We start from the raw sequence: 225,949 nt of genomic DNA on the forward strand, positions 1-225,949 counted from the left end.
AGATCTGGAAGCTCAAGCGGCCATGCCTGCATTCCCGTGCCCGGGCAGGCTAGAGCAGATCGCGTTCGGATGAAATTATCCGGACGCGCGAAGATGCGCTCGAAACAACGGGCTGGAGCGGTCGCGGTGAGCCGGGGCGAACGGAAGCCGCTCTGGCATGGCCGCTCCAGGGCCGGCGACGGGGGCGTCAGGCCACCCGCGTCGGCAGGGGCTGCCCGGCGAAATGTGCCCGCAGGTTCTCCACCACGAGATTGCCCATGGCCAGCCGGGTCTCCACCGTGGCGCTGGCGCGGTGCGGCTGCAGCACCACGTTCTCCATGCGGCGCAGCGCCTCGGGCACGTGCGGCTCGTCGGCGAAGACGTCGAGGCCGGCACCGCCCAGGCGCCTCTCCTGCAAGGCCGCGATCAGCGCCGGCTCCGAAACGATGGAGCCGCGGGCGATGTTGATCAGGATGCCCTCCGGCCCCAGCGCGTCGAGCACATGGGCGTTGACGAGGCCCCGCGATTCCGGCCCGCCCGAAGCGGTGATCACCAGGAAGTCGGATTCCCTCGCCAACTCCACCAGCGAGGGGACGAAGCGGCAGTCCGGCAGGCCCTCCACCGGGTGCAGGTCGTTGTAGGCGATGGTCATGCCGAAGCCCGCGGCGCGCTGCGCCACGGCGCGTCCGATGCGGCCCATGCCCAGGATGCCCAGATGCTTGCCGCTGACCTTGTGGCCGAGCGCCATGGCCTCGCGCTCCCACCGCCCCTCGCGCACGAAACGGTCGGCGTTGCAGAGGTTGCGCGACACGGCGAGCATCAGCGCCATGCCCAGATCGGCGACATCCTCGGTGAGCACGCCGGGCGTCGCGGTGACGGGGATGCCGCGCCGCTTCGCCTGCTCCGTGTCCACCGCATCCACGCCGATGCCGTTGACCGCGACGATCTCCAGCGCCGGCAGAGCCTCCATGACCGCGCGCGGCAGCCCGGCGGTGCCGCTGGTGGCGACGCCACGGATGCGCGGCCCCGTTTCGCGCAGGAAGACATCCCTTTCGCCCGGCGGGGGCAGGCGGTGGAGCTCGAAGGACGCCTCCAGCTTGGCCTCGATGGACGGCATCAGCGACGACATCACCAGGATCGCCGGCTTCTGGCTCATGTTCTTTCTCCCTGTGGTTCCGCGCCCACGCGCTTCACATGGTCTCTCCGGCGGCGTTTCAACATCCGGCGCGGAAAGGAGGGCCATGCTTCCCGCCCTTCCCCGCCCCGCCATGCCCTGTCCGCAAGCCTCCACCGACCGGGGGGCTCCGCCCCATCATCCGGGGCGCGGCTCCACGCCGCCGGACAATGCGCCCCGCGGCGATCAGCCCCGCAGCGGACCGGGCGCCGTCCGGCGGCGCGCGTTCAGCCGAGGGTGGTCCGCACCGTGCCGATGCCGGGGAATTCCGCCTCCACCACGGTGCCGGGCGGCACGGGGATGGCGCCGCAGCAGGAGCCGGTGGTGACCACGTCGCCGGCCTTCAGCCCGCCATGGCGCGCGGCGGCATGGTTCGCCATCCAGTGCAGCAGGCGCGCCGGGTCGCCGGCCGGGTTGCCGCCCCTTCCCTCCGCCGCCACCTGGCCGTTCAGGCGCAGGGTGAAGGGCTGCGCCGTGGGCACGACGCCGCGCCAGTCCGTCAGCGCCGGGCCGACGATCAGCGCGCCATGGCTCTGCTGATCGGCCAGGTGGCTCAGCCTGTCGGTGGTGTTCAGTCCCATGAAGCGCGTATCGGCGATCTCGATGGCCGGGTGCAGGCTGGCCACCGCGTCCAGCACCTCCTCCGGCGCATAGGGCTCGGCCCGGGGCGGCAGGTCGCGGCCCATGCGGTAGGCGAGTTCGGCCTCCGCCCCCATCACCTGGAAGAAGCCGGCGGCGAAGGGGCTCTCGTCGAAGCGCAGCGTGCCGGCCAGGATGGGCGCGGCGAAGGGCGGGGCCTCGGGATTGGCGGCGCCGACCTTCCAGGCGGCGATGCCGCCCTGTTCCGGCGCCAGCCCCGCCGCCACCGCATCCTGGATGGCATAGGCCTCGCCCTCGTCCTGCGGCCGGGCTCCGTCGGGCAGGACGGCGATCCAGTCGCGGCTGCGGCGGGCCTGGAGCAACGCCTCGGTGGCGGCGCGCAGATCGGTCATGAAACTCGCTTCCATCAGTCTGGCCGCCCGCACGGACCCCCGGGCCCCGGGGGCGGCGCCGGGGTGGTCGGGAACGGGGCGGACGATGCGCCCCCCGGCGGGAGTTGGAAACCCCGCCGGGGGTGCCGTCCCCGCCGGCCCTCCGCGCCTCAGTGAGAGTGCCGGGGCATCCCCTTGGTATGGACGACGTCCTGATAGGCCGTGGCGAAATCCAGGCAGGCGCCGTCCGAAAGCTGGCCGACCCGCTCGCGGTAGAGCTGCTGCCAGGGCGTCTGGTTGTTCGGCACGAAGGGCTTCAGCGCGGCGCGGCGCCCGGCGATCTCCTCCTCCGGCATCAGCAGGTCCACCCGCCGGGCGCGCAGGTCGAAGCGCACGCGGTCGCCCGTCTTCAACAGGGCGAGGCCGCCGCCCACCGCCGCCTCGGGCGAGACGTTGAGGATGGAGGGGCTGGCCGAGGTGCCGCTCTGCCGCCCGTCGCCGATGCAGGGCAGCGCGTTGACGCCACGGCGGATCAGCGCGTCGGGCGGCTGCATGTTCACCACCTCCGCCGAGCCGGGATAGCCGACCGGGCCGCAACCCCGGATGAAGAGGATGCAGTACTCGTCGATCTCCAGCGCCGGGTCGTTGATCCGCTTGTGGTAGTCCTCCGGCCCCTCGAAGACGATGGCACGGCCCTCGAAGGCGTCCGGATCGTCGGGGTTGGACAGGTAGCGGTCGTGGAACTCCTTGGAGATCACCGAGGTCTTCATCACGCCGGTATCGAAGAGGTTGCCGCGCAGCACCAGCATCCCCGCCTCCGGCATCAGCGGCGCGGAGAAGGGGCGGATCACGTCGCGGTCCTCCACCGTCACGCTGGCCAGGCTCTCGGCGATCGGGCGGCCGCTGACGCCCACCGGGCCGCCATGCAGCACGCCGGCCTCCAGCAGCTCCTTCATCACCGCCGGCACGCCGCCGGCCCGGTGGAAGGATTCGCCGAGATAGGCACCGGCAGGCTGGCAGTTGACCAGCAGCGGCAGCTCGTGGCCGACGCGCTGCCAGTCGTCGAGGCTGAGCTCCACGCCGACATGCTTCGCGATGGCGATCAGGTGCGGCGGGCAGTTGGTGGAGGCACCGAGCGCCGAGGCCACCATGATGGCGTTCTCGAAGGCTTCCTTGGTCATCACCTTGCGCGGCGTCAGGTCCTCATGGACCATCTCCACGATGCGCTTGCCGGTGATGTAGGCCATCTGCCCGCGCTCCCGGTACGGGGCGGGGATGGAGGCGCAGCCGGGCAGGCTCATGCCCAGCGCCTCGGCCAGCGAGTTCATCGACAGCGCCGTGCCCATGGTGTTGCAGTGGCCGACGCTGGGCGCGGAGGCGGCGGCGAGCGCCATGAACTCCTCGTAGCCGATCTCGCCCGCCGCCATGCGGCGCCGCGCCTCCCAGATGATGGTGCCGCTGCCGGCCAGCTTGCCCTTGTAGTGCCCGTCCAGCATCGGGCCGCCGGAGAGGACGATGGCCGGGATGTTCACCGTGGCGGCGCCCATCAGCAGGGCGGGCGTGGTCTTGTCGCAGCCGGTGGTGAGCACCACGCCGTCGAGCGGATAGCCGTAGAGCACCTCGACGAGCGACAGATAGGCAAGGTTGCGGTCCAGCGCCGCGGTGGGGCGCTTGCCGGTCTCCTGGATCGGGTGGCAGGGGAATTCGAGCGGGATGCCCCCGGCGTCGCGGATGCCGGCCCGCGTGCGCTCCGCCAGCTCGATATGGTGGCGGTTGCAGGGGGCGAGGTCGCTGCCGGTCTGGGCGATGCCGATGATCGGGCGGCCGGATTGCAGCTCCTGCGGCGTCAGGCCGTAGTTCAGGTAGCGCTCCAGATACAGCGCCGTCATGTCCGGGTCGGAGGGGTCGTTGAACCAGTTCTGGCTGCGTAGCTTGGCCATGATGCTCTCCTGCCCTGTCATCCGTCGCCGGCGCCCGGTTCCCGGATCACCGCTCTTTCAGGGCGGGCATCAAACGACCGGCTCCCGCCCCTGTCCAGCCTCCCGCCCCGGCTTTCGCGGGCCGTTCCGCGGGCGGGGGCGGCATCCGGGAGCCCCCTGGCCAGGGCCGGAAACCGTCCGGGCACGGAAATCGCTTGCCGCCCGGCATCGCCCCGGCTGTGCTGGCCGGGTTCGGGCGAGAGGAGGCGGGCGGATGACGGGCCGGACCGGGCTGGCGGGCGGGGAACGCCACCGCTTCGAGGATCTGCGGCACCTGCTGGCGGCCGCGACGCCCAGGCGCTCGGGCGACGAGCTGGCCGGGATCGCCGCCGGGTCGGATGCGGAACGGGTGGCGGCGCGGCGGGCGCTGGCGGAACTGCCGCTGAAGGCCTTCCTGTCCGAAACGGTGGTGCCCTACGAGACGGACGAGGTGACGCGACTGATCCTCGACACGCATGATGCAGCCGCCTTCGCACCGGTCTCGCACATGACGGTGGGCGATTTCCGCGACTGGCTGCTGTCGCACGAGGCGGATGCGGCGGCGCTGGCCGCGCTGGCGCCGGGGCTGATGCCGGAGATGGTGGCGGCGGTGTCGAAGCTGATGCGCAACCAGGACCTGATCGCCGTGGCGCGGAAATGCCGGGTGGTGACGGCCTTCCGCAACACGATCGGCCTGCCGGGGCACCTGGCCAGCCGGCTGCAGCCCAACCACCCGACCGACGACGCGCGCGGCATCGCCGTTTCCGTGCTGGACGGGCTGCTGCACGGCTCGGGCGACGCGGTGATCGGCATCAACCCGGCGACGGACAGCGTGCGCAACGCGGTGGAGCTGCTGCGGATGCTCGATGCGCTGCGCGAGCGCTACGAGATCCCGACCCAGACCTGCGTGCTGACGCATGTGACGAACGCGATCCGCGCCATCGAGCTGGGCGCGCCCGTGGATCTCGTCTTCCAGTCCGTGGCGGGGACGGAGGGCGCCAATCGCGGCTTCGGCGTCGATCTCGCCACGTTGCGCGAGGCGCAGGAAGCGGCGCTGTCGCTCGGGCGCGGCACGGCGGGCGACAACGTGATGTATTTCGAGACCGGCCAGGGCTCGGCCCTCTCGGCCGAGGCGCATCACGGCGTGGACCAGCAGACGCTGGAATGCCGCGCCTATGGGGTGGCGCGGGCCTTCCGGCCGCTGCTGGTGAACACGGTGGTCGGCTTCATCGGGCCGGAATACCTCTATGACGGCAAGCAGATCACGCGCGCCGGGCTGGAGGACCATTGCTGCGGCAAGCTGCTCGGCCTGCCGATGGGGGTCGATGTCTGCTACACCAACCATGCCGAGGCCGATGGCGACGACATGGACGCGCTGATGGTGCTGCTCGGCGCGGCCGGGGTGAATTTCCTGATCGCCGTGCCGGGCGCGGACGACATCATGCTGAACTACCAGAGCCTCTCCTTCCACGACATCCTCGCGCTGCGCTCCACGCTCGGCCTGCGGCCCGCGCCGGAATTCGAGTCCTGGCTGGAGCGGATGGAGATGCTGGACCCCGGCGGGCGGATGCGCCCGCCCCTGCCGCAAAGCCCGCAGGCGGCGCGGCTGCTCACCATGGCGCAGGTCACCATGACCGGGGGCGGCTGAGCATGGCGGAGGATTTCTGGGAGCGGCTGCGCCTCGCCACGCGGGCGCGCGTCGGCCTGGGGCGCAGCGGCGATGCCATGCAGCTCGGCGACGTGCTGGATTTCCAGATGGCGCATGCCCTGGCCCGCGACGCCGTGCACACGCCGCTCGATGTCGCGGCGCTGCGGGCCGATCTGGCGCCGCTGGAAACCATGGAGGTCCGCAGCGCGGCCGAGGATCGCGGCACCTATCTGCGCCGCCCCGATCTCGGGCGGCGGCTGGCGCCGGACAGCCGGACGCTGCTGCGGCGGGGCGAGTACGACGCGGTCTTCGTGATCGGCGACGGGCTCTCGGCCCTGGCGGTGCAGAAGCACGCGGCGCCGGTCCTGCGGGCCGCGCTGGCGCGGCTGCGGGGCTGGCGCGTCGCGCCGGTCGTGGTGGCGACCCAGGCCCGGGTGGCACTGGGCGACGAGATCGGCGAGGCGCTCGGCGCCACGCTCTGCGCCATGCTGATCGGCGAACGGCCGGGCCTCAGCGTGGCGGAAAGCCTGGGCGTGTACCTGACCTATGCGCCGCGCACCGGCTGCCAGGATTCCGGCCGCAACTGCATCTCCAACATCCATGGCCAGGGCGGGCTGTCTCACGAAGGCGCGGCGGAGAAGCTGGCCTGGCTGATGCGCGAGGCCCGGCAGCGCAAGCTGAGCGGCGTCGGCCTCAAGGACGAGGCGCCGGCGGCCTTGCCGGGGGGCTGAGGGCGGCTCCCGCTGCCCTGGGGAAAGGCGCCGCCTTTCCCCAGCCCCCTATCCGCCAGGACCCTGAGGGTCCTGGACCTCCCCTTCCTTGGCGCAGATTGCCAGCCGGGGCGCGGCACAACCGTAGCAAACCCCTCTTGCTTCTTCGCCCGCCCCGGGATATAGGAATAAAATCATATCGCAGCCGCGTAACCATGTCCCCCGGATGCAGTGTGCCAACGGGCATCTGCTCACCGCCCGGCACGTTGTCGCCTGCCCCGGAACGCAATCCGGATCAGCCATCATCCGGCAGGCCGATAGGCAGCCCGCATCCTTCAGACCGGATAAAGGCTTAAAATCCTAAAACACTAAAGTGGTAAAAAAGCTACGGACGGCCGGATGCCCTGCCCGTAAGGGTGGAGAGGCAGGCACCCCCGGCGCCCTGCCCTTCAGCCAACCCTGCGGACCACAGGCTGGATGGAGCCCCCGCAACCTCGGGGGAGGCGGAGCCTCCACCCAGGATCGCTGGAGGCGCCGCGTCCTCAGCGCAGGATGCCGGTATGGCCCAGCGAATAGCGGCCCGGCATCGGCCAGACGGTCAGGCCATGCGGTTCCGCGCCGACCTTGACCTGCTTCACGGCCCCCGTGGTGGTGTCGATGGCATAGACCACGTCGTCGAAGCGGCCGGAGAGCCAGAGCGTCTTCCCGTCAGCGCTGACATTGCCCATGTCGGGGCTGCCGCCGCCGGGGATGGGCCAGTTGGCGACGACCTTGCCGGTGGCGAATTCGAGCACCGAAACGCTGCCCGGCCCCTTGCGCGCGCCATGCACCTTATGGGAGCCGCGATTGGCGATATAGAGGTACTTCGCGTCGCGGCTGGGATAGAGGCCGTGCGTGCCCGTGCCGGTCGGGACATAGCCCGTTTCGGCGAAGCGGTCGCCGTCGAGGACGAAGACGCCATCGGCCATCATGTCGGCGACGTAGAAGGTGCGGCCATCCGGCGCCACGCGGATGTCCTGCGGCATGCCGCCCTTGGACAGCTTCAGGTATCCGGCGACCTTGTGCTCCACCATGTCGATCTTGGCGAGGCGCCCGCCGAACTCGCAGGTGAAGATGGCGTAGCGCCCGTCGGCGGAGAAGTCGGCATGGTTCACGCCGCGGCAATCCGGCGTGTCGATGGAGAACTGCATCGCCATCGTGTGCGGGTCGCGGAAGTCGAGGCGCTTGCGGGCCTCGGCCACGACGATCGCCGACTTGCCGTCCGGCGTGAAGTACATGTTGTAGGGGTCGTCCACCGGAATGGGCTCGCCCGGCTTGCCGGTGGCGGCGTCGATGGGCGTGAGGCTGCCATCCTCCTTGCCCTCGGCATTGTTGGTCGCCCAGAGGGTGCGCAGATCCCAGGACGGCACGACATGCTGCGGGCCGCGTCCGACCTTGAACCGGTCCACGACCTTCATCGTCTCGGGATCGATGACATAGACGTCGTTGGACCGCAGGTTCGGCACGTAGATGCGCGGCAGGTCGCTGCGCACCACGGGCGACAGCTTGTCGCTGGTGGTCTCGCTGTAGATGTTGCCGGGCACGGTCACGGGCGGCATGCCGGGCACGGTCTGCACGGCGGCCGGCGCCGCATTCGGGACCCCGGTTTGGGCCCCAGACTGAACCCCAGTCTGGACCCCAGTCTGGGCCATGGCCGGGGCGAGGGGCGCGGCGAGCAGCGCCAGGAGGAGAAGCAGGGAGGCTGGGCGGGACATGGGCAGGCGTATTCCTCGATACGGGCCCGGGATCACGGGGACCGTTCCCGGAGCGGAGCAACGCCGTCCGGAAGCGCGAATCCCGTCTCCGGGCAAGGGGGTGGGGAACCGGGGCGCGAGCCTGTGAAGCCAGGCCATGCGCCGCCAGGGGGGATGGGTCGGAAGACGGGTCAGCGGCGTGGCGCGGTCACCTGCCGGATGGCGGCCACGGTCTGGGCGACGATGGCACCCGTGCCGATCTGGCCGAGTTCCGCCGTGGCGGGGCGCGGGTCGCCGCCATAGACGCCCTGCGCCGTGCCGGGCTTGGCCGCCGCCTGGAGCGCCTGCTGCCGCACCAGGGCGGGGCGTGTGGCAAGCGTCAGCGCCGTGTCCATCAGGTCGGCATGGGTGCCGACATCGTCGCCCAGCCCCCGGGCGCGCAGGGCCGGGGCGAAGCTGGTCTCGATGGTCGTGTAGTATTGCGGGATGTAGTGCGCCCGCGCCGGGCCCCTGGCCCACTGGTGGTTCAGGCGGTCGGCCACGTGCTGCAGGTTCTTCTGATAACCGCCATGGTCGCCGATCAGCACGATGTCGGTGAAGCCATGCGCGGCGAAGCTCTCGGCAGCGGAGGCCAGCAGCCCCTCGAAGACCTCGGGCGGAATGCTGATCGTGCCGGGGAAGCGCATATGCGAGCTGGGCGGGGCGATATTGCCCTCGGGCACATAGGCGATCACCGGGGCCAGCAGGGCATTGCCGAGTTGCCGGGCGATCTGCTCCCCGAGCACGGCCACGCGGGCATTGTGCTTGCCCACGGCGATGAAGGGGCCGCTCTGCTCGGTGCCGCCCACGGGGATGATGACGGTGCGCTTGCCGGCCTGGGTGGCGGCGCGGATCTCCGTCCAGGTGAGATGGTCGAGCCAGACCGTGTCGGGCTGCTGCGCCCAGGCGAGAGGCGCGAGAACCAGGAAGCCGGCCAGGACCGGAACCTGGAGAAGGGCCAGGTGTCGCTTCCGGAAAGCGGATCGGCGGAACATGGGAACCAGGCAACTCCGGCAATGAGTTCCTGTCTACTCCCCTCCCCGCCCCTCTGCCCAGCCTTCGCGCCCGCAGCGGAGGCCACGCCCCTGCCGGGGAAAGGCGCGGAAAACCGCGCTTTCCTCCGGGCAGGTGCGGCCCGGCTCACGTCATGAACGATAATCCACCTTGTCGTCATCGACGAGCCGCAGCGCGGCGGTCCAGGCGAGGTCGTAGATATGCGGGGAGTCGGAGCGGTTGAACTGCTCCGCGGTGCGCAGGCGCACCTCCTCCGGCGGGAAGACGATCTGGTCCATGCCGCCCGAGAGCGCCGCCACCTGCGCCTGGCAGGCGCGCTCCAGGTAGTAGATGTTGTTGAAGGCCTCCGCCGCCGTACGGCCCGTGACCAGCAGGCCATGGTTGCGCAGGATCATCGCCCGGTGCTGGCCAAGATCGGCGACCAGCCGCTCGCGCTCGTCGAGATCCAGGGCGATGCCCTCATAGCCGTGATAGGCGAGGTGGCCGTAGAACTTCAGCGCGTGCTGGCTGATCGGCAGCAGCCCCTCCTTCTGCGCCGAAACGGCGATGCCGGCGCTGGTATGGGTATGGACGACATAGGCCGCGTCCTCCCGCGTCATGTGGATCGCGGAGTGGATGGTGAAGCCCGCGGCATTGACCGGCTTGGAGGAGGCGTCCTCCTCGATCACGTTGCCGTCCAGGTCGATCTTCACCAGGTCGCTGGCCCGCATCTCGTGGAACATCACGCCATAGCGGTTGATCAGGAAGTGGTGGTCGGGCCCCGGCAGGCGGGCGCTGATATGGGTGTAGATGAGGTCCGTCATCCGATGATAGGCGACGAGCCGGTAGAGCGCCGCGAGCTCGCAGCGGATCTTCCATTCCTCCTCGCTGATCCCCCGGAGGCTGGCGGGCGGCGTGGTCACGTTCATCGGGCTTCTCCCATGTGGGCGTCCATGTGGGCGTCTCTGGCGGAACGGGGATGATCGGCGAGCCGGGACTTTCCGCCCCTTGGCGGCGGGGCGTCAACCGCCGGTCATGCCGCAACCCCTTGCCCCGGCCGGCACGCGGGTGTCTTTCGGCCCGTATCGCGGGCACGCGTGCCCCGCGCATGGGCAGAGGCGGAGAGGGACGCGGAGATGGGAACGGATCTGGATTTCGCGGCGGCGACTGGTGCCAACGATGGCGGGGTGGTGCGGATCCGGCGCGACCTGCACCGCTTCCCGGAGATGGGCTTCCTCGAATACCGCACCGCCGCGAAGACGGCCGCCACGCTGGAACGGCTCGGCTGGGCGGTGAAGGCGGGGCCGGAGGTCATGGTGGAAAGCGAGATGCCCGGCCGCCCCTCCCCGGCCGAGACGGCGGCGGCGCGCGAGGCGGCGCTGGCGGCCGGGGCGCCGCCGGACTGGGTGGCGCGCATGCCCGGAGGCCAGACCGGAGTGGTCGCGGAAATGCGGCGCGGCGAGGGGCCGGTGCTTGCCTTCCGCTTCGACATGGATGCGCTGCCGGTGCGGGAAACCGAGGCGCCGGAGCACGCCCCGAACCGCGAGGGCTTCCGCTCCACGCGCCCCGGCGTGATGCATGCCTGCGGCCATGACGGACACACCGCCATCGGCCTCGCCCTGGCCGCCCGCCTCGCGGCGCCGACCGCGCGCTGGCGGGGCACGATCCGCCTGATCTTCCAGCCCGCCGAGGAAGGCGGGCGCGGCGCCCGGCCCATAGTGGCGGCCGGCGTCGTGGACGGGGTGGACCATTTCTTCGCCGGGCATCTTGGCTGCCTGCTGCCCTCCGGCTCGGTGGCGCCGATGGCCACGGGCTTCCTCTATTCCAACAAGCTGGATGCCTTCCTGGAGGGCCGCGCGGCGCATGCGGCGATGGGGCCGCAGGAGGGGCGCAACGCCCTGCTGGCCGGAGCCACGGCGGCGCTGAACCTGCACGCCATCAGCCGCCACGCGGACTCGCCGACGCTGGTGAATGTCGGGCGGATGGTGGCGGGCAGCGGGCGCAACGTGATCGCCGATTCCTGCCATTTGGTACTGGAGGTGCGCGGCGGCTCGCAGGAGGCGCTGGACTACATGGACCGGCGGGCGCGGGAGGTGCTGGCCGGGGCAGCGGCGATGCAGGATGTCGCCCTGCGCATCGAGGAGATGGGCGGCAGCATCGGCGCCACGCCGAGCCCGGAGGCCGCCGCCATCGTGGCGGAGGTGGCGCGCACCGTGCCGGGGATCACGCGGATCGAGCCGGAATGGCCGATCGGCGGCGGCGACGATGCCACGCTGATGCTGCGGCGGGTGCAGGAACAGGGCGGCAGCGCGACCTATTTCCTGCTGGGGGCCGATCTCAAGGGCATCCACCACGCGGTGGATTTCGACTTCGACGAGGCGGCACTGCCGCAGGGCGTGGATCTCTTCGCCGGGATCGCGGAACGCGTGCTGGGCTCGGACTGGCCGTGCCACCGGGAAGGCAGCACAGCCCCGTGACCCTCCGTGATCCGGCCGGCATCACGGATGGATGTAGACGTAGCCCACCTGCTCCAGCTTCGCGATCTCGGCGACGCCGCTCGGCACGACATCCTCGGGCTTCGCGCCATAGAGCTGGCCGAGGGAGATGTGCCGCCCCCTGAGCGTGTTCTCGCAGATGAGGAACCGTACGCCATCCCCGCGTAGCGCATCGAGCTTACCCGCGATCGCCTTGTCGTTGTTCGCGAGTTCGAGCAGATCGACACCGGCGGAATGGTCCACCACGGCGATGCGCACGTGGTCCTTGCCCATCGCGTTGATGTGGTTGCGGATATTGTCCAACAGCCCGTTGAAGTAGGGCGCGTTCGCCAGCCCCGTCACATCCTCGCCCAGCACGAGGCGGCGGAAGAAGATCTCCGCCTTGATGAAGATCGAGATGTCAGCGCTGCCGCCATTGTTGTGATAGACGACCTTCTGACTTACTTCGGGCTCCGCCGTCGCGGAGGCGGCCCCCGCCGGACCGGCCCATGCCGCCAGCACCATGGCCGAAACAAGTGTCGCGACGGTTCTCATCCCAGTTCCTGATCCGGTAACCACTTCGGCCTGCGTAGTATGCTGCGACGCACCAGGAAATAGAAATCATCGCTGCTTCACGGCCTCTCAGTCTGTTTTCTGAATTTTTGCAATCATGCTTATGATTACTTAAAAGTAATATAACTTCTGCGTGCAACGATTGCGTTTTTCTCTCGCCAAGGGAGCATCCTGCCCTCGCCTTCCTCCCCGGCATCAAGGCCGGGCCCGGGCATCAGGCCGGCAGAGCCATCTCCCGACCGCGGCAGCCGGCCAGGACAAGTTCGGTGTGCAGCCGCACCATCTCCTCCGGTGCCAGGCGCCCATCCGGGCGATACCAGGTGCAGACGCCGGTCAGCATGGCCAGCATGGCATAGGCGGCCACCCGCGTATCGGCCAGCGCGAATTCCCCTGCGGTGACACCCTCGTCCAGCAACGCGATCAGCCGCCCCTCGTAAAGCCGGCGCAGGGCGAGGATGGCCTCGCGGTTCCGTGGCTCCAGCGCACGCAGCTCGAAATTCGCCACATAGACCTCCCGCTTCTTGTCCATGTGGTAGAGCAGGTGATGCGCCACGAAGGCGCGAAGCTGGCGCAGGGGGTCGGGCGACGCATCGTCCAGCGCGGCCGCGGTACTGGCGAGCAGCGCCTCCATATGCTCCCGCACCAGATCGAAGAGCAGTTCCTGCTTCGAAGCGATGTGGTTGTAGAGCGAGGCCGGCTGGATGCCGACCTCGGCGGCCAGGTCGCGCAGGCTCATCGCCTCGAACCCGTGCTCGTGGATCAGGGTCAGCCCCACCTCGCGGATCAGTGCCGCCGTGCGGGGGCCGTTCGAGCCTGCGATGCGCGCCATGACCTCTCTCAGCCTCTTCCCAGCCAGGATAAACTTACGTATGTTCGTTTGCAACGAGGCCCGGGAGCGGCCCGCTTGTCCAAGTAAGCGTTCAGGGAGGATTGCCATGTCCAATAGCTTCCGGGGGCTGGATTTCGGCCTGGGCGAGACCACCGAGGCGCTGCGCGAGCAGGTCTCATCCTTCGCGCGGCGCGAGATCGCCCCGCGCGCCGCGGAGATCGACCGCGAGAACGCCTTCCCCAACGATCTCTGGCGCAAGTTCGGCGATCTCGGCCTGCTCGGCATCACCGTGCCGGAGGAGCTGGGCGGCGCCGGCATGGGCTATCTCGACCATGTCGTGGCGCTGGAGGAGATCAGCCGCGCCTCCGCCTCGGTCGGGCTCAGCTACGGCGCGCATTCCAACCTCTGCGTCAACCAGATCCGGCGCAACGGCAGCGAGGCGCAGAAACAGCGCTACCTGCCGAAGCTGATCTCGGGCGAGCATATCGGCGCGCTGGCGATGAGCGAGCCGGGCGCGGGCTCCGACGTGGTCTCGATGAAGTTGCGGGCCGAGAAGCGCGGCGACCGCTACGTGCTCAACGGCAACAAGATGTGGATCACCAACGGCCCGGATGCCGACGTGCTGGTGGTCTATGCCAAGACCGACCCGGAGGCCGGGCCGCGCGGCATCACCACCTTCGTGATCGAGAAGGGCTTCCGGGGCTTCTCCACGGCGCAGAAGCTGGACAAGCTCGGCATGCGCGGCTCCAACACCTGCGAGCTGGTCTTCCAGGATTGCGAGGTGCCGGAGGAGAACATCCTGGGCGGCCTCGGCCGGGGCGTGAACGTGCTGATGAGCGGCCTGGACTACGAGCGCGCCGTGCTCGCCGCCGGGCCGCTGGGCATCATGCAGGCCTGCATGGATGTCGTGGTCCCCTATGTGCACGAGCGGAAGCAGTTCGGCCAGGCGATCGGCGAGTTCCAGCTCATGCAGGGCAAGCTGGCCGACATGTACAGCACGCTCAGCGCCTGCCGCGCCTATGTCTATGCCGTGGCGCAGGCCTGCGACCGGGGGCAGACGACACGCAAGGATGCCGCCGGCGCCATCCTCTACGCCGCCGAGAAGGCGACCTGGATGGCGCTGGAGGCGATCCAGTGCCTGGGCGGCAACGGCTACATCAACGAGTACCCGACCGGGCGCCTGCTGCGCGATGCCAAGCTCTACGAGATCGGCGCCGGGACCAGCGAGATCCGCCGGATGCTGATCGGGCGGGAACTCTTCCGGGAAACGGAGTGACGCCGCGCCATGCCCGTGCTGGAAACCGCTCTCGACCCACGCGGCGATGAGGCGCGCGCCAATGCCGCGGCGATGCGCGCCGTCACCGAGGAGCTGCGCGCGCTCGCCGAGCAGGTCCGCCTCGGCGGCGGCGAGGCGGCGCGGCGCAAGCATCTCGGGCGCGGCAAGCTGCTGCCGCGCGACCGCATCCGGGCGCTGATCGACCCGGCCTCGCCCTTCCTGGAGATCGGCCAGCTCGCCGCGCAAGGGATGTATGGCGGCGAGGTCCCCTCGGCCGGGATGGTGGCCGGGATCGGCCGCGTCTCGGGGCGCGAATGCATGATCGTCGCCAATGACGCGACGGTGAAGGGCGGCACCTACTTCCCGCTGACGGTGAAGAAGCACCTGCGCGCCCAGGAGATCGCCGAGCAGAACCGCCTGCCCTGCCTCTACCTCGTGGATTCCGGCGGCGCCAACCTGCCGCAGCAGGACGAGGTCTTCCCCGACCGCGACCATTTCGGGCGCATCTTCTACAACCAGGCGCGCATGTCGGCGCAGGGCATCCCGCAGATCGCGGTGGTGATGGGAAGCTGCACCGCCGGCGGCGCCTACGTCCCCGCCATGTGCGACGAGAGCATCATCGTCCGCAACCAGGGCACCATCTTCCTGGCCGGACCGCCGCTGGTGAAGGCCGCGACCGGCGAGGTGGTGACGGCGGAGGAGCTGGGCGGCGCCGATGTCCACAGCCGCACCTCCGGCGTCACCGACCACTATGCCGAGAACGACGCCCATGCGCTGGGCATCGCCCGGAACATCGTCGCCAACCTGAACGCCACGAAGCGCCCTTCCCTGGCGATCCGCGAGCCCCGCGCGCCGCTCTATCCGGCGGAGGACCTCTACAGCCTGATCCCCGCCGACCGGCGCAAGCCCTTCGAGGTGCGCGAGGTGATCGCGCGGCTGGTGGATGGCAGCGAGTTCGACGAGTTCAAGCGGCTCTATGGCGCCACGCTGGTCTGCGGCTTCGCCCATATCTGGGGCTATCCGGTGGGGATCGTGGCCAATAACGGCATCCTGTTCGGCGAGAGCGCGCAGAAGGGGGCGCATTTCATCGAGCTCTGCGCCCAGCGCGGCATCCCGCTGGTCTTTCTGCAGAACATCACCGGCTTCATGGTCGGCAGGAAGTACGAGACCGGCGGCATCGCCAAGGACGGCGCCAAGATGGTGACCGCCGTGGCCACCGCCGCCGTGCCGAAATTCACCGTGATCATCGGCGGCAGCTTCGGCGCGGGCAATTACGGCATGTGCGGCCGCGCCTATTCGCCGCGCTTCCTCTGGATGTGGCCCAATGCCCGCATCAGCGTGATGGGCGGGGAGCAGGCGGCCTCCGTCCTCGCCACCGTCCGCCGCGACGGCATCGAGGCCAGGGGCGGCCAGTGGGGCGCCGAGGAGGAGGAAGCCTTCAAGGCCCCCATCCGCGCGCAGTACGAGACCCAGGGCCATCCCACCTATTCCTCCGCGCGGCTGTGGGACGATGGCGTGATCGACCCGGCCCAGACGCGCCGCGTCCTGGCGCTCGGCCTTTCCGCCAGCCTCAACGCGCCGATCGAGCCGACGCGCTTCGGCCTGTTCCGGATGTGAGGACCGCCATGAACGACACCATCCTGCTGGACATCGACCCGCGCGGCGTGGCGCGCCTCACCCTGAACCGGCCGGAGCGGCACAACGCCTTCGACGACGCGCTGATCGCCGGGCTGTCCGCGGCGCTGGAGGAGCTGGGCGAGGACCCGCGTGTGCGCGCCGTGGTGCTGACCGGCGCCGGGCGCTCCTTCTCCGCCGGGGCGGACCTCGACTGGATGCGGCGCATGGCGGAACATTCGCAGGAGGACAACCTCGCCGACGCGGCGAAGCTCGCGCGGCTGATGCACCTCCTCGCGCGGCTGCCGAAGCCGACCCTGGCGCTGGTGCAGGGGGCGGCCTATGGCGGTGGCGTCGGGCTCGCCTGCTGCTGCGACGTGGTGCTGGCCGCCGACACGGCGCGCTTCTGCCTGAGCGAGGTGCGGCTGGGCCTGACGCCGGCGACGATCAGCCCCTATGTCGTCGCCGCCATCGGAGCGCGTCAGGCGCGCCGCTACTTCACCACCGCCGAGGTGATCCCGCCCCACCGGGCGCTGGAGATCGGGCTGGTGCACGAGGTCGTGCCCGCCGAGCGGCTGGACGAGGAAGCGGAGAAGGTGCTGGAGGCACTGCTGCAGGGCGCGCCGGGAGCGCAGGCGGCGGCCAAGGACCTGGTCTTCCTGTGCGAGGGGCGTGTGGTGGACGAGGCCCTGTCCGCCGAGACCGGGCGGCGCATCGCCGAGCGCCGCGCCTCGGAGGAAGGGCGGGAGGGACTTGGCGCCTTCCTCGGCAAGCGCCCGCCCGCCTGGCGCATCCCGCCAGGCCGTGTGAACTGAGGGGGCCGCGTGATGTTCCGCAAGCTCCTCATCGCCAACCGTGGCGAGATCGCCTGCCGGGTGATCCGCACGGCGCGTCGTCTCGGCATCGCCAGCGTCGCCGTCTATTCCGAAGCCGACCGCGCGGCACGCCACGTCCATCTCGCCGACGAGGCCTGGCCCATCGGCCCCGCCCCGGCGCGGGAAAGCTACCTCTCCATCCCGCGCATCCTCGACGCCGCGCGGCGCTCGGGGGCGGAGGCGATCCATCCCGGCTACGGCTTCCTGTCCGAGAACGCGGAATTCGCCGAGGCCTGCGCGGAGGCCGGGATCGTCTTCATCGGCCCGCCGGTCGCGGCGATCCGCGCCATGGGCTCCAAATCCGCCGCCAAGGCGATCATGGAGCGTTCCGGCGTGCCGCTGGTGCCGGGCTATCACGGAGAGCGCCAGGAGATGGCGCTGCTGGCCGAGGAAGCCGCGCGGATCGGCTATCCCGTGCTGATCAAGGCCTCGGCGGGCGGCGGCGGCAAGGGCATGCGCGTGGTCGAGGCGGCAGGCGAGCTGGAGGCCGCCATCGAGGGCGCCAAGCGCGAGGCGAAGGCCTCCTTCGGTGACGACCATGTGCTGATCGAGAAGTACCTGACCCGGCCCCGCCATATCGAGATCCAGGTCTTCGCCGACACGCAGGGCAACGCGGTCTCGCTTTTCGAGCGCGACTGTTCCATCCAGCGGCGGCACCAGAAGGTGATCGAGGAAGCCCCCGCCCCGGGGCTGGACGAGGCGCAGCGGCGCGCGATGGGCGAGGCCGCGATCGCCGCCGCCCGGGCCGTGGGCTATGTCGGCGCCGGCACGGTGGAGTTCATCGCGGAAGACGGGCGCTTCTTCTTCATGGAGATGAACACCCGTCTCCAGGTGGAGCATCCCGTCACCGAGGCGATCACCGGCCAGGACCTCGTCGAGTGGCAGTTCCGCGTCGCGGCCGGCGAACCCCTGCCCCTGCGGCAGGAGGACCTCCGCATCCAGGGCCATGCGATCGAGGCGCGGATCTATGCCGAGGACCCGTCGCGCGACTTCCTGCCCTCCACCGGCACGCTGGCGCATCTGCGCCAGCCGCGCGAGGGCGATGGCGTGCGCGTTGATACCGGCGTGCGCCAGGGCGACGCGATCACGCCGAACTACGACCCGATGATCGCCAAGCTGATCGTGCATGGCGAGGACCGCGACGCGGCAGCACGGCGCCTCGCCGCGGCGCTGGCGGAATACGAGGTGGTGGGGGTGCGCACCAACCTCGCTCTGCTGCGCGCCCTGGCCACGCATCCCGCCTTCCTGGCGGCGGATCTCGACACCGGCTTCATCGCCCGGCACCCGGAGGTGCTGGAAGGTTCCGCCGAGCCCGTGCCGGACAGGCTGGCCTGGGCGGCGGCGGCCTGGACGGTGCTGCGGGAGGAAGCGCGGGCCGCCGAGGCGGCGGCGCGGGGGTCGGGCGATCCCTTCTCGCCCTGGGCCTGTGCCGATGCCTGGCGGATGAACGGGGCGGGCTACCAGGACCTGCTCTTCGAGGCCGGGGGCGAGCGTGTGGCGCTGCGCGCGGCGCTGCGACGGGACGGATCGCTGGACCTCGCCCTGCCCGGCGGCGACAGCGCGCATGTGGCGGCGGCGGAGACGGAGGACGGGCTGCGCCTGCGCCTCGACGGCGTGCAGCACCGGATGGCCGTGGCGCGGCAGGGTGACACGCTGACCGTATTGCGCGACGGGCGCGGCGTGCGGCTGCGCGTGCTCGACCCGCTGGCGCCGCCCGAGAGCCAGGCCGCCGGCGGTGACCGCGTGATCGCCCCGATCCCCGCCCGGGTGACGCGCGTGCTGGTCTCCCCTGGCGACAAGGTGGCCAAGGGCACGCCGCTGCTGGTACTGGAGGCGATGAAGATGGAGCTTACCCTCTCCGCCCCCGCCGAGGGCGTGGTGGAAAGCATCCGCCATGGCGTGGACGAGATGGTGGAGGAAGGCACGCAACTCGTGACCTTCGCAACGGAGACGGCGTGATGTTCCCCGACCATGTCCGCATCGTGGAGATGGGTCCGCGCGACGGGCTGCAGAACGAGGCACGGCCCGTTTCCGTCGCCACGAAGATCGCGCTGATCGAGGCCCTGGCCGATGCCGGCCTCCGCAGCATCGAGGCGGGCAGCTTCGTCTCTCCGAAATGGGTGCCGCAGATGGCGGGCACGGCGGAGGTGCTGGCCGGGCTCACGCCGCGCCCCGGCGTGGACTACCCCGTGCTGGTGCCGAACCTGAAGGGGCTGGAGGCGGCGCTGGCCGCCGGGGCGCGCGAGATCGCGGTCTTCGGCGCAGCCTCGGAAAGCTTCTCGCGCGCCAACATCAACTGCTCCATCGCCGAAAGCCTGGAGCGCTTCGCCCCCGTGGCGCAACAGGCGCTCGCCGCCGGGCTGCGAGTGCGCGGCTATGTCTCCTGCGTGCTCGGCTGCCCCTATGAGGGCGCCGTGTCGCCGGAGGCCGTGGCGCGCGTCGCCGCCGCGCTGGCCGGCATGGGCTGCTACGAGGTCTCGCTCGGCGACACGATCGGCACGGGCACGCCGCTCGCCGCGCGGCGGATGGTCGAGGTGGTGGCGGAGCGGGTGCCGCTGGAACGGCTGGCGCTGCATTTCCACGACACCTATGGCCAGGCGCTGGCGAATATCCTGGCCTGCCTGGAACTCGGCGTCTCGGTGGTGGACAGCGCCGTGGCCGGGCTGGGCGGCTGCCCCTACGCCAAGGGGGCCTCGGGCAATGTCGCGACCGAGGACGTGATCTACATGCTCGATGGCATGGGCATCGGGACCGGCGTGGACCTTGCCCGCCTCGCCGCAGCAGGACGCATGATCTGCGCGGCGCTGGAACGTGAGCCGGCTTCCAGGGTGGCACGGGCGCTCGCCACCAGAACCAATGAATGGGAGGTCCAGGAACCTCAGGTTCCTGGCGGATAGGGGGTCCGGGGGAAAGGCGGCGCCTTTCCTCCCGGGAGGCCCTCCGGAAGAAGCCAAGAGAGGACAAACAGGATGGGTGCCGGGGAACTCAGCTATGTCCATGGAGCCTGCGAAACCCCGCTGCTGAGCGACACGATCGGGCAGCGACTGGACCGCACAGCCGATACCTGGCCGGACCGGCCGGCGCTGATCGACCGGGGCCAGGGCCTGCGCTGGAGCTGGGCGGAGCTGCGGGAACAGGTGGACCGCCTCGCCGCGGGCTTTCTCGCGCTCGGGCTGCGGCGTGGCGAACGGGTGGGTATCTGGTCGTTGAACCGGGCGGAATGGGTGCTGACCCAGTTCGCCGCGGCGCGGGCCGGGCTGGTGCTGGTGACGATCAACCCGGCCTACCGGCTGCACGAGCTGGAATTCGCACTGAACAAGGTGGGCTGCGCCGCGCTGGTGACGGCGACCGCCTTCAAGACCAGCGACTATGCCGGGATGCTGCGGCAGATCGCGCCGGAGCTGGACAGCGCCACCAGGGGCGGCCTGCGCGCGGCGCGGCTACCGGCGCTGCGGGCGGTGATCCAGCTCGGCGGTCCCGCTTCCTCCACCCCATTGGCCGGCGCCCTGCCCTTCGCCGATGTGCTGGCCCTGGGCGGGGAGCGGGAGCGCGCGGCGCTGCGGGAACTGGGCCCTTCACTGCAATTCGACGACCCCATCAACATCCAGTTCACCAGCGGCACCACCGGCACGCCGAAGGGCGTCACGCTGTCGCACCACAACATCCTGAACAACGGCTATTTCGTCGGACAGGCGATGCGCCTGACCGAAGAGGACCGGATCTGCGTCCCGGTGCCGCTCTACCATTGCTTCGGCATGGTGATGGGCAACCTCGCGGCCCTGACGCACGGCGCCTGCCTGGTCTATCCGGGCGAGGGCTTCGACCCGGTGGCGACGCTGGAGGCGGTGCAGGCGGAACGCTGCACCGCGCTCTATGGCGTGCCGACCATGTTCATCGCCGAGCTCGACCACCCGCGCTTCGCGGAGTTCGACCTGTCCTCGCTGCGCACGGGAATCATGGCGGGCTCCCCCTGCCCCATCGAGGTGATGCGGCGCGTCACCAGCCGCATGAACATGCGCGACCTCACCATCTGCTACGGCATGACCGAGACCAGCCCGGTCAGCTTCCAGAGCGCGGTGGACGACCCGCTGGAACGGCGCGTTTCCACCGTCGGGCGCATCCACCCGCATCTGGAGGTGAAGATCATCGACACCGAGGGGCGGATCGTGCCGCGCGGCCAGGCGGGCGAGCTCTGCACGCGCGGCTATTCGGTGATGCTGGGCTACTGGGACGAGGCGGCGCGGACGGCGGAGGTGATCGACGCGGCGCGGTGGATGCACACGGGCGACCTCGCGACCCTCGACGCGGAGGGCTATTGCAACATCGTCGGCCGGATCAAGGACATGGTGATCCGCGGCGGGGAGAACCTCTATCCGCGCGAGATCGAGGAGTTCCTTTACCGCCATCCGAAGATCCAGGACGTGCAGGTCTTCGGTGTGCCCGACCCCCGCTATGGCGAGGAGCTCTGCGCCTGGATTCGCATCCGGCCGGGCGAGGCGCTGACGGTGGAGGAGGTGCGAGGCTTCTGCGAGGGGCAGATCGCGCACCAGAAAATCCCGAGATATGTTCAGTTCGTTAATGAATTTCCCATGACCGTGACCGGCAAGATCCAGAAATTCCTCATGCGCCGACATATGGAGGAGGAACTCGGCCTGACGCGCCAGGAAACCGCCTGAAGGCCGGCCGGGCGGATTGGTGGGGGATGCCACGATCCCGCTTGCACCGGGGGGCGGCTTCGCCTTAACTCCTGTGCAAGACTGAAAAGACGAGGAAACATCCGGGTGGCCGACTACATCCTGGAGACCGAGGACATGACCAAGGAGTTCCGCGGATTCGCCGCGGTCTCCGGGGTGAACCTGCGCGTGCAACGTGGCAGCATCCATGGTCTGATCGGCCCCAACGGGGCGGGCAAGACGACCTGCTTCAACCTGCTGACGAAGTTCCTCCAGCCGACACGCGGCCGCATCCGCTACAACGGCCGCGACATCACCGCGATGAAGCCCGCCGAGGTGGCCCGGCTCGGCCTCGTGCGCTCCTTCCAGATCTCGGCGGTCTTTCCGCACCTGACGGTGCTGGAGAATGTCCGCCTGGCCCTGCAGCGGGAACGGGGCGGCTCCTTCGACTTCTGGAGGCGCGAATCCGTGCTCACGCGCTATGACGCCCGGGCGATGGAACTGCTGGCCGAGGTCGGGCTGGCCAATGCCGCCGGGCTGACGGCGGGCTCGCTTTCCTATGGCCGCAAGCGGGCGCTGGAGATCGCCACCACCCTGGCGCTGGAGCCCGAGATGATGCTCCTGGACGAGCCTACCGCCGGCATGACGCACGAGGATGTGGACCGCGTCACCGCGCTGGTGAAGCGCGTGGCCGCGGGCCGCACCGTGCTGATGGTGGAGCACAACCTGAAGGTGGTGGAGGGCCTCTGCGACCGGATCACCGTGCTGACGCGCGGGCGCATCCTGGCGGAAGGCCCCTATGCCGAGGTCTCGCGCAACCCGGAGGTCGTGGCCGCCTATCTCGGCACCGATCCCACCATTGCCGGAGGCACCGCCCATGCCGCCTGAGGCGCTGCTGGAGGAACGCCCGGGCTCCGCCGCCCAGGGCGAGACACTGCTGAAGGTGCGCGGGCTGCAGGCCTGGTACGGCGAGAGCCACGTGCTGCACGGCATGGACTTCGACGTGCGGCCGGGCGAGGTGGTGACGCTGCTGGGCCGCAACGGCGCCGGCAAGACCACCACGCTGCGCAGCATCATGGGCCTGGTCGGGCGGCGCAGCGGCTCGGTGGGTTTCGAGGGGCGGGAGCTGATCCGCGCCCGGCCCGACGAGATCGGCCGCGCCGGCATCGCCTATTGCCCGGAGGAGCGCGGCATCTTCGCCGCGCTGAACGTGACCGAGAACCTGATGCTGCCCCCGGTGGTGCGGCCGGGCGGGCTCGACATCCCGACCATCCATACGCTCTTCCCGAACCTGAAGGAGCGGGCGAACAGCCCAGGCACCAAGCTCTCGGGCGGCGAGCAGCAGATGCTGGCCATCGCGCGCATCCTGCGCACCGGCGCGCCGCTGCTGCTGCTGGACGAGCCGACCGAGGGGCTGGCGCCGGTGATCGTGCAGCAGATCGGCGCCACGATCCGCGAGATCAAGGCACGCGGCTTCACCGTGCTGCTGGTGGAGCAGAACTTCCGCTTCGCCCAGACCGTGGCCGACCGGCACTACGTGGTCGAGCATGGGAAGGTGGTGGACAGCTTCCGCAACGACGAGCTCGCCAGCGCGGCGGAGCGGCTGCAGGAATATCTCGGCGTCTGACCCCTGCCCCGCCCGGTTCACCGGCGGGGCGGATGCAGGAAACGGGCGGCAGCGCCGCCAGAAACCAACGAAAGCCAGGGAAACCCAGGAAATGACCTTCTCCCGCCGCACGACCCTTCTCGGCGCAGCGACCCTGCCCGCCCTGGGCCTGCTGCCCTTCCGTCCGGCCCGGGCACAGGCCGGGGGCACGATCAAGATCGGCGTGCTGAACGACATGTCCGGCGTGTACCGCGACATCTCCGGCCCCACCTCCGTCGCCTGCGTGCGCCAGGCGGTGCAGGACAGCGGCATCGAGGCCAAGGGCGTGAAGGTCGAGGTCGTGGCCGCCGACCACCAGAACAAGCCGGATGTCGGCGCCAACGTCGCCCGCCAGTGGTTCGACCAGGATGGCGTGGACATGATCATCGACGTGCCCAACAGCGCCGTGGCGCTGGCGGTGAACAGCGTCGTGCGGGAGAAGAACAAGGTCTATGTCAACTCCACCGGCGGCACGACGGAGCTGACCGGCGGCCAGTGCTCGCCCAACACCATCCACTGGACCTACGACACCTACATGCTCGCTAAGTCCACCGGCGGGGCGATGGTGAAGCAGGGCGGCGATAGCTGGTATTTCATCACCGCCGACTATGCCTTCGGCCATGACCTGGAGAGGAACACCACGAACTTCGTGAAGGAGGCCGGCGGCAAGGTGCTGGGCTCGGTGCGCCACCCGTTGCAGAGCACCGACTTCTCCTCTTTCCTCCTCCAGGCGCAGCAGAGCCGGGCCAAGGTGATCGGCCTCGCCAATGCCGGCACCGACACGATCAACGCGGTGAAGCAGGCGGCCGAGTTCGGCGTCACCCGCCGCGGCACCAAGATCGCCGTGCTGCTGATGTTCATCAACGACGTGCACGGGCTGGGGCTGAACGCCGCCCAGGGGCTGGTCTGCACCGAGAGCTTCTACTGGGATCTGAACGACCGCACCCGCGCCTTCACCAGCCGGGTGAAGGGTTCGCTGAACGGCAACATGCCCGCCATGTCGCATGCCGGCTGCTATGCGGGTGCGCTGCACTACCTGAAGGTGGTGGCCGAGATGGGCGCCGCCGCCGCCAAGGCCTCGGGCGTGGAGACGGTGAAGCGCATGAAGGCCATGCCGACCGACGACGACTGCTTCGGCGCGGGCAAGATCCGCGAGGACGGGCGCAAGCTACACCCGGCCTATCTCTTCGAGGTGAAGGCGCCGGGCGACAGCAAGGGTCCCTGGGACTACTACAAGCTGCTGGAAACCACCTCGGCCGAGGATGCCTGGCGGCCGCTCTCGGCCGGCGGCTGCCCGCTCGTCCGCTCCTGATCCCTGAAGGGGAGGGCGGCGCGCCGCCCTCCCCCCGCGTCCCGAGAGGCACAAGATGGAAGACCTGTTGTTCCAGTTGGAGATGGGCCTGCCGCAGATCGTCCTGGGCCTCGTGAACGGCGCCTTCTACGCGCTTCTGTCACTGGGCCTGGCTGTGATCTTCGGCATGCTGCACGTCATCAACTTCGCCCATGGGGCGCAGTTCATGATGGGCGCCTTCGTCGCCTGGATGCTGCTGAACTGGCTGGGCATCGGCTACTGGCCCGCGCTGATCCTCTCGCCCCTCATCATGGGCGTGCTGGGGGTGGTGATCGAACGGCTGCTGATCCGCCGCGTGCAGGGGGCGGACCCGCTCTACGGGCTGCTGCTGACCTTCGGCCTCGCCCTGATGATCGAGGGCATCTTCCGGCAGTATTTCGGCTCCTCCGGCATGCCCTATGCACCGCCCGCCTCGCTGACCGGCATGCCGCTCGATCTCGGCTTCATGATCCTGCCGATGTACCGCGCCTGGGTGGTGGTGGCCGCGCTGATCCTGTCGCTGGGCACCTGGCTGGTGATCGAGAAGTCGCGCCTGGGCGCCTATCTGCGCGCCGCGACCGAGAACGCCTCGCTGGTGCAGGCCTTCGGCGTGAACGTGCCGCGCCTCGTCACCCTGACCTATGCCGGCGGCGTGGCGCTGGCGGCGCTGGCGGGCGTGCTGGCGGCGCCGATCTATTCGGTGAACCCGCAGATGGGCTCCAGCCTCATCATCACCGTCTTCGCCGTGGTGGTGATCGGCGGCATGGGCTCGATCCTGGGCTCGGTGGTCACCGGCTTCGCCTTGGGGCTGGTGGAGGGGATGACCAAGGTCTTCTACCCCGAGGCGGCTTCCACCGTGATCTTCGTCGTCATGGCGATCGTGCTGCTGGTGCGGCCCGCCGGCCTGTTCGGGAGGGCCTGACCCCCATGTCCGCCAGTTCCACCGCGCCGCGCGACCTGACCACGCCGCCCGCCATGCCGGGCCTGCTCGGCTTCAGCCGGGGCCAGGGCATCGCCCTGGTCCTGCTGGTCGCCTTCCTGCTGGCGGGGCCCTTCATCCTCTACCCCGTCTTCCTGATGAAGCTGCTCTGCTTCGCCCTCTTCGCCTGCGCCTTCAACCTGCTGATCGGCTATGTCGGCCTGCTCTCCTTCGGCCATGCCGCCTTCTTCGGCATGGGCGGCTACCTCGCCGCCCATGCGGCCAAGGTCTGGGGGCTGACGCCGGAGATCTCGATCCTCGCCGGCGGCGTCGTCGGCGCCGTGCTGGGCCTGCTCTTCGGCTGGCTGGCGATCCGGCGGCAGGGCATCTACTTCGCCATGATCACCCTGGCCCTGGCGCAGATGGTCTTCTTCTTCTGCCTCCAGGCGCCCTTCACCCATGGCGAGGACGGCATCCAGTCCGTGCCGCGCGGGCGCCTCTTCGGGCTGATCGACCTTTCGCCGGACATGACGATGTACTGGCTGGTGGCGGCGGTCTTCCTGATCGGCTTCCTGCTGATCCACCGCATCGTCCATTCGCCCTTCGGCCAGGTGCTCAAGGCGATCCGCGAGAACGAGCCCCGCGCCACCTCACTCGGCTACCGCGCCGACGACTACAAGCTGATGGCCTTCGTGCTCTCGGCGGCGCTGTCCGGCGTCGCGGGCGGCACCAAGGCCCTGGTCTTCGGCATCGCCACCCTCACCGACGTCCATTGGTCGATGAGCGGCGAGGTGGTGCTGATGACCCTGCTTGGCGGCCTCGGCACGCTGTTCGGCCCGGTGGTCGGCGCCTCGGTGATCGTGGCGATGCAGAACTACCTCGCCCCCTTCGGCGCCTGGGTGACGGTGATCCAGGGCGCCATCTTCGTCGTCTGCGTCGTCGCCTTCCGCGCCGGCATCGTCGGCGAGATCGGGCGACTGCTGAAGACGAAGCTCTGAGGCTGTGCGTGGCGCCGTCCGGGGGAACGAGGCGTCGGCTGACACCGGATCGCGCCGGAGAGCCATGCTCTCCGGGGGCGTCGCGGTCTGTCGCCGGAGCTGTCGCCCCCCGCCCGCATGGGCCGGGGTCTTTCGCCCTACCTGCGATCCCGGTTTTTAGGGCTTTAGGATTTTAGGATTTTATCCCTTTATTCGTTTGAATGGATGCGGGACCACTACCCCTTGGCACACGCGGATGCTGCCCAGGTTCGCACCTCCAGGGACCGGCGGCATAGCGGCGAAATGTTGATTATATTCCTATAGCCGAAGCCGCTTTCCGGAAGCAAGAGACATCGGGCGCTCGGCGGGCCCGGACCTTCGGACTGACGCTCACCGCGCGTGCCAGCTCATCGGGTCCAGGGCGCGCAGCGTCCTGGCGGTGAGGGGGTTCCGGGGAGAGAGGCGGAGCCTCTCCCCCGGGGGGCAGGCCCAGGGAGCACGGCGGCGCCTTCATCCCCGCGCCGCCGGGCGCAGATGCTCCGCCAGGAAATCCACCAGCACGCGGATGCGGGCCGGCATGGTGGCACCACCGACGAAGACCGCGTGGATGCTTTCCCGGTCCTGCGGGTTGTATTCCTCCAGCAGCGGCACCAGCCGCCCGGCGGCGATCTCGTCATCGATATGGAAATGCCCGACGCGGGTGATGCCGACACCCTGCAGGGCGAGCTGCACCAGCGTTTCGCCGTTGTTCGCGGTCATGTTGCCGGAAACCCGCATCAGATGGTCCCGCCCGCCCTCGCGGAAGGGCCAGCCCGGCTCGATGCGGCGGAAGCTGAAATCCAGGCAGTTGTGCCGGGCGAGGTCGGCCGGCACGCGCGGCACCCCGGCCCGGGCGAGATAGGCGGGCGAGGCCACCACGCTGCGCCCGGTCTCCCCCAGCTTCCGGGCGGACAGCGGGCTGTCGGCCAGCGGGCCGAAGCGGATCGCGACATCGGCGCGGCCGCCCAGCACATCGACGATCTGGTCGTTGATGTCGATCTCCACGCTGATGCCGGGATAGCGCTCCACGAAGGCCCCCAGCAGCGGCACGATCACCATCCGCCCATGCGCCATGGAGGTGCTGACCCGCACCCGCCCGCGCGGCGAGGCCTGGTCGGCGATGCCGCTCTCCACCTCGTCGAGGTCGGAGAGGATGCGGGTCGCGGCGCGGGCATAGGCCTCCCCCTCGGCGGTCAGGCGCAGCCGCCGCGTCGTGCGCAGCAGCAGGCGCACGCCCAGCCGCGCCTCGATGCGGGCGACGATGCGGCTGACCGCGGAGGGGGTGAGGCCCAGCGCGCGGGCGGCGCCCGACAGGCTGCCTTCCCGCGCCACCATGGCGAAGGCCTCCATCTCGCCCGCCCGGTCCACCCTCTCACGCGGCATCTGTGCCTCCGGCGCAAAGATCCTGGTCCGCCGCCCCTACTACCGCACCGCACCAGGGCCATCCAAGTGCCGGGCCGGACCATTTCCCGGACCCAACCGCATGAGCCTCAACCCCCCTCTCCTGGCGCTGGCCGTCGGCGCCTTCGGCATCGGTGTCACGGAATTCGCCCCGATGGGCATGCTGCCGGTGATCGCCGGCGACCTCGGCGTTTCCATCCCGGCGGCGGGGCTGCTGGTCAGCGCCTATGCGATGGGCGTGCTCCTCGGCGCCCCGCTCATGACGCTCGCCTTCGCCCGGATGCCGCGCCGGCGCCTGCTGATCGGGCTGATGGGCATCTTCACCCTGGGCAACCTGCTTTCCGCGGTGGCCGGCGGCTATTCCATGTTGCTCCTCGCCCGCGTCGTCACATCCTTCAACCATGGCGCCTTCTTCGGCGTGGGCGCGGTGGTGGCGGCCGGTCTCGTCCCGCCCGAACGGCGCGCGGCGGCGGTGGCCGCCATGTTCTCCGGCCTGACCATCGCCACGATCGGCGGCGTGCCGCTGGCCGCCTGGGTGGGCGAGGCGGTGGGCTGGCGGATGGCCTTCTGGGGCATCGCGGCGGTGGGCGTCCTCGCGATGATCGCGCTGCGCCTGTCCCTGCCGCCGCTGCCGGCCGAGGCCGGGGCGGACATGCGGGCGGAGCTGCGGGTGCTGCGGCGCGGGCCGGTGCTGGCCGCGCTGGGCCTGACCGTGCTGGGCGCCAGCGCCATGTTCACCGTCTTCACCTATATCGCCCCCATCCTGCGCCAGGAGGCCGGGGCGGACTCGGGGTTCGTGACTGCCATGCTGGTCGTTTATGGCCTCGGCCTGGCCGCCGGGAACTGGCTGGGCGGCCGCCTCGCCGACCGCTCCATGGACGGCACGCTGATCGGCGCCCTGGCCGCGCTGGTCGTGCTGCTGCTGTTCTTTGCCGCCGGGATGCGCTGGGAGGTTGCCGCGGCGCCGCTGATCTTCCTTTGGGGCGTGGCCAGCTTCGCCATCGTCCCGCCGTTGCAGACGCGGGTGGTGGCCACCGCCGCGGAGGCGCCGAACCTCGCCTCGGCGATGAATATCGGTGCCTTCAACCTCGGCAACGCGATCGGCGCGGCGCTCGGCGGCGGCGTGATCGATGCCGGCCTCGGCTATCCGGCGGTCTCGGTGGCCGGCGCGGCCATGGCGGCGGCCGGGCTCGCCATGCTGCTGCTCCTGCGCCGCCGGCGGCCGGTCCCCGCCCCGGAACTGGCCCGGGCCTGCGGCTGAACGGCATGGGGCCAATGGTAGGGGGCCAATGTATAGGGAGGTTCCCGGTCCTCCCCGGCCCTCATCCCAGCAAGGCAGTGCTGCCGAGGACGGCGATCCCGGAATCCTGGAACCCCTCCATGGCGGCTTCCAGCGTGTCGCCTCCGCCGGGCAGCGGCGCGGCGATGCCGCGGCAGGCGTCGAGGATCACCACGGCCTCGAAACCCTGCGCCGTGGCATCCCGCGCCGTGGCGGCGACGCAGAAATCCGTGGCCAGACCGCACAGGAAGACGCGCCGCACGCCCAGGGCGCGCAGGTAGCCGGCCAGCCCCGTGCCGGTTTCGCGGTCGTTCTCGGTGAAGCCGCTGTAGCTGTCCACCTCCCGCCGCATCCCCTTGCGGAAGATCGCCTGCAAGGGGCGCGTTTCCAGCGCCGGATGCAGGGCCGCACCGGGCGTGCCCTGCACGCAATGATCTGGCCACAGCGTCTGCGGGCCATAGGGGAAGTCCACCATCTCGAAAGGCGCGCGTCCGGGGTGCTGGCTGGCGAAGGAGAGATGGCCCGGCGGATGCCAGTCCTGCGTCGCCACCACCCGCCCGAAGCGCGGCATCAGCGCATTGGCCAGCGGCAGGATCCCGTCGCCGCCCGGGACGGGCAGCGCGCCACCCGGCATGAAGTCGGGCTGCATGTCCACCACGATCAGGACATCGGTTTCCGGGTTCGGCGAGAGCGGCGGCGCGGACATGCGGCCAGCTTCCCGCGCGCGGCCCCGGCCGTCCAGCTTCCGGGCGGACGCCCCTGGAAAGGCCTCCAGGCGCGCGGGGACCCCGCCCTTTCCGGACCGCCGGTGGCTCCCGGCCTCCTGCCGCCCGGGAGGGCCATCCCGGCCGGTCGGAGCAATTCCGGCAACTCCTTCATGGCCTCCGGCGCACGCAAATTACGGCGTCCCGGCTATCCATGGAATTTTCCGTCGCGGCACTCGTGACGCATCCGGAAGCATGGAAAGCCCTCGTCCAGGCCCAGGATCGCATCCGTGCCATGCCGCATGCGCGAAGCGGCTGGCTTTCGCGGGCGCGCGGACCTCAATAGGAAGGAAGGAGAGGTTACCGGTTGAGGGGTTCGGACGATGGACGACGTGGCCAAGATGACGCCCAAGGATTCGCGCACCGCGCGCGTCACGGCGGAGGAGGCTCTCGCCCTCCATGCCGAGGGCAAGCCGGGCAAGCTGGAGATCCGGCTGACCAAGCCGCTGATCACCGCGCGCGACCTCAGCCTCGCCTATTCGCCCGGCGTGGCCGAACCCTGCCTGCACATCCACCGCGACCCGGCGCTCGCCTATGACTACACGGCCAAGGGCAACATGGTGGCGGTGATCTCCAACGGCACCGCCGTGCTCGGCCTGGGCAACCTGGGCGCGCTCGCCTCCAAGCCGGTGATGGAGGGCAAGGCCGCCCTGTTCAAGCGCTTCGCCGACGTGGACGCGGTGGACCTGTGCCTGAACACCGAGGACGTGGACGAGTTCGTCAACTGCGTGCGCTTCCTGGGCCCCTCCTTCGGCGGCATCAACCTGGAGGACATCAAGGCGCCGGAATGCTTCGTCATCGAGCAGCGCCTGCGCGAGCTGATGGACATCCCGGTCTTCCATGACGACCAGCACGGCACCGCCATCGTCGCCGCCGCCGGCCTCATCAACGCCTGCCACCTGACGGGCCGCGACCTGAGGACCACGAGGCTGGTGATCAACGGCGCCGGCTCCGCCGCCATCGCCTGCGCCGAGTTGGTGAAGGCGATGGGCATGCGCCCCGAGAACATCACCATGTGCGACACCAAGGGGGTGCTGTACCGGGGCCGCACCAACGGCATGAACCAGTGGAAGTCGGCCTATGCCATCGACACCGCGGCCCGCACCCTGTCGGACGCCATGGCCGGGGCGGACGCCTTCTTCGGCCTGTCGGTGAAGGGCGCGGTGACGCAGGACATGGTCCGCTCCATGGCGGACAAGCCGATCATCTTCGCCATGGCCAACCCGGACCCGGAGATCACCCCGGACGAGGCCAAGGCCGCCAAGCCCGACGCCATCGTCGCCACCGGCCGCTCCGACTATCCGAACCAGGTCAACAACGTCCTGGGCTTCCCCTTCATCTTCCGCGGGGCGCTGGACGTGCGGGCCAGCACCATCAACGACACCATGAAGGTCGCCGCCGCCGAGGCGCTGGCCATGCTGGCGCGCGAGGACGTGCCGGAAGAGGTCGCCGCCGGCAGCGCGCTGCGCTTCGGGCCGGAATACATCATCCCCAACGCCTTCGACCCGCGCCTGATCTCCCATGTCTCGCCCGCCGTGGCGAAGGCGGCGATGGAGAGCGGCGTGGCGCGCCGCCCGATCGAGGACCTGCGCCGCTACACCCGCATCCTCGCCGGGCGCCTGGATGCGGCGGCGGGGGCGCTGGAGGCGATCACCGAGCGCGTGCGCGCCAACCCGAAGCGCGTCGTCTTCGCCGAGGGCGAGGAGGAGAAGGTGCTGCGCGCCGCCATCGCCTTCCGCAACGCGGGCTATGGCACGCCGGTGCTGGTGGGGCGGGAGGACCGCATCATGGCCACCGCCGGAGCGCTCGGCCTGCCGCTCCCCGACGGCGTGGAGATCCACAACGCCGCCCTGTCCGACAGCAACCGGCGCTATGCCGAGTACCTGTACGAGCGCAAGCAGCGCCAGGGCTTCCTGTTCCGTGACTGCCAGCGCGCGGTGAACCAGGACCGGCACGTTTTCGCCGCCTGCATGGTGGCGCTGGGCGATGCCGATGCCATGGTGACGGGCACCACCCGCTCCTATATCGAGACGCTGAAGGGCGTGACCATGGCGCTGGGCAAGGCGCCGGCGCCGGAGGGCACCGAGGAGAGCGTGCTCTTCGGCCTGACCATGATGCTGACCCGCGCCCGTGGCACGGTGCTGATCGCCGACACGGCGATCCATCCGCGCCCGGACGCGGCAACGCTGGCCGCCATCGCCACCCAGTCCGCCGCCGCGGCGAAGCGGCTGGGGCTGGAGCCGCGCGTGGCCTTCCTCAGCTTCTCGAACTTCGGCGACGCGCGCACCTCGGTCCCCACCAATCTCCGCGATGCCGTGAAGCTGCTGGACGAGCGCAAGGTGGACTTCGAGTATGACGGCGAGATGACCGCCGATGTGGCGCTCGATCCCGCGCTGCGCTCCCTCTACCCCTTCTGCCGCCTGAACGGCCCGGCGAACGTGCTGATCATGCCGGGGCTGCACGCCGCCCATATCCTCAGCAAGGCGGCGCCGCGCCTGACCAGCGCCACCACCATCGGCCCGGTGCTGATGGGGCTGGAGAAGCCGGCGCAGATCGTGCCCATCTCGGCCGGCGTGAACCAGATCCTGGACATGGCCTGCCTGGCCGCGCACGACGCCATCGCCCGCTGAGGGAGGGCGCCGGGCGGGCCTCCGTCCCGGCGCCGCCTTTCCCGGGCGGCGGCCACGAAAAACCCCCGGCCTGGATGTCCAGGCCGGGGGTTTTTCGTGTTCCGGCCATGGTGCCGCGATGGGATGCGGCAGACTGGCCGGATGGCTTGGCGAGACTCAGAAGTTCTGCAGGCTCGCCATCTGGACGGGCCGGACCTCGACCATGACGACACCGGCATTGATCATGCCCAGCGTCTCGGCAGTGGCCGGGCTCAGGTCGATCACGCGGTTGCCGACATAGGGGCCCCGGTCCTCGATCTTCACCGTCGCGGTGCGGCCGTTCGCCAGGTTCGTCACCTGTACGGTCGTGCCGAGCGGCAGCGTCCGGCTCGCCGCGGAATTGGAATCCCGGTCGAAACGCTCGCCATTGGCCATCTTCCGGCCATGGAAGCGGTCGGCATAATAGGAGGCTGGACCACGCTGGACCTTCATCCCCTTCCGAGCGGAAACGGCGGGCTCAAGGCGCATCACCACTTCCTCAGGTCCTTCGCTCGCCCGGGCCATGCCCGGCGCAACCGACAGGGCCACCCCCAGACCCAGGCACGCTGCCAGCACTGTCTTACCTCTCACGCCCCTACGCTGCTCCTCTGTCGCGCGGGGGTGGGCATGGCGGGTTTAAATTTATCGCGCAATCTTGAAACGTAAAAACGTTTCTGATCCGATTTTAATATCGAAGCCGTTTCATTGAGCGGCGCGGATGATGATTCCCGCGGAAGTTGAGATGCAGCCCCGCACGGAAAGCCTGAGATGGGGGGTGTCGCCAGGGTCGATCGGCAGGGGCCAGACGCCCTGTCCCGCGAAGGGCGGCAGATCCACGAAACGGTCCAGGAGCCCCTGGCCGGGCTCGTAATCCATCGGCAGCGGCTCGTGCCCGGCCGCCCTCAGGCGGCGTGCCAGCTCCTCCAGGTGCCGGCGCCGGAAGAGCACGGTCCTGCCCTTCTCCACCCCCGGCCCCTCGTCGAGCATGTTGAACTCCGTGGTATGCACGGCGATGCCTCCGGGCTTCAGGCAGCGCATGGCGCGCAGCACGAAATCCAGCCCGGCCTCCACCGTGCCCAGATGCTCGAAGGAGCAGACGGACCAGACGAAATCGAACCCGCCCCGCATCAGCTCCTCCGGGATGCGGGCCATGTCCACGGGGCGGAAATCCACCCGCGCCTCGAAATCCTCGCGCCCGATCAGATGGGGGTGGAACAGGTGCTCCCGCGCCGACAGGTGCTGCGCGGTTCGGATCCATTCCCGGGCGCGCGGGTCGCCCGCCGGCAGGTCGGTGGCCAGGACCTCCACCCCGTCGGCGGCGAAGATGCAGGGCAGCAGCTCCTCCCCCACCGCGAAGCCCAGGCCGCGCCGCCCCGGCGCCAGCATCCCGGCCTCCCAGAGAGCCTGGGGGACGAAGCAGTCCTCCCAGACCTTGCGGTGATAGAGGGGGGCGATGCGCTGCCGGGCGCACCAGTGGTGCAGCCAGGGCGCCTCGATATCGGCCTGCCGGCACAGGCGCCCGGTCAGCCCGGCGGGCTGCGGCGTCTCCGGCGCCGGCACGCCATAGCCGGCCAGCCCCGCCTCATAGGCCTGGCGGGCCAGGAGGGAGCCGAGGACCTTGGTGTTCCAGGCGGCCAGCGCGGCCTCGCGCCGGCGTACCCGGCCCATCGACAACCAGCGAAACACCCGGGGCCTACCCTCGCTCTTTCAGAAGCGCCTGTGTGCCTGTTTCACGCCTGGCGGGAAAGTCCACCCGGGATTCCTCGCGCGACACGCTCCATGCGCCTGAGCCGTCTTTTCCGGCTCTGGGCCGGGTGGGCCCGCCCGACGCATCCCGATACCGTGCCGACGGCGGTCATCCGGGCTTGGCGCCGCTCCCGCGGCCACCTTCGGGGTGACCGTGCCTGCCTCCGGACGGAAGCCGCCGGGGATCAGCGGCTCGGATAGGCCCGGGGATAGGTGATCTGGTCCGGCGGGCCCGGCGCGCGGATCGGGCCGCTGCGGCCACAGGCGGCGAGCGCCAGGGAGGCCGCCAGCAGGAGCAGGGCGGTCCGCATCATGCGAGCCGCGCCTTCCATTCCGCCGCCATGGCCGCGACATTGGCCGGGGCCGTGCCACCATAGGAGGTGCGGGAATTCACCGAGGCCTCGACGCTCAGTACGTCATAGACGCCCTGGTGGATGCGCGGCTCGGCGCTGCGCAGTTCCTCCAGCGAGAGGCCGGCGAGGTCCACGCCCCGCTTCTCCGCGAGCGCGACGAGGCGGCCGGTGACGTGGTGCGCGTCCCGGAAGGGCAGCTTCAGCTCCCGCACCAGCCAGTCGGCGAGGTCGGTGGCGGTGGAGAAGCCGGCCCCGGCGGCGGCCTTCAGCCGCGCCGCGTCCGGCTGCATGTCCCGCACCATCCCGGCGGTGGCGGCCAGCGACAGGGACAGGGAGGCGGCGGCGTCGAAGATGCCTTCCTTGTCCTCCTGCATGTCCTTGCCATAGGTCAGCGGCAGGCCCTTCATCACCGTCAGCAGCCCGACCAGCGCCCCGGTGATGCGGCCCGGCTTGGCCCGCACCAGCTCCGCCGCATCCGGGTTGCGCTTCTGCGGCATGATCGAGGAGCCGGTGGTGTAGGCGTCGGTGAGCCGGACGAAGCCGAAATACGGGTTCGTCCAGATCACGAACTCCTCGGCCAGCCGCGAGAGGTGCACGGCGCAGATGGCGCAGGCCGAGAGGAACTCCAGCGCGTAGTCGCGCGAGGCCACCGAATCCAGGCTGTTGCGGGTGGGGCCGTCGAAGCCCAGCGCCGTGGCCGTCATGTGCCGGTCGATCGGGAAGCCGGTGCCGCAGAGCGCGGCGGCGCCGAGTGGGCTCTCGTTCATCCGGGCGCGGCAGTCGGCGAGGCGCCCACGGTCGCGCGACAGCATCTCGACATAGGCCAGCAGGTGGTGCCCCAGCGTGGTGGGCTGCGCCGGCTGCAGGTGGGTGAAGCCCGGCATCACCGTGGCGGCGTGTTCCGCTGCGCGATCCGTCAGGGCGCGCATCGTGTCGGCGATCTGCGCGTCCAGCCCGTCGATGGCGTCGCGGGTCCAGAGGCGCACGTCCAGCGCCACCTGGTCGTTGCGCGAGCGGGCCGTGTGCAGGCGCTTGCCGGCCTCCCCGATGCGCTCGGTCAGGCGGGCCTCCACATTCATGTGGATGTCTTCCAGCGCCTCGGAGAAGGGGAACTCGCCCCGCTCGATCTCCCCGGCGATGGCCTCCAGCCCGTCGCGGATGCTAGTCTCGTCCTCCGGGGAGATGATCCCCACATGGGCGAGCATGGCGGCATGGGCGAGGCTGCCGCGGATGTCCTGGCGCCACATCTCGCGGTCGAAGCCGATCGATGCGTTGATGGCCTGCATGACCGCCGAGGGGCCGCCCGCGTAGCGGCCGCCCCACTGACTGTTGCTGTTGCTGGACACGAGTGGAGGACTTCCCGTGCTGAGGATCGGACGCCGCCAAGCCCTTTTCGCCACGCTGACGGCCGGGACCTCGGCAGGGGCAGTGTTGAGCATGGCCCTCCCGCCCCGTCCAGCCTTCGCGCAAGGATCATCCCCGTTGGGGCAACTGGTCGAGGGGCCGCCCCGGGCGCTGCCGGAGCTGTCCTTCACGGATGAGGAGGGCGCACGGAAGACGGTGGCCGATTTCGCCGGCAAGGGGCTGGTGGTGAATTTCTGGGCCACCTGGTGCGCGCCTTGCGTGGAGGAGATGCCCTCCCTCGACCGGCTGCAGGAACTGGTGGAGCGGGAGGGCATCCTGGTCCTGCCGCTTTCCTCCGACCGGGGCGGCGCCTCACAGGTGCGCGGCTTCTATGCCCGCACCCGGGTGAGGAACCTGGATATCTGGCTGGACCCCCAGGGCGCGGCCGGGCGGGCGCTGGGCGTGCGCGGGTTGCCGACCACGCTGGTGCTGGACCGGCAGGGGCGCGAGGTGGCCCGGTTGGAAGGCTCCGCCGACTGGAGCGCGCCGGGGAAGCTGGAGGCCATCCGCCGGCTGCTCGCCGCCCCGGCGCCGGAGCGTCCCACTTCCACGTGAGGCATCCCCCGCCCCGGCATCCCGGCGGGGGCGCGAACGTCTTCATGGGTACAACCACGCAAGGAGAAGGCGAGGCGATGGCCGAACCCGAGGTGAAGGTCGCGGGCGACAGCGAGGCCGCCGTGGCCCTGGCCCTGCTGCAACTCATCATGAAGTCGGAGCCGGACCCGTCGCGGTGCGACCGGGACTGGATCCTGTCCACCTATGCGGACTGCCTCGCCGTCGTGAACGGGGCGGAGGTCGAGTACGAGGACGAGGAAGAGGACGCGGAGGAGGAAGACCGGGAAGGCTGAGCCCCCGGCTTCGCGCGGCATGGCCCCGGCGGATGGCGGCGGGGCCTCCCCCGCCGCCGGCATCAGACCACCTGGTTCCGCAGATCCGCCTCGCCGCGCCAGAGCCGGGCGAGGTTCTCCTCCAGGATATCGAGGACATTGTCCTCGTAGCGCCTTGTTTCCCCGGCGGTATGCGGGGTGACGAAGACGTTCGGCAGGTCCCAGAGCGGCGAGGCTTCCGGCAGTGGCTCCTCCGCCACGCAGTCCAGCGCCGCGCCGGCGATCCGGCCCTCCCGCAGCGCCTCGATCAGCGCCGGTTCGACCACGACCTTGCCGCGCGCCACGTTCACCAGATGGGCCGAGGGCTTCATCAGCGACAGCGCTCCGGCATCGATCAGCCCCTCCGTTTCCGGCGTCAGCGGGCAGGTCAGCACCACGAAATCGGCACGCGGCAGCAGGGACTTCAGCGCCGCCGTGGCATGCACCTCGTCCGCCCCGTTGGCCCCCGCCGAGGGATCGCGCCGCAGGCCGATGACATGCATGCCGAAGGCCCTGGCCAGCCGCGCCAGCCGCCCGCCGATGCGGCCCAGCCCGACGACGAGCATGGTCTTGCCGCCCAGCTCGTCCTCGCGCTTCGCGATCTCCCCGATCATGCCGCGCCAGACATGCTTCGCCTGGTTGTCGCGCGCCATGGGGAACAGCCGGCTGACCGCCAGCACCAGCGCGATGGCGTGCTCGGAGACCGCGTTCGCGTTCACCCCCGCCGCGCTGGCCAGACGCACGCCGCGTTCGCGGAAGGCGGGCTGAGCATACTGGTCCACCCCCGCGCTGATGGACTGCACATAGCGCAGGCGCTCCGTGCGGCTCAGCACCTCGTTGCTCCAGAGGCCCGAGACGACCACCACATCCGCCTCCGGCGCGCGGGCCAGCAGTTCGTCCCGCGTCGCCACCTGGAAGCTGCGGATGCCGGTGCTGCGCGCCTCGAAGCGCTTCTGGATCTGGTAGGCGGGGTGGGCGAAGCAGATGGTCAGCGCGTCCTTGCCGGGAAACATGCGTGAAGCTCCTGTCGGGATCGGGGGGAAAGGGGCGCGGGGGCCAGCCGAAATCGCCGGGCTGCGAAGGGTGCCCCGGCCTTAGCGGAAGCGGGCCGGGGAGAAGGGCGCGACCGGGATCTCGGGTGCCCGCCCGCCCACCATCTGCGCCACCAGCCGCCCGGTGCGCGGCCCGGCCACAAGCCCGACATGGCCATGGCCGAAGGCATGGATCACATCCGGCGAGCGGCGCGAGGGGCCGAGGCAGGGCATGCCGTCCGGCGTCGAGGGGCGATGGCCCATCCAGACCTCCACCCGCTCCGCCGGCAGGTCGCGCGGCAGGCCGGGGAAGGACTTCAACAGGTGGTCGCGCAGGATCTCCGCGCGCCGCCAGTCGGGGGCGGCGTCCAGCCCGGCGATCTCCACCTGCCCGGCGCAACGCAGCCCGCCGCGCGTCAGGGTAATGGCCATCTTGCCGTCCGAGGGCATCAGCGGATAGCGCGGCGCCACCTCCGGATCGCGCAGCACGGCGTGGTAGCCGCGCTCCGTCTCCAGCGGCACGTGGTTGCCCAGCGCGGCGGCGAGGCGCCTGGAATGCGCGCCCGCGCTGATCACCGCCGCGTCGCAGGCGATCTCGCCGGAGGGCGTGCCCACGGCGGTCAGCCGGTTGCCATCGATGCGGAAGCCCGTGGCCGGCAGGCGCAGCAGAACCGCACCCTGCGCCTGGGCCTGCGCCACCAGCGCCGCCACCAGCGCGCCGGGATCGGTGCAGTGGCCGCCTTCCTCGACCAGGGCGCCGAAGCCGTAGCGGCGGGAGAGGTCGGGCTCGCGCTGGTGCAGTTCCTCGGCCGAGAGCTCGACCCAGCGGATGCCGACCTGCCGCCGGATGCGCCAGGCCATGGCCTCCGCCTCGAACTCGGTGCGGGAGGGGTAGATGTAGATGTCGCCGCGCTGCTGGATCAGATCGGCCACGCCGGATTCCTCCGCCAGCCGCCGGTGCAGCGCCGGCGCGTCGTGCAGCAGCGGCTGCATCGCCCGCGCCACGCGCAGCACGCGCTCCTCCGTCCAGCCCGCGGCCAGGTAGCGCGCCAGCCAGGGCGCGACTTTGGGGAAGTATTTCCAGCGGATCGCCAACGGCCCCAGCGGATCGCGCAGATAGCCCGGCACCTTGCGCCAGACCCCGGGGCCGGCCGGCGGGATCACCGACTGCACCGAGAGCCAGCAGCCATTGCCGTAGCTCGCCGCCTGCGGCCCGCCCGGCTCGCCCGGTTCCAGGATCGTCACCCGGTGCCCGTCGCGCAACAGCTCCAGCGCCGAGGCCGCGCCCACGATCCCTGCCCCGATCACCACGACATGTCGACTCATCGGTCTCGCACTTCCATCCGTCGCTCTCTCGGGAGAAGGCTTTGCCTTCCCCCGGACCTTCCACTCGTGGCGCTTTCCGCCGCCGGCGGTTGCGGGCGCCACGCCCGGTCAACCGTGCTTCGCCGGAGCGCCCGTGTCAGATCGGTGCGCCCTCCGGCATGTCGCGCCCGACCGAGAGCGCGCGCGGGTCGAGGAAGCAGTGGATCACGGCGGGCAGGCCGGATTCCACCGCGCGCTCGAAGGCCGGGGCGAATTCCGCCGTGCCGTGCACCGTTTCGCCATGGCCGCCGAAGGCGCGCGCATAGGCGGCGAAATCCGGGTTGCGCAGCTTCGTGGCGGAAACGCGGCCGGGATACTCGCGCTCCTGATGCATGCGGATCGTGCCGTACATGCCGTTGTCGATGACCACGGTGATGCTGGCGATGCCGTGCTGCACGGCGGTCGCGATCTCCTGCCCCGACATCAGGAAGTCGCCGTCGCCCGCGATGCAGAGCGCGATCGCCTCCGGCCGCACGCGCTTGGCCATGATCGCCGCCGGTACGCCATAGCCCATGGAGCCGGAGGTGGGCGCGAGCTGCGTGCCGAGCTGCGAGAAGCGGTAGTGGCGGTGCATCCAGCCCGCGAAGTTGCCGGCGCCGTTGCACAGCGCGCTGTCGCCGGGCAGGCGCTCGCGCAGCCAGGCCATCACCTCGCCATACTGGAAGTCGCCCGGCAGCCGTCGCGGCGTCTCCGACCAGGCGAGGTAGTCGGCATGGCCCTGCCGCGCATCCTCTGCCCAGGGGAGGGAGGCGGGCGGCGCCAGATCGGCCAGCGCGGCGCAGAAGGCGCGCGGGCCGGACTGGATGGCGAGCGTGGGGACGTAGACGCGGCCGAGCTCCTCCGCGCCCGGATGCACATGCACGAGCGTCTGCCTCGGCACGGGGATGTCGAGCAGCGTGTAGGAGGAGGAGGGCATCTCCGACATCCGGCCGCCGAGCAGCAGGATCAGGTCGGCCTCCTTCACCCGCGCCGCCAGCTTCGGCGAGGGGCCGATGCCGAGATCGCCCACATAGAGCGGATGGTCCCAGCGCATCCGGTCGGCGCGGCGGAAGGAGGTGCAGGTGGCGAGGTTCCAGCGCCCGGCGAAGTCGCCATAGGCGTCCACCGCCGCCTGGTCCCAGCCGGTGCCGCCCAGGATGGCCAGCGGCCGCTTCGCCGCGCGCAGCATCTCGCCCAGCCGCGCCATGTCGGCGGGCAGCGGCGCCGCCTGGGCGGGCTCCACGCGCGGCGCGTCGGGCACGTCGGCCGTCTCGACCAGCATGTCCTCCGGCAGGGCGATGACCACCGGGCCGGGGCGGCCCTGCATCGCCACGCGGAAGGCGCGGGACACGATCTCCGGCACGCGGTCGGGCGTGTCGATCTCGGTCGCCCATTTGCACATGCTGCCGAAGACGGCGCGGTAGTCGAGCTCCTGGAACGCCTCGCGCTCCCGCATCTCGCGCGCGATCTGGCCGACGAAGAGGATCATCGGCGTCGAATCCTGCATGGCGATGTGCACGCCGCAGGAGGCGTTGGTGGCGCCCGGCCCGCGCGTCACGAAACAGATGCCCGGACGCCCCGTCATCTTGCCGCAGGCCTCGGCCATGATCGCCGCGCCGCCTTCCTGGCGGCAGGTGATCACGTCGATGCTGGCATCGTGCAGCGCGTCCAGCACGGCGAGGTAGCTCTCGCCCGGCACGCAGGTGACATGCTCCACACCCTGGGCGACGAGCTGATCGACGAGGATCTGCCCTCCGGTACGCGTGGTCATTTCTCGTTCTCCCGCTGGATATGGCGGCAATGCTCAGGCGCCGCCTCGATCAGGTTGTTGCTGGCCTCCGGCGTGCGGAGGGCGGAATGGGCCGGAAGCCGGTCCGGCGCCACATCCGCCGGTGCGTCGCCGGCCTCCACGAAGACCGCCCGCATCGTCACCCTCCCGCCTCTCCGGCGAGCGGCAGCGGTCCGGCCGGCGCCGTCCCTTCCGCCCCCATCACATGCGCCGCCAGGGCGTTGCCCGTGTAGATCTCGGCATAGCCCGCCTTGATGACCTCGGTGATCTGGTCGAGCCGCCGGCCGATATGCCGGCGCAGCAGCGCCTCCGCCGCCTCGCCCTCCCCGCTCGTCACCAGGCGCAGGATCTCCAGATGCTCCCCCTGCGTGCCGCCGCGCCGGTTCTGCATGTCGATCCAGCGCACGAAGCGGATCCGCTCGTTCAGCCCGCGCAGCGCCCGCACCAGCTCCTCGTTTCCGGACAGCGCGGCCAGCCGTTCGTGGAATTCCTCGTCCAGCGAGAGCAGCCGCAGGGCCTGGGCATCGTCCTCCGGCTCGTCGCGGCTGCGTTGGGCGAAATTCCGCAGCGCCTCCAGCGCCTCCGGCGGCGCGCGTTCCGCCGACAGGCGCAGCGCCCCGGTCTCCAGCACGGCGCGGTATTCGTACAGCCGCAGCACCTGCGCCGCATCCAGCGGGCGGACATGATAGCCGCGGTTGGCCGTGGCCAGCAGGAAGCCCTCGGAGGCCAGGCGGTTCAGCGCCTCCCGCAGCGGGGTGCGGCTGACGCCGAAGCGGCGTGCCAGCTCGACCTCGTTGATCCGCTCCCCCGGGCGCAGGTGATAGGCGGCCACCATCGCCTTCAACCGCTCGTGAAGGCGGTCGGCCGATCGCTGGATGGTGGTGGAAAGCGTCACGGGCCGGGCGGTCCTGCAGGTGTGCCTGTCTGCATCCAGAAGTGAATACATTTCCGGGCCACCTGACAAGCCTTTCCTGCCAGCCCAGGATCGGCGCCTTCCGTTCCGCCGCCCAAGGGCGGTGCCTCCGCGACCGACGACAAGGGTCCTGCCATGCCTCCATCCCCCACCCCTCCCTCCGTCCCTACCCTCAGGCCGGACCAGGCGACCGGGAGGCGCCCGGCATGAGGGAGCCGCATTACTTCGAGGATTTCGCGGCGGGGCAGGTCTTCCGCTCGGGGCCCTACCGGATGGAGCGGGACGCCATCATCGCCTTTGCCCGGGAGTTCGATCCGCAGCCCCAGCACCTGGGCGAGGCGGAAGCGGCCCGCAGCCAGTTCGGCCAGCTCGTGGCCAGCGGCTGGCACACCGCCGCCGTCACGATGCGGCTGTTCATCCAGGACGCCCTGCCGCCCATCGCCGGGGGCGGCCAGGGGCTGGGGCTGGAGAACCTGGTCTGGGTGCGCCCGGTCAGGCCCGGCGACGAACTGCATGTGGTGGTGGAGGTGCTCTCGATGCGCCCCTCACGCTCCCGCCCCGACCGGGGCATCATGAAGGCCCGCATCACCACGAAGAACCAGGCGGAGGAGGTGGTGCAGTCCACCATCACCTCGGCCCTGGTGCCGTGCCGCGTGGCGGGCTGAGCCGGACGGTTCCCTCCGCCACCGGCGTGATGCGATGGCCCCCGGCGGACAGCCAGGAGGCGCCGTGGCGATCGGGGTTCAGAACTGCCGCAGGAGGCGGTCGTAGTAGTCCAGCTCCTGCGCCGGGCGTTCGCGCTCCCCGACGCGGCGGCGCAGTTCCTCCTGGATGCGGCGGGTGCGCAGCATCTCGGCCTGATCGGGCACGCGGGTGTCGTTGCCGTCGCTGGCCGAGCCGGCATTCTCGCGCGTGGAGCGGCCGAGCGGGTCCCGGCCGCGGCCCTGGCCGCTCGCTTGGTCCTGGCCCTGGCCGCCATCCTGGCCGTTGCCGGGCTGGTTGCCGGCCATGCCGGGGCCGTCGCCTTCCTCGCCCTCGCCTTCCCCCTCGCCCTGCTGGCCGTCGCCCTGCTGTCCGGGGCCGAACTGGCGGCGCATCGCCTGGGCCATCTGCCGGCCGCCCTCGGTCAGCTCGCGCAGGGCCTGCTGCTGCTGCGCCTGGGAGTCGCGGCCGGACTGGAGGGCCTCGGCGCTTTCGCGCATCGCCTGATCGGCGCGGCCGAGCGGCTCGGGGATCTCCCCGGTCAGGTCGCCGAACTGCTGCATCAGCTCGCCCAGGGCGCGGCGCAGGGCGCGCTGGGTGCGCCCGTCGCGCTGCGCCTCGGCATCGCCGGGCTGCTGGCCGTCACGGCCGGCCTGGGCGCGATCCTGCTGGCTGCCCGGCTGGTTCCGCGCGGGGGGGCTGCGGCTTCCCGGGCGCTGCTGCATGCCGAAGGGCATGGGCCGGTTCGGCGGGTTCTGGCCCATCTGGTCCTGGCCCTCCTCCGCCTCGCTGTCCTGTTCCCGCCGGTGGGCACGGTCCAGCAGCTCCGCCTGCCGCCGCACCATGTCCTGCATCACGCTCATCTGGCCCTGGCCGCGCTGGCGGTTCTGCTGGCGCTGCTGCTCCCGGTCGGCGCGGGCGACGCGGCCTTCCTCCAGGGCCTTGAGCATCTCCTCCATCTCCGCCAGCTCGCGCCGCGCATCCTCCTCGCGCCCCTGGCGGGCGGCGTCCTGCATGCGCTGGGTGCGGCGGTCGAGCTCGCGGTTGTCCAGGCGGCGCGCATCCTCGCGCGGCATGGCCTCGCCGTTCTCGCGGCTCAGCTTCTCCGCCAGGGCCTGGAGATGGCGGTCGATCGCCTCGCGCAGCTCCTGGATGCGCTTCTCGATCTCGGCCCGGCGCTCCGCCTCGCCCTGGTTCGGGTCGCCCTGGTTCGGGTCGCGCTGCTGCAGGGCTTCCTCCAGGGCCTTGCGCGCTTCCGCGAGGGCGCGGGCGGTGCGGTCGGTCCGCCCTTCCTCCAGCGCCAGGGCGGTGTCCCAGAGGATGGCCTGGGTCTCGTCCACCGCATCGGGGCGGCGGTCCCGGATCAGGCGGCTGCGGGCGGCGCTCAGCGCCAGGAAGATGGTGGTGTCGTCGTCGAAGGCCTCCGGCGAGGACAGGACGCCCTCCAGCCCGGCCACGACGGGCGCGCGGACCTGCGGCGACAGGGAAAGCATGCGCCGGAACTGGATCAGCAGCTTCGCCACGGGATGGTTGAAGGGGCGCTCCGGCAGGATGAGCGTCATCTCCTCCGAACGGCCTTCCTGGCCGGCGCCGTCGCGCGCCACCAGCCGCAACTGCACCGGCAGTCCCGCCCAGGGATGGGCGCTGAGATCGGGCTGGGCGGTGCCGCGCTGCTGGCGCGGGTTGCTGCCGGACAGGGTGAGCGGCACGGTCAGGGGCTCGGCGTCCGGGCGGGCCTCCAGGCGGATCTCGGCCCGCGCGGCGGCGACGCCCCAGTCATCCTCGGCGGTCCAGGGCAGGCGCAGCGCATGACCACGCGGCGCCGGGCCGGGCGGCTCGGCGAAGGCGATGCTGGGCGGGGCGTCGGCCTGGACCGAGACCTCCCAGCCGGCGATCTCGGCGCCGTCGCGGCGGATGGCGAGGCGGCCGCCATTCTCCAGCGGCGCCTCGATGCCGAAGCTGTCGCGGTCCAGCATCTCGAAGCCGCGGTCCTTGCCGCCCAGGCGCAGCTCCGGCGTGCCGCCCTGGCCGCCGGACAGGGCGACGCGCAGCGCGGAGCCGGCGGGGACGCTGAAGCCGGGGCTGCCCGGCTGCAGGAAGAGCGGAGCGACGCCGGTATAGCCGGGCGGCGTCACCCAGGCCTCCAGCCGCAGGCCGGGGACCGGGGCGGGCTGGCCCAGGCTGGGCAGCAGGGCGCGGCGGATGCGCTCGCCGGCCTCGTCGCCCGCCACCACGAAGCCCGCCGCCAGGGCCACCACGAGGCCGAGGCGCAGCGCCCGACGGTCGCGCGCCGGCAGGCCGGGCCGGGGCGCGCCGACGCGCAGGTCGCGGAGCCGTGCCGCCTGCCGGGCGAGATGGGCCTGCCACAGTGCCAGGGCGGCGGGATCGTCGCCGGCGGGGCGGTCGCCCAGCGTGGCGAGGGGGCGGTGGCGCAGGCCGGAGGCGGATTCGATGCGGCGGTCGGCCGCCGCCGGGGCCGGGGCGGCGAAGCCGCGCGTGGCGCGCCAAGCGGCCCGGGCCAGGGCGGCGGCGAAGCCCAGCAGGAGGAGCAGATGCGCCCAGAGGGGCACATGCAGGAAGAGGCCGCACAGGGCGACCACGAGGAAGAGGCCCAGCACGCCGAGCACCGGCCAGGCCCGGGGCCAGAGGGCTTCCCAGAGCAGGGCCAGCCGCGCGAGGCGGCGCTGGCGGTTCAGCCTCCGGGAAACGCCCTCTGGCAGATCGGTCATCCCATCCACTCCGGCAGACGCTGGTGGGCCAGCAGGTCGTCGAGGCTCTGGCGTTCGCGCACCAGGGCCCAGCGCGCCCCGTCCACCAGCACCTCGGCGGCGAGGGGGCGCGCGTTGTAGGTGGAGGACATCGAGGCCCCGTAGGCACCGGCATCCAGGAAGGCCACGAGATCGCCCGCGGCGAGTTCGGGCAAGCCCCTGCCGCGTGAGAAAGTGTCACCGGTCTCGCAGACCGGGCCGACCACGTCGGCGGGCGAGAGCGGGGCGTGGAAGGACTGCGGCGCGACGGGGAGGATGCCGTGCCAGGCCTCGTACATGGCAGGGCGCATCAGGTCGTTCATCCCCGCATCCAGCACCACGAAGCGGCGGGTGGCGCCGCGCTTGACCAGCACCACACGGGAGAGCAGCACCCCGGCCGGGCCGGCGATCCAGCGGCCGGGCTCGATCATCACCGGCAGGCCGAGGGGGCCGAGCGTGCTGGCGATGGCGCCGGCCAGGGCCTCGGGCAGCGGCGCGGTCTCGTCGCGATAGGGGATGCCGAGGCCGCCGCCGCAATCCACCCGCTCCACCGGCAGGCCGCGGTTGCGCAGCGCGGTGACGAGCTCGGCCACCTTGGCATAGGCGGCGCGGTAGGCGGACATGCCCTCGGTGATCTGCGAGCCGATATGCACGGCGATGCCGATCGGGCGGATGCCGGGCAGCGAGGCCATGCGGGCATAGAGGGCGGCGGCGTCGTCCAGCGCCACGCCGAACTTGTTCTCCGCCTTGCCGGTGGTGATCTTGGCGTGGGTGCGGGCATCCACGTCCGGGTTCACGCGGATCGCCACCGGGGCCAGGAGGCCCATCGAGGCGGCGATGGCGGAGAGCATCTCCACCTCCTCCGCGCTCTCGGCGTTGATCTGGAAGATGCCGGCGGCCAGCGCGGTGCGGATCTCGGCCTCGGTCTTGCCGACGCCGGAGAAGACGCTGCGGGCGGCGCCGATGCCGGCGGCCTCGGAGACGTGCAGCTCCCCGCCGCTGACCACGTCGGTGCCCAGGCCCTCCGCGCCCAGCAGGCGCAGCACGGCGAGGTTGTCATTGGCCTTCATGGCGTAGTGGATCGAGGCGTCGAGCCCCGCCCCGGCCAGGGCCTCGCGCAGCGCGCGGGCGCGGCGGCGCAGGGTGTTGGCGGAATAGACCCAGGTCGGGCTGCCGACCTTGGCCGCGATGGCGGCGAGCGGAACATCCTCCAGGCAAAGGCCATCCTGCGCATGGGCGGTGAGCTGCGGCCGCTGCGCCAGCAGTTCGGCGAAGGACGGGTCCGGCGTCTGCGGGGCCAGGGGAGCGGGGGAAGCCATGGTCTTGCCTAATCTGCGGTGACCGGGGGGTCGGTTGAAAGCGGAAAGAGGTGCTGTTTTCCGCAACGCCGCGCAAGAGGCGGGGAGGATGGCGTGACTTCCCTTGGGCCTCCCCGGGGGAAGGCCCGGCCTTTCCCCGGAGCCGGAAATTCAGGAGCCCGGCGGGACGGTGAAGCAGGGCATGCCGCTGCCCTGGAGGCGCTGGCAGGCGTTGCCGGCGCTTTCGGCGGAAATTCCGGTCAGGCGGGCGCGGTAGAGCGTGCCGCCATGGCTGACCGGGGTGATGCTGTCCTGCGCGCCGGCGAGCAGGCCGTTGGTGCGCGAGCGGGCGACGGAAAGGGCGGCGCGGGAGATGGCCGGGTCGGGGAAGGCGCCGACCTGGATGCCCCAGCCGCCCCCTCCTCCGGCCATGGCAACCGGCGCGGCGCCGCCATAGCGGGCCGGGAGGGCCAGGGTGCCGGGTGCCGGGCGCTGCGCCGGCGGAGCCTCGGCGGCCTGGGCACTGCCGGTCCAGGACGGCGGGGCGCCACGGGCCGGTGCGGGGGGCGGGGCGGCGTAGGCGGGCTCCCGGGCCGCATAGGCGGCCGGGATCACCGGGTTGCCACCCCCTTCGCCGGTGCGGTTGCCGGTCGGGCTCAGGCTGGTGACGAGGCCGCCGCCGTCGAAGGCGCGGTTGGCCGGGTCGTCGGCATAGGCGCCGCCATCCGCGACCAGCCCGCCGCCCTCATAGGCGCGGTTGGCGGGGTCCTCCGCCGCATAGGCGGGCGGCGCATAGGTGGGCGTATAGGCGCCCGTGGCGGGGTGGCGGGCGCCGGCCAGGCGGGTGGCCCCCGGGGCGGCCGCCGGAGTGGCGGGCGGGCGGGCGGCATAAGCGGCGCCGCCCGTGCCCGTGTAGCCGCCGGTGGGCGCGGAGGCGGTGACGAGGCCGCCGCCGTCATAGGCGCGGTTGGCCGGGTCGTTATAGGCATAGGCCGTGCCCGAGCCGGTGGCGAAGCCGGCGAGCGGGCCGGTCATGGCGACCTCGTTGCCCAGGCGCGGGGCGATGCGGGCGAGGTAGTTCACCGTCTCCCCCGGCAGCTCGGAATAGCCCGCCAGATAGTCGGAAAGGCGCTGTGGCCCCGCATTGTAGGCTGCGAGGAAGGCCGGGGCGCCGAACTGGTCCGACATCTCCCGGATATAGGCGGCGCCGGCCATGATGTTGCTGCGCGGCTCATAGGGATCGGAGCCCAGGCCGTAGCGTGAGCGCAGGATGTCGTAGGTGGCGGGCATCACCTGCATCAGCCCCATGGCGCCGACACGGCTGGTGGCGGTGGGGTTGCCGGCGGATTCCTGGCGCATGACCTCGCGGATCCAGCGTTCCGGGATCGCGAAGCGGCTGGCGGCCTCGTGGACATGCGGACCCCAGGGATCGCCCTCCGGGCCGGGCGCGCGGTAGGAGCGCGCGGCGTGGGAGAGGTAGCCGCGGGCCTCGGCGCGGGAGGCGCCGGCCGCGGCGGTGTCGTAGCCATAGTCGCCGTTGCCGTCATAGCCGCGGCGGCCGTCCCAGACGAAGCGGCTGGTATAGGCGGGCGGGCCGCAGGCCGAGAGCAGCAGCAGGAGCGGCAGCAGGGAGAGCGCGCGTTTCGCCATGGGCCTTCCTGATGAGCCTCCCCCAACGGTTCATCCCGATGCCTTCCCTCCGGGGGCCGGGCAGCGGGAAGGGCTATAGCGGGGGAATGGCTTCGGAAGGGTTGCGGCGGGGCCACATCCCACAGGCGACGACTCGCTCCCCCTCGGCGCCCATCCTCCTCCCCATGGGCCGGGATCGCGGCATCAACAAGGCGTGCCGGATGGCACGGGGGGAGCAAGGCGGCGCGGGTGCGGAGGCGGAACGGTGGGACGGCGTGACCGGCAGGACACGGGCGCGCCGGGGCAGGATGCGAAAACCGGGCTTTGCGCGCGGGGCCTGCTGAAACCGGGGGGCGCCAGGGCCATTTGCCTGTCGAGATGAACACATCCCCTTCCACCGCCCTCACCGCCGCGCCGCTCACCCTCGAGGCCCGCGCCGAACTGGCCGGGGCCGTGCGGATCCTGGAGAACCCCTCCCTCGCCGCCCGCATGGCGGCGATGGCGGGCACCCCCATTTCCGCGCTGAAGCGCCGGCTGCCGGATTTCGTGCAATCGGGCGTGGACGGCGCCGTGCGGCGGGCGATCGAGGCTGCCTGGAAGGCGGCGCTGCGCTCGAAGCCCGGGCGGGCGCCGCACGGGCTGACGCCCGACTGGCTGCATCGCGGGCTGGCGGCCGCCTCCGGCGTGGCGGGCGGGGCCTTCGGCCTGGCGGGGACGCTGACGGAACTGCCGGTCACCACCACCATCCTGCTGCGCCAGATCGCCTCCGAGGCGGCGGAGCAGGGCGAGGACCTCACCGACCCGATGGTGCAGGCGGAGTGCCTGAAGGTCTTCGCCCTGGGCAGCGAGGATCTGGACGAGGACCCGACCCAGAGCAGCTATTTCGCCGCGCGCATCGCCCTGGCGCAGGTGCTGCCGAACGCGGTGACCAACCTGGGCGCGGCGGTGATGCCGGGCTTCCTGGCGCGGATCGCCGGGCGCTTCGCCGCCGCGGTGGGTCTGAAGCTCTCGGCCCAGGCCGTGCCGGTGCTGGGGGCGGCGGCCGGGGCGGCGATCAACCTGTCCTTCCTGGAGCATTTCCGGAACGTGGCGCGGGCGCATTTCACCGTGCGGCGGCTGGAACGGGCGCATGGGCCCTCCACGGTGCGGGAGGCCTATGAGGCCCTGCGGGACGCGCGCATGGCGGCCTGAGGGCGGACGGCGCGCCGGGGCGGATACCCCCCGGCCTGGCCTGAGCGGCCCTCGATGGATGGGGCGGCGTGGCGCTTCCAGCGGCGGGCGGGTTGGGGCAGGCTGGGGCGGTGAAGATCATCGACCGCCGCTTCCTCGTCATGCTGGCGCTCGGCTTTTCCGCCGGGCTGCCCTTTCCGCTGACCGCCTTCGTCCTTCGCCAGTGGATGGCCGAGGCGCAGGTGGACCTGACCGCCATCGGGCTGACGGCACTGATCGGCCTGTCCTATTCGCTGAAGTTCCTGTGGTCGCCGCTGCTGGACCAGGGGGCGCCGCCGCTGTTCCGCCGCTGGGGGCAGCGCCGGGGCTGGCTGGGGACGATCCAGCCGCTGCTGGCGCTGGCCATCATGGGGGTGGGGCTGACCGACCCGGTGGCGCATCCGGGCTGGATGGCCGGGCTCGCGGTGCTGGTGGCCTTCCTGTCCGCCTCCCAGGACATCGTCATCGACGCCTACCGCATCGAGGTGCTGGAGGAGACGCAGCAGGGCTATGGCCTCGCCTGCTATGTCTGGGGCTATCGCGGCGCGCTGCTGGTGGCGGGGGCCGGGGCGCTGGCCACGGTGGGCTTCGCGGGCTGGGCGGGGGCCTATGCGATGTGCGCCGCGCTGATCCTGATGGTGGGCTTCGTCGCCACCGCCTTCGCGCCGCGCCCGGTGGAAGCGGCCCCGCGGGCGCTGCACTGGGCCGGGCGGATGCGCGCGGGGATGGTGGACCCGTTCCTGGACTTCATGCGGCGGCCGGCCTGGCCGGCGATCCTGGGCTTCGTCTCGCTCTACAAGCTGGGCGAGGCGCTGGCGCATGTGATGACCACGCCCTTCTACCGGGAGCTCGGCTTCTCGCGCCTCGACGTGGCGCAGGTCTCCTCGGTCTTCGGCCTCTTCGCGACGCTGCTGGGCGCGCTGGCGGGCGGCTGGCTGATCCGGCGCATCGGCGTGGCGAAGGCGCTGGTGATCACCGGGCTGGGGCAGATGCTGTCGAACCTGATGTATGTCGCGCTGGCGCGGGCCGGGCACGACATGGGGATGCTGTGGCTGCAGGTGGGGGTGGAGAACGTGACCGGCGGCCTCGCCGACGCGGCCTTCCTCACCTATCTCGGCAGCCTGACCCGGCGCTCCTTCACCGCGACCCAGTATGCCCTGCTGTCCTCGCTGGCGGCCCTGCCGCTGCACACGATCGGCGGCTCCTCCGGCTGGCTCGCCGCGCGGCTGGGCTGGGAGAATTTCTTCATCATGACCACCCTGGCCGCGCTGCCGGCCATGGTGCTGATGCTCTATCTGCTGCGGCGCCTGCCACCGGCGCCGAAGGTCGCGGTGGCGGAAGCGGCGGAATAGCGCGGCGGCCCCGCTGGATGCCGTCAGCCCGCGAGCAGGAAATCCAGCAGCACCCGGTTGAAGGGCTCCGGCTGTTCCACGGTGAAGGCGTGGCCGCCGTGTTCCGCGAGCCAGAGCCGGGCATCGGGCAGGGCTTCGGCGAGGCGGCGGGAGGCGGTCCAGGGCACCAGCAGGTCGTCGCGGGAGGCGGCGACCAGGGTGGGCGCGGCGATGCCGGGCAGGTCGGCGCGCGCGTCGAAGGCGCGGAGGGCGGCGATGCGGCGGCGGAGGTTGTGTTCGCCCTGGAAGCCCGCGACGCCCCGGGCGATCTCGGCGTCCAGCTTGTCGGCATGGTCCGCCATGTAGGGGGCGGTGTGCAGGAAGAGGGGCTGGGCCGCGACATAGGCGGCGGGGCCCTGGGCTTCGAGGATGCCGAGGCGGATGTCGAAGCAGCGTTCGGTGTGCGGCTCGGCCTTCGCCCAGGCATTGACGGCGACGAGGCGGCCGAGGCGCGCGGGATGGCGGCGGGCGAGTTCGAGGCCGACGAGGCCGCCCAGGGCATGGCCCAGGACATGGGCGCGGGCGATGCCGGCGGCGTCGAGGACCCGCGCCACGTCATCGGCCATGTCGGCGATGGCGTAGGCATCCGGCAGGGGCCCGGCGTTGCGGCCGGTGCCGCGCTGGTCGAAGGCGACGACCTGGAAATGCTCCTCCAGCGCGGCGCGCTGCGGCGCCCAGAAGCTGGCGAGGCCGCCGAGGCCGGCGGAAAGGACCACGGCCTCCGCGCCGGGCCTGCCCGTGATCTCGTAGGCGATCTCGTAGATGATCTCGTGACGGGGTGTGGTCACGCGGGGTGGCCGATATGGGCCACGCTGGCGATCTCCACCAGCGCGTCGGGCTTCACCAGCCCGCACTGGACGCAGTAGCGGGCGGGTTTGTCGCCGGGGAAGTATTCCGCATAGACGGCATTGATGGCGCCGTAATTCGCCCAGTCGGTGAGGAAGATGTGGTTCATGGCGATGTCGGCCATGGTGCCGCCGGCGGCCTCGACCACGCCCTTGATGGTTTCCAGCACATGGCGCGCCTGGGCGGCGGCGTCGCCGACATGGACCACGTTGTTGTCCTTGTCGAAGGGCAGCGTGCCGGAGACGTAGAGCACGCCATGGGCCATGGCGCCGGGGGAATAGGGCGCCAGCGGCTTGCCGGACCCGGCGGGGACGACGGATTTGATGGGCATGGGGCGGGCTTCCTCGTTCCGGATGGCCGATCGGGCGAAGGATGCTTGGCAAGCCGCATGCCACGGGCAGCGCGGGGATGGGCCCGGCCGGGTTCAGCGTCCGGTCCGGGCCTCCTCCGTATCCTCCGCCGCACGCGCGTCCTCGGCGGCGCGCATGGCGGCCTCGGCCTCGGGGTTGAGGGCCTGGCCGGCGCGGCGCGGCGGGGTGAGCGGGCCAGGGACGGGGCGGTTGCCGTACATCAGCTCCCGCCCCGCGAACAGCCCGTCGCAGAGCTGGATGTCCAGGCGCTGGCGGTCGCGGCGACGGACCTCGTCGGTGATCTCGGCGGCCTCCTCCTCCGGCACGTCGAGCCCCTCCAGCGCGGCATGGCCCATGGCGAGGGCGCCGTGGAAGGTCTCGCGGACCTCGAAGGCCACGTCGCGCTTGATGAGATCCAGCGTATGGCCGCGGTCATAGGCGCGGACATAGAGCTTCGCCTGCGGGAATTCCTCCTGCGCCAGGGTGACGATGCGGTCGGTGGTGGCGCGGTCGGCGGTGCAGACCAGGATGGCGCGGGCACGGCCGGCGCCGGAGGTGCGCAGCACGTCGAGGCGGGTGCCGTCGCCGTAATAGACCTGGAAGCCGAAGCGGGCGGCGGCGCGGATCATCTCCACATCGGTCTCGATGGTGGAGACGGTGAAGCCGCGCGCCAGCAGGGCCTGGCTGGCCATCTGGCCGAAGCGGCCGAAGCCGATGATCAGGGCGTCGCCATGCAGGGATTCGGCACGCTCGATGCCCTCCATCGAGGGCGCGGCGCGGTCCGGCCATCTCTCCGCCAGCAGCACGGCGAGCGGGGTGAGCGCCATGGAGATGATGACCGTGGCGGTGAGCATGGCACCGGTGCGGGCATCGACCAGCCCGGCGCCGCCGGCGGCGGCGTAGAGGACGAAGGCGAACTCGCCGCCCTGGGCGAGCACGGCGGCGCGGCGCACGGCCTCCCGCGTCCCGGCGCCGAAGAGGCGGGCAACGAGGAAGACCATGGCGGACTTGGCCAGCATCAGCAGCACCACGCCGGACAGGATCAGCAGCCCGTCGCTGCGCAGCACGCCGAGGTCGAGGCTCATGCCGACGCCCATGAAGAAGAGGCCGAGCAGGATGCCGCGGAAGGGCTCGATGTCCGTTTCGAGCTGGTGGCGGAAGGTGGATTCCGAGAGCAGCACGCCGGCCAGGAAGGCGCCCATGGCCATGGAAAGGCCGCCGAGCTCCATGGCCAGCGCGGCGCCGAGGACGACGAGCAGGGCGGCGGCGGTCATCACTTCTCGCGCCCCGGCGCGGGCGAGCAGGGCGAACATCGGGTTGAGCAGCCAGCGGCCGGCGGCGACCAGGGCGGCGAGCGAGAGCAGGGCGAGGCCGATGGAGACCCAGCGCGAGCCTTCCGCCTCGTGCCCCGGGGCGAGGATCGCGACCAGGGCGAGGAGCGGCACGATGGCCAGGTCCTCCAGCAACAGGATGGAGACGATGCGCTGCCCGGCGGGGGTGGAGACCTCGCCCTTCTCCTCCAGCACCTGCATGGCGATGGCGGTGGAGGACAGGACGAAGCCCATGGCGGCCACGAAGGCCACGGCGGGCGCGAAGCCGGCCAGCCAGAGGATGGCGGTGAGCACGGCGCCGCAGGCGCAGACCTGGGCGACGCCGAGGCCGAAGATCTCCCGCCGCAGGCTCCAGAGGCGGGAGGGCTGCATCTCCAACCCGATGATGAAGAGGAACATGACCACGCCGAGTTCGGCGATGTGCAGCACGGCGCCCGGTTCCGCGACCAGGCGCAGGCCGAAGGGGCCGATGGCGAGGCCGGCGGCGAGGTAGCCGAGCACGGAGCCCAGGCCCAGGCGGCGGAAGACGGGGACCGCCACCACCGCCGCCCCGAGCAGGATCACGACCGGGGCGAGATCCGTGACGTAGCCTTCTTCCGCCGCCATCCGCGCGCCCTTTCCTGCCGGTGCGGGGCGGAGCTTAGGCGTTCGGGGGCGGTGGCGGCCAGGGCGGTGGCGGAAGCCGCCATCCGCAGGTCAGTGGCGCAGGTCGGCCTCGACCGGTCGGCGGCTGGTGGCGAAGGCGGGCAGCAGGGCGGCGAGCAGGCCGAGGGCCCCGGCCACGCCCGGCAGCAACAGGTCCTCCCAGCCCGGGCGGATGCCCAGGCTGAAGGACAGGTCGGGCGCGGCCAGCCGGGCGAGCAGGAAGGCGAGGCCCAGGCCCAGCCCCAGCCCGGCGATCGCCCCGGCGCAGAGGATCACGCCCATCTCCACCCAGACGGTGGCCAGCACATAGAGGGGTGGCGCGCCGATCGCCCGCAGCGTGGCGAAATCCCGCCGCCGCGTGGCCAGCAGGGCGGAGAGCGAGAGGAACACCGCCAGCAGCACCAGCACCGTGGAGGCCCAGGCCATCCCGCCCATCAGGTCGCGCACATCGCCCAGCACGCGCAGCAGCGGCACCAGGACCTCCGCCGGGAAGACCGCCGTGCTGTCCGGCCCGCGCAGGGCGGAGCGCAGGCGGTAGGCATCGGCCACCCCCACCGGGGCGACCACGACCGCCGGCACGCCGGGCGGATCGGTCCAGGGAGTGCCCAGCTTCTCCTCCGCCGCCGGGTCCTCGCCATGGCCGTTGCCGAGGCCGTGCAGTTCCCAGACGCTCTCGACCGGCACCAGGATGGCGCGGTCCCAGGCATTGCCCTGCGGCGGCAACCGGCCGACCACCCGGTAGTGGCTGTGCTCGTGGCCATGCCCCTCCGCCTCGTCCGGATCGACATGGCGGCCATGGCCGGGGGTGAATTCCTCGCCGGAGCGCAGCGGCACGGCGGCGCCCACCACCGCCTCGAAATGTTCGGCGAAGAGCCGGCCCTCGGCCAGGGGGCGGCGCCCGCCGCGGGTGACGAAGGGCCCGGTGACGCCCACGACGGGGTTGCCGCGCCAGTTGTCGCCGAAGCCGATCGGCGAGAACCAGGCGATGCCCTTCTCCGCCTGGAGGCGCCGCAGCACCGTGCCGGGCATCAGCGGGACGGCGTCGGGGCGCAGGAAGACGGCGGCGAGGACAAGCTGCGTCGGGCTGCCCGGGGCGCCGACGATCAGGTCGAAGCCGGAGACGGCACGGATGGAGCCGGCCTGCACGCCGCGTTCCACCGCCCCCACCGCCACGCCCAGCGCGACGGAAAGGGCGACCAGCAGGGAGAGCGCGGCCGCCGTCCAGGGCCGGCGGCGCAGCGACGCCAGGGCGACGGGCCAGGGATTCATCATGGCCGCTTCACCGCGCGCGATTCATCGGAGGTGCGGTCCGTCACGGGAGGAGGAGGGCCCCGCCCTCGATCCGGCCGCGCCGTTCCAGCCGGTCCAGCAGGCGCGGGTCGTGGCTGGCGACCAGCAGGGTGGCGCCTGCCTCCGCCGCCAGGTCCAGCAGCAGCGTGGCGACCGTGGCGGCGGCGGCATCGTCCAGGCTGGCAGTGGGCTCGTCGGCGACCAGCACCGCGGGGCGGCCGAGCAGGGCGCGGGCCAGGGCGACACGCTGCCGCTCCCCCCGGCTGAGCGCGGCGACGGGCCGGTGCCCGGCGGGCAGGCCCAGCCGGTGGAGCAGCGCCTCGGCGGCCGCGGCCTCCTCTGCCGTGGGGGCCCAGCGGGTGAAGCGGACGGGCAGCAGCACGTTGCCCAGCGCGTCCAGCCCGTCGATCAGGTGGAATTCCTGGAAGACCATGCCGACATGGCGCCGCCGCCAGGCGTCGCGGCCGGCGGGCGGCAGGGCGGTCAGATCCGTCCCGCCCCAGGCGATGCGGCCGGCGAGCGGCAGGGCGATGCCGGTCAGGGCGTGCAGCAGGGTGGTCTTGCCGGACCCCGACGGGCCGGCGATGCCCAGGCTGGCCCCGGCCGGCAGGTCCAGGGCGGGGATCTCCAGCAGCCGCCGCGGCGCCGCGCCGCGCTCGGCCACGCCCAGCACCAGCCCGCGCACGGACAGCGCGCTTGCGGCGGCGGGGCGGGCGGCGGGAGCGGCGAGGCGGTCGGGCAGGCTTTCAGGCACGGGCGAATTCCGCGTCGCGCAGGCGGAGCTGGCTGACGAAGCCGGATTCCGGATCGGTCCAGGAGCCGGTTTCCAGCCGGCCCGTCACCTCGATCCGTTCCGAGGGATCGAGCGGCAGGGCACGGCGGCGCAGGTAGACCACCAGGATGTCGGGGGGCCATTCCGCGTCGGAGGAGCAGAAGGGACAGATCGACATCGGTTCGCGCGTCAGGACGAAGAAGATCGCCTCGGCGGAAAGCGGCGGGGCCATGTAGCCGCGCATGGAGACGAGCTGGCCGGCGAGGCGCTGCACCTTGTCGGAGAAGCGCAGGCCGGTGACGCTCCATGTGCCGTAGAGCTCGTCGAAGCCGATCCGCTCCGGCGCCGCATGGGCGGCACCCGGCAGAAGGAGGGCCGGCGCGCCGAACAGGGCGCGCCGGCCGATCATGTGGCTACTGGCCAAGCCCCAGCGCCTCGGCCATGCCGCGGAAGACGTAGGTGTTGTCCACGAAGCCGTGGAAGCGCTCGCTGCCCGGGCCCCAGGCACGGAGGATGCCGTCATCCACCGCGTGCACGCCGGTATCGGCGGTGCGCGGCAGGACGCCCTCGCGCCGCTGCGCGCCCGGCTGCTCGCAAAGCTTCTCGTTGGCGACGTAGATGTCGCCCTTCTTCACCGCCGGTACGCGCTGGCCGTCCAGGCTGGGGCGGAAGGTCTCGCAGTAGTCCGGCGTGGCGCTGTAGAAGACGGCCAGGCGGCGGCTGACGTCGATCCGGGTCGGATAGTGGTCGGCATCCGGCGGGGGGTAGTTCGGGAAGCCCGCATCCTGATAGACGCCGACCTTGTCGCGCATCAGCGGGCCGGGCTTGTTGTCGTCCACCGTGCCCATGATCGACATGCCGTGGGTGTGGTCCGGCACCACGACGATCAGCGTGTCGTTGCGCTCCACCGCCCAGTCGCGCGCGACCTTCACCGCGTTGTCCAGCATGATCGTGTCGAACACCGCCCGCTCCCAGTCCAGCGGGTGGTTCGCCTTGTCGATCAGCCCGCTCTCCACCATCAGGTAGAAGCCGGCCGGGTTGCGGGAGAGCACCTGGAGCGCGGCGCGCACCTGCTCGGTCAGGTCCGGCTGCTCGGGGAAGCGCTGGGTGGTGCCGCGGTGCAGTTGGCGGCGATCGAGGGCGCCGTCCATGTTGCCCAGGTTGAACAGGCCGAGCAGGCGGCGGGTCTCCGGCTTCGCCGCGATCTCGGCCAGGCCGCCCGCCGTCTCGGCGAAGGCGTAGCCCTGCTGGCGGAAGGAATCGAGCACATTGCGTTCGTCCGACCGGCGCGAGCCGGCGACCGAGCGCGGCAGGAGAGAGGCGGAGCCGCCGCCCATCAGCACGTCCACGCCGCTGTCGAGCATCTGGTCGGTGATGGGGATGTAGTCGGAGCGGCGGCGGGTATGGGCGAAGACCGCGGCCGGGGTGGCGTCCTGGATTTCCGTGTTCGTCACCACGCCCACGGACATGCCGCGGCTGCGCTGCACGATGCTGGAAAGCGTCTCCACCCGCGGATGGGCCAGCGTGTCGGCGGCGCGGCTGGGATAGACGTTCAGCGCGTTCACCGCCGACTTGTGGCCGGTGTTGTAGGCGGCGGCCGAGTTGGCGCTGTCCGTCGCGATGCTGTCCACGCCGGAGGTGCCGATCGTGGCCATGGCGGGGAAGTTGTCGATGGTCAGGCGGCCGTCGTAGCGGCCTTCCCGGATGCCGCGGGAGAGGATGCGCGCGGCGGTCACGTTGGCGACTGTCATGCCGTCGCCGACGAAGAGGATGACGTTGCGGGCCTGGCGCCCGCTGCCGGCATAGACCTGCCAGGTGACGCTGGCGGTCTGGGTGCCGTCGGTGGCGGCCGCGGTGTAGACGCCGGGAGTGGCGAGGCTCGCATCCCGCAGCAGGACGCTGGAGGCCGCCTTGCCGTCCTCGCGCTCGATGTATTCCGGCGCGCGGCCCAGCACCGACTGGACGTCGCGCCCGTTGATGGTGACGCGCAGCTTGTCCTGCGCCACCACCCCGGGGAACTCGACCTTCAGGTCGAAGCGGCTGCCGGCCAGGATCTCCGCCCGGTCGATCGGATAGATGGTCTGGGCCTGCGCGCCCCTCACGCCCGCCATTCCCGCGACGGCTGCCAGGCAGAGCAGCCCGGTCTTCCAGATCCCAACCATGTTCTACCTTTGCTCGGCCGCTCGAATCGCGGTTTCCGGCCCGGGACGATACGGGCGATCGGTGGCCCCGGAAGGCTGACAAAGAAATTTCATAAAGGCGGGCCACGCGGGCAGCCACGGCGCGAGGCCCGGGGCTGGGCGAGCGTGCCATCCACGCGCCCTTCCCCGCCGGTGCGGAGCGGGAGCGGGGCTCAGGCGGTTGGCGGGACCGGCTTCAGGGAGCGGGCCGTCGCACCAGCGCGAGACCGATGCCGAGGGCGATCATCGCGCCGCCCGATGCCTCCCGCAGCCGGCGGACCAGAACCGGGCGTGCCGCCGCGCCGTCGCGGATGCCGCCCGCCGCGAAGGCGACGGCGACATCGGCCAGGGTGTTGAGCGCGACCGACGCGAAGCCGAGCGCCACGAACTGGAATGCCACCCGGCCTCCGGGGTTCACGAACTGCGGGACGAGGGCCAGGAAGAAGGCCGCCGTCTTCGGGTTCAGCGCCTCGACCAGCACGCCCTCGCGGAAGGCCCGCCACGGCCCGGCCGGCGGGGTGGCATCGCCCCCCGGGGACGCCAGGGCCTCCCGGCGGGCGGAGCGGAAGGTGCGGAGGCCGATCCAGACGAGATAGGCGGCACCGGCGAGCTTGAGTGCGGTGAAGAACTCCGCGCTCGCCAGCACGATGGCGGACACGCCCAGCCCGCCCGCCAGGACATGGACCATGCCGCCCAGCCCGGTGCCGAGGCTGGAGGCCACGCCTTCCGCCCGGCCACCGGCGAGCGTGCGGGCGGCGACGTAGAAGAGGCCCGGGCCGGGCGTGATGGCGAGCAGCAGCGCCGCGGCGAGGTACAGGGCGAGCTGGGGCAGGTCGGGCATGGCTGTGTGAGGCCCCATGGGGGGGGGGGTTGATCCATCCGGCGCCGGGCCGCCGGTGTCAGCGCCGGATCAGGACGACGCCCGCGATCAGCAGCGCGACGCCGATCAGGCGCGTCGCGTCGATCGGGCGCTGAGCGAGGCCGAGCCATCCGAAATGGTCGAAGGCCACGGAGGCGAGCATCTGGCCCGTGACGAGGAGCGCGAGGAAGGTCGCGGCCCCGATCTGCGGCACCAGCAGGATGGAGAGCCCGATGAAGATCGCGCCGAACAGCCCGCCGCTCCAGGCCCACCAGGGGATGCGGGCGGCGGTGGCGGCCGAAGGGAGAGGATCACGCAGGGCGAGCGCGAGCAGCGCCATGCAGGCGACGCCCACGAGATAGCTCACGAAGCCCGACCAGGCGGCCGAGTTCAGCGATGCCCGCAGGTTGCTGTTCAGCACCTGCTGGACGACGATGCTCACCCCCGCCGCGATGGCGAGGAAGATGGGCAGGGCCAGGCCCGACATGTTCCCCTCAGCCCGGGATCAGCGCCGCGACGGCGCGGTCGGAGGGGCGGTCGCTGGCCGCGAGACCGGCGGCGACGCCCGCCCGGTCCCCGGCGCTGCGGTTCTGGCTCATCTTCCGCTTGCCGTCGATCCGCGCGATCGGCAGGCGCAGGCCGACGATGCCCTTGAGCTGGGCGCGGATGAAGTCCTCCGGCGCGTCGGCCACGGCCCAGGGCCTGGCACCCGGTTCGGCCCCCGATGCCGCGCGGGACGCCTCGTGCAGCGCGGTCAGCCGCGTGACGACGTCGAGCAGCCGGTTCGCATCCTCGAAGAACTCGGCCGGGCCATAGGCGTGGACGGCGACGTAGTTCCAGGTGGGCACGACCTTCCCGTGCTCCTGCTTGGAGGGATACCAGGAGGGGCTGACATAGGCGTCCGGCCCCGCGAACAGGGCCATGGCTTCGCCCGCCGGCGGCAGCCTCCATTGCGGGTTGGCGCGGGCCAGGTGGCCGTAGAGCGTGCCATAGGGGCCTTCCTCCGGCGCGAGGAAGAGCGGGAGCGGCGTGGCGATCAGCCCTTCCGCCGTGGCCGTGACCAGGTTGGCTAAGCGGGCCTCCCGAATCGTCGCGTGCAGGGCGGTCAGGTCATCGTCGCGGAAGGCGGGCGGGACATACATCGGCGGGGGCCTCATCGATCGGGCTGGACCATGCCCCCGCACTGGCCCAGAAGGAACGTCCAGTTTCCAGTGGATATGGAGGGCCAGTTGGCCGACATGGGGGCGAAGGCACAGCCCCGGGACGGGGTCGCCCGGCGGATCTGCGCGTCGATCAGGGAGCGGATCGCCTCGGGCCTGCTCGGCCCCGGCGCGCCCCTGCCCTCCACCCGCGCCCTGGCCGCGGAATGGGGTGTGTCGCGCACGACGGTGACGGCGGCCTATGACCAGTTGATCGCGGAAGGCTATCTGGAGGCGCGGCAGGGCGCGCGGACGCGGGTCGCGCCACGGCTCGGCCAGACGCCTGTCGCGCCGGAACCGCCCCGGCCTGCTTCCATGGGTTCCGGAAGCCTGTCGGCCTATGGCCGCAGGCTGGCGGAGTTCGATCTGCCGCCCCTGTGGGAAGGCAACCGGCTGATCGCGGATTTCCGCTATGGCGATCTCGCCGCCGCCGATTTCCCGCGCCTTGCCTGGCGCAGGGCACTGGGAGCGGCCCTGCTGCGCCGCCCCCAGCGCCTCCGCTACGGCGATCCGCGCGGCTCCCCGGCTCTCCGCGATGCCCTGCGGGGCTATCTCTGGCGGGCGCGGGGGCTGCGCTGCGAGCCGGACCAGATCGTGGTGGTGAACGGCTCGCAGCAGGGCCTGGACCTTTGCGCGCGGCTGCTGCTCGACCCAGGGGACCACGCCGTCATGGAGAATCCCGGCTACGGTCTCGCGCGCCAGGTCTTCCTGGCGGCGGGCGCGGAGGTGATCCCCGCCGCCGTGGACCGGGATGGCATGGCAACGGAGGCGCTGCCCGGGGCGCGGCTGGCCTATGTCACGCCCTCGCACCAGTTTCCGCTCGGTGGCGTCATGCCGGCCGGGCGGCGGTGGGAGCTCCTCGACTGGGCCGGGCGCTGCGGCGCCCATGTCGTCGAGGACGACTATGACAGCGAGTACCGCTTCGACATCGCACCCGTCCCGCCCCTGCAGGCGCTGGATGAGGCGGGGCGGGTGATCTATCTCGGCACGGTTTCCAAGACGCTCTCGCCCACGCTGCGCCTCGGCTATCTCGTGCTTCCCGCATCGCTCTCGGCGGTCTTCGCCCGGGCGAAGCGGCTGACGGACCGGCATTCGCCCGGGCTGGAGCAGGAGGCGCTGGCCGGGCTGATCGCGAGCGGCGCCTATGAGCGCCATGTGCGCCGTGTCCGCCGCCGCAACGGCGAGCGCCGCGCCGCCCTGCTGGCGGCCCTGTCGGACCATCTGGGCGACGCGGTGAGCGTGGTGGGCGCCGAGGCCGGGCTGCATCTCGTGGCCTGGCTCCACCAGGTGCCGGCGGCGGCGGAGGACGCCCTCGTCGCCCAGGCCCGCGCGGTGGGGCTGGGCCTCTATCCCGTCACGCCGCTCTACGCGCCCTCCCCCGCCAGCCGCCCCGGCATGGCGGGGCTGGTGATGGGCTATGCCAGCCTCGACGAGCCCGCCATCGAGCGAGGCGTGCGGATGCTGCGGGACGTGCTGGGGCGCTTCGATACCGGAAAGGGTGCGGGCGGTCTGTGACGGTGGCGCCCTTGGGGGCAAGGCGTCGCCTCGCCCCCAAACCCCCACTCCACCAGGACGCTACGCGCCCTGGACCCCGTTCGTTGGTTCCTGCTGACGCTGGATCGCGCCGGAGAGCCATGCTCTCCGGCGGCTGTGGCCGCCACCTGCGCGGAAAGGGTTATTTTCTTCTTCGGGAGCCCCGCTGATCCACCTGTTCCCGAGGACCGGACCGGAGACCGACCTTGCCACCCGCACCAGCTCAAGGCGGGGTCTGGGGGAATACCATTCCCCCAGCGGTGGGGGTTCCGGGGGCAGGCGGAGCCTCCCCCGGGGCCAGCCACGAGAGCGGCGGCAGACCGCCCGGCCAGCTCATTCCGCCGCGTGCGACAGCGGCCTCGCCACATCCTCCAGCGAGCGGCGCTCGGCAGCGAAGCCCAGCTTCCATTCGGTGGCGGCGGCGATCAGCATCAGGGCGGCGCCCAGCATGTAGCCCCACATGATGTTCTCGCGCGCGCCGCCCTCGATCAGCGCGCCGAACAGGGCGGGGCCGGCGACACCGCCGATGCCGGTGCCGAAGGCGTAGAAGAGGGCGATGCCCATGGCGCGCATCTCCAGCGGGAAGCTCTCGCCCACGGTGAGGTAGGCGGCGGAGGCAGCGGCGGAGGCGAAGAAGAAGATCACCGTCCAGGCCGCCGTCTGTTCCCAGGCGGAAAGCCATCCCTGGGCGAAGGCATAGCCGGTGGCGGCCATCAGGATGCCGGACAGGGCATAGGTGGCGGTGATCATGGGGCGGCGGCCGATGCTGTCGAAGAAATGGCCGAGCAGCAGCGGGCCCATCAGGTTGCCGATCGCGAAGGGCAGCATGAACCAGCCGATATGGTTGGGCTCGATGCCGTAGAAGCGGGTGAGCACCAGGGCGTAGGTGAAGAAGATCGCGTTGTAGCAGAAGGCCTGGCAGGCCATCAGCACGATGCCCAGGACCGAGCGTTCCGGATAGGTGCGGAACATGGTCGCCGCGACCTCCCGCAGGCTGGTGTGGGTGCGGGGCACGAGGCGGATGGTGCGGTGCTCCGCCGCCGGCAGGGGGCCGCGGTTGCCGCGCACCCAGTCCTCGATGTCGCCGACGATGCGCTCGGCCTCCTCGGGCCGGCCATGGGTCATCAGCCAGCGCGGGCTTTCGGGGATCCAGCGCCGCAGGAAGAGCACGATGAGCGACAGGGCGCCGCCGATGCCGAAGGCGAGGCGCCAGCCGAGTTCCGGATCGATCACGCGTGGGTCGAGCAGCACCACCGCGCCCAGGGCGCCGAAGGCGGCACCGGCCCAGAAGGTGCCGTTGACCGCGAGGTCGGTGACGCCGCGGCGGCGGGCGGGGATGAGTTCCTGGATGGTGGAGTTCACCGCCGCGTATTCGCCGCCGATGCCTGCGCCGGTGAGGAAGCGGAAGAAGGCGAAGCTCCAGAAGTTCCAGGAGAAGCCCGTCGCGATGGTAGCCGCCATGTAGACCAGCAGGGTGACGGTGAAGAGCTTCTTGCGGCCCAGGCTGTCGGTGAGGCGTCCGAAGACGAGGGCGCCGAGGACGGCGCCGATGAGGTAGGCGGAGGCGCTGAGTCCGATCTGGGTTTCCGTCAGGCGCAGGACGGGGCTGTTGTGGATGGCGCCGCCGAGCGAGCCGACGAGGGTGACCTCCAGCCCGTCCAGGATCCAGGTGATGCCGAGCGCCACGACCACCAGCCAGTGGAAGCGGGACCAGGGCAGGCGGTCCAGCCGCGCGGGGATGTCCGTCTCGAAGCTGGCCTTCCCGCTTGTCGCCGTGGTGGTGCTGGCGCGTCCCTCCATCGGTCCGGTCCTCCCTCCTTGCCTTCGCGGTCCCTGCCCTCCCTGGCATGAGCCGCCCCGATAGGAAACGCCGAAATGGCCGAAGGTTCCCGGGGAGCGATCCGGGGAGCGGTCCGGGGACCGGCTCCGCGCCCCGTTGGGACGGCGTCCGAAAGGGGGATTCCACAGGGCGGGGCCTTGCGTCCCATGGTGGGCGGCCATGGGCATGGCGGCCGAAGCGGGTGGGGCTCCGGATCGGGCGGATGGCTGGGTCCCGGCCCGTCCCATGCCCGGCGGCGCGCAATTTGCCTAGCCTGCCGGGATGGCGGTCCCCGCCTCCCCTGCCGTTGGATATCCGCGTGATCCTTTCCGTCTTCTGGCTGCCGGCGACGCTCGGGGCTGCCTTCTTCCAGTCCTGGCGCACGGCGATGCAGCAGCGGCTGCGCGGCGCGATGTCGGTGAACGCCGCCGGGCTGGTGCGCTTCCTCTATGGCGCGCCCACGGCGCTGGCGCTGCTGTTGCTGCACTGGCTGCTGCTGGGCGGCGGGATGCCGCGGCCGGGCTGGAGCTTCCTCGGCTGGGCGCTGGTGGGTGGGCTGGTGCAGATCCTCGGCACCAACCTGCTGATCATGAGCTTCGGCTACCGCAACTTCGTGGTCGGCACGGCCTACAGCAAGACGGATGCGATGCAGGGGGCGATCCTGGGCACGCTGGTGCTGGGGGAGATGCTGCGGCCGCTGGCCTGGCTCGGCGTGCTGGTCAGCGTGGCGGGGGTGCTGGTGCTCTCGCTGGCGGGCAAGGCCCGCGGGCCGCGCGACCTGCTGCGCGCCACGGTGCAGCCGGCGGCGCTGTGCGGGCTCGGTGCGGGGTTGGCCTTCGCCGCCACCGGCATGTTCACCAAGCTGGCCATGGCGACGCTGCCGGCGGGCACGGATGCGGTGCGCGGGGCGCTGCTGGCGCTGACGGTGATGACCACGCTGCAATCGCTGATGCAGGGCGGCTGGATGCTGTGGCGCGAGCCGGAGCATCTGTGGGCGGTCTTCCGCGGCTGGCGAAAGGCGGCGCCGGTCGGGGCGCTCTCGGCGCTGGGCTCGGCCTGCTGGTTCACCGGCTTCGCCCTGGCGCCGCTGGGGCTGGTGCGGGCGGTGGGGCAGGTCGAGATCCTGATGACCATGGCGCTGGGACGCTTCTACCTGCGGGAAAGCTTCACCCGCTCGGAGGTGATCGGGGCGATGACGGTGGTGGCGGGGGTGCTGCTGGTGCTGGTCGGGGCGTGAGGGAGGGGCGCGCCGCGCCTTCGGGGGAAAGATCTCCCCTGGAGGCGCGGCGCCCGGAAGCCCGGTCCTCCCTGCCTCAGTCCGGCGTGATGTTGCCGCGGCGGACGACCTCCTTCCAGCGGGCGATCTCACCCTTCTGGAAGGCGGCGAACTCGGCCGGGGTGCTGCCCACGACCTCGAAGCCGATCTCGTCCATGCGGCGGCGGGTGTCGGGGTGGCGCAGCGCCGCCAGGATGGCGGCGTGGATGCGGTTGGCGAGGTCCGGCGCCATGCCGGCGGGGCCGCCGATCGCCTGCCAGGAATAGACGGTGAAGCCCTGCAGCCCGGCCTCGATGCCCGTCGGCACCTCGGGGAGGAGGGCGGAGCGCGCCTCGCTGGTGATCAGGATGGGCTTCACGCGGCCATCGCAGATCTGCGGCAGGATGGAGCCGAGATTCTGGAAGGAGAGCTGGACGTTGCCGGCGATCAGGTCGGTGGTGGCGGGGGCGCCGCCGGCATAGGGGATGTGCGAGATCTCCGTGCCGGTGAACTGCTTGAACATCTCCATGGTCAGGTGGTCGGAGGAGCCGACGCCGGAGGTGGAATAGGAGGTGGCGCCCTTGCGCGCCTTCAGCCATTCGACGAGCTCGGCGAGGTTGCCGGCCTTCACCTGCGCCGGGTTCACCACCAGGACATTGGGCGTGCGCACGGTCTGGCTGAGGCCGGTGAAGTCGCGCACCGGGTCGTAGCCGAGATTGGGGCGCAGCGCGATGTTGATCGCCCAGGTGCTGATCGGCGCGTGCATCAGCGTGTGGCCGTCGGGGGCGGAGCGGATGACGAAGCGGGCGCCGATCTCGCCGGTGGCGCCGGGGCGGTTCTCCACCACCACGGGCTTGCCGATCCCCTGCTGCATCTGCACCCCGATGGCGCGCGCCACGATGTCGGAGGAGGAGCCCGGCGCGAAGGGGGAGACGATGGTGACGGTGCGCTCCGGCCAGGCCATCTCCGCCCGTGCGGCGCGGGACAGCAGGGCCGGTGCGCCCAGGATGGGGGTGAGGAGCGAGGCGCGCAGCAATCCACGGCGTTGCATGGTTTCGTCTTTTCCTTCCCGGACGGAACCGCATCCCTGTTGCGGGATGCGGCGAGGTGGATGGCGTGGCGGCCTCCCGGCCCCCATGCCGCAGCAGTGGGTCAGCCCGACAGCGCGCGGGCCAGGCGGCGCAGGAGGAGGTCGATCTCCGCGATGTGGTGCGCCGTCAGCGCGGGACCGGGACGGCGCATGGTGGCGTGGCGGATGGCGCCGCGGCGGCGCAGCACCTCCTTGCGCGCGGCGACGCCCCAGAAGCCCTGGGCCTCGTAGTTCAGCAGCGGCAGGTAGCGGTCGAAGAGGTCGTGTGCCTCCTCCACCCGCCCCTCGGTGAAGAGGCGGTATGTGCCGGACAGGACCTCCGGGTGCGAGAAGCCGGCCATGGGGCCGTCGATGCCGCGCGCCAGTTCCTGCGGCAGGTAGAGGCCGTTGTTGCCGGTGAGGATGGCGACGCGGCGGCCGCCCGCCACCGTGTGGCCTTCCCGCAGGCGGGTGATCTTTTCCAGGCTGGGGAGATCCTCCTCCTTCACCACCTGGATCTGCGGGAAGCGCTCGATCAGGCGCAGCATGGTGGGCACCGACATCCAGGTGCCGCTGGCGCCGGGGAAATCCTGCAGCACGGTGGGGATGTCGCCGATGCGCTCGAAGACCGTGGTGAAGTAGCCGAGCACGTCCTCCTCGGTGCGCAAACCGCCGGGCGGGGCGATCATCACGCCGCTGGCGCCGGCATCCATCGCATCGGCGGCGAGGCGCGCGAGCTGGGCGAGGCCCGGGGCGCTGACGCCGACGATCACCGGGCGGCCCTGCGCGCGGGCGACGAAGCGGCGCGCCACCTCGCGGGATTCGTCGAGGTCGAGCTTGCCGCCCTCGCCGCTGACGCCCAGCGCGACGAAGCCATCCGCGCCGTGGCGCAGGTAGAAATCGGCCAGCGTGTCGATGCTCGGCAGGTCGATCCCGCCGCGCTCGTCGAAAGGGGTCTGGGCGATGATGACGCTGCCCTTGAGACCGCTCAGCATGTCTGTCCTCCCTTCGCGCTTTCCGGGAGAGGGAGAAGCGCCGTGCCGCGCCCTCCCCCGCCTCGCCTTATTGCGGGCCGAGCTTCTCGATCAGCGCGCGCAGGCTCTGCTTCTCCTCCGCCGTCAGGTCGCTGAGCGGCGAGCGCACCGGGCCGGCGCCGCGGCCGATGATCTCGGCGCCCGCCTTGACGATGCTGACCGCGTAGCCGGGCTGGCGGTTGCGGATGGCGAGGTAGGGGAAGAAGAAGTCCTTCAGCAGCCGGTTCACGGTCGTCATGTCGCCGGTGGTGACGGCGGTGTAGAAGTCCTGCGCCGTGCGGGGGATGAAGTTGAACACCGCCGAGGAATAGGTCGGCACGCCCATGGCGAGATAGGCGGCGGCATAGACTTCGGCCGTCGGCAGCCCGCCGAGATAGGTCAGCCGGTCGCCCAGCGCGCTGTAGACGGCGGTCATCGCCTCGATGTCGCCGACGCCATCCTTGAAGCCGATCAGGTTCGGGCATTCCTCGGCCACGGCGGCCAGGGTCTCGGGCTTCAGCCGGCAGTTGGCGCGGTTGTAGACGATGACGCCGAGCGAGGTGGCCTTGCAGACCGCCGCGATATGGGCGCGCAGCCCGGCCTGGGAGGTCTCGGTGAGGTAGGGCGGCATCAGCAGGATGCCGGCGGCGCCGAGACGCCCGGCCTCCTGCGCGTATTCGATGGCGGTGCGGGTGCCATAGCCGGCCCCGGCCACGATGGGGACCTGTCCGGCCGCGCCTTCCACCGCCGCCTTCACCACCTGGGAGAATTCACCCGGGGTGAGGGAGAAGTATTCGCCCGTGCCGCCCGCGGCGAAGAGGGTGGCGGTGCCGTAGGGCGAGAGCCATTCCAGGCGGCGGCGATAGCCGTCCACGTCCAGGTCGCCCGAGGGGGTGAAATCCGTCACCGGGAAGGAGAGGAGCCCGGTGGGCAGCTTCGCCTTCAGGGCCTCCGGGGTGAAATGCTCTGCCATGCCGGTCTCCATCGCCTTGGGTGCAAACATATAGTGGTATGATGTCTTACGAATATGGCCCCCGGAACGCAAGCGGAAGATGGGGGGTCAGCCGGGAGCGAGGGCGGAGAGCGCCTCGCGCAACCGCTCCCGGCTGTTCAGCAGGTGCAGGCGCATCGCGGCGCGCGCACCCTCCCCGTCGCCATGCAGGATGGCGGTGGCGATCTGCACATGCTCGATGCGCAGGATGCGGAGATAGGCCACCCGGGCCTCGGCATCGCGGAACAGTTCCAGGCGGGAACGCGGGACGAGCTGCGCGGGCAGGCCGGCAAGCAGCGCCTCGAAATAGGCATTGCCGCAGCAGCCTGCGATCTGGAGGTGGAAGGCCCGGTCCATGGCGACGGAGCCGTCGGCATCGGCGGGGTTGGTGCCGAAGCGTTCCGCCGCATGCAGCAGCGCCTCGGCCTGGGCCTCGCCCCGGCGCTGAGCGGCCAGCCAGGCGGCCTCCGACTCCAGCGCGACCCGCACCTCGATCAGGCGCAGCATCTCCTCCGCCGTATCGATCTGCGAGGCTTCCAGCCGGTAGTGCGGCGCCTGGGGCGAGGCGAGCACGAACATGCCGCGCCCCTGTTCCACCGACAGGCGTCCGGCGGCGCGAAGGCTGGAGATGGCCTCCCGGATCACGGTGCGGCTGACGCCGTAGCGGGCGATCAGCTCCTTCTCGGTCGGCAGCTTGTCGCCGGGGCGCAGCTCACCCGCCTCGATCCGGCCGGAAAGATCGTCGCAGACCTGGACGGCGAGGCTGGCACGGCGGGGCTGCGCCACGGAACGGGGCAGAAAGGCGCCATCGGGGGAAGCGGTGCCCCGTGGATCGGATCGAGAGACTGCGGATCGGGCCATGGTCGGTCTCCGTCCTCGCGCGGGCCAGAGGGAAGAGGTGCGAGGAACGATGCATAGATCGTCCGTCATATGACTTCCAGATGACATCGAAGCGGTCTGCTGGCGCCGGATGGGGCGAGCTCGCCGGGCCTGGGCCGCGATCCGCGTGCAATTGCGAAGACGTTCACAGCTTGGTGGGATCTCAATCACCAGTTGACACGATCATCCGTGATTATTAAAAATTGAGACGTTGGCATTGAAATGGAATGCCACGAGGAGACAGACCGATGCGTGCCATTCTCAAAACCTCCCTCATGGCGAGCGCACTCGCCCTGGCCGCGACCATGCCGGGCATCGCCATGGCCCAGAACTTCTCCGGATCCAGCCAGTTCAGCAGCGCCGGCGTGACCGGCGGCAGCTATGCGAAGGGCATCGGCGACACCAGCGCCTCCTCCCAGAGCGCGGGCAAGGTCTATTCCTTCAACAGCGGCGGCACCTCGAGCGTCGAGGGCCTCTCGGCCACCTGGGGCGGCGCCACGGGCCCGGGTTCGTCCTTCGCCAGCGGCGTGGACTTCAGCGGCAGTGCCTGGCAGGGCGCCTTCAGCGGCCAGGGCTTCGCGCCGGCCGGGGCGGGCCAGTGAGCCGCGCGGCGAAGCCGCCGGTCGGGCGGGGCGTGCCGATGGCACGCCTCCTCGGCGCGGGCGTGCTGGCGGTGGGGGTGGCGTTCGCCGCCCTTCCCGCCTCGGCCCAGACCCAGTCCAGCAGCACCTCGGCGGGCGCGGTGGCGAATGCCATCGTGGTCAGCGGCTCCGGCTCCAGCAGCGGCTCCAACACCGTCACCTACAAGGGCGGCGTCGAGAACGTGCCGAGCGTCTACGGCGCGCTGTCCGTGGCGCCCTGCACCACCGCGGCGCAGATCGGCGGTGCCTTCATGGGCGGCGGCTTCACCGCCTCGCTCGGCAGCGAGAGCGAGGGCTGTTCCCGCCGCGCCAACGCGGCCGCCTTCCATGCGATGGGGCGCGACGACGTGGCCATGGCGCTGCTGGCGCAGGACCCGAACGTGGCCAAGGCGCTGAGGGACGTGGAGCAGGCCAAGCTGGCGGCGGCCCAGGCGCAGCAGGCCCAGCAGGCGCGGTTCGCCCCGGTCATGGTGGCACCGGCGGAGCCGGAGAGCGTCACGGTCCGGCCCGCCGGCCAGCCCATGGGGCAGCCCCGGCTGCAGCAGGTCCGCGCCCAGGTGCCGGCCGCCACGGCCCAGCGGCCCGACTGGTGCCTCCGCGCCGCGCCGACCACCCAGGCCGGGCGTGACTATGTGCGGCAGGTCTGCGGCCAGGGCTGAGCGCGATCCGCCCGCCCGTGGAGCCCGCTCCGGCTCTTCCCGCCGCCCTGTCGCAACACACTGCCTTCCGACCCCGGAGCATTTCCGGGGACCATGCCCGGGTCTCCCCCCCGGGCACCCGTCTCGGCAGGCGGAAACGGCCCGCTTCCGTTTCCGCCTCCTGACATCCCCGTTGGGGAAGGGTTTTTCGCGGATATTCCGGGCCCTGCCCCCGTCGCCTGGGCATCGCAGCATGCTACAAGGACCGGCAGAACTGTCCGCCGAAGGGATATCCCATGAGTGATGCAGCGACCCTGAACCCGGCCACCCGCCTGAAGCCGGGTGTCGTTTCCGGCAAGGACTATGCGACACTGGTCGCGGCCTGCAAGGCCGGCGGCTATGCCCTGCCCGCGGTGAACGTGGTCGGTAGCGACAGCATCAACGCGGTGATGGAAGCCGCCGCGAAGAACAAGTCGGACGTCATCATCCAGCTTTCCAACGGCGGCGCCCGCTTCATGGCCGGCGAGGGCTGCCCCGATGCCGCCAAGGCGCGCGTCCTGGGCGCCGTGTCCGCCGCGCAGCACGTGCACCTGCTGGCCGAGCAGTACGGCATCTGCGTGGTGCTGCACACCGACCATGCCGATCGCAAGCTGGTGCCCTGGGTCGATGCGCTGATCGACCACAGCGAGGCGCATTTCGCCAAGGCCGGCAAGCCGCTCTTCTCCTCGCACATGCTCGACCTCTCGGAAGAGGCGCTGGAGCCGAATGTCGAGGAATGCGTGCGCGTGCTGAAGCGCATGGCGCCGATGGGCATGAGCCTGGAGATCGAGCTGGGCGTGACCGGCGGCGAGGAGGACGGCATCGGCCACGAGCTGGAGGAGTCCGCCGACAACGCGCATCTCTACACCCAGCCCGAGGACGTGCTCTATGCCTATGAGAAGCTGAGCCCGCTGGGCCACTTCACCGTGGCGGCCTCCTTCGGCAACGTCCATGGCGTCTATGCGCCGGGCAACGTGAAGCTGCGGCCGGAGATCCTGAAGTCCTCGCAGGCGCTGGTGTCCGAGCGCCATGGCGGCGGCGACAAGCCGCTGAACCTCGTCTTCCACGGCGGATCGGGCTCCGAGAAGGAGAAGATCCACGAGGCGGTGAGCTATGGCGTGTTCAAGATGAACATCGACACGGACACGCAGTTCGCCTTCGCCAAGCCGGTGGGCGACTACGTGAAGGCGAACCCGAAGGCCTTCGAGTTCCAGGTCGATCCGGAGACCGGCAAGCCGTACAAGAAGCTCTATGACCCGCGGAAGTGGCTGCGCGCGGGCGAGCTCGGCATCGTTGCCCGGCTGGAGGAAGCCTTCGCCGACCTTGGCTCCAAGGGCAAGAGCATCGCGGGCTGACGCCACTCCCCAACCGCCTTCCCCCGGCCGCGCGAGCGTGCCGGGGCAGCCTCAGGCGGAGGCGGTGCCTCCGCCTGAGGCTGCGATCTGCGGATCCGCCGCCAGCAGCGCCCGCAGCACGGGCACGAGGGGATTCGCGCTCCCGGTCCGCCAGGCCAGCATCAACTCCGCGCTGGCCCGTTCCTCCTCCACCAGAGAGTGGAAGGTGATATCGGGCGGGCAGAAGCGTTCGGCCGACTGCGGCAGCAGCGCCACCCCCAGCCCCGCGCCGACCAGCGCCATGATGGAGTGGGTCTGCGTCACGTACTGCACGGCCGCCGGCGTTACGCCGGCCACGCGCAGCAGGCCGTCCACCAGCCCATAAAGATAAGGTCCTTCCACTGGCGGATAGGTGATCAGCGTCTCGGCGGCCAGCTCCCCGAGGCGAATCGCCCCCGCCTGCGCCAGCCGATGCCCTGACGGGAGCGCCAGCACCAGCGGCTCGCGATACACGCGCATCGCTCGCATCCCAGGCAGCGTCACCGGGGGGCGCAGCAGGCCGAGATCGATCTGGTCCCCCTGCAGGGCGGCGAGTTGCTGCGGCGTTGTCATCTCCCGCAGCACGAGATTGATGGCGGGCAGCCTCTGCCGCAGCAGGGTCACGAGGCGCGGCAGGAAGACGTAGCTGGAGGCGGCGGTGAAGGCGAGGGTAAGCTGCCCCGCATCGCCGCTGGCGATCCGGCACGCATCCTGGGCCGCGCCCGCCACATCCTCCAGGATCCGCCGCGCCGAGCGCAGGAAGCTCTGCCCGGCCGGGGTCAGGCGGATGGCGCGGCGGCTGCGGTCGATCAGCAACGTGCCGATGCCGTGCTCCAGGGCCTGGATCTGCCGGCTCAGGGGCGGCTGGGTCATGTTCAGCCGCAGCGCCGCACGCCGGAAGTTCATCTCCTCGGCCACGGCCAGGAAGCAGCGCAACTGGTCCAGGGTGATCACCGATGCAGAATGAGCATCATCCGATCCCCAATCAAGCAGCCTGATGCATCGGATGGAGTCTTATAGATGATGCAACAGGCGGGGCCGAGAGGCCCGGCCATGCTTCGTCAGAGGGATGTCAGCTTGAACTCCATCGCACCGCCGGCCCGCATCATGCCCGACGCCCTGGCCCGGTTCGGGGCCACGCTCCTCGCCGCCGCCGGGCTGGAGGCGGAGAAGGCGAGGACGGTGGCGGAGATCCTGGTGCTGACCGACATGATGGGCCGGCACACGCATGGCATGGCCCAGTGCCCCGCCTATCTGGAGCAGATCCTGGGCGGCGGCATGGCCGGTGCCGGCGAGCCGGAGGTGGTGCGCGACCTGGGCGGCACCGTGGTCTGGGACGGCGGCTATCTGCCCGGCCTCTGGCTGATGGATCGGGCGCTGGCGCTGGGCTTCGAGCGACTGCCGCAGCATGGCGTCTTCACCCTGGCGATGCGGCGCAGCCACCATATCGGCTGCCTCGCGGCCCTGGCCCGGCAGGCCACCGAACGGGGCCTCTACGCGATGATCGCCTCCTCCGGCCCGCACACGAAATTCGTCGCGCCCTTCGGCGGGAAGCAGGGGCTGTTCAGCCCGAATCCTTTCTGCTTCGCCTTTCCCGCCGGGCGGACGCCCGTGCTGGTGGATGCCTGTGCCTCCATCACCACCGTCTCCATGACGCGCGAGAAGGCCGCGGCCGGCGAGTTGTTCGAGCATGAATGGCTGCTGGACAGCGCGGGTCGGCCGACGCGCGACCCGCGGGTGATGGAGCGCCCCGACGACCGGGGCAGCCTGATGCTGCTGGGCGGCGAGGAATACGGGCACAAGGGCTTCGGCCTGGCGCTGATGGTGGAGGCGCTGACGCAGGGGCTGTCCGGCCATGGCCGGCGCGAGGCGCCGACGCGCTGGGGGGCCAGCGTCTATCTGCAACTGATCGATCCGGATGCCTTCGCCGGACGGGAGGCCTTCGAGGCGCAGACGGGCTTCCTGGCCGAGCAATGCCACGCCAATCCGCCGATCGATCCGGCGCGCCCCGTGCGGCTGCCGGGCGAACAGGCCGAACGCAGCATCGAGCGCCACCGGCGGGACGGGGTCGCGCTTTCCGCCCGCACGGCCGCCGCGCTGCGGGACTGGGCCGGGCGGCTGGGGGTGGAGGCCAGCCTGCCGCCCGCCTGAGCGGCCGGCCCGGCGGGGCCGGTTTCCGACACCACAACGTCCAGACCGCAAGAAGCCAAGCCATAAGGAGGAGCAGATGCCGGATACCGGCGCTGAGCAGATCGTCGCGTCCCGCCTCAATGCATCCGAGGTGCCGCAGCCCCGTGCCACACGGGCGCGCTGGCTGATGCTGGGCCTCGTCTTCGTCGGCACGATCATCAACTATCTCGACCGCACCAACATGTCGATCGTGGCGCCGCTGGTGTCGCGCGAGTTCGCGGTCGATCCCGTGGCCATGGGCTTCCTCTTCTCCGCCTTCGGCTGGGCCTTCATCATCGCGACACTGCCGGGCGGCTATTTCCTCGACCGCTTCGGCACGCGCATGACCTATGGCGTCTGCCAGGCGGGCTGGTCGGTGCTGACGGTGTTCCAGGCGGCGGCCAGCAGCTTTGGCATGCTGTTCGGGCTGCGCATGGGCGTCGGCGCGGCAGAGGCGCCGTCCTTTCCCGCGAACAACAAGCTCGTCACCGCCTGGTTCCCGCAGAGCGAGCGCGGTGTCGCCGGCAGTGTCTGCTCGATGGGCATCTATGTCGGCACGGCGGTGCTGACGCCGCTGTTGTTCTGGATCGCCTCCACCTATGGCTGGCGGGAGGTGTTCCTCTTCTCCGGCGGGCTCGGCGTGTTCTGGTCCGTGATCTGGTTCCTGTTCTACCGCGAGCCCTCGGAAAGCCGCCGCGCGAACAACGCGGAGCTGGACTACATCCGCCAGGGCGGCGCGCTCTCCTCGGCGCAGGCGGCCAGGGCGCCGTTCAGCTGGGCGGCGGTGGGGAAGCTGCTGCGCTTCCGCCAGGTCTGGGGCATCTGCATCGGCAAGCTGGCGGCCACCACGACGCTGTACTTCTTCCTGACCTGGTTCCCGACCTATCTGGTCAATGAGCGCGGCATGACCATGCTCAAGGCCGGCGGCGCCTCGATCGCCCCCTACATGGCGGCGGCGGTGGGCGTGATGTTCGGCGGCTGGTGGGGCGACTACATGATCCGCCGCGGCGTCAGCGTGAACTTCGCCCGCAAGGCGCCGATGGTGGTGGGCCTGCTGCTGACCGGCAGCATCGTGCTGGCGAACTACACCAGTTCGAACATGCTGGTGATCCTGATCATGTCCTTCGCCTTCTTCGCGCAGGGCATGTCTTCCACCAACTGGGTGGTGATCTCGGAGGTCGCGCCCTCCAACCTCGTGGGCATGACGGGCAGCATCATCAGCTTCGTCGGCAATGCCTCCAGCATCATCACGCCGATCGTCATCGGCTTCATCCTGAAGGCGACCGGTTCCTTCAACTGGGCGCTGGGCTTCTGCGCGCTCATGTCGCTGGTGGGGGTCTTCGCCTACACCGTGATCCTCGGGAAAGTCGAGCGGCTGCACGTGGATTGAAGACAATCCGGCGCCGTTGCCCGTGCCCCCCGGGAGAGGCTTTGCCTCTCCCGGGGGGCATCATGAAGCTGCAGCGCCTGATCGCTTGGGACCGATCCGCCCCTCCGTCAGTGCTGCGGATGCTCCAGGAAGAAGCGCAGCATCTCGCGCGAGGCGTCGGGCCCCTTCGGATCGGTGTAGGAGCCGTCGGGCGAGCCGCCGGACCAGGCATGGCCGCCGCCATGCACCAGCCATTGCTCCAGCGGGTGGCGGCCGCTGCCATCGGCATAGAGCGTGCGGCGCCAGGCATGGCCGTTGGGCACGCGGCCTTCCTCCACCCGCATGCGCCAGTCCACCGGCAGGCTGTGCTGCAGCTGCTCGATGATCTGGTCGCCGTTGCGCGGGCTTACCGTGCTGTCGCCATCCGCGTGGAAGACGATGGTGGGCACCAGGCGTGCTCCCGCCCCGGCCGGCGGCCTCGGCAGGTCGGGCGCGCCCTGGCGCATGGCGGACAGAGCCGAGGGCAGGTCACGCGCGGCGCCGCAGCCCAGGCCGGAATGCACGCCGGCCGCGGCGAAGAGATCCGGGTAGCGGGCGGCCAGGATCGCTGCCGCCGCGCCGCCGGCCGAAAGCCCTGCGACATAGACGCGGCGCGGGTCGGCGCCGTCCTCGCGCAGGATCTCGCGCACCATGCCGGCGATCAGGCCGGGCTCGCCGGAATCGCGCTGCTGGTCGCCGGGGCGGAACCAGTTCCAGCAGCGCTGCATGTTGGCGCTGCCGGACTGGGCCGGATAGGCGACGAGGAAGCCCTTCTCCTCGGCGAGCTGGTTCATGCGTGTGCCGGCGGCGAAGTCCTCCGCCGACTGGGTGCAGCCATGCAGCATCACCACCAGCGGCATGGGCGTCGTGCCGCGGTTGGCGGGGATGTACAGGCGATAGGCGAGGCGGGCGCCTTCGCCTTCGAAGCTGCGGGCAAGGAACTGCGCGCCCTCGGGAGCCGGGGTCTGCGGTGCCTCGGGGCCCGACCGGCCGCCCTGGAGCATGCCGGGCAGGCGGCCGGGCAGCTCCGACAGGCCGCGCAGGGCCTCGGGCAGGTTGGAGAGGAGTTGCTTCGCCATGGCTCCGGCCTCGGCCAGCCCTGTGCCTCCGATCGGGGACGAGCCCAGGGAGGAGGCTGGGGAAGACGCACCCGGGCGCGATCCGCGGGACGTCCCGCCAGGGCTGGCCTGAGCGGGATCCGATGGGCCCGGCTGGGCGGGGGCTGGCCCGCCCGTCAGGTGCCGGCGCAGCAGCGCCGTCGCCTCGCTGAGCCGTCCGTCACGCGTGAGGCGCGCGGCCTCGGCGATGTCGCGCGGTAGGATGCTGGTCATCTCGGCTGTGTTCTCCTGGCCAGGGCAAGGCGCGGCCGGGGCCGCCGCCTGTCCGGGAAGGGGGTTGTTGGGAAGTTTCGTGGAGAAGGCGTTCAGCCCATCCGGTCGGCCAGGGCCGCCTTCACGGCTGCGCTCGCCTGGAAGGCGCCGAGCACGGTGACCGACTCGATGGTGTCGCGGGCGAGTTCCGGGGAGACATCGGCGGCGATGCTGGCCAGGCCCAGGACGTGGAGGCGCAGCCTCTGCCCCGAGTCGCGAAGGCGTTCCAGCTCCGCCCGGCCGAGATGGCGCGTGCCGAGGTCGAACTGCTGCCGCGCCACCGATTGCCGCGTGGCCTCGGCATGGCGCTCCAGCTGGTTGCGGATGGCGGTGCGGATGAAGTCCGTCCGGTTGGAATAGAAGCCGTCCCGGACCAGCAGGTCGATATGGCCGAGATCGACGGGGCCGAGGTTGATCGTGATCTTCTCGGTCTCGCCGCCGCTGCGCGGCCTCAGGCTGTGAATCTCGGCGGTCATCTCAGTACCATCCTCTCACCATCCAGTTGGATGGTATCTGGCGATGCGTCGAGGATCTTCAAGGGCTACCTTGTTGCAGCGCAGCAGATGACGTCCGGTTGCCGGCATGACGTCATTGCGTCTGGCGGGCGCTTCCCAGGACGACATCCCGGTGCTGCAAATGGTCGCCATGACCGAGCTGACCCGGCGGATCGACCGCCTCCTCGCCGCCCCTGCCGCCACCGCCCCGTCCTTCGCGGCGGATGGACGGCTGTACTTCCTCAACGATGCCGGGGGATCGGCGCAGGTCTGGGAAATCCCGGCCGGGGGCGGCGAGGCGCGCCCGCGCAGCGCGCATCGCGACCCGGTGGCTTTCGTGGCGGGCAGCCCGGTGGATGGGGGCGCGGTCTTCGGGCGCGACATGGCGGGGGATGAGCGGGTGCAGCTTCACGCCCTGCCGCCGGAAGGGGAGGCGCGGGCGCTGACCGCGAATCCGAAGGCCATCCATGGCTGGGGCGCCTTCTCGCCGGATGGGCGGCGGATCGCCTGCACCGCCAACAGCCGCGACCCGGCGCATACCGATCCGGTGGTGATCGACCTTGCGACCGGGGAGGCGCGGCGGGTCCATGAGGTCGAGGGGCCGCACGAGCTGCGCGGCTGGACGCCGGACGGACAGGCGCTGGTGCTGGCCGTGGCGCCGCGGACCTTCGCCGACGATCTTCTGCGCGTGCCACTGGATGGCGGCGCGGTGACAGCGCTGGCGCCGCATGAGGGCGACTGGCGGCATCTCTTCCCGCGCTGGAAGCGGGATGGCAGCGGCTTCTGGCTGGTGACCGACCGGGGGCGGGACTTCCTGGGTGCCGCCTTCATGGCACCGGGTGGGGAACCACGCTTCCTCTACGCGCCCGAGGCGGACCTGGAGGCGATGGAGGTCTCGCCCGACCAGTCCACCCTGGCGGTGGTGGTGAACGAGGGCGGCTGGTCGCGGCTGCGCCTGGTGGATGCCGCGAGCGGCGCGGTGGTGGAGGAGCCGGCGCATCCGCGCGGGGTGATCACCAAGATCACCTGGCGCAAGGATGGGCGGGCGGTGGCCTTCGATCTCGCCCGGCCGACCGCGCCGGGGACGATCTGGCTGGCGGAGCGCGGCGGCGCGGCGCGGATGATCTTCGCCGCGAGCCCGGCCCCGGAGGACATGCGGGACTGGGAGACGGTCTCCTTCCCCACCTTCGACGGGCGGCAGATCCCGGCCTATCTCGCGCTTCCGGCCGGGAGCGCGCCGGAGGGCGGATGGCCCGTGCTGCTCTGGGTCCATGGCGGGCCAGAGGGGCAGGCGCGGCCGAACTGGCGGCCGGACCTGCAGACCGTGCTCTCGCTCGGCATCGCTGTGGTGGTGCCGAATGTGCGCGGCAGCACCGGCTATGGCCGCGCCTATGCGGCGCTGGACGACCGCGAGTTGCGGCTGGACAGCGTGCGCGACCTGGCGGCGGCGCATGACTGGATCGGCGGGCAGCCGGGGCTGGACGGGTCGCGCATCGCCATCATGGGGCAGAGCTATGGCGGCTGGATGGTGCTGGCGGCGGTGACGGAATATCCGGGCCTCTGGGCGGCGGGTGTCGATTACTACGGCATCGCCCGCTGGAAGACCTTCTTCGAGCGCACCGGCCCCTGGCGCGTCGGGCACCGCGCGGCGGAATACGGCGATCCGGTAAAGGACGCGGCCCTGCTGGAACGGCTCTCTCCGCTGCACCGCGCCGACCGCATCGCCTGCCCGATGCTGGTGGCGCAGGGCCTGACCGACCCGCGCGTGCCGCCCTATGAGAGCGAGCAGATCGTGGCGGCGCTGAAGGCGCGGGGCGTGCCGGTGGAATACGTGGTCTTTCCCGACGAGGGCCACGGCTTCCTCAAGCGCGACAACAAGCGGCGGATCTACGAGGCCGTGGCGCGCTTCCTGCGCGGGCATCTGCGGGCCTGATCCCGGGCCAAGGGCGGCCAGGGAAAGCTCCATCCCTGGCCTGCGGCGGGCATCCACGGTATTTTTCCGGGTTAGCAATGTTACGTTGACGCAAGTCAATGAAGGGCGGCCCCTGGAAGCGGGAAATGGGCCCTGCGGGGCTCACCGGATCACGGTGCCAGCCGCCCCCGGGGCGACGGTGCGCCTGAGAGACGCGGAGCCGCACCCGCGCGATGGGTTGGCGGGCGGCATCGCGCGGAATGAATTGGTGCCCGCGACAGGAAACGAACCGGAGGAACGCAGATGTCCCAGATCACCGGCACCACCGGGAATGACCTCCTGGCGGGGACCATGGCGGCCGATATCTTCGTGCCGCTGGGCGGGTCGGACGTCATCGCGGATTTCTCGCCGCTGCGCGCCGTGACGATCGCCGATGTCGGCAGCACCTACGCGCCCGGCGAACCCTTCCGTCTCGAAAGCTTCTATGTGGCCGATCCCGGCGATGGCTATTACCCGGGCTTTCCGGGCTTCTACGCCAAGGAGATCCTGATCTCCTGGACCCATGATGGCGTGACGACGAGTGGCACGACGACGGAAGGCGACAGGGTCTTCACCTTCGCGTCCACGCTCGTGGACCAGCTCACCGTCCAGTACAGGCAGATCGACTCCCATGCCGGATGGGTCACCTATGGGGCGCAGATCCAGGACCTGCACGTCACCCTCGGCCAGGGCGACACGATCCAGTTGCCGGCCGGTGCCGGGATCGAGGCCACGGTCGCCAGCGCCACATCCGATGGCGCCGGCGGGACCGTGCTGCAGGCCGGCGCCTCCGTCCTGACCCTGCCGCATGTCGATCCGGGCACGGTGTCGGCCGACTGGTTCATCCAGGCGCCGGAGGTGCTGCCGGTGCTCAGTCTTTCCCTGGTGAATCCCCATCTCGTGGAGGGTCTCGACAACAGCCTGGAGGCGATCGTCAGCCGCAGCAGCGGCGAAGGCAGCAGCAGCGTGACGCTGGAGTTCTACCCACCGCCATCCCGGTACCTCGCGGGCGCGGACGACTTCACGAACCACATGGCGCCAGAAACCGTCACCTTCGCCCCGGGCGAGACGAGCAAGACGGTCTCCATCGGTGTCGTGGACGACACGCTGCACGAGACGACCGGCGCCTTCCTGCTGCGCCTGGCCGATCCGGTGGGCGCCACGCTCGGCGATTCCACCGTCCAGGAGGGCTCGATCACCGATGACGACGCGCCGGTCCTCGCGATCTCGACGGCGACACCTGTCCTGACGGAGGGCGGCGGCGAGGCCTTCCGCTTCACCGTCACCCGGGTGGGCGGCGATCTTTCCATCGCGGGCACGGTCGGCGTTTCCATCCAGGCCGACGCAGCGGGCGCGCACCCGGCCTCGGCCGACGATATCGTGGGAGGCTTCAGCACCTACAGCCTGGACTTCGCCGCCGGGGAGACGCGCCGCAGCTTCGACGTCGCGGTGGCCGACGACAGGATTCACGAAGCGGATGAGAGCTTCGTCGCGCGCATCGCCTATGGCCTGTGGGAACCCGACCGCAACTTTCCCACTCCCCTTCTCACCACGGTCGATCAGGTCGTGGCGATCATCCGGGACGATGGCCCGGCCCCCTGCGCGAGGGAGCTGGTGCTGACCCTGTCGGAGGATGCCTGGAAGGGCGACGCGCTTTTCGTGGCCTATCTCGACGGCCAGCCGCTCGGGGAGGCACAGGCCGTCACGGCGCTGCGTTCCGCGGGCGACAGCCAGAGCTTCGTCTTCCGGGTCGAAGCCGGCGAGGGCCCGCACCAGGTCACGGTCTCCTTCCTCAACGACGCCTATTGCGGCACGCCCGACACCGACCGCAATCTCTATGTCGAGAGCATCGGCTTCGACGGTGCGGTGCAGGAATTCCACCAGGCGATGATGACCGCCGGCTGCATGGATTTCCAGATCGGCTGACGCCGCCCCGCACCGTGGCACCATGCTTGCTTGCGAGAGCCCGCGAACATGTGGGCAGAGGGGAGCGCGGGGACGATGACATGGTGGCGAAGGACGCTTCTGGCGGCGGTGCTGGCGGCACCCGCACTCGGTTCGGCCGCGCCGGAGGCCAGGGCGAAGACGATCAACGCCGTGCTGGAAGCGGAGATCGTCACGCTCGATCCGCATTTCATCGGTGCCTATATCACGCGCACCTTCGGCTACATGGTGTTCGACACGCTCTTCGCGCCGGACGGCAAGGGCAATATCCAGCCGCAGATGGTCGGCTCCTGGACCGTCTCCGACGACAGGCTGACCTGGGACTTCACGCTGCGCGACGGGCTGAAGTTCCATGACGGCGCACCGGTCACGGGCGAGGATGCCGTCGCCTCGCTGAAGCGCTGGGGTTCGCGTAGCGCGCTGGGCGGGCGGCTGCTGAAGGTGGCGGCCTCGCTGGAGGCGACGGGCGCGAAAAGCTTCCGGCTCGTGCTGCGGGAGCCCTATGGGCTGGTGCTCGATTCGCTGGGCACGACCTCCTCGCCCACGCCCTTCATCATGCCGGCGCGTATCGCGGCGAACACACCGGGCAGCACGCAGGTCGCGGAGATCGTGGGTTCCGGCCCCTTCGTGTACAGCAAGGCGGATCACCGGCCGGGCGACCGGATGCTGCTGCGGAAGAACCCGGACTATGTCCCGCGTTCCGAACCGGCGGACTTCCTGGCCGGCGGGCATGTGGTGAAGGTCGATGCGCTGGATATCCGCGTGGTGCCGGATGGCGCGACGGCGGCGGCGGCCCTGCAGCAGGGCGAGATCGACTACATGCAGTACGCGCCCTTCGACCTGCTGCCGGTGATGGAGAAGGACCGGCAGCTCAAGGTGCTGGACTTCAGCGGGCCGCACATGTTCACCGGCCACTACCGCATCAACACCGCCTCCAAGCCCTTCGACGACCCGGCGATCCGCCGCGTGCTGCTGCGGCTGGTGGACCAGAAGGAGGTGATCGCGGGGCTGGGGCTCGACAGCCGCTACGGCCAGAGCTGCGACGCCTTCTTCATCTGCGGATCGACCAACGAGACGCATGTCGGCACGGAGCTGCTGCAGGACCCGTCGATCGAGGCGGCCGCCAAGGCGCTGAAGGAGACGAAGTACGACGGCACGCCGGTCGTGGTGATGATCGCCAGCGACCTGGAGGCGCCGCGCGTGGCCTCGCAGATCCTGGCCGACCGCCTGGCGCGGGCGGGGTTCAAGGTGGATGCGCAGCTCACCGACTGGGCGACGCTGCTGGCCCGCCGCACCCAGCGCGCGGGCTGGAGCGTCTATGGCGTGCATGCGCTGGGCCTCGACCTGTCCTCGCCGCTGACCAATTCGGTGATCAACTTCAACTGCACGGATTCCGCCACGGCGGGCTTCATGTGCGAACAGCGGCTGGTGCCGCTCTTCGACGAATTCGCCCGTGCCCCGACGCGCGAGGCGCAGCGCGAGGTCGCGGGGAAGATCCAGGCCATCGTCTATGAGCAGGGGCTGGGCATCCCCTTCGGGCAGTTCGCGCAGCCAGCGGCCTATCGTGCCAATCTGAGCGGCGTGATCCCCTCCGCCATCCCGCTCTTCTGGAACATCGAGAAGAACTGACATGTACGACGTGATCGTGGTGGGCGCCGGTTCGGCCGGTGCCCCGGTGGCCGCGCGGCTTTCCGAGGATTCCCATCGCAAGGTGCTGCTGCTGGAGGCGGGGCGAGACTGGCGTTCCGCCGAGGCGCCGCACGAGCTGCGCAGCGCCAACATCATCCCTTTCATGCACGACCCCGCCTATCAGGCGAAGTGGCAGTGGCCGGGGCTGATGACCCGCCGCACCCGGGCGCAGGAGCCGAAGTTCTACTGGCGCGGCAAGGCGCTGGGCGGCTCCTCCACGGTGAACGCGCAGATCGCCATCCGCGGCGTGCCGCAGGCCTTCGACGGCTGGGCCGAGGCGGGCTGCGAGGGCTGGGCGGCGGAGGACGTGCTGCCGCTCTTCGACCGGATCGAGGACGATGCCGAGACGGGCACGGCGCCGGGCGTCCGGCGCGGCGGGCCGCTGCCGGTCTATCGCGCGCCCTTCGACCAATGGGGGGTGGTGGACCTGGCGCTGCGCGATGCCGGTCTGGCCGAGGGCTATCCCTGGAAGGCCGACCTGAACGCGCCGACGGGCGAGGGCATCTCCTGCAACCCGATCAACAGCCGCGACGGCCGGCGCGTCACCACCAACGACGGCTATCTGGAGCCGGCGCGCGGGCGGCCGAACCTGGAGATCCGCGGCGAGGCCCTGGTGGACAAGGTGCTCTTCGAGGGCAGCCGCGCCGTGGGCGTGCGGGTGCGCTTCGGCGGCGGGGCGTGGGAGGAGATCCGGGCGCGGGAGATCGTGCTCTGCGCCGGGGCGATCCACAGCCCCGCCATCCTGATGCGCTCCGGCATCGGCCCGGCGGCGAAGCTGGCGGCGCTGGGCATCCCGGTGCTGTTCGACCAGCCGGCCACCGGGCAGAACCTGATGGACCACCCGATCCTGCGCGCCACGCTAAAGCTGAAGCCGCAGCACCGCGCCCAGGGCGTGGATGCCCGGCACACCAACTGCTGCCTGACCTACAGCAGCCACCTCGGCAGCGGCGGCGAGCGCGACATGATCATGATCGCCTACAACCACCGTGGCGCCATCACGCCGGAGCCGGGGCCGGAGGGGGCCATCGGCGCGGCGCTCTACGACGCCTACTCGCGCGGCTCGCTGGATCTGGTCTCGGCCGATCCGGAGGCCAATCCGGTGGTCGAGGAGAACATGCTCGACCACCCCGACGACCGCCTGCGGCTGCGCGACGCGGTGCGCCGCTTGGCGCGCATCACCCTGCAGCCCGCCGTGGCGGATCTCTGCGACGGCATCACCTTCGGCGAGAGCCCGCTTTCCGTCGTACAGGCCGCCGCCCTGCCCGATGGCGAGCTGGACGCGCTGATGCTGCGGGAGGCGGGCGACATCCAGCACGCCGCCGGCACCTGCAGGATGGTGGCCTATGAGGACCCGCGCGGCGTGGTGAACCCGGACCTGACGGTGAAGGGCGTCACCGGGCTGCGCATCGCCGATGCCTCGATCATGCCGACCGACTGCCGCGCGAACCTGCACTTCACCTGTGTCATGATCGGCGAGAACCTCGCCCGCCGCATGCGGGCGGAGGGCTGATCCGGACGGCGTCCGGTGTTGCGGCCCTTCCGCGCGATCCGCGTCAGGCCTCCTCGGCGATCCGCCGCAGCCGGGCTGGGTCGCGCAGGCGCAGCCCGGCGCGCGAGGGTTCGACCAGACCCTGCTGGCGGAACTCGGTGAGCAGGTGGTTCACCCTCGGCCGGGTGGCGGCGGCCAGGGAGGCGATCTGCGCCTGGGGCAGCCGGACGAGGCCCGTGGGCTCCACGGCGGCGAGGCGCAGGAGGACCGCGGCCAGGCGCTGCCGCAGGCTGTGCAGCCCGATCGCCTCGACCTGCGCGCTCGACTGCCGCAGGCGGGCGGCCAGGGTCCGCAGCAGGGCCCCGGCGAAGGCCACGTCCGTGGCGATCAGCGGAGCCACGTCGTCATGCCGCATGAGCAGCGCCGAGACCGGCGTGAAGGTCGTCGCGTCGGCGCTGCGCGGGCCGCCATCCACCAGGGCCAGCTCGCCGATCGGCTCCCCCCGGCCGACCAGCGCCAGGGAAAGCTCGCGGCCATCGGCCGTGGAGAGGTGTATCCGCACCAGGCCGTCCAGCACGATCAGCATGCCCTCCCCCGCGTCGCCACGGCGGAAGAGCGCCCGGCCGGACGGGTAGTGGACGGGGCGCGCGATCCCGGTCAGCCGCTCCTTCGCGGATGCCGGGACCAGCGCCAGAAAGGCCACGCCGTCGAGAAGGCGGCGCGTATCCGGATGGGATGCCATGACGCGTCCATGCCCGCTGCGGTCTGCAAACCACGCCGGAGCGGCCCCCTGCCCGGGAATGTTCCGGCGAAGCGGCCGGCCGGGAAAGCCGGTGCGGAGCCGTGCGGAAGGAAAGGCGTGTCCGTGCCCCGGTCGCTGGAACTCAGGACGAGGATGTTAACGCGCCGGGGCGGCGGGCTTCAATGTTTCGATTTCGAACTGTTCTCTGCGGGACAGCCTGGCCCGTCGCGGGAGAGCAAGGATGGGGGTGTCGCAACAACATACACGGGAGCCCACGTCCATGCGCACCACCCTTCTCGCCGCCACGGGCCTGGCCCTGACGCTGTCCCTCTGGAACATGGCTGCGCGGGCCGAGAGCCTGGATTTCTCCAACGACGCCTCGAGCCGGACCTTCGGCTCCGCCCGCTATGAGCGGACATCGCGGACCGATCTCGGTTCCTCGCCGACGGATTTCAGCAATACGGGGTCGAGCGACATCGACGCGCGCTATGCCCGGATCGCCGGGCAGATGAACACGACGGCGAACATGCCGGGCGGGTCACCCACCGACTTCAGCGAGGCCGGCTCCGGTGCCGGTAGGACCCCCGGAACCCTGCTTCGCGCGCCGCTTCGCGACTTCGCGGAACGGTAGGGGCGACCCGCCAGGGCCGCCCTCATGGCGTCGCCGCGCGGCGCGGGGGCCGGGGACACCCCCCGGCCCCGGCCCGGCACTATTCCGCCGGGGCGGTGGAGGCGCGTTCCAGGGCGCGGTTGTGGCCCAGGACGAGGACCAGCACGATCGACATGATCGGCAGCGCGGCCAGGAAGAGCAGGCCGTAATAGTCGGCGCCGGTGCGGTCCTTGATGATGCCGAAGACCTGCGGGCCGAAATAGCCGCCGAGATTGCCGACCGAGTTGATCCAGGCGATGCCGGCCGCGGCGGCGGTGCCGCTGAGCACGGCGGTCGGCAGGGTCCAGAAGATCGGCAGGGCGGAGAAGATGCCGAAGCTGGCCAGCGCCAGCGCCAGGATCTTCAGCGTCAGGTCCGGCGTGCTGGCGGCCAGGATGAGGCCCGCGGTGACGCAGAGCGCGGCGAAGATCGTGCTCCACTTCCGGTCTCCGGTGCGGTCGGAGAAATAGCCCCAGAGCACCATGCTGATGGCGCCCACCGCATAGGGGAAGGCGTTCAGGAAGCCAAGCTGGACGTTGGAGATCTCGCCCACCGCCTTGAGGATCTGCGGCTGGAAGAAGCCCAGCGCGTAGAGCGGCGAGACCAGGCCGAGATAGATCAGCCCGTAGCCCAGCACGCGCGGGTTCAGCAGGGTCTGCCACCATTCCATGCGATGGACGGATTCACGCGTCTGCTGCTCGGCGCGGAGCTGGCGGTCCAGCCATTCCTTCTCGTCCGGCTCCAGCCACTTCGCTTCCGCCGGGCGGTCGGTCAGGTACCAGAGCACGCCGCCGGTTAGCAGCAGGGCCGGGATGGCTTCGATGATGAACATCCACTGCCAGCCATGCAGGCCCCAGACCCCGTTCATGTTCAGCAGGTAGCCCGAGATGGGCGAGCCGATGGCCGAGGAGAAGGGAATGGCGAACATGAACCAGCCGATGATCCGCCCGCGATAGGCGGAGGGGAACCAGAGCGTCAGGTAGAAGATCACGCCGGGAAAGAAGCCGGCCTCGGCGGCGCCGAGCAGGACGCGGACGACATTGAAGCTGGTCTCGCCGGTCACGAAGGCCTGGGCGCCGGAGAGCAGGCCCCAGGTGAACATGATCCGGGCGATCCACATCCGGGCCCCGAAGCGGTTCAGGGCGAGGTTGCTCGGCACCTCGAAGATGAAATAGGCCAGGAAGAAGATGCCCGCCGCCGTGCCGAAGGCGGTGGCGGACAGGCCCAGATCGGCCCGCATGGCGGGGCCGGCGAAGCCGACATTCACGCGGTCCAGATAGGACACGAAGTAGCAGAGGATCAGGAAGGGGATGAGCCGCCAGGCCACCTTCCGGATCGTCCGTTGCTCGACGGATTCCATGCGTTTCCTCCATTGCCCCCGGAACATGCGGGAGAGGCGCTCTCGGGGGCGCTTGCGGCGGACGCTACCAGCCGCCGCGGAGGACGGAAAGCGGGGTGTGGCGGCCGGGCCAGCCCGCACCCCCCTGGCGGCTACTCCATCACCATCGCATGGTCATCCGCCGGGGCGGACGAGGCCCGTGGCGGGCGCAGCAGGAGCAGCAACGGCATCACCGCGACCGAGAGCAGCATCAGCAGCTTGAAGTCGTCGATATAGGCGATCAGTGTCGCCTGCTGCGTCACCAGCCCGTCCAGCGTGGCGCGGCCGTCCAGCGTCGTCGGGTCCAGGAAGGCGCGCAGGGCGGGGTGCCGCAGCACGCCGTTGAAGGCGGTGACGGCGCGGCCGATCTCCTCGTGGTTCTGCTGCGTGTTCTGGCTGATCAGCGCGGTGACGAGGGAGATGCCCACCGCCGAGCCGATGTTGCGGGACAGGTTGTAGAGGCCCGTCCCCTCCGGGCGGGAGGCGGCCGGCAGGGTCGAGAAGGTCACGGTGGTCAGCGGCACGAAGAGGAAGCCCAGCCCCGCGCCCTGGATGAAGCCGGTGGAGACGATGGTCCATTGCGAGACATCGGCGGTCCAGCCGGTCATGTCGTACATGGCCCAGGCGGTGAGGCCGAGGCCGGTGGCCAGCAGCAGCCGCGTGTCCACCCGCCCGATCAGCCGCCCGACCAGGAACATGCAGACCATGGTGCCCACGCCGCGCGGCCCCATGACGATGCCGGCGGTGACCACGGGATAGCCCATGAGGGTCTGCAGATAGGGCGTCATCAGCGCCAGCGAGGCAAGGTAGGTGATGCCGACGACGAAGATGAAGAGCAGGCCGACGCAGAAATTCCGGTCGAGGAAGAGGCGCGGGTTGACGAAGGACTTGCCGCGCGCCGTGAAGGTGTGCACGAGGAAGACGTAGAAGGCCGCGGCGGCGATGGTCATCTCGACGATGATCTCGCCCGAGCTGAACCAGTTGAGCTGCTCCCCCCGGTCGAGCGCGAGCTGGAGCGCGCCGATGGCGATGCTGAGCGAGCCGAAGCCCAGCCAGTCCAGCCGCGCCGCGCGGTTCACCGGGGTTTCCTGCACGAAGGCGGAGATGCCGAGGAAGGCCAGGGCGCCGAGCGGCACGTTGATGTAGAAGACCCAGCGCCAGGAGAGGTTGTCGGTCAGCCAGCCGCCGATCACCGGACCCAGCACCGGCCCGACCATCACCGAGACGCCGAACAGCGCCATGGCGGAGCCGCGTTCCTCCGGCGTGTAGATGTCGAGCAGGATGGACTGGGAGAGCGGCACCAGCGCCGCGCCGAAGAAACCCTGGAGCAGGCGGAAGCCCACGATCTGCACCAGCGACTGTGCCAGCCCGCAGAGCACAGAGGCGGCGACGAAGCCCGCCACCGAGGCCAGCAGCACGCGCTTGCGCCCGAAGCGGCCGGCGAGCCAGCCCGAGGGCGGCGTCATGATCGCCGCCGCCACGATATAGGAGGTGAGCACCCAGTTGATCTGGTCCGCGCTCGCCGCCACGCTGCCCTGGATATAGGGCAGCGCCACATTGGCGATGGTGGTGTCCAGCGCCTGCATGATCACCGCGAGGATCACGCAGGCGGTGATGGCGCCGCGGTTGGCGACGGGGGCCATGGTGCTACCGGCTGGCCGAGGCGGCGAGCGCGGTGCCCGGCGCCTTCTCCGGGCCAAGCAGATCCTGGACGAAGCTGGGCAGGCCGCGCGGCTTGCCGGTATCGACGGCGATGACCGCGCTCATCCCCGCGCGGAGCTGCGGCTTGCCGGCGACGTCCTCGATGCGCACACGCATGGGGATGCGCTGCACCACCTTCACCCAGTTGCCGCTGCTGTTCTGCGCCGGCAGGAGGCTGAAGCTGCCGGAGGAGGCGGGGTTGATGCTGTCCACCGTGCCGTGCCACTCGACGCCGGGATAGGTGTCGATCGTCACCGTCACCACCTGGCCGGGCACCACGTTGGTCAGCTCCGTCTCCTTCGGGTCGGCATCGACCCAGAGATGGTCGGCGGCCACGATGCTGAAGGCGGGCGTGGCAGCGGCGAGGTACTGGCCGGGCTGGAGGGAGGGGACGTTGGTCACCGTGCCGTCCATGGGCGCACGCACGGTGGTGTGGGCGAGCTGCCGCGCCGCTTCCTCCCGTTCCGCCACGGCCTCCAGGTAGCGGGGATGCCGCTCCAGCGCGATATCGGGGTCGCCGGCGAGGTTGGCGACGATGCCGCCGAGCTGCTGGTTCAGGGATGCGACCTTCTGCCGCGCGAATTGCAGGTTGCGGCGCGCCTGGTCGAACGCGGCCTCCGAGGCGAAGCTCCGCGCCACGAGCTGGCGCTGGCGATCCTGTTCCCGGCTGTAGAAATCCACATCGACCTGGGCCTGGGCGATCTGCGCCTGCATGTCGCGATAGCTGGCCTTCAAGGCGGCGATATCGTTGGTGACGATGCCGAGCTGCGCCTCCGCCCGGGCGAGCGCGTAGCGGAAGGGAGCGTCATCCAGGGTGAAGAGCAGGTCGCCGGCCTTCACCGGCTGGTTCTGCCGCACGGCGATCCGCTTCACGATGCCGGAGACGTCGGTGGAGACACCCAGCATGTCCGCCCGGACATAGGCATTCTCGGTGGACATCACCCGCCCGCCGGTGACGTAGAGATAGCCGCCCGCGACCAGCGCGACCGGCAGCAGCAGGAAGAGGAAAGGCCGCAGCCAGCGGCGCCGCGGGCGCTCGGCCGCCTGCGTGGGGTGGGCCGAGGGCTGTGGCGCGGCCGGCGTGGCGGGGGCGGGCCGGTCGCCGTCCCGGTTTCTGGCTGTGGTCAGGCTCATGGAGTTTCCTCGGTCGCCGCCTTAGGCCCGGCGGCGCAGCGGCGTGTTCTCGGGGTCGCGGTCTTCGGACGGGACCGCTTCGGGCGGCCGCTCGCAGGCCGCGATCAGATTCTTCCGCATCAGGGAGAGCGAGCGCAGCAATACGGCGCGCTCCTCGTCGCCCAGCCCGGCCAGCGCCTCCTGCCGGGTGCGGTCGCCGATCTCGTGCATGCGCGCGACGATGGGATGGGCGGCGGGCGTCAGGAAGAGCTGCCAAGCGCGGCGGTCGGTGGGGTGGCGGCGGCGTTCGATCAGGCCCTGCGCCTGCAGGCGATCCAGCAGGCGGGCCAGGGTGATCGGCTCCACCTCCAGTTGGTCCGCCAACTGGTTCTGCTGGAGGCCTTCCCCCCGGCTCAGCCAGGCCAGGGCCTGCCATTGCGCGCGGGTCAGTTCCAGGCCGCTGGCACGCGCATTCTGCTCGAAACGCCGCCGCAGGAAGCGGGCGACGTCGTTCAGCACGAAGCCGAGTGTGGGTTGGGGATCAGGCATCTGGGCGATATTTAGTATGCTTTGCTTATTATAAGGGAATGAAACTAAATTCAGGGCAGCCATGCCGAAAAGGCGTGAGCCTCGGGGCGAGGACATCTGGGCCCAGAGTCGTGACGACCGGGCCGGGCGCGTGAACAGAGATTCCGAAGGACGACACTCGCGGCGTCCATGGGGCTTCCGTGCCGGGAATGAGGGAAATCCCCCATTCCCGTTCGCCGGAGGACACCTATTTTCCGTGCCGGTCGAGGAGAAACGAAATGAGCATCCTATCCCTCAGCAAGAAGCCGCAGCCTGACGAAGCCGAGTTCAACGCCTTCTTCCCCTCTCCCTTCTCGCTGAAGCAGTTCACCAGCCCGAAGAGCGATCTGGAGGGTGCCGACTATCCGCGACCCTATCGCGGCACGCGCCGTATCCTGGTGATCGGCACCGACGAGCGGTATCTGAAAACCGAGAACGGCACGCTGTTCTCGACCGGCAACCATCCGGTCGAGACGCTCGTGCCGATGTACCACCTGCACAAGGCCGGTTTCGAGTTCGATATCGCAACCGTGTCCGGCAACCCGGTGAAGTTCGAATTCTGGGCCATGCCCAAGGAGGACGAGGCGATCACCGGCCTGCACGGCGCCTATCTCGAACAGTTCCAGAAACCATTGAAGCTCTCCGATGTGGTCGCCGGCCTCGGTCCCGAGAGTGACTATGCCGCCGTGTTCATTCCCGGCGGGCATGGTCCCCTGGCCGGCCTGCCGTTCAGCGAGGATGTCGCCGCGGTGATCCGCTGGGCCTTCGGCGCCGACCGACACATCATCTCGATCTGTCATGGTCCCGCGGCCTTCCTCGCCTGCGCGAAAGACGATGCCGGGGACTTCCCCTTCGCGGGCTACTCGATCACGGCCTTCCCCGACGCGGCCGACCGCATGACCCCGGACATCGGCTACATGCCCGGGCAACTCACCTGGCATTTCGGCGAGAGGCTGAAGGCGCGCGGCGTCACCATCCTCAACACCGAGCCGGACAACTCGACGCACAAGGACCGTAAGGTGCTGACCGGCGCCAGTCCGTTTGCCGCCAACGCACTCGGCAGGCTCGCGGCCGAGACGCTGCTCGCCGAGGTCGCCGGGGGCTGACATGGACCGGCCGGGGCTGGCCACGACGGTCGTCGCGATCGAGCGGAGCGCGGAGATGGACGCGCTCCGCGGGGCCGTCCGCGCCTTCGCCGGCCCGCTGGGATATGATCGCTTCGTCCTCTACGCCGCGCCGCCCGCCGGCGAAGGCATCGTCGAGCAGCTGTTCTGGCTGGAGGGCGACTGGTTCGGCGAAGGGAGCGAGGTCGAGCCCAAGACCTATCTGGCGCGTTGTCCGGTCAACCGGCACGTGCTGGAAACCGATCATCCCTTCTTCTGGACGAAGAAGGGTGAGCCGGGCCATGAAGCCTATAAGGTCGTCCGTCGCCCAAGCGGACCGGGCATCCATGGGCTGCAGGTGCCGGTGTTCGGCCATACAGGGCTGATTGGCGCGATGAGCTTCGGCGGCACTTCGATCAGCAGTGCGGTCGAGACCCGGCTGGCCCTGACGCTGATCGCAGGAGCTGCCTTTTACACGGCTCAGCGCCTCGCCGGCCAGGACGGGCGCGTCTCCATGCCGCGCCTGTCCGAACGCGAGATGGAGGTGATCCGCTGGGTCGCTTCCGGCCGTCGGCAAGCCGATATCGCGCTGCTTCTGGGTCTGTCCGAGCGCACCGTCGAGAATCATCTGCGTCGCATCCGCCAGCGCCTTGGCGCGGCCAGCACAGCGCAAGCCGTGCATCTCATGCTCCGCGCCGGAGACCTGGAGGTGTGATGCGCCGCCGGTGACATCTCCCGGCCCCACTTGCCCGGCTTCTATCCCGCTCCGGGAAGGACCACGCAGACCGATTCGGGCCTTTTCCGCGGGAGGTCAGGGAGGCCACCGCCTCCCCGAACGACGGGCCGGAAGCCTCCGGCCCGCCCCCGTCAGGCGTCCACCCCGTCGCTGCTGCTGTTGCCGCCCATCAGCCCCCGGCGCCGGGCCCAGGCGCCGTAGAGGCGCGGGCCGAGCAGGGCGAAAGCGGCGATGACCAGCAGCGCCAGCGAGATCGGGCGGGTGAGGAAGACGGTCCAGTCGCCCTGGCTGATGGTCAGCGCCTGGCGCATCGCCTGTTCCGCCATGGGCCCCAGGATCATGCCGATGACCACGGGCGCGGTGGGGAAGTCGAAGCGGCGCATGAACATGCCGATCGTGCCGATCACGTAGAGCAGGATCAGGTCGGTCACGCTGTTGCTGATGCCGTAGGTACCGATGGTGGCGAAGACCAGGATGCCGGCATAGAGCTGCGGCGTCGGGATGGTGAGGATGCGCGCCCAGAGCCCGACCAGCGGCAGGTTCAGCACCACCAGCATGACGTTCGCGATGTAGAGCGAGGCGATCAGCGTCCAGACCAGTTCGGGCTGCGAGGTGAAGAGCAGCGGCCCGGGCTGGATGCCGTAGGACTGGAAGGCGTTGAGCATGATGGCGGCCGTGGCCGAGGTCGGCAGGCCGAGGGTGAGCATGGGCACCAGGATGCCGGCGGCCGCGGCGTTGTTGGCGGCCTCCGGCCCGGCCACGCCCTCGATCGCGCCGGTGGTGCCGAACTCCTTCTCGTATTCCGGCTTCACCATCCGGCGCTCGGCGTAATAGCTCAGCATGGTCGGCATCTCGGTGCCGCCCGCCGGCATGACGCCGAAGGGAAAGCCCAGCGCCGATCCGCGGATCCAGGGCCAGAAGGAGCGCCGCCAGTCGGTGCGGCTCATCCACAGGCGGCCGACGGGGCGGACGATCTGGTTCCCCTCCACATGCCGCCAGGCGAGGTAGAGCGTCTCCCCCACCGCGAAGAGGGCTACGGCGACGAGCACCACGTCGATACCGTCCAGCAGGTCGATCATGCCGAAGGTCATGCGCGGCTGGCCGGTCTGCAGGTCCACGCCGACGAGGCCCAGCATCAGCCCGAAGGCGAGCGAGGTGAGGCCGCGCAGCGCCGAGCCGCCGAGGACGGCGGAGACGGTGACGAAGCAGAGCACCATCAGGCAGAAATACTCGGCCGGGCCGAGCTTCAGCGCCAGTTCCACCAGGATCGGGCCGAGGAAGGAGATGCCCAGCGTGCCCACCGTGCCGGCGATGAAGGAGCCGACCGCCGCCGTCACCAGCGCCGGGCCGGCGCGGCCGTTGCGGGCCATCTTGGCGCCTTCCAGCGCGGTGATGATGGAGCCGCTCTCGCCCGGCGTGTTCAGCAGGATGGAGGTGGTGGAGCCGCCATACATCGCGCCGTAGAAGACGCCGCAGAACAGGATGAAGGCGCCGGTGGCCGAGACCTTGAAGGTGATCGGCAGCAGCAGCGCGATGGTGAGCGCCGGGCCGATGCCCGGCAGCACGCCGACCGCGGTGCCGAGGAAGCAGCCGAGCAGCGCCCAGCCGAGATTGGCCGGCGACAGCGCGTTGCCGAAGCCGAGCGAGAGGCCCGAGAGCGTGTCCATGGCGTCAGAGGATCCCTTCCAGCACGCCCGCGCCGATGTTCACGCCGAGGAGGTGGCTGAAGGCGAGGTAGGCGAGCAGCGTGACCACGGCGCCGATCAGCAGGTCGCGCAACGGGTGGCGCGAGCCGAAGGCGGCGCAGACCAGGACGTAGAGGATGGTGGAGGCGATGACGAAGCCGAGCCATTCGATCAGCGCGACCTGCACCACCAGGGCGGCTGCCAGCAGGCCCAGCGATCGCCAGTTGACCGGCGGCGGGTCCTGCATGTCCTCCAGCCCGTGGCTCCAGCCGCCGCGCAGGGCGGAGGCGCAGAGGCCGATCCCCAGGGCGAGGAGCAGCACCGCCACCAGCCAGGGGACCAGCGTGGCGCTGACCTCCGCATAGACGGGGGTGGGGGGGATGACGAGGGCCTGCCAGACCGTCAGCAGGCCCAGCCCCACCACCCCGAGCCCGACCAGGAGGTCGGACCGGGAGGCTTGGTTCATGCCGCGAGCCCGAGATCCTTGAGGACGGATTCGGTGGTCTTCGTGTCCTCCGCCAGGAAGGTCTCGAAGGCCTTGCCGGCGAGGAAGTCGTCGTCCCAGCCCCGCGTCTCCAGCAGCTGCTTCCAGGCCGGCAGGCCGTGCAGGGCGGTGACGAAGCGGATCAGTGCCTCCTGTCCGTCGGGCTTCAGCCCCGGCGGGCCGAAGACGCCGCGCCAGTTGGTGGCCACCACGTCGAGGCCGCTCTCCTTCAGCGTGGGCACGTCGGGAACGACGCGCTTCTCGCCGGAGGTGGCGAGCGCGCGCAGGCGGCCGGCCTTCACCTGCTCGGAGAACTCGGCCCAGCCGGAGATGCCGGCCTTGACCTGGCCGCCCAGGATCGCGGCCATGGCCGGGCCGCCGCCGGCGAAGGCGACGAAGTTGGCGTCCCTGGCCGAACGGCCCATGGTCTTGATGAGCTGGCCCAGCACGATGTGGTCGGTGCCGCCGGCGCTGCCGCCCGCCACCGGCACGGCGCGCGGGTCGGCCTTCAGCGCGGCGGCGAACTGGCCGACATCCTTGTAGGCGCTGTCGGCGGGCACCACGATGGCGGCGGCCTCGGCGGTCAGCCGGGCGATCGGGGCCACGTCCTTGAGGCTGTAGGGCGATTTGTTGCTGATCGCCGCGCCGACCATGATGCTGCCGCCGACCAGCAGGCTGTCCGGCTTGTTGCGGCGCTGGGAAATGAAGCGGGGCAGGCCGACCATGCCACCGGCGCCGCCGACATTCTCGAACTGGAAGGTTTCCACCAGCCCGCCCTCGCGTGCCACCTGCTCGATGGCGCGGCCGAGGCCGTCCCAGCCGCCGCCGGGATTGGCGGGGACGAACATGTGCAGGCTGCGGAAGAGCGGCGCCGCCAGGGCGTGGCGGGGCAGGCCGGCGAGCAGTGCGGCCCCCGCGGCGGGTGCCAGCAGGGAGGAAAGCAGGAGGCTGCGACGGAGCACGATGACGTTCCCTATTGTTGTCGGGTTATGACGACAGCTTAACAAGCGGCCCGGAAAGGGCAATTCACGGCTCGGGTCGGTGCCGCGTGGCTTGCGCCCGGAGGGGTGGTTGTGAATCTTGGGTCTCTGGATTCGGGGGATTGTGGATGCGGGCATGCGTACCGGGGGCGGCGGGCCTTCTGGCCCTCTCCCTGCTGGCCGGCATCGCAGCCTTCCTGCCCGCCGTTCCGGGGGCATGGGCCGCGACGCCACCGCGCCAGCCGCAGGCCCCGGCCCGCACGGCGGAGCGCGAGGCGGTGGTGCAGAACGCCACCGACATGCCGCTGCGGGAACTGTACCTGCGGCCGGAGGGCGCCGCGGAACGGGGGGCGGACCGGCTGGGCAACGAGATGCTCGGCCCGGATGCCAGCACGCGGCTGCGGCTGGGCCGGGGGCGGGAATGCGTCTTCGACGTGACGGCGGTCTTCGCCGACGATTCGGAGGAGAAGCGGGCGCGGCAGGATCTGTGCCGCAATCCGCGTCTGGTCTTCGGCGACCCGGCGGTGCCGAAGCGGTCGCTACTGATCGAAAATCGGTCCGGTCAGGCGCTGCGTGAACTCTACGCCCTGCCCGCTGGCCGGCTGCGCGACCAGAACGGCACCCCGAACAACACCCCGAACAACACCCCGAACTGGGGGGTGGACCGGCTGGGCGAGGAGCCCGTGGGGGACGGGGAGACCTTCCGCCTGACGCTGCGCGTGCCCGACTGCCGCGTGGACCTGCGGGCCGTTTACGAAGATGACGAGGCGGAGGAGAAGCGCGGGGTGGATGCCTGCGCGGTGCGGAACCTGGTCTTCGATGGCAGCGGCGTGCCGCACCCGCCGGACATCCCGCTGAGCTTCCTGAACCGGCATGACGCGCCGATCGCGGAGCTCTACGTCTCCGGCACCGACAAGGACGAATGGGGGCCGGACCGGCTGGAAACGCCGCTGGAGCGCGGCAGCCGGCGGCGCCTCGACATCCCGGTGGACTGCACCGCCGACATGCGCATCGTCTTCCCCAACGGCGCGGCGGAGGAGCGGCGGGAGGTGGATCTCTGCGCCGAGACGCTGATCGTCCTCCGCCCCGGCTGGACCGTGGCCGCGCGGCTGGATGCCGGGCTGGCGGAACCGCCGCCGCCACGCCCGGGCAGCCTGCGCCTGCGCAACGCCGCGCGGGTGCCGGTGGTGCAGCTCTACGTGGATGCGGGCCGGAAGGAAGGCGGGGGACCGGAGCGGGGGCCGGACCGGCTGGGCCGCAACGTGCTGGGGGTGGGCGAGACGCTGGATCTGGCGCCCCCGGAACCCGGCGCCTGCGGCGCGCGCCTGCTCGCCGTGCTGCGGGACGGGACCGAGATCCACCACGATTCCGTCGATCTGTGCTCCGGCCAGGAACTCGCCCTGCGATGAAGCCCCCTTCCCCGCGATCCGGCTCCCTGCGGTCCGGCCCCGCTCTTTCCGGCTGGTTGGCGGCCCTGGCTTTGCCCGTGCTGCTGCTGGCCGCCATGCCTGTCGCCGCCCAGACGCCGCACGCCATCCCCGTGACGCTGCGCGGCAACTGGTTCGCCGGTTCCTGCGAGGCACCGGAGGCGATGCTGGCGCTGACCGCCCGCTCCGCTGCGCGGATCGGCAAGGGCTCCTCGCGGCTCGACCGCTTCACCGCCTTGCGTGACATCCCCGGCTGGCTGCTCGGCACCTCCGAAGGGGTGGAGGCCCCGCGCCTGTTGCTGCGGGCGCGCGATGCGGGGCTGGAAACGGCGGAGCCCGAGGCCAAGACCCTGGATGCGGGCCTGCCCGGCGATGTCCCGGTGACCGCCTGGCGCCGCTGCGATCCGCCGCCCCTGGCCTGGATGCTGCGGCATGGCGAAGGGGCGGCCGTGCTGGGCGCGGTGGAGCGGATGGAGGCGGGCTGCGTGCCCGGCACCACCGCCCTGGCCTGCGCGGAGGCGGTGGTCGCGGCGGCGGACGTGTCGGGCGACCGGCTGCTCGGCCCGGCCGAGATCGCCCGCATCGCACGTGGCCTGGGCTGGATGATCGCCGTGCGGGCGGGCACGGCGGGGGATGACGACCTGATTTCCGTGGGCGGACCGCTGCTGGGCGGGCTGGCCGCCGCCCGGGTGATGCTGGGCAGCCTGGATTACGATGGCGACGGCAGGCTTTCGGCCCGGGAACTGGCGCAGGACCGGGGAACCCTCTCCCCCTCGCCCGCCGCCGGGGCAGGCCCTGGTGTCCTGCCCGGCGCTGCGGCGGGGTCCCCCGCAGGCTCCCCCGCCTTGGGCGCGGCTGCGGGCCGGCCGCTGAAGCTGGACGGGCTGGAACAGGGGGCGGGGCTGTTGCGGGATCTGCTGGACGGGCTGTTGGGCGGGGGGTAGCCCCCGGCGGGGAGGCGCTGTAACCTCGTGACATTCATCCATGAAGGTAAGTCAGCCGTCAGTCCTCTGTTCCAGCACCCCCGCCGCCCTGGCCGCATGGCCTTGGCCTCGCTTTTCCGTCGCGCTCCCGCGCCGGCGGACCGGTTCCGGTGCCACCACCCCGGCCCGCCCGCCCCCTTCGATCGCGCCACCCCGTCCCGGGCCTGTCCGGCCCCTGGACCCCGGCGCGCTGAGGTCTGAACCGCCATGTCGATGCTGAATACCGCTGCCGCGGTGCTGCGCTGCTTCTCGCCGGACCATCCGGAACTGACCACCTCCGAGGTGGCGGACCTGCTGCACCTGCCGAAGAGCAACGCTTCCCGCGTGCTGCGCGCGATGCGGGAGGCCGGCTTCGTCGATGCGGTGCCCGGTTCCCGCCGCTATCGTCCGGGGCTGCTGCATCTCGAACTGGGTCAGGTCCTGCGAAACGGTTCCGTCCAGTGGCGGGAGGCCCAGGCGGTGCTGCTGCGCCTGTCCCGGCTCGGGCGGCTGAGCGGCGAGGTCAGCCTGCGGGACGGCGCGGAGGTGGTGCGGCTGCTGCGGATGAAGGACGGCCTGCCGCTGCCCCCGGCGCCCGGATGCGCCCCCGGGCGGGCGCCCGTCTGGGACGATGCGGCGGGGCTGGCGCTGCTGGCGCGTCTGCCCGAGGCCGCCCTGTCGGCGCTGCTGGCCCAGGTACCGCCGGAACCCGGGGCGGAAGCGGTGGCCCAGGCCGTGGCGGCGGCGCGGCGGGAAAGCTTCGTGCGCCTGCCGGGGCCGGATGAGCGGCTGGAAAGCCTGGCCTTTGCCGTGCTCGACCCGGCGCGGGAGGAAGCCGTCGCCATCAGCCTGCTGGTGCCCGACCTCTCCTATCCCGAGGGGCAGAGGCTGCTCCCGGCCATCCTGACCGAGATGCGGAGCCTCGCGGCCCTGATCGGCGACCGGGACCTGCTGCGCGGCCTCGCCCCGGCCCAGCCCCGGGCCGCCTGAAGCGGCGCTCCCTGCCCGCCGCGCCGCAGGTCCGGCACCTTGCCATCCGGAATACCCGGGCGGACGGCAGGAACGCCCTTCCGATACCGGCTGGCCAGGGAGACACGCCTGCGCCAGGAGGAGGCGTGCCGCCTGAACCGCCGCGACCCTCTCTCCGATTCCGACGCCTCTGCTTCGGGCTGTTCTGCGCCCTGACCGGGCTGCTGCTGGCCTGGCTGGCCTGGCGGACGATGGCGCCGGGCGGCTGGACGGGGTGGGAGATCCTGGGCTTCGCCGCCTTCGTCGGGCTGCTCCCCTGGGCGGCGCTCAGCGCGGCGAACGGGGTGATCGGAGGGGTCTTGCTGCTGGGATCGCGCGATCCGGCGGCGGCGGTGATGCCACAGCTCCGCATGGCGCCGATCCACACGCCCCTGGCGCCCCCTGGGCTCAGGACGGGCATCCTCTGCTGCGTGCGGGACGAGCCGGTGGAAGCCGTGCTGCCGCCGGTGGAACGGCTGCTGGCCGGACTGGAGGCCGCCGGGGTGGGCGGGAGCTTCGTCTTCTGGCTGCTTTCCGACACGCGCGACGATGCGCTGGCGGCGCAGGAGGCGGCGGGCGTGGCGGCGCTCGCGCTGCGCTTTCCCGGCCGGGCGCATTACCGGCGGCGGCGCGAGAACACAGGCTTCAAGGCTGGGAACGTGATGGAGTTCCTGGACCGCCATGCCGGGGGACTGGACCTTTTCCTCTGCCTGGACGCGGATTCCGGGATGAGCGCCCCGGCGGTGCTGCGGCTGGTCGGCTGCATGGAGGCCGATCCACGCCTGGCTGTGGTGCAGCCGCTGATCGTCGGCCGGCCCGCGGAATCCGCCTTTCCCCGGCTGTTCCAGTTCGGGATGCGGGCGGGGATGCGGGCCTGGGCCACGGGGCAGGCCTGGTGGCAGGGGGATGACGGGCCCTATTGGGGGCACAACGCCGTGCTGCGGATCGCGCCCTTCCGCGCCCACGCCCGGCTGGCGCCGCTGCCGGGCGGGCGGGCCATCCTGTCGCATGACCAGGTGGAGGCGGTGCAGCTCCAGGCCGCCGGCTGGGGGGTGCGGTGCCTGCCGGTGGAGGAAGGCAGCCTGGAGGGCAACCCACCCACCCTGCCGGATTTCCTGGCGCGCGACGGCCGCTGGGGCGAGGGGAACATGCAGTACTGGCGCCTGCTGTTCCGCCCGGGGCTGCGGGCCATGGGGCGGTGGCAGCTCCTGCAGGCGATCCTGCTCTTCGCCGGGGCGCCGCTCTGGGTGCTGCTGGCCGTGGCGGCGGTGGGCAACGTGGCCAACGGCGGCGGCGAGGCCACGCCCCGCGCGGCCCTGGCCCTGCTTCTGGCGGCGACCTGGCTCTGCACCTATGCGCCGAAGCTGATGGGCTATGCCGAGTTGCTGCTCCGCCCGGGCCGGGCAGTGCCCTATGGGGGGCGGGGCGCCGTGCTGCGGGGCGCGGGGGCGGAAATCCTGTTCACCACCCTGCTCGACCCGGTCAGCCTGCTGAACAAGGCGATGGTGCTGATCGCCCTGCCCTTCGGGCGCCGGGGCGGCTGGGGGGTGCAGCAGCGCGCGGCGCGGGGGCTACGGGTGCAGGAGGCGCTGCGCCTGCTCTGGCCGCATACGCTGCTGGGCATCCTCCTGCTGCTGTTGCTGGGGCTGCATTCCCTGGGCGCGCTTCTCTGGGGCCTGCCCTTCCTGCTGGGTCTCGCCCTGGCCGTGCCCTTCTGCCTGCTGACAGCCGATCCATGCTTTTCCGCCCTGCTGCGCCGCCACGGGATCGCGGCAACGCCGGAGGAACGGGCCGGCAGCCCGGAATGATGCGGGCGCCGGCCGAAGGCCTGGGTCGCGCCTTGCGCGTCCGGCGTTGCGCCGTCCCTGGGGAAAGGCTCCGCCTTTCCCCAGACCCCTATCCGCCAGGACCCTGCGGGCCCTGAACCCGATGAGTTGGCGCTCGCTGCGGTCGGATCGCGCCGGAGAGCCATGCTCTCCGGCGGGCTGTCGGCGCCACCAGCGCGGGCAGGATGCTTTCCTGCTTTTCGGGAGCCCCGCGTCTCCACCTGTTCCCAGGGATCGGGCGACAGGCCAATGGCTCTCACCGGCGCCCACTCAAGGCGGGGTCCGGGGACCGGCTTCGGTTCCCGGCGGTGAGGGGGTCCGGGCGGAGAGGCAGGGCCTCTCCCCCGGGGGCTGGCCATGGAGCGCAACCCGGCCGGGCAAGGCGCCACCGTTGCTCCGGCGATGGCGGGGGCCGTGCCTTTGCCGGATCGGCGGTTGACACACGGTCCTGTCGCGCGGATGCCTCGACCGGATGACGGAGTTTTCCATGACGCGCCCCTCTGGCCGCGCCCCCGACGCGTTGCGCCCTGTTTCCATCGAACCCGGCGTGGCCCGCCATGCGGAGGGCTCCTGCCGCATCCGCATGGGCCTGACCGAGGTGCTCTGCACCGCCAGCGTGGAGGGACGGGTGCCCGGCTTCCTGCGCGGCAAGGGGCAGGGCTGGGTGACGGCGGAATACGGCATGCTGCCCCGCGCCACGCACCAGCGCGGCGACCGGGAGGCAGCGAAGGGGAAGCAGTCCGGCCGCACGCAGGAGATCCAGCGCCTGATCGGCCGTTCGCTGCGCGCCGTGACCGACCGTGCCGCCATGGGCGAGATGAGCGTGGTGCTGGACTGCGACGTGCTGACCGCCGATGGCGGCACCCGCTGCGCCGCCATCACCGGCGCCTGGGTGGCGCTGCACCTGGCCTTCGAGCATTGCCGGCGGATGCGCATCCTGTCGCGCAACCCGCTGACCGGGCATGTGGCCGCGGTCTCGGCCGGGCTGTGGCAGGGCGAGGCGGTGCTCGACCTCGACTATGCCGAGGACAGCGCCGCCGAGGCGGACGCCAATTTCGTGCTGACCGACGCTGGCGGGATCGTCGAGATCCAGGCCACGGCGGAGGCCGCGCCCTTCACCGGGGAGCAGTTCGACGGCCTGCTGGCCCTGGCGCGGCGTGGCACGGAGGAGCTCTTCGCCGCGCAACGGCGGGCCATCGGCGAAGGAGCCAAGGCATGACCCGCCGCCTGACGGAGAAGCGCCTGATCCTGGCCACCCACAATGCCGGCAAGGTGCGCGAGGTCGCGGCCCTGCTGGCGCCCTGGGGGCTGGAGGTAACGGGCGTGGGCGATCTTGGCCTGCCGGAGCCGGAGGAAACGGAGACCAGCTTCCTCGGCAATGCCCGGATCAAGGCCCTGGCCGCCGCCATGGCCACGGGGCAGGTGGCGCTGGCCGATGATTCCGGCTTCTCGGTCGCAGCGCTGGACGGGATGCCGGGAGTCTGGACCGCCGACTGGGCGAAGCAGCCGGACGGCACGCGCGACTATGCCAAGGCCATGGCCGAGGTCGCCCGCAAGGCCGGCGAGGCCGATCCGGAAGGCAAGGACCGTGGCGCCTGGTTCTCCTGCGCCCTGGTGCTCGCCTGGCCGGACGGGCACACGGAAGGCTTCCTGGGCGAGGCGCATGGCACCTGGATCTGGCCGGGCCGGGGCACGGAGGGACATGGCTATGACCCGATCTTCGTGCCGGCCGGGGAGACGCTGAGCTTCGCCGAGATGGACCCGGCACGGAAGAACGCGATCAGCCACCGCGCCCGCGCCTTCGCCCTGCTGGCCGAGGCCTGCCTGCCGCCGCTGCGCTGAGGCAGAGGGCGGAGCGGCCGCCATGGACCGGGGGCCGGCCTACCGCGCCGTCTCCTTCGGCGGGTAGAAGGCGAAGCTCACGGGCTTCGGCACGGTCAGCGAATTCGCCGTGCCGGTGAGCCTGCCGGACACCGCGTCCACCGCGAACTGGGTGACGGTGCCGGACGCCTCGTTGGCCACCAGCATCCAGCGCCCCGAGGGATCGATCGCGAAGCTCCACGGGGAATGGCCGCCCGCGGGCACGCGCTGCACCTCGCTCAGTGCCCCCGACATCCCGTCCACCGCATAGGCCACGAGGCTGTCGGAAGCACGGCTGGACACGTACAGGAAGCTGCCGTCGCCGGAGATGGCGATCTCCGCCGAACTTCTTTCGGTGCCGCCAGGGGGATCGATATCGGTGCGGGACAGCAGTGTCAGGCGGCCCTCCCGCGCGTCCCAGCGATAGACATGGACCTCGCCGGTCAGCTCGGTGTTGACGAAGGCGAAGCGGCCGTCCGGCGAGAAGACCAGATGGCGCGGTCCGGAACCGGGCGGCAGGACCTCCGCCGCGGGGCCATCCGGCGACAGCGCCCCCGTCGCCGGATCGAGGCGATGGATGAAGATGCGGTCCGCCCCCAGATCGGGCACGAGCAGGAAGTTGCCGCCCGGATCGACGACGGCCGCATGGGCATGCGGCCCCTTCTGCCGGCGATGCGGGCCGGAACCGGCATGGGCCTGGACGGAACGCAGGCCCGCCAGCGAGCCATCCGCCAGCACCGGGATCGCGCTCACCCGGCCATCCCCGTAATTCGCCACGAACAGGGTTCCCGACCCGGCCCCGTAGGCCAAGTGCGTCGCGCCGCCCCCGCCGGAATCCACGCGGCTCAGCGGGGTGAGCCGTCCTGTCGGAACATCGATCGAGAAGCTCTGGACGCCGGCCTGGGACTTGCCGTCATTCCCGGTCTCGCTGACCGAATAGAGGACCGACCGCTCGGGATCGCTGACCTGCCATGTCGGCCGCTCGATCCGCGCCGCGAGGACCGGACCCGCCAGGGCGCCTGTGGCCGGATCGAGGCGGGCCAGGAAAATTCCCTCCCCGGGGCCCGAACCCCCATGCGTGCCGATATAGACCAGCGTCCCGCCGGCATCCTGCGCACGGGGCGACGGGACGCCGCCGGCCAGGAGCCCGGCCGAGAGGAGTAGGATATTCGCCCGCCGGCTCATCATGGGATGGCACCTCCGAAGATCGCGGCCCATCGCATTCCCGCGCCGGGCCCACAGGGATCAGGTGCCGCTCAGGGACGTCCAACGGGCGAGCGGGCCGCCCGCCGGCTCGATGCCGGTGAAGTGCGTCATCTGTTCCCGCCACTGCTGCGGCGGGCCGCCGCCCCAGGGCACCAGCGAGACGCCCTGGGTCGAATCCCAGGCATTCGGCACGTCCTCCGGGTCCATGAACTGCATGGGGGGCAGGATGAACTCGATCCGGTGCCCGTCGGGATCGCGGAAATAGAGGAAGACGCCGTTCGGCGGGCCATGCCGGCCCGGCCCGTGCTCGACATCGCGGCCATAGCCGAGATTCCCGGCGATGTCGGCCGCCCGGAGCATCGTCTGCAGGTCGGAGACGACGAAGGCCACGTGGTGCAGGCGCGGCCCGGCGGCCTGCGCCAGGACGAGGTCGTGCGGGTTGTTCTTGCGCGTGAGGAAGATGCTCAGCAGCTTGCCGGTCTCGACATGGGTCGTGTACTTCGAGGGGCGGAAGCCCAGCGCCATGAACTTCGCCACGGTGCCCGGCACGTCCGGCACGGCGCACTGGTAGTGATCGAGCCGGAGTGCCCGTCCTCCCTTCTGCGCCGGGAAGTTGTTGAGCAGGCGCGGCAGCACCGGCATGGAGGAGCACAGCTCGATCGGCGGCGTCCCCGGGCCGAAGGAGGTGAGCAGCGTCGGGCCCTGATGGGCGCGCTCGACGAATTCGGCACTGCCGCCGGCGGCGATGAAATGGTCGCGCGCGCGGTGCAGGTCGTCCTCGGAGGCGACGCGCATCCCCAGGCATTCGGCGGAAGGGCCGTCCTCCGACGCGACGAGAACGACGCTGTGATGGCAGCTTTCCTCGATGCCACGCAGATAGGCGACGCCACCTTCCTGGTCGCTGACGACCATGCCGAGCACCTCGGTGTAGAAGCGGAGGCTCTTGTCCAGGTCCCCGACGCGATACCGCACATGGCTCGACCGCGTGATGTTGAAGGGCGGCGAAAGCTCTACCTTCGGAATGGACACTCGATCCTCCTGACACACTGTTCTCCGGCGCGCTGCTGGGAAGCCCACCGGATGAGAATTTCCGGCACCAGGAACCGGCCCTCCATGGCCGGGAGGCGTGGATTCCTCCCGCATCGCGCCATGCGGGGATGGCCGGACCGGCCCGCGCCGCTGCCGCAAGCTATCAGCGGCGGGACGCAACGGCCCGATTGATTCCCGGGCCGGCGCGATCGGTTGTCGCAGGCCGCGATGTCCGCGTGGCCCATCGCGGCGTCATCCCACGACCCGGAGGTGACGGCGCCCGTTCACCATGTGGACATGGTTGCGGACGAGCGCGATGAAATCGGCATGTAGCCTCGTGGGCAGCCAGTTCGAGCGCATGGTGACGCCGATCGACGGCGCCTGGCCGATCGGCGCGAACGGCAGCGAGCGCAGCCGGCCATCGGCGTATTGCAGCTCATAGGTCGTCATCAGCGTCACGCGGTCGCTGCGTTCCAGAAGCCGCCGGATCACCGGCGTCGCGCAGGTGGCGATCTGCGCCTGCGGCCCCTGGCGGCCGGCGAAGATCCGCTCGAAGCAGCGCCGGCGGCTCGACCCATGGGTGCCGATGATCCAGTCGCAGGCGACCAGATCCTCGATGGTGACGCCGTCCTTCACCGTCAGCGGATGCCCGCGCCGGACCACGACCAGATAGGGTGTCTCGGCGAAGGCCTCGCTCGTCAGCTCCTCGGCATGCATCTCGGGCAACAGGCCGACCACCAGATCGACATCGCCGGCGCGCAGGTTCTTCGCCATCTCCGCCGTGCTGTCGCTGACGATCTTGATGTCCGCCTGAGGATGCATCCGCAGGAAGTCGTCGAGCGCGGAGGCGAGGAGGACGCTGCCGCCGAAGGGCATGGCGCCGATCACGATCTGGCGGCTGGCGCCGCCACGGACCGCCTCCAGCTCGTCGATGCCCAGCTCGATTTCCTGCGATGCCAGCTTCATCTGCTGGCCGAAGCGGGCGCCGGCCGGGCTGACGAGCATCCCGGCCGCGGTGCGGTAGAACAGGGAGACGCGGAGGTTCCCTTCCAGATCCCGCGCGGCGCGCTGGACCGAGGCGGAGGAGATGCCGAGCCCCTTCGCTGCCGCCTCGAAGGAGCCATGCTCGATCGCTCCGACCAGCGTCCGCACCTGCGAGCGGGTCAGGCGGTTGACGATCGGCTTCGCGGCGGCCGCGGTCGCCGCCGCGCCGGTGGCGATGACCGCCCGCTCCGTCTGGTCGAAGAAGCGCTTCACACGGGCATGGAAGATTTCGCCAAGTTCGTTGAGGTAGCTGCCGCTGGCGCGGCGATCGACCAGCACCGCGCCGATCTGTTCCTCGAGCTTCGCGAGGGCCTGGGTGACCGCGGGCTGCGAGAGGCCGCATCCCTCGGATGCGCGGCGGACGCTCCGGAAATCGCCGATGGCCTCGAACAGGCGAAGCTGGCGGAAGCTGAGGGCGCCGGCAGGTGTGTCGGCTGGCTGGTTCGACATTCTTATATCCTCCCCGATATTCGTTTTCCGGAAATCCTATCGGGGCACGGTGCTCCATCCAAGCGGCCCGAAGGCTTGCCGGCGCGCGCGGCCGGGCGCGAATGCCGGGAGAAGCCACGACGTTTCAGCCGTAAAATTATTCAATATCAATGATTTATTCTGCATGACGCGCCGCACGCGCGGGACATCGGGCGCCCTCGGGCCGGATGTCGAATCTATCACTCCGGTGGCTGATCTTATATCGGTGCAGCGCAATATCGATCACCTCTGGCCACGCCGCAAAAGCAACAATCCTATCGCACGGCAGGACCGGATCGGGGGATCGGACCGGGCGTCTATAAGTTCTGTGTCGCGGCTGGTTCGTTTGATCGAGGTCGCGTTGACAGCCGCCGGTCCCGCTCGCTTCCCTCAGGCCGATCACTGGGCCTCCGCCACAGGCCGGCCCGCGCTGCCCCCGAGGGAGAAAGACATGGCCGACAAGCTCCATCTGACGCTGGCGATCGCCGAGCATCCGCACACCTCGGCGATCCGCGACGGCTCGATCCCGATCGAGGGCGTCGATGCCGAGATCATCACCGTGAAGCCGCAGATCGGCGCGTTCCGGCGGATGGTCCGTGACGTCGAGTTCGATGTCTGCGAGCTGGCGCCGACAACCTACATCATCGCCCGCGCCTATGGCGCGCCCTTCGTGGCTCTGCCGATCTTCGTGGTCCGGCGCTTCCACCATTCGGGCATGCTGGTCCGCCCCGATGCGGGCATCGCCACGCCGAAGGACCTGGAGGGCAAGAAGGTCGGCGTCCGCGCCTATTCGGTGACGACGGGCGTGTGGCTGCGGCAGGCGCTGATGGACGATTGCGGGCTGGATGCGTCGAAGGTCACCTGGGTGGTCGATGACGAGGAGCATGTCACGCAGCTCAGGCTCCCGCCCAATGTCGTCCATGCGCCGGAGGGACGCAGCCTCGCCGACATGATGGCCGCGGGCGAGCTTTCCGCCGGGGTCGAGGGCGCGGCCGGGATCGGGCGCACCGGCGCGCCGACCGGCGGCTGGCAGGAGGTCGAGGCCGACTACCCGGACCTGCTGCCCAACGCGGCGGAACTTGAGGCGGACTACTATCGCCGCACCGGCGTCTATCCGATGCACGGCACCATCGTGGTCAAGGATTCCGTGCTCGCCGAGCATCCCTGGGTCGCGAAGTCCCTCTACGACGCCTTCGACCGCGCCAAGCGCGAGTGGCTGGAGCGCATGCGCGCCGAGGGGCCGAAGAACGCCACCGAGAAGAAGTACATGAAGCTGACCGGGATCGTCGGCCCCGACCCCCTGCCCTATGGCATCGAGGAGAACCTGGCGACGATCAAGGCGCTGGAGGAGACCGCGTTCAGGCAGGGCCTCACCCCGCGCCGGATGCGCATCGACGAGCTCTTCGTCGATCCGGTCCGCGTTCCGGAACGGATCTGAGCCGCCTCCCGCCCCAACCCAGCGCGCGCACTGGAAAGCAAGATGATCATCGATTGCCACGGCCATTTCACCACCGTGCCCAAGTCCTTCCGGGACTGGCGCGCCCGGCAGGTGGAAACCGCCGACGACCCGCTGAACGCGCCGGACAAGCGCGATGCCGTCCTCTCGGACGACCAGATCCGGGAAGCGATCGAGGGTGGGCAGCTCAGGCTCCAGCAGGAGCGCGGCAGCGACCTGACGCTCTTCTCGCCGATCGCGGGGCTGATGAGCCACCATCTCGGCAACGAGCGCACCAGCCTGGAATGGGCGGAAATCTCGAACAACAACGTGAAGCGGGTGACCGAGCTGTTCCCGCAGAACTTCGCGCCGGTCTGCCAGTTGCCGCAGTCGCCCGGTGCGCCGCCGGCCAACAGCATCCCGGAACTGCGCCGCTGCGTCGAGGAGATGGACTTCGTCGGCTGCAACATCAATCCCGACCCGACCGGCGGCTACTGGACCGGCAAGCCTTTCACCGACCGTGAATGGTATCCGCTGTTCGAGGCGATGTGCGAGCTGGACGTGCCGGGGATGGTCCATGTCGCCGCCTCCTGCAACCCGAACTTCCATGGCACCGGCGCGCATTACCTCAACGCCGACACCTCGGTGTTCATGCAGATCCTCCAGTCCGACCTGTTCAGGGATTTCCCGACGCTGCGGCTGGTCATCCCGCATGGCGGCGGCGCGGTGCCCTATCACTGGGGCCGGTATCGCGGCATGTCGCTGGAGATGATGGAGCGTCCGCTCGAAGGGCTGCTCGACAACATCTTCTTCGACACCTGCGTGTACCACAAGCCGGGCGTCGCCCTGCTGACCGAGGTCATCCCGGCCGACAACGTCCTCTTCGGCTCGGAGATGATCGGCGCGGTGCGCGGCAAGGACCCCTGCACCGGCCACCACTTCGACGACACCAAGCGCTATGTCGACGGGCTGGCGCTGAGTGCGGAGGACAAGCGGAAGATCTTCGAGGGCAATGCACGCCGGGTCTATCCGCGGCTCGATGCCCTTCTCAGGGCGCAGGGCCGCTGAAGGGCGGATGCGGGAAAGTTATGGCCCGCGACGGAAGATGAACTTCCCGGGGCATCCGGCGCGGTCCCCAATGCAACACCGGCATGGACCGCGCCGACCCAGTTGAGAGGCCCAGATGTCATCGATCATCGATATCCACCCGCATGTGATTTCGGACGACGAGGGGCGCTATCCCCCGGCGCCGCTGTTCGGCAAGCGGTCCGACTGGTCGCAGGAACGCCCCTGCACGGTCGAGACGCTGATCGCCGCGATGGACGAGGCCGGGGTGGACAAGGCCGCCGTCGTGCACTCCTCGACCACCTACGGCTTCGACAACAGCTATGTCGTCGATGCCTGCAGCCGCTATCCGGGCCGGCTGGTCGCGGTCGGCTCGGTGGACGTGCTGGAGCCGGATGCCGTGGAAACCATCCGGCGCTGGGTGGACAAGGGGCTCAAGGGGCTGCGCCTCTTCACGGGCGGCAGCACCAAGGAGTTCGATCCCAGCGAGCTCGACGACCCCCGCGCCTTCCCCGCCTGGGAACTGTGCGGCGAGCTCGGCCTGCCGATGTGCATCCAGACCGGGGCGGTCGGTCTGCCGCAGGTGACCGCCCTCGCCAAGCGCTTCCCGGACGTGCCGATCATCCTCGACCACCTCGCCCGCCCCGACGTGTCCGACGGGCCGCCCTATGCGGCGGCGCAAAGCCTGTTCGACCTGGCGGCGATCCCGTCGATCCATCTCAAGCTGACGCCGCGGATCATGGGCGATTCCCGGAAGGGCGCGGCGACGCCGGAAACGTTCTTTCCCAGGCTCGTCGAGGTGTTCGGCGCGGACCGGCTGGCCTGGGGATCGAACTTCCCGACATCGCCGGGCACGCTGTCCGAGATCAGGAAGACCGCCGAGGACCGTCTGTCGTCGCTGAGCGAAGCCGACCGTGCGACGATCTTCGGGCGGACCGCGAAGAAGCTCTATCCCGCGCTGGCCGACTGATACATCGGGCTGCCCGGCGGCGCCCCCGCTTTCACCACGGCCCCGATCCTGGCCTTCTTCGTGCCGGGATCGGTGCCGGAAATCGCGCCCATCCCTTTGCCCGTTCCGATCGACCTGCACACGGCGCATGACGCGATGCCGGCCGTCCTGGCGATGGGCATCGGTCTCGTTATCGCCACCGCGCGCCGGTCCCTCTCCCTGATTCCGATCCCAGGGACTTCGCCAGGGCATTCCGCTGCGAGTTCCGCACGGGTCCTGCATCTTCTCCCATGCGGAAATCGCCTTCTTGACCCGGTGGCCATTCCGGGCGGCGTCCTGTCGTCAATCTTCGGAGTGAATTTTTGGTCTGACCAATAATCCAGCTCAGACTGTTAAAAGACAGTTGACCATGCAAAGTCCGGGTCGATAGAACCGGATCTCAGGGAAAACACACTGAATTGGTCCTACCAATTCAGTCTCACCGAGAGCCACTCGCACCCGTGAGTGTGGAGGACGATCCATGTCGGCCTGGCCGCAGAACTACGACCCCTTGGGCAATATCTGGTTGTCGAGCCTGATCGCCTTCGTGCCGATCGCCTTCTTCTTCCTGGCGCTGACGGTCCTGCGGCTGAAGGGCTATGTCGCCAGCACGATCACGGTGGCGCTCGCCCTCGCGGTCGCCGTGCTGTTCTACGGCATGCCCATGGGGCAGGCCGTCGCTTCCGGGGCCTATGGCTTCGTCTATGGGCTCTGGCCGATCGCCTGGATCATCATCGGGGCGGTCTTCCTCTACAAGATCTCGGTCCGGACGGGGCAGTTCGAGATCGTGCGGGCCTCGATCCTCTCGATCACCGAGGACCAGCGGCTGCAGCTCCTGATCGTCGGCTTCTCCTTCGGCGCCTTCCTGGAGGGCGCCGCGGGCTTCGGCGCGCCGGTCGCGATCACCGCCGCGCTGCTGGTCGGCCTGGGCTTCCGGCCGCTCTACGCGGCGGGGCTCTGCCTGATCGTGAACACGGCACCGGTGGCCTTCGGGGCCATGGGCATTCCCGTCATCGTGGCCGGGCAGGTGACGGGGCTGGACCCCTTTGTCATCGGCCAGATGGCGGGCCGCCAGCTTCCCTTCATGACGCTCATCGTGCTGTTCTGGGTCATGGCCATCATGGATGGCTGGCGCGGCGTGCGCGAAACCTGGCCGGCGGTCGTGGTCGCGGGCGGCTCCTTCGCCATCGTGCAGTTCCTGACCTCGAACTTCATCGGCCCCGAGTTGCCGGACATCACCTCCTCCCTGGCCTCCCTGCTCTGCCTCACCCTCTTCCTGCGTGTCTGGAAGCCGGCGCGGATCTTCCGCTTCGAGACGGCGGAGGCGGAGGCTTCGGGCCTGGCCCGGGCGCGGCCCGCCGGGGCGCAGGTCGCGGCGGTCGGCGATGCGGCGTCGGCCCCCGCTTCCTCCCCCGGGCGCCGCCACACGCCGGGCGAGATCGCGCTGGCCTGGTCGCCCTTCCTGATCCTCACGGCGATGGTGACGCTGTGGAGCATCAAGCCCTTCAAGGCCCTCTTCGCCGCGGGCGGGGCGCTGAGCGGCTGGGTCCTCGCCATCCCCGTGCCCTCGCTGCACCGGCTGGTCGAGAAGATGCCGCCGATCACCGCCGCGCCGGTGCCCTATGACGCGATCTACCGCCTCGACTGGTTCTCCGCGACCGGCACGGCGATCTTCCTGGCCGCCCTGCTCTCGGCCCTGCTGCTGCGCCAGCGGCCGGTGGACACGGTGCGGACCTTCGGCGAGACACTGGCCGAGCTGCGCACGCCGATCTATTCCATCGGCATGGTGCTGGCCTTCGCCTTCATCGCCAACTATTCCGGCCTCTCGGCGACGCTGGCGCTCGCCCTGGCGCATACCGGGGCGGCCTTCCCCTTCTTCTCGCCCTTCCTGGGCTGGGTCGGCGTCTTCCTGACCGGCTCGGACACGTCGTCGAATGCGCTCTTCGGTGCCTTGCAGGCGACGACGGCGCAGCAGATCGGGGTGTCGGATATCCTGATGGTGGCGGCGAACACCACCGGCGGCGTGACGGGCAAGATGATCTCGCCGCAGTCGATCGCCATCGCCTGCGCCGCGGTGGGGCTGGTCGGGCGCGAATCCGACCTCTTCCGCTTCACGGTGCGGCACAGCCTGGCCTTCGCCTGCATGGCCGGCCTGATCACCCTGGTGCAGGCCTACTGGCTGACCGGTATGATCCCCTGATGGACCAGGCCGCGACATCCCCCGCCGACGGCGAACGGCTCGCCTCGCAGCTCGCCACGGCGCTGCGGAAGCGGATCGTGGCGGGGGATTTCGGGGTGGGCGACCGGCTGCCGGCCGAACGCGCGCTGGCCGGCGAGTTCGGCGTGTCCCGCTCCTCGGTGCGGGAGGCCATCCAGATGCTCGCCAGCCAGGGCCTGCTGTCGAGCCGCCAGGGCGGCGGCACCTTCGTCCGGGCGCTGCCGGATGCCCATGGGGAGAGCTGGGGACGGCAGGCGATCGTGGAGCCGCTGGAGCAGCTGTTCCGCGACAACCCGGACTACCGCTACGACGTGCTGGAGCTCCGCCTCTCGCTGGAAGGCGCGGCCGCCGCCCATGCCGCGCGGCGGGCCACGGCGGAGGACCGCGAGCGGCTGCGCGAGCGTTTCGAGGCGACGTTGCAGGATGGCGACGACGCCACGCCGGCCGTGCTGGCCCGGGTGGATGCCGCCTTCCACCTCGCCATCGCCGAGGCGTCGCACAACCTCGTGCTGCAGCAGGTCATCCGCGGCATGTTCGACCTTCTGGCGGCCAGCACCTCGCAGAGCCTGGAGAAGCTCTATCTCGTGCCACGGGTCCCCGAGGCCCTGGCGGAACAGCACCGGCTGCTGATGCAGGCGGTGCTCGACGGCGATCCCGACGGTGCACGCGCCGCCTCGGATGCCCATATCGACTTCGTGCGCCTCACCCTGAAGGCGATCGACGAGGACGAGGCCCGCCTCGCCCGTTCCAACCCGCCACGTTCCCCCCTGCCCCATCCCCATCGGCCAGGACGAAGCGGTGGCGCTGACCGGAAGACAGACCCGTGATCCTTTCCCCCATCATCTCCTCCCCTTCCGACTATCGCGAAGCCGCCCGCCGGAGGCTGCCACCCTTCCTGTTCCACTACGCCGATGGCGGCGCCTATGCGGAGCGCACGCTGCGCCGCAACGTCGATGACCTGGCCGAGATCGCGCTGCGGCAGCGCGTGCTGCAGAACATGTCCGACCTGAGCCTGGAAACGCGCGTGCTGGGGCAGGACCTGTCGATGCCCGTGGTGCTGGCGCCGGTCGGGCTGACGGGCATGTTCGCCCGGCGCGGCGAGGTGCAGGCGGCGCGCGCGGCCGAGGCCAAGGGCATCCCCTTCACCCTTTCCACCGTCTCGGTCTGCGACATCGAGGAGGTGAGCGCGGCGGTCACGAAGCCGATCTGGTTCCAGCTCTACGTGCTGCGCGACCGCGGCTTCATGCGCAATGCGCTGGAGCGGGCCAAGGCGGCCGGGATCACCACCCTGGTCTTCACCGTGGACATGCCGACCCCCGGCGCGCGCTACCGCGACGCGCATTCGGGCATGAGCGGGCCGAACGCGGCGTTCCGCCGCATGGTCCAGGCGATGACGCATCCCCTCTGGGCCTGGGATGTCGGGCTGAAGGGCAAGCCGCACGACCTGGGCAACGTGTCGCGCTATCGCGGCCAGGCGACCGGGCTCGCGGACTATATCGGCTGGCTCGGCGCCAATTTCGATCCGTCGATCTCCTGGAAGGACCTGGAATGGATCCGCGACTTCTGGGAGGGGCCGATGGTCATCAAGGGCATCCTCGACCCGGAGGATGCGCGTGACGCGGTGAGCTTCGGCGCGGATGGCATCGTCGTGTCGAACCATGGCGGCCGGCAGCTCGACGGCGTGCTTTCCTCGGCGCGGGCCCTGCCCGCCATCGCCGCGGCGGTGAAGGGAAAGCTCTCGATCCTGGCGGATTCCGGCTTCCGCAACGGGCTGGACGTGGTCCGCGCGCTGGCCATGGGGGCGGATGCGGTGATGCTGGGCCGGGCCTTCGTCTATGCGCTGGCCACGGGCGGCGAGGCGGCGGTGCTGAACCTGCTGAACCTGATCGACAAGGAGATGCGGGTGGCCATGACCCTCACCGGCGCGGCCCGGGTGACCGACCTGAACGAGAATTTCCTGGAACGCGGCCCGGTGGCCGCCAGGGTGGAGCGGCAGGGCGCGCTGTCGTAACCCGGGCCGGCGGCAGCCCTCCGCCCGAAGACTCCGGCTGCCGCCCCCTCCGTGACGCTCCTTCCTATCCTTCCAGGCTGCCCGTCACATCGTCGAACAGCTCGTCCATCGAGAGCTTCCGCGGGATGATCTTCTGCTCATGGGCCCAGTCGATGGCGAGCTGGATGCCCTTGCGGTTGGCCTCGAAGCCCATGGGCGGAAAGGGGTCCGGCAGGCCGCCCTCGGTCAGCCGCCGGCTCTCGCCGATCATGCGGTAGATCTCGCGGACAATGTCCGGCCGCTTCTTCACGAGATCCTCGTGCACGACGAACAGGTGGTTGATCGGCACCACGCCCTCGCGTGCGTACCAGTCCCGCGCGGCGGCCTGCGCGTTGGGGATCAGCCGTTCGACACGCGGGTCCTTGGGAAGGTCCACGCCCTGGAGCGTCGCCGCGAGTTCGCCATCGAGCATCATCTGGCCGATGTCGGACCCCTTGGGCAGGCGCTCGCAGTTCGGCGGGTCGGAATACTCGGCGAGATGCCCCTCGCCGACCGTGCACCAGGTCACCTTGTCGAGATCGACGCCGTACTCGTGCTGGAGGACGCCGCGGACCCACAGACCGGTCGTCTGCGCATAGGTGCGCACGCCGACGCGCCTGCCTTCGATATCCTTTGGGTTCAGGTGGCCGAGCTCGCGGTTGAAGCCGGCGCAATGGTGCTGGAAGCGCCCCGAGATAGGCGCCGGCAAGGCGAGGAAGGGCTTCCCGTAGACCTTGGCCTGCAGGTAGGTGACGATCGCCAGCTCGCCCGCGTCGAACCTGTTCTCGCGCAGCATCGGCTTAAAGCCGTCATGGGCCTGCACCGGGCCGCAATACTCCAGATCCACGATATCGGACGTCACGCGCCCGTCCTTCATCGCCCTGGTCTGCGGGTAGTCGGCCAGGTTGGTCTTCAGCGTCATCACCGCCGTGGTCACCATGCGTCCCTCTCCTTGCCTCGGTTAGAGCTTGACTTCGATCGGCACCGGGCCCTCCGCCGCGACGGAGGGCACGCTCTCCGGGCGGATATCGCCGGCAGGCGGAAGCCGGCCGCCGCACAAGGCGGCGGGGCTCCCGGCGCCGTTCGTCAGTAGCCCGCCAGTTCCCGGCCCTGTCCGACCACGCCGTAGCTGCGGCTGGGCGCCGACATCAGGAACCGGTAGCCTTCCTGGAGCAGCCGCTCGACATTCTTCGCGGTCACATGCGGGTTGCCGACCACCACCTTGTGCCTGTGGCAGGTCTCCGCGATCCTGCGCATCGCATCGACGACCACCGGATGCTCGTACTGGCGCGGATAGCCCAGCTCCTGGCTCAGATCGCCCTCGCCGATCAGGCAGAAGCCGATGCCGGGCACGTTCGCCAGCATGTCGTCCAGATTCTCGATCGCCGTCGTGCTCTCGATCATCAGCCCGACCAGCAGCTCGCCCTGCGGCGCCAGCGGCCAGACATCCGCCTTCGCGTAGTACTCCGTCTGGGTCAGCCCCCAGTAGCGCGCCGCCGCCGCCGGGCCGTCGCCGCGCACGCCCTTGGGCTCGTACAGCGGCGCATCCTTCGGGCGGGCATAGCGGCAGGAGGCGACGGCGTTGTAGGCCTGTTCGACGGTATGGACATGCGGCCAGACCACGCCATAGACGCCGCGGTCGAGCACCTGCTTGGCGAAGGCCTGGTTCATCTCGATGCCGTTGGCGGGGATGCGCGCGAGTGGCGTCACCGACGGCGCGACCGAGCCGGAAGCGGCGATCTGCTTGCGGTTGAGCATGTACTGGAGCGCATCGCCCAGCCCGGCGACGTCGTAGGGATTGTGCTCCATCTCATAGACGATGCCGTCATAGGGCGCGTCGGTCATCTCGGTCGCGGTCTGCCTGTCCACCTTGGCGAAGGCGGTGAAGGCGGGCTTGCCCTGTTCCCATGCCCGGATGACGCCATTGAGACGTTGGCTGTCGGTCATCGCTGTATCCCCGTGAGCTGGTTGCGGAGCCTAGAGCATCGCCCGGCGGCGCGCCGATTGGTATGGCCGGGCATGCGATTGAATCTGCGTCCGCTCGCCCGAAGGGCGCGAGGCCCATGGAGGCCGTTGCATCCTGCGGCGCGGCGGGCCTCGTGCGGATGCGACGCCCGGCCCAGGGCTTCGCCGGAGGCCCGCGCGACGGCCATCATTTCTGCCCCGGGCGCGATTGATTCCCCGGCCGCTCCCGGCGACTGCCGGACCCCGTCTGCTATGCAGGCACCTTCCGGGGCAGAGACCGACACGGCGCACCGCCCCGCAGGACCCGCGGAGGAACGGCCATGAAGATCCAGAACGATCCGCCAGGTTGGAACACGCCCGTCGCCCGGCGCATGGCATCGAGGCGATCGCTCCTCGCTGCTTCCCTGGGTGCATCGGCCCTTGGTGCCTTCGGCCTGCGCGACGCCGCGCATGCGCAGCCCGGCTTCCCGAACAAGCCGATCCGCATCATCGTGAACAACGCGCCCGGCGGCGTGGGCGACCTGGTGGTGCGGCTGACGGCGCAGAAGCTGTCCAAGGCCGTCGGCCAGCCGGTGGTGGTGGACAACCGCGCGGGCGCGGGCGGCATCCTCGCGGGGAACCAGCTGATGGCCTCGGCACCCGACGGTTACACGCTGATGACCTCCGGCAACGCCACGGCGATCCGGCCTTCCCTGTTCAAGTCCTATCCCTTCGACATCCAGAAGGATTTCGCCAGCGTCACCACCCTGGCCTTCTTCCCGATCGCCATCGTGGTGGCATCCAGCTCGCCTCTCCGCACCGCGGCGGATTTCCTGCGGCAGGCGCGGCAGGACGGCGGCAACATGAACATCGGGACCATCGCCGTCGGCAGCACGCAGTTCCTGGCGGCGGAGATGTTCAAGTCCCTCGCCGGCTCGCCCGCCACCACCGTGCCGTTCAACTCGACGCCCCAGCTGATCAACGCGCTGCTGCGCGGCGACGTGCAGGTGGGTTTCGAAACGCTGGGGCCGCTCTGGTCGCAGATGCAGGGCGGGGAGCTGCGCGTGCTGGCGGTGACGCAGGCGAAGCGGGTGGTCAACCTGCCGGACGTGCCGACGCTCATCGAGACCGGCCTGCCGGACTTCGACGTCGCATCCTGGAACTCCCTCGTCGCGCCGGCCGGCACGCCGATCGAGATCCGGCAGAGGCTGAGCAGGGAGGTCAACGCCATCCTCCGCATGCCCGATGTGGAGAAGATCCTGCTGGAGGCCGGGGTGGAGCCGCGCGGCTCCACCCCGGAAGATCTGGATGCGCTGACCGCGAAGGAGATGGAGCGCTGGCGCGTCGTGATCGAGAAGGCGGGCATCGAGAAGCAATAGGCCGCCGGATCACAACCTCTGCGGCCACGGCTAGGCAGCCGGGGGATGCGGGACCAGATCCCGGGCGTGAAGGCAGGGGGGACCGCCCCGGCCAGGAGCGCCAAGGAGGGTTCGGGGCATGGACAGTCCCGCGGGCTACGGCATCGTCAGCCGCACGCTGCACTGGCTGATGGCCGCCTGCTTCGCCTGGCACTTCGCCGGCGCCCTGCTCTATGTCACCGTGCCCGAAGCCGGGGTGACGAAACTCGTCGGCAGCACGCATTTCACCATGGGCTTCACGCTGCTCGTGCTCGTGCTGCTGCGCGGCGCCTGGGGGTTGCTGAACATTCGGCGCCGCCCGCCGCATCCGGGCCGGCTGGGGCACCTCGCGACCATGGGGCACCTGGTGCTCTACGCGCTGATGATCCTCATCCCCAGTTTGGCGCTGTTGCGGCAATACGGGTCGGGAGAGCCCTTCACGCCCTATGGCATTCCGGTGATGCGCGGCTTCGAGGGCAAGATCGCCTGGATGATGGCGCCGGGCGACCTGCTGCACAGCTTCCTGGGTTGGGTGCTGCTGGCGCTCATTCTGGGCCATGTCGCGATGGCCCTGGTGCACCGCTACCTCTGGCACGACGACGTGCTGGGCCTGATGACACGCGGCCGCCGTCGGCGCGTCTGAAGCGCGCCCTCCGACGCCCCCCCCGCCGGAGAGGGCGGCTTCTGTCAGGCCACCGGGGCGGTGGCGGCCTCCCGCGTTTCGGCCTCGTCGAAGGTGCCGGGCAGCGGTTCCGGCTGCGGTGCCGAGCCGGGTTCCGGCGTCCGGTCGCCCTCCCACTTGCCGACCACGGCCGCCGCCAGGGAATTGCCGATGACGTTGGTGGCGGACCGGCCCATGTCCAGGAACTGGTCGATGCCGATGATCAGCAGCAGCCCGGCCTCGGGGATGTTGAAGGTGGAGAGCGTGGCCGCGATCACCACCAGCGAGGCGCGCGGCACGCCGGCCATGCCCTTGCTGGTCAGCATGAGCACCAGCAGCATGACCGCCTGCTGCCCCCAGGTGAGGTCGATATTGTAGGCCTGGGCGATGAAGACGACGGCGAAGGTGCAGTACATCATCGAGCCGTCGAGGTTGAAGGAATAGCCCAGCGGCAGCACGAAGCTGATCACCTTCGGGCTCACGCCGAATCGCGCGAGCTGCTCCATCAGGCGCGGATAGGCGGCCTCGCTGCTGGCGGTGCTGAAGGCCAGCAGGAAGGGCTGCCGCACCAGCGAGACCAGCTCGATCACCCGCCGCCCGAAGAACAGGAAGCCCACCGCCGTCAGCAGGCACCAGAGGATCGCCAGGCCGAGATAGAATTCCGCCACGAACTTGCCGTAGGTGACGAGGATGCCCAGCCCCTGCGTGGTCACGATCGCCGCCATGGAGGCGAAGACCGCCAGCGGCGCCATCAGCATGACATAGCCGGTGACGCGCAGGATGATGTGCGAGAGCGCCTCGATCCATACCACCACGGGGCGCGCCTTCTCCCCCAGCGCGGCGGCGGCCACGCCGAAGAGCAGCGAGAAGACGACGATCTGCAGGATCTCGTTGCGCGCCATGGCGTCGAAGATCGAGACGGGCACGAGATGCGCCACGAAGTCCCGCAGCGTGAGCGAGGAGGCCTGGACGCTGCTCGTCGCCCCGGCCGCGGGCAGCGGCAGGTCCAGGCTGGCCCCCGGCTGCAGGAGGTTGACGAGGAGTAGTCCCAGCAGTAGCGAGACCAGCGATGCGGTGACGAACCACAGCATCGCCTTGCCCCCGATCCGCCCCACCGCCCCGACATCGCCCATATGCGCGACGCCCACGACCAGGGTGGAGAAGACCAGCGGTGCGATGATCATCTTGATCAGGCGCAGGAAGATGTCGCTGATCAGCGAGATGTAGCCGGCGATGGCGCGGGAGGTGTTCGGATCGGGCCAGACCTCGTGACAGGCATAGCCGACGCCGATGCCGAGCAGCATGGCGACGAGGATGTAGGTGGTCAGTCTCTGCATGGTGTGGTCTTCATTCTTCGTTCGGCAGGCTGGAATGGCATGGAGCCCGGAGCGGGCCCTGTTAGGGATCACTTCCCTGCGATGCCAGGGTGATTGGCTGAATTTCCTTCCCTCTCCCGGCCGGCGACCGGATCGCCGCCGGCGCCTGGCAGGCGACCCTTGACAGCTTCCGAGAGCCAGGAGGATCGTCCTGGAAACCGAATCCGGCCCCGGCACTCCAGTGCATGGTTACAGAACAGAACCGAAACGGTTCGCCCGAGGAAAACGCCGTGTCTCCGCCCTTGCCGCCTTTCTCCTGAGCCGCTCCCCATCGACGGGGGGCTCCGGGCGGCGCCTGTAGCCCTGCCTGCTCAGGCGCTGGAAGCGGAGCGCCAGAACAATCCGAACGGAGCAACGCATGTCCACCGGTCCTCTGCCCACCTTCGAGTTTCGCACGGTCCCCTCGGTCCAGGTCGAATGGGGTGGGGCGAAACGCCTGGGCGAGATGCTGGCCGCCCGCTACGGCGGGCGCCGCGTCCTGGTGGTGACGGATGCGGGGCTGGTGAAGGCAGGGTTGCTCGCTCCCGTCCTGGCCGGGCTGGAGGCGCAGGGTTTCCATGCCGCCGTCTTCGACGCGGTGGTGGCGGACCCGCCGGAATCCGTGCTGCTCGACTGCGTGCGGCAGGGGCGCGAGGCCGGGGCTGAGATCGTGCTCGGCCTGGGCGGCGGCTCCTCGCTCGATGTCGCCAAGCTGGCCGCGGTGCTGCTGGTCGCGGAGCAGGAGTTGTCGCAGATCTACGGCATCGGCAAGGTGACGGGCTCCCGCCTGCCGCTGGTGCTGGTGCCCACCACCGCCGGCACGGGGTCAGAGGTCACCAACATCTCCATCCTCACCACCGGCGAGACCACCAAGATGGGCGTGGTGGCGCCGCAGCTCTATGCGGATGCGGTGCTGCTGGACGCGGAGCTGACGCTGGGCCTGCCGGCGCTGCACACCGCCGCCACCGGCATCGACGCCATGGTCCATGCGATCGAGGCCTATACCAGCCGGCACAAGAAGAACCCGCTCTCCGACGCCCTGGCGCGGGAGGCGCTGCGCCTGCTCGGCGGCAACCTCCTCGCCGCCTGCCGGGACGGGCGGGACCGCGCGGCACGCGAGGCCATGCTGCTCGGTGCCATGCTGGCGGGCCAGGCCTTCGCCAACGCGCCGGTCGCGGCGGTGCATGCGCTGGCCTATCCGCTGGGCGGGCACTACCACGTGCCGCACGGCCTCTCCAACGCGCTGATGCTGGGGCCGGTGCTGCGCTTCAACGCCCGTGCCGCCGCGCCCCTCTATGCCGAACTCGACACCGTGCTGAACGGTCCCGGCGCGGGCGGGTCCGAGGAACGCGCCCTGCATTTCGTGGACAGCATGCAGCGGCTGATGGATGGCAGCGGCGCACCGCGGCGCCTGCGCGATGTGGGCGTCACCGACAACAGCCTCGCCATGCTCGCCGCCGATGCGATGAAGCAGACGCGGCTGCTGGTGAACAACCCGGTGGAGGTGACGGAGGCCGACGCCCTCGCCCTCTACCGCGAAGCCTTCTGAGGCGACGGAACAACGATCAGCGACAGGGAAACGCCATGAGCGATATCCGGCTCTATATGCTCCAGTCGGGCACGCTGAAGTGCAAGGTCCACAACATCAAGATGAACCAGGGCGACGGCGCGCCCTACGAGATCCCCGTGCCCTTCTTCCTGATCACCCATCCGCAGGGCCACACCATCATCGATGGCGGCAATGCGGTGGAGGTCGCCACCGACGCGCGGGGCCACTGGGGCGGCATCTGCGACGTGTACTGGCCGGAGATGAAGCCCGAGGAAGGCTGCGTCGCGCAACTGGAACGCCTCGGCATCCGGCCGCAGGACGTGCGCTTCGTGCTGCAATCCCACCTGCATCTCGACCATACCGGCGCGATCGGCCGCTTCCCCAACGCCACGCATGTGGTGCAGCGGGCGGAATACGAATACGCCTTCACCCCGGACTGGTTCGCCGCCGGCGGCTATATCCGCAAGGATTTCGACCGCCCCGGCCTGCGCTGGGAGTTCCTGAACGGCACGGCCGACGACCATTTCGACCTCTATGGCGACGGCACGCTCACCACGGTCTTCACCCCGGGCCATGCGCCGGGGCACCAGAGCTTCCTGGTCCGCCTGCCGAAGTCCGGGCCGATGCTGCTGACCGTGGATGCCGCCTATACCACCGACCACTGGGAGGAGAAGGCGCTGCCCGGCTTCCTCGCCTCCACGGTGGACACGGTGCGCTCCGTGCAGAAGCTGCGCCACCTGGCGGAGCGCACGAAGGCCCAGGTGGTGACCGGCCATGACCCGGATGCCTGGCCCGGCTTCCGCAAGGCCCCGGAATACTACGACTGATGCCCGGCTTCACCTTCCTTTCCGTCCCCCGCATCGTCGCGGAGACGGGTGGCCTGGACCGGCTGGGCACGCTGATGGCCGGGTTGGGCGCGCGGCGTGTCGCCATCGTCTGCGACCGCGGCATCGTGGAGGGCGGGCTGGCGGCGCGCGCCCGTTCCGCCCTCACCGCCGCTGGCCTCACCGCGCGCGTGCTCGATGGCGTGCAGGCCGATCCGCCGGTGGCCGTGGTGCGCGCCACCCTGGCCGCCGCGCGGGACTTCGCGGCGGATGGCGTGGTCGGCCTCGGCGGCGGCAGCTCGCTCGACACGGCGAAGCTGGTGGCGCTGCTGCTGCGCTCCGACCAGGCGATCGAGGATCTCTACGGCCAGGACAAGGCGCGCGGGCAGCGCGTGCCGCTGATCCAGGTGCCGACCACCGCCGGGACCGGCTCCGAGGTCACCTGGGCCTCGGTCGTCACCAGCGAGCGCAACGAGAAGCAGGCGATCTACGCGCCGCAGCTCCTGCCCGACATCGCCCTGCTGGATGCGGGGCTGACGCTGGGCATGCCGCCGCGCGTCACCGCCGCGACCGGCCTGGATGCGATGGTCCATGCCATCGAGGCCTATACCAGCCGCACGCGCAAGAACCCGGTCTCCGACGCGCTGGCGGTGAAGGCGCTGGCGCTGCTCGGCGGCAACCTGCGCCGCGTGGTGGCGGATGGCACGGACCTCCAGGCACGTGAGGCGATGCTGGAAGGCGCGATGCTGGCCGGCATGGCCTTCGTCAACGCCTCCGTCGCGGCGGTGCATGCGTTGTCCTACCCGCTCGGGGCGCGCTTCCATGTGCCACACGGGCACAGCAACGCGCTGGTGATGGGGCCGGTCTTCCGCTTCAATCTGCCCGCGGCGGCGCAAGCCTATGCCGAACTGGCCCCCTGCCTGCTGCCCGGCCGCCGCTTCGCCAGCGCGGGGGAGGCCGCCGAGGCCTTCGTCGCCACGCTGGAGGAACTCGTCGGCAGCGTCGGCCTCGAAACGCGGATGAGCCAACTTGGCGTCGCTGAGACGGACCTTCCCGGCATGGCGGAGGAGGTGGTCGGCGGGCTGCAACGCCTGCTCGCCAACAACCCGCGCGACATGGCACGCGAGGATGTCGTCGCGATGTACCGCGCGGTGCTGTAGCGGCGCGGCCGGCCGGCGCGTTTCCCCCGGGACATGGCAAGCGGGGCTGCGCCTCAGTACTGTTTGTAGGGCAGGAACTTGCCGCTCATGGTGATGCTCACGCGGTCGCCGGCATTGTTGGGCTCGCGTTGCAGGTCCATGCGGAAGTCGATGGCGCTCATGATGCCATCGCCGAATTCCTCGTGGATCAGGGCCTTGAAGGTCGTGCCATAGACCGAGACCAGCTCGTAGAAGCGGTAGATCAGCGGATCGGTCGGCACCTGCGTCGGCAGCGAGCCGCGATAGGGCGGCTGCTGCAACAGCTTGGTCTCGTAGTCGTCGAGGCCGAGTTCCGCCCCGATCGCCTCCGCCGCTGGCCTGGGCAGGGGCATCTGCCCCATCAGGGCCGCGGTCACGTATTCCTTGCTCAGCCCTCCGGCCAGGGCGGTAAGGCCTGCCCAGGTGAGGTCCCGCTCGATCTTGATGCGGACGATCTTCTCGGTGAGGTCTGCGCGTGCCGTCATGGCCCCTGCTGCTCCGGAAGGCGGTTGCGGAGGACCGATCCAACCTGTATTGATAATCATTATCAAATACCGGCCAGCCTCCTCTGCCGGCGTGTCACGACAAGTCCCGTGCGGACAAGTCCCATCCCAGGGGCCCCAGAATGAACGCGATCACGACCCTGCGTGCCCGCACCCGGATCGAGCTTCCGGACCCGCCGCGCCAGTTCGACCGGCTCTGCGAGCATCTGGGCGAGTACGGCGCCACCGTCCGGCGGGAGGAAGGCCTCGCCTGGATCTCGCATCGCCTGGGCCGCACCATGATGACGGTCGAGGGCCGGGCGCTGAGCCTCGATGTCTCCTCCGGCGACGCGGCATCCCTTTCCATGCTGCGCGGCCTCCTGGCCTGGTATGTGGAGAATCTCGAAGAGGGGCTGAAGCCGGACTTCGCCTGGACGGGCGATGGCTGCGACACGGCGCAACTCCCCTATTTCCGCGCCATGCGCGTGGTCTCCAACCATGCCGTCACCCCGCATATGCGCCGCATCCGCCTCGCGGGGGCGGATCTGGCGCGCTTCGCGGTGGGCGGGTTGCATCTGCGCCTGCTGATCCCGCCGCCGGGCGTGCTGGCCCCCGAATGGCCCGTCGCCGGGCCGAATGGCGCGCCCGTCTGGCCGCAGGGGCCGCGTGCCGCCATCCCACGCGTCTATACCATCCGCCGCATCGACCCCGCCGCCGGCTGGATGGACGTGGACATGGTCGTGCATGGCGAGGACGATGACGAGGCGGGCTCAGGCCCCGGCTCGCGCTGGGCGCTGGCGGCGGAGACGGGAGATGTGGTCGGCATCCTCGGCCCCGGCGGCGGCGAGGGGCCGGCAGCGGACTGGGTGGTGCTGGCCGGGGACGAGACCGTCCTGCCCGCCATTGGCCGCATCCTGGAGGAGCTTCCCTCCGGGGCGCGTGGCATCGCCCTGGTCGAGGTTGCGGATGCGCGTGAGGAGCAGGCGCTGGTCCACCCGCCCGGCATCGAGCTGCGCTGGCTGCACCGCGACGGCCTCCCCGCCGGCACGCCCAACCTCCTGCCCGCCGCCCTGCGCGCCCTGTGCTGGCCGGAGAGCGGCAGCATCGCCGCCTGGGCCGCCGCCGAGTTCCAGGTCGCCCAGTCCATGCGCTGCCACCTGCGCGACGAGCGCGGGCTGGACAAGGACCATTGCTACTGCGCTGCCTATTGGCGGCGGGAACGCGGCTGAAGGCAGAGGTTCCGGCGCCGCGCCCGGCCTTTACCCCCGGGGGAGAGGCGCTGCCTCTCCCGCCGGCCCCCCTCACCGCCGGGGACCGAAGCCGGTCCCCGGACCCCGCCTTGAGTGGGCGCCGGTGAGAGCCGTTGGCCTTTCGGCCGATCCCTGGGAACAGGTGGAGACGCGGGGCTCCCGAGAAGAAGGAAAGCATCCTGTCCGTGCTGGTGGTGCCGGCAGCCCGCCGGAGAGCATGGCTCTCCGGCGCGATCCGACCGCGGCGAGCGTCGACTCATCGGGTTCAGGGCCCGCAGGGTCCTGGCGGATAGGGGGTCCGGGGCGAAAGGCGGAGCCTTTCCCCCGGGGCCGGAAGTCACGAGCCGTGGATCACCCCGCGCCGAGCGCCCGCCAGCCGATATCGCGGCGGCAGAAGCCTTCCGGCCAGTCCAGCGCATCCACGGCGGCATAGGCGGCGTCGCGGGCCCCGCGCAGCGTCGGCGCGGTGGCGGTGATGCCCAGCACGCGCCCGCCGGTGGCGAGGACCTCGCCGCCCGGCCCGGCGGAGGTACCGGCGTGATAGACCACCACGCCCGGCACGGCGCCGGCCTCGTCCAGCCCACGGATTGCCGTGTTCTTCACATAGGGGCCAGGATAGCCGCGTGCCGCCATGACCACGACCATGGCGGGGTCGGAGGACCAGCGGAGATCGAAATCCTTCAGTTCCCCATCGCAGGCGGCGAGCAGCGCGGCCAGCAGGTCGGAGCGCAGCCGCGTCATCAGCACCTGGCATTCCGGGTCGCCGAAGCGGACATTGTACTCGATCAGCTTCGGCCCCTGCGCCGTCAGCATCAGCCCGGCGAAGAGCACGCCGCGGAAGGGAGTGCCGCGCCGCGCCATCTCCGCCAGGGTGGGTCGGACGATCCGCTCCATGGCCTCGGCCTGGAGGGCCTCGGTGAAGGCCGGGGCGGGGGAATAGGCGCCCATGCCGCCGGTGTTCGGCCCGGTGTCGCCGTCGCCGACGCGCTTGTGGTCCTGCGCGCCCACCAGCGGCAGGGCATGGGTGCCGTCGCAAAGGGCGAAGAAGGAGACCTCCTCGCCGATCAGGCATTCCTCGACCAGGATCGCGGCGCCCGCCGCGCCGTGGATGCCGCCATCCAGCATGTCGGTGACGGCGGCCTCGGCCTCCTCCAGCGTGGCGGCCACCACCACGCCCTTGCCGGCGGCGAGGCCATCGGCCTTGATCACGATCGGCGCGCCCTTCGCCCGCACATAAGTCAGGGCCCCGGCGCTGTCGGTGAAGCGGGCCCATTCGGCGCCCGGCACCCCGGCGGCCTCGGTGACCTCGCGGGTGAAGCTCTTGGAGCCTTCCAGCCGCGCCGCGGCGGCAGAGGGGCCGAAGCAGCGGATGCCGGCCTCGGCGCAGGCATCGGCCAGGCCCAGGGTCAGCGGCGCTTCAGGGCCGACCACCACGAGGTCCACGCCCTTCTCCCGCGCCAGCGCGACCTGTCCGGCGACATCCTCGGCGGCCACGGGGAGGCATTCGGCGATCCCGGCGATCCCGGCATTGCCGGGGGCGACCCAGAGCTTCGTCAGCAGGGAGGAATCGAGCAGCTTCCGGGCCAGGGCGTGTTCCCGCCCCCCGCCGCCCACCAGCAGCACCTTCATCGCGCGATCTCCACCAGTCGCCCGGCGCCCCAGGGAAGGCCCGGTTTTGTCCATCGCCCCGGCGCGTAGCATAATGGGCGGCGATGAGCGAAACCGCCGCTGCCGCCTCGGCCTCCGCCAAGGCTTCCAACATCCCCGAATACACGGTGGCCGAGATCTCGGGCGCGGTGAAGCGCACGCTGGAGGGCACCTTCGGCCGCGTCCGCATCCGGGGCGAGGTCACGGAATGCCGTCCCTATGGCGCCAACCGCTTCTATTTCTCGCTGAAGGATGAGGGCGGACAGATCCGCGCGGTGATCTGGGCCTGGAGCGCCGGACGCACCGGGATCAGGCCCGAGAACGGCACCGAGGTGATCGCGACCGGCAAGATCACCGCCTATGGCGACCGCTCAACCTACCAGATCGTGGTGGACCGGCTGGACTATGCCGGGGAGGGCGCGCTGCTCGCGCGGGTGGAGCGGCTGCGCAAGGCGCTGGAAGAGGAGGGGCTCTTCGGGGAGGAGCGCAAGCGCCCCCTCCCCACCTTCCCCCGGGTGATCGGCGTGGTGACCAGCGCCCAGGGCGCGGTGATCCAGGACATCCGCACCACCCTGCTGCGGCGCTTTCCCTCCCACATCCTGCTCTGGCCGGTGGCGGTGCAGGGCGTCGGCGCGGCGGAGCAGGTCGCCGCGGCCATTGCCGGCTTCAACGCCCTGCCGGACGGCTTCCCGCGCCCCGACGTGCTGATCGTGGCACGCGGCGGCGGCTCGCTGGAGGACCTGATGGCCTTCAACGAGGAGGCCGTGGTCCGTGCCGCCGCCGCCAGCCATATCCCGCTGATCTCGGCCGTGGGGCACGAGACGGATACGACGCTGATCGACTTCGCCTCGGACCGGCGCGCGCCCACCCCCACCGCCGCCGCCGAACTGGCCGTGCCGTCCCGTACCGAGTTGCTGGCCCAGGTGCAGCAGCGTGCCCTGCGCCTCACCCGCGCCGGGCAGTCGCATCTGGACCAGGTGCGCTACCGCCTCGCCCGTGCCGCCGCCGCCCTGCCGGACCTGCCGGGGATGCTGCTGAACGCCCGCCAGCGTCTCGACGACCGGGGGGAGCGCCTCGCCCTGGCGCCGCGCGTGCTGCTGCGCGACCGCCGGGCGCGGCTGAACGACGCCGCCGCCCGCCTGCTGCACCCGCGTGAGATGCTGGCCGCCCGCCGTGCCCGGCTGCAGCTCCTCGACGCCCGTTCCGGCGCCGCCGTCGCCCGGGTGCTGGACCGCGACAGGCGCCGCTTCGCCCGCCTGCCCGACCCGACGCCGCGCCTGCTCTTCCGGCTGCGGGAGGGACGGCTGGCGCTGGAGGGGCTTTCCGCCCGGCTGGAGGGCGCCTCCTATCAGGGGCTGCTGGCACGCGGCTTCGCGCTGGTGCGCGATGCCGATGGCCGGCCCGTCACCCGGGCGGCCCAGGTCGATCCCGGAGCCCGGCTGCAGATCGAATTCGCCGATGGCATCATCGAGGCCGCCGATACCAGGGGCGCCGCACCGCGCCGCGCCCGCACCGGCAAACCCAAGGACCAGGGCTCCCTGCTGTGATCGCGCGACGTCTGCTGCTGCCCCTGCCGGCCCTGCTGCTCACCCGCTGCGCCGGTTCCGCCGAGTCGCGGCCCGGCGTCGCCTCCGCCCCGATGCTGGAGATGAACCAGGCCGGGTTGACCCAGGGCGGTTTCGTCGCCGGGCGCACCGCGCCGGGCACACGCCTCGTCCTGGAAGGCAAGCCGGTGCCGGTCTCGGCGGATGGCCATTTCGCCCTGGGCTTCCCCCGCGATGCGGGGCCGGAGGCGGCGCTGGGTGTCACCCCCCCTGGCGGCCGTACGGAGATCCGCCGCCTCGCCATCGCGCCCCGGCACTGGGACATCCAGCGGCTGAACGGCCTGCCGCCCCGGCAGGTGACACCGAACGCGCAGGACCTCGCCCGCATCCGCGCCGAACAGGTGCGGATCAACGCCGCCCGCGCGGTGGAAACCCCGGTGGCCCTCTATGCGGCGGGCTTCGACTGGCCCGCACGGGGCCGCATCAGCGGCGTCTATGGCAGCCAGCGGATCCTGAACGGTGAGCCGCGCGCCCCGCATCTGGGGCTGGACATCGCCGTGCCCACCGGCACGCCGGTCGCCCCCATGGCGCCGGGCCGCGTGACCCTGGCGGCCGATCTCTACTTCACCGGCAACACCTTGATCGTCGAGCATGGGCAGGGCGTGGCCAGCCTCTACGCCCATCTGTCGCGAATCGATGTGCGCGAGGGGCAGACGGTGGGACGGGGCGAGAGCATGGCGCATTCCGGCGCCACCGGGCGGGTGACCGGGCCGCATCTGCATCTGGGCTTCTTCGTCCGGGGCGTCTCGATCGATCCGGGTCCCGTGCTGGGGCTGTAGCAGCCCGGCCCGGCGGGGGAGGCGTCAGCCCAGCGGCATCTCCACGACGATCCGGCCCCAGGGCACGTCGCGATCCACCTGGATCCCGTTGGGCTTGCGGGCCAGGGTCAGCAACAGGCGCATGCCGAGGCCACGGCTGCGGACCGGATCGAAATCGGCCGGGAAGCCCCGGCCTTCATCCTCGACCGAGATCCGCGCCACCCCGTCGAGCGGCTGGACCGTGACGGAGACCGTGCCGCACCCGTATTTCAGCGCGTTGGTCACCAGCTCGGTGACGATCAGCCCCAGGGACGTCAACTTGTCCGGCGACAACATCAGGGATTCCGTGGAAAGCCGGATATGCCGGCCCGCGCTCTCGTCCGACAGGCTGCCCCGGAGATCCTCCAGCAGCCCGCCGAGATAGGTGGCGAGATCCGCCTCAGTGACGTCACTGCCTTCATAAAGCCGCTTGTGCACCGCCGCGATGGTCAGCACCCGGCGGGCGGCCTCGCCCAGATGCGCCCGGGCGCTGCCGTCGTTCACATGCCCCGCCTGGAGCTGCAGCAGCGTGTGGACGAGCTGCAGGCTGTTGCGGATGCGGTGGTGCACCTCGCGCATCAGCAGGTCCTGCTGCCGCAGCAGCGCGTCCTTGGCCTCCACGGCCTTCACCCGGTCGGTGACGTCGCGGGAGATGGCGACGAACTGCTCGTCCTCGCCTGTCCCGCCCAGGGGCGCCACCAGCACGTCCCACCATTTCGGCGTGCCCTTGGCGGTGGGGCAGAAGGCCTCGAAATGCCCGATCCCGGTCTGGCGCGCCGCACCGATCGCGGCGCGGACATGCTCCACCTGTTCGACGGGCCAGAGTCTTTCCCAGGGGCAGTTCGCCACCTTGGAGAAATCGTCGATCTCCATCAGGCACAGGCCGTTGTGGTTCATCCGGAGCAGGGTGCCATCGCCCCGCAGCACCTTGATGCAGTCGGGGCTGCTCTCGAAGACGCTCTGCAGCATCGCCTCGCTGCGCGCGAGGGCCACCTGCCGCGCCTGCCGGTCCACCACCGCCGCGATGACGTTGGCCAGGGACTGGAGGAAGGCGATGTCCCGCGGCTCGAAATCCGTGCGGTCGCCGCTGTCCACCTCCAGCACGCCATAGGGCACGGACTGGCCGCTGCCGATCAGCACGTTCAGCGCGCGCTTGACCCCGTGCTCCATCAGCAGGGCGGGTGTGCGCAAGCGGGCTTCCTCCGTCAGGTGGTTGGAGATGACAGGTCGCCCGGTGCGGAAGGCATAGCCCGCGGGGCTTTCCAGGTCCGCCCCCAGCCGGGCATGGCCCACGACCCCGGCATGCCAGCCGACCCCCGCCTGCACCAGGAAGGCATTCTCCCCGGACAGAAAGCGCAAGACCTTGGCGAAGGGCACGTCCAGACCGTCAGCCGCCACCCGGCAGACCTCGTCCAGCGAAGGTTGCAGGCTGTCGCCCCGGAGGGCGAAAAGACCGAATTCGGCGATCAGCTCCTGCTGCCGCAGCCTCTGATGGGCTTCGGCGCGCTGGGGCTCCATATCGGGGGACAGCATGCCGGGAATTCTACACGCTCCCCGCCCCCTGGGAACAGGATAAGACCCGGAGGCCCCGTGCCGGCCTCCGGTCGCCCATGCTCGATGGCCGCGTGGCTCCGGGGGGCAGCGGGGCCCCCGGGGCGTCACCTCGACCATTCGCAGGCGTCGCTCCCGGGCAGGCGCACCGGCAGGCCGGTTCAGCGCTTCGGCGGCGGCGGCAGGTCCGGCTTTCCGCTGGGTGGGCTGGCTCCGAAATGATCGGCCAGTTGCGAGGCGCTATAGGCTTCGGTGAAGCTCTCCTCGATCTCCGGCAGCATCGTCTCGTTCCAGGCGAGCCAGTCCTGTTCCAGGCGCTCGAAGACGGCAGGCTGGCGGGTCTTCAGGTTCGCCCGCTCCATCGGGTCCTCGACCACGTTGAACAGGAAGCTGTTCTCCCCGATCTTCAGGTACTTCAGGTCGCCATCGCGCATCGCCCGCTGGGCGTTGGCCTTGTAGCGCCAGTACAGCCGGCGCGGCACCGGCGCCGCGCCGTCGAGGGCCGGGAGCAGGTCCATCCCATCCGGTGGATAGGCCGAATCGGCCTGCCCGCCGGCGGCGGCCAGCAGGGTGGGCAGCCAGTCCATGCTGGCCATCACCTGCTCCGAGGTGCTGCCGGGCCTGACCCGGGCGGGCCAGCGGATGATGGCGGGGATGCGCAGCCCGCCCTCCAGCAGCTCCGTCTTGCGGCCGTTGAAGGGCCAGACATCCGAGAAACGCTCGCCGCCATTGTCGCTGGTGAAGATGACGATGGTGTCGCGGGCGATCCCCCTCTCCTCCAGCTCCGCCAGCACGCGACCGATCTGCTCGTCCATCGAGACGACCATGCGGCCATAGGTCTTCAGCGTGCCGCCGTCGAAGTTCCGCAGGTCCTTGCCCTTCAGCCGCTCGGATTCCGCCTCGTCACCCGGGGCGACCCAGGGCCAGTGCGGGGCATTGAAGTGCAGGCTGAGGAAGAAGGGCCGGCCGGCCTGCGCGAAGTCCCGCACCACCTCCACCGCCTTCTGGCCGAGCAGTTCGGTGGCATAGCCATGCTGGTCGATGGCCAGGTCGCCATCCCAGAGGTCGGGTTTCCCATCCGTGCCACGATGCGTGTAGTAGTCGATGGTGCCGCCGCGGAAACCCCAGAACCGGTCGTAGCCACTCTTCAGCGGTCCGAACTTCGGTAGGGCGCCCAGGTGCCACTTGCCGACCAGGGCTGTGCTGTAGCCGGCGCGCTTCAGCAGCGAGGGCAGGGTCGGATGCTCCGGCGGCAGGCCAACCTCGTTGGTGCGCGACAGCGGCTCCCACAGCCCGAGGGGCAGCCGGTACTGGTAGCGGCCGGTGATCAGGGCCGTGCGGGTCGCCGAGCAGACGGCGGAACTGGCATAGGCCTGGAGGAAGCGCAGCCCCTGCCCGGCCAGGCCATCCACCGCCGGGGTGCGGAAGGCGCGCTGGCCGTAGCAGGAAACATCCGCCACCCCCAGGTCGTCGGCCATGATGAAGATGATGTTGGGCTGTCGCGTGACGGGCGCAGCCTGGGCCGGGGCCTGAGTCTGGGCCTGTGCGCCGGGCGGCGCCAGGCCGGTGCCCAGGGTGGCCGCGCCCATGGCGCTGGCGGACAGCAATCCGCGCCGACTCATCTCCGTCGTCATTTGTTTTCCTCCCGTGCAGATTAGTTATGCTTCATAATTAACTCGGTCTTTTGTGCCCTGCCAAGGACGGCACCGATCCTGCCACGGGTCATCATCGCGGCAGGATCATAAAATTTTTGCATGATAAATCTTGCATCAGCACATTCACGCATGATTGGCTCGGTCCGTGGAACTCCGGCAGCTTGAGACCTTCTGCGCCATCATCGTGGGCGGCAGCCTGACCGCGGCGGCACGGCTGACGGGCCGTTCCCAGCCGGCGATCTCGCGCCAGTTGCAGGAGCTGGAAACGGCCCTCGGCTTTGCCCTTTTCGAACGCAACGGCCCCCGCGTTACTCCGACCGAACAGGGCCTGCGGTTCCATGACGAGGTGGAGCCTTCCCTGGCCGGCCTCCGGCGCCTGGAGGAACGGGCCGAGGCCATCGCCCGGGGCGAGCTGGCCTCGCTCGATATCGCCGCCATCCCCGCCCTGGCCACGGGTCTGCTTCCCCGGGCCCTGGCGCGGCTGCCAGCGGAGGACCTACCGCGCAACCTGGGGCTGAGCGCCGCCCCGGCGGGCGAGGTGGTGCGGCAGTTGCTCGACCGCCGCGCCGGGCTGGGCTTCGCCAGCCTGCCGGTGGATCACCAGGGGCTGGACGTCCACTGGCTGGGCGAGAGCCGCTGCGTCGCGGTGCTGCCCGCCACCCATCCCCTGGCCGGGGAGACCTGCCTGCCGCTGCGCGCCCTGGATGGGGAGCGGCTGATCACCGTGGCCGACCCGCACCGCCTGCGCCACCGGATCGAGACGGCGCTGGCCCGCGCCGGGGCGCGCCCGCGCGGCCTGCTGGCGGTGAATGCCTCGATCCTGGCGGCCTCGGCGGCCCAGGCCGGGCTGGGCGTGGCGCTGATCGACCCGGTGACGGCGCAGGGCCTGCCGGCCGCGGGGCTCGCGATCCGGCCGCTCGACACGGCGATCCCCTTCTTCTGGAGCGTGCTGACCCCGGCGGCGCGGCCACCCTCCCCCCTCACCCGCCGGGTGATCGAGGCGGCGCGCGAGGCGGCGGAGGAGCTGCCGGGTTTCCGCCTTCATCCGCCCCGGTCCATGGACCTGCTGACCGCCCGCCAGGCGGCCTTCCCCCAAGACAAAGAGGAGCCGGCATGATGACCGAGCCCGTGCAATCCCACGACCCGGCCGTGGCGGAAGCGCCGCACGGCCTTCCGGCCCTGGAGGCGCGGCTGCGCGCCGACCTCGAATGGCTGGAACTGCCTGGCAAGCCCTGGGTCCCGGCGCGGGAGGCGGATGGCCGGCCCGTGACCGACGTGGCCATCATCGGCGGCGGCATGTGCGGGCTGGCGGCCTCGGCGGCGCTGCGGCTGCTCGGCATCGACAACCAGCAGGTGCTGGACCGCGCGCCGGAGGGCGAGGAAGGCCCCTGGATCACCTGGGCGCGGATGGAAACGCTGCGCTCGCCCAAGACGCTGGCCGGGCCGGCACTGGGCCTGCCGGCGCTGACCTTCCGCGCCTGGTACGAGGCGCAGCACGGCCGCGCCGCCTGGGACGCGCTGGGCAAGATCCCGCGCCCGATGTGGATGGACTATCTGCGCTGGTACCGTCACGCGATGCGGGTGCCGGTGCGCAACGGCGTCGCCGTCTCCCTGCTGCGCCCGCGCGCGGATGGGTTGATCGCGGTGGAGAACAGCGCGGGGCCCGCCATCCTGGCGCGGCGCGTGGTGCTGGCCACCGGGCGCGACGGGTTGGGCGGCGCCTTCGTGCCGGAACTGGCGCGCGGGATCGACCGGCGCTTCTGGGCGCATTCGCGCGATGCCATCGACTTCGCCGCACTGCGGGGGAAGCGTGTGGCCGTCATCGGCGCCGGTGCCTCGGCCATGGACAATGCCGCCACGGCGCTGGAGGAGGGCGCGGCCAGCCTGGACATGTTCGTTCGGCGCCAGGCCCTGCCCCGCGTCAACAAGTTCACCGGGATCGGCAGCCAGGGCGTGGTGCATGGCTTCGCCGGCCTGCCGGACGAATGGAAGTGGCGCTTCATGCACCATGTCCTGAGCGAACAGACGCCGCCACCACGCGACAGCACGCTGCGCGTGTCCCGCCATCCGCAGGCGCGGCTGCATCTCGGCAGCCCGGTCCTGTCGCTGCGCGAGGAAGGCGGCGCAGTCGTGCTGGAAACGCCGCAGGGCCGCCATGCGGTGGACTTCGTGATCTTCGCCACCGGCTTCGGCGTCGATCTCGCGCAACGGCCGGAACTGGCGCTGGTGGCGGGCGAGATCCGCTTCTGGCGCGACCGCTTCGCCCCGGAACCGGGCGAGGAGAATGGCGAGCTGGCGCATTCGCCGGACCTCGCGCCGGATTTCAGCTTCCTGGAGCGGCATCCGGGCGCCTGCCCGGCGCTGTCGCGCATCCACTGCTTCAACTACCCCTCCTCGCTCAGCCATGGGAAGCTGACCGGCGACATCCCCGCCGTCAGCGCCGGGGCGCAGCGCCTCGCCCAGGCCATCGCGCGGCACTTCTTCGTCGAGGACCGGGAGGTGCATTACGACCGGCTGCGTGCCTTCGCGGTGCCGGAACTCCTGGGGGATGAATGGGCGCCGGCGGAGGTGGCGGCTTGAGGCGCCTCCCCGGGCGCCGGATGATACCGCAGGCGCCCGCGAAGGGTGGTGCAACGAAAGCGATGCCCCGAAAGCCATGAAGGGATTTTCCGGAATGCAGAGACGACATCTTCTCGCCGGCCTCGGCGCCGCCTCCCTTCTGCCGTTGGTGGGAAGGGCACAGGCGCAGGGCGGCCGGAAGCTGACCATCGCCTTCGGCGATCCGGTCTCCTCGCTCGATCCGCAGCTCAACAACTTCGCCGGCGACCGTTCGGTGGACCTGCACTTCTTCGACCTGCTGATCGAGAACCGCACCGAGGGCGGGCTGCAGCCGGGGCTGGCGCTGTCCTGGAAGCCGGTGGGCGAGAAAGTCTGGGAATTCGCCCTGCGCCCCGGCGTCACCTGGTCGGACGGCAGGCCCTTCACCGCGGATGACGTGGTCTTCTCCTATGCCCGCGCGCCGGAGGTTCCGGGCAGCACGGCGAGCTTCGCCGGCTATCTCCGCACGGTGGAGAAGGTGGAGGCCACGGGGCCGCTGACGCTGCGCGTCACGACCAAGGAGCCGAACCCGCTGTTGCCGCTGAACCTCGCCTCCGTGCACATCGTCAGCCGGCACGCGACCGAAGGCGCGTCGAGCAGCGATTTCAACAGCGGCAAGGCGATGGTGGGGACCGGCCCTTATACCTTCTTGTCCTTCACGCCCGGCGAGCGCGTGCGGATGACGGCGCGGCCCGATTACTGGGGCGGCAAACAGGAATGGGACGAGGTGGACTACCGCTACATCGCCAGCGCCCCGGCGCGCACGGCGGCGCTGCTGGCGGGCGATGTGGATGTGATCGACAAGGTCTCGGTCTCCGACCTCGCGCAGATCCGCGCCCGCAAGGAGGTGGTGCTCTACGCCTATCCCGGTCTGCGGATGCTGTTGCTGCAGCCGAGCTTCTCGGAGAAGCCGAGCCCCTTCGCCGTCGCCAATGACGGATCGCCATTGCCGAGGAACCCGATGCTGGACATCCGGGTTCGGCGCGCGCTGACCATGGCGGTGAACCGCGATGCGCTCTGCGAGCGGCTGATGAACGGCACCGCCACGCCGACCGGACAGTGGATGCCGGAGGGCAGCTTCGGTTACGACCCCTCGATCAGGCCGCCCGGTTTCGAGCCCGACAAGGCCAGGGCGCTGCTGGCCGAGGCAGGCTATCCCGATGGCTTCCAGCTCACCCTGCATCTGCCGAACGACCGCTACGTGCTCGGCCCGCAGGTGGCGCAGGCGGTGGCGCAGATGTGGACGCGCATCGGCGTGAAGACGCAGGTCGAGGCGGTGCCCTGGTCGGTCTATTCCTCCGGCGTGAAGACGGGCGACTACGCCATGACGACGCTGGCCTGGGGCAACGGCACGGGCGAGGGCAGCTACGCACTGATCAACGTGCTGGGCAGCGTCGATCCTAAGCAGGGGCGCGGCGTCTCCAACTGGGGCCGCTACAGCAATCCGAAGGTGGACCAGGCGCTGGAGGATGCGATGGCCGCGTTCGACGACGCCAAGCGCGAGGCGATCCTGCAGAAGTCTGCACAGGTGGTGGCCGAGGATGCCGGCATCATCCCCCTCTTCCACTACCAGAATCTCTGGGCGGCGAAGCGGGGCCTGAAGGTCACGCCGCAGACCAGCGACCGTACCACCGCGATGATGGTGAGCCGCACGGCATGAAGACCGACACACCCGAAACCATCCCCGAAACCATCCCTGATCTGGCCGAGCATCTCCTCGGCATCGACGCGGCCTCCCCGCTCGGACGGCTACGGCGCGAGCGTGCCGATATCCTGAAGCACGAGGAGGGCGCCTATCGCGAGCTGGTGCTGCCGCCGCAGCCGGGCCGCGTTTCCCTGGCCGAGCGGGCGGCGCTGGCGCTGCGCGGCGCGCTGATCGAGGGCGACGCGGCCCTGGCGGCGCATTACCGGGCGCTGCTCGCCGCCGCCGGGACGGCGGAGGAGATCGCGGCGGCCGAGGCCTTCCCCGCACCCGGGGGCGAGGGCCGCCTCGCCGTGCTGTTCCGCTATGCCGACATGGTGGCGCAGCGCCCCGCCGATTGCGGGCAGGCGGATATCGACCGGCTGCTCGCCATGGGCCTGACCGCGCGCGACATCGTGGCGGTGACGCAGCTCGTGTCCTTCGTGCCCTATCAGGTCCGGCTGCTCGCCGGGCTGCGCCAGCTCCAGGGAGACGCCGCATGAGCAGGTTCACCATGGCGGAGGTCGGCTGGGAGCCACGCCTGCCGCCGGTCGAGGAAGCGAGCGCAACGCCGGAGCAGATCGCCGCCCTGGATGCCTGCCCGCCGGGGCAGCGCGGCTCGGTCTATTTCCGCACGCTGGTGCACGATCCGGGCTCGCTGGGCGAACGGGGGGCGCTCTTCACCAAGGTGATGTACGCGCCCCGCGGCCTGCCGCGCGCGGAGCGGGAACTGGCCACGGCGGTCGTCTCCATCGTCAACGGCTGCGTGTACTGCACCTCCGTGCATGCGCGGCGCTTCGTGGAGCTGGGCAAGCAGGAGGCGGTGATGCGCGCCCTGCTGGAGCACGGCGTCGCGGCGGAGGGGCTGGATGCCCGGCAGCGCGCCATCGTGGACTACAGCGTGAAGCTGACCGCCACGCCGCAAGCCATGACGCCGGCCGACCTCGCACCGCTCCGGGCCGCCGGGCTCTCGGACCTGGAGATCCTGGACCTGATCCATGCCGTGGCCATGTTCGCGAATGCGAACCGGCTGATGCAGTCCCTCGGCCGGTCCGTGCCGCCCGGGATGTAATACCGGCGGCGTGATGCCGCCCCTCCCCGCCGCCCCGGCGGCGGGAAGGTCCCCCGCCGCCGTGCCTTTTCGGTCATCCCCGGGCCGGCATTGGCAGGGTCGCGGAAACTCGCGGGGCGGCTGGCGTTGTTGCTCCGATACGGTATCCGGACGATCGCCATGAAACTTTTCACGTGCCAGAGTTGCGGGCAGGTCCTCTATTTCGAGAACACCACCTGCACCCAGTGCCAGCACCGCCTCGGCTACCTCCCGGAGGAGGAGACGATGTCGGCGCTGGAACCCGATGGCGACACCTGGCAGGCCCTGGGCGCGCGTGACGGGGAACGGCGCTACCTCTTCTGCCGCAATGCCCAGCACGATGTCTGCAACTGGCTGATTCCGTCGGATTCTGACGACAGTTTCTGTCTCGCCTGCCGGCACAACCGGATCGTTCCGAACCTCGCGGAGCCAGGGAATATCGAGCACTGGCGGGCGCTGGAAGTGGCCAAGCACCGGCTCTTCTACAGCCTACTGCGCCTGCGCCTGCCGCTGCAGACCCGCCAGGAAGACCCGGAGCACGGGCTGGTCTTCGACTTCAAGGAGGACATGGCCGGCACCACCAAGGTCATGACCGGCCACGACGACGGCGTGATCACCATCGCGCTGAAGGAGGCCGACGACGTGCGACGCGAGGAGATGCGCAAGCATCTGGGCGAGGTGTACCGCACCCTGCTCGGCCATTTCCGGCACGAGATCGCGCACCACTACTGGGACCTGCTGGTGGAACGCGGCACGAATGGGGAGCTGGAGGCCTTCCGCGACCTCTTCGGCGACGAGCGGCAGGACTATCAGCAGGCGCTCGACACCTACTACGCCAATGGCGCCCCGGCGGACTGGCAGGTGAACTATGTCAGCGCCTATGCCAGCGCCCATCCCTGGGAGGACTTCGCCGAGACCTGGACGCATTACCTGCACATCGTGGACACGCTGGAAATGGCCGGCGCCTTCGGCATCAGCGTGCATCCCGCCGAGGTGCCGGATGACGGCTCGCTGAGCACCGATATCGACTTCGACCCCTACAAGGCCGGGACGATCGGGGAGATCGTGGATGCCTGGCTGCCGCTGAGCTTCGCGGTCAACAGCCTGAACCGCTCCATGGGGCTGGCGGATCTCTACCCCTTCGTGCTGTCCCCGCGCGCGGTGGAGAAGCTGGGCTTCGTCCACCGTCTTGTCCCAGGGCAGCCACTGGCCGGGGAAGCACCCCCGCCCCCGCCCCCCGATCCGGCCTGACCGGACGGCGCGGGGCCGGGGGGGGCACCGCGCTCAGCAGCCGCGCGAGGCGAAGTCCTGTGCCCGGGCGGCGCGGCGCTGATCGGCCGGCAGGCCGGTCACGGAGGCGGTATAGGCTGCCCCGGTCGCATTGGCCGCGGCCTCCCGGCAATAGGGGTCGGGGATGGCGGCGACGCCGGGCGTGTAAACGGGCTGCGACGGCGAGGCACAGGCGGCCAGCCCGGTCAGGCCCAGGCAGGCCGTCATTCCGAGCATCCAGCGGGACATGGCGAGATCCTCCTCAAAGCCAGGAGAAGCGCCGTCCCGCCGGATGGTTGCGGGTGCCCTTACCAGCGCACCCGGATGCCGCCGATCACCAGCAGGCGATCGCCGAAGTAGCAGGCGGTGGAGGAGGAGCAGCTGGAGACATAGGCCTTGTCCGCGATGTTGTTCGCGTTCAGCGTCAGCTCCAGGCCCTTGGCCTGCGGGAAGCGCTCGCCGACGTCGTAGCGCACCGCGGCGTCGAACAGGGCGAAGTCCGGCACCTTGAAGCTGTTCGTCTCGTCGCCATAGGTCGAGCCGACATAGCGCACACCGGCACCCAGGGAGAGGCCACGCAGGATGTTGTCGGTGAAGCGGTAGTTCGCCCAGGCGCTGGCGATATGCTCGGGCACCTGTTGCGGGCGCTTGCCCTGGACGTTCGCGGTGGTGGAACGCGTCACCTCGGCGTCGATGTAGCTGTAGGTGCCGATCAAGTCGATGTTGCTGGTCAGGCTGGCGCGGCCCTCGACCTCGACGCCCTGCGAGCGGATCTCGCCCGTCTGGATGCTGTAGTTGGTGTTGACCGGATCCGGCGTCAGCACGTCCTTCTGCTTGATGTGATAGGCCGCGACCTGGATGAAGCTGTTCATTCCCGGCGGCTGGTACTTCACGCCGGCCTCGTACTGCTCGCCCGTGGTCGGGCTGAAGGCGCTGCCGCCACGCGAGGGCGAATAGGTTCCGGAATTCGGCAGGAAGGAGGTGGAGTAGTTGACGTAGGGCGCGATGCCGTTGTCGAAGAGATAGAGCAGCCCGGCGCGCCAGGTGAACTTGCTGTCGTCCTGGCTGGAGCGGCTGCTGTAGGTACGGGTGTAGGTCTCGCTGGTCGCCCAGTCGTTGCGCACGCCCACCGTCAGGTGCCAGCGGTCCCAGACCATCTGATCCTGCCCATAGAGGCCGAGCTGGTCGGTGTTCTGGTAGGTCGTGCCGGAGGCGCCGATCTGGGGCCGGGCGATATAACTGCCATAGACGGGCGCGAAGAGGTCGAGCGTGGTCGCCGTGCCCTGGCCGAGCCGCCGCTTGGCGGAGCTGCGCGACCAGTCGAGGCCGGTCAGCACCGTGTGGCGCACCGGCCCGGTGTTGAAGTCAGCCTGCGCCTGGTTGTCGAGGGCCAGCGTGTCCGCATGCTCGATCGACAGCGTCGAGGCACGCGAGGCGGTGCGCTGGTTCGCGGCGAGGGAGCGGAAGGAGACCGCCGAGAACTCGGAATCGATATGCGAGTAGCGGAAGTTCTGGCGGACGGTCCAGATGCTGTCGAGCCGGTGCTCCAGCTGGTAGCCGACCGAGGCGACGGTGCGGTCGTACTTGTCGAAATCGGGCTCGCCCGGGTTGAGGCTCGGCTTCAGCTTGCCGTTGCGGTTCGGCAGCACCGTGCCGGCCGCCGGGACGAAGTTGTAGAAGCCGCCGTTCGGATCGTGCTGGTAGCTGCTCAGGAAGGTCAGCGTGGTATCGGCATCCGGCCGCCAGGTCAGCGCGGGCGCGATGGCGATGCGCTGGTCCTTGACGCCGTCATACTGCGTGTTGCTGGTGCGCCCGATGCCGGTCAGGCGGTAGAGGAACTGGCCATCCTCGGTCAGCTTGCCGCCGAAGTCGAAGGAGGTCTGCAGCCGGGCGTGGCTGCCGGCCTCCAGCCGGACCTCGTGGATCGGCGTCTCGGTCGGGCGCTTGCTGACGAGGTTGACGATGCCGCCCGAGCCGGTCTGGCCGTAGAGCACCGAGGCCGGGCCGCGCAGCACCTCGATACGCTCCAGCAGCCAGGGATCGACCGAGGGGATGGCGTAGGAGACGCCGCGCTGCTGCCGCAGCCCGTCGAGGAAGTTCACATAGGCCGCGCCGACGCCCTGGCCGCCGAAGCCACGGATGAAGTTGCTGTCGTAGCGCGAGGTGGGGCGGATCTCGGACAGCACGCCCGGCGTGTAGCGCAGCGCCTGGGAAACGGTCTGCGACGCCTGGTCGTCCATCTGCTGCCGCGTGACGACGCTGGTGGACTGGGGCGACTCGATCAGCGGCGTGTCGGTCTTGGTGCCCGTGGTGGCCACGGGGGCGACATAGCCGTCCACCGGCTGCCAGCTCCGCCAGGCCGTGCCCTGCACATCCACGGTCGGCAGGGTGAGCGTGCCGGCCGCCGCCTGATCCGCCGCCTGGCTTTGAGCGGCCACATTCGCACCGGCCGTGCCCGGGGTTCCGGACGGCGCGGTTCCGGTCGCCGCATCCTGGGCGAAGGCGGTGGGAAGACCCAGGGCGGTCACGGCGACGGTCGTCAGCAGGAGACCACGCCAGGAAACCAGGGAGGGAAGGCGAATCGGGGTCGGTCGGGGGGCCATGTGTATGCGGCGTCCATCAAGCGGGCAGAATGTGCCTCCGCGCCTATGCCACTTGATAATTGATCTCAATATCCTCCACGCCAGCGACTCGCTGTGGCCTTGCGGATACGCCCGATTGTCACTGATAGGACACAGTAGATGACCAAATCGCCATTTCCGGCATGGCCGCCGCGCGCCGCATGCGGTGGCGTCCGGCGGGATCGCCTTGACTCGCCCCTGCCACGCCATGGCATATCGCCGGCGTGGCCGCTCCATGGGCCGCCGTAAGCGTTCGACGTGAGCCAACGCATCACATCTGGACCTCGTGCCGGATGGGGATGCATCGTGCTCGCCGGGCCGCTGCCTCTCCATGACGGAACGGAGAGGATACACCCATGGACCCTACCTGCGCTTCCGCGCCACGCTCCACCCCTCTTGATGACGCTGTCCCGGGCGGCACCCGTTCCACCAGCGGCACGCCGGATGCGGCATCCCTGCCGCGCCTCGCCCTGGCAGTCTTCCTCGCCTACATGACCGTGGCGCTGCCGCTGCCGGTCATCCCGCTCTATGTCCATGACGGGTTGGGCTTCGGCAATGTCGTGGCCGGGCTCGGCATCGGCATCCAGTTCGTCGCCACCATCCTGACCCGCGGCTATGCGGGCCGCCTCGCCGACCATGCCGGGGCGCGCCGCTCCATGCGATCGGGCCTTGGCTTCTGCGCCCTGTCCGGGGTGGCCTACATGCTCTCGGCCCTGCTGCCGCTGGAGGCGCTGCCCCGGCTCCTGCTGCTGATGGCTGGGCGGCTGGTGCTGGGCTTCGGGGAAAGCCAGCTCGTCATCGGGGCCCTGGCCTGGGGCATCGGCCTGGTCGGGCAGCCCCGCACCGGGCGGGTGCTGGCCTGGATGGGAATGGCCATGTACGGCGCCCTCGCCGCCGGGGCGCCGGCCGGGCTCTGGCTCGCCGGCCCGGGTGGGGTGACGGGGGGTGGAATGGCCGCTGTCGGCCTCGCCACGCTGCTGCTGCCGCTTCTCGCCCTCGCCATGACCACGGGCATTGCAGCGACCCGGCCGGTCGGCGGCACGCGGAGTTCCTTCTGGAGCATCATCGGGCGGATCCGCCTTCCGGGCCTCGCCGTGGCGCTGCAGGGGATCGGCTTCGCCGCCATCGGCGCCTTCGCCACGCTGCACTTCGCCGACCGGGGCTGGCCGCATGCGGGGCTGGCGCTGAGCTGCTTCGGCGGCGCCTTCGTGCTGGTGCGCATCGTCTGCGGCCATGCGCCGGACCGTTTCGGTGGCATCCCTGTCGCCCTGGCTTCCCTGGTGGTCGAAACCGCCGGGCTGCTCCTGCTCTGGAGCGCGGCGACCCCGCTCCTCGCCCTGGCTGGCGCCGCCGTCACCGGGGCGGGCTGCTCCCTGGTCTTCCCCGCGCTGGGGGTGGAAGTGGTGAAGCGCGTGCCGCCGCAGATGCGCGGCACCGCCCTGGGCGGCTTCGCGGCCTTCCAGGACCTGTCCTATGCCGTGACGGGACCGCTGGCCGGGCTGGTGGCGAATGCCCTGGGTTATGCCGCCATCTTCGGCTTCTCTGCCCTGGCCTCCCTGCTGGGACTGGGGATGGTGCTCGCCATGAGGCTCAGGTCAGGGCAGCGGGAACCGACGGGCAGCGGCTTCTGAACATTGCGGTCCGCCGCTGGCGCCGCACCAGGGGACTGACAGCGAACACGTTCCGGTTGGACGCACCGAGAACGGGTCGCGGGCAATGCCCAGATGGCATGGCGTCATCAGGACCGACATACGGCCGACCGGGGAGCCAGCGAGAATGGCTGGCTCCCGCATTCCGAATCCGCTTCATCCGGCCGGATGGACCGAGCACCTGAACAGGCAGGGGCAGAGGCTGCGATAAAAGCCGGTGGCGCCGTCGCGCCACGGGCATCGCCTCATGCGAAGATGAAGTCGCTGGCCTGCAGTTCGGTGTGGGCGACCACGACGATGGCGCCATTGCCGAGATTAATGGAATTGGCAGTGCTGTCGCCGTAGCCGCTCAGGTCGCCATGCGTGATGTTCAGGTGGCCGAAGTCATGGACGTTGCTGAAGCCCGTCAGGTCGATCTTGTCCTTGCCGTGCTCGAAATCCATGATCCGGTTGGTCTTCGTCCCCTCGCCGAACACAAAGGTATCGCTGCCCCCGGTGGTGAACCGCCCGGTCGCCGGGCCATCCCCCCAGATCTGGCTGCTGGCGTTGGTGCCGCCGACGATCACGTCGTCGCCACCATGCGCGAAGCCCGAGAGTGGGCCGTCGCCATAGACGATGAGATAGGAATTGTCCTGGATGGTGATGACGTCATTGCCACCACGCGCATTGCCGGACAAGCTGCCATCGCCATAGACGGAATAGCCACCATAACCGCTGCGGCCGAGGATGACGTCGTCACCACCCTGGGCGAAGCCGCTCAGTTGCTGGGCGTCACCCCAGATGTCGTGCTTGTAGGCGCCGCCGAGGATGTAGTCGTTGCCGCCAACGGTGAACTCGCTCATCGTCTGCGCATCGCCGAAGACCGTTGCTGCGCTGCCGATGATCATGTCGTCGCCGCCATGCGCGAAGCGGGTCATCCGGTTGGCATCGCCGTAGATGACGGCGTTGGTCCACGCCGTCTCGCCCGCGCCGATGATTTGATCGTTGCCGCCGATGCTGAAGTCGCTCATCACGCCGGCATCGCCGAAGATGGTCTCATTGTTGATGGTGGCGTAAACGCCGAGGATGACATCGTCGCCGCCATGCGCCGCGCCGTTCATCGCGAAGGCGTCGCCATAGATGTAGTTCAGGGCATAGCCGGATACGGAAGTACCGGTCAGGAACTGGCTCGCGCCAATCTGCTGGCCGCCCAGAGTGCCGCTCACGTCACCAAAGATATTCGCCACAGGATTCTCCCCAGACCGCCAGTCGGGCGCGGTCAGGAGCGCTTTTCTGAATGACCGGCAGATGTCGTCAATCTCATGAGACATCTCAAACTTGATACGATGCCGCAAAGTCGCGTTTACACAGTGATCTTTCGAACATGAATTATTGGTGTCTTAAGCATCATCCGATCGGAGGAAGACGGCCGATTCGAGCGCATACCGGCTTCCTCCCGATCAGGAGTCACTTGGCTGCTTCCGGATACCGATGCCAACCCCGCCCAAGGCCCCACGCAGGGCCCTGCAAGACGGACGCGGGGTGAGGTCGCTCCTCAGCCCTCCCGGATCTGATAAAAGCGCTGCGGGTGAAGGCTTCCAGCCGCTTAGTAAAGCCGCTTGCTGTAGCTTTCCGCGATCCAGGCCTCGCTGCGCTCCGCATCCTCGGCCAGCTGGTCGGCCAGGATGCGGCCCAGCGAGGGGAAGGAGGCGCGCGGCACCTGTTTCGCCGGGTCCCAGAGGCCGGAGCGCATCATGGCCTTGCCGCAATGGAAGAAGACTTCCTCCACCGTGACCAGCAGCCCGGCCAGCGGCGGCTTGCCCTGGGCGGCGAGCGGGGCGAGCAGCGCCGCGTCCCGCGTCATCGCCGCCCGGCCATTCACGCGCAGCGTCTCGTTGATACCGGGGACGAGGAAGATCAGTCCCAGTTGCGGATTGCCGGCGACGTTCATCATGGTGTCCACGCGCCGGTTGCCGATGCGATCGGGGATTAGCAGCGTCACCTCATCCAGCACGGCGACGAAGCCCGGCGCGTCGCCGCGCGGCGTGGCGTCGCAGCGCCCCTCCGCATCCGCCGAAGCGATCACCAGGAAAGGCGAGAGGGCGATGAAGGCCCGTGCATGGCGATCCAGCCGGGTGAGTTGCTTGGCCACGACACGCGGGTCGGGCTGGCCGTAATGCGCACGGATTTCCTCCGCATCCGGGGTTGCGGGCGATGCCATGGATGGCTCCTTCTCAGCCACGCGCGTATTCGGCGGCGCGGCGAACCAGCTCCTCCTCCGGGCGGATGCCCGTGTAGAGCACGAACTGCTCCAGCGCTTGGAGGGTGATCACCTCGCCGCCGTCGATCACCCGCTTGCCCAGCCGCCGCGCCAGGCGCACCAGCGGCGTTTCCACCGGCAGGGCCACCACGTCGAAGACGGTTTCCGCCGCCGCCACTGCCGCCTCCGGGAAGGACAGATCCTCCGCCTCCGGCCCGCCCGCCATGCCGACCGGCGTGACATTCACCAGCATGGCGGGGCGCAGCGTGCCGAGATCGGCCCGCCAGTCATAGCCGCAGCTCTCCGCCAGGGCGCGGCCCGTGGCCTCGTTGCGCGCGACGATGGTGCCCTGGCGGAAGCCCGCGTCGCGCAGCGCCGAGGCCACCGCCTTGGCCATGCCGCCGCTGCCGCGCAGGGCGAAAGGCGTGTCGGGCGGAATGGCGTGGCGCGCGATCAGCTTTTCCACCGCGATGTAGTCCGTGTTGTAGGCGGTGAGGTGGCCGTCGTCGTTGACGATGGTGTTCACCGAGCGGATCGCCGCCGCGGAGTCGGTGAGCCTGTCCAGGAAAGGAATGCAGGCCTCCTTGAAGGGCATCGACACGGCGCAGCCGCGGATACCCAGGGCCCGGATGCCGGCGATGGCGCCCGGCAGGTCCTTCGTGGTGAAGGCCTTGTAGAGGAAGTTCAGCCCCAGCTCGCGATACAGGTAGTTGTGGAAGCGGGTGCCCGTATTGCCCGGCCGCCCGGAGAGCGACATGCAAAGCACCGTGTCCTTGTCGATGGTCGGCAGCACCGGCTCTCTCCTGTCTTGGCCCGGCCCAGGCTAGTGGCCAACCTTCCTGGCGACCAGTTCCGGATCGAAGCGCAGATGCCGTCATGGAAGGATTCCAGCCGCTCCGTGGCAACCGTCATTCCTTCGCCGCTGTCGCCCGATGTCTGCGCTCCGTCTTGCGCGGAGCGATTCCAGCGCCGGGCGCCGTGGCAGGCTCCCCTCCGACGGCCAGCTTGGCGCCAATGGTCCGCTCGAAGCCATTGCCGACGTGCTGGCCCATGGCGCGGGACGCCGCATCGGCATCCCGAAGCTGCAAGGCTCGCAGGATCGCCAAGTGTTCCTGGTGGGATACGGCGCTGCTGCTATCGGTCTCAAAGCCCCGGCGCCGCAGCAGATGCATGCGGTCGATGACCTGCCGATAGAAGCCGAGCAGGGTCTTGTTGCCCGCCATCTCGATCAGGCGGTCATGGAAGGCAATGTTGAGCGGAAAGTAACGATCCACATCGCCTGACATGGATGCCGCCTCCAGTTCCTCCAGCATGCCTGCCAGTTCGCTGGCCTGCCGGTCGGTGAAGCCGGGAGCCAGGAGCCGGCCAGCCATCTCGTCCAGGTTGCGGCGCACGGCATACAGCTCCGCCGCTTCCTCATCCGTGATTTCACGGATGTAGACGCCACGGTTCTTCTCGAAACGGACCAGCCCGGCCGTTTCGAGCGAGCGAAACGCCTCACGCACCGGCGCCCGGCTGATCTGCATGGATTCAGCCAGATCGGCTTCGTTGAGCTTGGCGCCCGCCACGATGACGCCTGCCTTGATCCGGCGAATGATGTCCTCCTCCACCGCGCCCGCAAGAGTCTGGGAGCGGAGAAGGTCCAGCGAACGGGTCGGGTCGGGCATAGCGCCCTATAGGATTGCAGGCCGGGCATTTCCAGCCAATTGTCAGTTGTCTTATTGTCGACAATCTAATAATTGTCGACAATCTAATAATTCTGCGCAGAGGACATGCACCGCCCTTCGCCCTGGAAGCGATCGGCGATGCGCTCCTGGCCTGTCGCGCACGATCTGTGGCGGTCGCCAGAAGCCAGGCATGCCGTTCTTCCAACGAGAAAACCGCCCCAGGGATACGCCATGACAGCCACCGACCGTCGCAACATCATCATGGGCACCATTGCCGCGGCCACCCTTGCACGCCCGGCGACTGCGCAGCCGCAGCAGGGCGGGGGCGGCAACCAACCCGCATCCGCCACGGCCACCGGGACAGCGCCGAAGGGTTCCGCCCCTCCGCCCGTTACCAGGACCATCGCCCGCTACGCCACATCGGCTCCGGCCGATCAGGTGCCGGAAGCGGTCCGCAAGGAGGCCACGCGCACCCTCCTCAACTGGGTGGGCTGTGCGGTCGGCGGATCACGCCAGGATGCTCCAGGCCGCGCCGTGGCAGCCCTGAAGCCCTTTTCCGGCCCGGAACAGGCTTGTCTGTTTGGCCGCGGCGAACGGCTGGACGCACCGAATGCGGCATTGGTCAACGGGATCAGTTCCCATGTCCTGGACTTCGACGACACGCATCTCAAGACCATCATCCATCCGGCGGGGCCGGTGGCCTCGGCTCTGACGGCCTTCGCGCAGTTCCGGCCGATCTCGGGCCGGGATTTCATGAATGCGCTGACCCTGGGATGCGAGATCGAGTGCCGGATCGGGAACTCGGTGTTCCCCGAACACTATGCCATGGGTTGGCACATCACCGGCACCACGGGTGTCTTCGGCGCCGCGGCCGCCATAGGGCGCGTCCTGGGCCTGGATGAACAGCGCATGACCTGGGCCATGGGCCTGGCCGCGACGCAGCCGGTGGGGCTGAAGGTGCAGTTCGGCACCGACACGAAGAGCTTCCATCCCGGCAGGGCCGCGCAGAACGGGATGATCGCGGCCCTGCTGGCACAGCAAGGCTATACCGCCTCGGATGTGGCGATCGAAGGCTTCGACGGCTGGGGACAGGCACTGAGCACACGGCGCAACTGGGATGAGGTGACGGGGGAGCTGGGCGAGCGATACGAACTGGCGCTGAACACCTACAAGCCCTTCGCCTGTGGTATCGTTGCCCACCCTTCGATCGACGCTGCCATCCAGCTGCGCAACGCCAACAGCCCCAAACCCGGGGACATCCGTTCCGTGGCGCTGAAGGTCCACCCGCTCGTGCTCAACCTCATGGGCAAGACCGAGCCACGCACCGGCCTGGAAGGCAAGTTCAGCATCTTCCATGCCGTGGCTGTCGCGCTGGTCACGGGCCGCGCGGGTGAACAGGCTTTCACCGATGCCGCCGTGAAGGACCCCACCGTCGCGAGCTTGCGCAAGAAGGTCGAAGCCACGGTGGACCCTGCCATCAAGCCGGATCAGGCGGACATGGTCGTGACGCTCAACGACGGCCGCACGATGCATGTCTTCGTCGAGCACGCCGTGGGAAGCCAACTGCATCCCATGTCCGATCAACAGCTCGTCGAGAAATTCATGGGCCAGACCGAAGGCATTCTTCCCGCGGATCGCAGCAGGCAGCTCCTGGACCTCTGCTGGAAGGCGTGGAGCCTGCAGGATGCGGGTGAGATCGGCCGCATGGGGGCAGCGGCTTAAACAAGCGAAGCCTGACAGCCCCTCCTCCGGCGGGGACGCTGGATGCGGGCCACCGAAGGGCTTGCCACCTGGCACCGCGCCCCGTCCATGGTGCCGGTGGAACTCCGGCCTGTACCGGTCATGGGCCCGTCCCCAGCCTGCACGGCCCTGCCGGGAAGGAGGCCCGGCCTTTCCCGTGCCTCCTTCCCGGCCGCGCCCTTTCAGGCGCCCTCGGCCATGTCGAAGACCGGCTTCATCCCGGCGGGCAGCGGACAGTCATAGGGCGTGCGCGCCAGCCGCGCCTGGTGGTCGGCCTTGGCCTGGGCCAGCAGGTCCGGGCTCCGCAGCACATCGACCGCCGTGCCGGCCATCACCTTGGCCACATGCACCATGCCCTTGTGCGCATAGGGCGTTTTGCCCTGGGCCGTGAGCTGCCAGGAATGCCCCGGCGTGCCGATGGCATAGGTCGCGCCCCGCGCCTGCACCGTCGGCACGGCCCAGGAGACGTCGCCGACATCGGTGGAACCCATGCTGGGCGGCGGCGGCGCGTCGATCGGCGCGATGCGGTCGCAGAGCGGCGCCTCCGTCACCGGCAGGCCGAAGCGGCGATGCGCGGCCACGATGTCCTCCTGCCGCACGGTCCGCTGGATGGCGCGGGCGAAGTCGCGGTCGGCTTCGTCGAATTCCGGCGCACCCAGGCGCTGGAAATTGTCGTACATCGCCCTTTCCAGCGGCGTGTTGGCTAGCAGGTTGCTCATGCCGCTCACCACGCGGGATGCCGCCGTGGTCTCGGTCATCAGCGCGGCGCCCTGGGCAATTCTCTCCACCCGCTCCGCCAGCTTGCGCAGCTCCGGCAGCTCGGCGGCGCGGATCAGGTAGCGGATCTTCGCCGCGCCCTGCACCACGTTCGGCGCGATGCCGCCGGCATCGAGATAGGCATAGTGGATGCGCGCGCTGCTCGGCATGTGCTCGCGCATGTAGTTCACGCCGATGTTCATCAACTCCGCCGCGTCCAGCGCCGAACGGCCCAGCTCCGGTGCGGCGGCGGCATGGGAGGAACGGCCGGTGAAGCTGTAGTCCACCTGCAGGATCGCCAGGGAATGCGCCGGGTTCACGCCGGAGAAGGGCGCCGGGTGCCAGGAGATGGCGATGTCCACGTCGTCGAAGACGCCGTCGCGCACCATGAAGGTCTTGGCCGCGCCGCCTTCCTCCGCCGGGCAGCCGTAGTAGCGCACGCGGCCCTTCACCCCGTTCGCCGCCAGCCAGTCCTTCACCGCGGCGGCGGCCAGCATGGCGCCGGCACCCAGCAGGTTATGGCCGCAGCCATGGCCCGCATGCTCGCCGGGGCGCGGGCTGTGCTCCGCTACCCCGGCCTCCTGGCTCAACCCGGGCAGCGCGTCGTACTCGCCGAGGATGGCGATCACCGGTCCTTCCTCGCCCGCCTCGCCCACCACCGCTGTGGGAATGCCGGCGAGGCCCTCGGTGACACGGAAGCCCTTCTCCCGGAGCATGGCGACATGCTCTGCCGCCGAGCGCTTCTCCTGGAAGTTCAGCTCCGGCATCTCCCAGACCCGGTCGCTGAGGCCTTCGAAGGCCTCGCGGTGGTTCTCGACGAGCTGCCAGATCTGCTCGGAATTCTTCATGCCCTATCCTCTCCTGCGGCGCCGGGTTCCGACCCTGTTTCCGTGCCCTGGCCCGGCGGCCGGTCTGTCGCGTCGTGATGGGCCATTCGGATGGGCCATTCGGATGGTCCGGTCGGATGGTCCGGTCGGATCGTGCGGATGCCGGAGCGAAGGCTGGCAGGGGACGCCCGTTCCGTGAACCCATGCTTCCCTGCCGGAACGATCCGGCTGCCTGGCACCGGCCGAGCATATCCCGTGCCAGGTTGCGGCCCCGCCATGGGACCACGGCCGCTTTTCCCGTCCGGGCGCCCCTCCTCCCGAGCCGTCCGGAGGCGCCTCGCCCTTGACGCCGGGGCGCCGGGGGCGGAAGACCGCCGTTCCATCAACAAGAGCTCCGGTCTCCACCCCCGATGCAGCGTGTTTTCTCGGGCATCCAGCCCTCCGGCATTCCCACCCTCGGCAACTATCTCGGCGCCATCCGCAACTGGGTGCCGATGCAGAACGGCGACGCCTCGCTCTTCTGCGTGGTGGACCAGCACGCCATCACCGTGTGGCAGGACCCGAAGGAGCTGGCGCGGCAAACGCGCGAGATGGCGGCGGCGCTGATCGCCTGCGGCCTGGACCCGGAGCGCTGCATCCTCTTCGTGCAGAGCCATGTCCCCGCCCATGCGCGGCTGGCCTGGATCTTCAACTGCGTGGCCCGCATCGGCTGGCTGAACCGCATGACGCAGTTCAAGGACAAGGCGGGCAAGGACCGCGAGGGCGCCTCGGTCGGCCTCTATGTCTATCCGAACCTGATGGCGGCCGACATCCACGCCTATCACGCCACCCAGGTGCCGGTGGGCGACGACCAGAAGCAGCACCTGGAACTGGCCAACGACATCGCGCAGAAGTTCAACCACGACTACGGAGTGGAGTTCTTCCCCACCATCGAGCCGCTGATCCAGGGCGTGGCGGCGCGGGTGATGAGCCTGCGCGACGGCAGCAAGAAGATGTCGAAGTCGGACCCCTCCGACCAGTCGCGCATCAACCTGACCGACGATGCCGACACGGTGGCGCTGAAGATCCGCCGCGCCAAGACCGATCCCGAGCCCCTGCCCTCCGAGACCCGGGGCCTGGAGGCGCGGCCCGAGGCGCGCAACCTCGTCGGCATCCTGGCCGCCATCACCGACAGCACGGCGGATGCGGTGCTGTCCGAGCATGGCGGCAAGGGCTTCGGCGCCTTCAAGGAGGTGCTGGCCGAGGCGCTGGTGGCGAAGCTCTCGCCCATCCAGGCGGAGATGAAGCGGCTGCTGGACGATCCGGCCACCGTGGATGCCGCGCTGCGCCGGGGCGCCGGGAAGGCCGCCGGCATCGCCGACCCGATCGTGCGCCGGGCGGAGGAGCTGGTCGGCTTCCTGCCGGCCCGCTGAGCGAAGGGGGCCGCCGGCCCCCTCCCCCGCCGGGACGCCGTTCCTCCCGGACGGCGAAGAATACGAAGATTTAACAAACACGTCCCGCCCCTGGCGAATCCGTGGCCTCGCCAGGGGCGGGCGCCGGTCTGCGGAACCGCCGCTGACCCCGCGATCCGGCCATGGGCTGTTTCTCGCATCGCGGGACCTGTATCACGCGCGTTTCGGCACAGAGGGAACGCGCCCCACACATGCTCCGAGGCATCCTCACCGTCGGCGCCTGGACGCTGCTCAGCCGCATCCTGGGCTTCGCGCGCGACATGCTGGTGGCCGCCATCATGGGCGCGGGCCCGGTGGCCGACGCCTTCTTCGTGGCGCTGAAGCTGCCCAACCTGTTCCGCCGCCTGTTCGGCGAGGGGGCCTTCAACGCCGCCTTCGTCCCGGCCTTCTCCGCCACGCTGTCGGCGGAAGGCCCCGCGGCCGCCCGCCTGCTGGCGGAGCGCATGGGCACCCTCCTCGCCCTCTGGCTGGCCCTGCTGACCGTGCTGGGCTGGATCTTCATGCCGCAGGTGCTGACGGTCCTGGCCGCCGGCTTCAACGACGATCCGCTGCGCTGGGAGCTGACGCTCGAGATGACGCGGATCACCTTCCCCTATTTGTTCTTCATCTGCCTGACCGCGCTGGTCTCGGGCGTGCTGAACGGGCTGGGCAGCTTTTCCGCGGCGGCGGCGGCGCCGATCCTGTTCAACCTCTTCGCCATGGTGGCGCTGCTGGGCCTCACGCCCTATGTCGCCACGCCGGGCCATGCCCAGTCCTGGGGCGTCATGGCCTCCGGCATCGCGCAGCTCGCCATGGTCTGGGTCGTCGCGGCACGGAAGGGCATGCTCCTGCTGCCGCGCGTCCCTCGCCTGACGCCCGATGTGAAGACCGTGCTCTGGCGCATGCTGCCGGGCGTCCTCGGCGCCGGCGTCACCCAGCTCAACCTCGCCATCGACACGCTGATCGCCACTCTGCTGCCGGCCGGCGCGGTGTCCTACCTCTACTATGCCGACCGGGTGGCGCAGTTGCCGCTGGGGGTGATCGGCGCGGCGGTCGGCACCGCCCTGCTGCCCATGCTGGCGCGGCAGTTCCGCACCCGGCAGCCGCTCTCGGCGCACCGAACACTCAACCGGGCGGTGGAATTCTCCCTGGCACTGGCCATCCCGGCGGCGGCGGCGCAGTGGATCACCGCCGGCCCGATCGTGCAGGCCCTCTTCGAGCGCGGCGCCTTCGGGGCCGATGCCGCTGCCGCCACTGCCCATGCCCTGGCCGCCTATTCGGTCGGCCTGCCGGCCTTCGTGCTGGTGAAGGCCTTCGCACCCGGCTTCTTCGCGCGCGGCGACACCAGCACCCCGGTGCGGATCGGCATCGCCGTGGTGATCCTGAACCTCGTGCTGAACCTGATCCTGATCCAGTTCCTGGCCCATGTCGGCGTGGCGCTCGCCACCTGCATCGCCGCCTGGGTCAATGCGGGCGCCCTGGCCTTCCTGCTGCACCGGAGCGGCGCCTGGCACCCGGACCGGCGGCTGCGCAACCGCGTGCCCCGCATGGTGCTGGCGGCCGGGGTGATGACGCTGGTCCTCTGGGGCCTCTCCACCCTGCTCTTCCCCGCCGAGAGCCTGCGCGTGGTCCGCCTCCTGCTGCTGGTCGCCGTGGGCATGGCCACCTATTTCGGGTCCGCCCACCTCCTCGGGGCGCTGGACCTGCGCGATCTGCGGAACCTCCGGCGCCGGAAGGGCAAGGCCGCCGCCGCCGTGGCCTGATCCGGCGCCGCGCTGCCCTCCGGAGGGGGAAGGCGGTGCCTTCCGTAGGTCAGGCCCGCCGGACGGTGCCGGGCAGCATGCGGAGGCTGCTGACGATGGCGGCCAGGATGGCGGCGGTGGCGCCGAGGCCCAGGGCGACGACCGGGCCGTGGTCGCCGAAGCGGGCCAGGACGAGGGCCACGCAGGCGGCGCCGACGGTCTGGCCGAGCAGGCGGGCGGTGGAGAGCATGCCGCCCGCGCCGCCGGCCCGTTCGCGTGGCGCGGAACCGATCATGGCGCGGTTGTTGGGCGACTGGAACAGGCCGAAGCCCGCCCCGGCCAGGGCCATGCGCCAGGCGATGTCGGCGGCGGAGGGGTGGGCCGGCAGCAGGGCCAGGGCGGCGAGGCCGGCGGCGAAGGCGGCGAGGCCCAGGGCGCCGAGCAGGCCGGGATTGTGCCGGTCCGCCAGGCGCCCGGCGATGGGGGCGAGGACGGCGGTGGCGAGGGGCCAGGGCGTCATCATCAGCCCGGTCTCCACGGCGGTGAAGCCAAGCTGCGTCTGCAGCAGGAAGGGCAGGCTGGCGAAGGCCAGCATCTGTGCCAGGAAGGAGCAGACGGAGGTGCTGACCGAAAGCGCGAAGAGCGGGATGCGCATCAGGTCCACCGGCAGCAGCGGCGCCGTCATGCTGAGCTGGCGCAGCACCAGGGCCACGCCGGCGCCGATGGCCACGGCGAGGAGGAGGCCGGACAGGCCCAGGCCCTCGCCATGGGCGATGCCGTCCAGGGCCATGATGAGCAGGCCGAAGGTGATGGCGCAGAGCAGCGCGCTGGCCGTGTCGAAGCGGCGCTTCGAGAGGGGCGAGTGCGGCAGGCTGCGCCAGCCGATGAGCAGGGCCAGGATGCCGATGGGCACATTGACGGCGAAGAGCCAGGGCCAGCTCGCGACGGCCAGGATGGCGCTGGCGACGGTGGGGCCGATGGCGGAGGAGACGGCGACCACCAGGGCGTTGACGCCGATGCCGCGGCCGAGCTGGCTGTGCGGATAGGTGAAGCGGATCAGCGCGGCGTTGACGGCCATGACGCCCGAGGCGCCGAGCCCCTGCACCACGCGCCACAGCGTCAGCGTCAGCAGCGTGTCGGAAAGGGCGCAGGCGGCTGAGGCGATGGTGAAGACGACGAGGCCGACGAGGTAGATGCGGCGGTAGCCCAGGATCTCGCCCAGCGAGGCGAGCGGCAGCAGCGAGATGGTGATGACGAGCTGGTAAGCGTTGACCACCCAGATCGAGGCCGAGGGCGCGACGCCGAGCTCCTCCGACAATGTGGGCAGGGCGACATTGGCGATGGCGCCGTCCAGCACGGCCATGGTGATGGAGAGCGCGATGGCCACGACCGCCCAGAGGCGGCGGGGCATCGGCAGGCCGTCGGGGTGCGAGGCGGCGGGAGGGGGAGCGGGGCGTACGGCAGCGGGATGCTCGGATACGTTCATGCGGGTTCCATGGCCCCCTCCCCTGCGATCAGCCGGCGCCGATGGGGACACCCACCCGGGCATAGACCTCGGCCAGCCGTTTCTCATAAGCCGTGGCGGAGAAGAGCGCAGCCCGGCGCGGCCCCACTTCCGCGAGATGGCCGCGCAGGGATTCGTGCTGGTCCAGCGCCCGGATGCCTTCCGTCAGGGCGCGGATGTCGTAGGGATCGACCGTCACGGCGGCATCGCCCACCACCTCCGGCAGGGAGGCGGTGTTGGAGGTGAGGACGGGGGTGCCGAGGCTCATCGCCTCCAGCGCCGGCAGGCCGAAGCCCTCGTAGAGCGAGGGGAACAGCACGCCCCGGGCGCCGCGGATCAGGCTGACGAGCAGGCGGAAGGGGGCGTAGTCCACGAGAATGATGCGGTCGCGCAGGCGGCGCTGGGTGCTGGTGATGGGTTCCTGCTGGCCGGGGAGGAGCCAGCGCTGATGGTCCTCGTAGAGCATCCGCAGTTCCTCCTGGCTCTTCCAGGCCTGCTTGCCGACGATGACCAGAGGGCGCTCGACGCCGGAGGCGAGATAGGCCTCGATCAGCCGGCCGACATTCTTCTTGGGCTCGATGGCGCCGAAGAAGAGGAAATATTCCTTCCAGTCCAGGCCGAAGGAGCCGGTCAGCTCGTCCCGTGCCTCGCCTTCCGGCTTCTGCGCCAGGGCACGCGGCAATTCCACCGACTGGTAGGTGTTGGTCACCTTCTCCGGCGGGCAGCCGAGCAGGTCGATGATGTCGCGGCGGGAGGCCTCGCTGACCGTGACGATGTGGTCGGCCTGCCGCACCAGGAGCCGGTTCAGGCGCAGGTAGCGGCGCTTGTGGTCGAGGGTGGTGTAGGGCAGGCGCAGCGGCACGAGGTCGTGCAGCGTGTAGATGTTGCGGGTGCCGCGCGCATGGACCGGGACCGGATAGGTCCAGTGCATCAGGTCGGGCTGTTGCGGCAGGCGGACCTTGAGCCGGTCCTTGTGCATCTTGAAGTGGTTGGCGGAGAGGCTGAACAGCTCCTCCACGTTCCAGAGATGGTCGAAATGCGGCAGCCGGGCCTCGAAGGCGCGGGTGATCACCCGGCCGGTGATGGGGACAGGCTGAGCCTTGTGACCGATCATCGGCAGGAGCAAGCGGCACGCGGTGCGCAGGAGGCGGTTCATCGGCCTGGGCTTGCCGACGCGGTTGTCGAAGAAGGCGATCTCGCGGATCAGCGGGTCCTTCGCCGGGCTGGCCCGGCTGCCGTAGAGCACGCCGACCTCGGCCCCCATGGCGCCGAGGCGGAAGGAGAGGTTGCGGGCATAGGTCGCCACGCCGGTCCCATGCTCCAGGCCAAGGTTGTATCCATCGATGCAGATGCGCGCCATGGGCACAGGCTAGTCGCTGCCTCCGGTCATTGGGAGATGTTCTGGCAGGTGATTTTTCGCATCTGCAACCAAAGGGTGTCTTGACGAATTATTAACATCGTGGTGCGCCATTGGTATGTCCCAGGCCGCAACCCTGCTCGAAGACGCCGACCGAGCCCGCGATGCCCGCGAATGGCAGGCAGCCGCTCTGCTTTATGGCGATTATCTGCGCCTGCGGCCGGATGACCGCGCCGCCATTGTGCAGCAAGGCCACATGGTGAAGGAGGCCGGGGATCCCGAGGCCGCGCTGGCGCTGTACGACCGGGCGCGCCGGCTGGACGAGGCCGATCCCGACATCCACCTGCAATCGGGCCATGCGCTGAAGCTGCTGCGCCGGATGCCGGAGGCGCTGGATGCCTATGGAAGGGCGCTGGCGCTGGATCCGGAGGGGGAGAACCCCTGGCGGGAATGGCTGACGCTGGCCCGTCGCGGTCGCCCCCTGCCCCGCCGGCTGACGGGCGTGGGGCTGGACCTGTCCGATCTGGTGTCCTGGGTCCTGGGCGGGCGGCGGGCGCCGTCGGGCATCCAGCGGGTGCAGTACGAGATCGCCGCCAGCCTTTGCGCGGCGGGCGAGGGCGCGGTGCTGGCCTGCGCCCTGCCCCCGGACGGGATCGCGGGGGGCTGGCGCGAGCTGCCGGCACCGCTGCTGCTGCGGCTGCGCCGGCTCGCCGCCCAGGGGGGAAGCGAGGGAGCCGATCCGCGCGAGGCCGGCTGGCAGGAGGCAAGCGGCATCCTGCACGATTGGCTGACGGCGGCGCCGGACCTGACCCTGGCGCCGGGCGCGCTGCTGCTCTGCCCGGGCACGGCCTGGGCCATGCCGGAACAGGCGGCGCGGCTGGCGGCGGCGCGGGAGGCTGGGGCGCGCTACGTGCCGCTGCTGCACGACACGATCCCGCTTTCCTTGCCGGAATGGTGCCAGGCCCGGACCGTGTCGGACTATGCCGCCTGGTTTTCGGCCCTGCCGCTGCTGGCCGACGGCATCCTGTGCAATTCCGAAGCGACGGCGGCTGATCTGCGCCGCTTCGCCGCGCGCTACCTGCCGGGGCAGGCCCTGCCAGCGCTGGCGGTGGTGCCGCTCAACGGCGCCCCTCCCCCGCCGCCGCGCGAAGCGGCTTTGCCGCCGGAGCTCGAATCCCGGCCCTATGTCCTCTGCACCGGCACGATCGAGGGGCGGAAGAACCACCTGCTGCTCTTCCAGGCCTGGCTGACCCTGACGCGCCGGCTGGGGAACGCCTGTCCGCTGCTGGTCTGCGTCGGCCGGCCCGGTTGGCGTTCGGAGGGGGCGATGGCACTGCTCGCGGCCTCGCCCGAACTGTCGGCAAAGGTGGTGATCCTGTCCGGGGTGGACGATGCAGTGCTGCACGCGCTGACGCGGCATTGCCGCTTCGCGGTCAGCGCCAGCCATGGCGAGGGCTGGGGCCTGCCGGTCAGCGAGGCGCTCGCCCTGGGCCGGCCGGTGCTGGCGCCGGGCCATTCCGCACTGCTGGAAAGCGGCGCGGCGGGGGCGACCTTCTTCACGCCGAATTCCGAGCCGGATCTGGTGGAAAAGGCGCTGGCGCTGATCGCCGCGCCGGAGGAGGCGGCGGCACGGATCGCGCCGGGTGGCGGCTGCCGCCCCTGGGCCGAGGTGGCGCGGGAGATGCTGGCACAGGCGCGCGCGCTCACCGAGGCAGGAGCCGGGGCGGCGCCGGGCGTGCCGCCGCTGCTGCCGCCGGGCCTGCGCGTCCGGCTGGCGCCGCCGCCCTGCCGCCGGCCCGGGCTGGAACAGGCGCTGGCGCAGGTGCTGCCCAGCGGGCCGGGCTGGCTGCCCGCGAAGGCCGGGGCACGGCCCAGCCTGCCGGGGCTGGCGCGGCTGCGCTGCCGGGTGCCGGGAGGGGCGCTGCGGCTGCTGCTGGAGGTCCGCGCGCCGGCGGAGCCCTGCCGGCTGCGGATCAGCGCCTGGCGCGAGGGCGGCGAGGAAGCCGCTGTGACGCTGGAACTGGGGCCGGGACAGGAGGCGGAGGCCATGCTGCTGCTGCCCGATCCGGCGGGGGCGGGGGAAGGCGTGATGGAGATCCTGCTGGACAGCGAGGCGGAGACACAGGGAGCCGGTCTGGTCGCCCTGGGCCTGGCGCGGGATGCCGTGCTGGAGGACCGTCTGCGGCTGATCGAGGGACGGGAGCTGCTGGCGGTGCTGCCGGACTGAAAGCAGCCAAGCGGGTGCTTCCCGTCCTGGCGTTGCTCTGTCCCCCCGGGGCCGTCCAGGACGCGCGACGCCAGACCCGTGCAGGCCTGCGGATCGGCGCGTTCCGTCGTTCGCATCACTCCTCGGAAAGGGGCGGTTGCCGGGTGGGATCGCGCAGCCAGCCGCCGCCGGGGCCGGGGATGAGTTCGAGGCGCGGATCGCCCGCGGTGGCGAGCAGGCGAGCCAGGCTGCCGGCGCCTCCATAGGCCGAGCTCCGCAGGATCGGTCCCAGGCGGGCCTGCAGGCGCTTGCCCAGGGCCGGCAGGTGCAGCGGCGTCGGAGCGTGGGCGAGTTCCTCTAGCACCAGCGACAGGATCGCCTCGCGCGGGGCGGCGGGATCGGCAGGGCTGTCCGGCGCGCCCTGGTCCGGGACCGGCTGCGGCCCTCCTTTCGCGGGGGGTGGCGCGGGCTGGACCGGAGAGGCACGCCATTCCTGATTCCAGCCGAGGGCCTGCCCGACGAAGGCCTCACGGCCGACCACCTCGTCGGCCGCGGCGCGGTAGGCCTCGGCGGCATTGCCGACCGTGACTACGACGGTGCGCCGGTCATGCGCGCGGAGGCGGTGCAGGACCGGCGTGAAGTCGGCATCGCTCGACACCAGCACGAACTCGTCGAAGCACGTGGCGTGGCCGAGCGCATCCAGCACGTCCATGACCAGCACGATGTCGGCGCTGGTCTTGCCGCCCCGGGTCAGCGGCGGGCATTCGGTGATCTGGAACCCCGCCCGCACCAGCTTGTCGCGGAAGCTGCCGAAGAACACCCGCTCGCCATCGGGCAGGACCAGGGAGCCGACCGGGTTGAGGTAGCAGCGCCGTATCAGGATGCGCCGCTGAACGGCAGGCACCGCCGTGCCGCGCCCCGGTTGCGGCGCGTTGCGCTGTGCGATCCAGTCGAGCCAGCGCCCGGGCTCGGCCACGAAGATCTCGGCCGCCTCGGGCGCGTGCAGGCAGAGCGCGCTGAAGACATTGTCGAAATCGACGAAGAGCGCGACCCGCCGCTCCATGACGTCATCCCTGGCCGGGGGATGGGTCACGGGCATTTCCGCTTGCATGGCCCTGTCATGCCCGATGCTCCAGCGATGGCTGGCGAGCCTAGCACGAAAGGACCGGGGTGGCTCCTACCCGCCTGCCGAGCGGCGGAACAGGCCGAGCCAGGGGCGGCGCCCGTGGCGGATCTCACGCCCGGCCGCCAGGGTGACGCCCAGCACGCCCGCCACCCGCCACAGCGTGCCCTCCCGCGCCACCAGCGGGGCCGGCCGGACGATGCTGGAGGCCGGAGCCGGGGCCGTCACCTTCTTCTGCCCCGCCGCCTTCGGATCGGCCGGCACGGGCGCCTGCTGCTGGCTGCCTTCCAGCCCGGCATAGGCACGGGTGAACTCGGCGCCCAGCAGGAAGATCTGCGAGGAATAATAGACCCAAAGCAGCACGATCATCACGGAGCTGGCCGCGCCATAGGTCGTGGCCATGTTGCTGCTGCCCAGGTACCAGCCGATCAACGACTTGCCGAGGGTGAAGAGCAGCGCGGTCACGAAGGCGCCGATCGCCACGTCGCGCCAGGGCAGGCTGCGGTCCGGCAGGATCTTGTACATGGCGCCGAAGAGCAGCGTGATGATGCCCAGCGAGATCGCGAAGTTCACGGCGGACATCAGCAGCGTGACCTCGGGCAGCCGGCCACGCAGCCAGGTGCTGAGCACAGAGATGCCGGCGCTGACCGCCAGCGACACCAGCAGGATGAAGCCGGTGGCGGCGACCAGGCCCATGCTGGCGGCCTTGGCGCGCACCAGGCGGCTGACGGTCTCGGTGGTGTTCTCGTCGGCGTCCGGCTCCACCTTCCAGATGGCGTTGAGAGCGCCCTGGAGCTCGCCGAACACGCCGCTGGCGGTCAGCAGGAGGGTCACGAGGCCAATCAGGGTGGCGATGGTGCCGCTGGTGGTGTCGCTGGCGCCCTTGACCATGTCCTGGATGGTGGCGGCTCCCTGCTGCCCGACCAGGCCGCGCAACTGGTCGTCCAGGGCACCGCGCACCGCTTCCTCGCCGAAGAAGAAGCCGGCGATGGCGGTGGCGATGATCATCAGGGGCGCCACGGAGAAGATGGTGTAGTAGGCGATCGAGGCGCCGCGGCTGAGGCAGGAATCGGCGATGTAGCCACTCACCGTATCCGTGATCAGGGCCCAGATCCTGTTGAACATGACGCCAAAACCTCGTTCCGATCCCGGTCCGGCCGGCGGGGCGGAGTGCCTGGACCGGGATCAGAACGAGCGGAACAAGGCGCGGTTGCCGGGAAGCGTGGCACCTCTCGCGTCCCGTCTCTTGGCGCCGCCCCATCTCCGTTTTCCTTGCCGGCTTTCTGCCTTCCGGGTTCCTTTTTCCTCCCGCCCGGCCGGTGGCCACCGCGTGGCATCCGGCGCCCGCCCCCGCCCCAGCGGGAGACGGTAGCGGGCTGACGGCCGCGGCCCGACGGGCTAATGGCCCCCTCATGACCTCCTCCCGCGCCCCGTCACCTCCCGTTCCAGCGGGTGCCCCGGCCGATCCCGCACTGCTGCCCGAGATCCGGGCCGCCTATCGCGCGCATCCGGGCTTCGAGGCGGATCTGGCGGAAACGTTGCGCCGGGCCGGCGCCCGCCTGTCAGGCTGGCAGGGGGAGCTGGCCCTGTCACCTGACGCGCCGGTGGCATGCCCCTGGGCGCTGGATGTCTGGACGGCGCCCCGGCTGCTGCCGGTCCCCTCGATCAAGGGCGCGGCCGGGGCGCTGCGCGACATCCAGCGCAACTGGGCCCTGTGTTCCACGGGGAACCATCGCCGCGCCGCGCTGATCGAGGCGGCGTTGCCACCGGTCAAGGCGAGGCCCGTGGCCTTTCCGGCCCCTGTCCCCACCGCGCCGCTCGGAGGGTGGACGCTGATCCGGCCGGACCTGATGCTGGCCAGCCCGGAGAAGACCAGCCCCTATCCCGCTGGCGCACCGGTCCTGGTGGAGGATCACGAGGGGCCACCCAGCCGTGCCTACCTGAAGCTCTGGGAAGCCTTCCTGGCGGCCCGCCGCTGGCCCGGCCCGGGCGATTCCTGCCTCGACCTCGGCGCCTGCCCCGGGGGCTGGACCTGGGCCCTGGCGAAGCTGGGCGCGCAGGTGGTGGCGGTGGACAAGGCCCCGCTCGACCCGCGCGTGGCCGCCATGCCCGGCGTCTCGGTGCGGCAGGAAAGCGCCTTCGGCCTGGACCCACGCACGCATCCGGAGGTGGATTGGCTGCTGAGCGACGTGATCTGCTACCCGGTCCGGCTGCTCGGGCTGGTGCGGCGCTGGATCGAGGCAGGCAAGGCGCGGCACATGCTCTGCACCATCAAGTTCCAGGGGGGCACGGACCACGACACGGCCGCCGAATTCGCTGCCATCCCCGGTGCCCGCCTGACCCATGGCACCTACAACAAGCACGAGCTGATGTTTCACTGGAGCCGGCATGAGGCGGAGCGGCAGGGCCATGTGAACGGGTGAGAAGCCCCGTCCCATGGCCCGGGCCGAAGATGCGGGCGGCCGGACTCGAACCGGCAAGCCACTGAAGGCTAACGATTTTAAGTCGGAAGGGGGTTCGGAAGGGGGAGTACCTGCGACGGGATTTGAACCCGTACTCCCTTGAAGGGAAACGGCTTTTAAGGCCGGTGCGTCTACCGTTCCGCCACGCAGGCAGCGACAACATTGTCTCTGTCTCTCGCCTTGTCTCACGTCGAGACACTGAGACATGCCCTCGTCCGCACCCCTTAGCGCGCGGAAGTCCGCCAGAATAGCCTCCGCCTCCGCCTCGGTCATGTTGGAGCGGAGCCGGTTGAACCTGTGTGATACCCACCGGACGTTTCCGGGGACGTACCCGAGGTGCGGGACGATGCGGTCGAGGCTGGGGCTGCTGTCGAGGGGGCGCCCCTTCCCACGTTGGAGGGGTATCCCCAGGATGGGACACACCTCCGGAAGTGGTGGCAGGTTGTCTCTACGGATGGTGCAGGGGAGGCCCTTTCTCCTGGCGCGAACCTGGGCCGCGTTGATGGCGGCCGCCACGGTGTCGGGGGAGAACTTTTTCTTCTCCTTCTCCCCGCGCCGGTCGCGCTGCTCCGGATGGGCGATCCGGTAGGCGCGTGTCCGGGCTGCCATGCACGCCCGGCAATAGATGGAGCGCCCCGAAGGGCGCCCCTTGTCCGACCCAAAGGCCGCAGGATCGGTCTCCCCGCAGCCGCCTCGGCACGGCTTCATAAGGCGGCCTCCTGCGTCCCGAGGAGGGCCTGCTCCAGCCTGCTCAACTCGTTCTCCAGCATGTGGGGCGCGAGGTGGGCGTAGCGTTCGGTGACGGCCAGGGAGGAGTGGCCGTGCCAATCCTTCACGGCCAGGAGGAGCATTCCGTCCCGCACCTTGCGGCTGCACGAGGTGTGCCGGAGGGTGTGGATCTCCGCCATCGACATGGGCCGGTAGTAGCGGTCGGAGCCGAGGCCGATGACGGGGAGATCGTTGACCGCAAGCTCTGGCGACGTGGCCCAGACGATGTGCCCAGGGGCGCGGTCGGGGTTCGTGGACATCACAATGAGGTCCGAGAGTTTGAGCGGGTAGCGGTCGAGATCCGAGAGGCGCGTATCCAGCATGAACTGGAGGGCGAAGCCGGAGCGCCCATAGGACGCCATGCGCTCCGCGAGATCCTGATCGGTGAACCTCTTGCGATCCACAGGGCGCCCGGCAAGCTCCGGAGTGGTCTCCAGGGCTTCCTCCACGAGAGGCGCCAGGCGCTCCCCGTAGTTCCTGTGCTGCTCCTTGGTGGGGAACAGGGCGGGCCACACGCGGATCTGGTAGCCGCGCTCCGGGAGCAGGTTGTAGAGGCTCTGCTCCGTCTGGGGCGTGCCCAGGTAGATGATGCGGCTGGAGTCCAGCGGCTTGATTACCGCGTCGAACTCCTTCACCGCCTCGGAGAGCTTGTCCCGCATCGCCTGGGTGGCGCTGTTGCCGGGCACCTCGATATCGTCCGCGATGATGATGTCCGCGCGGCTACCGGCGATCTGGCCGGTGATGCCCACGGACTTCACCGAGGCGGAGTGCGAGGCGCGTGCCGGGCCTACGTCGAAGGCGATCTTGGAGGACCGCTGATCGCCCCTGGGCCGCAGATGGGCCAGCACCTCCATCTCCATGATGAGGCGCATGGTGAAGGTGGAGAAGTCGTCCGCGCGCTGCTTGCTGGCGGACACCACGAGGACGTTCTTCTGGGGGTTCTTGAGGAGCACCCAGACGACGAAAGCGGAAGTCACCCAGGATTTCCCCACACCTCGGAACGCCTGGATCACCGCGCGGCGTGGGCCGTGCTGGAGATAGTGGGCGATGTCGAACTGGACAGGGGTGGGGTCTGGGAGGTTCAGGTGTTTCCATGTGTGAGCCAGGAACACCCGGAAGTCGTTGAGGGGACCGAGATCCACCTCGTCATTGGCGCGAGCCATTGTCTCCTTCGGTTTGGGGATTATGAGGACACGCCTCAGCGAGCCTCTAGGATCGACGCCTAGGGGCTTGCAGAGAGTTGCCGGTGTGGTTTGGATGAGAGAGTTAGGAGCGCCCGTCAGGCGCCGCTGGAGAGTCTTTATGCGGGCGTCTTGGATCGCCTTGTGGGCAACCCTGGTCCCCGCGATGGCGCACGCGGAGAGCATCACATGCGTGCCGCAGTTAAAGCTGGACGAAGGCGATGACACCTTCGTCCCTGCTGTGCAGGACGTACTGTACATCCTGCGTCCGGACGGGGCCGGATGGGTGCTGGAACGCATCAGGAAGGGCAAGGAGGGGCGCGAACGGTTGGCCGCTTGCGAGTACCCCAAGCCCACCCAGGCGCGTTGTAGGGGCCGTGTAGAGGCGACCTACGAGGCCAAGGATCGCCTCATGACGCTGCGGACGGGACGCTTCTCGTGGGTGATGGCGTCCTGCCAGACAAGCTAGCTTCCCATAAAAGACACCAAGTGGTGGAGCCACGCTTGTCCCCGCTCCAGCAATTGCCCAATATCGGCAGCAATCTTTGAGGCCTGCCCCTGAGTTAGGTGGTTGACTAGCCACCAATTGATAGGTTTAGCGGCTTGGTCAGCTAACGATTCCACAAGCTTGTCGGCCCCCTTATCCAGCTTCTTGCCGAGCCATATCGCGGCGGTTCGTAGGCCGGACAGGTTACGAGCAACGGAAAGGGCGTCTGGCTCTGGCTTGGAGAGAGCGTCCTTGACCGCTGTGGCGGCCTCGCGGACAGCCTCAACAGGTTGTTCATTAGGTTCTGCAGGAGCACCGTTATGCCCGATGCCTATGCTGACGGCATCCTGCGGCTTCGGCGGAAGGGCTTGAAGCAGATTTGCTACGGCATCGAGCAGGCTAGAGCGCAACACCTGCTCGCGTGCATCCCCAAACACGGGGACAAAGCCAGCCTGAAGTTCGTTCAATATGTCGTCGAGGGCCTTACGTTCTTCCCTCTCTTCATCTTCTCTCTGAACGTCTTCTAAGTTCCGGATCTGGTCAGGATGCCGACGGCTCGGTGCCCACTCAATGATACCTGTGTTCTCAACCTCCTCAACGGCCAGTGATATGACGCCCTCAGTCACGAGATGAGAGAACTGATCATCCAACTCGTCTCGTGCATCGTAGGGGCCACCGAAGATATACTGGTATCCGCCTTCCCTACTCTCGTAAGGGGTCTCCTCCGCTGGATCAACGAACATCTCGTTAAACCAATAGGTTAGATAGGCCACCTGCCTAACCCGCGACATCTTCTTCAACTGCGAGGGTGTCACGCCTACAGTGCGATCATCCTCGCTGAAATACCGCAGTGACCGTTTCCGCGTAGGCATTGAGATGCAAACCCTCGTCCGCTCAGACTAAGGTACTGCAACTGCCTGAGAAATCCAGACGGGGGGTTCGCCCTACTAGGTGAGCCGGAAGCGGGGATCAGCATCCCCGTCGAAGTTCGCCAGGCGGTTCAGGTGGTCCAGCGGGCTACCGGGCTTCGGCTCGGCGGTGATCCCGTTGTCCTTGAGGAACTGGCGGATGGTGTTGAGGGTGGCGGCGGTGGCGGGGATCTCGTTCCCGTCCTTGTCCTTCTCGCCGTTCTGGAGGCGGTCCACGAACTCGTCCGCCATCAGCTTGTGGAGCTTGGCGAGAAGCTCCTCGGTGGCGCGGCTCACTTCTCGGTGGCCGCCATCACCACGGCGATCCCGAGGGACGCCACCATTGCCACGGTCATGAGGCTGGAGACCGCCTGGATGGTGCCGAGTACGGTCATCGGCCCACCGCAGCGCGGACCACGGTGAACAGGTTCTTGATGCGGTTCACCACATCGTCGTCCTTCTGCGTGGGCGTCAGCGCCACGATGAGCAGGGCGAGGTTGATCGTGGCATCCGCGATGGTGAAGTAGGGGGCGGCCTCGGGGGACGCCAGGAGTGCGACGAGCGAGAGCATGGTTATCCTTTCGTGAGGTATGCGATGGCGCCAGACACAGCCGTAGCGGCTAAGGAGCTGACCACGAAGACGGCGCCGAGGTACTTGTTCTTGAGGGTTTCGAGGGCAGCGATGCGCTTCTCGTGGTCAATCTGGACCGGGAGAATGGCGTCTTGCTTCGTCTCGATCCGCGCCAGGCGGTCGATGACGTTGGACTGGAACTGATCCATGAAGAGAGACGGGGCAGCCTAAGCCGCCCCTAGGTTCTCCTGCTACGCGCGCCGCTTGGTCACGCGGATGTTGATCGGCCCCGACGAGAGCGACGAGAGCGCCGCCGCCGAGTGGTTGTGGCAGTACAGGGTGACGCCTTGGGTGGCGGACACCTGCGCCGAGAGCCGGAGCGTCGAAGCGGCGGACCATGCGGCCTCCGCGATGTCTCCGGGGTAGGCATTGGCGAACGCTGTGGTGACGGAGGTGTACGCCGTGGCGTTGGCTGCGGGCGTGGTGGTGTTCCACGTCACCGAGGCGACGGCATCGACTTCCACGAGGAACGGGATGGCGGTGCGGGAGGGGCTGGCCTCGGTCCCGGCGCCGCGCTGGAGTTCGAAGCTCGGGCCGTAGAAGCGCAGCGCGTTGTGCAGCGTGTAGGCCCCATCGGCGCGGGACAGGCGGACCCCGAAGCGGTCGAGGGTCATGTTGGTGGTGCTCTGGCACGCGAAGTGCCCACCGTAGAAGCGCAGGCTGTTGCACCACCCGATGGAGGTGCCGGTGCGGAGATCCAGGCCCACCTTGTTGTCGATCAGGCGGCCCAGGTGGAGGTCACTATCCTCGCACCCGTTGCTGTCCCCGAAAAGCTGGACACCGATGGTGAAGCCGCTCGCCTGCCGGATCTGGACGTGGCTGGCATCCGCAGCGGCGTGGACGCGGCTCATGTCGAGGTTCTCGATCTCCTCCAGATACGCCTTGTTGCGGGTCTTCACGAGCCGCAGACGCATCCGGGGGGACAGGTAGCCACCCCCATCCCCGGCTGCCCACTGACGCGGGGGGCAGAGCATCGGCCACAGGAAGGTGGCGGACATGAGGGCGCGGGCTTCCTCGCCCCTGATCCATTCCAGGGTGGTCTCAGTGGGGAGGAGGACGGTCGGGGTGTCGTTGGCGGAGCGGGCCTCGCGGCGCGTCTTCACCAGCCCCGTCTTCTCCACCACCAGCCCTATGAGGAGGACGCCCAGGTGGATCTTGTCCGAGACGGGCCACTTCGCCTCCACCTTCTCGGCGCGCTTCAAACCCGCCTCGATCCGCTTGCTGGCGTACTCCACGTTGCGGCGGGTGCGCGTCTCCATCTTCTTCGTCATCTTGGAGTAGTCCTGGGGGCTGGCCTCCTCCAGCAGCTTCGCCCGGTACTCGTTCTCGATGGCACTCGCCACCCGGTTCGCCGCCTTCTGGAGAGTGACGGCCTGGGTGAGAGTGTTAATGATCTCCCGCAGGGTCACGTAGGCCACCGTCTCGGCAGGCAGGAGGCCCAGATAGGCGGCGTGGGCGCGGCGGTTCCCCGCCCCTCCGGTGCTCGAATCGGTCTGTTTGGTCGCCTCGATGACGGCGGCGAGATCCTCCAGAAACGCCGAGGTCGCCCGCCGACCATAGCGGGTATCCGCCTCCTCTCCCTGAGCGCGGGCCTTCGCGATCATCTCGCGAACGCGAGCTTGCCCGGCATCCACCGCCTCCGCCTCAAGGGCGAGTTGGCGCGCGACGACATCCACCGAGAGGTGGGCCAGTCCGTCCATGGAATATTCTCCGATTTGCGATGTTGGTTAGAGGTGCAACCTCTGGCGCACTGCGCGTGTCGCAGGCTGCGCTGTCTCAGAAGTCTCTGAATTGGGAGAGCGGCGGGCGCGCGCGGCCCACTCCAATGAATTGTTGGAGTTTTGCCAGCAGCTTAGTTCGCAAGGATGAGATGTTCGCAAATTTGCGAACATTGACAGGAGCTTTTAAGTCGTCTGTGTCTACCGTTCCACCACGCCCGCAATGACGCGGATGGACTTCCCGGGGAGCGCCACGGCCCATTCCTGGGACAGTCTTCCGGAGCCAGGGGATTTATCGGAAGCGGGGATGCAGTCAACCGCGCCCCGCCCCCGGGCCTCGTCCTGTGGCGGCTTCGCTTTCCGGCGATACCGCCTGGCTTGCCTCCGGGACGATCCAGGCCATGGCCCGTCCCGCGATCTCGACCGATGGTTGTCTGCCGTGGCGGCAACACACTCCCCGGTGGCTTCTTGGATGCATCCGCCCGGCTGTGGCATGCTGGCCCGATCCCTGGTCCGATCGCTGGCCTGCGACGACCCGCCACCTGCCTGCCATGCCGCGGAGCACTCTTCTCCCTTGGTCGCCTCCCTGTCCGATCCGAACCTGTCCCTTGCCCGGACCGAGCAGCTGGTGCTCTTCGCCGCGGGAGGCGCACGGCTGGCCCTGCGCCGGGGGGCGATCCGGGAGCTGCTGCCCCTGCCGCGTCTCTGGGCCCCGCCCGGCCTGCCGCGGGTCCTGGCCGGCTTCCTGAACCTGGGGGGCGAGGCGGTGGCGGTGCTGCGCCTTTCGCGCCTGCTGGAGCCGGAAACGGAGATCCGGGCGGAGGATGATGCCGCGGCCAGCATCTACCGGCACCTCATCCTGCTCGATGACGGGCGGGGGCGTCTCGCGCTGCTGGTGGATCGGGTGCTGGATGTGGTGCGGGTGCCGGCGGAAAGCCTGCAGGCGCTGCCGGCGGAGCAGAGCCTGAACGGCTGCGCCGAGGCCGAGATCGCGCTGCCCGACGGCTTCGCCCGGCTCCTGGCGCCGGAACGGCTGCTGATGGAGCGCGAGCGCGCCACCCTGGCGGAGCTGGAAGGGCAGGCCCGCCGCCGCCTGGAGGACTGGGCCGCGCCACCATGAGCGCCCGCCACGGCCTGCCGTCGCTGCTGCCGGATGCGGCCTTCCTGGAGATCAAGGGCCGCATCATCCGGCGCACCGGCCATTTCTACTACCAGGACAAGGACGATCTCCTCTGGGAACGCCTGCTGCGCCGGATGCGTGCCACGGCCTCGTCCTCCAGCGAGGCCTATCTCCGCCGCCTGGACGATCCCGCGACCGGCGAGGCCGAATGGTCGGCGCTGGAGACCGAGATCACCATCGGCGAGACCTTCTTCTTCCGTTACGCGGAGCAGTTCGCCGCCCTTCGGGAACGCATCCTGCCCGAACTGATCCGGCGCAACCGCGCGACGCGGCAGCTGCGGATCTGGAGCGCCGGCTGCGCCACCGGGGCGGAGCCCTATTCCATCGCCATCCTGCTGCACCGCCTGCTGGGCCGGGAGATCGGCGACTGGCGCTGCCGCATCCTGGGCACCGACATCAACGAAGCCTTCCTGGCCGCCGCGCGGGAAGCCCGCTTCAGCGCCTGGGCGCTGCGCAGCCTGCCGGCCGAGGAACGGGCGCAGGACTTCCTGCCCGACCCGTCCGGGCGGAGCTGGCGGCTGCGGCCGCCCTTCCGGTCCCTGGTGCGGTTCGAGCGGCACAATCTTCTCTCCCTACTGGACCCCGCCGCGCCGCTGGACCTGAGCGGCTTCGACCTGATCCTGTGCCGCAACGTGCTGATCTATTTCCACTCCGATACCGTGGCACGGCTGGTCAGGGCCCTGGGGGAAAGGCTGGCACCGGAGGGCTGGATGCTGCTGGGCCATGCCGAGCCCAATCCGGCCTTCGCCGCCTTCCTGTCGGTGGAGCAGTTGCCGGGCACCGTCGCCTATCGCCGCCGCCCCGCCTCCCCACCCCAGGCGGCGCCCGAGGCCGGCGCGGAGCTCCCCTCGGACGGGACGGCCGATGCGGCGCTCCCTTCCGGCCAGCCCTGGAGGATGCCGTGGCGGAGCTCGGGGCCGGAAGCCCCCGCCGATCCGCCGCCCCTCTTCGTGCCCGTGGCATGGGCCGGGGCCGGAAGGACCGGGATGGGGCCGCCGCCCCTGCCATCGCCGCCATCCCCGCCACCGGCCCTGCATCTGCCCCCACCGGAACCCGGATTTCCCGACCCAGCCGGGCCGGAGGGCGGAACAGGGGCTTCGGCGCTGGAGCGGATCCGCGACCTGGCCAATCGCGGAGAGGCGGAAGCGGCGCGCGCCGCCTGTGCGGAGGCCCTGCGCGAGGACCCGATGCGGGCGGCGGCGCATTTCTACGACGGGCTGCTGGCCCGTGCGTTGGGCCAGGCGGTGGAAGCAGAGGCGGCGCTGCGGCGCGCCCTCTATCTGGACAGGAACTTCCTGGCCGCGCACTACCAGCTCGGCCTGCTGCTGCTGGATCTCGGCCGGCGGCAGGAAGGACGGCGGGCCATCGCGACCGCCGCCCGGATCGCCCGCGCCCTGCCGGGGGAAACGCCTGTCGAGGAGGGGGACGGGATGACCGCTGCCAACCTGCATGCCCTGGCCAGGCTGCAACTCGGCCTGTCCCTGTCCTGATGCCGGCCCCATGACCAACGGAAGACCCGGACGGGACGCCGGCCCCGTGGAAACGCCGCCGGCGCTTCCGGCGGTGGGCGGGCTGAGCGAGGCGCGGGCCAGGCGCCTGCTGGATGAGCGGGCGGCCCGGCTGGCCGCGCGGCAGGGCCGGGCAACGGATACCGGTGCCGCCATGGCTCCCGTGTCGCCGCCTGTCCTGGCCTGCGCGCTCGGCCGGGAATGCTATGGCCTGCCGCTGGAACGGCTGCTCGCGGTGCAGCCGGCCACCGCCCTGGCGGGCCTGCCGGTGATGTCGCCGCCGCTTCTGGGTCTCTTCGCCCGCGCCGGACAGCCCTATGCGGTGCTGGACCTAGCGGCGATGCTTGGCCTCCCCTCCACCGGTCCGGGGCAGGCGGACGGCCCGGCGGGCCATCTGCTGCTGCTGCGCGGCCAGCCGGACCGCCCGGCCCTGCGGGTGGCCCTGCGGGTGGACCGCGCGCTGGGCGTGGTCACCCCGCGCCCCCTGGCCGCGCCGTCCGGAGCACCGGGCGACCGCAGCGCCGTCGCCGGGCGCGGGCTGGTCCCGGCCGGGGCGCTCGGCCCCCGGGAAACGGTGCTCGGCCTGCTCGATCCCGACCGCCTGCTGCAACCCTTCCTATCCGCCACCTCCGCTGCGGGAGCCTGAATCCGCGTGTCGATCGCCAATCGTATCCTTTTCGGCTTCGTCGTCCTGATCCTGATGCTGGCCGGTCTCGGCTGGTACGGGCTGAGCCAGCTCAGCCTCGTGCGCGACACGACGGACACCATCGTCACCCGCGACCTCGCCATGATGCGCCAGCTCGATTCGGTGCGGACCGAGAGCCTGACCGTGCAGGAGGCGCGCAACACCGCCGTGTCCCGCTTCCTGCTGCGCCGGCTGGACCGGTCGGTGCCCGACGACGACTCCCAGCGGATCTGGAACGACGCCCATGGCCGTTCGGAGGCCGCGATCCGCGACGCCCGCGACCGCGCCCGCCGCTTCGGCGACAGTTCGGTCTCGGAAGACCGCCGGCGCTCCTGGCAGCGCCTGAACCAGGCCCTGGAGCGCGGCGCCGGAATCCTAGGCCAGATGCGGGGCCTGACGGAGAAGCAGTTCGCGGCGATCCGCGCCAACGACCTGGAAGGCGTGAACGCCGTTTCGGCCCCGATCCTGACCCTGTCGCACGAGCTCGACACCTCCCTGCAGCAGGCCGATGCCGAGTTGGACGAGGCCCTGGCGGCCGGGCAGACCGTGGTGGCCAAGACCTATGAGGACAGCCGCTTCTCCGTGCTGGCGGTGCTGGGCGTCGCCGTGCTGGTCGGGGTGATCCTGGCGGCACTCGTGCGCCGGACCATCAGCGCGCCGCTTTCGGCCTTCATGGAATTCGTCGCCCGCGTCGGCCGGGGCGACCTGTCGGGCGCCGCGGCCGCCACGGGCAAGGACGAGATCGGCCAGCTCGGCGCCACGCTGAACGGGATGGTGGAGGGGCTGCGGCAGCTCACCCGGCAGAGCCGGGAGGTGACCGAGAACCTCAACGCCGCCGCCGCCGAGATCCGCGCCTCCACCCAGGAACAGGCGGCGGGCGTCGAGGAGCAGCTCGCGGCGGTGCAGGAGACGGCGGCCACGGCCGACGAGATCACGCATACCGGCACGCAGATCGGCAAGCGGGCGCAGGAGGTCATCACCTCCGCCCAGGCGGCGGCGCGCAACAGCAGCGCCGGCCTGCGCGCCGTGGACGACACGATGCGGGCCATGGATTCGATCCGCGAGCAGGCGGAGGCCGTGGCCTCGAACATCGTGTCGCTGAGCGAGAAGACCCAGGCGATCGGCGAGATCATCGCCACGGTGAACGATATCTCGGAACGCTCCCACCTGTTGGCGCTGAACGCCGCCATCGAGGCGGCGGCGGCGGGCGAGCAGGGGCGCTCCTTCGCCGTGGTGGCGGCGGAGATGAAGACGCTCGCCGACCAGGCCAAGGAGGCGACCGGGCAGGTGCGCTCGATCCTGAGCGACATCCAGCGCGGCATCAGCGCCTCGGTGATGCTGACGGAGGAGGCGGTGAAGCGCGTTTCCGCCGGCAAGGCGCGCACCGACACCACCCATGCCACGATCCGCGAGATCACCGGCAGCATCCAGGAAAGCGTGCAGACCTTCCAGCAGATCGTCGCCTCCACCAACCAGCAGCAGCTGGGCATCGAGCAGGTGATGGGCGCGCTGGGCAACATCCGGCAGGCGAGCCAGCAGACGGCGGCCAGCACGCGGCAGCTCGACACGGCGGCCGGCAATCTCAGCCAGCTGGCGCAGCAGCTCGTCGCGCTGGCCGACCGCTACCGGCTCTGAGCGCGGCACCGGCGAACGGAAAGGCCGCGCGCGCATGTCCGACTTCCGCCAGGAACTGCTGGCCGCCTTCGCGGTGGAGCACCGGGAACACCTGGATGCCATCCGTGCCGCCCTGGCGGCGGCGGAGGCCGGGCGTCCGCTGGACCTGCGCGACATCTTCCGCCGCGCGCACAGCCTGAAAGGCGCCGCCCGGGCGGTGGACCTGCCCGCGGTGGAGGAATTGGCGCACCGGCTGGAGGCGCTCTTCTCCCGGCTGGGCGAGGGCGGGATGGCGCTGGATGCCCGGGTCCAGGCCGTGGCGCAGCAGGGGCTGGACGCTGTCGAGACGCAGGTGGCCGGGCATCTGGCCACCCCGCCGGGGGAGGCCGGGCCGCCCCCGCCGGCGGCAGCCCTGGCAGCGCTCGATGCGCTGCTGGGCACCGCGCCGGAGGGCCGGGCGGAGGCGGCGGTTCCAGCCGCCATGCCGGCGCGGCGCGACGGAGCGGAACGGCCCGGTGGGGGAGCAGAGGCGGCGCCCGCCGCCGAAGCCGCCATGCCCGCGCCCGCCGAGCGGCATCCTGCGCCGGGCGGCGGCGAGTATCTGCGGGTCGAAGCGGGGCGCGTTGATGCCCTGTCCGGCCTGCTGCACGAACTGTCCGGGGAATTGCAGCGGCAGGACCGGCAGGCGGAGGCGCTGCGCCGGCTGGAGCGCCGGCTGCGGGGGCTGCGCCGGAACTGGCAGGACCTGCGCGGCGAGTCCGGAGGCGGCACGGAGGCGCGGCAGCGGGAATTCGACCTGGCGCTGTCCGGCCTGGGCCGGGACGTCGCTGCCCTGGCCCGCGACGGCCGGGACGCCGCCTGGAACGCGGATCAGCTGTCGCGCCGCCTGCGCCAGGGGGTGGAGCGGATCTCCCTGGTCCCGGCCGAGGCGGTGCTCGGCGGCCTGGGTTCCATGACGCGCGACCTCGCACGCTCCGAGGGCCGGGAGATCGCGCTGCGGCTGGAAGGGCTGGACACCGAGGCCGACCGCCGCGTGCTGCAGGCGTTGAAGGACCCGGTGCTGCACCTGCTGCGCAATGCCGTGGGGCATGGCGGCGAACCGCCGAAGCGGCGGCGGGCCCTGGGCAAGCCGGAACGGGGCGAGGTCGGCCTGCGTGTCGAACTGGGCGGCGGCCGGCTGCGGCTGCGCGTCTTCGACGATGGCGCCGGGCCGGACCTGGAGCGCATCGAGGCCCAGGCGGTGCGCCAGGGCCTGCTGCCCGCCCGCAGCACCGAGGCCCCGCCCCCCGCCGAGGACCGCCTCCTCGCCCTGGTCTTCGAACCCGGCTTCTCCACCGCCGAGGCGGTGGGCCGGCTGTCGGGACGCGGCATGGGCCTGTCGGTGGTGGCGGAGGCGGCGCGGGCGCTGCACGGCCATGCGCTGATGCGCCGGCGCCATCCCTGGGGGACGGAGGTGGTGATCGACCTGCCCTTCTCCGCCGCCCGGCAGAACGTGCTGCTGCTGGAGGCCGGCGGCCACCCCCTGGCCCTGCCGACCCATGGGTTGGAGCGTCTGCTGCGCCTGCCCGAGGCGGCGCTGCAATGGGCGGAAGGCCACCTTGCCACCCGCATCGCATGGGGTGGACGGGACGTTATGCTTCCCGTGACGAACCTCGCCTCCCTTCTCGGCGTTCCCGGCGCCCGGCTGCCCATTGAGGCGGGCCATCTGAGCACGGTCCTGCTGCGGGCCGGGGAGCGGCGCTGCCTGCTGGCGGTGGAGGCGCTCTCCGACGTGCGGACGTTGCCGGTCTCCGCACTGGATGCGGGCGCGGGCGGAGGCTGGGGGCTGGACCCGGCCCTGGTCTCCGGCCTGGTCCTGCCGGCGGGGAGCCTGGTGCCGCTGTTGCGCCCCGAAGGGCTGATGGACCGCTGGCTGCGCGGTCTGGGCGGCTCCGGCGAAGGCCATGGCGAGGCGCCCGAGGCCGCCGGGCAGCGGGGCGACAGGCTGGGCCTGCTGCCGCGCCCCGGTGCCCCCTCCGGCGTGGCGGCAGAAAGTACGGAGGCCGGCGATCGCGCCGGCATCCTGGTGGTGGACGATTCCATCACCACGCGGACCCTGGAGAAGAGCATCCTGGAGGCGCAGGGCTACCGCGTCCTGCTGGCCGTGGACGGGGTGGAGGCGCTGAACCTCCTGCGCGGCGGCGAGGCGGTGATCGATCTGGTGCTCGCGGATGTGGAGATGCCGCGGATGGACGGCTTCGGTCTCCTGCAGGCCATCAAGAACGACCCGCGCCTCGCCGGCCTGCCGGTGATCCTGATGACCTCCCGCGCCGACGAGGAGGACATCCGGCGCGGCCTGGAGCTGGGCGCCGGGGCCTATCTCACCAAGCAGAAGTTCGACCAGCGCGAACTCCTGGCCACGATCGGGCAATTGCTGTGAACGGCACTACCCCTTCTCACGGGCAGCCCGGCTCGGGGCAGACGCTGCCCGTCCGGGTCATGATCGTGGAGGACTCGCTGGTGGTGCGCCAGCTCCTCACGCACATCATCGCCCGCGACCCGCGCCTGCTGCTGGTGGGAGCGGTGGAATCGGCGGAGGAGGCCCTGCGCTCGTTGCCGCGCCTGCGGCCCGATGTCGTTTCCATGGATATCCGCCTGCCCGGCATGGACGGGCTGGAGGCGACGCGGCAGATCATGGAGGAGAACCCGACGCCGATCGTGGTGATCGCCGACGCGGTGGAGGATGCCTCGCTGCGCATCTCCATGAACGCACTGCGCGCCGGGGCGCTCTCGGTCGTGGAGAAGCCGGTCGGCCTGTCCTCCCGCCACTACGAGGCGATCGCGGAGGAGATCTGCACCCAGCTCTTCATCATGAGCCAGGTGCCGGTGATCCGGCGCCGCGCCATCGGCCGCGCCGCCGAGCCGCCCTTCCCCGCATTCCCGGAACCCGCCCCCCCCATGACGGCGCCGGTGCGCCCGGCGGTGGTGGCCATGGCCGCCTCCACCGGCGGGCCGCCCGCCCTGGCGCGGGTGATCGGCGCCCTGCCCGCCCGCTTCCCGGCGCCGATCCTGCTGGTGCAGCACATGGGGGCGCCTTTCATGGAGGGCTTCGCCGCCTGGCTGGACGGTCTCGTTCCCTTGAAGGTGGAAATCGGCCGGGACGGGGTGACGCCCCTGCCCGGCCATGTCTATGTGGCGCCCGGCGACCGGCACCTGCTGTTGTCGCAGGCCGGTCCGTTGCAGGTCAGCGCCGGCCCGCCGGTGGGCGGCCAGCGCCCCTCGGCCAATCTGCTGTTCCAGTCCGTGGCGCAGGCCGCCGGGGCCAGGGGGCTGGGCATCCTGCTGACCGGCATGGGCGAGGACGGAGCGAGGGGACTGACGGAGTTGCGGCGGCAGGGCGGCTTCACCATCACCGAGCATGAGAGCAGCGCGGTCGTCTATGGCATGCCGGCGGCGGCGGTGCGGCTGGGCGGTTCCTCGGCGAGCCTGCCGCTGCACCTGATTGCACCGCGCCTGCTGCGCCTGGCCATGCCGGAGGCAGGCACATGAGCGGCGGGGGCACGGCCGGAGCCAGCATCCTGCTGGTCGAGGATTCCGACACCCAGGCCCTGCAGCTTCGCCGGATGCTGGAGCAGCAGGGCTTCGCGGTGACGCGCGCGGCCACGGCGGAGGCGGCGCTGGACGGGCTGAACGACGGGCTGCCCGACCTGGTGATCGCCGACTACCACCTGCCCGGCATCAACGGCGACGAGTTCTCCCGCCGCATCCGCATGAACCTGCGCACCCGGGCGCTCCCGGTGCTGATGCTGACCAATGCGCGGGAGCAGGATCTGGAGCGGCAGGGGCTGGAAAGCGGCGCCGATGCCTATGTCTCCAAGGCCGCAGGGCAGGAGATGATCCTGCTGCGGCTGCGGGCGCTGCTGCGCCGCCGGCCACAGGACGCCGCGGAAGCGGCGCCGGCCGCCGGCTCGCAGGCTCAGCCGGCCTTCCGCCGCGCCGCCATCCTGCTGGTGGAGGACAGCGCCACCCGCCGGGCCTGGATGGGCCGCCTGCTGTCGCAGGATGGCTATGCCGTCCAGGCCGTCGCAGGGCCGGAGGAGGCGCTCGCCGCCATCCAGGCGGAAGGCGCCGCCTGGGACTGCGTCGTGATCGCCATGCTGAGCCCGGGCTTCGACGGCGTGGCCCTGTGCCGCCGCCTGAACGTCCTGCGCAGCGGGCCGGGCGAAGGGCCATCCTTCCAGATCGTGGGCCTCGGCAACGACGAGAGCACGGGGCGCGAGATGCTGTCCCAGGTCTTCGAGGCGGGGGCAGACGACCTGGTCTCGGCCACCGCCAGCGCCGAGGCGATCCGGCTGCGCATCCGCACCGTGGTGCGCCGCCGGCTGATGCAGGAGGAGAACCGCCGCATCGATGCCGAGCTGCGCGAGCGGGAGCTGGCGCTGGCCCATGCGCGGGCCGAGGCGGTCGCCGCCGAGGCCCGGGCCGCGCTGGCCGAAGCCCTGGCACGGGCCAATGCGGAGCTGGAGGAGGCGAACCGGCAGCTCCGCGACACCCAGGCCAAGCTGGTGCAGGCCGCCAAGATGGCCTCGCTGGGCGAGCTGGTGGCGGGCATCGCGCATGAGATCAACAACCCACTCGCCTTCATCCTGGCCCACCAGGGCACGGTCGAGCGGGTGCTGGAACGGCTGGGCCCGCATGTCGCGGAGGATGCGGAGGCGCGGGCGCTGGTGGAGAAGGGGCGCCAGCGTTCGCAGTCCATGACGCTGGGCCTGAAGCGCATCCAGGACCTCGTGCTGAACCTGCGCAAGTTCTCGCGGCTGGAGGATGGCGGGTTCCAGACGCTCGACGTGCCAGAGGCGATCGAGACGGTGGTGGCGCTGCTGACGCACAAGCTGTCCAACCGGATCGTGGTGCGGCGTCAGTTCGATGCACGTCCGGATCTGTTCTGCTCCCCTGCCCTGCTGAATCAGGTGGTGATGAACATCGTGGGCAACGCGGCGGACGCGATCGAGGACCAGGGGGCGATCACCATCGCCACGCGCGAGTCGGACGGACAATACGTGATCGAGATCGCCGATACCGGCCCAGGCGTGCCGGAGGAACTGCGGGAGCGGATCTTCGAGCCCTTCTTCACCACCAAGCCGATCGGCTCCGGCACCGGGCTCGGCCTCGCCATCGCCTACAACATCGTGCGCGCCCATGAGGGGCACATCGCCGTGGGAACCTCGCCGGAAGGCGGTGCGCGCTTCACCATCAGCGTGCCGCTGCGGGCCACCCCATGAGCAGCCATCCGCCGCATGGCCCCGGTGCTCCGGCACGGCCGGGCACCCACCGGGGCACGATCCTGCTGGTGGACGACGAGGCAGAGATCGTCACCGCGCTGCAGGACCTGTTCGAGGACGAATACGACGTCCTCGCCACCACCTCGCCCACCGATGCGCTGCGGCTGCTGCAACGCGAACCGGACGTCTCGGTGATCCTGTCCGACCAGCGCATGCCGGGCATGACCGGCGACCAGATGCTGGCCCGGGCACGCGAACTCACCCATGCCGAGGCGCTGCTGCTGACCGGCTATGCCGATCTCGACGCGGTGGTCTCCGCGCTCAACAAGGGGCGCATCGCCGGCTATTCGCCCAAGCCCTGGGACCCGGTGGCACTGCGCGGGCTGGTGGGCAGCGCGCATGAACGCTGGGCCCTGGCGCGTGCCCTGGAAACCGAGCGAAGCCTGCTGCACGGGCTGCTGGACAATTCCCCCGGCCGTCTTTCCTTCAAGGACGCTCAGGGCCGTTTCGTGCGGCTGAACGCGGCCAAGGCGGAATCGATGGGCCGCAGCGTGGCGGAAAGCCTGGGCCGGCGAGAGCAGGAGTTCCTGCCTTCGGAAGCCGCCGAGGCGCTGACCCGGATCGAGGCGGAGGCCCTGCACGGGCGCGGTTCCGCCGATGCCGTGGAGGAGGAGCGCCAGGAGGGCGAAACGCGCTGGTTCGCGGTGAGCCGCGTGCCGGTGATCCGCCAGGACGCACCCGCCTTCCTCGTGACCATGGAGCACGAGATCACCGAGCGCCGGAACCTGGAGGCCCGGCTGCGCCAGGCGGACAAGATGCAGGCGCTGGGCACCATGGCCGGCGGGGTGGCGCATGACTTCAACAACCTGCTGACGGCGATCCTGGGCAACCTGCAACTGGCGCTTCGCACGGCGCCCGAAGGGTCCCGCCAGCAGCGGCAGCTCCGCAATGCCATCGCCGCCGCCGAGCGCGGCTCCGGGCTGACGCAGAGGCTGCTCTCCTTCAGTCGGCAGCGCGACCTCGACCTGCGGCCGGTGGATGCGAACGGGCTGGTCCAGGGGATGGAGGACCTGCTCAGCCGCACCCTGGGCGGGCTGATCCGCATCGAGCACGATCTCGCCCCGGATCTCGCCCCGGTCCTGGTGGACCCGGGGCAACTGGAGCTGGCGCTGCTCAACCTCTGCATCAACGCCCGCGACGCCATGCCGGAGGGTGGGGTGCTGACCCTGGGCACGGCCCGCGCGAGGGCCGAGGCCGGCGACGTGCCGGAGCTGAAGCCCGGCGATTACGCCGTGCTCTCGGTGCGCGACACGGGTGCCGGCATGGCGCCGGAGGTGCTGAGCCATGCCTTCGAGCCCTTCTTCACCACCAAGGAAGTGGGCAAGGGCACGGGTCTGGGCCTGTCCATGGTCTATGGCCTGATGCGCCAGTCGGGCGGTGGCATCCGCCTGCAGAGCGAACTGGGACAGGGCACGCTGGTGGAGCTGTTCCTGCCGCTCTCCGGTCGGCCGGGCCCGGAGGAAAGCCATGCCGGCACCACGCCGCTGCCGCGGACACGGCCGCTGAGAATCCTGGTGGTGGATGACGACCCCGCGGTGCGCGAGGTGACGGCGACTTTCCTGGAGGAGCTGGGCCACGAGATCCTGGAGGCCGGGGACGGTCCCTCCGCCCTTCGGACCCTGGAGACCGAGGAGATCGACCTGATGGTGGCGGATCTGGCGATGCCCCTGATGTCGGGGGCGGAACTCGCCGCCACGGTGAAGGCCTCCCATCCCCGGATGCCGGTGCTGCTGGTGACCGGCTATGCCGAGCTGGACAACCTGCCCAAGGAATACCCGCTGCTGCACAAGCCCTTCCGGCAGGCGGATCTGGCGCGGTGCATCCAGGAGCTGATGGAAGGCCAGGGCTGAACGGAGCAGGCGGGACACCGGGCAGGTGACAGAATCTGCTCGTCTGCTATTGTAGATTCATGCCAGCCGTTTCTCTTGCTCCCCTGGAGATTGAAGCCGCGCCCAGCCTCGCGGAACGCGCCTATGCGCGGCTGCGGGACGCGATCGTGGAGGGAAGCCTCACGGCCGGCACCAAGCTGTCCGAGCGCCGCTTGGCCGTCGCGCTGGGCATCTCTGCCCAGCCGGTGCGCGAGGCGCTGCGCCGCCTGGAAGGCGAAGGGCTGGTGGAGACCCGCCCCAAGAGCGGCACCTTCGTGTCCTCCCTCGACAGCGACAGGCTGGCGGAGATGGGCCGCATCCGCGCAGCGCTGGAAGGTGCGGCGGCGGCACTGGCGACCCGCCGGGCGGCCCCGGCCGAGTTGCGGATGCTGGAACAGCGGCTCGGCGCCATCCGCGCCGCGACGGCCCGGGGCGACCGCGCCGCGCTGGCCGAGGCCAACGACGCCTTTCACACCGCCCTGCACCGGATCACCGGCAATGCCTTCCTGATCCGCAGCCTGCAGGCCCTGCGTGCCTATTTCCATGTCGGCAGCCGGCGTGTCCTGGCCGGGGAGGCGGAAACCCGGCTGGCCCTGGAGGAGCATCAGGCCATCCTGGATGCCATCGCCGCCGGCGAGGCGGAGCGGGCCGAGCGCCTGATGCGTGCCCATGCCTTGCGCTCCCTGGCCGTGGCCTTCCCGGAAGCGGAGCGCTGATGCCCCGCGCCCTGCCCGGCCTTCCCTGACGAAAAGGATCTGCACGACACCATGGCCGAGAATCAGCCAGCCCCGGGCAAGCCGCGCGTCCTGGTCGCGCGCCGGGTGCCGCCCAATGTCGCCGCCCGCGCCCGCGAGATGTTCGACGCCATCGTCACCGAGACGGACATGGACGCCGACACCGCGCTGCGCGTGATCCGGGAGGAGCGCATCGCCGGGCTCTTCTCCGGCCCGAAGGTGAAGTTCACCGCCGCCCATGCCGCCGCCATGCCGGACGGGCTGAAGGTGATCGCCAATCCCGGCGCCGGCTTCGACCACATGGATGTGGAAGCCGCCAAGGCGCGCGGCATCGTCGTGACCAACGCGCCGGACGTGGTGACGGACTGCACCGCCGACCTCGCGCTGATGCTGATCCTGAACGCCAGCCGCCGGGCACGCGAATACGACCAGGTGATGCGCGAGGGCTGGCGCAAGCCCTATGGCATGCCGGACCTGCTGGGCCTGCGCCCGAGCGGCAAGACGCTCGGCATCGTCGGCATGGGGCGCATCGGCCAGGCCGTGGCGCAGCGCGCGCGCGGCTTCGGCATGAGGATCCTCTACAACAACCGCCGCCGCCTTTCGCCGGAACTGGAACAGGGCGCCGAATACGTCGCGGATCTGCACGACCTGCTGCGGCGCTCGGAGATCCTGTCCCTGCACCTGCCTGCCAGCGCCGGGACGGGCACGCTGATGACCCGGGAACGCTTCGCCCTGCTGCCGCAGGGCGCCGTCTTCGTGAACACCGCGCGTGGCTCCCTGGTGGACGAGGATGCGCTGATCGAGGCGTTGAAGTCCGGCCAGCTCTTCGCCGCGGGCCTCGACGTCTTCCGCAAGGAACCGGATTTCGACACGCGCCTCGCCGAGCTGCCCAATGTCTTCCTGACGCCGCATGTGGCCAGCGCCACCGTGGACACGCGCGACGCCATGGGCTTCCGCACGCTCGACAACATCGCGGGCGTGCTGTCCGGGCGCGGGGCGATCGACCCGGTCTGAACGGGGCGGCGCCACGTCAGCCGGCGGCGGTGGCCCAGGTCACGCCAGGTCGCGGATCCGCCGCATCGCCCGGGCGAAGCGGCTGGCGATCTCGGCCTGCCGGTGGTGGACCCCGTCGCGCACCACCCATCGCCCGCCGGCCATCACGTCGCGGACCGGCGTGGTGTTGCCGGAGAAGACCCAGGCATCCAGCAGCGCGTCGCCCTCCCGCCCGACCAGGGCCGGATGCTCCGTATCCAGCACCAGGAGATCGGCGCGGCAGCCGGGCGCCAGGCGCCCCATGGGCTGGCCCAGCGCCTGCGCGCCGCCCAACGCCGCGCATTGCAGCAAGGCGAGGCCCACCGAGGCGCCAGGCCGTGTCTCGGTGACGTTGCGGGCGCGGCGGCGCAGGCGCTGGACGTATTCCATCCAGCGCAGCTCCTCGATGGGGCTGGTGGAAACGTTGCTGTCCGTGCCGATGCCAAGGCGCCCGCCCGCCGCCGTGTAGTCCGGCAGGGGAAAGAAGCCGTCGCCGAGATTGGCCTCGGTGGTGGGGCAGAGCCCGGCCACGGCGCCGCTCCGGGCCAGGGCCAGGGTTTCCGCCGCGTCGGAATGCGTGGCATGGATCAGGCACCAGCGCGCATCCACCGGCGCATGGCCGAGCAGCCACTGCACCGGCCGCTGGCCGCTCCAGGCGAGGCAGTCCTCGACCTCCTTCACCTGCTCCGCGACATGGATGTGGATGGGCGTGTCCGGGCCCAGCTCCGCCGCGAGTGCCACGCTGGCGGAGAGCTCCTCCGGCGTCACGGCGCGCAGCGAATGCGGCGCCACGCCGACCCGCACCCCGGGCCAGGAGGCTGCCTCCCGGCAGATCCCTGCCCAGGTCTCGACCGGCAGGACGAAGCGCCGTTGCCCCGGCGCCGCTTCCGCGCCGCCGAACTGGCTGTGGCGGTAGAGCACCGGCAACAGCGTCAGCCCGATCCCCGCCGCCTCGGCCCCCGCGGCGATGCGGCGGGCCATCTCCGCCGGATCGGCATAGGGCGTGCCGTCCGGCGCGTTGTGCAGGTAGTGGAACTCGGCCACGGCGGTGTAGCCCTGGCGCAGGCATTCCGCGTAGAGCTGCGCCGCGATGGCCTCGACATCCTCCGGCGTCAGCACGGCGAGGAAGCGGTACATCACCTCGCGCCAGCGCCAGAAATTGTCGCCCTCCGGCCCGGCGCGCTCGGCCAGCCCCGCCATGGCGCGCTGGAAGGCATGGGAGTGCAGGTTGGGCATCCCCGGCACGACGAGGCCGGACAGGCGTTCGTCGCCTTCCACCGCCGCGCTCTCCGCGGCCACGCCGGCGATGCGCCCCTCCGTGTCGAGCGTGATGGCGACGTCGCGGCGGATCTCGCCGTCCAGCAGCGCGGTTTCGGCCAGGAAGCGCATCATTCTCCTCCGCGCACGCGGCTGTGGAGCGGGTTGAAGCCCAGGCGATAGACCAGCTCCGCCGGGCGCTCGATGTCCCAGATGGCGAGGTCGCAGCGCTTGCCCGCCTCCAGCGTGCCGATCTCTCCCAGCAGGCCCAGCGCCCGTGCCGCCTCGCGCGTCACCCCCGCCAGGCATTCCGGCACGGTCAGGCGGAACAGAACCGCCGCCATGTTCATCGCCAGCAGGATCGAGGTAACCGGCGAACTGCCCGGATTGCAGTCCGTCGCCACGGCGATGTGGGCGCCATGCCGCCGCAGCGCCTCGACCGGCGGGCGGCTGGTCTCGCGCAGCGTATAGGCGGCGCCGGGCAGCAGCACCGCCACGGTTCCCGCACGCGCCAGGGCGGCGGCGCCCGCCTCGTCCGCGCATTCCAGGTGATCCGCCGAAAGCGCTCCCCAGCGCGCCGCCAGCGCCGCGCCGCTGCCATTCTCCAGCTGGTCGGCATGCAGCTTCACCGGCAGGCCATGGGCGCGCGCGGCGGCGAAGACCCGCTCGGTCTGGGCGGCGGAGAAGGCGATGCTCTCGTGGAAGACATCCACCGCATCGGCCAGCCCGGCCGCCGCCACGGCAGGCAGCATCACGTCGCAGACCAGGGCGGTGTAGTCCTCCGCCCCGATCCCCGGCGGCACCGCATGGGCGCCCAGGAAGCTGGTGGCCACGCCAACGGCGCGCTCCTCGCCCAGCCGCCGCGCGGCGCGCAGCATCCGCAGCTCGGTCTCCGTCTCCAGCCCGTAGCCGGACTTCACCTCCACCGTGGTCACGCCCTCGGCAATCAGGCGGTCGAGCCGTGGCAGGGCACCCGCCACCAGCGCGTCCTCATCCGCCGCCCGCGTGGCGCGCACGGTGGACAGGATACCGCCCCCGGCGCGGGCGATCTCGGCATAGGTGGCGCCGGCGAGCCGCGCCTCGAACTCCGCCGCGCGGTCGCCGCCATGGACCAGGTGCGTGTGGCAATCCACCAGCCCCGGCGTGACCCAGCGTCCCTCCAGCCCGGTCACCTCCGCCGCCTGCCAACCGGTGGGCAGGTCCCCTTCCGGTCCCGCGAAGGCGATCCGTCCGTCCCGGCTGGCGATGGCGCCGCCTTCCACCACGCCGCAGCCCGCCAGGATGGCAGCCTCCCCATGGGCCTCCACGGGGCTTCCTTGCGCCATGGTCAGCAGCCTGCCCCCCAGCCACACGCGGTCGAAACGGCGCCCTTCGGCCATCGCATCTGTCCTTTCCCGCAGGCCACCACCCGGTCTTCCATGCCGGCCGCGCCGCACGCGCGGGCAGCGGCACGCCCGGGGCGGTAGCCCCCCGTTTCCCGGCTTCGTCTCGTCACGGGATGGGACGAGCCAGGAAGGAAGGAGGGTAGAGCATTTCCGGCCCGCCTGCGCCCTTCCCGGCCCCTGCCGGAGCAGCCCATGTGTCAAAGGAGGGACACATCGCGGGTGACCGGGCGGCCATTGCATCGTTACGGGGTGAAAACGCCAGCCCGCCCCTTGCGGGCCCGTCCCTGGGAGAGGAAGGACCGTCATGCGCATCGTCGAGAGTCTCGTCGATATCACGGTCTTTGCCCGCGTCGCCGAGGTGGGCAGCCTGACCGCGGCCGCCCGCGAGCTCGGCATGTCGCTGCCGGTCGTCAGCAAGCGCCTGGCGCGGCTGGAACAGCGCCTCGGCATGCGGCTGGTGAGCCGCACCACGCGGCACCTCGCCCTCACCGAGGACGGGCGTGACTTCCAGGCCCATTGCCGGCGCATCCTGGCCCAGATCGAGGAGATGGAGGCCGCCCTGGCCCTGCGCCGGGGCGAGGTGATCGGGCAGTTGCGCGTCACCTCCACCGTTGCCTTCGGGCAGCGCGTCCTGGCCCCCCTGATCGCGGAGTTCCTGCGCCTGCACCCGGCGATGCGCATCCACCTCACCGCCACGGATACGGTGGTGGACCTGATCAGCGGCGGCTTCGACCTGGCCATCCGCTCCGGCGCCATGCCCGACTCGCAGCTCCTGGCGCATCCGCTCGCCCCCAGCCATGGCGTCGTCTGCGGCGCCCCTGCCTATCTGGCGCGCCGGGGCCGGCCGTCGCATCCGCGGGAGCTGGAACAGCACGACTGCGTCCTGTCCGGCGACACCACCCAGGACCACTGGCGCCTACGGTCGCGGGCGGGCGAGGAGGCGGCGGTGCAGGTCACCGGCCCGGCCAGCAGCAGCCATGGCGAGGTCGCCCTGGCCCTGGCGCTGGCCGGGGCCGGGCTGGTGACGAAGCCCGTCTGGGAGATCGGGCCGGAGGTGCGGCAAGGGAGGCTGGAGATCGTGCTGTCCGGCTGGCACATCCCCGAGCCGCCCCTGCAGGCGGTGCACGCGCATGGGCGCCTGGTTACGCCCCGGCTCAGGCTCTTCCTGGATTTCCTGAACGAGAGGCTCCGCGCCGGCTGGCCGTGATGCCGGACCGCGGAAGACCTGGGTTTCCCAGCCCGGTATCGCGCAGGGCTGGCGGCCACGCGCCCGCTCAGCCGCGCCGGCCGAGGGGCAGGCTGCCGGAGGCCTTGAGCCGGTCGAGCACGATGGAGGAGCGGACCCGCGCCACGCTCTCATGCGGCAGCAGCACGTCGTTCACCAGCACCGACAGGCCCTTGAGGTCGCGCACCACCGCCTTGATCAGGTAGTCGGCGTCGCCGGTCATGGCATAGGCCTCCTGCACCTCCTCCAGCCGCGAGACGAGGTCGCGGAAGCGGCGGGCATTGTCGCCGCTGTGGCTGGCCAGCGTGACCTGGATGAAAACCAGCAGGTGCAGCCCCAGCCGTTCCGCATCCAGCTCGGCATGGTAGCCACGGATCAACCCGCTGGCCTCCAGCGCCGCCCGCCGGCGCGAGCATTGCGAGGCGGACAGGCCGATCCGCTCCCCGATCTGCTGATTGGTCAACCGGGCATCCTCCTGCAAAGCCCCGAGCAGGCGGAGGTCGAGCGCATCCAGGGTCGGAGATTCGTGCATGGATGGGGATTTTCGTGCGTGTTTCGTGCACGAATGAAGCGTTTCCGGCATGGTTTCGCAAGCAGCTTGCGCGAGCCCAACGGCATGATGTGCGCCATAACGGAGGATATCCAGGAATGGGACCTTTCCCACATGACGCGCCGCGGTCGAGCATCAGCGAGCACAACCCCATGGGCACGGACGGCTTCGGCTTCGTCGAATACGCGCATCCGGAGCCTGAGAAGCTGCACGCCCTGTTCCGCCAGATGGGCTTTTCCGCCGTGGCGCGGCACCGCACGAAGCGCAGCACCCTCTACCGCCAGGGCGACATCAACTATCTGCTGACCGAGGAGCCCGGCAGCCATGCCGCGCGCTTCGCGGAACGCCATGGCCCCAGCGTGCCGTCGATGGCCTTCCGCGTGGTGGATGCGCAGCACGCCTATCGCCGCGCGCTGGAACTGGGCGCCGAGCCGGCCGACCCCACCGATGGCGCGAAGACCATCGACATCCCCGCGATCAAGGGCATCGGCGGCAGCCTGCTCTACTTCATCGACCGGTATGGCGAGAACGGCTCGGTCTATGACGCCGAGTTCGAATGGAGTGGCGAGCGCGAGCCCTTCCCGAAGGGCGCCGGGCTCTTCTACATCGACCACCTGACGCACAACGTCTATCGCGGCCGGATGGACCACTGGTACGCGTTCTACAGCAGGCTCTTCAACTTCCGGCAGATCCGATACTTCGACATCAAGGGCGAGTACACGGGCCTCTTCTCCCGCGCGCTGACCAGCCCCGACGGGCGCATCCGCATCCCGCTGAACGAGAGCGCGGACGACGAGAGCCAGATCGAGGAATACCTGCGCGCCTACCAGGGCGAGGGCATCCAGCACATCGCCTGCGGCTGCAACGACATCTACGGCACGATCGAGGGGCTGCGGGGGGCAGGGCTGAGCTTCATGCCCGCGCCGCCCGACACTTATTACGAGAAGGTGGACGCGCGCCTGCCGGGCCATGGCGAAGACCTCGCCCGGCTGAAGAGGAACGGCATCCTGGTGGATGGCGAGGGCGTGGTGGAGGACAGGAAGGCGCGGCTGCTGCTGCAGATCTTCTCGGGCAACGTGATCGGCCCGGTCTTCTTCGAGTTCATCGAACGCAAGGGCGATGACGGCTTCGGCGAAGGCAACTTCCGCGCCCTGTTCGAGAGCATCGAGGAGGACCAGCTCCGCCGGGGCGTGCTGTCGGCGGCCCACGCGGCGGCCTGAACCTCCGCCGGGGACCGAAGCCGGTCCTCGGCCGATACCGCCGGCCTGCCGCTCAATCCCTGGGAGCGAGGCAGTGCCGGAGGTGGAGGCGCTACCGCTTCAGGCCGGGAATGGCGCCCAGCAGATTCTGGGCGAGGCCCGGCGGCAGGCCCTGGGGCAGTTGAAGGGTCTGGTAGCCTGTGGGGATGCGGAAGCGTGCCGGATCCTGGCGGGCATAGGTGACGCTGGTGGCCTCGATGCCGCCCTGGCGGCCCTGCACCTGCCCTTCGGCGCGCAGCAGCACGCCATCCGCCGTCAGGCAGGCGTGGCCGCTGGCATCGCGCTCCTCATAGCGCCAGTTGGTACAGGACAGCCCGGCGATCTTCGCCTGCCCTTCGCGCGTGAAACGCGTGTTGGGGCCGAAATCGGCGGGCAGGCCCATCTTCTGCAACTCCTCGGCCGGAAGCTCGGTGACGAGGCGCATCTTGTCCATCACCAGCCGCGCCTGGCCGCTGCGGCGGTCCAGCACGCCCCAGCCGTTCTGGCGCGGCAGTTCCAGGCGCAGCAGGCGCTCGGAGGCCAGCCATTCCGCCTCGACCGGCTCCGGCTTGCCGCCGAGGGTCCGGTAGGTGACGGCGACGTCGCGGCTGGGCTCCAGCCGCGGCGCGGCGCCGCCGGTCTGCGCCATGGCGGGCGGGATGGGGGCGGCGGCCAGCAGGCTGGCGGCCAGCAAGGCACGGCGTATGGATCGGCGCATGGCGGGGGGTCCTCCGCTCCTGTCGGCGGCACAGGGCCGGGAACGGGTCCCCGGCCCTGTGCCGCCCTGGGTGATCGGCCTCAGTCGTCCTGCCCGCGCACCAGCACCTCGCGCTTGCCGACATGGTTGGCGGGGCCGACGATGCCTTCCTTCTCCATCTGCTCGATGAGCTTGGCGGCGCGGTTGTAGCCGATGGAGAGGTGGCGTTGGACGAAGGAGGTGCTGGCCTTGCCCTCCCGCGTCACGAGGTCCACCGCCTGCTCGAAGAGGCCACGCTCGCCGCCCTCTCCGCCGCCGGGGCCACCGGTGGGAGCGTCCTCGTCCTCGACCTCGGTGACCTCCTCGATATAGGAGGGCTCGCCCTGTTCGCGCAGGTATTCGACGATGGCCTCGACCTCGGCATCCGAGACGAAGGGGCCGTGGACGCGGTTCATGCGGCCGACGCCGGCCATGAACAGCATGTCGCCCTGGCCGAGAAGCTGCTCGGCGCCCTGCTCGCCCAGGATGGTGCGGCTGTCGATCTTGGAGGAGACCTGGAAGCTGATGCGCGCCGGGAAGTTCGCCTTGATGACGCCGGTGATGACGTCCACCGAGGGGCGCTGCGTCGCCATGATGACATGGATGCCGGCGGCGCGCGCCATCTGGGCGAGACGCTGCACCGAGGCCTCGATCTCCTTGCCTGCCACCACCATCAGGTCGGCCATCTCGTCGATGACCACCACGATCATCGGCAGCGGTTCCAGCGCCAGGGGCTGGTCCTCGAAGACCGGCTTGCCCGTGTCGGGGTCGAAGCCCGTCTGCACGCGGCGGGTGAGCTGCTCGCCCTTCTCGCGGGCGGCGGTGACCTTCTTGTTGTAGCCGGCGATGTTGCGCACGCCGAGCTGCGAGAGGGCGCGGTAGCGGCGCTCCATCTCCCGCACCGTCCATTTCAGCGCGCCGATCGCCTTGGGGCTTTCCGTCACCACCGGGGCCAGGAGATGCGGGATGCGGTCATAGACCGAGAGCTCCAGCATCTTCGGGTCGATCATGATGAAGCGGCACTCGTCCGGCCCATAGCGGTAGAGCAGGCTGAGGATCATGGTGTTGATCGCCACCGACTTGCCCGAGCCGGTGGTGCCGGCGACCAGGAGGTGCGGCATGGTCGCGAGATCGGCGATCACCGGGGCGCCACCGATATCCTTGCCCAGCGCGAGGCTAAGGCGGCCCTGCGCCCGGCCCCATTCCTCGTCGGCCAGCAGTTCGCGCAGATAGACCGTCTCGCGCTTCGCGTTCGGCATCTCGATGCCGATGACGTTGCGGCCCGGCACGGTGGCGATGCGGACGGCGGTGACGGACATGCTGCGCGCCACGTCGTCGGCCAGGCCGATCACGCGCGCGGACTTGGTGCCGGGCGCGGGCTCCAGCTCGTAGAGCGTCACCACCGGCCCGGGGCGCACCTCCACGATGCGGCCGCGCACGCCGTAATCCTCCAGCACGCCTTCCAGCATGCGGGCGTTGTTCTGCAGCATCTCCTCGGTCGGGCCGCTGTCGCGGCGGCGCGGCGCCTCGGTCAGCAGCTCCAGCGGCGGCAGCGCGAAGTGTTCCGGCGGCAGGTTCCGGGGGGGCGGCGGAACAGGACGGCGGGGCGGTGGAGCGATCCGCTCGGACCGGGGCGGCGGAGGCGGCGGCGGCAGGTCGTCGTCGTCCTCGTCATCCACCGGCTCCGGCGCGCGGCCGAAGCGCGGCTCGATGCGGCGGACAGGCGGGGCTGCCTCCTCCGTGGGGCGGCGCCCGCCGAGGCGCAGGCCGGGGATGGCGATCCGGGGGCGGCCCGGCGCTTCCTCCGGCGCATCCTCTTCCTCCGGCTCGAAATAGGCGGGGCGGGGCGTCTGTCGGGCGGGGGCGTCCTCGGGCGGCAGGTGAATCCGGGGGCCGGGCCGGGCGGCGGAGGCGCTGCGGCGGGCAGCGGCGTCGTCGGCGGCGCTCAGCAGGTGCTGCAGGTCCGGCGAGGCCTGCCTCTGCCGTGACAGTAAGCCTCCCAGGTTGCGGAAGGGCGAGAAGATCTCCCCGAAGCCACGGGAGCCGCTCCGCTCCATCCTGGCCCGGCGGCGCGCAGCGCGCTCGGAAATCTCCATGCCGAGCGAGACACCGCCCCGCGCGGCCGCCACGCTGCCCCGGGCGGCGCTGACGCCCGCCCTGCGCCAGGACAGGAGGGGGATGCCCAGGGCCACGAAGCCGAAGACCAGGCCCAGCACCGCCGTCGCCGCGCCGGTGGCCACGCCGCCGAAGGGGCCGAACCAGCCGCGCGCGGCGCCGTCCACGGTGCCGCGCACCAGCGGCCCCACCGCCCCGCCCGCAGGCACCGAGCCCCAGGCAGGCAGGCCAGCCAGGATGGCGGCGGAGGCGAGCACCGGCAGGGCGGCTAGCATCGCCGCGACACGGCCGGCGAAGGGCTTCAGGCTGCGATGCGTGCCGAGGCGCAGCGCCCAGCAGAGCAGGCAGGCCGCCGGCAGCCATCCGGCCCAGCCGAAGCCCTGCAGCAGCACATCGGAAAGCATGGCGCCGACCGGGCCGGCGAGGTTCCGGGGAGGACGCGTCGTGGCGGTGGAAAGGGAGGGGTCGGCCGGGTTGTAGGAGATCAGCGCCACGACCAGGGCCAGGCCGGCGAGGCCGAGCAGCACGCCCACGAACTCCCCGCCGCGCCGCCGGATCGCCGCCCGCACGGCCGGCGAGGCGAAGCGCTGGGCGGCTCCGGAAAAGCGCCCGTTCGGAGAGGATGAGCGATCGGTAGCGGCACGCGACATCAGGGAACCCAAGCTGAGACCTTGCCTCAGCCTAGCATGCCAAATACCTGTCGCGTACCGCTTTTCTCAACCGCAGCAAGGGATTGGCCGCCCGCAGAGGCCGGGAAGCCACAACCCCCGGTCAGTAGGTGGCGAAGATCCTCGCCACCTCGGCGGGGTCCCGCGTCACCGTCAGCGCCATGGCGAGGAGGATGCGCGCCTTCTGAGGGTTGAGGTTGTCGGCGGTCAGGAAGCCGTATTCCTTCAGCTTGGTGCTGGGGAAGACGCGGCCGGAGCCGGCGCGGCTGCACTGGACGACGATCACACCGTCCTGCACCGCCTGCTTCAGCGGCTCCAGGTCGCCCGGGCCGCAGAAGCCGGGGGCGAAGCCGGCGGAGACGATGCCCTTCGCTCCGGCGGCCAGGAAGGCGCGCACCGCCGTGCCGTCCGCCCCGGCATAGGCGTAGCTGATATCCACCCGCGGCAGGACGTCGAGCGCGCGAATGTCGAAGACCGTCTCCGGAGCCCCGAGTCGCAGCGGCTTGCGATACCAGACCACTTGGTCGCCATCCGCCTGCCCCAGCACGCCGAAATCCGGGGAGCGGAAGGTCTGCATCCGGCCGGTCGAGGTCTTGGTGACCTCGCGCGCGGACTGGATCTCGTCGTTCAGCAGGACCATGACGCCCATGCCGCGCGCCGCGGGATCGGCCGCGACCCGCACCGCGTTCACCAGGTTCAGCCCGGCATCGGTGGAGAGGGCGGAGGCGGGGCGCTGCGAGCCGGTGACCACGATCGGCACCGGCACCTTGGCGGCGAGATGGAGGGCGTAGGCCGTTTCCTCCAGCGAGGCGGTGCCGTGGCCGATGACGATGCCGGCGAGGCCCGGATTCTCCGCCACGACCTTGTCGCAGAGCAGGACCAGCGCCTTCCATTCCGGGAAATGGATGTTCGGGCTGGGCACGGCGCTGAAGGGCACCGGGAAGACATCGGCGACGAGCTGCACCTCGGGGAAGCGGGCCAGGATGGCCTCGGCATCCATCATGTTGCCGGTGGAGCCGTAATCCACCGTGTCCAGCGGCCCCTTGCCGAGGGAGGAGATGGTCCCCCCTGTGCCGATGAAAGCGACGCGCGGCCGGCTCATGCCGCAGCCTCCGCCTTGCGGGCGATCGCAGCCTCGATCTCCGCGGTGCTCATCACGTCACCGAAGGTCAGGTAGATGTTCATGAGAGACGCGTTGTGCTCCTCGTCGGTCACGGCGGCATTGCCGTCCGAGACCATGATGACGCGGAAGTTCAGCATCATCGCGTCGCGGGCGGAAGTCTCGCAGCAGATATTGGTCAGCGTGCCGGTGATCAGCAGCGTCTCGATGCCGCGCTCGCGCAGCAGGGCGGCGAAATCCGGCCCGCCCTTCGCCGCGCCGGGGATGAAGGCGCTGTAGCGGAATTTCGGCACGACCATGTCGCCGGGCCGGATGTCGAGCCCCGGCCAGAAGGCATGGCCCGCGCTGCCGGGTGCCATGGAGCGGACACGGGCGGCACGCTGGGCCTCCGAGACGGATTCCTCCAGCACCGACCATTCGTGGCGGGATTCCTTGTCGGAAGCGTTCTGCACCCAGTACACGGCACCGCCGGCCGCGCGCAGCCTGGCGGCGAGGTGGTTGATGTTCGGCACGATATCCGTGCCGCCCGGCACGAAGGCATGCGCCAGAGCGGGGTCAAGATAGCCGTTCTGCATGTCGATCACCACCAGCGCGGTGCGCGCCGGGTCGAGATCGGCGAAGCGGTGCTCGGTGCCGAACTTGGCCAGCACGCGCTGCCGGACGAATTCGGGGATGCGCGTCCGGTTCATCAGGCGGCGGCCTTCCGGCCGGCGCGGCCGAGGGCGTCCACGATCTCCTCCGTGCTCAGCACGTCGCCGAAGCTGCCATAGAAGTTGACCAGCGTGGCGTTGTGCTCCTCGTCGGTCAGGGCGGCATTGGCGTCGGAGACCATGATGGTGCGGAAGTTCAGCATCATCGCGTCGCGGGCCGAGGATTCGCAGCAGACATTGGTCAGCGTGCCGGTGATCAGCACCGTGTCGAAGCCCCGCTCCCGCAGCACGCGCGGCAGGTCGGAGGAGCCCTGGATGAAGGCGCTGTAGCGGTATTTCCGCAGCACCGTATCCTCTGGCTTCACCTCCAGATCAGGCCAGAGCTCATGGCCCTCTGTGCCCTCGCTCATCGCACGGGCGCGGGCCTCGCGACGCTCGGGGAGGGTGTAGTCCTCCAGCACCGACCATTCCGCGGCGGAGCGGGCGTTGAAGGTGTTGCGGATCCAGAAGACCGCGCCCCCGGCATCGCGCAGGGCGGTGGCGAGGCGGTTGATGGCGGGCACGATCTCCACCGCCGTGGGCACCGGCGCGAAGCCGAGATCGGCGCGCATGAAGCCGTTCTGCATGTCCACCACCACCAGGGCGGTGCGCTTCGGGTCCAGCTCCGCGAAGGGATGCGCCGTGCCGCGCCGGGCAACGACGCGGTCCACGATGCTCTGCGGGATGGCGATCTTGTGCATCAGGCGAATTCCGGGGTGAGGGCGGCGTCGGGCACGCGCACGCAGCGGGCCATGCGGCCGGGGGCCGGATGGCGGGCCGAGGGCTCGCCGGCCAGGCATTCCGACGTGGCCAGCGAGCAGCGCGGGGCGAACTTGCAGCCAGGGGGCAGGTTGCGCAGGTCGGGCGGTGCGCCCGGGATGGTCTCCAGGTCGCGGTCGCGCGGCTGGTTGTGCACGGTGGAGGCGAGCAGGCCGGCGGTGTAGGGGTGCATCGGGTCGCGTAGCACCTCGCGCACCGGGCCGGTTTCCACCACGCGGCCGGCATACATCACCGCCACGCGGTCGGCGATCTCGGCGGCGACGCCCAGGTCGTGCGTCACGAAGATCACCGACATGCCCATTTCCTGCTGCAGGCGGCGCAGCAGGATCAGCACCTGGATCTGCACCGTGGCGTCCAGCGCGGTGGTGGGCTCGTCGGCCAGGAGGAGCTTGGGCTCGCAGCTCAGCGCCATGGCGATCATGGCGCGCTGGCGCAGACCACCCGACAGCTCGAACGGGTAGGCATCGAGGCGGCGCTGGGCGGAGGGGATCTTCACCAGGTCGAAGAGTTCCAGCGCCCGGGCGAGGCCCTGCCTGTGGCTGACGCCCTTGTGCAGGGCGACGACCTCGGCGATCTGGTCGCCCACCCGCGCCACCGGATCGAAGGCGGTCATCGGCTCCTGGAAGATCATGGAGACGGTGCCCCCACGGAAGCGGCGCAGATCGCCATCACCCATCGCCAGCACGTCCTGGCCCGCGATGCGGACCTTGCCGTCGATCACCGCGCGCTTCGGCGGCAGCAGGCGCATCAGTGCGCGCATGGTGACGCTCTTGCCGGAGCCGCTCTCGCCCAGCATGCAGAGCACCTCGCCCGGCGCCATGGCGAAGCTGACGCCATTGACCGCGCGCACGGTGCTCTCGCGCGTCACGAAGCGGACATTGAGGTCCTGGACCTCGACCAGCGGTGCGGTCGCGCTCATCCCGTCCTCCCTCAATGCACCAGTGGTGCCGCGACGAGGTCTGCCCGGCCGGCCAGGCTGTGACCCGATCCCGGGTCCTGGATATGGCAGGCGGCGCAATGCGCGCCGGGCGCGTCGGTGTCGCCCAGTTGCGGCATCTTCGCGGCGCAGACCTCCTCGGCGAAGGGGCAGCGGGTGCGGAAGCGGCAGCCGGAGGGCGGGTTGATCGGGTTGGGCGGATCGCCGGTCAGCGGCGGCTCCTCCATCCGGTGGTCCGGGTCCATGGAGGGGTGGGAGGCCAGGAGCGCACGCGTATAGGGGTGCTTCGGGGCGCGGTAGAGATCCTCGGCCGGGCCGATCTCCACCACCTGCCCCAGATACATCACCAGCACGCGGTCGCTGATCCAGCGCACCACGCTGAGGTCGTGGCTGATGAAGATGTAGGTGAGGCTCAGCTCCCGCTTCAGCGTGCGCAGCAGGTTCAGCACCTGCGCCTCGACGCTCTTGTCCAGGGCGGAGACGGCCTCGTCCAGGATCACCATGCGCGGTCGCAGCGCCAGGGCGCGGGCGATGTTCACGCGCTGCTTCTGCCCGCCCGAGAGCTCGTGCGGGTAGCGCGGGCCGAACAGCGCCGGGTTGAGGCCAACCTTCAGCAGCAGCTCCCGCGCCAGGGAGAGGGCCTCCCCCTTGGGCACGCCATGGGCGATGGGGCCGAAGGCCACGGAGCCCTGGATGGGCATGCGCGGGTTCAGCGAGGAGGCGGAGTCCTGGAACACCATCTGGACCTGCTTGCGCATCGCGGCAACGGAGATGCCGCGCGGGGTGGCGACCTCCTCGCCATCGAAGATCTGCTCGCCGCTGTCCGGGACGATCAGGCGGGTGAGGAGGCGGGCCAGGGTGGACTTGCCGCAGCCGGATTCACCGACGATGCCCAGCGTCTCGCCCTTCATGACACGGAAGGACACGCCGTCCACGGCGCGGACATGGCCGGTGACGCGTTGCAGGGCGCCGCCACGCAGCGGAAAGTGCTTCTGCAGGTTGCGCACATCCAGCAGCGGCTGGGCCGGGCCGCCGACATCGCGCGGGTCACGGAAGCTGGCCGGGGAAAGGGTCGTCTGGCTCATGCTCATCAGATCCGGACATCCATCGCGGCGCGCAGCCCGTCGCTGACCATGTTGACGCTGACCGAGGTGATGAAGATCGCGATGCCGGGCATGGCGGCGACCAGCGGGTTCACATAGATCGACTGGCGCAGCGTGTTCAGCATCAGGCCCCAGTCCGGCTCCGGCGGTTTCACGCCGAGGCCGAGGAAGGAGAGGCCCGAGCCGAGCAGAATGCCGACGCTGATCATGCCGGAGGCATAGACCAGCACCGGGCCGAGCACGTTGCCCAGCACATGGTGCCACAGCACGAGGTGGATGCCGGCGCCGGTGGCGCGCGCCGCGTCCACGAAATCCAGCGAGCGAACCTGGGTGGTGGCGCTTTCCGCGATGCGGCAGAGCGGCGGAATGAAGACGAGGGAAAGGGCGATGAAGGCGTTGCCGATCCCGCCGCCCATGGCGCCCGAGATGGCGACCGCGAGCAGGATGGAGGGGAAGGCGTAGAAGACGTCCATCACCCGCATGATCAGCGTGTTGGTGCGGCCTCCGACGAGGCCCGCCAGCACGCCCAGCCCGCCGCCGACCGCAGTGGCGATGGCCACGGGGACGAAGCCCATCAGCAGCGTCAGCCGCCCGCCATAGAGGAGGCGGGAGAGCATGTCGCGCCCGAGTTCGTCCGTGCCCAGCGTATGGCCCATGTAGCCGGGGGGCTTGAGCCGGCGGACGATGCTTTCCTTGTAGGGATCGAAGGGCGCCAGCCAGGGCGCCGCCACGGCCAGCAGGATGATGGTCAGCAGGACCAGGCCAAAGAAGAGGGTCACGTAGTCGTAGCGCAGGCGGTAGCCGACGGTGCCCCAGTAGCCGCGGACCTTGGGCAGGCCGATGCTGTCCGGAATGGCCGTGGGGGAGGTCCGGCCGGCGGTGGTGCTGCTCATGGCGCCGCTCTCCTCAGACACGCTTGATTCGGGGGTCGATGGCGGTCTGCACCAGATCGACCGTGAGGTTGGTCACCACGAAGATCATGGCCAGCACCAGGATCGTGCCCTGGAGCACGGGGATGTCGCGCGTCAGGATCGCCTTGCTCAGCAGGAAGCCGGTGCCTGGCCAGGCGAAGACCGTCTCGACCAGGATGGAGCCGCCCATCAGCGCGCCGAACTGCAGCCCCATCACCGCCAGGATCGGCGGCAAGGCGTTCTTCAGCACGTGTCGGATCGCCTTGCTTTCCGGCAGTCCGTTGGCACGCAGCGTGGTGACGAATTCCTGCGCCATCACCTCGGTGATCGCGGAGCGGGCGGTGCGGGCGATGATGCCGACCGGGATCATCGACAGGGTGATCACCGGCAGGATCATGAAGGGCAAGGTGCTCCAGCCGATCGAGGCGGAGCCGCCCGGCCCCATGCCGGAGGCGGGCAGGATCTGCGCCTCCACCGAGAAGAGGATCACCAGCACGATGCCGAGCCAGTAGTTCGGCACCGAGACGCCGAGGATGGCGGTGCCGGTGACCATCCGGTCCAGCCAGCTTCCGGCGCGGTAGCCGGCGATGGCGCCCAGCGCGATGGCCACCGGGAAAGCGATCAGCACCGCGAGCAGGGAGAGCAGCACGGTGTTGCCGAGGGAGCGCAGGATCTCCTCCAGCACCGGGCGCCCCGTGGCGATGGAACGCCCGAGATCGCCCGTCAGCACGCTGCCGAGCCAGGAGAGGTACTGGACCGGCAGAGGCCGATCGAGGCCGTAGAGCGCCTTCAGCTTCGCGACCGTCTCGGCATCGGCGTCCGGCGGCAGCATGGTCTGCAAGGGGTCGCCGGGCGCCAGATAGACCAGCAGGAAGCAGATGATGGACACGCCCAGCGCGATCGGCAGGACGGCCAGCAGACGGCGTTGGACGTAGACCAGCATGGAACTCTGTCCCTCAGGGCTGCACGGTGACTTGCGTCAGGTCCTGGAACCAGCTCTGCGCCTGCACGAATCCCTTCACCTTGGGCGACAGGGCGCGCGGGTTCAGGTCATGTGCCACCCAGATCATCACGGCCTGCTCGTTCATGCGCTCGTGGACCTTGGTCAGGATCGGCAGACGCTTCTCCGGGTCGAAGGTGTTCATGGCCTCCGCGACCAGCTGATCGACTTGCGGGTCCTCGAAATGCCCCCAGTTGCTGCCTGCCGGCGACCACTGCGACTTCATGATGAAGCGGAACATCCCGTTGAACGGGTCCTGCGTCGCGCGGGTGATGTTGATGCCGTTGATGTCGTGGTGCTTGTCCACGCCCTCGCGGCCCACCTGCAGCAGCGCGTTCCAGTCCATGACCTGAAGGTTGACCTTGAAGCCGACCTCCTCCAGCTGCGCCTTCACCAGCTCGTTCATCGGCAGCGGCTGCATCTGACCGGAGCCGGAGGTAGAGATGGCGAAGGTGACGTTGCAGGGGACGCAGCCGGCCTCCTTCAGCAGCGCCTTGGCCTTGTCCGGATTGTACTCGTACTTCACCGGCTTGCCGTAATAGGCGGTGGAGGGCGGCACGGTGGCGTAGCCCGGCAAGGCGACGCCGCCCAGCATCTCCACCATATCATCCCGGTTCAGCGCGTAGTTGGCCGCCTGCCGCACCCGGATGTCGTTGAAGGGCTTGTCCACGAAATTGAGCTGGTAGGCCCAGTTATGCGGATAGGCATTGGTGATCACCTGCATGCCCGAGGATTTCAGGCGGGGGATGGTGTCGGGCGCCGGGGCCTCGATCCAGTCCACCTGTCCGGAAAGCAGCGAAGCGGTGCGCGTCGATGCCTCCGGCATCGGCAGCAGCACCAGCCGGTCCTGCTTCGGGACACGGGCCTTGTCCCAGTACTCCTTGTTCGCCACCAGCTCCAGCCGCTCGCCCGGCACCATGCGGGAGAAGCGGTAGGGGCCCGTGCCCGAGGGATTCTTGGCGAAGGCGTTGGCGTCGTTCTTCAGCTCCTCCGCACGGGCGGGGCTGACCATCATCAGGAAGGACAGGTTGTAGGGAAAGATGCTGTCCGGCTGCTTGGTGGTGAAGGCGACGGTGTAGTCGTCGATCTGCTCGACGCCCGCGAAGTTGGTCAGGTAGCTGCGGGCGAAGGCGAATTGCTGTGCATTGAACTGGGGCGCGCCCTCCTTGGTCATGCGCTCCATGTTCCAGACCACCGACTTCGCGTTGAAGTCACTCCCGTCGTGGAACTTCACACCCTTGCGGAGGGTGAAGATCCAGCGTCGGCTGTTGTTGGGGTCGATGTGCCATTCGGTGGCCAAGCCCGGCTTGATATCGGCGATCTTGTCGCCCTTCGACAGGTCCCAGAGGATCAGGGAGTCGTAGAGGTTGTAGCCGACGAAGCGCCAGCCCTCGAAGCCCTGGTCCGGCATGCCAGCGGTGAGCGGGATGTCGCCCGCCGTCATGGCCACACGCAGTACGCTTTCCGCCGAGGCGGGCGCCACGGTGCCCAGCAGCGTGGTCATCAGGCCCAGGGTGACGCCGAAACGGGTCGCACACAGCCGCGTCGCACCCAGGCGCAGGGATGGCACCGTCATCTTCTCTCCTTGTCCCGGCAGGACGGATCGGAATCTCTGCTTTCCGTGTCAGCAATCGCCGTGCCAGATTTCGCGCGACGCGGCCGGCCAGGGCAGCACGCAACGCCGACGCGGGACGGGCCGCGATCCGTGCCGTGCCGGGCGGCATTTCACCCGGCGGGAATGCCACAGCGCGCGGCAGATGCGCGCCGATGTCCCACAGCGCGCGCCGCTTATGACGCCAGAACAACGGCTTTCATCCTTGTCCAGCACTGGGAGCATGGAAAATCCTGCCATTTCTTTGGGCGCGACAGACCGGCGGCGCGGACGTAACCTCGTGCCGTTCCTCCCTTGGCCTGACAGGCCCCTGCCGGAGTCTCTCCCCATGACGACCGAAACCGATCCCGAACTGGATATGGCGCTCGCGCGCGCCGGTATCACCCTGCCGCCGGGACGCTATGCCGGCGTGCTCGCCACCCATCGCGACCTGCAGAAGATGATGCCGATCCTGCGCCAGCCGCGCACCGCCGCGGCCGAGCCGGCGGGGATCTATGTGCTGGACACCATCACGCGGGAGCAGGCGCCGTGAACGACGCGAAGCTGGAAGACCTCTCCATCGCCGAGGCCGGGGCGAAGCTGCGCGACGGCAGCCTGACCTCCGCCGCCCTGACGCACCATGCACTGGACCGGATCGCGAAGCTCGATGGCGCCCTGCATGCCTTCGTGCTGGTCACGGAGGAACGCGCCATGGCCGATGCGGCCAGGGCCGATGCCGAGCTCGCCGCCGGCACCGATCGCGGGCCGATGCACGGCATCCCCTATGCGCTGAAGGACATCTACGACACCGCCGGCATCCGCACGACATGCCATTCCAAGCTGCTGATCGACAATGTCCCCACCGAGGACAGCGTCGTGGCGGCGAAGCTCGCCGCGGGCGGCGGCGTGCTGCTGGGCAAGCTGGCGACGCATGAATTCGCCATGGGCGGGCCGAGCTTCGACCTCCCCTTCCCGCCCGCGCGCAATCCCTGGAACACCGACCACATCACCGGCGGTTCCTCCTCCGGCTCCGGCGCCGCCGTCGCCGCCGGCCTGGTGCGCATGGCAATGGGCTCCGACACCGGCGGATCGATCCGCGGTCCCGCGGCCTATTGCGGCACGGTGGGCCTCAAGCCGACCTATGGGCTGATCAGCCGGCGCGGCGTCTTCCCGCTTTCCTACACGCTCGACCATTGCGGCCCGCTGACGCGCAGCGTCGAGGATGCGGCGATCACCACCGAGATGCTGGCGGGCTTCGACCCGCTCGACCCCGCGAGCGCCGACAAGCCGGTCGTCGATCTGCGCAGCGGGCTGGAGGATGGCGTCGCGGGCCTGCGCGTCGGCATGCCGCGCAACCTCTACCGCGATGCCGAAGGGCTTTCGCCCGAGGTCTATGACGCGATCGAGCGTGTCGGACAGGCACTGGAAGCGGCGGGCGCGATCGTCGAGGAGGTCACGCTTCCCGACTATTCCCTCTTCAATGCCTGCGGCCGCGTGATCCTGACCGCCGAGGCCTTCGCCATCCACGAGAAGGACCTGCGCGAGCGGCCGCAGGATTACGGCGAACTCTTCCTCATGCGGATCGTCACCGGTGCCGCGATCAGCAGCGCGGACTACATCCAGGCTCAGCGCCTGCGCCGCGAACTCTCCATGGCGGTGAACCGCGAGGCGCTGAAGACGTACGACGTGCTGCTCACCGCCTGCGCCCTCGGCCCGGCCCCCGCCTTCGCCGACTGCCCGCCGGACCGCCCCATGTTCTGGCCGATCCAGACCATGCCCTTCAACGTCACGGGCAATCCGGCCCTTTCCATGCCGGCCGGCCTCTCCGCCTCCGGCCTGCCGCTCTCCGCCCAGATCGTCGGCCGCCCCTTCGACGAGGCCACACTCCTCCGCGTCGGCCGCGCCGTCGAGAAAGCCACGGCCCACTGGGGCGCCACCGCTCCGGCTCTGCTCGCGGCTGAATGATCTGGCCTGGGAACCGGGAGGCTCTGCCTCCCGGACCCTTTGCTGAAGAAGGGGCCGCTCAGGGGGATAGTATCCCCCTGAGACCCCGCCATGAGCGCTCCGCGAGGAGGGGATTCCCGCCGTTGCGCCAATAGCGACCGGTGTCCTGTTCCCCCTCCTCGCGGAGCGCTCATAGGGTTCCCATGGGGGCGAAGCACTGCTTCGCCCGTCCCTGGGCGGGTGGGTTTCAGGGAGGGCAGAGCCCTCCCTGGACCCGGCCCGATCACCCAGCGCCGAGCGCCGGCACGCGGTTGTGCCAGTCGGTGTCGCGCTGGTAGGCGTCGCCGATGGTCATGAGGCGGGCCTCGGCGAAGGGGCGGCCGACGAGCTGGAGGCCGACGGGCAGGCCGCGATCGTCGAAGCCGCAATGCACGCTCAGCCCGGGCAGGCCGAGATAGTTGATCGGCCGCGTGTTCTGCGTGATCAGGCCGAAGCGGCGGATGGCCTCGGGGTCGCCGCCGTCGATGCGGCATTCCGCGCGCGTCGGGATCTTGCGCGGGATGGTGGGCATGGCGAGCACGTCCACCTGCGAGAAGACCTCGTCGCAGAAGGCCTTGAGCACCGGGCCGCGCCGGCTCAGCGCCTCGATGTAGTAGCTGGCCGGGATGGCATAGCCCGGGAACATGCGGCCGCTGAGGTGGCTGGCGTAGTCGCCCGGGCGTTCGCGCATCCAGTTGGCGTGGATGGTCGGACCCTCGCTGCGGCTGACGACGGAGCCGTAGGTCAGGACCTGTTCCATTACCGGCAGGCGGATGCGGGTGACGGTGGCGCCGCGGCCACGCAGCACCTCGATCGAGGCCTCGAAGGCGGCCAGGATGTCCGGGTCGGCGCCGTCGAGGAACCAGGTTTCCGCCACGCCGATGCGCTGGCCGCGTAGGTCGCCAGTCAGCGCGGCCTCGTAGTCGGGCACCGGCTCCTTTGCGCTGGTCGGGTCCTTCGGATCATGGCCGGCGATGACGCCCATCACCCGGGCGCAGTCGCGCACGGTGCGCACCAGTGGGCCGACATTGTCGCAGGAGAAGGAGAGCGGCATCACGCCGTGGCGGCTGACGCGGGTCTGCGTCGGCTTGAGGCCCACCACGCCGCAGGCCGAGGCGGGCAGGCGGATCGAGCCGCCGGTGTCGGAGCCGAGCGCCATGAAGGCGAAGCGGGCGGAGACGGCGGCGCCGGAGCCGGAGGAGGACCCGCCGGTGATGTAGTCGCCGTTCCAGGGGTTCAGGCAGTCGCCGAAATGCTGGTTGTGACCGGTCGGATTCTGCGCGAACTCCGCCATGTTGAGGCCGCCCATGGTGATGGCGCCGGCACCTTCGAGCCGCTCGATCACGGTCGCGGTGTAGTCGGGCCGGAAGTCGCCGCGGATGGCGGAGCCACAGGTCGAGAGCTTGCCGGCCTTGTAGTACATGTCCTTGTGCGCCATCGGCACGCCGGCCAGCGGGCCGGAGGCGGTGCCGGCGGCGCGGGCCTTGTCGGCGGCGTCGGCGGCCTCCAGCGCGGCCTCGCGCTCGATCCAGGTGGTGGCATTGACCGCCGGCTCATGCGCCTCGATGCGGTCCAGGCAGGCCTGGGTCAGGGCGGTGGCGGTGACCTCGCCCCGGGCGAAGGCGTCGGCGGCCTCGGCGAGGCTCAGGCCGGCGAGACCCGCCGTGCTGGCCATTGGGGGAGCCATCGGCACGGCGTCCATCACGCGCGCTCCTTGCAGCTCTGCAGCGCCGCCTCGAAGGAGGAGGGCTCGTCCTCGAAGCGCAGCGTGCCGCGCAGCGCCTCGAAATCCGCGATCAGCTTCGGGATATCCATCGACGCCATCTGCCGGCCCGTCTCGTTGGGCAGCGCGACCCCCGTCCAGAGGCGAATATCCTCCGCCACGCGCGTCACCAGGGCTTCGTCCATCGTCACTTTCCCCTCACTGCACAGGGCGGATCATCCCGCCTCGCGAACCTGCATCGCGTAGGTCCCCTCGCCCCGGCGCAGCGCGTGGAAGCAGTCGGCGGCGGCGCCTGCCACGGACTTCCGGTTGCGGGGCATTGCGCGGGTTCCGGCTCCTGTTGCGACGGGGCGGGAGACTGCGCCCGAATCAGCTGGGGCATGAGAGGCTAATCTCTCCTGTCGCGCGGCAAAAACCCCAACGGGGCAAAGAATTGCCGAAATTTTAGCCTCTATTTCTGAAATTTGATGATCGAATGATCTTCATTTCAACGCTGAATTAGGAATGCCTAATTCCGGGTCTATCCGGAAAGCCCGATCCGGCCTGCCCGTACTGGGGCGGCTTGACGGCGGAAACGAAAAGCCCCGCCAGGCGAACCGGGCGGGGCTGGAAAGGGAACCGGACAGTCCGGTCAGGTATTCATCGCGTCGAAGAAATCCTGGTTCGACTTGCTGTACTTCAGCTTGTCCAGGAGGAACTCCATCGCGTCCTGCGTGCCCATCGGGTTCAGGATACGGCGCAGCACCCACATCTTGGACAGGGTGGAACGCTCCACCAGGACCTCTTCCTTGCGGGTGCCGGACTTGGTGATGTCGATCGCCGGGAAGACGCGCTTGTCGGAGAGCTTGCGGTCCAGCACGATCTCGCAGTTGCCGGTGCCCTTGAACTCCTCGAAGATCACCTCATCCATGCGCGAACCCGTGTCGATCAGCGCGGTGGCGATGATGGTGAGCGAACCGCCTTCCTCGATGTTGCGGGCGGCGCCGAAGAAGCGCTTCGGCCGCTGCAGGGCGTTGGCGTCCACGCCGCCCGTCAGCACCTTGCCCGAGGACGGCACGACCGAGTTGTAGGCGCGACCCAGGCGGGTGATGGAGTCCAGCAGGATCACCACGTCACGCTTGTGCTCGACCAGGCGCTTGGCCTTCTCCAGCACCATCTCCGTCACCTGCACGTGGCGGGTGGCCGGCTCGTCGAAGGTGGAGGCCACGACCTCGCCGCGCACGGTGCGGGCCATGTCGGTGACCTCCTCCGGGCGCTCGTCGATCAGCAGCACCATCAGGAAGACTTCCGGATGATTGGCCGAGATCGACTTGGCGATGTTCTGCAGCATCACCGTCTTGCCGGTGCGCGGCGGCGCCACGATCAGGGCGCGCTGGCCCATGCCGATCGGCGCGACCAGGTCGATGACCCGGTGGGTGTTGTCCTTGGTGGGGCCCTTGTTGTTGGCCTGGGCGGCCTCCAGCTCGGCATTCTCCATCCGCAGGCGGCGGGTGGGATAGAGCGGGGTCAGGTTGTCGAAGTTGATGCGGTGCTTGAGCGCCTCGGGCGGCTCGAAATTGATCGCCTCGACCTTCAGCAGGGCGAAGTAGCGCTCACCATCCTTCGGCGCCCGGATCTGGCCTTCCACCGTGTCGCCGGTGCGCAGGCCGAAGCGGCGCACCTGCGTGGGGGAGACATAGATGTCATCGGGCCCGGGCAGGAAGTTGGCCTGCGGGCTGCGGAGGAAGCCGAAGCCGTCGGGCAGGATCTCCAGCGTGCCGTCCCCGTGGATGGCCTGGTCTTTCTCGGCCAGGTTCTTGAGGATGGCATACATGATATCCTGCTTGCGCAGGGAAGAGGCGTTCTCGATCTCGAGCGACTCGGCGAAAGCGAGGAGGTCGCCGGGGCTCTTGGCCTTCAGTTCGGAAAGATGCATGCGGCGGACGTATCCGTCATCGACAGGGAGGGCGGGACCCTTCCCGGTGAGTCGTCCGGCTGGCGGTTGACCAAGCGATTGGCCAAGGGCAGGACGACTGTGTTGCCGGAACGGCGCGCCCGACTTACGAGAAGCGGCACGTCCGACAATGTCCCGATGTGCGAGGAGGGAGAGCAGCGAAGGCCGGCAGGCCCGCCGCCCCTATGGGAAGCGGTGGGACAGATAAGGCTGGTTGCACCATCCGTCAATCAGAAATCGCGGATTTTGCAGGAAAAACGGGGGATTTCTGCCCGTCACCCCGCTTGCCGCCTCCGCCATGTCGTGGGAGGCCGGAAAAACCCGCCATTCCCGAGCCACCCGGAGCCTGATCCCTTGCCCGCCGAAGCCCCCGCCATCGATGTCCTGACCCTGGAGCGCGCGGCCCTGACCTCGGTTCCAGCGCCGCGCCTGGCCTGGGATGGGGGCTTCGTGCTTCGCGGCTTCCTGAATGGCACCGGACGGGCCAATGCCGCCTGCTCGCTCGACCCCTCCCCCGATCCCGGGCTGGAGGCGCGGCTGGACCGGATGGAGGCCGACTTCGCCCGGATGGGCCTGCCGGCCCGCTTCCGCTCCACCCCGCTCGATCCGCCGGGGCTGAAGCAGGCGCTGCTGGCGCGCGGCTATGCGGAGCATGAGGGGGCCTGCGTGATGGCCGGCCCGCTGCGGCCCCTGGCCGATTCGGCCGACACGGGCGTCGAGATCCTGGACAACCCGGCGGAGGACTGGCTCGCCGTGCTGGCCACGGCGGAATACCAGACCGAGGCGCGCCGTGCGGAAAAGGCCGGCGGAGCCGCCATGCTGGCCCGCCCGGGCTGCTGGCTTCTGCTGCGGGAGGACGGGGTGCCGGCGGCCAGCGCGCATGTGGTCGCGGATGCGACGCTCTGCGGCCTCTTCGACGTGGCGACCGATCCGCGCTTCCGCCGCCGGGGTCTGGCTCAGCGCGTCCTCGCAACCGGTGCGGCCTGGGCGGCGGGGCTGGGGGCGACGACCGCCTGGCTGCAGGTCTCGCCCTCCAACACCGGGGCACGGAACCTCTACGCCCGCCTCGGCCTGTCCGAGATCTACCGCTACACCTACTTCCTGCGGGACTGAGCCTCGCAACCCGGCCATCTCCCCTCTCCTGGCCGGGTCCGGCAAACCATTCCGCCCGGGCTCTGTCATGAATCCATCATCGCTTTGAAACGGCCGCGTCACCCGCCTGCGCTACCCGCCCCAGCCGACAGGGTAAGACGGGACCGCATATGCTCACCATCGATGGATTGTCCCGGCGATACGGCGCGAAGACGGCCGTGGACACGCTGTCGCTGGAGATCCGTCCCGGCAGCTTCGTGGGGGTGATCGGCCGCTCCGGCGCCGGCAAGTCCACGCTGCTGCGGATGATCAACGGGCTGGAGACGCCCAGCGGCGGCCGCATCCTCTGGAACGGCCAGGTGGTGAGCGGGCTGCAGGGCCGGGCGCTGCGCGACTGGCGCGCGCGCTGCGCCATGGTGTTCCAGCACTTCAACCTCGCCGGCCGGCTCGATGTGCTGACCAACGTGCTCACCGGGCGGCTGAACAAGGTCTCCCTGCCGCGCGCCCTGTTCGGCCTCTGGCCGGAGGAGGACCGCGCCATGGCACTGGCGGCGCTGGAGCAGTTCGATATCGCCGACCTCGCCGCGCAGCGCGCCGGGCAGCTCTCGGGCGGGCAGCAGCAGCGCGTGGCCATCGCCCGCGCCCTGGTGCAGGAGCCGGAGATCATCCTGGCAGACGAGCCGATCGCTTCGCTGGATCCGCGCAACACGCAGATCGTGATGGACACGCTCCAGCACATCAACCGCGGCTATGGCATCACCGTGCTCTGCAACCTGCATTCGCTCGATGTGGCGCGCCGCTACTGCGACCGGCTGGTGGGGCTTGCCGCCGGCCAGCTGGTCTTCGACGGCGGGCCGCAGGAGCTGGGCGAGGCCGAGGCACGCCGCCTCTATGGGCTGGAGGCGTCGGACGTCATGGGCACGACGGAACCCGCGCCTGCATCCCCTGCCCCCGGAACGCCGGTGCCGCCCCAGACGGTGGCCCGGACCTATGCCTGACACCCACCCTTAAGGATCATCCGATCATGCTGAACCGTCGCATGCTGCTCGGCGCCGGCGCCCTGCTGGCCTCGCCGCTGGCAGTGCCCTCGCTGGCCCGCGCCCAGTCCGCCGCCTGGGCCAAGGCCTATCCGGAGCTGGTCTTCGCCATCATCCCGTCGGAGAACGCCTCGGGCGTGATCGACCGCTGGTCGCCCTTCACCGAATACCTGTCGAAGAAGCTCGGCACCAAGGTGACGCTGCGCATCGCCAACGACTACGCGGCGGTGATCGAGGGCCAGCGCTCCGGCAACATCCACATCGCCTCCTACGGCCCCTCCTCCTTCGCCCGCGCGCTGATGACCGGCGCGAAGGTCGAGGCCTTCGCCATCGAGACGAACCTCGACGGCACCAAGGGCTACTACTCCGTCTTCTACGTGAAGAAGGACTCGCCCTTCCAGAAGGTGCAGGATCTGAAGGGCAAGAACCTCGGCCTGGTGGACCCGAACTCCACCTCCGGCAACAACGTGCCCCGCTTCTCCCTCGACAAGATGGGCATCAAGCCGGACGAGTTCTTCGGCAAGGTCGTCTATACCGGCAGCCACGAGAACGCGATCATCGCCCTGCAGCAGGGTACGGTGGACATGGCCGCGAACTGGTGGAACGACGAGCAGGAAAGCAACCTGCTGCGCATGGCCCGCAAGAACATGGTGAAGGCGGAGGATTTCCGCATCGTCTTCAAGTCCGAGCAGATCGTGAACTCCCCGATGGCCTATCTGACCAGCCTGCCGGAGGATCTGCGCACGGCGATCCGTACCGCCGTGCTGGCCATGCCGACGGAAAACAAGGCGGCCTTCGACAAGATCTATGACGGCAAGTCAGGCCCGTGGATGCCGGTGGACAACAGCGCCTACCAGCCGATCATCGAGCTGAACCGCTTCGTCGACAGCCTCCGCCGCCGCGCCTGAGGCAGGCTTCCCGAAGCTCGGATTCCCATCTGGGCCGCCCAGAAGGGCCGCCCGGTCTCCGGACCGGGCGGCCCAGCCGTTCGAACAGGTCTTCCCCGCCATGAGCATCGCCCTGCCCCGCTTGCCGGAGCCGCGCCTCGCCAGCCTGATGGGCGACTACGCGCAGAGCCGCAGGGCCGCGCGGCGCCAGATCCTGCTGTCCCTCCTGATCGTCGCCGCGCTCGCCCTCCTCTCCGCCTGGGTGGCGGAGGTCGATCCCGCGCAGCTCGGTCGGCATATCGGCGCCTTCTTCGGCTATTTCGACCGCATCACCATGCTGGAAGGCAGCAGCACCGGCGCGCGCGTCTGGACCAGCCCCGGCGAATGGTTCTGGGGCCTGCGGAAGTGGGGCCTGCTGCTCTTCGATACGATGCTGATGGCCTATGTCGGCACGCTGCTGGGGGCGGCAGCAGGCTTCGCGCTCTGCTTCGTGTCCAGCGCCAATCTCGTGCGGAACCGCTGGCTGCGCGGCACAGCGCGGCGCCTGCTGGAATTCTGCCGCACCGTGCCCGACATCGTCTTCGCGCTGATCTTCGTGATCGCCTTCGGCCTCGGCGCGCTGCCGGGCGTGCTGGCCATCGCCATCCACACCGCCGGCGCGCTGGGCAAGATGTGCACCGAGGTGGTGGAGAACATCGACATGAAGCCGGTCGAGGGCATCCGCTCCACCGGCGGCGGCTGGATGAGCGCGGTGCGCTTCGGCACCCTGCCGCAGGTGCTGCCGAACTTCGCCAGCTACGCGCTTCTGCGCTTCGAGATCAACGTGCGGCAGGCTGCCGTGCTCGGCTTCGTCGGCGCCGGCGGCATCGGGCAGGACCTGCTCGAAGCGATCCGCAAGTTCTACTATAATGACGTCTCGGCCATCCTGCTGCTGATCATCCTGGCCGTGATGGCGATCGACATGCTGACCGAACGCCTGCGCCATCACCTCATCGGACTGGAGCAGAAGGCATGAGCGGCGCCATCCGCAACGCCGCGCTGGCGGATCTCCCGGGCCTCGCCGCGCGCCACCCGCAAGCCTTCCGGCGCCTGCCGCCCTCCCGCCTCCGGGCGCTGGCGATCACCGTCGCGGCGCTGGCGCTCCTCGCCCTCAGCATCTGGCGCCTGGAGCTTTCGCCGCTGCGCGTCTTCGCCGGAATGGGGCAGATGCTGCACTTCCTGACGCTGATGCTGCCACCCGATCCGGGCTCCTGGACGCGCTTCGTGCAGATGCTGCAGCTCCTGGCCGAAACGCTCGCCATCGCCTTCCTAGGCACGCTCTTCGCCGCCATCCTGGCCATCCCGCTCGGCTTCCTCGCGGCGCGCAACACCACCGTCAACCGCGTGGTGCATTTCCTGTCCCGCCGCGCGCTGGACGGCATCCGGGGCGTGGACGCACTGATCTGGGCGCTGATCTGGATCAGCGTGGTCGGCCTCGGCCCCTTCGCCGGGGTGCTGGCCATCGTCACCTCCGATATCGGCACCTTCGGCAAGCTCTATTCCGAGGCGATCGAAGCGGTGGACCGCAAGGCGGCGGAGGGCGTCGCCTCCACCGGTGGCAACCGGCTGCACGGCATCCGCTACGGCGTGCTGCCGCAGGTCCTGCCCGTCCTGGCCGGTCAGGTGCTCTACATGTTCGAATCCAACACCCGTTCCTCCTCGATCATCGGCATCGTCGGCGCGGGCGGCATCGGACTCATGCTCTCGGAGATGATCCGCACCCTGGAATGGCCGGCCGTCTCCATGATCGTCGTCCTCATTCTCGTCATGGTCGCCGCCATCGACGCGCTCTCCAGCCGCCTCCGCACCGCCATCGCCGGCACACCGTCGGGGCATTGAGAGGTGATAGGGCGTGGCGCTCCGGGAGGCTCTGCCTCTCGGACCCTCCGCTCAGGGGCACAGTGTGCCCCCGAGACCCCGCCATGAGCGCTCCGCGAGGAGGGGGATTCGACCGCCGGTATGCCATCCGGCGACCGGTGTCCTGTCCCCCCTCCTCGCGGAGCGCTCACAGGGTTCCCAGGGACTAACGTCCCTGGGCGGGGTGTCCAGAGGGGCAGAGCCCCTCTGGCCCCGGCCCGATCACCCCCTCACGCCGACAGTTCGACGCGGTCGGCGGCGAAGCGGGAGTGGGTGGCCTGGATGGGGCGGCCCTGGGCGTCGGTGTTGACGCTGTCGAGGACGAGGACGACGCGGCCGGGCGCGAGGTCGAGGGCCTTGGTTTCCTCCGGCGTGGCGTGGCGCGCGGTGATGCGGGTGGAGCGGCGGAGGTAATCGGTGACGCCGTAGGAGGCGTAGGCGCGGGTGATGGAGCCGGTCTCGGCATAGCGCTCGGCGAAGCCGGCGAAGCGCGGCAGGGGCAGGCGGGTGAGGCCGGTGGAAATGGGCACGCCATCGGCTTCGTGCAGCGTGTCGAGCTCCAGGACGGGGCTGCCTGGCGGCAGGTCCAGCGCCTCGGCCAGCGCGGGGTCGGCGGTGATCTCCCGGGCGGAAAGCAGCCGGCCCCAGGCCTCGCGCCCTGCGGCGGTGGCGATCTCGGAGAAGCGGGTGCGCGGCCCGATCGGATAGCGAAGTGGCGGGGCCTCGACGAAGGTGCCACTGCCCTGGGTGGCACGGACCAGGCCGCGCTCGGCCAGGGCGGAAAGAGCACGGCGGACGGTGTGGCGGTTCACGCCATGTTGGGCGGCGAGCTGAGCCTCCGTGGGCAGGCGCTCGCCGCGCCGGAAGCGGCCAGCGGCAATCTCGCCCTCCAGCCCGTCGGCTATGCGCTTCCAGGCGGCGATCCCGTCGCCACGGCGGAAGGGCGCGTTCATCGGCAATGAATCATCGAATTGTCACTGGCTCGTCTTGTTGAGATGTCTATACTACTAGACATATTCGCAGAGGGGCTTCCGGGCAATGGCGGCAGAGAGCGAAACACGAGACAGGGCCGGGGCGCCAGCCACCCCCGACACGGCAGCGCGGCAGGCGGTGATGACACTCTGCGCCGCGGCGACCGGGGCGGAGCTGGAAAGCGCGCTGGCGGCGGTGGGCTATGCCGGGCCGATGGAGGCCAGGGTGCAGGAGCTGCGGCGGCCGGAAACCGGGCTGGTGATGGTGCGGGGCCGCGCCGGGGGCGATGGGCGCCGCTTCAACCTGGGCGAGGCCACAGTGACGCGTGCCGCGGTAAGGATCGAGGGCGGGGTGACCGGCTTCTCCTACCTTCTGGGTCGGGATGCGGCGCGGGCACGGCAGGCGGCGGTGCTGGATGCGCTCTGGCAAAGCGCGTCGCATCGTTCGGCAGTGGAAGCGGCGCTGCGGCCCGTCGCCGCGCGGCGAGAGGCCGAGCGGGCGCGGCAGGCGCGGCAGGCGGCCGCGACGCGCGTGGATTTCTTCACCATGGTGCGCGGAGAGGATTGATGAACGCCGTCACCGGATTGCTGCCCGGCTTCGCCGATCCTGTCCTCGACGCGCAGCGGGTCTTCCGCGCCGTGATGGAAGCGCTGGCCCGCCCCGGCAGCCTGCAACCGTTGTCCGATCTGCCGGATGTGCCGGCGCCGCTGACGCCGGAACTGGCGGCGATCGCTCTGGCGCTGGCGGATGCGGATGCGCCGCTCTGGCTGGACGCGCCGCTGGCGGCGGTGCCGGCGGTGGCGGAGTTCCTGCGCTTCCACACCGGAGCGCCGATCGTGAAGGACCCGGCGGAGGCCGCCTTCGCCCTGGTCGCCGATCCGGCACGCTGCCCGCCGCATGAGAGCTTCGCCCAGGGCACGCCGGACTATCCGGACGCTTCCACCACGCTGGTGCTGGCCCTGCCACGGCAGGAGGGTGGAAGGCTTCTGCTGCTGGAAGGGCCGGGGATCGAGGGGTGCCGCAGCGTGACACCACCCCTGCCGGAAGGCTTCGCGGCGCGACTGAAGCGGAACCGGAAGCTGTTCCCGCTCGGGCTCGACCACCTGCTGGCCCTGCCGGGCGCGGTGATGGGCCTGCCCCGCTCCACCCGTGTGACGGAGGCCTGACGCATGTATGTGGCCGTGAAGGGCGGCGAGGCCGCCATCGACAACGCGCACCGGCTGCTGGCCGATGCGCGGCGCGGCGACCGCGCCGTGCCGGAGATCGGGGTCGATCAGATCCGCGAGCAGATGCGGCTGGCGGTGGACCGGGTGATGACGGAGGGCTCGCTCTACGACCCCGACCTCGCCGCGCTGGCGCTGAAGCAGGCACGGGGAGATCTGATCGAGGCGGTCTTCCTGGTGCGGGCGGCGCGGACCACCCTGCCTCGCTTCGGCGCCTCCGAGGCGATCGACACCGCCGCGATGGCGGTGCGGCGGCGGGTTTCCGCCACCTACAAGGACCTGCCGGGCGGGCAGGTGCTGGGGCCGACCTTCGACTACACGCACCGGCTGATCGACTTCGCCCTGGCGGCGGGGCTGGAACCGCCGGCCCCGGCCGAGGCGCCCGCCGATCCGGCGGAGCCGGTGCCGCATGTCACGGCGCTGCTGGGCGGCGAGGGGCTGATCGAGCCCAGCGGCGAGGACGATGGCGCCGAGGTGGGCGACCTGACCCGGGCGCCGGTGGCCTATCCGGCGGAGCGGGACATCCGCCTCCAGGCCCTGGCGCGGGGCGACGAGGGCTTCGTGCTGGCGCTCGGCTATTCCACCCAGCGCGGCTATGGCCGCAACCATCCCTTCGTCGGCGAGATCCGCTTCGGCACGGTGGAGGTGGAATTCGTGCCGGAGGAGCTGGGCTTCGCCGTGCCGCTGGGCGAGATCGAGGTCACCGAATGCGAGATGGTGACGCAGTTCAAGGGCTCCTCCCAGGTGCCGCCCCAGTTCACGCGCGGCTACGGCCTGGCCTTCGGCCAGGGCGAGCGCAAGGCGATGGCCATGGCGCTGGTGGACCGGGCGCTGCGGGCGGAGGAGCTGGGCGAGGAGGTGAAGGCCCCGGCGCAGGACCAGGAATTCGTCCTTTCCCATTGCGACAACCTGCAGGCGACGGGTTTCGTCGAGCATCTGAAGCTGCCGCACTACGTGGATTTCCAGGCGGAGCTGGAGCTGGTGCGGCGGATGCGGGCGGAACATGCCGCCGCGCAAGAGACGCGGAAGGAGGCGGCGGAATGAGCGCTGCAATGACCCCCGGGCAGCAGGCCGGTGCGGGCGTGGCCGGCTACAACTTCGCCTATCTGGACGAGGGCACGAAGCGGATGATCCGCCGCGCCATCCTGAAGGCCATCGCCATCCCCGGCTACCAGGTGCCCTTCGCCTCGCGCGAGATGCCGATGCCCTATGGCTGGGGCACGGGCGGGGTGCAGGTGACGGCGGCGGTGCTGGGGCCCGAGGACCGGCTGAAGGTCATCGACCAGGGCTCGGACGACACCACCAACGCCGTCTCCATCCGCAAGTTCTTCGAGCGCACGGCGGGGGTGGCGACCACCACCCGCACGGCGGAGGCGACGGTGATCCAGACGCGGCACCGCATCCCGGAGCATCCGCTGACCGAGGGGCAGGTCCTCGTCTATCAGGTGCCGATCCCGGAGCCGCTGCGCTTCCTGGAGCCGCGCGAGACGGAGACGCGGCGCATGCACGCGCTGGCGGAATACGGGCTGATGCACGTGAAGCTCTACGAGGACATCGCGCGGCACGGCCATATCGCCAAGACCTATGCCTATCCGGTGGAGGTGGCGGGGCGCTACGTGATGGACCCCTCGCCGACGCCGAAATTCGACAATCCGAAGATGAACGACTGCGCCGCGCTGCAGCTCTTCGGCGCGGGGCGGGAGCGGCGGATCTATGCCGTGCCGCCCCATACCACGGTGCGGAGCCTGGATTTCGAGGACCATCCCTTCACCGTGCAGAGTTTCGGCCAGCCCTGCGCGCTCTGCGGCGCCACCGGCACCTATCAGGACGAGGTGGTGCTGGACGACCGGGGCGGGCGGATGTTCGTCTGCTCCGACACGGATTTCTGCGAGGAGCGGCGCGAGGACGGGCACCGCGGCCCGATGCTGGCCGATGCGCCATCCTTCGCGCGGAAGGAGGATGTCCGATGAGCGGCCTGCCCTTGCTGACGGTCGAGGGGCTGAGCAAGCGCTATGGCGCGCGCATCGGCTGCGATGATGTCAGCTTCGACCTGGAGGCCGGCGAAGTGCTGGCCATCGTGGGCGAATCCGGTTCCGGCAAGTCCACCCTGCTCTCCTGCCTCGCCACGGAGCTGATGCCCGACAGCGGCCGCATCCTGTACCGGGGTGGCGAGGACGAGGCGCGCGACATCCTGACGCTGGGCGAGGCCGAGCGGCGCCTGCTGCTGCGCACCGAATGGGGCTTCATCCGCCAGGATGCGGCGCAGGGGCTGCGCATGTCCGTCTCCGCCGGCGGCAATGTCGGGGAGCGGCTGATGGCGGTGGGGGCGCGGCACTATGGCCGCATCCGCGCCACGGCGCAGGACTGGCTGGGCCGCGTCGAGATCGGCGCCGACCGCATGGACGACACGCCGCGCAGCTTCTCGGGCGGCATGCGGCAGCGGCTGCAGATTGCGCGCAACCTCGTCACCCATCCGCGCCTCGTGCTGATGGACGAGCCGACCTCCGGCCTCGACGTCTCGGTGCAGGCGCGGCTGCTGGACCTCGTGCGCGGGCTGGTGGCGGAGCTGGGGCTGGCGGTGATCATTGTCACCCACGACCTCGCCGTGGCGCGGCTGCTGTCGCACCGGATCATGGTGATGCGCTATGGGCGGGTGATCGAGAGCGGGCTCACCGACCAGGTGCTGGACGATCCGTCCGAGCCCTACACGCAACTCCTCGTCTCCTCGGTGCTGGCGGCATGAACCCCTCCATGAACGGGCCTCTCGTCGCGCTGGACGGCGTCGGCAAGACCTTCACCCTGCATCTGCGCGGCGGCACCCGGCTCGGCGTGGTCGACGGCGTGTCCTTCTCGGTCGATCCGGGAGAATGCGTCGTGCTCGGCGGCCCTTCGGGCGCGGGCAAGTCCTCGCTGCTGCGGATGATCTACGGCAACTACCGCTGCGACACGGGCCGCATCCTGATCCGCGACGGGGAGGAGATGGTGGATGTCGCCAACGCCGGGCCACGCCGCGTGCTGGCGCTGCGGCGGACCACCATGGGCTATGTCTCGCAGTTCCTGCGCGTCATCCCCCGTGTCGGCGCGCGCGAGATCGTGGCCGCCGCCGGGCGCGAGGGCGGGCTCGACGCGGAGACCGCCAGCGCCCGCGCGGCGGAGATGCTGGCGGCGCTGAATCTGCCGGAACGGCTCTGGGACCTGCCGCCCGCCACCTTCTCCGGCGGCGAGCAGCAGCGCGTGAACATCGCGCGTGGCCTGATCGCCGAGCGGCCGGTACTGCTGCTGGACGAGCCCACCGCCTCGCTGGATGCGCGCAACCGCGCCGTGGTGGTGGAAATGATCCGCCGGAAATCCGCGGCCGGGGTGGCGATGATCGGCATCTTCCATGACGAGGACGTGCGCGACGCGGTGGCGAGCCGCGTGGTGGACGTCACGCGCTTCTCCGCCGCTCCCGAATCCCAAGCCGACGCCGCCTGACAGGAACGACGATGCTCGAACCCGTGGACCTGATCGAGAATGCCGAGATCGTGCTGCCTGACCGCGTACAGCGTGGCTGGGTGCGCCTGGAGGATGGGCGGATCGACGCCATCGGGGAAGGCGACGCGCCCCGCGCCCTGCGCCCCGCCAGCGGCGAGGGGCGGCGCGTGGACCTGCGCGGCGCGCTGCTGATCCCGGGCCTGGTGGAGCTGCACACCGACCACCTGGAGGCGCACTACATCCCGCGCCCCAAGGTGCGCTGGCATCCGCTGGGCGCCGTGCTGGCCTATGACGCGCAGATCGCGGCCTCGGGCATCACCACCGTCTTCGACAGCCTGCGCGCCGGCTCCGACATCGATGGCGGCGGGCTGGGCGGGGAGCTGTTCGATCTGGCGGAGGCGATCGACGCCGCGCGGCTGGACGACCTGCTGCGCGCCGAGCACCGCACGCATCTGCGCTGCGAGATCCCGGCGCCGGACGTGGTGGAGATGGTGGAGAGGTTCTGCGCGCGCTACCCGGTGGACCTGCTTTCGCTGATGGACCACACGCCGGGGCAGCGGCAGTTCCGCGACCTGGAAAAGTACTTCATCTATGCCCGCCGTTCCGGCAAGTCCAACGAGGAGCTGAAGGCGCTGACCGCGCTGCGCATGGAGACGGGCGCGGAGCGCGCGGCGCAGAACCGGCCGCCCCTGGTTGCGCTGGCGGAGCGCCACGGCATCGCGCTTGCCAGCCATGACGACACCACCCTGGCCGATGTGGCGCAGTCGGTGGCGGAGCATGTCGGCATCGCCGAATTCCCGACCACGCGCGAGGCGGCGGCGGAAAGCCATGCGCGTGGCATCCGCGTGATGATGGGCGCGCCGAACCTGATCCGCGGCGGCTCGCATTCCGGCAATGTCGCGGCGGAGGAGCTGGCGCGGCACGGGCTGCTGGACATCCTCTCCTCCGACTATGTGCCGGGGAGCCTGTTGCTGGCGGCCTTCGACCTGCCGGAACGCGTGCCGGGCATCACCCTGCCCCAGGCCATCGCCACGGTGACCGCCAACCCCGCCCGGGCCACCGGCCTGGACGACCGGGGCGTGATCGCGCCGGGCCAGCGCGCCGACCTGGTGCATGTCACCCTGGCGGGCGGCGTGCCGGTGGTGCGGCAGGTCTGGCGCCAAGGAAGGCGGGTCGCCTGACATGCAAGGGGGATTCGTGCTGGTCGTCGGCCCGAGCGGCGCCGGCAAGGACACGGTGATCGCGGGCGCCCGCGCGGCGCTGGAGGGAGAGCCGCGCCTGCTCTTCCCCCACCGGGTGGTGACGCGCCCCGCCTCGGAATGGGAGGCGCATGACAGCCTGGACGAAGCAGGCTTCCGCCAGGCCGAGGCGGAGGGTGCCTTCGCCCTGTCCTGGCGGGCGCACGGGCTCTGCTACGGCATCCCAGCGGAGGCAGCCGCCGCCGCGCGGGCGGGAAAGCTGGTGCTGTGCAACGTCTCCCGCGCCGTGGTGTCTCAGGCGCGGGAGCGTTTGCCCGCCGTGAGTGTGGTGGAGATCACCGCGCCGCCGGAGGTGCTGGGGCAGCGCCTCGCCCGCCGCGCCCGGGCGGAGGACGGGGATGTCGCCCTGCGCCTGCGCCGCGCCCCGGTGCTGGACGGGCCGCCGGCCGAGCTGCGCATCGTCAATGACGGCACACCGGAGGACGCGGTGGCGCAACTCCTGGCGCATCTGCGCGACAGGCTGGCGGTGGGCTGATCCGCCCCCCACTGTTGTTCCGGCGTTTCATTCTGTGGCTACCCGCCGGGGGCAAGGCTCCGCCTCGCCCCCGAGACCCCCACTCCGCCGGGGACCGAAGCCAGTCCCCGGACCCCGGGCTTGAGTTGGCACCTGTGGTAGCCGTCAGCCTGCGGAACGATCCCTGGGCACAGGTGGATCGGCGGGGCTCCCGAAGAAGAAAATCACCGTGTCCGCGTTGGTGGCACCCGCAGTCGCCGAAGAGCCATGCTTTCCGGCGCGATCCGGCGTCAGCGAGAGCCAACGAACGTGGTCCAGGGCGCGCAGCGTCCTGGCGGATAAGGGGGTCCGGGGGAAAAGGCGGAGCCTTGTCCCCCGGGGCCAGAGCGACACCGGCCAGCGGAAGCGGCCAACCGGATCAGGCCAGAGTGGCCGCCGGGCGCAGGGCGCCGACCTCGATGCCGTTCCAGTTGCGCAGGACCGGGTTGGCGAGCGGGGTAAGGGTGTTGCGGGCCGCCTCTTCGGGGTCGAGGAGGCGGAGCAGCAGCGCGGCCAGCACCACCTCCGCCGCGCGGCCGGCGCCGTCGTCGCACTTGATGGCGATGCCCAGCCCCTGTTCCGGCAGGGCGGCGCAGAAGACGCCCTCGGCCCCGACCTTGGTGAAGGCGCGCTCGCCCAGCGCCTGCATGATCACCGTGTCGGCCCGCTTGGTGCCCGCGACCAGGAAGGGGTTCGCCGCCACCGCCGCGCGCAGCCGGCGCGCCGCCGCCGCGCGGGCCGGGCCGAAGCCGTGGCCGGTGCCGATCCGGGCGAAGCCATGGGCCAGGGCGCGGAGCGGGATGGCATAGGTCGGGATGGAGCAGCCGTCGGTGCCACGCCGCGCCGCATCCAGCGCCGTGCCGGTCACATCCTCCAGCGCCGCCTTCACCTCCTGCTGCACCCGGTGGTCGGGGCGGACATAGCCCGCCACATCCACCCCCAGGGCACAGGCAGTGCAGACGAAGCCCGCATGCTTGCCGGAGCAGTTGTTGTGCAGGGCCGTCGCCTCGGCGCCCGAACGCGCCAGGTCCCGCATTGCCTGGGCGTTGCTGGGCCAGTGGGTGCCGCATTCCAGGCAGCCCGCATCCTGCCCCGCCTTGCGCAGCATCGCGGCGGCGGTTTCGGCGTGCAGCGGCTCGCCGGAATGGGAGGCGCAGGCGAGCGCCAGTTCCGCCTCGGTCAGGCCGAAGCGGTCGGCCGCGCCGCTCTCGATTAGCGGCAGGGCCTGGATCACCTTTACCGCCGAGCGCGGGAAAACGGGCCGCTCCACGTCGCCGGCAGAGAGGACGAGCCCGCCCTCCGCATCCACCACCGCGAAGGCCCCCGCATGGCGCGACTCCACCTCGGGGCCGCGCGTGACTTCCACCAGAACCGGATCTTCCATGCCTGTCTCCTCCCACGGGCGGGGCCGGGAATCCAGGGGAGGCGCCTTCTCCCGCCGGGGGTCTGTCCCGCTTTTCCCGGACCCCTCCCGTCCGGTAGGTGGGGCGCCCTTCTACATGTCGACCGGGCGGATCACGGTGCGGATGGTGAAGTTCGACTGGATGCGCGCCACGCCGGGCAGGCGGGACAGCACCTCCTTGTGCAGCCGCTCGTAATCCGCCGCATCCTCCACCACGATGCGCAGCAGGTAGTCCGAGGCGCCGGTCATCAGATAGCACTCGCGGATCTCGGCATGTTTCCGCGCCGCCTGCTCGAAGCGGCCGAGGCAGTCGTCGGTCTGCCGTTCCAGCGTGATCTGCACGATCACCACGGTGCCGCGCCCGGTGCGGCGGTCGTCGAGGATGGCGGTATAGCCCCGGATCACCCCGTTCGCCTCGAGCTGCCGCACCCGTCGCAGGCAGGCGGAAGGGGAAAGCCCGACCGCCTCCGCCAGATCGGCATTGCTGATGCGGCCCTGCGCACGCAGCAGGCGGATGATGCGCTCGTCGAGGCTGTCCAGGAGCATGGGGGCAGGAAATTTCACGGTGGTGCGGATTCTGCGGAATTCCTAGCACCGGATCGCAGGATCTTCGACTCTTCGCATGAACATGCCGGCCTCTCCTGGCCAGAATCTTGCTTTCATTCCCTCCGCTGATTCGGAGACAGGCGGCATGCACAGCCCTGCCCGGGAAAGGCTCTGGCCGGCGGCCGGCGCGATCCTGACCATCGATCTGGGAGCGATCCGTGCCAACTGGCGCTGGCTGCGCGACCGTGTGGCGCCCGCCGCCTGCGGCGCGGTGCTGAAGGCCGATGCCTATGGCCTGGGGGCGGCGCTGGTCGGTCCGGCGCTGCTGGCCGAGGGCTGCCGCGACTTCTTCGTGGCGCATCTGGAGGAGGGCATCGCCTTGCGCCAGGACCTGCGAGGGCAGCCCGGAGCGGAGGAGGCGCGCATCCATGTGATGCACGGCCTCTTCGACGGCACCGAGCGGGAGGCGCTGGCGCATGGGCTGATTCCGGTCCTGAACAGCCTGGAGCAGGTGGCGGGCTGGGCCGGCCTGTCGCGGGCGGAGGGGCGGCGCCTGCCGGCCTGGCTGCAGCTTGACACCGGCATGGCCCGCTTCGGCTTCTCCGTCGGGGAGCTGGACCGGCTGCTGGAGGATGGGCGCGACCTGGCGGCAGTGGAGCCCATCCGGGTGATGAGCCACCTCGCCTGCGCCGACGAGCCGGGGCATCCGGCCAACGCGGCGCAGCTCGGCGCCTTCAACGCGATGCGCCGGCGCCTGCCGCACCTGCCGACCAGCCTCGCCGCCTCCTCCGGCATCTTTCTCGACCGCGCCTGGCATGGCGACCTCGTGCGCCCTGGCGTGGCGCTGCACGGCGTGGCGCCGCTGCCGCGCGGGGAGAACCCGCTGCGCCCGGTGCTCCGCCTGGATGCGCGGGTGGTGCAGACCCGCAGCGTCCCGGCGGGCACGGCGGTGGGCTATGGCCACAGCTTCACCACCCGGACGCCAAGCCGCCTGGCCACGATCGCGGTCGGCTATGCGGACGGCTTCCTGCGCAGCGCCAGCAACCGTGGCCGGGCGATGTGGAAGGGCATGCCAATGCCGATCCTGGGCCGCGTCTCCATGGACAGCATCGTGCTCGATGCCAGCGCCCTGCCGGAGAATGCGCTGCGTCCCGGCGACACGGTGGAACTGATCGGGCCGGATCACGATCTGGAGGCGGTGGCCGAGGCCGCCGGCACCATCCCCTACGAGATCCTGACCAGCCTCGGCCAGCGCTACCACCGCCGCTACGAGACCGGAGCCCCGGGGAGCAGCGGGGAAGTGCTGCAGCCCACAGGGCCGGCGGTCACCGCCTGACCCTTCCCGCCTGGCCCCCCCGCGCCAGGCCTCCCGTTCCGGCCGGTTTCCAGCGGCTGTCCATCCCCCATTGCGGCGCCGCCCCGGTGCGCCGCCCCAGGAGCCCCTCATGAAGGTCCTCATCCTCGGCAGCGGCGTGGTCGGCACCGCCTCGGCCTACTACCTCGCCAGGGCGGGCCACGAAGTCACCGTCATCGACCGCCAGCCGGCGGCGGGGATGGAGACTTCCTTCGCCAATGCGGGGCAGCTTTCCTATGGCTATTCCTCGCCCTGGGCCGGGCCGGGCATCCCGATCAAGGCGCTGAAATGGCTGATGATGCGCTACCGCCCCTTCGTGATCTGGCCGCGCCCGGACGCGCGGCTCGGCTGGTGGCTGGCGCAGATGCTGGCCAACTGCAACGAGGAGGCCTACCGCCTCAACAAGAGCCGCATGGTCCGCATTGCGGAATATGCCCGCGAATCCCTGACCGCCCTGCGCGCCGAGACGGGCATCACCTATGACGACCGGCAGCGTGGCACCTTGCAGGTCTTCCGGACGCAGAAGCAGCTCGACCATGTCGGGGACGACACGGGCGTGCTCGACCAGTACGGCATTCCCTACGAGGTCCTGGACGCTGTCGGCTGCGTGGACAAGGAGCCCGCGCTCGGCCTGGTGCGCGAGAAGATGGTGGGCGGCCTCTATCTGCCGCAGGACGAGACCGGCGACGTCCACCAGTTCACCCAGCGGCTCGCGAAGATCTGCGAGGGCATGGGCGTGGCCTTCCGCTATGGCACCACGGTCCGGACGCTGGATACCGAGGGCAGCCGCGTCACCGGCGTCGTGACCGATACCGGCCGGCTGACCGCGGACCGCTATGTCGTGGCGCTCGGCAGCTACTCCGCCGCGCTGCTGCGGCCGCTGGGGATGAACCTGCCGGTCTATCCGGTGAAGGGCTATTCCATCACCGTGCCGATCACCGATCCGGACGGCGCACCGGTCTCCACCGTGATGGACGAGACCTACAAGGTCGCCATCACCCGGTTGGGCGAACGCATCCGCGTCGGCGGCACGGCGGAGCTGGCCGGGTTCAGCCTGACGCTGCGCCAGCCGCGCCGCGCCACGCTGGAGCATTCGGTGCACGACCTCTTCCCCAGAGGCGGCGACCTGAGCAAGGCCAGCTTCTGGACCGGGTTGCGGCCGATGACGCCGGACGGCACGCCGATCGTGGGTGCCACGCCCTTCGGCAACCTCTTCACCAACACCGGCCACGGCACGCTGGGCTGGACCATGGCCTGCGGCTCCGGGCGGCTGCTGGCCGATCTCGTCTCCGGCCACACGCCGGAGATCGACAGCAGCGACCTCAGCCTGGAGCGCTACCGCCACGTGCCGCCGGAGGGGAAGGCGGCGGCCCGGAAGCAGGCGGCCTGATCCGCCCCCCCCTTGCGGCGCGGCCCGGATGGTGGGAGGTCCACAGGCTCTCCCGTGCCGGGAAGGTATGACCTTTTCCCCGGGGATCGCGCCCCGCCGCCCGCGTAGGGGGGTTAATCCGGGGCGATGCGGTCCCATTTGGGCCCTGACCACTTCGACGGAGGACTACATGTATCCGGACGTCCAACTCTTCATCAACGGAACCTGGCGCGCCGCGACCGGCGGCCGCACGGAGCCGGTGATCAACCCGGCCACCGAGGAGACGATCGGCACCGTGGCCTATGCGTCCCGTGCCGACCTGGACGAGGCGCTGGAGGCCGCGGCGAAGGGCTTCCGGACCTGGCGCGCCACCTCGGCCTTCGAGCGCTACAAGCTGATCCGCAAGGCGGCGAACCTGCTGCGCGAGCGGGCCGACAAGATCGCCCGCATCATGACCCTGGAGCAGGGCAAGCCGCTGGCCGAGGCGAAGATGGAGGTGATGGGCGCCGCCGACACCGCCGACTGGCTGGCCGAGGAAGGCCGCCGCACCTATGGCCGCGTCGTCCCCGCCCGGGCGGAGGGCGTGTACCAGCTGGTGATCAAGGAGCCGGTCGGCCCCGTTGCCGCCTTCACGCCCTGGAACTTCCCGATCAACCAGATCGTGCGCAAGCTCTGCTCGGCGCTGGCCACCGGCTGCTCGATCATCGTCAAGGCGCCGGAGGAGACCCCGGCCTCCCCGGCCGAGTTGATCCGCGCCTTCGCCGATGCGGGCATTCCGGATGGCGTGGTCGGCCTCGTCTATGGCGTGCCGGCGGAGATCTCGGAATACCTCATCCCGCACCCGGTGATCCGCAAGATCACCTTCACCGGCTCCACCCCGGTGGGCAAGCAGCTCGCCGCCCTGGCCGGCCAGTACATGAAGCGCGCGACGATGGAGCTCGGTGGCCATGCCCCGGCCTTCGTCTTCGACGACGCGGATGTAAGCCTCGCGGCCAAGACGCTCGCCACCTCCAAGCTTCGCAACGCGGGCCAGGTCTGCGTCTCGCCGACGCGCTTCCTGGTGCAGGAGAAGATCTTCGACCAGTTCGTGGAGCAGTTCTCCGGCCATCTCGCCGCGGCGAAGGTGGGCAACGGGCTGGAGGAAGGCGTGACCATGGGCCCGCTGGCCAATGAGCGCCGCATCCCCTCCATCGAGGGGCTGATCAACGACGCCAAGCAGAAAGGCGCCGAGGTCCGCACCGGCGGCAACCGCATCGGCAACAAGGGCTATTTCTTCGAGCCCACGGTGCTGACCGGCGTGACGCGCGAGATGCGGGCGATGAACGAGGAGCCCTTCGGCCCGCTGGCGCTGGTGATGCCGTTCCGCGACTTCGACGAGGCGATCGAGGAAGGCAACCGCCTGCCCTTCGGCCTCGCCTCCTACGCCTTCACCCGCTCCGCCAAGACGGCGCAGGCGCTGGGCGACAAGGTCGAGTCCGGCATGATGACCATCAACCATCTGGGCCTCGCCCTGCCGGAAGTGCCCTTCGGCGGCATCAAGGACAGCGGCTACGGCTCCGAGGGCGGTACCGAGGCACTGGAATCCTACGTCAACACCAAGTTCGTTTCCCAGGCCGGACTCTGAGCCCGGACCCTCGGGAGTAGGACCCACGATCAGGGGGAAGGGCTTCGGTCCTTCCCCTTTTTCGTGGCTTTCACGCGCCGGCGAAAATGGGCCCAGGGCACACAGTGTCCTGACGGATGGGGCTTGGTGGAAGCCGGACCCTTCCCCAAAGGCCAATGCACTGCTCAACCTGGCAGGCTGGCCCCGATCAGCGCATGGGCGGAGCTTTCCAGCGAGCGGGAGGCCGCCTCGTTGCCCAGGGCGGGGGCGACGGCGAAGGCCCCCTCGATCAGCAGTTGCAGGGAATCACCCAGAGTGGCGGGGGCGCCGGCTTCGGCGCAGAGGCGGCGCAGCGTCTCGCGCATCGCCTGCTTGTGGTGGTCCGCCACCTGCCGTGCCGGATGCCCGGGATCGGGGAATTCCGCGATGGCGAGGCCCAGCGGGCAGCCCCGGAAGCCTGGCGTCAGCACCGTCGCCGCGGCCATGTTGACGAAGGCCAGGAGCCGTTCGCGCGGGGAGAGCGAGTCGTCCCCGGTGGCACAGGCCAGCTTCTCCTGCGCCTCGCAGCGTTCCTGCAGGATCGTCTCGATCAGCGCGTCCTTGGAGGGATAGGCGCGGTAGAGACCCATCTTCGTGGTGCCGGCGACCCGGCAGATCTCGTCCACGCCGGTGGCATGGATGCCCTGGCGATAGAACAGCTCGCGCGCCGCCTCGCGGACACGCTGCGCCACGGGGCGCTTGTCCGGCGGTCCCGCATTCCCGGCAGCGTCCCTCTCGGGCTCCCCTTTCGGGGTCTGGCCGGTCCTGGCTTCGCTCACGGCTTTCTCCTTGCCTCCTGCACCTCTGAAGGGGCCGCGCCTGCGAGGGAAGAGAACGACCGAGCCTCGCCGCCGGGCCCCTGGATTGCGCCTCGGGCCGGACACCTACTGGCCTAGCCCCTTGCAATGAGACTGACCGGTACGTATCAATAGGAGGACGAACCGGTCGGTATCACCCGACCAGGAGATAGGTCATGCACCCTCCCGAACGCAAGCCTCTGGTCGCCCTCCTCCTTCTCGCCCTGGCGATGGCGGCCCCTTCCCTCCCGCATGCCGCCCGGGCGCAACAGCCGGGCGCCGCGCCCCCCGCCGTCACCGTTGCCCAGCCGCTGCGCCGGCAGGTCACCGAATGGGACGAGCATCTCGCCCGGCTGGAACCCTCCGCCCGCGTGGAGCTGCGTGCCCGGGTCTCTGGGCAGGTGGCGGCGGTGCATTTCCGCGACGGACAGGTGGTGCGGCAGGGCGACCTGCTCTTCACCCTCGACCAGCGGCCCTTCGGGATCGCGGTGGACAGCGCCCGGGCCGATCTGGCCCGCACCCAGGCCCAGGCGGTGCTGGCGCAGCAGGAGGTGGACCGCACCCTGCCGCTGATCAGCAGCCGCATCGCCCCGGTGGCGCAGCTCGATGCCCGCCGTGCCGCCCTGGCCGAGGCCGTGGCGCAGCGCGACGCCGCCCAGGCCGCGCTCCGCAAGGCGCAGCTCGACCTGGAATGGAGCGAGATCCGCGCCCCGATCGGCGGCCGCATCTCCGACCGGCGGGTGGATGCGGGCAACCTGGTGCAGTCGGGCGAGACGCTGCTGACCACGATCCTGCAGATCGACCCGATCTACGCCGTCTTCGACGCGCCGGAATCCGACTATCTCCGCCTCGCCCGGCTGGCGCGCAGCGGCACGCGGCCCAGCGACCAGCCCGCCCGCGCGGGCCAGGGCAACCCGGTGGAGATCCGCCTCGCCGACGAGGAGGACTGGGGGCGCCAGGGACGCATGGACTTCACCGACGTGGCGCTGGACCCGCGCAGCGGCACGGTGCGCGCCCGGGCGGTGCTGGCGAACCCGGACCTGTTCCTGACGCCCGGCGTCTTCGCCCGGCTGCGGCTGCGGACCGGTGCCTCGGACTCCCTGCTGCTGCCCGATGCCGCGGTGGCGGCGGACCAGGCCGAGCGCATGGTGCTGACCGTGGCGCAGGACGGCACGGTGGTGCCGAAGCCGGTCTCGCTCGGGCCCCTGGTGGACGGGCTGCGCGTGATCCGCAGCGGGCTGGCGGCGGAGGACCGGGTGGTGGTGGCGGGGCTGCACCTCGCCCGCCCCGGCAGCCGCGTCACCGCCGAGGCCGGGCGCATCGGCCCCGCCAACGCACAGCTCACGCAGGCGCAATAGCGCCACCCACGCCGCAGGAACCGCGCCATGCGCTTCGCCCGCTTCTTCATCGACCGGCCGGTCTTCGCGGCGGTCATCTCCATCGCCATCACCCTGATCGGCGGCATCGCCCTGCTGCGCCTGCCGATCAGCGAGTATCCCGACATCGCGCCCCCCACCGTGACGATCACGGCGAACTATCCCGGCGCCTCCGCCGCCACGGTGGCGGAGACCGTGGCCACGCCGATCGAGCAGGAGGTGAACGGCGTAGAGGGGATGCTCTACCTGAACTCGCAATCCACGGGCGACGGCAAGCTGTCCATCAACGTGGTGTTCCGCCAGGGCACCGACGTGGATGCGGCGCAGGTGCTGGTGCAGAACCGCGTCGCCATCGCCGAGCCGCGCCTGCCGGAGGAGGTGCGGCGGCTGGGCCTCGTGGTGCGCAAGGCCTCGCCCGACCTGATGATGGTCGTGCACATGTACTCGCCGGACGGGTCGCGGGACCAGCAGTACGTCTCCAACTACGCCACGCTGAACGTGCGCGACCGGCTGGCGCGGCTGGACGGGATCGGCGACGTGCAGGTCTTCGGCGCGCGCGACTATTCCATGCGCGTCTGGCTCGATCCGGCCAAGGTGGCGGCGCGCGGGCTCACCGCCGGGGAGGTGGTGGAGGCGCTGCGCCGGGCCAACCTCCAGGTCGCGGCGGGCGGGCTGAACAAGCCGCCGACGGGCGATACCGGCACGGGCTTCGAGCTGAACATCCAGGCGCTGGGGCGCCTCGCCACGCCGGAACAGTTCGGCGAGATCGTGGTCGCCACCAATGCACGCGGCGCCCCGGTGCGGGTGCGCGACA

195 protein-coding genes and 1 tRNA gene (2 of these 196 cut by a window edge) are annotated in these 225,949 nt (G+C 70.5%); 99 read left to right on the forward strand and 97 right to left on the reverse strand.

Annotated features, from left to right (window positions below):
* The 4 genes from RGI145_RS16400 to RGI145_RS16415 all read right to left on the reverse strand — a co-directional run.
* Positions 1–16 carry the beginning of a YdcF family protein gene (locus RGI145_RS16400; protein WP_075799195.1) on the reverse strand. Its footprint begins 779 nt before the window's first position, so the window shows 16 of its 795 coding nt (coding positions 1–16); the start codon lies at positions 14–16; its stop codon lies beyond the left edge, outside the window.
* A 171-nt stretch (positions 17–187) separates the two neighbouring features.
* Positions 188–1,135 (reverse strand): 2-hydroxyacid dehydrogenase, encoded by a 948-nt coding sequence (locus tag RGI145_RS16405; RefSeq protein ID WP_075799196.1) that lies wholly within the window; start codon positions 1,133–1,135, stop codon positions 188–190.
* Between the two features lie 245 nt (positions 1,136–1,380).
* Complete coding sequence (locus RGI145_RS16410; protein ID WP_075799197.1) at positions 1,381–2,145, reverse strand: 2-keto-4-pentenoate hydratase; 765 nt, start codon at positions 2,143–2,145, stop codon at positions 1,381–1,383.
* 149 nt (positions 2,146–2,294) lie between these two features.
* Entirely contained in the window at positions 2,295–4,064 is a 1,770-nt protein-coding gene (locus RGI145_RS16415; protein ID WP_156878577.1) for an IlvD/Edd family dehydratase, read from the reverse strand.
* A gap of 253 nt (positions 4,065–4,317) precedes the next feature.
* Between RGI145_RS16415 and RGI145_RS16420 the strand changes: the two genes are divergently transcribed.
* Both RGI145_RS16420 and eutC read left to right on the forward strand, forming a co-directional pair.
* Entirely contained in the window at positions 4,318–5,730 is a 1,413-nt protein-coding gene (locus RGI145_RS16420; RefSeq protein ID WP_075799199.1) for an ethanolamine ammonia-lyase subunit EutB, read from the forward strand.
* Positions 5,731–5,732: 2 nt separating this feature from the next.
* Positions 5,733–6,461 carry an ethanolamine ammonia-lyase subunit EutC gene (gene eutC / locus RGI145_RS16425; protein WP_075799200.1) on the forward strand — a complete coding sequence of 243 codons (729 nt, stop codon included), beginning with the start codon at positions 5,733–5,735 and terminating at the stop codon, positions 6,459–6,461.
* A gap of 521 nt (positions 6,462–6,982) precedes the next feature.
* Here the strand turns inward: eutC and RGI145_RS16430 are convergent.
* The 3 genes from RGI145_RS16430 to RGI145_RS16440 all read right to left on the reverse strand — a co-directional run bounded on the left by RGI145_RS16430 (position 6,983) and on the right by RGI145_RS16440 (position 10,134).
* Entirely contained in the window at positions 6,983–8,194 is a 1,212-nt protein-coding gene (locus RGI145_RS16430) for a YncE family protein (RefSeq protein ID WP_075799201.1), read from the reverse strand.
* A 170-nt stretch (positions 8,195–8,364) separates the two neighbouring features.
* Entirely contained in the window at positions 8,365–9,207 is an 843-nt protein-coding gene (locus tag RGI145_RS16435) for a creatininase family protein (protein ID WP_075799202.1), read from the reverse strand.
* Positions 9,208–9,357: 150 nt separating this feature from the next.
* Positions 9,358–10,134: a class II aldolase/adducin family protein gene (locus RGI145_RS16440; RefSeq protein WP_075799203.1), complete on the reverse strand. Its 777-nt coding sequence runs from the start codon at positions 10,132–10,134 to the stop codon at positions 9,358–9,360.
* Between the two features lie 207 nt (positions 10,135–10,341).
* Here RGI145_RS16440 and RGI145_RS16445 point away from each other — a divergent pair, with 207 nt between their 5' ends.
* Positions 10,342–11,682: an amidohydrolase gene (locus RGI145_RS16445; RefSeq protein WP_075799204.1), complete on the forward strand. Its 1,341-nt coding sequence runs from the start codon at positions 10,342–10,344 to the stop codon at positions 11,680–11,682.
* 21 nt (positions 11,683–11,703) lie between these two features.
* Here RGI145_RS16445 and RGI145_RS16450 read toward each other — a convergent pair whose 3' ends face one another.
* Both RGI145_RS16450 and RGI145_RS16455 read right to left on the reverse strand, forming a co-directional pair.
* The gene (locus RGI145_RS16450; protein ID WP_075799205.1) at positions 11,704–12,234 is read right to left on the reverse strand and encodes a DsrE family protein; all 531 of its coding nucleotides are present in this window, start codon (positions 12,232–12,234) and stop codon (positions 11,704–11,706) included.
* Between the two features lie 232 nt (positions 12,235–12,466).
* On the reverse strand, positions 12,467–13,081 hold the full coding sequence (locus RGI145_RS16455) for a TetR/AcrR family transcriptional regulator (RefSeq protein WP_075799206.1): 615 nt from the start codon (positions 13,079–13,081) through the stop codon (positions 12,467–12,469).
* 106 nt (positions 13,082–13,187) lie between these two features.
* On the opposite strand from RGI145_RS16455, the gene RGI145_RS16460 reads away from it, so the two are divergent.
* The 11 genes from RGI145_RS16460 (at position 13,188) to RGI145_RS16510 (ending at position 26,411) form a co-directional block, all read left to right on the forward strand.
* On the forward strand, positions 13,188–14,357 hold the full coding sequence (locus RGI145_RS16460) for an isovaleryl-CoA dehydrogenase (RefSeq protein WP_075799207.1): 1,170 nt from the start codon (positions 13,188–13,190) through the stop codon (positions 14,355–14,357).
* 9 nt (positions 14,358–14,366) lie between these two features.
* A complete protein-coding gene (locus tag RGI145_RS16465; protein ID WP_075799208.1) occupies positions 14,367–15,974 on the forward strand; it encodes a carboxyl transferase domain-containing protein in 1,608 nt (535 codons plus the stop codon).
* 8 nt (positions 15,975–15,982) lie between these two features.
* Complete coding sequence (locus RGI145_RS16470; RefSeq protein WP_075799209.1) at positions 15,983–16,786, forward strand: enoyl-CoA hydratase/isomerase family protein; 804 nt, start codon at positions 15,983–15,985, stop codon at positions 16,784–16,786.
* 12 nt (positions 16,787–16,798) lie between these two features.
* On the forward strand, positions 16,799–18,805 hold the full coding sequence (locus RGI145_RS16475; protein WP_075799210.1) for an acetyl-CoA carboxylase biotin carboxylase subunit: 2,007 nt from the start codon (positions 16,799–16,801) through the stop codon (positions 18,803–18,805).
* Positions 18,805–19,743, forward strand: a complete 939-nt coding sequence (locus tag RGI145_RS16480) for a hydroxymethylglutaryl-CoA lyase (RefSeq protein ID WP_075799211.1) — start codon at positions 18,805–18,807, stop codon at positions 19,741–19,743. Before RGI145_RS16475 ends, RGI145_RS16480 begins: the two co-directional genes overlap by 1 nt.
* Before the next feature lie 72 nt (positions 19,744–19,815).
* Positions 19,816–21,522, forward strand: a complete 1,707-nt coding sequence (locus tag RGI145_RS16485) for an AMP-binding protein (protein ID WP_075799212.1) — start codon at positions 19,816–19,818, stop codon at positions 21,520–21,522.
* 105 nt (positions 21,523–21,627) lie between these two features.
* The gene (locus RGI145_RS16490; RefSeq protein ID WP_019460793.1) at positions 21,628–22,407 is read left to right on the forward strand and encodes an ABC transporter ATP-binding protein; all 780 of its coding nucleotides are present in this window, start codon (positions 21,628–21,630) and stop codon (positions 22,405–22,407) included.
* Positions 22,397–23,146, forward strand: coding sequence for an ABC transporter ATP-binding protein (locus RGI145_RS16495; RefSeq protein ID WP_075799213.1), 750 nt, complete (start codon positions 22,397–22,399; stop codon positions 23,144–23,146). The genes RGI145_RS16490 and RGI145_RS16495 overlap by 11 nt, the downstream gene beginning before the upstream one ends.
* A 91-nt stretch (positions 23,147–23,237) precedes the next feature.
* Positions 23,238–24,476 carry an ABC transporter substrate-binding protein gene (locus tag RGI145_RS16500; RefSeq protein WP_075799214.1) on the forward strand — a complete coding sequence of 413 codons (1,239 nt, stop codon included), beginning with the start codon at positions 23,238–23,240 and terminating at the stop codon, positions 24,474–24,476.
* Positions 24,477–24,531: 55 nt separating this feature from the next.
* Positions 24,532–25,416 (forward strand): branched-chain amino acid ABC transporter permease, encoded by an 885-nt coding sequence (locus tag RGI145_RS16505; protein ID WP_075799215.1) that lies wholly within the window; start codon positions 24,532–24,534, stop codon positions 25,414–25,416.
* A gap of 5 nt (positions 25,417–25,421) precedes the next feature.
* Complete coding sequence (locus RGI145_RS16510) at positions 25,422–26,411, forward strand: branched-chain amino acid ABC transporter permease (RefSeq protein ID WP_075799216.1); 990 nt, start codon at positions 25,422–25,424, stop codon at positions 26,409–26,411.
* Positions 26,412–26,900: 489 nt separating this feature from the next.
* On the opposite strand, the gene RGI145_RS16515 is transcribed toward RGI145_RS16510, so the two are convergent.
* Entirely contained in the window at positions 26,901–27,812 is a 912-nt protein-coding gene (locus tag RGI145_RS16515) for a LysR family transcriptional regulator (RefSeq protein WP_075799217.1), read from the reverse strand.
* 100 nt (positions 27,813–27,912) lie between these two features.
* On the opposite strand from RGI145_RS16515, the gene RGI145_RS16520 reads away from it, so the two are divergent.
* Positions 27,913–29,091, forward strand: coding sequence for an MFS transporter (locus tag RGI145_RS16520; protein ID WP_075799218.1), 1,179 nt, complete (start codon positions 27,913–27,915; stop codon positions 29,089–29,091).
* Between the two features lie 61 nt (positions 29,092–29,152).
* Here the strand turns inward: RGI145_RS16520 and pncA are convergent, their stop codons facing one another.
* The gene (pncA, locus tag RGI145_RS16525) at positions 29,153–29,815 is read right to left on the reverse strand and encodes a bifunctional nicotinamidase/pyrazinamidase (protein WP_075799219.1); all 663 of its coding nucleotides are present in this window, start codon (positions 29,813–29,815) and stop codon (positions 29,153–29,155) included.
* Between the two features lie 381 nt (positions 29,816–30,196).
* Here pncA and RGI145_RS16530 point away from each other — a divergent pair, with 381 nt between their 5' ends.
* Complete coding sequence (locus RGI145_RS16530) at positions 30,197–32,503, forward strand: NADP-dependent malic enzyme (protein ID WP_083670842.1); 2,307 nt, start codon at positions 30,197–30,199, stop codon at positions 32,501–32,503.
* Positions 32,504–32,659: 156 nt separating this feature from the next.
* Here RGI145_RS16530 and RGI145_RS16535 read toward each other — a convergent pair whose 3' ends face one another.
* The 4 genes from RGI145_RS16535 to argH all read right to left on the reverse strand — a co-directional run bounded on the left by RGI145_RS16535 (position 32,660) and on the right by argH (position 35,906).
* The gene (locus RGI145_RS16535; protein WP_237183104.1) at positions 32,660–33,010 is read right to left on the reverse strand and encodes a septal ring lytic transglycosylase RlpA family protein; all 351 of its coding nucleotides are present in this window, start codon (positions 33,008–33,010) and stop codon (positions 32,660–32,662) included.
* A 213-nt stretch (positions 33,011–33,223) separates the two neighbouring features.
* On the reverse strand, positions 33,224–34,207 hold the full coding sequence (locus RGI145_RS16540; RefSeq protein WP_237183105.1) for an SAM-dependent methyltransferase: 984 nt from the start codon (positions 34,205–34,207) through the stop codon (positions 33,224–33,226).
* Between the two features lie 245 nt (positions 34,208–34,452).
* Positions 34,453–34,581, reverse strand: a complete 129-nt coding sequence (gene lptM, locus RGI145_RS25820; protein WP_237183106.1) for an LPS translocon maturation chaperone LptM — start codon at positions 34,579–34,581, stop codon at positions 34,453–34,455.
* On the reverse strand, positions 34,578–35,906 hold the full coding sequence (gene argH, locus RGI145_RS16545) for an argininosuccinate lyase (RefSeq protein WP_237183299.1): 1,329 nt from the start codon (positions 35,904–35,906) through the stop codon (positions 34,578–34,580). Before argH ends, lptM begins: the two co-directional genes overlap by 4 nt.
* A gap of 196 nt (positions 35,907–36,102) precedes the next feature.
* Between argH and RGI145_RS16550 the strand changes: the two genes are divergently transcribed.
* Both RGI145_RS16550 and RGI145_RS16555 read left to right on the forward strand, forming a co-directional pair.
* Positions 36,103–36,579 (forward strand): TlpA family protein disulfide reductase, encoded by a 477-nt coding sequence (locus RGI145_RS16550; protein WP_075799223.1) that lies wholly within the window; start codon positions 36,103–36,105, stop codon positions 36,577–36,579.
* Positions 36,580–36,656: 77 nt separating this feature from the next.
* Positions 36,657–36,872: a hypothetical protein gene (locus tag RGI145_RS16555; protein ID WP_075799224.1), complete on the forward strand. Its 216-nt coding sequence runs from the start codon at positions 36,657–36,659 to the stop codon at positions 36,870–36,872.
* A 62-nt stretch (positions 36,873–36,934) separates the two neighbouring features.
* On the opposite strand, the gene RGI145_RS16560 is transcribed toward RGI145_RS16555, so the two are convergent.
* From RGI145_RS16560 to RGI145_RS16575, 5 genes are all read right to left on the reverse strand, one after another.
* The gene (locus tag RGI145_RS16560) at positions 36,935–37,903 is read right to left on the reverse strand and encodes a D-2-hydroxyacid dehydrogenase (RefSeq protein ID WP_075799225.1); all 969 of its coding nucleotides are present in this window, start codon (positions 37,901–37,903) and stop codon (positions 36,935–36,937) included.
* A gap of 81 nt (positions 37,904–37,984) precedes the next feature.
* Positions 37,985–39,247 (reverse strand): NAD(P)/FAD-dependent oxidoreductase, encoded by a 1,263-nt coding sequence (locus RGI145_RS16565; protein WP_075799226.1) that lies wholly within the window; start codon positions 39,245–39,247, stop codon positions 37,985–37,987.
* 136 nt (positions 39,248–39,383) lie between these two features.
* The gene (locus RGI145_RS16570; protein WP_075799227.1) at positions 39,384–41,036 is read right to left on the reverse strand and encodes a thiamine pyrophosphate-binding protein; all 1,653 of its coding nucleotides are present in this window, start codon (positions 41,034–41,036) and stop codon (positions 39,384–39,386) included.
* Positions 41,033–41,197 (reverse strand): hypothetical protein, encoded by a 165-nt coding sequence (locus tag RGI145_RS25165; RefSeq protein ID WP_156878578.1) that lies wholly within the window; start codon positions 41,195–41,197, stop codon positions 41,033–41,035. Before RGI145_RS25165 ends, RGI145_RS16570 begins: the two co-directional genes overlap by 4 nt.
* A complete protein-coding gene (locus tag RGI145_RS16575) occupies positions 41,194–41,949 on the reverse strand; it encodes a GntR family transcriptional regulator (RefSeq protein WP_075800139.1) in 756 nt (251 codons plus the stop codon). Before RGI145_RS16575 ends, RGI145_RS25165 begins: the two co-directional genes overlap by 4 nt.
* 224 nt (positions 41,950–42,173) lie before the next feature.
* On the opposite strand from RGI145_RS16575, the gene RGI145_RS16580 reads away from it, so the two are divergent.
* Complete coding sequence (locus tag RGI145_RS16580; protein WP_075799228.1) at positions 42,174–42,632, forward strand: MaoC family dehydratase; 459 nt, start codon at positions 42,174–42,176, stop codon at positions 42,630–42,632.
* Positions 42,633–42,710: 78 nt separating this feature from the next.
* Here RGI145_RS16580 and RGI145_RS16585 read toward each other — a convergent pair whose 3' ends face one another.
* From RGI145_RS16585 to RGI145_RS16595, 3 genes are all read right to left on the reverse strand, one after another.
* Positions 42,711–45,398: a DUF4175 domain-containing protein gene (locus tag RGI145_RS16585; protein ID WP_075799229.1), complete on the reverse strand. Its 2,688-nt coding sequence runs from the start codon at positions 45,396–45,398 to the stop codon at positions 42,711–42,713.
* The gene (lysA, locus tag RGI145_RS16590; RefSeq protein ID WP_075799230.1) at positions 45,395–46,735 is read right to left on the reverse strand and encodes a diaminopimelate decarboxylase; all 1,341 of its coding nucleotides are present in this window, start codon (positions 46,733–46,735) and stop codon (positions 45,395–45,397) included. Before lysA ends, RGI145_RS16585 begins: the two co-directional genes overlap by 4 nt.
* A 150-nt stretch (positions 46,736–46,885) precedes the next feature.
* On the reverse strand, positions 46,886–48,364 hold the full coding sequence (locus RGI145_RS16595) for a lytic transglycosylase domain-containing protein (protein WP_075799231.1): 1,479 nt from the start codon (positions 48,362–48,364) through the stop codon (positions 46,886–46,888).
* Between the two features lie 357 nt (positions 48,365–48,721).
* On the opposite strand from RGI145_RS16595, the gene RGI145_RS16600 reads away from it, so the two are divergent.
* A complete protein-coding gene (locus RGI145_RS16600) occupies positions 48,722–49,534 on the forward strand; it encodes an EcsC family protein (RefSeq protein ID WP_075799232.1) in 813 nt (270 codons plus the stop codon).
* Positions 49,535–49,602: 68 nt separating this feature from the next.
* On the forward strand, positions 49,603–50,904 hold the full coding sequence (locus RGI145_RS16605; RefSeq protein WP_237183107.1) for an AmpG family muropeptide MFS transporter: 1,302 nt from the start codon (positions 49,603–49,605) through the stop codon (positions 50,902–50,904).
* Positions 50,905–50,927: 23 nt separating this feature from the next.
* On the opposite strand, the gene rutD is transcribed toward RGI145_RS16605, so the two are convergent.
* The 10 genes from rutD to RGI145_RS16655 all read right to left on the reverse strand — a co-directional run bounded on the left by rutD (position 50,928) and on the right by RGI145_RS16655 (position 60,358).
* On the reverse strand, positions 50,928–51,731 hold the full coding sequence (gene rutD, locus RGI145_RS16610; RefSeq protein ID WP_237183108.1) for a pyrimidine utilization protein D: 804 nt from the start codon (positions 51,729–51,731) through the stop codon (positions 50,928–50,930).
* Complete coding sequence (gene rutC / locus RGI145_RS16615) at positions 51,728–52,120, reverse strand: pyrimidine utilization protein C (protein WP_075799233.1); 393 nt, start codon at positions 52,118–52,120, stop codon at positions 51,728–51,730. Before rutC ends, rutD begins: the two co-directional genes overlap by 4 nt.
* A 93-nt stretch (positions 52,121–52,213) precedes the next feature.
* Positions 52,214–54,076, reverse strand: coding sequence for a monovalent cation:proton antiporter-2 (CPA2) family protein (locus RGI145_RS16620; RefSeq protein WP_075799234.1), 1,863 nt, complete (start codon positions 54,074–54,076; stop codon positions 52,214–52,216).
* Between the two features lie 90 nt (positions 54,077–54,166).
* Positions 54,167–55,387: an FtsX-like permease family protein gene (locus RGI145_RS16625; protein WP_083670848.1), complete on the reverse strand. Its 1,221-nt coding sequence runs from the start codon at positions 55,385–55,387 to the stop codon at positions 54,167–54,169.
* 40 nt (positions 55,388–55,427) lie between these two features.
* Positions 55,428–56,159: an ABC transporter ATP-binding protein gene (locus RGI145_RS16630; protein WP_237183109.1), complete on the reverse strand. Its 732-nt coding sequence runs from the start codon at positions 56,157–56,159 to the stop codon at positions 55,428–55,430.
* Complete coding sequence (locus RGI145_RS16635; RefSeq protein WP_237183110.1) at positions 56,152–56,601, reverse strand: hypothetical protein; 450 nt, start codon at positions 56,599–56,601, stop codon at positions 56,152–56,154. Before RGI145_RS16635 ends, RGI145_RS16630 begins: the two co-directional genes overlap by 8 nt.
* Entirely contained in the window at positions 56,591–58,339 is a 1,749-nt protein-coding gene (locus tag RGI145_RS16640; protein WP_075799236.1) for an alkaline phosphatase, read from the reverse strand. Before RGI145_RS16640 ends, RGI145_RS16635 begins: the two co-directional genes overlap by 11 nt.
* 214 nt (positions 58,340–58,553) lie before the next feature.
* Positions 58,554–59,198: a LysE family translocator gene (locus RGI145_RS16645; RefSeq protein WP_075799237.1), complete on the reverse strand. Its 645-nt coding sequence runs from the start codon at positions 59,196–59,198 to the stop codon at positions 58,554–58,556.
* Positions 59,199–59,256: 58 nt separating this feature from the next.
* Positions 59,257–59,703: a DMT family transporter gene (locus tag RGI145_RS16650; protein WP_075799238.1), complete on the reverse strand. Its 447-nt coding sequence runs from the start codon at positions 59,701–59,703 to the stop codon at positions 59,257–59,259.
* 7 nt (positions 59,704–59,710) lie between these two features.
* Positions 59,711–60,358, reverse strand: coding sequence for an FMN-binding negative transcriptional regulator (locus RGI145_RS16655; RefSeq protein WP_075799239.1), 648 nt, complete (start codon positions 60,356–60,358; stop codon positions 59,711–59,713).
* Between the two features lie 75 nt (positions 60,359–60,433).
* Here RGI145_RS16655 and pdxR point away from each other — a divergent pair, with 75 nt between their 5' ends.
* Positions 60,434–61,930 (forward strand): MocR-like pyridoxine biosynthesis transcription factor PdxR, encoded by a 1,497-nt coding sequence (pdxR, locus tag RGI145_RS16660; RefSeq protein WP_075799240.1) that lies wholly within the window; start codon positions 60,434–60,436, stop codon positions 61,928–61,930.
* Positions 61,931–62,281: 351 nt separating this feature from the next.
* Here the strand turns inward: pdxR and RGI145_RS16665 are convergent, their stop codons facing one another.
* Positions 62,282–63,748 (reverse strand): MFS transporter, encoded by a 1,467-nt coding sequence (locus tag RGI145_RS16665; protein WP_075799241.1) that lies wholly within the window; start codon positions 63,746–63,748, stop codon positions 62,282–62,284.
* Positions 63,749–64,086: 338 nt separating this feature from the next.
* Between RGI145_RS16665 and RGI145_RS16670 the strand changes: the two genes are divergently transcribed.
* Entirely contained in the window at positions 64,087–65,004 is a 918-nt protein-coding gene (locus tag RGI145_RS16670) for an EamA family transporter (protein WP_075800144.1), read from the forward strand.
* 76 nt (positions 65,005–65,080) lie between these two features.
* On the opposite strand, the gene RGI145_RS16675 is transcribed toward RGI145_RS16670, so the two are convergent.
* The 4 genes from RGI145_RS16675 to RGI145_RS16690 form a co-directional block, all read right to left on the reverse strand.
* Positions 65,081–66,073 (reverse strand): Bug family tripartite tricarboxylate transporter substrate binding protein, encoded by a 993-nt coding sequence (locus RGI145_RS16675; RefSeq protein ID WP_075799242.1) that lies wholly within the window; start codon positions 66,071–66,073, stop codon positions 65,081–65,083.
* 101 nt (positions 66,074–66,174) lie between these two features.
* Positions 66,175–67,086: a dihydrodipicolinate synthase family protein gene (locus tag RGI145_RS16680; RefSeq protein ID WP_075799243.1), complete on the reverse strand. Its 912-nt coding sequence runs from the start codon at positions 67,084–67,086 to the stop codon at positions 66,175–66,177.
* A gap of 67 nt (positions 67,087–67,153) precedes the next feature.
* Entirely contained in the window at positions 67,154–68,077 is a 924-nt protein-coding gene (gene kdgD / locus RGI145_RS16685) for a 5-dehydro-4-deoxyglucarate dehydratase (protein ID WP_075799244.1), read from the reverse strand.
* 87 nt (positions 68,078–68,164) lie between these two features.
* Positions 68,165–68,956 carry a FadR/GntR family transcriptional regulator gene (locus RGI145_RS16690; RefSeq protein WP_237183111.1) on the reverse strand — a complete coding sequence of 264 codons (792 nt, stop codon included), beginning with the start codon at positions 68,954–68,956 and terminating at the stop codon, positions 68,165–68,167.
* A 266-nt stretch (positions 68,957–69,222) separates the two neighbouring features.
* Here RGI145_RS16690 and RGI145_RS16695 point away from each other — a divergent pair, with 266 nt between their 5' ends.
* From RGI145_RS16695 to fbaA, 3 genes are all read left to right on the forward strand, one after another.
* Positions 69,223–69,576 carry a hypothetical protein gene (locus RGI145_RS16695; RefSeq protein ID WP_075799246.1) on the forward strand — a complete coding sequence of 118 codons (354 nt, stop codon included), beginning with the start codon at positions 69,223–69,225 and terminating at the stop codon, positions 69,574–69,576.
* Between the two features lie 38 nt (positions 69,577–69,614).
* Complete coding sequence (locus tag RGI145_RS16700; protein WP_156878580.1) at positions 69,615–70,274, forward strand: hypothetical protein; 660 nt, start codon at positions 69,615–69,617, stop codon at positions 70,272–70,274.
* A 275-nt stretch (positions 70,275–70,549) separates the two neighbouring features.
* A complete protein-coding gene (fbaA, locus tag RGI145_RS16705) occupies positions 70,550–71,647 on the forward strand; it encodes a class II fructose-bisphosphate aldolase (RefSeq protein WP_027280715.1) in 1,098 nt (365 codons plus the stop codon).
* A 51-nt stretch (positions 71,648–71,698) separates the two neighbouring features.
* Here fbaA and RGI145_RS16710 read toward each other — a convergent pair whose 3' ends face one another.
* Positions 71,699–72,619 (reverse strand): LysR family transcriptional regulator, encoded by a 921-nt coding sequence (locus tag RGI145_RS16710; RefSeq protein ID WP_075799248.1) that lies wholly within the window; start codon positions 72,617–72,619, stop codon positions 71,699–71,701.
* 123 nt (positions 72,620–72,742) lie between these two features.
* Here RGI145_RS16710 and RGI145_RS16715 point away from each other — a divergent pair, with 123 nt between their 5' ends.
* Positions 72,743–73,816 (forward strand): Ldh family oxidoreductase, encoded by a 1,074-nt coding sequence (locus RGI145_RS16715; protein ID WP_261340785.1) that lies wholly within the window; start codon positions 72,743–72,745, stop codon positions 73,814–73,816.
* Positions 73,817–73,892: 76 nt separating this feature from the next.
* Positions 73,893–75,224 (forward strand): MFS transporter, encoded by a 1,332-nt coding sequence (locus tag RGI145_RS16720; RefSeq protein WP_208863888.1) that lies wholly within the window; start codon positions 73,893–73,895, stop codon positions 75,222–75,224.
* 107 nt (positions 75,225–75,331) lie between these two features.
* Here the strand turns inward: RGI145_RS16720 and RGI145_RS16725 are convergent, their stop codons facing one another.
* Together RGI145_RS16725 and RGI145_RS16730 are read right to left on the reverse strand one after the other, a co-directional pair.
* Positions 75,332–76,573, reverse strand: coding sequence for an extracellular catalytic domain type 1 short-chain-length polyhydroxyalkanoate depolymerase (locus RGI145_RS16725; protein ID WP_075799249.1), 1,242 nt, complete (start codon positions 76,571–76,573; stop codon positions 75,332–75,334).
* Between the two features lie 92 nt (positions 76,574–76,665).
* The gene (locus RGI145_RS16730; protein ID WP_027280717.1) at positions 76,666–77,088 is read right to left on the reverse strand and encodes a CopG family transcriptional regulator; all 423 of its coding nucleotides are present in this window, start codon (positions 77,086–77,088) and stop codon (positions 76,666–76,668) included.
* Positions 77,089–77,194: 106 nt separating this feature from the next.
* Between RGI145_RS16730 and RGI145_RS26090 the strand changes: the two genes are divergently transcribed.
* The 4 genes from RGI145_RS26090 (at position 77,195) to RGI145_RS16750 (ending at position 84,200) form a co-directional block, all read left to right on the forward strand.
* Entirely contained in the window at positions 77,195–79,039 is a 1,845-nt protein-coding gene (locus RGI145_RS26090; RefSeq protein ID WP_261340786.1) for a S9 family peptidase, read from the forward strand.
* A gap of 282 nt (positions 79,040–79,321) precedes the next feature.
* Positions 79,322–80,983 (forward strand): Calx-beta domain-containing protein, encoded by a 1,662-nt coding sequence (locus RGI145_RS16740; RefSeq protein ID WP_075799250.1) that lies wholly within the window; start codon positions 79,322–79,324, stop codon positions 80,981–80,983.
* Positions 80,984–81,058: 75 nt separating this feature from the next.
* Positions 81,059–82,630, forward strand: a complete 1,572-nt coding sequence (locus RGI145_RS16745; RefSeq protein ID WP_075799251.1) for an ABC transporter substrate-binding protein — start codon at positions 81,059–81,061, stop codon at positions 82,628–82,630.
* Between the two features lies 1 nt (position 82,631).
* Positions 82,632–84,200: a GMC family oxidoreductase gene (locus RGI145_RS16750; RefSeq protein WP_075799252.1), complete on the forward strand. Its 1,569-nt coding sequence runs from the start codon at positions 82,632–82,634 to the stop codon at positions 84,198–84,200.
* A gap of 43 nt (positions 84,201–84,243) precedes the next feature.
* On the opposite strand, the gene RGI145_RS16755 is transcribed toward RGI145_RS16750, so the two are convergent.
* Positions 84,244–84,921 (reverse strand): Crp/Fnr family transcriptional regulator, encoded by a 678-nt coding sequence (locus RGI145_RS16755; RefSeq protein WP_075799253.1) that lies wholly within the window; start codon positions 84,919–84,921, stop codon positions 84,244–84,246.
* Between the two features lie 280 nt (positions 84,922–85,201).
* On the opposite strand from RGI145_RS16755, the gene RGI145_RS16760 reads away from it, so the two are divergent.
* Positions 85,202–85,552: a hypothetical protein gene (locus tag RGI145_RS16760; protein WP_075799254.1), complete on the forward strand. Its 351-nt coding sequence runs from the start codon at positions 85,202–85,204 to the stop codon at positions 85,550–85,552.
* A 79-nt stretch (positions 85,553–85,631) separates the two neighbouring features.
* Here the strand turns inward: RGI145_RS16760 and RGI145_RS16765 are convergent, their stop codons facing one another.
* From RGI145_RS16765 to RGI145_RS16780, 4 genes are all read right to left on the reverse strand, one after another.
* Entirely contained in the window at positions 85,632–86,930 is a 1,299-nt protein-coding gene (locus tag RGI145_RS16765) for an MFS transporter (RefSeq protein ID WP_075799255.1), read from the reverse strand.
* 131 nt (positions 86,931–87,061) lie between these two features.
* On the reverse strand, positions 87,062–88,591 hold the full coding sequence (locus RGI145_RS16770; RefSeq protein WP_075799256.1) for a DHA2 family efflux MFS transporter permease subunit: 1,530 nt from the start codon (positions 88,589–88,591) through the stop codon (positions 87,062–87,064).
* Between the two features lie 4 nt (positions 88,592–88,595).
* On the reverse strand, positions 88,596–89,783 hold the full coding sequence (locus RGI145_RS16775) for an HlyD family secretion protein (protein ID WP_167668302.1): 1,188 nt from the start codon (positions 89,781–89,783) through the stop codon (positions 88,596–88,598).
* A gap of 21 nt (positions 89,784–89,804) precedes the next feature.
* The gene (locus tag RGI145_RS16780) at positions 89,805–90,311 is read right to left on the reverse strand and encodes a MarR family winged helix-turn-helix transcriptional regulator (RefSeq protein ID WP_075799257.1); all 507 of its coding nucleotides are present in this window, start codon (positions 90,309–90,311) and stop codon (positions 89,805–89,807) included.
* 257 nt (positions 90,312–90,568) lie between these two features.
* Here RGI145_RS16780 and hchA point away from each other — a divergent pair, with 257 nt between their 5' ends.
* Together hchA and RGI145_RS16790 are read left to right on the forward strand one after the other, a co-directional pair.
* Positions 90,569–91,435, forward strand: a complete 867-nt coding sequence (hchA, locus tag RGI145_RS16785) for a glyoxalase III HchA (RefSeq protein WP_075799258.1) — start codon at positions 90,569–90,571, stop codon at positions 91,433–91,435.
* A 1-nt stretch (position 91,436) separates the two neighbouring features.
* Positions 91,437–92,147, forward strand: coding sequence for a PA1136 family autoinducer-binding transcriptional regulator (locus RGI145_RS16790; RefSeq protein ID WP_075799259.1), 711 nt, complete (start codon positions 91,437–91,439; stop codon positions 92,145–92,147).
* Positions 92,148–92,299: 152 nt separating this feature from the next.
* Here RGI145_RS16790 and RGI145_RS16795 read toward each other — a convergent pair whose 3' ends face one another.
* Genes RGI145_RS16795 through RGI145_RS16805 form a run of 3 tightly spaced genes read right to left on the reverse strand, consistent with a single transcriptional unit; the run spans position 92,300 to position 95,299 of the window.
* Positions 92,300–93,835 (reverse strand): tripartite tricarboxylate transporter permease, encoded by a 1,536-nt coding sequence (locus RGI145_RS16795; protein ID WP_075799260.1) that lies wholly within the window; start codon positions 93,833–93,835, stop codon positions 92,300–92,302.
* 4 nt (positions 93,836–93,839) lie between these two features.
* On the reverse strand, positions 93,840–94,319 hold the full coding sequence (locus RGI145_RS16800) for a tripartite tricarboxylate transporter TctB family protein (RefSeq protein WP_075799261.1): 480 nt from the start codon (positions 94,317–94,319) through the stop codon (positions 93,840–93,842).
* Complete coding sequence (locus tag RGI145_RS16805; RefSeq protein WP_237183112.1) at positions 94,316–95,299, reverse strand: Bug family tripartite tricarboxylate transporter substrate binding protein; 984 nt, start codon at positions 95,297–95,299, stop codon at positions 94,316–94,318. Before RGI145_RS16805 ends, RGI145_RS16800 begins: the two co-directional genes overlap by 4 nt.
* Positions 95,300–95,445: 146 nt before the next feature.
* On the opposite strand from RGI145_RS16805, the gene RGI145_RS16810 reads away from it, so the two are divergent.
* The 6 genes from RGI145_RS16810 to RGI145_RS16835 all read left to right on the forward strand — a co-directional run bounded on the left by RGI145_RS16810 (position 95,446) and on the right by RGI145_RS16835 (position 102,382).
* Positions 95,446–96,726 (forward strand): hypothetical protein, encoded by a 1,281-nt coding sequence (locus RGI145_RS16810; RefSeq protein ID WP_156878581.1) that lies wholly within the window; start codon positions 95,446–95,448, stop codon positions 96,724–96,726.
* Entirely contained in the window at positions 96,723–97,688 is a 966-nt protein-coding gene (locus RGI145_RS16815; protein WP_075799263.1) for a hypothetical protein, read from the forward strand. The genes RGI145_RS16810 and RGI145_RS16815 overlap by 4 nt, the downstream gene beginning before the upstream one ends.
* 246 nt (positions 97,689–97,934) lie before the next feature.
* Positions 97,935–98,696, forward strand: a complete 762-nt coding sequence (locus RGI145_RS16820) for a helix-turn-helix domain-containing protein (RefSeq protein ID WP_075799264.1) — start codon at positions 97,935–97,937, stop codon at positions 98,694–98,696.
* 125 nt (positions 98,697–98,821) lie between these two features.
* Complete coding sequence (mdoH, locus tag RGI145_RS16825) at positions 98,822–100,522, forward strand: glucans biosynthesis glucosyltransferase MdoH (protein WP_075799265.1); 1,701 nt, start codon at positions 98,822–98,824, stop codon at positions 100,520–100,522.
* A 490-nt stretch (positions 100,523–101,012) separates the two neighbouring features.
* Complete coding sequence (rph, locus tag RGI145_RS16830; RefSeq protein WP_075799266.1) at positions 101,013–101,759, forward strand: ribonuclease PH; 747 nt, start codon at positions 101,013–101,015, stop codon at positions 101,757–101,759.
* Positions 101,756–102,382: a non-canonical purine NTP pyrophosphatase gene (locus RGI145_RS16835; RefSeq protein ID WP_075799267.1), complete on the forward strand. Its 627-nt coding sequence runs from the start codon at positions 101,756–101,758 to the stop codon at positions 102,380–102,382. Before rph ends, RGI145_RS16835 begins: the two co-directional genes overlap by 4 nt.
* Positions 102,383–102,421: 39 nt before the next feature.
* Here the strand turns inward: RGI145_RS16835 and RGI145_RS16840 are convergent, their stop codons facing one another.
* From RGI145_RS16840 to RGI145_RS16850, 3 genes are all read right to left on the reverse strand, one after another.
* Positions 102,422–103,588, reverse strand: a complete 1,167-nt coding sequence (locus RGI145_RS16840) for a lactonase family protein (RefSeq protein ID WP_167668304.1) — start codon at positions 103,586–103,588, stop codon at positions 102,422–102,424.
* Positions 103,589–103,645: 57 nt separating this feature from the next.
* A complete protein-coding gene (locus tag RGI145_RS16845; RefSeq protein ID WP_167668306.1) occupies positions 103,646–104,635 on the reverse strand; it encodes a VOC family protein in 990 nt (329 codons plus the stop codon).
* A gap of 252 nt (positions 104,636–104,887) precedes the next feature.
* Positions 104,888–106,129, reverse strand: coding sequence for a LysR family transcriptional regulator (locus RGI145_RS16850; RefSeq protein WP_075799269.1), 1,242 nt, complete (start codon positions 106,127–106,129; stop codon positions 104,888–104,890).
* Positions 106,130–106,598: 469 nt separating this feature from the next.
* Between RGI145_RS16850 and RGI145_RS16855 the strand changes: the two genes are divergently transcribed.
* From RGI145_RS16855 to lldD, 6 genes are all read left to right on the forward strand, one after another.
* On the forward strand, positions 106,599–107,585 hold the full coding sequence (locus RGI145_RS16855) for an ABC transporter substrate-binding protein (RefSeq protein ID WP_075799270.1): 987 nt from the start codon (positions 106,599–106,601) through the stop codon (positions 107,583–107,585).
* A 42-nt stretch (positions 107,586–107,627) separates the two neighbouring features.
* Positions 107,628–108,650, forward strand: coding sequence for an amidohydrolase family protein (locus tag RGI145_RS16860; protein ID WP_075799271.1), 1,023 nt, complete (start codon positions 107,628–107,630; stop codon positions 108,648–108,650).
* Positions 108,651–108,765: 115 nt separating this feature from the next.
* Positions 108,766–109,617 (forward strand): amidohydrolase family protein, encoded by an 852-nt coding sequence (locus RGI145_RS16865; RefSeq protein ID WP_075799272.1) that lies wholly within the window; start codon positions 108,766–108,768, stop codon positions 109,615–109,617.
* Between the two features lie 499 nt (positions 109,618–110,116).
* Positions 110,117–111,835 carry an L-lactate permease gene (gene lldP, locus RGI145_RS16870; RefSeq protein WP_075799273.1) on the forward strand — a complete coding sequence of 573 codons (1,719 nt, stop codon included), beginning with the start codon at positions 110,117–110,119 and terminating at the stop codon, positions 111,833–111,835.
* Positions 111,835–112,680, forward strand: a complete 846-nt coding sequence (locus tag RGI145_RS16875; protein WP_075799274.1) for an FCD domain-containing protein — start codon at positions 111,835–111,837, stop codon at positions 112,678–112,680. Before lldP ends, RGI145_RS16875 begins: the two co-directional genes overlap by 1 nt.
* Positions 112,677–113,864 carry an FMN-dependent L-lactate dehydrogenase LldD gene (gene lldD / locus RGI145_RS16880; protein WP_237183113.1) on the forward strand — a complete coding sequence of 396 codons (1,188 nt, stop codon included), beginning with the start codon at positions 112,677–112,679 and terminating at the stop codon, positions 113,862–113,864. Before RGI145_RS16875 ends, lldD begins: the two co-directional genes overlap by 4 nt.
* A gap of 64 nt (positions 113,865–113,928) precedes the next feature.
* Here the strand turns inward: lldD and RGI145_RS16885 are convergent, their stop codons facing one another.
* Both RGI145_RS16885 and RGI145_RS16890 read right to left on the reverse strand, forming a co-directional pair.
* Positions 113,929–114,822: a substrate-binding domain-containing protein gene (locus RGI145_RS16885; RefSeq protein ID WP_075799275.1), complete on the reverse strand. Its 894-nt coding sequence runs from the start codon at positions 114,820–114,822 to the stop codon at positions 113,929–113,931.
* A gap of 146 nt (positions 114,823–114,968) precedes the next feature.
* On the reverse strand, positions 114,969–115,829 hold the full coding sequence (locus RGI145_RS16890) for an HpcH/HpaI aldolase family protein (protein ID WP_075799276.1): 861 nt from the start codon (positions 115,827–115,829) through the stop codon (positions 114,969–114,971).
* 338 nt (positions 115,830–116,167) lie between these two features.
* On the opposite strand from RGI145_RS16890, the gene RGI145_RS16895 reads away from it, so the two are divergent.
* Positions 116,168–117,205 carry a Bug family tripartite tricarboxylate transporter substrate binding protein gene (locus RGI145_RS16895; RefSeq protein WP_237183114.1) on the forward strand — a complete coding sequence of 346 codons (1,038 nt, stop codon included), beginning with the start codon at positions 116,168–116,170 and terminating at the stop codon, positions 117,203–117,205.
* 118 nt (positions 117,206–117,323) lie between these two features.
* Positions 117,324–117,866 carry a cytochrome b gene (locus RGI145_RS16900; RefSeq protein ID WP_075799277.1) on the forward strand — a complete coding sequence of 181 codons (543 nt, stop codon included), beginning with the start codon at positions 117,324–117,326 and terminating at the stop codon, positions 117,864–117,866.
* A 44-nt stretch (positions 117,867–117,910) separates the two neighbouring features.
* On the opposite strand, the gene RGI145_RS16905 is transcribed toward RGI145_RS16900, so the two are convergent.
* Entirely contained in the window at positions 117,911–119,221 is a 1,311-nt protein-coding gene (locus RGI145_RS16905) for a dicarboxylate/amino acid:cation symporter (RefSeq protein WP_075799278.1), read from the reverse strand.
* Positions 119,222–119,618: 397 nt separating this feature from the next.
* Here RGI145_RS16905 and RGI145_RS16910 point away from each other — a divergent pair, with 397 nt between their 5' ends.
* From RGI145_RS16910 to RGI145_RS16920, 3 genes are read left to right on the forward strand one after another with little or no spacing between them, the layout of a single operon-like run.
* Positions 119,619–120,788, forward strand: a complete 1,170-nt coding sequence (locus tag RGI145_RS16910; RefSeq protein ID WP_075799279.1) for an iron-containing alcohol dehydrogenase — start codon at positions 119,619–119,621, stop codon at positions 120,786–120,788.
* Between the two features lie 35 nt (positions 120,789–120,823).
* Positions 120,824–121,615, forward strand: a complete 792-nt coding sequence (gene attM / locus RGI145_RS16915) for an AttM family quorum-quenching N-acyl homoserine lactonase (RefSeq protein WP_075799280.1) — start codon at positions 120,824–120,826, stop codon at positions 121,613–121,615.
* Positions 121,615–122,772, forward strand: a complete 1,158-nt coding sequence (locus tag RGI145_RS16920; protein WP_075799281.1) for an iron-containing alcohol dehydrogenase — start codon at positions 121,615–121,617, stop codon at positions 122,770–122,772. Before attM ends, RGI145_RS16920 begins: the two co-directional genes overlap by 1 nt.
* A 53-nt stretch (positions 122,773–122,825) precedes the next feature.
* On the opposite strand, the gene cynS is transcribed toward RGI145_RS16920, so the two are convergent.
* Positions 122,826–123,275 (reverse strand): cyanase, encoded by a 450-nt coding sequence (gene cynS / locus RGI145_RS16925; RefSeq protein ID WP_075799282.1) that lies wholly within the window; start codon positions 123,273–123,275, stop codon positions 122,826–122,828.
* 140 nt (positions 123,276–123,415) lie between these two features.
* Here cynS and RGI145_RS16930 point away from each other — a divergent pair, with 140 nt between their 5' ends.
* On the forward strand, positions 123,416–124,501 hold the full coding sequence (locus RGI145_RS16930; protein ID WP_083670857.1) for a siderophore-interacting protein: 1,086 nt from the start codon (positions 123,416–123,418) through the stop codon (positions 124,499–124,501).
* Between the two features lie 372 nt (positions 124,502–124,873).
* On the opposite strand, the gene purD is transcribed toward RGI145_RS16930, so the two are convergent.
* Positions 124,874–126,151: a phosphoribosylamine--glycine ligase gene (purD, locus tag RGI145_RS16935; protein ID WP_075799283.1), complete on the reverse strand. Its 1,278-nt coding sequence runs from the start codon at positions 126,149–126,151 to the stop codon at positions 124,874–124,876.
* A gap of 83 nt (positions 126,152–126,234) precedes the next feature.
* On the opposite strand from purD, the gene xseA reads away from it, so the two are divergent.
* Both xseA and RGI145_RS16945 read left to right on the forward strand, forming a co-directional pair.
* Positions 126,235–127,716: an exodeoxyribonuclease VII large subunit gene (gene xseA, locus RGI145_RS16940; RefSeq protein WP_075799284.1), complete on the forward strand. Its 1,482-nt coding sequence runs from the start codon at positions 126,235–126,237 to the stop codon at positions 127,714–127,716.
* Positions 127,713–128,552 (forward strand): M23 family metallopeptidase, encoded by an 840-nt coding sequence (locus RGI145_RS16945; protein ID WP_075799285.1) that lies wholly within the window; start codon positions 127,713–127,715, stop codon positions 128,550–128,552. The genes xseA and RGI145_RS16945 overlap by 4 nt, the downstream gene beginning before the upstream one ends.
* A gap of 24 nt (positions 128,553–128,576) precedes the next feature.
* Here RGI145_RS16945 and RGI145_RS16950 read toward each other — a convergent pair whose 3' ends face one another.
* Both RGI145_RS16950 and RGI145_RS16955 read right to left on the reverse strand, forming a co-directional pair.
* Complete coding sequence (locus RGI145_RS16950) at positions 128,577–130,103, reverse strand: sensor histidine kinase (RefSeq protein ID WP_075799286.1); 1,527 nt, start codon at positions 130,101–130,103, stop codon at positions 128,577–128,579.
* A gap of 179 nt (positions 130,104–130,282) precedes the next feature.
* On the reverse strand, positions 130,283–131,755 hold the full coding sequence (locus RGI145_RS16955; RefSeq protein WP_083670863.1) for a sulfatase family protein: 1,473 nt from the start codon (positions 131,753–131,755) through the stop codon (positions 130,283–130,285).
* A gap of 166 nt (positions 131,756–131,921) precedes the next feature.
* Between RGI145_RS16955 and RGI145_RS16960 the strand changes: the two genes are divergently transcribed.
* From RGI145_RS16960 to RGI145_RS16985, 6 genes are all read left to right on the forward strand, one after another.
* Positions 131,922–132,893 carry a LysR family transcriptional regulator gene (locus RGI145_RS16960; protein ID WP_075799287.1) on the forward strand — a complete coding sequence of 324 codons (972 nt, stop codon included), beginning with the start codon at positions 131,922–131,924 and terminating at the stop codon, positions 132,891–132,893.
* Positions 132,890–134,356 carry an NAD(P)-binding domain-containing protein gene (locus tag RGI145_RS16965; protein ID WP_237183115.1) on the forward strand — a complete coding sequence of 489 codons (1,467 nt, stop codon included), beginning with the start codon at positions 132,890–132,892 and terminating at the stop codon, positions 134,354–134,356. Before RGI145_RS16960 ends, RGI145_RS16965 begins: the two co-directional genes overlap by 4 nt.
* 94 nt (positions 134,357–134,450) lie before the next feature.
* Positions 134,451–136,034 (forward strand): ABC transporter substrate-binding protein, encoded by a 1,584-nt coding sequence (locus RGI145_RS16970; protein WP_075799289.1) that lies wholly within the window; start codon positions 134,451–134,453, stop codon positions 136,032–136,034.
* Entirely contained in the window at positions 136,031–136,558 is a 528-nt protein-coding gene (locus RGI145_RS16975; RefSeq protein ID WP_075799290.1) for a CMD domain-containing protein, read from the forward strand. The genes RGI145_RS16970 and RGI145_RS16975 overlap by 4 nt, the downstream gene beginning before the upstream one ends.
* Positions 136,555–137,127 carry a peroxidase-related enzyme gene (locus RGI145_RS16980; RefSeq protein ID WP_075799291.1) on the forward strand — a complete coding sequence of 191 codons (573 nt, stop codon included), beginning with the start codon at positions 136,555–136,557 and terminating at the stop codon, positions 137,125–137,127. Before RGI145_RS16975 ends, RGI145_RS16980 begins: the two co-directional genes overlap by 4 nt.
* Positions 137,128–137,286: 159 nt before the next feature.
* Positions 137,287–138,396, forward strand: coding sequence for a zinc-binding metallopeptidase family protein (locus RGI145_RS16985; protein WP_075799292.1), 1,110 nt, complete (start codon positions 137,287–137,289; stop codon positions 138,394–138,396).
* Between the two features lie 33 nt (positions 138,397–138,429).
* On the opposite strand, the gene RGI145_RS16990 is transcribed toward RGI145_RS16985, so the two are convergent.
* Together RGI145_RS16990 and RGI145_RS16995 are read right to left on the reverse strand one after the other, a co-directional pair.
* Positions 138,430–138,663, reverse strand: coding sequence for a hypothetical protein (locus RGI145_RS16990; RefSeq protein WP_027280760.1), 234 nt, complete (start codon positions 138,661–138,663; stop codon positions 138,430–138,432).
* 59 nt (positions 138,664–138,722) lie between these two features.
* Positions 138,723–141,017 carry a TonB-dependent siderophore receptor gene (locus tag RGI145_RS16995; protein WP_075799293.1) on the reverse strand — a complete coding sequence of 765 codons (2,295 nt, stop codon included), beginning with the start codon at positions 141,015–141,017 and terminating at the stop codon, positions 138,723–138,725.
* Between the two features lie 374 nt (positions 141,018–141,391).
* Between RGI145_RS16995 and RGI145_RS17000 the strand changes: the two genes are divergently transcribed.
* Entirely contained in the window at positions 141,392–142,666 is a 1,275-nt protein-coding gene (locus RGI145_RS17000; protein ID WP_156878583.1) for an arabinose transporter, read from the forward strand.
* Between the two features lie 263 nt (positions 142,667–142,929).
* Here the strand turns inward: RGI145_RS17000 and RGI145_RS17005 are convergent, their stop codons facing one another.
* The 4 genes from RGI145_RS17005 to RGI145_RS17020 all read right to left on the reverse strand — a co-directional run bounded on the left by RGI145_RS17005 (position 142,930) and on the right by RGI145_RS17020 (position 146,590).
* Positions 142,930–143,910, reverse strand: coding sequence for a M10 family metallopeptidase C-terminal domain-containing protein (locus tag RGI145_RS17005; protein WP_075799294.1), 981 nt, complete (start codon positions 143,908–143,910; stop codon positions 142,930–142,932).
* Positions 143,911–144,269: 359 nt separating this feature from the next.
* Positions 144,270–144,884: a pyridoxamine 5'-phosphate oxidase family protein gene (locus RGI145_RS17010; protein ID WP_075799295.1), complete on the reverse strand. Its 615-nt coding sequence runs from the start codon at positions 144,882–144,884 to the stop codon at positions 144,270–144,272.
* 13 nt (positions 144,885–144,897) lie between these two features.
* Positions 144,898–145,716, reverse strand: a complete 819-nt coding sequence (locus RGI145_RS17015) for a shikimate 5-dehydrogenase (RefSeq protein WP_075799296.1) — start codon at positions 145,714–145,716, stop codon at positions 144,898–144,900.
* 115 nt (positions 145,717–145,831) lie between these two features.
* Positions 145,832–146,590, reverse strand: coding sequence for an FCD domain-containing protein (locus RGI145_RS17020; RefSeq protein ID WP_237183116.1), 759 nt, complete (start codon positions 146,588–146,590; stop codon positions 145,832–145,834).
* 231 nt (positions 146,591–146,821) lie between these two features.
* Here RGI145_RS17020 and RGI145_RS17025 point away from each other — a divergent pair, with 231 nt between their 5' ends.
* A complete protein-coding gene (locus RGI145_RS17025) occupies positions 146,822–148,312 on the forward strand; it encodes an MmgE/PrpD family protein (protein WP_075799297.1) in 1,491 nt (496 codons plus the stop codon).
* A 200-nt stretch (positions 148,313–148,512) separates the two neighbouring features.
* Here RGI145_RS17025 and RGI145_RS17030 read toward each other — a convergent pair whose 3' ends face one another.
* Positions 148,513–149,934 carry a M20 family metallopeptidase gene (locus RGI145_RS17030; protein WP_075799298.1) on the reverse strand — a complete coding sequence of 474 codons (1,422 nt, stop codon included), beginning with the start codon at positions 149,932–149,934 and terminating at the stop codon, positions 148,513–148,515.
* A gap of 389 nt (positions 149,935–150,323) precedes the next feature.
* Between RGI145_RS17030 and trpS the strand changes: the two genes are divergently transcribed.
* Positions 150,324–151,325 carry a tryptophan--tRNA ligase gene (gene trpS, locus RGI145_RS17035; protein WP_075799299.1) on the forward strand — a complete coding sequence of 334 codons (1,002 nt, stop codon included), beginning with the start codon at positions 150,324–150,326 and terminating at the stop codon, positions 151,323–151,325.
* 230 nt (positions 151,326–151,555) lie between these two features.
* Positions 151,556–153,106 carry a murein biosynthesis integral membrane protein MurJ gene (gene murJ / locus RGI145_RS17040; RefSeq protein WP_075799300.1) on the forward strand — a complete coding sequence of 517 codons (1,551 nt, stop codon included), beginning with the start codon at positions 151,556–151,558 and terminating at the stop codon, positions 153,104–153,106.
* 49 nt (positions 153,107–153,155) lie between these two features.
* Here murJ and RGI145_RS17045 read toward each other — a convergent pair whose 3' ends face one another.
* Together RGI145_RS17045 and RGI145_RS17050 are read right to left on the reverse strand one after the other, a co-directional pair.
* On the reverse strand, positions 153,156–154,571 hold the full coding sequence (locus RGI145_RS17045) for an MFS transporter (protein ID WP_249024819.1): 1,416 nt from the start codon (positions 154,569–154,571) through the stop codon (positions 153,156–153,158).
* Between the two features lie 28 nt (positions 154,572–154,599).
* Complete coding sequence (locus tag RGI145_RS17050) at positions 154,600–155,949, reverse strand: glycosyltransferase family 4 protein (RefSeq protein ID WP_075799302.1); 1,350 nt, start codon at positions 155,947–155,949, stop codon at positions 154,600–154,602.
* A 115-nt stretch (positions 155,950–156,064) separates the two neighbouring features.
* Here RGI145_RS17050 and RGI145_RS26095 point away from each other — a divergent pair, with 115 nt between their 5' ends.
* The gene (locus RGI145_RS26095) at positions 156,065–158,173 is read left to right on the forward strand and encodes a glycosyltransferase (protein ID WP_075799303.1); all 2,109 of its coding nucleotides are present in this window, start codon (positions 156,065–156,067) and stop codon (positions 158,171–158,173) included.
* Positions 158,174–158,288: 115 nt separating this feature from the next.
* Here the strand turns inward: RGI145_RS26095 and RGI145_RS17060 are convergent, their stop codons facing one another.
* Together RGI145_RS17060 and RGI145_RS17065 are read right to left on the reverse strand one after the other, a co-directional pair.
* Entirely contained in the window at positions 158,289–159,245 is a 957-nt protein-coding gene (locus RGI145_RS17060) for an NYN domain-containing protein (RefSeq protein WP_167668307.1), read from the reverse strand.
* An 84-nt stretch (positions 159,246–159,329) separates the two neighbouring features.
* Complete coding sequence (locus tag RGI145_RS17065) at positions 159,330–160,400, reverse strand: YihY/virulence factor BrkB family protein (RefSeq protein WP_075799305.1); 1,071 nt, start codon at positions 160,398–160,400, stop codon at positions 159,330–159,332.
* 287 nt (positions 160,401–160,687) lie between these two features.
* On the opposite strand from RGI145_RS17065, the gene RGI145_RS17070 reads away from it, so the two are divergent.
* On the forward strand, positions 160,688–161,698 hold the full coding sequence (locus tag RGI145_RS17070) for an SAM-dependent methyltransferase (RefSeq protein WP_237183117.1): 1,011 nt from the start codon (positions 160,688–160,690) through the stop codon (positions 161,696–161,698).
* A gap of 107 nt (positions 161,699–161,805) precedes the next feature.
* Here RGI145_RS17070 and RGI145_RS17075 read toward each other — a convergent pair.
* The 7 genes from RGI145_RS17075 to RGI145_RS17110 form a co-directional block, all read right to left on the reverse strand.
* Positions 161,806–161,889 (reverse strand) — tRNA-Leu (locus RGI145_RS17075).
* A gap of 552 nt (positions 161,890–162,441) precedes the next feature.
* Complete coding sequence (gene terL / locus RGI145_RS17080; RefSeq protein WP_075799306.1) at positions 162,442–163,668, reverse strand: phage terminase large subunit; 1,227 nt, start codon at positions 163,666–163,668, stop codon at positions 162,442–162,444.
* A gap of 483 nt (positions 163,669–164,151) precedes the next feature.
* Complete coding sequence (locus tag RGI145_RS25170; protein ID WP_156878584.1) at positions 164,152–164,988, reverse strand: hypothetical protein; 837 nt, start codon at positions 164,986–164,988, stop codon at positions 164,152–164,154.
* 132 nt (positions 164,989–165,120) lie between these two features.
* Positions 165,121–165,378 (reverse strand): hypothetical protein, encoded by a 258-nt coding sequence (locus tag RGI145_RS17095; protein WP_075799309.1) that lies wholly within the window; start codon positions 165,376–165,378, stop codon positions 165,121–165,123.
* Positions 165,379–165,472: 94 nt separating this feature from the next.
* Positions 165,473–165,652, reverse strand: a complete 180-nt coding sequence (locus RGI145_RS17100) for a hypothetical protein (RefSeq protein WP_075799310.1) — start codon at positions 165,650–165,652, stop codon at positions 165,473–165,475.
* Positions 165,653–165,654: 2 nt separating this feature from the next.
* A complete protein-coding gene (locus RGI145_RS17105) occupies positions 165,655–165,861 on the reverse strand; it encodes a hypothetical protein (RefSeq protein WP_075799311.1) in 207 nt (68 codons plus the stop codon).
* Between the two features lie 42 nt (positions 165,862–165,903).
* Positions 165,904–167,412, reverse strand: coding sequence for a hypothetical protein (locus tag RGI145_RS17110; RefSeq protein ID WP_075799312.1), 1,509 nt, complete (start codon positions 167,410–167,412; stop codon positions 165,904–165,906).
* Positions 167,413–167,923: 511 nt separating this feature from the next.
* Here RGI145_RS17110 and RGI145_RS17115 point away from each other — a divergent pair.
* From RGI145_RS17115 to RGI145_RS17160, 10 genes are read left to right on the forward strand one after another with little or no spacing between them, the layout of a single operon-like run.
* On the forward strand, positions 167,924–168,550 hold the full coding sequence (locus tag RGI145_RS17115) for a chemotaxis protein CheW (protein WP_237183118.1): 627 nt from the start codon (positions 167,924–167,926) through the stop codon (positions 168,548–168,550).
* The gene (locus RGI145_RS17120; RefSeq protein WP_237183119.1) at positions 168,547–170,100 is read left to right on the forward strand and encodes a CheR family methyltransferase; all 1,554 of its coding nucleotides are present in this window, start codon (positions 168,547–168,549) and stop codon (positions 170,098–170,100) included. The genes RGI145_RS17115 and RGI145_RS17120 overlap by 4 nt, the downstream gene beginning before the upstream one ends.
* Positions 170,101–170,110: 10 nt before the next feature.
* Complete coding sequence (locus RGI145_RS17125; protein WP_167668308.1) at positions 170,111–170,764, forward strand: chemotaxis protein CheW; 654 nt, start codon at positions 170,111–170,113, stop codon at positions 170,762–170,764.
* Positions 170,765–170,770: 6 nt separating this feature from the next.
* Positions 170,771–172,438, forward strand: a complete 1,668-nt coding sequence (locus RGI145_RS17130; protein WP_208863889.1) for a methyl-accepting chemotaxis protein — start codon at positions 170,771–170,773, stop codon at positions 172,436–172,438.
* Between the two features lie 34 nt (positions 172,439–172,472).
* Complete coding sequence (locus RGI145_RS17135; protein ID WP_075799316.1) at positions 172,473–174,836, forward strand: hybrid sensor histidine kinase/response regulator; 2,364 nt, start codon at positions 172,473–172,475, stop codon at positions 174,834–174,836.
* 59 nt (positions 174,837–174,895) lie between these two features.
* The gene (cheB, locus tag RGI145_RS17140; protein WP_075799317.1) at positions 174,896–175,945 is read left to right on the forward strand and encodes a chemotaxis-specific protein-glutamate methyltransferase CheB; all 1,050 of its coding nucleotides are present in this window, start codon (positions 174,896–174,898) and stop codon (positions 175,943–175,945) included.
* A complete protein-coding gene (locus RGI145_RS17145) occupies positions 175,942–177,678 on the forward strand; it encodes a response regulator (RefSeq protein ID WP_075799318.1) in 1,737 nt (578 codons plus the stop codon). Before cheB ends, RGI145_RS17145 begins: the two co-directional genes overlap by 4 nt.
* Entirely contained in the window at positions 177,675–179,588 is a 1,914-nt protein-coding gene (locus tag RGI145_RS17150) for a response regulator (protein ID WP_075799319.1), read from the forward strand. Before RGI145_RS17145 ends, RGI145_RS17150 begins: the two co-directional genes overlap by 4 nt.
* Positions 179,589–179,647: 59 nt before the next feature.
* Positions 179,648–180,322 carry a GntR family transcriptional regulator gene (locus RGI145_RS17155; protein WP_083670878.1) on the forward strand — a complete coding sequence of 225 codons (675 nt, stop codon included), beginning with the start codon at positions 179,648–179,650 and terminating at the stop codon, positions 180,320–180,322.
* Between the two features lie 51 nt (positions 180,323–180,373).
* Positions 180,374–181,354, forward strand: coding sequence for a 2-hydroxyacid dehydrogenase (locus RGI145_RS17160; RefSeq protein ID WP_075799320.1), 981 nt, complete (start codon positions 180,374–180,376; stop codon positions 181,352–181,354).
* A gap of 39 nt (positions 181,355–181,393) precedes the next feature.
* Here RGI145_RS17160 and RGI145_RS17165 read toward each other — a convergent pair whose 3' ends face one another.
* Both RGI145_RS17165 and hutI read right to left on the reverse strand, forming a co-directional pair.
* The gene (locus RGI145_RS17165) at positions 181,394–182,764 is read right to left on the reverse strand and encodes a formimidoylglutamate deiminase (RefSeq protein ID WP_075799321.1); all 1,371 of its coding nucleotides are present in this window, start codon (positions 182,762–182,764) and stop codon (positions 181,394–181,396) included.
* Complete coding sequence (hutI, locus tag RGI145_RS17170) at positions 182,761–184,008, reverse strand: imidazolonepropionase (RefSeq protein ID WP_075799322.1); 1,248 nt, start codon at positions 184,006–184,008, stop codon at positions 182,761–182,763. The genes RGI145_RS17165 and hutI overlap by 4 nt, the downstream gene beginning before the upstream one ends.
* A 310-nt stretch (positions 184,009–184,318) precedes the next feature.
* On the opposite strand from hutI, the gene RGI145_RS17175 reads away from it, so the two are divergent.
* Entirely contained in the window at positions 184,319–185,221 is a 903-nt protein-coding gene (locus RGI145_RS17175) for a LysR family transcriptional regulator (RefSeq protein WP_075799323.1), read from the forward strand.
* Between the two features lie 67 nt (positions 185,222–185,288).
* On the opposite strand, the gene RGI145_RS17180 is transcribed toward RGI145_RS17175, so the two are convergent.
* On the reverse strand, positions 185,289–185,771 hold the full coding sequence (locus RGI145_RS17180) for an Lrp/AsnC family transcriptional regulator (RefSeq protein WP_075799324.1): 483 nt from the start codon (positions 185,769–185,771) through the stop codon (positions 185,289–185,291).
* 116 nt (positions 185,772–185,887) lie between these two features.
* Between RGI145_RS17180 and hppD the strand changes: the two genes are divergently transcribed.
* Positions 185,888–187,009: a 4-hydroxyphenylpyruvate dioxygenase gene (gene hppD / locus RGI145_RS17185; protein WP_075799325.1), complete on the forward strand. Its 1,122-nt coding sequence runs from the start codon at positions 185,888–185,890 to the stop codon at positions 187,007–187,009.
* Positions 187,010–187,100: 91 nt separating this feature from the next.
* Here the strand turns inward: hppD and RGI145_RS17190 are convergent, their stop codons facing one another.
* From RGI145_RS17190 to RGI145_RS17235, 10 genes are all read right to left on the reverse strand, one after another.
* Complete coding sequence (locus RGI145_RS17190) at positions 187,101–187,745, reverse strand: hypothetical protein (RefSeq protein ID WP_156878585.1); 645 nt, start codon at positions 187,743–187,745, stop codon at positions 187,101–187,103.
* Between the two features lie 80 nt (positions 187,746–187,825).
* Positions 187,826–190,528, reverse strand: coding sequence for a DNA translocase FtsK (locus tag RGI145_RS17195; RefSeq protein ID WP_075799327.1), 2,703 nt, complete (start codon positions 190,526–190,528; stop codon positions 187,826–187,828).
* Between the two features lie 121 nt (positions 190,529–190,649).
* The gene (locus RGI145_RS17200; protein WP_075799328.1) at positions 190,650–191,648 is read right to left on the reverse strand and encodes an asparaginase; all 999 of its coding nucleotides are present in this window, start codon (positions 191,646–191,648) and stop codon (positions 190,650–190,652) included.
* Positions 191,645–192,355: a cysteine hydrolase family protein gene (locus RGI145_RS17205; protein WP_075799329.1), complete on the reverse strand. Its 711-nt coding sequence runs from the start codon at positions 192,353–192,355 to the stop codon at positions 191,645–191,647. The genes RGI145_RS17200 and RGI145_RS17205 overlap by 4 nt, the downstream gene beginning before the upstream one ends.
* Positions 192,355–193,056, reverse strand: coding sequence for an isochorismatase family protein (locus tag RGI145_RS17210; protein ID WP_075799330.1), 702 nt, complete (start codon positions 193,054–193,056; stop codon positions 192,355–192,357). The genes RGI145_RS17205 and RGI145_RS17210 overlap by 1 nt, the downstream gene beginning before the upstream one ends.
* Positions 193,056–194,054 (reverse strand): ABC transporter ATP-binding protein, encoded by a 999-nt coding sequence (locus tag RGI145_RS17215; protein WP_027280850.1) that lies wholly within the window; start codon positions 194,052–194,054, stop codon positions 193,056–193,058. The genes RGI145_RS17210 and RGI145_RS17215 overlap by 1 nt, the downstream gene beginning before the upstream one ends.
* Before the next feature lie 11 nt (positions 194,055–194,065).
* A complete protein-coding gene (locus RGI145_RS17220) occupies positions 194,066–195,157 on the reverse strand; it encodes an ABC transporter ATP-binding protein (RefSeq protein WP_237183120.1) in 1,092 nt (363 codons plus the stop codon).
* A 5-nt stretch (positions 195,158–195,162) separates the two neighbouring features.
* Positions 195,163–196,068, reverse strand: coding sequence for an ABC transporter permease (locus RGI145_RS17225; protein WP_208863890.1), 906 nt, complete (start codon positions 196,066–196,068; stop codon positions 195,163–195,165).
* 13 nt (positions 196,069–196,081) lie between these two features.
* On the reverse strand, positions 196,082–197,029 hold the full coding sequence (locus tag RGI145_RS17230; RefSeq protein ID WP_075799332.1) for an ABC transporter permease: 948 nt from the start codon (positions 197,027–197,029) through the stop codon (positions 196,082–196,084).
* Positions 197,030–197,042: 13 nt separating this feature from the next.
* Positions 197,043–198,662: an ABC transporter substrate-binding protein gene (locus tag RGI145_RS17235; RefSeq protein ID WP_083670880.1), complete on the reverse strand. Its 1,620-nt coding sequence runs from the start codon at positions 198,660–198,662 to the stop codon at positions 197,043–197,045.
* 364 nt (positions 198,663–199,026) lie between these two features.
* On the opposite strand from RGI145_RS17235, the gene RGI145_RS17240 reads away from it, so the two are divergent.
* Together RGI145_RS17240 and RGI145_RS17245 are read left to right on the forward strand one after the other, a co-directional pair.
* Positions 199,027–199,230, forward strand: coding sequence for a hypothetical protein (locus RGI145_RS17240; RefSeq protein ID WP_027280855.1), 204 nt, complete (start codon positions 199,027–199,029; stop codon positions 199,228–199,230).
* Positions 199,227–200,642 (forward strand): Asp-tRNA(Asn)/Glu-tRNA(Gln) amidotransferase GatCAB subunit A, encoded by a 1,416-nt coding sequence (locus RGI145_RS17245; protein WP_075799333.1) that lies wholly within the window; start codon positions 199,227–199,229, stop codon positions 200,640–200,642. The genes RGI145_RS17240 and RGI145_RS17245 overlap by 4 nt, the downstream gene beginning before the upstream one ends.
* A gap of 262 nt (positions 200,643–200,904) precedes the next feature.
* On the opposite strand, the gene RGI145_RS17250 is transcribed toward RGI145_RS17245, so the two are convergent.
* The 3 genes from RGI145_RS17250 to rho all read right to left on the reverse strand — a co-directional run bounded on the left by RGI145_RS17250 (position 200,905) and on the right by rho (position 204,298).
* The gene (locus RGI145_RS17250) at positions 200,905–202,362 is read right to left on the reverse strand and encodes an Asp-tRNA(Asn)/Glu-tRNA(Gln) amidotransferase GatCAB subunit A (protein WP_083670883.1); all 1,458 of its coding nucleotides are present in this window, start codon (positions 202,360–202,362) and stop codon (positions 200,905–200,907) included.
* On the reverse strand, positions 202,362–202,568 hold the full coding sequence (locus tag RGI145_RS17255; protein WP_075799334.1) for a hypothetical protein: 207 nt from the start codon (positions 202,566–202,568) through the stop codon (positions 202,362–202,364). The genes RGI145_RS17250 and RGI145_RS17255 overlap by 1 nt, the downstream gene beginning before the upstream one ends.
* 446 nt (positions 202,569–203,014) lie before the next feature.
* Complete coding sequence (gene rho / locus RGI145_RS17260; RefSeq protein ID WP_019461381.1) at positions 203,015–204,298, reverse strand: transcription termination factor Rho; 1,284 nt, start codon at positions 204,296–204,298, stop codon at positions 203,015–203,017.
* A 372-nt stretch (positions 204,299–204,670) separates the two neighbouring features.
* Here rho and RGI145_RS17265 point away from each other — a divergent pair, with 372 nt between their 5' ends.
* From RGI145_RS17265 to phnE (RGI145_RS17285), 5 genes are all read left to right on the forward strand, one after another.
* Entirely contained in the window at positions 204,671–205,429 is a 759-nt protein-coding gene (locus tag RGI145_RS17265) for a GNAT family N-acetyltransferase (RefSeq protein WP_075799335.1), read from the forward strand.
* A 149-nt stretch (positions 205,430–205,578) separates the two neighbouring features.
* Positions 205,579–206,406, forward strand: coding sequence for a phosphonate ABC transporter ATP-binding protein (phnC, locus tag RGI145_RS17270; protein ID WP_075799336.1), 828 nt, complete (start codon positions 205,579–205,581; stop codon positions 206,404–206,406).
* Positions 206,407–206,432: 26 nt separating this feature from the next.
* Complete coding sequence (gene phnD / locus RGI145_RS17275) at positions 206,433–207,353, forward strand: phosphonate ABC transporter substrate-binding protein (protein ID WP_075799337.1); 921 nt, start codon at positions 206,433–206,435, stop codon at positions 207,351–207,353.
* A gap of 100 nt (positions 207,354–207,453) precedes the next feature.
* Positions 207,454–208,347 (forward strand): phosphonate ABC transporter, permease protein PhnE, encoded by an 894-nt coding sequence (phnE, locus tag RGI145_RS17280; protein ID WP_075799338.1) that lies wholly within the window; start codon positions 207,454–207,456, stop codon positions 208,345–208,347.
* Positions 208,344–209,210 carry a phosphonate ABC transporter, permease protein PhnE gene (gene phnE / locus RGI145_RS17285; RefSeq protein ID WP_075799339.1) on the forward strand — a complete coding sequence of 289 codons (867 nt, stop codon included), beginning with the start codon at positions 208,344–208,346 and terminating at the stop codon, positions 209,208–209,210. The genes phnE (RGI145_RS17280) and phnE (RGI145_RS17285) overlap by 4 nt, the downstream gene beginning before the upstream one ends.
* A gap of 248 nt (positions 209,211–209,458) precedes the next feature.
* Here the strand turns inward: phnE (RGI145_RS17285) and phnF are convergent, their stop codons facing one another.
* A complete protein-coding gene (gene phnF / locus RGI145_RS17290; protein ID WP_075799340.1) occupies positions 209,459–210,181 on the reverse strand; it encodes a phosphonate metabolism transcriptional regulator PhnF in 723 nt (240 codons plus the stop codon).
* 160 nt (positions 210,182–210,341) lie between these two features.
* Here phnF and phnG point away from each other — a divergent pair, with 160 nt between their 5' ends.
* From phnG to phnN, 8 genes are read left to right on the forward strand one after another with little or no spacing between them, the layout of a single operon-like run.
* Complete coding sequence (phnG, locus tag RGI145_RS17295; RefSeq protein ID WP_208863891.1) at positions 210,342–210,767, forward strand: phosphonate C-P lyase system protein PhnG; 426 nt, start codon at positions 210,342–210,344, stop codon at positions 210,765–210,767.
* Positions 210,767–211,366, forward strand: a complete 600-nt coding sequence (phnH, locus tag RGI145_RS17300; protein ID WP_075799342.1) for a phosphonate C-P lyase system protein PhnH — start codon at positions 210,767–210,769, stop codon at positions 211,364–211,366. Before phnG ends, phnH begins: the two co-directional genes overlap by 1 nt.
* 3 nt (positions 211,367–211,369) lie before the next feature.
* On the forward strand, positions 211,370–212,467 hold the full coding sequence (locus tag RGI145_RS17305; RefSeq protein ID WP_075799343.1) for a carbon-phosphorus lyase complex subunit: 1,098 nt from the start codon (positions 211,370–211,372) through the stop codon (positions 212,465–212,467).
* Positions 212,464–213,393 (forward strand): alpha-D-ribose 1-methylphosphonate 5-phosphate C-P-lyase PhnJ, encoded by a 930-nt coding sequence (locus RGI145_RS17310; protein ID WP_075799344.1) that lies wholly within the window; start codon positions 212,464–212,466, stop codon positions 213,391–213,393. The genes RGI145_RS17305 and RGI145_RS17310 overlap by 4 nt, the downstream gene beginning before the upstream one ends.
* Positions 213,390–214,166, forward strand: coding sequence for a phosphonate C-P lyase system protein PhnK (gene phnK, locus RGI145_RS17315; RefSeq protein ID WP_075799345.1), 777 nt, complete (start codon positions 213,390–213,392; stop codon positions 214,164–214,166). The genes RGI145_RS17310 and phnK overlap by 4 nt, the downstream gene beginning before the upstream one ends.
* Positions 214,167–214,174: 8 nt before the next feature.
* Complete coding sequence (gene phnL / locus RGI145_RS17320) at positions 214,175–214,897, forward strand: phosphonate C-P lyase system protein PhnL (protein ID WP_208863892.1); 723 nt, start codon at positions 214,175–214,177, stop codon at positions 214,895–214,897.
* 11 nt (positions 214,898–214,908) lie between these two features.
* Entirely contained in the window at positions 214,909–216,078 is a 1,170-nt protein-coding gene (locus tag RGI145_RS17325) for an alpha-D-ribose 1-methylphosphonate 5-triphosphate diphosphatase (RefSeq protein ID WP_075799347.1), read from the forward strand.
* Position 216,079: 1 nt separating this feature from the next.
* A complete protein-coding gene (gene phnN / locus RGI145_RS17330) occupies positions 216,080–216,631 on the forward strand; it encodes a phosphonate metabolism protein/1,5-bisphosphokinase (PRPP-forming) PhnN (RefSeq protein WP_075799348.1) in 552 nt (183 codons plus the stop codon).
* A 397-nt stretch (positions 216,632–217,028) separates the two neighbouring features.
* Here phnN and RGI145_RS17335 read toward each other — a convergent pair whose 3' ends face one another.
* Together RGI145_RS17335 and RGI145_RS17340 are read right to left on the reverse strand one after the other, a co-directional pair.
* Positions 217,029–218,033, reverse strand: a complete 1,005-nt coding sequence (locus tag RGI145_RS17335; RefSeq protein ID WP_075799349.1) for an asparaginase — start codon at positions 218,031–218,033, stop codon at positions 217,029–217,031.
* Between the two features lie 111 nt (positions 218,034–218,144).
* Complete coding sequence (locus tag RGI145_RS17340) at positions 218,145–218,597, reverse strand: Lrp/AsnC family transcriptional regulator (RefSeq protein WP_075799350.1); 453 nt, start codon at positions 218,595–218,597, stop codon at positions 218,145–218,147.
* Positions 218,598–218,742: 145 nt separating this feature from the next.
* Here RGI145_RS17340 and alr point away from each other — a divergent pair, with 145 nt between their 5' ends.
* The 3 genes from alr (at position 218,743) to RGI145_RS17355 (ending at position 222,944) form a co-directional block, all read left to right on the forward strand.
* Positions 218,743–219,933: an alanine racemase gene (gene alr, locus RGI145_RS17345; protein WP_075800162.1), complete on the forward strand. Its 1,191-nt coding sequence runs from the start codon at positions 218,743–218,745 to the stop codon at positions 219,931–219,933.
* Between the two features lie 109 nt (positions 219,934–220,042).
* Positions 220,043–221,341, forward strand: coding sequence for a D-amino acid dehydrogenase (locus RGI145_RS17350; RefSeq protein ID WP_075799351.1), 1,299 nt, complete (start codon positions 220,043–220,045; stop codon positions 221,339–221,341).
* A 169-nt stretch (positions 221,342–221,510) separates the two neighbouring features.
* Positions 221,511–222,944, forward strand: a complete 1,434-nt coding sequence (locus RGI145_RS17355) for an NAD-dependent succinate-semialdehyde dehydrogenase (RefSeq protein ID WP_075799352.1) — start codon at positions 221,511–221,513, stop codon at positions 222,942–222,944.
* Positions 222,945–223,108: 164 nt separating this feature from the next.
* On the opposite strand, the gene RGI145_RS17360 is transcribed toward RGI145_RS17355, so the two are convergent.
* On the reverse strand, positions 223,109–223,741 hold the full coding sequence (locus RGI145_RS17360) for a TetR/AcrR family transcriptional regulator (RefSeq protein ID WP_075799353.1): 633 nt from the start codon (positions 223,739–223,741) through the stop codon (positions 223,109–223,111).
* A 194-nt stretch (positions 223,742–223,935) separates the two neighbouring features.
* Here RGI145_RS17360 and RGI145_RS17365 point away from each other — a divergent pair, with 194 nt between their 5' ends.
* Together RGI145_RS17365 and RGI145_RS17370 are read left to right on the forward strand one after the other, a co-directional pair.
* Positions 223,936–225,117 carry an efflux RND transporter periplasmic adaptor subunit gene (locus RGI145_RS17365; RefSeq protein ID WP_075799354.1) on the forward strand — a complete coding sequence of 394 codons (1,182 nt, stop codon included), beginning with the start codon at positions 223,936–223,938 and terminating at the stop codon, positions 225,115–225,117.
* 27 nt (positions 225,118–225,144) lie between these two features.
* Positions 225,145–225,949, forward strand: partial view of an efflux RND transporter permease subunit gene (locus RGI145_RS17370; RefSeq protein WP_075799355.1) — the 5' end (the start) only. Its footprint extends 2,369 nt past the window's final position; 805 of the gene's 3,174 nt are visible here — the first part of the coding sequence; the start codon lies at positions 225,145–225,147; the stop codon falls past the right edge of the window.

The sequence above is a fragment of the Roseomonas gilardii genome, assembly GCF_001941945.1.
Taxonomy (GTDB): domain Bacteria; phylum Pseudomonadota; class Alphaproteobacteria; order Acetobacterales; family Acetobacteraceae; genus Roseomonas.

What these genes read in the sequence shown, in the direction of transcription:
- fbaA (WP_027280715.1), top strand. Translation starts at nt 70,550, where the DNA reads ATGAGTGATGCAGCGACCCTGAACCCGGCCACCCGCCTGAAGCCGGGT.
- RGI145_RS16810 (WP_156878581.1), top strand. Translation starts at nt 95,446, where the DNA reads ATGCGGGCATGCGTACCGGGGGCGGCGGGCCTTCTGGCCCTCTCCCTG.
- RGI145_RS17105 (WP_075799311.1), bottom strand. Translation starts at nt 165,861, where the DNA reads ATGGATCAGTTCCAGTCCAACGTCATCGACCGCCTGGCGCGGATCGAG.
- RGI145_RS17335 (WP_075799349.1), bottom strand. Translation starts at nt 218,033, where the DNA reads ATGGAAGATCCGGTTCTGGTGGAAGTCACGCGCGGCCCCGAGGTGGAG.
- RGI145_RS17070 (WP_237183117.1), top strand. Translation starts at nt 160,688, where the DNA reads ATGACCTCCTCCCGCGCCCCGTCACCTCCCGTTCCAGCGGGTGCCCCG.
- RGI145_RS16790 (WP_075799259.1), top strand. Translation starts at nt 91,437, where the DNA reads ATGGACCGGCCGGGGCTGGCCACGACGGTCGTCGCGATCGAGCGGAGC.
- rho (WP_019461381.1), bottom strand. Translation starts at nt 204,298, where the DNA reads ATGCATCTTTCCGAACTGAAGGCCAAGAGCCCCGGCGACCTCCTCGCT.
- phnG (WP_208863891.1), top strand. Translation starts at nt 210,342, where the DNA reads ATGACACTCTGCGCCGCGGCGACCGGGGCGGAGCTGGAAAGCGCGCTG.
- phnC (WP_075799336.1), top strand. Translation starts at nt 205,579, where the DNA reads ATGCTCACCATCGATGGATTGTCCCGGCGATACGGCGCGAAGACGGCC.
- RGI145_RS17240 (WP_027280855.1), top strand. Translation starts at nt 199,027, where the DNA reads ATGACGACCGAAACCGATCCCGAACTGGATATGGCGCTCGCGCGCGCC.
- RGI145_RS16975 (WP_075799290.1), top strand. Translation starts at nt 136,031, where the DNA reads ATGAAGACCGACACACCCGAAACCATCCCCGAAACCATCCCTGATCTG.
- RGI145_RS16460 (WP_075799207.1), top strand. Translation starts at nt 13,188, where the DNA reads ATGTCCAATAGCTTCCGGGGGCTGGATTTCGGCCTGGGCGAGACCACC.
- RGI145_RS17230 (WP_075799332.1), bottom strand. Translation starts at nt 197,029, where the DNA reads ATGCTGGTCTACGTCCAACGCCGTCTGCTGGCCGTCCTGCCGATCGCG.
- RGI145_RS17020 (WP_237183116.1), bottom strand. Translation starts at nt 146,590, where the DNA reads ATGCCCGACCCGACCCGTTCGCTGGACCTTCTCCGCTCCCAGACTCTT.
- RGI145_RS17215 (WP_027280850.1), bottom strand. Translation starts at nt 194,054, where the DNA reads ATGAGCGCGACCGCACCGCTGGTCGAGGTCCAGGACCTCAATGTCCGC.
- RGI145_RS16895 (WP_237183114.1), top strand. Translation starts at nt 116,168, where the DNA reads ATGAAGATCCAGAACGATCCGCCAGGTTGGAACACGCCCGTCGCCCGG.
- RGI145_RS17030 (WP_075799298.1), bottom strand. Translation starts at nt 149,934, where the DNA reads ATGAAGAATTCCGAGCAGATCTGGCAGCTCGTCGAGAACCACCGCGAG.
- RGI145_RS17310 (WP_075799344.1), top strand. Translation starts at nt 212,464, where the DNA reads ATGAGCGCTGCAATGACCCCCGGGCAGCAGGCCGGTGCGGGCGTGGCC.
- RGI145_RS16990 (WP_027280760.1), bottom strand. Translation starts at nt 138,663, where the DNA reads ATGTCCCGCTGGATGCTCGGAATGACGGCCTGCCTGGGCCTGACCGGG.
- RGI145_RS16520 (WP_075799218.1), top strand. Translation starts at nt 27,913, where the DNA reads ATGAGCCTCAACCCCCCTCTCCTGGCGCTGGCCGTCGGCGCCTTCGGC.
- trpS (WP_075799299.1), top strand. Translation starts at nt 150,324, where the DNA reads ATGCAGCGTGTTTTCTCGGGCATCCAGCCCTCCGGCATTCCCACCCTC.
- RGI145_RS26090 (WP_261340786.1), top strand. Translation starts at nt 77,195, where the DNA reads ATGACGTCATTGCGTCTGGCGGGCGCTTCCCAGGACGACATCCCGGTG.
- RGI145_RS16555 (WP_075799224.1), top strand. Translation starts at nt 36,657, where the DNA reads ATGGCCGAACCCGAGGTGAAGGTCGCGGGCGACAGCGAGGCCGCCGTG.
- xseA (WP_075799284.1), top strand. Translation starts at nt 126,235, where the DNA reads ATGAGCGAAACCGCCGCTGCCGCCTCGGCCTCCGCCAAGGCTTCCAAC.
- RGI145_RS17250 (WP_083670883.1), bottom strand. Translation starts at nt 202,362, where the DNA reads ATGGACGCCGTGCCGATGGCTCCCCCAATGGCCAGCACGGCGGGTCTC.
- RGI145_RS16780 (WP_075799257.1), bottom strand. Translation starts at nt 90,311, where the DNA reads ATGCCTGATCCCCAACCCACACTCGGCTTCGTGCTGAACGACGTCGCC.
- RGI145_RS16620 (WP_075799234.1), bottom strand. Translation starts at nt 54,076, where the DNA reads ATGGCGGCGGAAGAAGGCTACGTCACGGATCTCGCCCCGGTCGTGATC.
- RGI145_RS16475 (WP_075799210.1), top strand. Translation starts at nt 16,799, where the DNA reads ATGTTCCGCAAGCTCCTCATCGCCAACCGTGGCGAGATCGCCTGCCGG.
- RGI145_RS17100 (WP_075799310.1), bottom strand. Translation starts at nt 165,652, where the DNA reads ATGCTCTCGCTCGTCGCACTCCTGGCGTCCCCCGAGGCCGCCCCCTAC.
- RGI145_RS16560 (WP_075799225.1), bottom strand. Translation starts at nt 37,903, where the DNA reads ATGTTTCCCGGCAAGGACGCGCTGACCATCTGCTTCGCCCACCCCGCC.
- RGI145_RS16580 (WP_075799228.1), top strand. Translation starts at nt 42,174, where the DNA reads ATGAGGGAGCCGCATTACTTCGAGGATTTCGCGGCGGGGCAGGTCTTC.
- RGI145_RS16745 (WP_075799251.1), top strand. Translation starts at nt 81,059, where the DNA reads ATGACATGGTGGCGAAGGACGCTTCTGGCGGCGGTGCTGGCGGCACCC.
- RGI145_RS17350 (WP_075799351.1), top strand. Translation starts at nt 220,043, where the DNA reads ATGAAGGTCCTCATCCTCGGCAGCGGCGTGGTCGGCACCGCCTCGGCC.
- RGI145_RS17195 (WP_075799327.1), bottom strand. Translation starts at nt 190,528, where the DNA reads ATGTCGCGTGCCGCTACCGATCGCTCATCCTCTCCGAACGGGCGCTTT.
- RGI145_RS17010 (WP_075799295.1), bottom strand. Translation starts at nt 144,884, where the DNA reads ATGGCATCGCCCGCAACCCCGGATGCGGAGGAAATCCGTGCGCATTAC.
- RGI145_RS16840 (WP_167668304.1), bottom strand. Translation starts at nt 103,588, where the DNA reads ATGATGAGCCGGCGGGCGAATATCCTACTCCTCTCGGCCGGGCTCCTG.
- rph (WP_075799266.1), top strand. Translation starts at nt 101,013, where the DNA reads ATGACGGAGTTTTCCATGACGCGCCCCTCTGGCCGCGCCCCCGACGCG.
- RGI145_RS16920 (WP_075799281.1), top strand. Translation starts at nt 121,615, where the DNA reads ATGCCCGGCTTCACCTTCCTTTCCGTCCCCCGCATCGTCGCGGAGACG.
- murJ (WP_075799300.1), top strand. Translation starts at nt 151,556, where the DNA reads ATGCTCCGAGGCATCCTCACCGTCGGCGCCTGGACGCTGCTCAGCCGC.
- RGI145_RS16930 (WP_083670857.1), top strand. Translation starts at nt 123,416, where the DNA reads ATGAACGCGATCACGACCCTGCGTGCCCGCACCCGGATCGAGCTTCCG.
- RGI145_RS16480 (WP_075799211.1), top strand. Translation starts at nt 18,805, where the DNA reads ATGTTCCCCGACCATGTCCGCATCGTGGAGATGGGTCCGCGCGACGGG.
- purD (WP_075799283.1), bottom strand. Translation starts at nt 126,151, where the DNA reads ATGAAGGTGCTGCTGGTGGGCGGCGGGGGGCGGGAACACGCCCTGGCC.
- attM (WP_075799280.1), top strand. Translation starts at nt 120,824, where the DNA reads ATGAGCGATATCCGGCTCTATATGCTCCAGTCGGGCACGCTGAAGTGC.
- RGI145_RS16430 (WP_075799201.1), bottom strand. Translation starts at nt 8,194, where the DNA reads ATGTCCCGCCCAGCCTCCCTGCTTCTCCTCCTGGCGCTGCTCGCCGCG.
- cynS (WP_075799282.1), bottom strand. Translation starts at nt 123,275, where the DNA reads ATGACGGCACGCGCAGACCTCACCGAGAAGATCGTCCGCATCAAGATC.
- RGI145_RS16970 (WP_075799289.1), top strand. Translation starts at nt 134,451, where the DNA reads ATGCAGAGACGACATCTTCTCGCCGGCCTCGGCGCCGCCTCCCTTCTG.
- RGI145_RS16985 (WP_075799292.1), top strand. Translation starts at nt 137,287, where the DNA reads ATGAAACTTTTCACGTGCCAGAGTTGCGGGCAGGTCCTCTATTTCGAG.
- RGI145_RS16435 (WP_075799202.1), bottom strand. Translation starts at nt 9,207, where the DNA reads ATGTTCCGCCGATCCGCTTTCCGGAAGCGACACCTGGCCCTTCTCCAG.
- RGI145_RS17225 (WP_208863890.1), bottom strand. Translation starts at nt 196,068, where the DNA reads ATGAGCAGCACCACCGCCGGCCGGACCTCCCCCACGGCCATTCCGGAC.
- phnE (WP_075799338.1), top strand. Translation starts at nt 207,454, where the DNA reads ATGAGCATCGCCCTGCCCCGCTTGCCGGAGCCGCGCCTCGCCAGCCTG.
- RGI145_RS16905 (WP_075799278.1), bottom strand. Translation starts at nt 119,221, where the DNA reads ATGCAGAGACTGACCACCTACATCCTCGTCGCCATGCTGCTCGGCATC.
- RGI145_RS17190 (WP_156878585.1), bottom strand. Translation starts at nt 187,745, where the DNA reads ATGCGCCGATCCATACGCCGTGCCTTGCTGGCCGCCAGCCTGCTGGCC.
- RGI145_RS17155 (WP_083670878.1), top strand. Translation starts at nt 179,648, where the DNA reads ATGCCAGCCGTTTCTCTTGCTCCCCTGGAGATTGAAGCCGCGCCCAGC.
- RGI145_RS16570 (WP_075799227.1), bottom strand. Translation starts at nt 41,036, where the DNA reads ATGACCACGCGTACCGGAGGGCAGATCCTCGTCGATCAGCTCGTCGCC.
- RGI145_RS17120 (WP_237183119.1), top strand. Translation starts at nt 168,547, where the DNA reads ATGAGCGCCCGCCACGGCCTGCCGTCGCTGCTGCCGGATGCGGCCTTC.
- RGI145_RS16890 (WP_075799276.1), bottom strand. Translation starts at nt 115,829, where the DNA reads ATGACCGACAGCCAACGTCTCAATGGCGTCATCCGGGCATGGGAACAG.
- RGI145_RS16510 (WP_075799216.1), top strand. Translation starts at nt 25,422, where the DNA reads ATGTCCGCCAGTTCCACCGCGCCGCGCGACCTGACCACGCCGCCCGCC.
- RGI145_RS17355 (WP_075799352.1), top strand. Translation starts at nt 221,511, where the DNA reads ATGTATCCGGACGTCCAACTCTTCATCAACGGAACCTGGCGCGCCGCG.
- RGI145_RS16980 (WP_075799291.1), top strand. Translation starts at nt 136,555, where the DNA reads ATGAGCAGGTTCACCATGGCGGAGGTCGGCTGGGAGCCACGCCTGCCG.
- pncA (WP_075799219.1), bottom strand. Translation starts at nt 29,815, where the DNA reads ATGTCCGCGCCGCCGCTCTCGCCGAACCCGGAAACCGATGTCCTGATC.
- phnL (WP_208863892.1), top strand. Translation starts at nt 214,175, where the DNA reads ATGAACGGGCCTCTCGTCGCGCTGGACGGCGTCGGCAAGACCTTCACC.
- RGI145_RS17180 (WP_075799324.1), bottom strand. Translation starts at nt 185,771, where the DNA reads ATGCACGAATCTCCGACCCTGGATGCGCTCGACCTCCGCCTGCTCGGG.
- RGI145_RS16755 (WP_075799253.1), bottom strand. Translation starts at nt 84,921, where the DNA reads ATGGCATCCCATCCGGATACGCGCCGCCTTCTCGACGGCGTGGCCTTT.
- RGI145_RS17205 (WP_075799329.1), bottom strand. Translation starts at nt 192,355, where the DNA reads ATGAACCGGACGCGCATCCCCGAATTCGTCCGGCAGCGCGTGCTGGCC.
- RGI145_RS17025 (WP_075799297.1), top strand. Translation starts at nt 146,822, where the DNA reads ATGACAGCCACCGACCGTCGCAACATCATCATGGGCACCATTGCCGCG.
- RGI145_RS16565 (WP_075799226.1), bottom strand. Translation starts at nt 39,247, where the DNA reads ATGAGTCGACATGTCGTGGTGATCGGGGCAGGGATCGTGGGCGCGGCC.
- RGI145_RS16585 (WP_075799229.1), bottom strand. Translation starts at nt 45,398, where the DNA reads ATGACCGATCTGCCAGAGGGCGTTTCCCGGAGGCTGAACCGCCAGCGC.
- RGI145_RS16640 (WP_075799236.1), bottom strand. Translation starts at nt 58,339, where the DNA reads ATGGTTGGGATCTGGAAGACCGGGCTGCTCTGCCTGGCAGCCGTCGCG.
- phnF (WP_075799340.1), bottom strand. Translation starts at nt 210,181, where the DNA reads ATGAACGCGCCCTTCCGCCGTGGCGACGGGATCGCCGCCTGGAAGCGC.
- RGI145_RS16725 (WP_075799249.1), bottom strand. Translation starts at nt 76,573, where the DNA reads ATGACCAGCATCCTACCGCGCGACATCGCCGAGGCCGCGCGCCTCACG.
- rutC (WP_075799233.1), bottom strand. Translation starts at nt 52,120, where the DNA reads ATGCCCATCAAATCCGTCGTCCCCGCCGGGTCCGGCAAGCCGCTGGCG.
- RGI145_RS16770 (WP_075799256.1), bottom strand. Translation starts at nt 88,591, where the DNA reads ATGGCCCCCGTCGCCAACCGCGGCGCCATCACCGCCTGCGTGATCCTC.
- kdgD (WP_075799244.1), bottom strand. Translation starts at nt 68,077, where the DNA reads ATGGCAGAGCATTTCACCCCGGAGGCCCTGAAGGCGAAGCTGCCCACC.
- RGI145_RS16530 (WP_083670842.1), top strand. Translation starts at nt 30,197, where the DNA reads ATGGACGACGTGGCCAAGATGACGCCCAAGGATTCGCGCACCGCGCGC.
- RGI145_RS17175 (WP_075799323.1), top strand. Translation starts at nt 184,319, where the DNA reads ATGCGCATCGTCGAGAGTCTCGTCGATATCACGGTCTTTGCCCGCGTC.
- cheB (WP_075799317.1), top strand. Translation starts at nt 174,896, where the DNA reads ATGATCGTGGAGGACTCGCTGGTGGTGCGCCAGCTCCTCACGCACATC.
- RGI145_RS17220 (WP_237183120.1), bottom strand. Translation starts at nt 195,157, where the DNA reads ATGAGCCAGACGACCCTTTCCCCGGCCAGCTTCCGTGACCCGCGCGAT.
- RGI145_RS17150 (WP_075799319.1), top strand. Translation starts at nt 177,675, where the DNA reads ATGAGCAGCCATCCGCCGCATGGCCCCGGTGCTCCGGCACGGCCGGGC.
- RGI145_RS16515 (WP_075799217.1), bottom strand. Translation starts at nt 27,812, where the DNA reads ATGCCGCGTGAGAGGGTGGACCGGGCGGGCGAGATGGAGGCCTTCGCC.
- phnD (WP_075799337.1), top strand. Translation starts at nt 206,433, where the DNA reads ATGCTGAACCGTCGCATGCTGCTCGGCGCCGGCGCCCTGCTGGCCTCG.
- RGI145_RS16450 (WP_075799205.1), bottom strand. Translation starts at nt 12,234, where the DNA reads ATGAGAACCGTCGCGACACTTGTTTCGGCCATGGTGCTGGCGGCATGG.
- RGI145_RS17135 (WP_075799316.1), top strand. Translation starts at nt 172,473, where the DNA reads ATGTCCGACTTCCGCCAGGAACTGCTGGCCGCCTTCGCGGTGGAGCAC.
- phnK (WP_075799345.1), top strand. Translation starts at nt 213,390, where the DNA reads ATGAGCGGCCTGCCCTTGCTGACGGTCGAGGGGCTGAGCAAGCGCTAT.
- RGI145_RS16650 (WP_075799238.1), bottom strand. Translation starts at nt 59,703, where the DNA reads ATGTCGGGCCTGGCCCTGCCCATCTTCCTCGCCATCGCGGCGGGGGTG.
- RGI145_RS16410 (WP_075799197.1), bottom strand. Translation starts at nt 2,145, where the DNA reads ATGACCGATCTGCGCGCCGCCACCGAGGCGTTGCTCCAGGCCCGCCGC.
- RGI145_RS17255 (WP_075799334.1), bottom strand. Translation starts at nt 202,568, where the DNA reads ATGGACGAAGCCCTGGTGACGCGCGTGGCGGAGGATATTCGCCTCTGG.
- RGI145_RS16865 (WP_075799272.1), top strand. Translation starts at nt 108,766, where the DNA reads ATGTCATCGATCATCGATATCCACCCGCATGTGATTTCGGACGACGAG.
- RGI145_RS16950 (WP_075799286.1), bottom strand. Translation starts at nt 130,103, where the DNA reads ATGCTGTCCCCCGATATGGAGCCCCAGCGCGCCGAAGCCCATCAGAGG.
- RGI145_RS16470 (WP_075799209.1), top strand. Translation starts at nt 15,983, where the DNA reads ATGAACGACACCATCCTGCTGGACATCGACCCGCGCGGCGTGGCGCGC.
- RGI145_RS16885 (WP_075799275.1), bottom strand. Translation starts at nt 114,822, where the DNA reads ATGGTGACCACGGCGGTGATGACGCTGAAGACCAACCTGGCCGACTAC.
- RGI145_RS16505 (WP_075799215.1), top strand. Translation starts at nt 24,532, where the DNA reads ATGGAAGACCTGTTGTTCCAGTTGGAGATGGGCCTGCCGCAGATCGTC.
- RGI145_RS16535 (WP_237183104.1), bottom strand. Translation starts at nt 33,010, where the DNA reads ATGCGCCTTGAGCCCGCCGTTTCCGCTCGGAAGGGGATGAAGGTCCAG.
- RGI145_RS16675 (WP_075799242.1), bottom strand. Translation starts at nt 66,073, where the DNA reads ATGCAACGCCGTGGATTGCTGCGCGCCTCGCTCCTCACCCCCATCCTG.
- RGI145_RS16595 (WP_075799231.1), bottom strand. Translation starts at nt 48,364, where the DNA reads ATGGCGAAACGCGCGCTCTCCCTGCTGCCGCTCCTGCTGCTGCTCTCG.
- RGI145_RS16900 (WP_075799277.1), top strand. Translation starts at nt 117,324, where the DNA reads ATGGACAGTCCCGCGGGCTACGGCATCGTCAGCCGCACGCTGCACTGG.
- RGI145_RS16955 (WP_083670863.1), bottom strand. Translation starts at nt 131,755, where the DNA reads ATGACGACGGAGATGAGTCGGCGCGGATTGCTGTCCGCCAGCGCCATG.
- RGI145_RS16815 (WP_075799263.1), top strand. Translation starts at nt 96,723, where the DNA reads ATGAAGCCCCCTTCCCCGCGATCCGGCTCCCTGCGGTCCGGCCCCGCT.
- eutC (WP_075799200.1), top strand. Translation starts at nt 5,733, where the DNA reads ATGGCGGAGGATTTCTGGGAGCGGCTGCGCCTCGCCACGCGGGCGCGC.
- RGI145_RS16455 (WP_075799206.1), bottom strand. Translation starts at nt 13,081, where the DNA reads ATGGCGCGCATCGCAGGCTCGAACGGCCCCCGCACGGCGGCACTGATC.
- pdxR (WP_075799240.1), top strand. Translation starts at nt 60,434, where the DNA reads ATGGAGGGCCAGTTGGCCGACATGGGGGCGAAGGCACAGCCCCGGGAC.
- RGI145_RS16910 (WP_075799279.1), top strand. Translation starts at nt 119,619, where the DNA reads ATGTCCACCGGTCCTCTGCCCACCTTCGAGTTTCGCACGGTCCCCTCG.
- RGI145_RS16740 (WP_075799250.1), top strand. Translation starts at nt 79,322, where the DNA reads ATGTCCCAGATCACCGGCACCACCGGGAATGACCTCCTGGCGGGGACC.
- hutI (WP_075799322.1), bottom strand. Translation starts at nt 184,008, where the DNA reads ATGGCCGAAGGGCGCCGTTTCGACCGCGTGTGGCTGGGGGGCAGGCTG.
- RGI145_RS16405 (WP_075799196.1), bottom strand. Translation starts at nt 1,135, where the DNA reads ATGAGCCAGAAGCCGGCGATCCTGGTGATGTCGTCGCTGATGCCGTCC.
- RGI145_RS16855 (WP_075799270.1), top strand. Translation starts at nt 106,599, where the DNA reads ATGGCCGACAAGCTCCATCTGACGCTGGCGATCGCCGAGCATCCGCAC.
- RGI145_RS16760 (WP_075799254.1), top strand. Translation starts at nt 85,202, where the DNA reads ATGCGCACCACCCTTCTCGCCGCCACGGGCCTGGCCCTGACGCTGTCC.
- RGI145_RS17165 (WP_075799321.1), bottom strand. Translation starts at nt 182,764, where the DNA reads ATGATGCGCTTCCTGGCCGAAACCGCGCTGCTGGACGGCGAGATCCGC.
- RGI145_RS17235 (WP_083670880.1), bottom strand. Translation starts at nt 198,662, where the DNA reads ATGACGGTGCCATCCCTGCGCCTGGGTGCGACGCGGCTGTGTGCGACC.
- RGI145_RS17325 (WP_075799347.1), top strand. Translation starts at nt 214,909, where the DNA reads ATGCTCGAACCCGTGGACCTGATCGAGAATGCCGAGATCGTGCTGCCT.
- RGI145_RS17145 (WP_075799318.1), top strand. Translation starts at nt 175,942, where the DNA reads ATGAGCGGCGGGGGCACGGCCGGAGCCAGCATCCTGCTGGTCGAGGAT.
- phnE (WP_075799339.1), top strand. Translation starts at nt 208,344, where the DNA reads ATGAGCGGCGCCATCCGCAACGCCGCGCTGGCGGATCTCCCGGGCCTC.
- RGI145_RS16695 (WP_075799246.1), top strand. Translation starts at nt 69,223, where the DNA reads ATGCGTGCCATTCTCAAAACCTCCCTCATGGCGAGCGCACTCGCCCTG.
- RGI145_RS16440 (WP_075799203.1), bottom strand. Translation starts at nt 10,134, where the DNA reads ATGAACGTGACCACGCCGCCCGCCAGCCTCCGGGGGATCAGCGAGGAG.
- RGI145_RS16835 (WP_075799267.1), top strand. Translation starts at nt 101,756, where the DNA reads ATGACCCGCCGCCTGACGGAGAAGCGCCTGATCCTGGCCACCCACAAT.
- lldP (WP_075799273.1), top strand. Translation starts at nt 110,117, where the DNA reads ATGTCGGCCTGGCCGCAGAACTACGACCCCTTGGGCAATATCTGGTTG.
- RGI145_RS16420 (WP_075799199.1), top strand. Translation starts at nt 4,318, where the DNA reads ATGACGGGCCGGACCGGGCTGGCGGGCGGGGAACGCCACCGCTTCGAG.
- RGI145_RS26095 (WP_075799303.1), top strand. Translation starts at nt 156,065, where the DNA reads ATGTCCCAGGCCGCAACCCTGCTCGAAGACGCCGACCGAGCCCGCGAT.
- RGI145_RS16500 (WP_075799214.1), top strand. Translation starts at nt 23,238, where the DNA reads ATGACCTTCTCCCGCCGCACGACCCTTCTCGGCGCAGCGACCCTGCCC.
- hppD (WP_075799325.1), top strand. Translation starts at nt 185,888, where the DNA reads ATGGGACCTTTCCCACATGACGCGCCGCGGTCGAGCATCAGCGAGCAC.
- RGI145_RS16600 (WP_075799232.1), top strand. Translation starts at nt 48,722, where the DNA reads ATGAACACATCCCCTTCCACCGCCCTCACCGCCGCGCCGCTCACCCTC.
- phnH (WP_075799342.1), top strand. Translation starts at nt 210,767, where the DNA reads ATGAACGCCGTCACCGGATTGCTGCCCGGCTTCGCCGATCCTGTCCTC.
- RGI145_RS16625 (WP_083670848.1), bottom strand. Translation starts at nt 55,387, where the DNA reads ATGATGAATCCCTGGCCCGTCGCCCTGGCGTCGCTGCGCCGCCGGCCC.
- RGI145_RS16795 (WP_075799260.1), bottom strand. Translation starts at nt 93,835, where the DNA reads ATGGACACGCTCTCGGGCCTCTCGCTCGGCTTCGGCAACGCGCTGTCG.
- RGI145_RS16655 (WP_075799239.1), bottom strand. Translation starts at nt 60,358, where the DNA reads ATGTATGTCCCGCCCGCCTTCCGCGACGATGACCTGACCGCCCTGCAC.
- RGI145_RS17305 (WP_075799343.1), top strand. Translation starts at nt 211,370, where the DNA reads ATGTATGTGGCCGTGAAGGGCGGCGAGGCCGCCATCGACAACGCGCAC.
- RGI145_RS17065 (WP_075799305.1), bottom strand. Translation starts at nt 160,400, where the DNA reads ATGTTCAACAGGATCTGGGCCCTGATCACGGATACGGTGAGTGGCTAC.
- lysA (WP_075799230.1), bottom strand. Translation starts at nt 46,735, where the DNA reads ATGGCTTCCCCCGCTCCCCTGGCCCCGCAGACGCCGGACCCGTCCTTC.
- RGI145_RS16860 (WP_075799271.1), top strand. Translation starts at nt 107,628, where the DNA reads ATGATCATCGATTGCCACGGCCATTTCACCACCGTGCCCAAGTCCTTC.
- RGI145_RS16820 (WP_075799264.1), top strand. Translation starts at nt 97,935, where the DNA reads ATGTCGATGCTGAATACCGCTGCCGCGGTGCTGCGCTGCTTCTCGCCG.
- RGI145_RS16875 (WP_075799274.1), top strand. Translation starts at nt 111,835, where the DNA reads ATGGACCAGGCCGCGACATCCCCCGCCGACGGCGAACGGCTCGCCTCG.
- RGI145_RS16445 (WP_075799204.1), top strand. Translation starts at nt 10,342, where the DNA reads ATGGGAACGGATCTGGATTTCGCGGCGGCGACTGGTGCCAACGATGGC.
- RGI145_RS16995 (WP_075799293.1), bottom strand. Translation starts at nt 141,017, where the DNA reads ATGGCCCCCCGACCGACCCCGATTCGCCTTCCCTCCCTGGTTTCCTGG.
- RGI145_RS17200 (WP_075799328.1), bottom strand. Translation starts at nt 191,648, where the DNA reads ATGAGCCGGCCGCGCGTCGCTTTCATCGGCACAGGGGGGACCATCTCC.
- RGI145_RS17365 (WP_075799354.1), top strand. Translation starts at nt 223,936, where the DNA reads ATGCACCCTCCCGAACGCAAGCCTCTGGTCGCCCTCCTCCTTCTCGCC.
- RGI145_RS16775 (WP_167668302.1), bottom strand. Translation starts at nt 89,783, where the DNA reads ATGAGCCTGACCACAGCCAGAAACCGGGACGGCGACCGGCCCGCCCCC.
- RGI145_RS16800 (WP_075799261.1), bottom strand. Translation starts at nt 94,319, where the DNA reads ATGAACCAAGCCTCCCGGTCCGACCTCCTGGTCGGGCTCGGGGTGGTG.
- RGI145_RS17340 (WP_075799350.1), bottom strand. Translation starts at nt 218,597, where the DNA reads ATGCTCCTGGACAGCCTCGACGAGCGCATCATCCGCCTGCTGCGTGCG.
- RGI145_RS16415 (WP_156878577.1), bottom strand. Translation starts at nt 4,064, where the DNA reads ATGGCCAAGCTACGCAGCCAGAACTGGTTCAACGACCCCTCCGACCCG.
- RGI145_RS16645 (WP_075799237.1), bottom strand. Translation starts at nt 59,198, where the DNA reads ATGCCCGACCTGCCCCAGCTCGCCCTGTACCTCGCCGCGGCGCTGCTG.
- RGI145_RS17210 (WP_075799330.1), bottom strand. Translation starts at nt 193,056, where the DNA reads ATGCACAAGATCGCCATCCCGCAGAGCATCGTGGACCGCGTCGTTGCC.
- phnN (WP_075799348.1), top strand. Translation starts at nt 216,080, where the DNA reads ATGCAAGGGGGATTCGTGCTGGTCGTCGGCCCGAGCGGCGCCGGCAAG.
- RGI145_RS17000 (WP_156878583.1), top strand. Translation starts at nt 141,392, where the DNA reads ATGGACCCTACCTGCGCTTCCGCGCCACGCTCCACCCCTCTTGATGAC.
- RGI145_RS16690 (WP_237183111.1), bottom strand. Translation starts at nt 68,956, where the DNA reads ATGGCCCGATCCGCAGTCTCTCGATCCGATCCACGGGGCACCGCTTCC.
- RGI145_RS16750 (WP_075799252.1), top strand. Translation starts at nt 82,632, where the DNA reads ATGTACGACGTGATCGTGGTGGGCGCCGGTTCGGCCGGTGCCCCGGTG.
- RGI145_RS16965 (WP_237183115.1), top strand. Translation starts at nt 132,890, where the DNA reads ATGATGACCGAGCCCGTGCAATCCCACGACCCGGCCGTGGCGGAAGCG.
- RGI145_RS17115 (WP_237183118.1), top strand. Translation starts at nt 167,924, where the DNA reads ATGCTGGCCCGATCCCTGGTCCGATCGCTGGCCTGCGACGACCCGCCA.
- RGI145_RS16720 (WP_208863888.1), top strand. Translation starts at nt 73,893, where the DNA reads ATGCCGGATACCGGCGCTGAGCAGATCGTCGCGTCCCGCCTCAATGCA.
- RGI145_RS17050 (WP_075799302.1), bottom strand. Translation starts at nt 155,949, where the DNA reads ATGGCGCGCATCTGCATCGATGGATACAACCTTGGCCTGGAGCATGGG.
- RGI145_RS17125 (WP_167668308.1), top strand. Translation starts at nt 170,111, where the DNA reads ATGACCAACGGAAGACCCGGACGGGACGCCGGCCCCGTGGAAACGCCG.
- alr (WP_075800162.1), top strand. Translation starts at nt 218,743, where the DNA reads ATGCACAGCCCTGCCCGGGAAAGGCTCTGGCCGGCGGCCGGCGCGATC.
- lptM (WP_237183106.1), bottom strand. Translation starts at nt 34,581, where the DNA reads ATGATGCGGACCGCCCTGCTCCTGCTGGCGGCCTCCCTGGCGCTCGCC.
- RGI145_RS16665 (WP_075799241.1), bottom strand. Translation starts at nt 63,748, where the DNA reads ATGGAGGGACGCGCCAGCACCACCACGGCGACAAGCGGGAAGGCCAGC.
- RGI145_RS17160 (WP_075799320.1), top strand. Translation starts at nt 180,374, where the DNA reads ATGGCCGAGAATCAGCCAGCCCCGGGCAAGCCGCGCGTCCTGGTCGCG.
- RGI145_RS16850 (WP_075799269.1), bottom strand. Translation starts at nt 106,129, where the DNA reads ATGTCGAACCAGCCAGCCGACACACCTGCCGGCGCCCTCAGCTTCCGC.
- RGI145_RS16680 (WP_075799243.1), bottom strand. Translation starts at nt 67,086, where the DNA reads ATGCTGAGCGGTCTCAAGGGCAGCGTCATCATCGCCCAGACCCCTTTC.
- argH (WP_237183299.1), bottom strand. Translation starts at nt 35,906, where the DNA reads ATGCAGGCCATCAACGCATCGATCGGCTTCGACCGCGAGATGTGGCGC.
- RGI145_RS16700 (WP_156878580.1), top strand. Translation starts at nt 69,615, where the DNA reads ATGGCACGCCTCCTCGGCGCGGGCGTGCTGGCGGTGGGGGTGGCGTTC.
- terL (WP_075799306.1), bottom strand. Translation starts at nt 163,668, where the DNA reads ATGGCTCGCGCCAATGACGAGGTGGATCTCGGTCCCCTCAACGACTTC.
- hchA (WP_075799258.1), top strand. Translation starts at nt 90,569, where the DNA reads ATGAGCATCCTATCCCTCAGCAAGAAGCCGCAGCCTGACGAAGCCGAG.
- RGI145_RS16765 (WP_075799255.1), bottom strand. Translation starts at nt 86,930, where the DNA reads ATGGAATCCGTCGAGCAACGGACGATCCGGAAGGTGGCCTGGCGGCTC.
- RGI145_RS16495 (WP_075799213.1), top strand. Translation starts at nt 22,397, where the DNA reads ATGCCGCCTGAGGCGCTGCTGGAGGAACGCCCGGGCTCCGCCGCCCAG.
- RGI145_RS16730 (WP_027280717.1), bottom strand. Translation starts at nt 77,088, where the DNA reads ATGACCGCCGAGATTCACAGCCTGAGGCCGCGCAGCGGCGGCGAGACC.
- RGI145_RS16485 (WP_075799212.1), top strand. Translation starts at nt 19,816, where the DNA reads ATGGGTGCCGGGGAACTCAGCTATGTCCATGGAGCCTGCGAAACCCCG.
- RGI145_RS16465 (WP_075799208.1), top strand. Translation starts at nt 14,367, where the DNA reads ATGCCCGTGCTGGAAACCGCTCTCGACCCACGCGGCGATGAGGCGCGC.
- RGI145_RS17045 (WP_249024819.1), bottom strand. Translation starts at nt 154,571, where the DNA reads ATGAACGTATCCGAGCATCCCGCTGCCGTACGCCCCGCTCCCCCTCCC.
- RGI145_RS17110 (WP_075799312.1), bottom strand. Translation starts at nt 167,412, where the DNA reads ATGGACGGACTGGCCCACCTCTCGGTGGATGTCGTCGCGCGCCAACTC.